General features: G+C 44.2%; 216 protein-coding genes, 4 tRNA genes and 1 pseudogene (2 of these 221 running past the window's edge). 151 read left to right on the top strand and 70 right to left on the bottom strand.

Annotated elements, in window-relative coordinates; genetic code table 11:
* From QY309_02505 to QY309_02460, 10 genes are all read left to right on the top strand, one after another.
* A protein-coding gene (locus QY309_02505) for a hypothetical protein (GenBank protein ID WKZ60357.1) crosses the window boundary here: on the top strand, positions 1–117 show its 3' portion. Its footprint begins 462 nt before the window's first position; only the last 117 of its 579 coding nucleotides appear in the window; the start codon falls outside the window, past its left edge; it ends in the stop codon at positions 115–117.
* Between the two features lie 44 nt (positions 118–161).
* Positions 162–410, top strand: a complete 249-nt coding sequence (locus tag QY309_02500) for a DUF433 domain-containing protein (protein ID WKZ60356.1) — start codon at positions 162–164, stop codon at positions 408–410.
* Positions 407–757: a DUF5615 family PIN-like protein gene (locus QY309_02495; GenBank protein WKZ60355.1), complete on the top strand. Its 351-nt coding sequence runs from the start codon at positions 407–409 to the stop codon at positions 755–757. Before QY309_02500 ends, QY309_02495 begins: the two co-directional genes overlap by 4 nt.
* 9 nt (positions 758–766) lie before the next feature.
* Positions 767–2,662 (top strand): asparagine synthase (glutamine-hydrolyzing), encoded by a 1,896-nt coding sequence (gene asnB / locus QY309_02490; protein ID WKZ60354.1) that lies wholly within the window; start codon positions 767–769, stop codon positions 2,660–2,662.
* Positions 2,663–2,723: 61 nt separating this feature from the next.
* Positions 2,724–3,128, top strand: coding sequence for a hypothetical protein (locus QY309_02485; GenBank protein WKZ60353.1), 405 nt, complete (start codon positions 2,724–2,726; stop codon positions 3,126–3,128).
* Between the two features lies 1 nt (position 3,129).
* The gene (locus QY309_02480) at positions 3,130–3,489 is read left to right on the top strand and encodes a DUF4260 domain-containing protein (protein ID WKZ60352.1); all 360 of its coding nucleotides are present in this window, start codon (positions 3,130–3,132) and stop codon (positions 3,487–3,489) included.
* A gap of 6 nt (positions 3,490–3,495) precedes the next feature.
* The gene (locus tag QY309_02475; GenBank protein WKZ60351.1) at positions 3,496–4,068 is read left to right on the top strand and encodes an AraC family transcriptional regulator; all 573 of its coding nucleotides are present in this window, start codon (positions 3,496–3,498) and stop codon (positions 4,066–4,068) included.
* A gap of 33 nt (positions 4,069–4,101) precedes the next feature.
* On the top strand, positions 4,102–4,497 hold the full coding sequence (locus QY309_02470; GenBank protein WKZ60350.1) for a hypothetical protein: 396 nt from the start codon (positions 4,102–4,104) through the stop codon (positions 4,495–4,497).
* A 65-nt stretch (positions 4,498–4,562) separates the two neighbouring features.
* The gene (locus QY309_02465; GenBank protein ID WKZ60349.1) at positions 4,563–5,510 is read left to right on the top strand and encodes a hypothetical protein; all 948 of its coding nucleotides are present in this window, start codon (positions 4,563–4,565) and stop codon (positions 5,508–5,510) included.
* Complete coding sequence (locus tag QY309_02460) at positions 5,486–6,358, top strand: AAA family ATPase (protein WKZ60348.1); 873 nt, start codon at positions 5,486–5,488, stop codon at positions 6,356–6,358. Before QY309_02465 ends, QY309_02460 begins: the two co-directional genes overlap by 25 nt.
* Before the next feature lie 23 nt (positions 6,359–6,381).
* Here the strand turns inward: QY309_02460 and QY309_02455 are convergent, their stop codons facing one another.
* The 3 genes from QY309_02455 to QY309_02445 form a co-directional block, all read right to left on the bottom strand.
* The gene (locus tag QY309_02455) at positions 6,382–6,993 is read right to left on the bottom strand and encodes a hypothetical protein (GenBank protein WKZ60347.1); all 612 of its coding nucleotides are present in this window, start codon (positions 6,991–6,993) and stop codon (positions 6,382–6,384) included.
* A complete protein-coding gene (locus QY309_02450; protein WKZ60346.1) occupies positions 6,977–7,426 on the bottom strand; it encodes a hypothetical protein in 450 nt (149 codons plus the stop codon). Before QY309_02450 ends, QY309_02455 begins: the two co-directional genes overlap by 17 nt.
* Positions 7,427–7,563: 137 nt before the next feature.
* Positions 7,564–8,184 carry a hypothetical protein gene (locus QY309_02445; protein ID WKZ60345.1) on the bottom strand — a complete coding sequence of 207 codons (621 nt, stop codon included), beginning with the start codon at positions 8,182–8,184 and terminating at the stop codon, positions 7,564–7,566.
* A 228-nt stretch (positions 8,185–8,412) separates the two neighbouring features.
* Here QY309_02445 and QY309_02440 point away from each other — a divergent pair, with 228 nt between their 5' ends.
* The 5 genes from QY309_02440 to QY309_02420 all read left to right on the top strand — a co-directional run bounded on the left by QY309_02440 (position 8,413) and on the right by QY309_02420 (position 11,495).
* Entirely contained in the window at positions 8,413–9,129 is a 717-nt protein-coding gene (locus QY309_02440; GenBank protein WKZ60344.1) for a head GIN domain-containing protein, read from the top strand.
* Between the two features lie 188 nt (positions 9,130–9,317).
* Positions 9,318–9,686, top strand: a complete 369-nt coding sequence (trxA, locus tag QY309_02435) for a thioredoxin (GenBank protein ID WKZ60343.1) — start codon at positions 9,318–9,320, stop codon at positions 9,684–9,686.
* A gap of 162 nt (positions 9,687–9,848) precedes the next feature.
* Positions 9,849–10,769 carry a hypothetical protein gene (locus QY309_02430; protein ID WKZ60342.1) on the top strand — a complete coding sequence of 307 codons (921 nt, stop codon included), beginning with the start codon at positions 9,849–9,851 and terminating at the stop codon, positions 10,767–10,769.
* A 268-nt stretch (positions 10,770–11,037) separates the two neighbouring features.
* Entirely contained in the window at positions 11,038–11,277 is a 240-nt protein-coding gene (locus tag QY309_02425) for a hypothetical protein (protein WKZ60341.1), read from the top strand.
* The gene (locus QY309_02420) at positions 11,274–11,495 is read left to right on the top strand and encodes a hypothetical protein (protein WKZ60340.1); all 222 of its coding nucleotides are present in this window, start codon (positions 11,274–11,276) and stop codon (positions 11,493–11,495) included. Before QY309_02425 ends, QY309_02420 begins: the two co-directional genes overlap by 4 nt.
* 167 nt (positions 11,496–11,662) lie before the next feature.
* On the opposite strand, the gene QY309_02415 is transcribed toward QY309_02420, so the two are convergent.
* From QY309_02415 to QY309_02405, 3 genes are all read right to left on the bottom strand, one after another.
* Positions 11,663–12,217 carry a hypothetical protein gene (locus QY309_02415; GenBank protein WKZ60339.1) on the bottom strand — a complete coding sequence of 185 codons (555 nt, stop codon included), beginning with the start codon at positions 12,215–12,217 and terminating at the stop codon, positions 11,663–11,665.
* 656 nt (positions 12,218–12,873) lie between these two features.
* A complete protein-coding gene (locus tag QY309_02410; protein ID WKZ60338.1) occupies positions 12,874–13,230 on the bottom strand; it encodes a hypothetical protein in 357 nt (118 codons plus the stop codon).
* A gap of 118 nt (positions 13,231–13,348) precedes the next feature.
* A complete protein-coding gene (locus tag QY309_02405) occupies positions 13,349–14,278 on the bottom strand; it encodes a hypothetical protein (GenBank protein ID WKZ60337.1) in 930 nt (309 codons plus the stop codon).
* Between the two features lie 376 nt (positions 14,279–14,654).
* Here QY309_02405 and QY309_02400 point away from each other — a divergent pair, with 376 nt between their 5' ends.
* The 17 genes and pseudogenes from QY309_02400 to QY309_02320 all read left to right on the top strand — a co-directional run bounded on the left by QY309_02400 (position 14,655) and on the right by QY309_02320 (position 32,784).
* Positions 14,655–16,862 (top strand): heavy metal translocating P-type ATPase, encoded by a 2,208-nt coding sequence (locus QY309_02400; protein WKZ60336.1) that lies wholly within the window; start codon positions 14,655–14,657, stop codon positions 16,860–16,862.
* Positions 16,863–17,035: 173 nt separating this feature from the next.
* Complete coding sequence (locus QY309_02395; GenBank protein ID WKZ60335.1) at positions 17,036–17,608, top strand: Crp/Fnr family transcriptional regulator; 573 nt, start codon at positions 17,036–17,038, stop codon at positions 17,606–17,608.
* Between the two features lie 75 nt (positions 17,609–17,683).
* The gene (locus tag QY309_02390; GenBank protein WKZ60334.1) at positions 17,684–18,091 is read left to right on the top strand and encodes a DUF4345 domain-containing protein; all 408 of its coding nucleotides are present in this window, start codon (positions 17,684–17,686) and stop codon (positions 18,089–18,091) included.
* A 2-nt stretch (positions 18,092–18,093) separates the two neighbouring features.
* Positions 18,094–18,648: a DinB family protein gene (locus tag QY309_02385; protein ID WKZ60333.1), complete on the top strand. Its 555-nt coding sequence runs from the start codon at positions 18,094–18,096 to the stop codon at positions 18,646–18,648.
* A gap of 174 nt (positions 18,649–18,822) precedes the next feature.
* Positions 18,823–19,485 (top strand): Ig-like domain-containing protein, encoded by a 663-nt coding sequence (locus tag QY309_02380; protein WKZ60332.1) that lies wholly within the window; start codon positions 18,823–18,825, stop codon positions 19,483–19,485.
* A gap of 15 nt (positions 19,486–19,500) precedes the next feature.
* Complete coding sequence (locus tag QY309_02375) at positions 19,501–20,037, top strand: RNA polymerase sigma factor (GenBank protein WKZ60331.1); 537 nt, start codon at positions 19,501–19,503, stop codon at positions 20,035–20,037.
* Positions 20,034–21,362, top strand: coding sequence for a hypothetical protein (locus QY309_02370; GenBank protein WKZ60330.1), 1,329 nt, complete (start codon positions 20,034–20,036; stop codon positions 21,360–21,362). Before QY309_02375 ends, QY309_02370 begins: the two co-directional genes overlap by 4 nt.
* A gap of 281 nt (positions 21,363–21,643) precedes the next feature.
* Positions 21,644–22,543 (top strand): hypothetical protein, encoded by a 900-nt coding sequence (locus tag QY309_02365; GenBank protein WKZ60329.1) that lies wholly within the window; start codon positions 21,644–21,646, stop codon positions 22,541–22,543.
* A complete protein-coding gene (locus tag QY309_02360) occupies positions 22,512–23,120 on the top strand; it encodes a hypothetical protein (GenBank protein ID WKZ60328.1) in 609 nt (202 codons plus the stop codon). The genes QY309_02365 and QY309_02360 overlap by 32 nt, the downstream gene beginning before the upstream one ends.
* 365 nt (positions 23,121–23,485) lie before the next feature.
* The gene (locus QY309_02355) at positions 23,486–23,638 is read left to right on the top strand and encodes a hypothetical protein (protein ID WKZ60327.1); all 153 of its coding nucleotides are present in this window, start codon (positions 23,486–23,488) and stop codon (positions 23,636–23,638) included.
* Positions 23,639–23,707: 69 nt separating this feature from the next.
* Entirely contained in the window at positions 23,708–23,914 is a 207-nt protein-coding gene (locus QY309_02350; protein ID WKZ60326.1) for a heavy metal transport/detoxification protein, read from the top strand.
* Positions 23,915–24,135: 221 nt separating this feature from the next.
* Positions 24,136–24,426 (top strand): hypothetical protein, encoded by a 291-nt coding sequence (locus tag QY309_02345; GenBank protein WKZ60325.1) that lies wholly within the window; start codon positions 24,136–24,138, stop codon positions 24,424–24,426.
* 78 nt (positions 24,427–24,504) lie between these two features.
* Positions 24,505–28,264: pseudogene (locus QY309_02340) on the top strand (efflux RND transporter permease subunit).
* A gap of 7 nt (positions 28,265–28,271) precedes the next feature.
* Positions 28,272–29,783 (top strand): TolC family protein, encoded by a 1,512-nt coding sequence (locus QY309_02335; protein ID WKZ60324.1) that lies wholly within the window; start codon positions 28,272–28,274, stop codon positions 29,781–29,783.
* Positions 29,784–29,871: 88 nt separating this feature from the next.
* Entirely contained in the window at positions 29,872–31,560 is a 1,689-nt protein-coding gene (locus QY309_02330) for an efflux RND transporter periplasmic adaptor subunit (protein WKZ60323.1), read from the top strand.
* A 97-nt stretch (positions 31,561–31,657) separates the two neighbouring features.
* On the top strand, positions 31,658–32,155 hold the full coding sequence (locus tag QY309_02325; protein ID WKZ60322.1) for a DUF3347 domain-containing protein: 498 nt from the start codon (positions 31,658–31,660) through the stop codon (positions 32,153–32,155).
* Positions 32,156–32,208: 53 nt separating this feature from the next.
* Positions 32,209–32,784 (top strand): DUF2911 domain-containing protein, encoded by a 576-nt coding sequence (locus tag QY309_02320; GenBank protein WKZ60321.1) that lies wholly within the window; start codon positions 32,209–32,211, stop codon positions 32,782–32,784.
* A 6-nt stretch (positions 32,785–32,790) separates the two neighbouring features.
* Here the strand turns inward: QY309_02320 and QY309_02315 are convergent, their stop codons facing one another.
* From QY309_02315 to QY309_02305, 3 genes are all read right to left on the bottom strand, one after another.
* Entirely contained in the window at positions 32,791–33,723 is a 933-nt protein-coding gene (locus QY309_02315) for a hypothetical protein (GenBank protein WKZ60320.1), read from the bottom strand.
* A 107-nt stretch (positions 33,724–33,830) separates the two neighbouring features.
* Positions 33,831–35,105: an amidohydrolase family protein gene (locus QY309_02310; GenBank protein WKZ60319.1), complete on the bottom strand. Its 1,275-nt coding sequence runs from the start codon at positions 35,103–35,105 to the stop codon at positions 33,831–33,833.
* 19 nt (positions 35,106–35,124) lie between these two features.
* A complete protein-coding gene (locus QY309_02305; GenBank protein WKZ60318.1) occupies positions 35,125–35,517 on the bottom strand; it encodes a hypothetical protein in 393 nt (130 codons plus the stop codon).
* Positions 35,518–35,658: 141 nt separating this feature from the next.
* Between QY309_02305 and QY309_02300 the strand changes: the two genes are divergently transcribed.
* On the top strand, positions 35,659–36,249 hold the full coding sequence (locus QY309_02300; protein WKZ60317.1) for an ACP phosphodiesterase: 591 nt from the start codon (positions 35,659–35,661) through the stop codon (positions 36,247–36,249).
* Between the two features lie 9 nt (positions 36,250–36,258).
* Positions 36,259–39,429, top strand: a complete 3,171-nt coding sequence (locus QY309_02295) for a S41 family peptidase (protein ID WKZ60316.1) — start codon at positions 36,259–36,261, stop codon at positions 39,427–39,429.
* A gap of 5 nt (positions 39,430–39,434) precedes the next feature.
* Here QY309_02295 and QY309_02290 read toward each other — a convergent pair whose 3' ends face one another.
* A complete protein-coding gene (locus tag QY309_02290) occupies positions 39,435–39,959 on the bottom strand; it encodes a hypothetical protein (GenBank protein WKZ60315.1) in 525 nt (174 codons plus the stop codon).
* A gap of 145 nt (positions 39,960–40,104) precedes the next feature.
* Positions 40,105–42,939 (bottom strand): glycosyl hydrolase, encoded by a 2,835-nt coding sequence (locus tag QY309_02285; GenBank protein WKZ60314.1) that lies wholly within the window; start codon positions 42,937–42,939, stop codon positions 40,105–40,107.
* 93 nt (positions 42,940–43,032) lie between these two features.
* On the opposite strand from QY309_02285, the gene QY309_02280 reads away from it, so the two are divergent.
* Positions 43,033–43,401 carry a hypothetical protein gene (locus tag QY309_02280; protein WKZ60313.1) on the top strand — a complete coding sequence of 123 codons (369 nt, stop codon included), beginning with the start codon at positions 43,033–43,035 and terminating at the stop codon, positions 43,399–43,401.
* A complete protein-coding gene (locus tag QY309_02275; GenBank protein ID WKZ60312.1) occupies positions 43,401–46,601 on the top strand; it encodes an ATP-binding protein in 3,201 nt (1,066 codons plus the stop codon). Before QY309_02280 ends, QY309_02275 begins: the two co-directional genes overlap by 1 nt.
* Here the strand turns inward: QY309_02275 and thiL are convergent.
* Positions 46,580–47,623 (bottom strand): thiamine-phosphate kinase, encoded by a 1,044-nt coding sequence (gene thiL / locus QY309_02270; GenBank protein WKZ60311.1) that lies wholly within the window; start codon positions 47,621–47,623, stop codon positions 46,580–46,582. The two genes, QY309_02275 and thiL, sit on opposite strands and share 22 nt — an antisense overlap.
* A gap of 287 nt (positions 47,624–47,910) precedes the next feature.
* On the bottom strand, positions 47,911–48,318 hold the full coding sequence (mce, locus tag QY309_02265) for a methylmalonyl-CoA epimerase (protein ID WKZ60310.1): 408 nt from the start codon (positions 48,316–48,318) through the stop codon (positions 47,911–47,913).
* Between the two features lie 78 nt (positions 48,319–48,396).
* Here mce and QY309_02260 point away from each other — a divergent pair, with 78 nt between their 5' ends.
* Complete coding sequence (locus QY309_02260) at positions 48,397–48,804, top strand: hypothetical protein (protein ID WKZ60309.1); 408 nt, start codon at positions 48,397–48,399, stop codon at positions 48,802–48,804.
* Between the two features lie 13 nt (positions 48,805–48,817).
* Positions 48,818–49,144: an iron-sulfur cluster assembly accessory protein gene (locus QY309_02255; GenBank protein ID WKZ60308.1), complete on the top strand. Its 327-nt coding sequence runs from the start codon at positions 48,818–48,820 to the stop codon at positions 49,142–49,144.
* Between the two features lies 1 nt (position 49,145).
* Here QY309_02255 and QY309_02250 read toward each other — a convergent pair whose 3' ends face one another.
* The 5 genes from QY309_02250 to QY309_02230 all read right to left on the bottom strand — a co-directional run bounded on the left by QY309_02250 (position 49,146) and on the right by QY309_02230 (position 52,529).
* Positions 49,146–49,274 carry a hypothetical protein gene (locus QY309_02250; protein ID WKZ60307.1) on the bottom strand — a complete coding sequence of 43 codons (129 nt, stop codon included), beginning with the start codon at positions 49,272–49,274 and terminating at the stop codon, positions 49,146–49,148.
* A gap of 111 nt (positions 49,275–49,385) precedes the next feature.
* Positions 49,386–49,811 carry a Rid family hydrolase gene (locus tag QY309_02245; protein WKZ60306.1) on the bottom strand — a complete coding sequence of 142 codons (426 nt, stop codon included), beginning with the start codon at positions 49,809–49,811 and terminating at the stop codon, positions 49,386–49,388.
* Between the two features lie 82 nt (positions 49,812–49,893).
* Entirely contained in the window at positions 49,894–50,691 is a 798-nt protein-coding gene (locus QY309_02240; protein WKZ60305.1) for a DUF4198 domain-containing protein, read from the bottom strand.
* A 1-nt stretch (position 50,692) separates the two neighbouring features.
* Positions 50,693–51,991 (bottom strand): aminopeptidase P family protein, encoded by a 1,299-nt coding sequence (locus tag QY309_02235; GenBank protein ID WKZ60304.1) that lies wholly within the window; start codon positions 51,989–51,991, stop codon positions 50,693–50,695.
* Between the two features lie 79 nt (positions 51,992–52,070).
* Positions 52,071–52,529 (bottom strand): DUF4199 domain-containing protein, encoded by a 459-nt coding sequence (locus QY309_02230; protein WKZ60303.1) that lies wholly within the window; start codon positions 52,527–52,529, stop codon positions 52,071–52,073.
* A 102-nt stretch (positions 52,530–52,631) separates the two neighbouring features.
* Here QY309_02230 and QY309_02225 point away from each other — a divergent pair, with 102 nt between their 5' ends.
* Complete coding sequence (locus tag QY309_02225; protein WKZ60302.1) at positions 52,632–53,642, top strand: SRPBCC family protein; 1,011 nt, start codon at positions 52,632–52,634, stop codon at positions 53,640–53,642.
* A gap of 101 nt (positions 53,643–53,743) precedes the next feature.
* Here QY309_02225 and QY309_02220 read toward each other — a convergent pair whose 3' ends face one another.
* Positions 53,744–54,616 carry a zinc dependent phospholipase C family protein gene (locus QY309_02220; protein WKZ60301.1) on the bottom strand — a complete coding sequence of 291 codons (873 nt, stop codon included), beginning with the start codon at positions 54,614–54,616 and terminating at the stop codon, positions 53,744–53,746.
* Positions 54,617–54,857: 241 nt separating this feature from the next.
* On the opposite strand from QY309_02220, the gene rpsT reads away from it, so the two are divergent.
* The 8 genes from rpsT (at position 54,858) to rny (ending at position 62,372) form a co-directional block, all read left to right on the top strand.
* Positions 54,858–55,112, top strand: coding sequence for a 30S ribosomal protein S20 (rpsT, locus tag QY309_02215; GenBank protein ID WKZ60300.1), 255 nt, complete (start codon positions 54,858–54,860; stop codon positions 55,110–55,112).
* Positions 55,113–55,208: 96 nt separating this feature from the next.
* Complete coding sequence (radC, locus tag QY309_02210) at positions 55,209–55,910, top strand: DNA repair protein RadC (protein WKZ60299.1); 702 nt, start codon at positions 55,209–55,211, stop codon at positions 55,908–55,910.
* 11 nt (positions 55,911–55,921) lie between these two features.
* Entirely contained in the window at positions 55,922–56,536 is a 615-nt protein-coding gene (locus QY309_02205; protein ID WKZ60298.1) for a DUF1684 domain-containing protein, read from the top strand.
* A 50-nt stretch (positions 56,537–56,586) separates the two neighbouring features.
* Positions 56,587–57,513: a DUF1028 domain-containing protein gene (locus QY309_02200; protein WKZ61672.1), complete on the top strand. Its 927-nt coding sequence runs from the start codon at positions 56,587–56,589 to the stop codon at positions 57,511–57,513.
* A 141-nt stretch (positions 57,514–57,654) separates the two neighbouring features.
* Positions 57,655–60,069 carry a phenylalanine--tRNA ligase subunit beta gene (gene pheT, locus QY309_02195; GenBank protein ID WKZ60297.1) on the top strand — a complete coding sequence of 805 codons (2,415 nt, stop codon included), beginning with the start codon at positions 57,655–57,657 and terminating at the stop codon, positions 60,067–60,069.
* 62 nt (positions 60,070–60,131) lie between these two features.
* Positions 60,132–60,428 carry a hypothetical protein gene (locus QY309_02190; protein WKZ60296.1) on the top strand — a complete coding sequence of 99 codons (297 nt, stop codon included), beginning with the start codon at positions 60,132–60,134 and terminating at the stop codon, positions 60,426–60,428.
* Between the two features lie 21 nt (positions 60,429–60,449).
* Complete coding sequence (locus QY309_02185; GenBank protein ID WKZ60295.1) at positions 60,450–60,737, top strand: cell division protein ZapA; 288 nt, start codon at positions 60,450–60,452, stop codon at positions 60,735–60,737.
* A gap of 66 nt (positions 60,738–60,803) precedes the next feature.
* Positions 60,804–62,372, top strand: a complete 1,569-nt coding sequence (rny, locus tag QY309_02180; GenBank protein WKZ60294.1) for a ribonuclease Y — start codon at positions 60,804–60,806, stop codon at positions 62,370–62,372.
* Between the two features lie 62 nt (positions 62,373–62,434).
* Here the strand turns inward: rny and QY309_02175 are convergent, their stop codons facing one another.
* The 5 genes from QY309_02175 to QY309_02155 form a co-directional block, all read right to left on the bottom strand.
* Positions 62,435–63,682, bottom strand: a complete 1,248-nt coding sequence (locus tag QY309_02175; GenBank protein ID WKZ60293.1) for a hypothetical protein — start codon at positions 63,680–63,682, stop codon at positions 62,435–62,437.
* Positions 63,679–64,956 (bottom strand): DUF2851 family protein, encoded by a 1,278-nt coding sequence (locus QY309_02170; GenBank protein ID WKZ60292.1) that lies wholly within the window; start codon positions 64,954–64,956, stop codon positions 63,679–63,681. The genes QY309_02175 and QY309_02170 overlap by 4 nt, the downstream gene beginning before the upstream one ends.
* A 132-nt stretch (positions 64,957–65,088) precedes the next feature.
* Positions 65,089–65,913, bottom strand: a complete 825-nt coding sequence (gene pyrF / locus QY309_02165) for an orotidine-5'-phosphate decarboxylase (protein WKZ60291.1) — start codon at positions 65,911–65,913, stop codon at positions 65,089–65,091.
* A 65-nt stretch (positions 65,914–65,978) separates the two neighbouring features.
* Complete coding sequence (locus tag QY309_02160; protein WKZ60290.1) at positions 65,979–66,620, bottom strand: outer membrane lipoprotein carrier protein LolA; 642 nt, start codon at positions 66,618–66,620, stop codon at positions 65,979–65,981.
* A 47-nt stretch (positions 66,621–66,667) separates the two neighbouring features.
* Positions 66,668–69,115 carry a DNA translocase FtsK 4TM domain-containing protein gene (locus QY309_02155; protein ID WKZ60289.1) on the bottom strand — a complete coding sequence of 816 codons (2,448 nt, stop codon included), beginning with the start codon at positions 69,113–69,115 and terminating at the stop codon, positions 66,668–66,670.
* A 133-nt stretch (positions 69,116–69,248) separates the two neighbouring features.
* Here QY309_02155 and QY309_02150 point away from each other — a divergent pair, with 133 nt between their 5' ends.
* From QY309_02150 to QY309_02095, 12 genes are all read left to right on the top strand, one after another.
* Positions 69,249–71,267 (top strand): tetratricopeptide repeat protein, encoded by a 2,019-nt coding sequence (locus QY309_02150; GenBank protein WKZ60288.1) that lies wholly within the window; start codon positions 69,249–69,251, stop codon positions 71,265–71,267.
* Between the two features lie 53 nt (positions 71,268–71,320).
* Entirely contained in the window at positions 71,321–71,950 is a 630-nt protein-coding gene (locus QY309_02145) for a response regulator transcription factor (GenBank protein ID WKZ60287.1), read from the top strand.
* Positions 71,951–71,963: 13 nt separating this feature from the next.
* Positions 71,964–72,713, top strand: a complete 750-nt coding sequence (locus QY309_02140) for a hypothetical protein (protein ID WKZ60286.1) — start codon at positions 71,964–71,966, stop codon at positions 72,711–72,713.
* A gap of 39 nt (positions 72,714–72,752) precedes the next feature.
* Complete coding sequence (locus QY309_02135) at positions 72,753–73,382, top strand: DUF2306 domain-containing protein (GenBank protein WKZ60285.1); 630 nt, start codon at positions 72,753–72,755, stop codon at positions 73,380–73,382.
* 97 nt (positions 73,383–73,479) lie between these two features.
* Positions 73,480–74,787, top strand: coding sequence for an agmatine deiminase family protein (locus tag QY309_02130; protein ID WKZ60284.1), 1,308 nt, complete (start codon positions 73,480–73,482; stop codon positions 74,785–74,787).
* Between the two features lie 58 nt (positions 74,788–74,845).
* The gene (locus tag QY309_02125; protein WKZ60283.1) at positions 74,846–75,934 is read left to right on the top strand and encodes an alpha/beta hydrolase-fold protein; all 1,089 of its coding nucleotides are present in this window, start codon (positions 74,846–74,848) and stop codon (positions 75,932–75,934) included.
* Between the two features lie 153 nt (positions 75,935–76,087).
* Complete coding sequence (locus tag QY309_02120) at positions 76,088–76,846, top strand: hypothetical protein (protein ID WKZ60282.1); 759 nt, start codon at positions 76,088–76,090, stop codon at positions 76,844–76,846.
* A gap of 80 nt (positions 76,847–76,926) precedes the next feature.
* Complete coding sequence (locus tag QY309_02115) at positions 76,927–79,887, top strand: gliding motility-associated C-terminal domain-containing protein (GenBank protein ID WKZ60281.1); 2,961 nt, start codon at positions 76,927–76,929, stop codon at positions 79,885–79,887.
* A gap of 90 nt (positions 79,888–79,977) precedes the next feature.
* On the top strand, positions 79,978–81,579 hold the full coding sequence (locus tag QY309_02110) for an ATP-binding protein (GenBank protein WKZ60280.1): 1,602 nt from the start codon (positions 79,978–79,980) through the stop codon (positions 81,577–81,579).
* A gap of 72 nt (positions 81,580–81,651) precedes the next feature.
* The gene (locus QY309_02105) at positions 81,652–87,720 is read left to right on the top strand and encodes a BspA family leucine-rich repeat surface protein (GenBank protein ID WKZ60279.1); all 6,069 of its coding nucleotides are present in this window, start codon (positions 81,652–81,654) and stop codon (positions 87,718–87,720) included.
* Between the two features lie 103 nt (positions 87,721–87,823).
* Positions 87,824–90,826, top strand: a complete 3,003-nt coding sequence (locus QY309_02100) for a tetratricopeptide repeat protein (GenBank protein ID WKZ60278.1) — start codon at positions 87,824–87,826, stop codon at positions 90,824–90,826.
* A gap of 52 nt (positions 90,827–90,878) precedes the next feature.
* Positions 90,879–91,613, top strand: coding sequence for a porin family protein (locus QY309_02095; protein ID WKZ60277.1), 735 nt, complete (start codon positions 90,879–90,881; stop codon positions 91,611–91,613).
* Positions 91,614–91,703: 90 nt separating this feature from the next.
* Here QY309_02095 and QY309_02090 read toward each other — a convergent pair whose 3' ends face one another.
* Both QY309_02090 and QY309_02085 read right to left on the bottom strand, forming a co-directional pair.
* Positions 91,704–93,152 (bottom strand): M20/M25/M40 family metallo-hydrolase, encoded by a 1,449-nt coding sequence (locus QY309_02090; protein WKZ60276.1) that lies wholly within the window; start codon positions 93,150–93,152, stop codon positions 91,704–91,706.
* Between the two features lie 81 nt (positions 93,153–93,233).
* A complete protein-coding gene (locus QY309_02085; protein WKZ60275.1) occupies positions 93,234–93,806 on the bottom strand; it encodes a DsrE family protein in 573 nt (190 codons plus the stop codon).
* Positions 93,807–93,975: 169 nt separating this feature from the next.
* On the opposite strand from QY309_02085, the gene QY309_02080 reads away from it, so the two are divergent.
* Both QY309_02080 and QY309_02075 read left to right on the top strand, forming a co-directional pair.
* Positions 93,976–96,150, top strand: a complete 2,175-nt coding sequence (locus tag QY309_02080; protein WKZ60274.1) for a S9 family peptidase — start codon at positions 93,976–93,978, stop codon at positions 96,148–96,150.
* A 138-nt stretch (positions 96,151–96,288) separates the two neighbouring features.
* Positions 96,289–96,780 (top strand): hypothetical protein, encoded by a 492-nt coding sequence (locus tag QY309_02075; protein ID WKZ60273.1) that lies wholly within the window; start codon positions 96,289–96,291, stop codon positions 96,778–96,780.
* 53 nt (positions 96,781–96,833) lie between these two features.
* On the opposite strand, the gene QY309_02070 is transcribed toward QY309_02075, so the two are convergent.
* The 5 genes from QY309_02070 to xerD all read right to left on the bottom strand — a co-directional run bounded on the left by QY309_02070 (position 96,834) and on the right by xerD (position 100,739).
* A complete protein-coding gene (locus tag QY309_02070; protein ID WKZ60272.1) occupies positions 96,834–97,262 on the bottom strand; it encodes a hypothetical protein in 429 nt (142 codons plus the stop codon).
* 32 nt (positions 97,263–97,294) lie between these two features.
* Complete coding sequence (locus QY309_02065) at positions 97,295–98,332, bottom strand: quinone-dependent dihydroorotate dehydrogenase (protein ID WKZ60271.1); 1,038 nt, start codon at positions 98,330–98,332, stop codon at positions 97,295–97,297.
* Positions 98,333–98,433: 101 nt separating this feature from the next.
* Positions 98,434–98,934 carry a hypothetical protein gene (locus QY309_02060; protein WKZ60270.1) on the bottom strand — a complete coding sequence of 167 codons (501 nt, stop codon included), beginning with the start codon at positions 98,932–98,934 and terminating at the stop codon, positions 98,434–98,436.
* Between the two features lie 136 nt (positions 98,935–99,070).
* Positions 99,071–99,718: a DUF4136 domain-containing protein gene (locus tag QY309_02055; protein WKZ60269.1), complete on the bottom strand. Its 648-nt coding sequence runs from the start codon at positions 99,716–99,718 to the stop codon at positions 99,071–99,073.
* A gap of 124 nt (positions 99,719–99,842) precedes the next feature.
* Entirely contained in the window at positions 99,843–100,739 is an 897-nt protein-coding gene (gene xerD, locus QY309_02050) for a site-specific tyrosine recombinase XerD (GenBank protein WKZ60268.1), read from the bottom strand.
* A gap of 103 nt (positions 100,740–100,842) precedes the next feature.
* Between xerD and aroQ the strand changes: the two genes are divergently transcribed.
* The 10 genes from aroQ to QY309_02000 all read left to right on the top strand — a co-directional run bounded on the left by aroQ (position 100,843) and on the right by QY309_02000 (position 107,748).
* On the top strand, positions 100,843–101,268 hold the full coding sequence (gene aroQ / locus QY309_02045) for a type II 3-dehydroquinate dehydratase (protein WKZ60267.1): 426 nt from the start codon (positions 100,843–100,845) through the stop codon (positions 101,266–101,268).
* A 20-nt stretch (positions 101,269–101,288) separates the two neighbouring features.
* A complete protein-coding gene (locus QY309_02040) occupies positions 101,289–102,347 on the top strand; it encodes an aminotransferase class V-fold PLP-dependent enzyme (protein WKZ60266.1) in 1,059 nt (352 codons plus the stop codon).
* 117 nt (positions 102,348–102,464) lie between these two features.
* Entirely contained in the window at positions 102,465–103,142 is a 678-nt protein-coding gene (locus QY309_02035; GenBank protein ID WKZ60265.1) for a porin family protein, read from the top strand.
* 74 nt (positions 103,143–103,216) lie between these two features.
* Positions 103,217–103,912 (top strand): porin family protein, encoded by a 696-nt coding sequence (locus QY309_02030; GenBank protein ID WKZ60264.1) that lies wholly within the window; start codon positions 103,217–103,219, stop codon positions 103,910–103,912.
* Positions 103,913–103,991: 79 nt separating this feature from the next.
* Entirely contained in the window at positions 103,992–104,561 is a 570-nt protein-coding gene (locus QY309_02025; GenBank protein WKZ60263.1) for a MarC family protein, read from the top strand.
* Between the two features lie 45 nt (positions 104,562–104,606).
* The gene (locus QY309_02020; protein ID WKZ60262.1) at positions 104,607–104,834 is read left to right on the top strand and encodes a UPF0175 family protein; all 228 of its coding nucleotides are present in this window, start codon (positions 104,607–104,609) and stop codon (positions 104,832–104,834) included.
* Positions 104,827–105,282, top strand: a complete 456-nt coding sequence (locus QY309_02015; GenBank protein WKZ60261.1) for a DUF3368 domain-containing protein — start codon at positions 104,827–104,829, stop codon at positions 105,280–105,282. The genes QY309_02020 and QY309_02015 overlap by 8 nt, the downstream gene beginning before the upstream one ends.
* Positions 105,279–105,746 carry a ribonuclease HI gene (gene rnhA / locus QY309_02010; GenBank protein WKZ60260.1) on the top strand — a complete coding sequence of 156 codons (468 nt, stop codon included), beginning with the start codon at positions 105,279–105,281 and terminating at the stop codon, positions 105,744–105,746. The genes QY309_02015 and rnhA overlap by 4 nt, the downstream gene beginning before the upstream one ends.
* Positions 105,747–105,796: 50 nt before the next feature.
* Positions 105,797–106,690 carry a bile acid:sodium symporter family protein gene (locus QY309_02005; GenBank protein WKZ60259.1) on the top strand — a complete coding sequence of 298 codons (894 nt, stop codon included), beginning with the start codon at positions 105,797–105,799 and terminating at the stop codon, positions 106,688–106,690.
* The gene (locus tag QY309_02000) at positions 106,687–107,748 is read left to right on the top strand and encodes a 1-acyl-sn-glycerol-3-phosphate acyltransferase (protein ID WKZ60258.1); all 1,062 of its coding nucleotides are present in this window, start codon (positions 106,687–106,689) and stop codon (positions 107,746–107,748) included. Before QY309_02005 ends, QY309_02000 begins: the two co-directional genes overlap by 4 nt.
* Here the strand turns inward: QY309_02000 and QY309_01995 are convergent.
* Positions 107,745–109,070: a saccharopine dehydrogenase C-terminal domain-containing protein gene (locus QY309_01995; protein ID WKZ60257.1), complete on the bottom strand. Its 1,326-nt coding sequence runs from the start codon at positions 109,068–109,070 to the stop codon at positions 107,745–107,747. The genes QY309_02000 and QY309_01995 overlap by 4 nt on opposite strands.
* 83 nt (positions 109,071–109,153) lie before the next feature.
* On the opposite strand from QY309_01995, the gene cdd reads away from it, so the two are divergent.
* The 11 genes from cdd to QY309_01940 all read left to right on the top strand — a co-directional run bounded on the left by cdd (position 109,154) and on the right by QY309_01940 (position 121,747).
* Positions 109,154–109,636: a cytidine deaminase gene (gene cdd / locus QY309_01990; protein ID WKZ60256.1), complete on the top strand. Its 483-nt coding sequence runs from the start codon at positions 109,154–109,156 to the stop codon at positions 109,634–109,636.
* A 207-nt stretch (positions 109,637–109,843) separates the two neighbouring features.
* Positions 109,844–110,665: a protein-glutamate O-methyltransferase CheR gene (locus QY309_01985; protein ID WKZ60255.1), complete on the top strand. Its 822-nt coding sequence runs from the start codon at positions 109,844–109,846 to the stop codon at positions 110,663–110,665.
* Between the two features lie 12 nt (positions 110,666–110,677).
* Entirely contained in the window at positions 110,678–111,271 is a 594-nt protein-coding gene (locus QY309_01980; protein ID WKZ60254.1) for a chemotaxis protein CheB, read from the top strand.
* Positions 111,268–112,029 (top strand): GAF domain-containing protein, encoded by a 762-nt coding sequence (locus QY309_01975; GenBank protein WKZ60253.1) that lies wholly within the window; start codon positions 111,268–111,270, stop codon positions 112,027–112,029. The genes QY309_01980 and QY309_01975 overlap by 4 nt, the downstream gene beginning before the upstream one ends.
* Before the next feature lie 6 nt (positions 112,030–112,035).
* Entirely contained in the window at positions 112,036–115,401 is a 3,366-nt protein-coding gene (locus tag QY309_01970) for a PAS domain S-box protein (GenBank protein ID WKZ60252.1), read from the top strand.
* A gap of 93 nt (positions 115,402–115,494) precedes the next feature.
* On the top strand, positions 115,495–116,043 hold the full coding sequence (locus QY309_01965) for a SiaB family protein kinase (protein WKZ60251.1): 549 nt from the start codon (positions 115,495–115,497) through the stop codon (positions 116,041–116,043).
* A gap of 40 nt (positions 116,044–116,083) precedes the next feature.
* Positions 116,084–116,446 (top strand): DUF1987 domain-containing protein, encoded by a 363-nt coding sequence (locus QY309_01960; GenBank protein ID WKZ60250.1) that lies wholly within the window; start codon positions 116,084–116,086, stop codon positions 116,444–116,446.
* A gap of 83 nt (positions 116,447–116,529) precedes the next feature.
* The gene (locus QY309_01955) at positions 116,530–119,598 is read left to right on the top strand and encodes an ATP-binding cassette domain-containing protein (GenBank protein WKZ60249.1); all 3,069 of its coding nucleotides are present in this window, start codon (positions 116,530–116,532) and stop codon (positions 119,596–119,598) included.
* 66 nt (positions 119,599–119,664) lie between these two features.
* Complete coding sequence (locus QY309_01950; GenBank protein ID WKZ60248.1) at positions 119,665–120,564, top strand: hypothetical protein; 900 nt, start codon at positions 119,665–119,667, stop codon at positions 120,562–120,564.
* Between the two features lie 11 nt (positions 120,565–120,575).
* Complete coding sequence (locus QY309_01945; GenBank protein WKZ60247.1) at positions 120,576–121,001, top strand: hypothetical protein; 426 nt, start codon at positions 120,576–120,578, stop codon at positions 120,999–121,001.
* Between the two features lie 92 nt (positions 121,002–121,093).
* Positions 121,094–121,747 (top strand): alpha/beta hydrolase, encoded by a 654-nt coding sequence (locus QY309_01940; protein ID WKZ60246.1) that lies wholly within the window; start codon positions 121,094–121,096, stop codon positions 121,745–121,747.
* Here the strand turns inward: QY309_01940 and QY309_01935 are convergent.
* From QY309_01935 to QY309_01920, 4 genes are all read right to left on the bottom strand, one after another.
* Complete coding sequence (locus QY309_01935; protein ID WKZ60245.1) at positions 121,744–122,502, bottom strand: SDR family NAD(P)-dependent oxidoreductase; 759 nt, start codon at positions 122,500–122,502, stop codon at positions 121,744–121,746. The genes QY309_01940 and QY309_01935 overlap by 4 nt on opposite strands.
* Positions 122,502–123,239 (bottom strand): porin family protein, encoded by a 738-nt coding sequence (locus QY309_01930; GenBank protein WKZ60244.1) that lies wholly within the window; start codon positions 123,237–123,239, stop codon positions 122,502–122,504. Before QY309_01930 ends, QY309_01935 begins: the two co-directional genes overlap by 1 nt.
* On the bottom strand, positions 123,188–123,910 hold the full coding sequence (gene ubiE / locus QY309_01925) for a bifunctional demethylmenaquinone methyltransferase/2-methoxy-6-polyprenyl-1,4-benzoquinol methylase UbiE (GenBank protein ID WKZ60243.1): 723 nt from the start codon (positions 123,908–123,910) through the stop codon (positions 123,188–123,190). The genes QY309_01930 and ubiE overlap by 52 nt, the downstream gene beginning before the upstream one ends.
* A gap of 79 nt (positions 123,911–123,989) precedes the next feature.
* On the bottom strand, positions 123,990–126,029 hold the full coding sequence (locus QY309_01920; protein ID WKZ60242.1) for an OmpA family protein: 2,040 nt from the start codon (positions 126,027–126,029) through the stop codon (positions 123,990–123,992).
* Between the two features lie 162 nt (positions 126,030–126,191).
* Here QY309_01920 and yihA point away from each other — a divergent pair, with 162 nt between their 5' ends.
* Both yihA and QY309_01910 read left to right on the top strand, forming a co-directional pair.
* Complete coding sequence (yihA, locus tag QY309_01915) at positions 126,192–126,800, top strand: ribosome biogenesis GTP-binding protein YihA/YsxC (GenBank protein ID WKZ60241.1); 609 nt, start codon at positions 126,192–126,194, stop codon at positions 126,798–126,800.
* Positions 126,801–126,829: 29 nt separating this feature from the next.
* Positions 126,830–127,255 carry a DUF5606 domain-containing protein gene (locus QY309_01910; protein WKZ60240.1) on the top strand — a complete coding sequence of 142 codons (426 nt, stop codon included), beginning with the start codon at positions 126,830–126,832 and terminating at the stop codon, positions 127,253–127,255.
* On the opposite strand, the gene fbp is transcribed toward QY309_01910, so the two are convergent.
* Complete coding sequence (gene fbp, locus QY309_01905) at positions 127,252–128,238, bottom strand: class 1 fructose-bisphosphatase (GenBank protein ID WKZ60239.1); 987 nt, start codon at positions 128,236–128,238, stop codon at positions 127,252–127,254. The two genes, QY309_01910 and fbp, sit on opposite strands and share 4 nt — an antisense overlap.
* Before the next feature lie 75 nt (positions 128,239–128,313).
* Here fbp and QY309_01900 point away from each other — a divergent pair, with 75 nt between their 5' ends.
* Positions 128,314–129,561 carry an aspartate kinase gene (locus QY309_01900; GenBank protein ID WKZ60238.1) on the top strand — a complete coding sequence of 416 codons (1,248 nt, stop codon included), beginning with the start codon at positions 128,314–128,316 and terminating at the stop codon, positions 129,559–129,561.
* Here QY309_01900 and QY309_01895 read toward each other — a convergent pair.
* Complete coding sequence (locus QY309_01895; protein ID WKZ60237.1) at positions 129,556–130,044, bottom strand: low molecular weight protein-tyrosine-phosphatase; 489 nt, start codon at positions 130,042–130,044, stop codon at positions 129,556–129,558. The two genes, QY309_01900 and QY309_01895, sit on opposite strands and share 6 nt — an antisense overlap.
* A gap of 244 nt (positions 130,045–130,288) precedes the next feature.
* On the opposite strand from QY309_01895, the gene QY309_01890 reads away from it, so the two are divergent.
* A complete protein-coding gene (locus QY309_01890) occupies positions 130,289–131,062 on the top strand; it encodes an enoyl-CoA hydratase-related protein (protein WKZ60236.1) in 774 nt (257 codons plus the stop codon).
* Between the two features lie 12 nt (positions 131,063–131,074).
* Positions 131,075–132,148, top strand: coding sequence for an AI-2E family transporter (locus tag QY309_01885; protein WKZ60235.1), 1,074 nt, complete (start codon positions 131,075–131,077; stop codon positions 132,146–132,148).
* A 6-nt stretch (positions 132,149–132,154) separates the two neighbouring features.
* On the opposite strand, the gene QY309_01880 is transcribed toward QY309_01885, so the two are convergent.
* A complete protein-coding gene (locus tag QY309_01880) occupies positions 132,155–133,495 on the bottom strand; it encodes a hypothetical protein (GenBank protein WKZ61726.1) in 1,341 nt (446 codons plus the stop codon).
* Here QY309_01880 and QY309_01875 point away from each other — a divergent pair.
* Both QY309_01875 and rsgA read left to right on the top strand, forming a co-directional pair.
* Positions 133,382–134,575: a glycosyltransferase N-terminal domain-containing protein gene (locus QY309_01875; protein ID WKZ61671.1), complete on the top strand. Its 1,194-nt coding sequence runs from the start codon at positions 133,382–133,384 to the stop codon at positions 134,573–134,575. The genes QY309_01880 and QY309_01875 overlap by 114 nt on opposite strands.
* The gene (gene rsgA, locus QY309_01870; protein WKZ60234.1) at positions 134,572–135,486 is read left to right on the top strand and encodes a ribosome small subunit-dependent GTPase A; all 915 of its coding nucleotides are present in this window, start codon (positions 134,572–134,574) and stop codon (positions 135,484–135,486) included. Before QY309_01875 ends, rsgA begins: the two co-directional genes overlap by 4 nt.
* Here rsgA and QY309_01865 read toward each other — a convergent pair whose 3' ends face one another.
* The 5 genes from QY309_01865 to QY309_01845 are packed head-to-tail and all read right to left on the bottom strand — an operon-like array spanning position 135,487 to position 139,159.
* Complete coding sequence (locus tag QY309_01865; GenBank protein WKZ60233.1) at positions 135,487–136,311, bottom strand: DUF3667 domain-containing protein; 825 nt, start codon at positions 136,309–136,311, stop codon at positions 135,487–135,489. It lies immediately after the preceding gene.
* On the bottom strand, positions 136,311–137,177 hold the full coding sequence (locus tag QY309_01860; protein WKZ60232.1) for a glycosyltransferase: 867 nt from the start codon (positions 137,175–137,177) through the stop codon (positions 136,311–136,313). Before QY309_01860 ends, QY309_01865 begins: the two co-directional genes overlap by 1 nt.
* Before the next feature lie 2 nt (positions 137,178–137,179).
* The gene (locus QY309_01855; GenBank protein ID WKZ60231.1) at positions 137,180–138,121 is read right to left on the bottom strand and encodes a GNAT family N-acetyltransferase; all 942 of its coding nucleotides are present in this window, start codon (positions 138,119–138,121) and stop codon (positions 137,180–137,182) included.
* Positions 138,118–138,594, bottom strand: coding sequence for a DUF962 domain-containing protein (locus QY309_01850; protein WKZ60230.1), 477 nt, complete (start codon positions 138,592–138,594; stop codon positions 138,118–138,120). The genes QY309_01855 and QY309_01850 overlap by 4 nt, the downstream gene beginning before the upstream one ends.
* 52 nt (positions 138,595–138,646) lie before the next feature.
* Positions 138,647–139,159, bottom strand: coding sequence for a DUF4442 domain-containing protein (locus tag QY309_01845; protein WKZ60229.1), 513 nt, complete (start codon positions 139,157–139,159; stop codon positions 138,647–138,649).
* Between the two features lie 233 nt (positions 139,160–139,392).
* Between QY309_01845 and QY309_01840 the strand changes: the two genes are divergently transcribed.
* The 6 genes from QY309_01840 to QY309_01815 all read left to right on the top strand — a co-directional run bounded on the left by QY309_01840 (position 139,393) and on the right by QY309_01815 (position 144,923).
* The gene (locus tag QY309_01840) at positions 139,393–140,517 is read left to right on the top strand and encodes a saccharopine dehydrogenase C-terminal domain-containing protein (GenBank protein ID WKZ60228.1); all 1,125 of its coding nucleotides are present in this window, start codon (positions 139,393–139,395) and stop codon (positions 140,515–140,517) included.
* Between the two features lie 64 nt (positions 140,518–140,581).
* Entirely contained in the window at positions 140,582–142,039 is a 1,458-nt protein-coding gene (nhaC, locus tag QY309_01835; protein WKZ60227.1) for a Na+/H+ antiporter NhaC, read from the top strand.
* Positions 142,011–142,607 (top strand): 3'-5' exonuclease, encoded by a 597-nt coding sequence (locus tag QY309_01830; GenBank protein ID WKZ60226.1) that lies wholly within the window; start codon positions 142,011–142,013, stop codon positions 142,605–142,607. The genes nhaC and QY309_01830 overlap by 29 nt, the downstream gene beginning before the upstream one ends.
* 300 nt (positions 142,608–142,907) lie before the next feature.
* Complete coding sequence (locus QY309_01825; protein ID WKZ60225.1) at positions 142,908–143,861, top strand: alpha/beta hydrolase; 954 nt, start codon at positions 142,908–142,910, stop codon at positions 143,859–143,861.
* Complete coding sequence (locus QY309_01820; protein ID WKZ60224.1) at positions 143,861–144,331, top strand: RNA polymerase sigma factor; 471 nt, start codon at positions 143,861–143,863, stop codon at positions 144,329–144,331. Before QY309_01825 ends, QY309_01820 begins: the two co-directional genes overlap by 1 nt.
* Positions 144,321–144,923, top strand: coding sequence for a hypothetical protein (locus tag QY309_01815; protein ID WKZ60223.1), 603 nt, complete (start codon positions 144,321–144,323; stop codon positions 144,921–144,923). Before QY309_01820 ends, QY309_01815 begins: the two co-directional genes overlap by 11 nt.
* Here the strand turns inward: QY309_01815 and QY309_01810 are convergent.
* A complete protein-coding gene (locus tag QY309_01810) occupies positions 144,915–145,592 on the bottom strand; it encodes a YigZ family protein (protein ID WKZ60222.1) in 678 nt (225 codons plus the stop codon). The genes QY309_01815 and QY309_01810 overlap by 9 nt on opposite strands.
* A gap of 64 nt (positions 145,593–145,656) precedes the next feature.
* Here QY309_01810 and QY309_01805 point away from each other — a divergent pair, with 64 nt between their 5' ends.
* A complete protein-coding gene (locus tag QY309_01805; protein ID WKZ60221.1) occupies positions 145,657–146,466 on the top strand; it encodes a head GIN domain-containing protein in 810 nt (269 codons plus the stop codon).
* Positions 146,467–146,654: 188 nt separating this feature from the next.
* Here QY309_01805 and QY309_01800 read toward each other — a convergent pair whose 3' ends face one another.
* The 4 genes from QY309_01800 to prfB all read right to left on the bottom strand — a co-directional run bounded on the left by QY309_01800 (position 146,655) and on the right by prfB (position 151,298).
* A complete protein-coding gene (locus QY309_01800) occupies positions 146,655–147,323 on the bottom strand; it encodes a lysoplasmalogenase (GenBank protein WKZ60220.1) in 669 nt (222 codons plus the stop codon).
* Positions 147,320–148,510: an MFS transporter gene (locus QY309_01795; GenBank protein WKZ60219.1), complete on the bottom strand. Its 1,191-nt coding sequence runs from the start codon at positions 148,508–148,510 to the stop codon at positions 147,320–147,322. Before QY309_01795 ends, QY309_01800 begins: the two co-directional genes overlap by 4 nt.
* Entirely contained in the window at positions 148,500–150,191 is a 1,692-nt protein-coding gene (locus tag QY309_01790; protein ID WKZ60218.1) for a thioredoxin-like domain-containing protein, read from the bottom strand. The genes QY309_01795 and QY309_01790 overlap by 11 nt, the downstream gene beginning before the upstream one ends.
* An 8-nt stretch (positions 150,192–150,199) precedes the next feature.
* Positions 150,200–151,298 (bottom strand): peptide chain release factor 2 gene (gene prfB, locus QY309_01785; GenBank protein ID WKZ60217.1). Its coding sequence is split into 2 segments (ribosomal slippage): positions 150,200–151,237 and positions 151,239–151,298, totalling 1,098 coding nucleotides; the frame shifts between segments, so codons are not numbered across the junction.
* A 182-nt stretch (positions 151,299–151,480) separates the two neighbouring features.
* Here prfB and QY309_01780 point away from each other — a divergent pair.
* Complete coding sequence (locus QY309_01780; protein ID WKZ60216.1) at positions 151,481–151,624, top strand: hypothetical protein; 144 nt, start codon at positions 151,481–151,483, stop codon at positions 151,622–151,624.
* A gap of 3 nt (positions 151,625–151,627) precedes the next feature.
* Positions 151,628–152,080, top strand: coding sequence for a hypothetical protein (locus QY309_01775; GenBank protein WKZ60215.1), 453 nt, complete (start codon positions 151,628–151,630; stop codon positions 152,078–152,080).
* Between the two features lie 119 nt (positions 152,081–152,199).
* Here QY309_01775 and QY309_01770 read toward each other — a convergent pair whose 3' ends face one another.
* The gene (locus QY309_01770; GenBank protein WKZ60214.1) at positions 152,200–153,633 is read right to left on the bottom strand and encodes a PLP-dependent aminotransferase family protein; all 1,434 of its coding nucleotides are present in this window, start codon (positions 153,631–153,633) and stop codon (positions 152,200–152,202) included.
* A gap of 110 nt (positions 153,634–153,743) precedes the next feature.
* On the opposite strand from QY309_01770, the gene QY309_01765 reads away from it, so the two are divergent.
* The 9 genes from QY309_01765 to QY309_01725 all read left to right on the top strand — a co-directional run bounded on the left by QY309_01765 (position 153,744) and on the right by QY309_01725 (position 160,128).
* Positions 153,744–154,664, top strand: a complete 921-nt coding sequence (locus QY309_01765) for an EamA family transporter (GenBank protein WKZ60213.1) — start codon at positions 153,744–153,746, stop codon at positions 154,662–154,664.
* Between the two features lie 8 nt (positions 154,665–154,672).
* Entirely contained in the window at positions 154,673–155,140 is a 468-nt protein-coding gene (locus tag QY309_01760) for a GNAT family N-acetyltransferase (GenBank protein ID WKZ60212.1), read from the top strand.
* Positions 155,137–155,652 carry a GNAT family N-acetyltransferase gene (locus QY309_01755; GenBank protein WKZ60211.1) on the top strand — a complete coding sequence of 172 codons (516 nt, stop codon included), beginning with the start codon at positions 155,137–155,139 and terminating at the stop codon, positions 155,650–155,652. The genes QY309_01760 and QY309_01755 overlap by 4 nt, the downstream gene beginning before the upstream one ends.
* Before the next feature lie 75 nt (positions 155,653–155,727).
* A complete protein-coding gene (locus QY309_01750) occupies positions 155,728–156,804 on the top strand; it encodes a branched-chain amino acid aminotransferase (protein WKZ60210.1) in 1,077 nt (358 codons plus the stop codon).
* Between the two features lie 172 nt (positions 156,805–156,976).
* Entirely contained in the window at positions 156,977–157,972 is a 996-nt protein-coding gene (locus QY309_01745) for a zinc-binding dehydrogenase (GenBank protein ID WKZ60209.1), read from the top strand.
* Positions 157,973–158,066: 94 nt separating this feature from the next.
* The gene (locus QY309_01740) at positions 158,067–158,711 is read left to right on the top strand and encodes a pyridoxamine 5'-phosphate oxidase family protein (protein ID WKZ60208.1); all 645 of its coding nucleotides are present in this window, start codon (positions 158,067–158,069) and stop codon (positions 158,709–158,711) included.
* A 46-nt stretch (positions 158,712–158,757) separates the two neighbouring features.
* Positions 158,758–158,961: a hypothetical protein gene (locus tag QY309_01735; GenBank protein WKZ60207.1), complete on the top strand. Its 204-nt coding sequence runs from the start codon at positions 158,758–158,760 to the stop codon at positions 158,959–158,961.
* The gene (locus QY309_01730) at positions 158,958–159,413 is read left to right on the top strand and encodes a PIN domain-containing protein (protein ID WKZ60206.1); all 456 of its coding nucleotides are present in this window, start codon (positions 158,958–158,960) and stop codon (positions 159,411–159,413) included. The genes QY309_01735 and QY309_01730 overlap by 4 nt, the downstream gene beginning before the upstream one ends.
* Before the next feature lie 106 nt (positions 159,414–159,519).
* Complete coding sequence (locus QY309_01725) at positions 159,520–160,128, top strand: DUF1684 domain-containing protein (protein ID WKZ60205.1); 609 nt, start codon at positions 159,520–159,522, stop codon at positions 160,126–160,128.
* Positions 160,129–160,342: 214 nt separating this feature from the next.
* Here the strand turns inward: QY309_01725 and QY309_01720 are convergent, their stop codons facing one another.
* The 4 genes from QY309_01720 to QY309_01705 are packed head-to-tail and all read right to left on the bottom strand — an operon-like array spanning position 160,343 to position 163,859.
* The gene (locus tag QY309_01720; protein WKZ60204.1) at positions 160,343–161,020 is read right to left on the bottom strand and encodes an ABC transporter ATP-binding protein; all 678 of its coding nucleotides are present in this window, start codon (positions 161,018–161,020) and stop codon (positions 160,343–160,345) included.
* Between the two features lie 2 nt (positions 161,021–161,022).
* Positions 161,023–162,270 carry an ABC transporter permease gene (locus tag QY309_01715; protein ID WKZ60203.1) on the bottom strand — a complete coding sequence of 416 codons (1,248 nt, stop codon included), beginning with the start codon at positions 162,268–162,270 and terminating at the stop codon, positions 161,023–161,025.
* A 2-nt stretch (positions 162,271–162,272) separates the two neighbouring features.
* On the bottom strand, positions 162,273–163,364 hold the full coding sequence (locus tag QY309_01710; GenBank protein WKZ60202.1) for an efflux RND transporter periplasmic adaptor subunit: 1,092 nt from the start codon (positions 163,362–163,364) through the stop codon (positions 162,273–162,275).
* Positions 163,365–163,418: 54 nt separating this feature from the next.
* On the bottom strand, positions 163,419–163,859 hold the full coding sequence (locus QY309_01705; protein ID WKZ60201.1) for an Rrf2 family transcriptional regulator: 441 nt from the start codon (positions 163,857–163,859) through the stop codon (positions 163,419–163,421).
* A 52-nt stretch (positions 163,860–163,911) separates the two neighbouring features.
* Between QY309_01705 and QY309_01700 the strand changes: the two genes are divergently transcribed.
* A tRNA-Thr gene (locus tag QY309_01700) sits at positions 163,912–163,983 on the top strand.
* Positions 163,959–164,414, top strand: a complete 456-nt coding sequence (gene crcB, locus QY309_01695) for a fluoride efflux transporter CrcB (GenBank protein ID WKZ60200.1) — start codon at positions 163,959–163,961, stop codon at positions 164,412–164,414. Before QY309_01700 ends, crcB begins: the two co-directional genes overlap by 25 nt.
* Here crcB and QY309_01690 read toward each other — a convergent pair.
* Positions 164,394–165,134 (bottom strand): hypothetical protein, encoded by a 741-nt coding sequence (locus QY309_01690; GenBank protein WKZ60199.1) that lies wholly within the window; start codon positions 165,132–165,134, stop codon positions 164,394–164,396. The two genes, crcB and QY309_01690, sit on opposite strands and share 21 nt — an antisense overlap.
* Positions 165,135–165,234: 100 nt before the next feature.
* On the opposite strand from QY309_01690, the gene QY309_01685 reads away from it, so the two are divergent.
* Together QY309_01685 and QY309_01680 are read left to right on the top strand one after the other, a co-directional pair.
* A tRNA-Lys gene (locus QY309_01685) sits at positions 165,235–165,307 on the top strand.
* Positions 165,308–165,452: 145 nt separating this feature from the next.
* Positions 165,453–165,911 (top strand): DinB family protein, encoded by a 459-nt coding sequence (locus QY309_01680; protein WKZ60198.1) that lies wholly within the window; start codon positions 165,453–165,455, stop codon positions 165,909–165,911.
* Positions 165,912–165,973: 62 nt separating this feature from the next.
* Here QY309_01680 and QY309_01675 read toward each other — a convergent pair whose 3' ends face one another.
* Positions 165,974–166,408, bottom strand: a complete 435-nt coding sequence (locus QY309_01675) for an SWIB/MDM2 domain-containing protein (GenBank protein ID WKZ60197.1) — start codon at positions 166,406–166,408, stop codon at positions 165,974–165,976.
* Between the two features lie 147 nt (positions 166,409–166,555).
* Between QY309_01675 and QY309_01670 the strand changes: the two genes are divergently transcribed.
* Positions 166,556–166,918 (top strand): GIY-YIG nuclease family protein, encoded by a 363-nt coding sequence (locus QY309_01670; GenBank protein WKZ60196.1) that lies wholly within the window; start codon positions 166,556–166,558, stop codon positions 166,916–166,918.
* Positions 166,919–167,104: 186 nt separating this feature from the next.
* Here QY309_01670 and QY309_01665 read toward each other — a convergent pair whose 3' ends face one another.
* On the bottom strand, positions 167,105–168,745 hold the full coding sequence (locus QY309_01665) for an ABC-F family ATP-binding cassette domain-containing protein (protein ID WKZ60195.1): 1,641 nt from the start codon (positions 168,743–168,745) through the stop codon (positions 167,105–167,107).
* A 135-nt stretch (positions 168,746–168,880) separates the two neighbouring features.
* On the opposite strand from QY309_01665, the gene QY309_01660 reads away from it, so the two are divergent.
* From QY309_01660 to QY309_01605, 12 genes are all read left to right on the top strand, one after another.
* On the top strand, positions 168,881–170,872 hold the full coding sequence (locus tag QY309_01660; protein ID WKZ60194.1) for a tetratricopeptide repeat-containing sensor histidine kinase: 1,992 nt from the start codon (positions 168,881–168,883) through the stop codon (positions 170,870–170,872).
* A 105-nt stretch (positions 170,873–170,977) separates the two neighbouring features.
* Positions 170,978–171,772: a sulfite exporter TauE/SafE family protein gene (locus QY309_01655; protein ID WKZ60193.1), complete on the top strand. Its 795-nt coding sequence runs from the start codon at positions 170,978–170,980 to the stop codon at positions 171,770–171,772.
* A 100-nt stretch (positions 171,773–171,872) separates the two neighbouring features.
* Positions 171,873–172,439, top strand: a complete 567-nt coding sequence (locus QY309_01650; protein ID WKZ60192.1) for a YeeE/YedE thiosulfate transporter family protein — start codon at positions 171,873–171,875, stop codon at positions 172,437–172,439.
* A gap of 12 nt (positions 172,440–172,451) precedes the next feature.
* Positions 172,452–172,976, top strand: a complete 525-nt coding sequence (locus tag QY309_01645) for a YeeE/YedE thiosulfate transporter family protein (protein ID WKZ60191.1) — start codon at positions 172,452–172,454, stop codon at positions 172,974–172,976.
* Positions 172,977–172,996: 20 nt separating this feature from the next.
* The gene (locus tag QY309_01640) at positions 172,997–174,064 is read left to right on the top strand and encodes a c-type cytochrome (GenBank protein WKZ60190.1); all 1,068 of its coding nucleotides are present in this window, start codon (positions 172,997–172,999) and stop codon (positions 174,062–174,064) included.
* The gene (locus QY309_01635; protein ID WKZ60189.1) at positions 174,064–175,491 is read left to right on the top strand and encodes an OprD family outer membrane porin; all 1,428 of its coding nucleotides are present in this window, start codon (positions 174,064–174,066) and stop codon (positions 175,489–175,491) included. The genes QY309_01640 and QY309_01635 overlap by 1 nt, the downstream gene beginning before the upstream one ends.
* Before the next feature lie 85 nt (positions 175,492–175,576).
* The gene (locus QY309_01630; GenBank protein ID WKZ60188.1) at positions 175,577–175,987 is read left to right on the top strand and encodes a DsrE family protein; all 411 of its coding nucleotides are present in this window, start codon (positions 175,577–175,579) and stop codon (positions 175,985–175,987) included.
* Between the two features lie 28 nt (positions 175,988–176,015).
* Complete coding sequence (locus QY309_01625; GenBank protein WKZ60187.1) at positions 176,016–176,411, top strand: rhodanese-like domain-containing protein; 396 nt, start codon at positions 176,016–176,018, stop codon at positions 176,409–176,411.
* A gap of 32 nt (positions 176,412–176,443) precedes the next feature.
* A complete protein-coding gene (locus QY309_01620) occupies positions 176,444–178,249 on the top strand; it encodes a bifunctional metallophosphatase/5'-nucleotidase (protein WKZ60186.1) in 1,806 nt (601 codons plus the stop codon).
* Between the two features lie 217 nt (positions 178,250–178,466).
* Positions 178,467–179,075 (top strand): LysE family transporter, encoded by a 609-nt coding sequence (locus tag QY309_01615; GenBank protein ID WKZ60185.1) that lies wholly within the window; start codon positions 178,467–178,469, stop codon positions 179,073–179,075.
* Positions 179,076–179,153: 78 nt separating this feature from the next.
* The gene (gene trxA, locus QY309_01610; GenBank protein ID WKZ60184.1) at positions 179,154–179,477 is read left to right on the top strand and encodes a thioredoxin; all 324 of its coding nucleotides are present in this window, start codon (positions 179,154–179,156) and stop codon (positions 179,475–179,477) included.
* 92 nt (positions 179,478–179,569) lie between these two features.
* Positions 179,570–180,973, top strand: coding sequence for an MBL fold metallo-hydrolase (locus QY309_01605; GenBank protein WKZ60183.1), 1,404 nt, complete (start codon positions 179,570–179,572; stop codon positions 180,971–180,973).
* 207 nt (positions 180,974–181,180) lie between these two features.
* On the opposite strand, the gene QY309_01600 is transcribed toward QY309_01605, so the two are convergent.
* Positions 181,181–182,827 (bottom strand): S8 family peptidase, encoded by a 1,647-nt coding sequence (locus QY309_01600; protein WKZ60182.1) that lies wholly within the window; start codon positions 182,825–182,827, stop codon positions 181,181–181,183.
* Positions 182,828–183,331: 504 nt separating this feature from the next.
* Between QY309_01600 and QY309_01595 the strand changes: the two genes are divergently transcribed.
* Positions 183,332–183,415: transfer RNA gene (locus QY309_01595), tRNA-Leu, on the top strand.
* Positions 183,416–183,469: 54 nt separating this feature from the next.
* Positions 183,470–183,554 (top strand) — tRNA-Leu (locus QY309_01590).
* 876 nt (positions 183,555–184,430) lie between these two features.
* Here the strand turns inward: QY309_01590 and QY309_01585 are convergent.
* Positions 184,431–184,772, bottom strand: coding sequence for a hypothetical protein (locus QY309_01585; GenBank protein ID WKZ60181.1), 342 nt, complete (start codon positions 184,770–184,772; stop codon positions 184,431–184,433).
* An 8-nt stretch (positions 184,773–184,780) separates the two neighbouring features.
* A complete protein-coding gene (locus QY309_01580) occupies positions 184,781–187,366 on the bottom strand; it encodes a gliding motility-associated C-terminal domain-containing protein (protein WKZ60180.1) in 2,586 nt (861 codons plus the stop codon).
* Positions 187,367–187,559: 193 nt separating this feature from the next.
* On the opposite strand from QY309_01580, the gene rlmD reads away from it, so the two are divergent.
* The 15 genes from rlmD to QY309_01505 all read left to right on the top strand — a co-directional run bounded on the left by rlmD (position 187,560) and on the right by QY309_01505 (position 206,682).
* A complete protein-coding gene (rlmD, locus tag QY309_01575) occupies positions 187,560–188,978 on the top strand; it encodes a 23S rRNA (uracil(1939)-C(5))-methyltransferase RlmD (protein WKZ60179.1) in 1,419 nt (472 codons plus the stop codon).
* Between the two features lie 53 nt (positions 188,979–189,031).
* Positions 189,032–189,823, top strand: coding sequence for a prolyl oligopeptidase family serine peptidase (locus tag QY309_01570; GenBank protein WKZ60178.1), 792 nt, complete (start codon positions 189,032–189,034; stop codon positions 189,821–189,823).
* A gap of 310 nt (positions 189,824–190,133) precedes the next feature.
* Positions 190,134–191,021 (top strand): branched-chain amino acid transaminase, encoded by an 888-nt coding sequence (locus QY309_01565; protein ID WKZ60177.1) that lies wholly within the window; start codon positions 190,134–190,136, stop codon positions 191,019–191,021.
* A 19-nt stretch (positions 191,022–191,040) separates the two neighbouring features.
* Complete coding sequence (gene ilvD, locus QY309_01560) at positions 191,041–192,720, top strand: dihydroxy-acid dehydratase (protein ID WKZ60176.1); 1,680 nt, start codon at positions 191,041–191,043, stop codon at positions 192,718–192,720.
* On the top strand, positions 192,695–194,455 hold the full coding sequence (ilvB, locus tag QY309_01555) for a biosynthetic-type acetolactate synthase large subunit (protein WKZ60175.1): 1,761 nt from the start codon (positions 192,695–192,697) through the stop codon (positions 194,453–194,455). Before ilvD ends, ilvB begins: the two co-directional genes overlap by 26 nt.
* Positions 194,452–194,745, top strand: coding sequence for an ACT domain-containing protein (locus QY309_01550; protein ID WKZ60174.1), 294 nt, complete (start codon positions 194,452–194,454; stop codon positions 194,743–194,745). The genes ilvB and QY309_01550 overlap by 4 nt, the downstream gene beginning before the upstream one ends.
* A gap of 45 nt (positions 194,746–194,790) precedes the next feature.
* Positions 194,791–195,861: a ketol-acid reductoisomerase gene (gene ilvC / locus QY309_01545; protein WKZ60173.1), complete on the top strand. Its 1,071-nt coding sequence runs from the start codon at positions 194,791–194,793 to the stop codon at positions 195,859–195,861.
* 61 nt (positions 195,862–195,922) lie between these two features.
* Positions 195,923–197,173, top strand: a complete 1,251-nt coding sequence (ilvA, locus tag QY309_01540) for a threonine ammonia-lyase IlvA (protein WKZ60172.1) — start codon at positions 195,923–195,925, stop codon at positions 197,171–197,173.
* 219 nt (positions 197,174–197,392) lie between these two features.
* Positions 197,393–199,840 carry a bifunctional aspartate kinase/homoserine dehydrogenase I gene (thrA, locus tag QY309_01535; GenBank protein ID WKZ60171.1) on the top strand — a complete coding sequence of 816 codons (2,448 nt, stop codon included), beginning with the start codon at positions 197,393–197,395 and terminating at the stop codon, positions 199,838–199,840.
* A complete protein-coding gene (locus QY309_01530) occupies positions 199,840–200,784 on the top strand; it encodes a homoserine kinase (GenBank protein ID WKZ60170.1) in 945 nt (314 codons plus the stop codon). The genes thrA and QY309_01530 overlap by 1 nt, the downstream gene beginning before the upstream one ends.
* An 11-nt stretch (positions 200,785–200,795) precedes the next feature.
* The gene (gene thrC, locus QY309_01525) at positions 200,796–202,088 is read left to right on the top strand and encodes a threonine synthase (GenBank protein WKZ60169.1); all 1,293 of its coding nucleotides are present in this window, start codon (positions 200,796–200,798) and stop codon (positions 202,086–202,088) included.
* Positions 202,089–202,284: 196 nt separating this feature from the next.
* The gene (gene leuC / locus QY309_01520) at positions 202,285–203,697 is read left to right on the top strand and encodes a 3-isopropylmalate dehydratase large subunit (GenBank protein WKZ60168.1); all 1,413 of its coding nucleotides are present in this window, start codon (positions 202,285–202,287) and stop codon (positions 203,695–203,697) included.
* A gap of 49 nt (positions 203,698–203,746) precedes the next feature.
* Positions 203,747–204,346 carry a 3-isopropylmalate dehydratase small subunit gene (gene leuD / locus QY309_01515; GenBank protein ID WKZ60167.1) on the top strand — a complete coding sequence of 200 codons (600 nt, stop codon included), beginning with the start codon at positions 203,747–203,749 and terminating at the stop codon, positions 204,344–204,346.
* Between the two features lie 45 nt (positions 204,347–204,391).
* Positions 204,392–205,501: a 3-isopropylmalate dehydrogenase gene (leuB, locus tag QY309_01510; protein WKZ60166.1), complete on the top strand. Its 1,110-nt coding sequence runs from the start codon at positions 204,392–204,394 to the stop codon at positions 205,499–205,501.
* Positions 205,502–205,521: 20 nt separating this feature from the next.
* Positions 205,522–206,682: a 2-isopropylmalate synthase gene (locus QY309_01505; protein ID WKZ60165.1), complete on the top strand. Its 1,161-nt coding sequence runs from the start codon at positions 205,522–205,524 to the stop codon at positions 206,680–206,682.
* On the opposite strand, the gene QY309_01500 is transcribed toward QY309_01505, so the two are convergent.
* Together QY309_01500 and QY309_01495 are read right to left on the bottom strand one after the other, a co-directional pair.
* On the bottom strand, positions 206,679–207,113 hold the full coding sequence (locus QY309_01500; GenBank protein WKZ60164.1) for a thioesterase family protein: 435 nt from the start codon (positions 207,111–207,113) through the stop codon (positions 206,679–206,681). The two genes, QY309_01505 and QY309_01500, sit on opposite strands and share 4 nt — an antisense overlap.
* A gap of 67 nt (positions 207,114–207,180) precedes the next feature.
* Positions 207,181–208,341 carry a class I SAM-dependent RNA methyltransferase gene (locus tag QY309_01495; protein ID WKZ60163.1) on the bottom strand — a complete coding sequence of 387 codons (1,161 nt, stop codon included), beginning with the start codon at positions 208,339–208,341 and terminating at the stop codon, positions 207,181–207,183.
* Between the two features lie 106 nt (positions 208,342–208,447).
* Here QY309_01495 and QY309_01490 point away from each other — a divergent pair, with 106 nt between their 5' ends.
* Positions 208,448–209,275 carry a hypothetical protein gene (locus QY309_01490; protein ID WKZ60162.1) on the top strand — a complete coding sequence of 276 codons (828 nt, stop codon included), beginning with the start codon at positions 208,448–208,450 and terminating at the stop codon, positions 209,273–209,275.
* On the opposite strand, the gene QY309_01485 is transcribed toward QY309_01490, so the two are convergent.
* A complete protein-coding gene (locus tag QY309_01485) occupies positions 209,276–209,767 on the bottom strand; it encodes a hypothetical protein (protein ID WKZ60161.1) in 492 nt (163 codons plus the stop codon).
* Positions 209,749–210,801: a branched-chain amino acid aminotransferase gene (locus QY309_01480; protein ID WKZ60160.1), complete on the bottom strand. Its 1,053-nt coding sequence runs from the start codon at positions 210,799–210,801 to the stop codon at positions 209,749–209,751. The genes QY309_01485 and QY309_01480 overlap by 19 nt, the downstream gene beginning before the upstream one ends.
* A gap of 147 nt (positions 210,802–210,948) precedes the next feature.
* Here QY309_01480 and QY309_01475 point away from each other — a divergent pair, with 147 nt between their 5' ends.
* Positions 210,949–211,617 carry a DUF3592 domain-containing protein gene (locus QY309_01475; protein ID WKZ60159.1) on the top strand — a complete coding sequence of 223 codons (669 nt, stop codon included), beginning with the start codon at positions 210,949–210,951 and terminating at the stop codon, positions 211,615–211,617.
* 2 nt (positions 211,618–211,619) lie between these two features.
* Here the strand turns inward: QY309_01475 and QY309_01470 are convergent, their stop codons facing one another.
* The 3 genes from QY309_01470 to QY309_01460 all read right to left on the bottom strand — a co-directional run bounded on the left by QY309_01470 (position 211,620) and on the right by QY309_01460 (position 214,066).
* Positions 211,620–212,168 carry a cob(I)yrinic acid a,c-diamide adenosyltransferase gene (locus tag QY309_01470; GenBank protein WKZ60158.1) on the bottom strand — a complete coding sequence of 183 codons (549 nt, stop codon included), beginning with the start codon at positions 212,166–212,168 and terminating at the stop codon, positions 211,620–211,622.
* Positions 212,169–212,212: 44 nt separating this feature from the next.
* Positions 212,213–212,932 carry an ABC transporter ATP-binding protein gene (locus QY309_01465; protein ID WKZ60157.1) on the bottom strand — a complete coding sequence of 240 codons (720 nt, stop codon included), beginning with the start codon at positions 212,930–212,932 and terminating at the stop codon, positions 212,213–212,215.
* A 189-nt stretch (positions 212,933–213,121) separates the two neighbouring features.
* Positions 213,122–214,066: an alpha/beta hydrolase gene (locus tag QY309_01460; GenBank protein ID WKZ60156.1), complete on the bottom strand. Its 945-nt coding sequence runs from the start codon at positions 214,064–214,066 to the stop codon at positions 213,122–213,124.
* Positions 214,067–214,180: 114 nt separating this feature from the next.
* Here QY309_01460 and QY309_01455 point away from each other — a divergent pair, with 114 nt between their 5' ends.
* Positions 214,181–220,399 (top strand): hypothetical protein, encoded by a 6,219-nt coding sequence (locus QY309_01455; protein WKZ60155.1) that lies wholly within the window; start codon positions 214,181–214,183, stop codon positions 220,397–220,399.
* Here QY309_01455 and QY309_01450 read toward each other — a convergent pair whose 3' ends face one another.
* Genes QY309_01450 through QY309_01440 form a run of 3 tightly spaced genes read right to left on the bottom strand, consistent with a single transcriptional unit; the run spans position 220,400 to position 222,721 of the window.
* Entirely contained in the window at positions 220,400–221,164 is a 765-nt protein-coding gene (locus QY309_01450; protein ID WKZ60154.1) for an NRDE family protein, read from the bottom strand. It abuts the gene before it with no gap.
* A gap of 52 nt (positions 221,165–221,216) precedes the next feature.
* Positions 221,217–222,104 (bottom strand): DUF3667 domain-containing protein, encoded by an 888-nt coding sequence (locus QY309_01445; protein WKZ60153.1) that lies wholly within the window; start codon positions 222,102–222,104, stop codon positions 221,217–221,219.
* Positions 222,105–222,109: 5 nt separating this feature from the next.
* Entirely contained in the window at positions 222,110–222,721 is a 612-nt protein-coding gene (locus QY309_01440; protein ID WKZ60152.1) for a ribonuclease HII, read from the bottom strand.
* Positions 222,722–222,820: 99 nt separating this feature from the next.
* On the opposite strand from QY309_01440, the gene QY309_01435 reads away from it, so the two are divergent.
* The 7 genes from QY309_01435 to QY309_01405 all read left to right on the top strand — a co-directional run.
* Positions 222,821–223,363, top strand: coding sequence for an NUDIX hydrolase (locus QY309_01435; protein ID WKZ60151.1), 543 nt, complete (start codon positions 222,821–222,823; stop codon positions 223,361–223,363).
* On the top strand, positions 223,363–224,712 hold the full coding sequence (locus QY309_01430) for an MATE family efflux transporter (protein ID WKZ60150.1): 1,350 nt from the start codon (positions 223,363–223,365) through the stop codon (positions 224,710–224,712). Before QY309_01435 ends, QY309_01430 begins: the two co-directional genes overlap by 1 nt.
* Before the next feature lie 48 nt (positions 224,713–224,760).
* A complete protein-coding gene (locus tag QY309_01425) occupies positions 224,761–225,312 on the top strand; it encodes an acyl-CoA thioesterase (protein WKZ60149.1) in 552 nt (183 codons plus the stop codon).
* Positions 225,313–225,354: 42 nt separating this feature from the next.
* Positions 225,355–226,686, top strand: a complete 1,332-nt coding sequence (locus QY309_01420) for a M24 family metallopeptidase (GenBank protein ID WKZ60148.1) — start codon at positions 225,355–225,357, stop codon at positions 226,684–226,686.
* A gap of 228 nt (positions 226,687–226,914) precedes the next feature.
* The gene (locus tag QY309_01415; protein WKZ60147.1) at positions 226,915–227,640 is read left to right on the top strand and encodes a lysophospholipid acyltransferase family protein; all 726 of its coding nucleotides are present in this window, start codon (positions 226,915–226,917) and stop codon (positions 227,638–227,640) included.
* Positions 227,637–227,924 carry an Asp-tRNA(Asn)/Glu-tRNA(Gln) amidotransferase subunit GatC gene (gatC, locus tag QY309_01410; protein ID WKZ60146.1) on the top strand — a complete coding sequence of 96 codons (288 nt, stop codon included), beginning with the start codon at positions 227,637–227,639 and terminating at the stop codon, positions 227,922–227,924. The genes QY309_01415 and gatC overlap by 4 nt, the downstream gene beginning before the upstream one ends.
* A gap of 87 nt (positions 227,925–228,011) precedes the next feature.
* Positions 228,012–230,686, top strand: partial view of a hypothetical protein gene (locus QY309_01405; protein WKZ60145.1) — the 5' portion only. The gene runs 271 nt beyond the window's last position; 2,675 of the gene's 2,946 nt are visible here — the first part of the coding sequence; the start codon lies at positions 228,012–228,014; its stop codon lies beyond the right edge, outside the window.

The raw sequence follows: 230,686 nt of genomic DNA, 5'->3' as shown, positions 1-230,686 counted from the left end.
GGAAAACTTGTCAATGTGGGCGGGCAGTATTGGGAATTTGTGGTTTTGCTGGCATGGGTATGCATGATGCTGGGCATGAAATTATCGGCTATTTTGCTTGTTAAAAGAAGGATATGAATGCCGGAACTCTAATCTGCTAAGCTTTTGTTATTTTTATACTTATGAAAGCGGTTTCCGAAAGTCCTTTGCTTAAGCGCATAACGATAAATCCTGAAATTTGTCATGGTAAACCCGTAATCAGGGGAATGCGTTATCCGGTTGAGGTAATTCTGGATTTGCTATCCTCAGGAATGACTCATCAGGAAATTTTAGAAGATTACCCTTCCCTTGAAGAGGATGATATTCTTGCCTGTCTGGCTTACGCTTCCAAATTGACTAAGGTAAAAAGTTACCACCGTGCATCGGCATGAAGTTTATTATTGATGCACAACTTCCCCCAGGACTAAGCCAGGTTTTTCAGCAACATCAGTGCGATTGCATTCATGTACTTGCGTTAACCAATAAAGACAAATCCACTGATAAGGAAATCAGGGATATTGCTGATGAACAGGATCGAATTGTAGTTACCAAAGATTTTGACTTTTACCATAGTCATATGAGTATTCAAAAGCCAAGGAGATTACTTTTGGTAACAACTGGTAACATCAAAAACAAACAACTATTAGAACTTTTCAATAAAAATTTAAAGACAATTCTGATCGCCTTTAAACAAGGAGATTTCGTTGAATTGTCCAACACCGACATCATTACTATTTGAATCATCGATATGTGCGGCATTACCGGAATCTTTGCGTTTAACCTCGTTGGCAAAATGAATATGATTCATCTTACCAATGCCACTATGGCGTTGGCTAAGCGCGGTCCGGATTTTCAGGATATTTATCACGATCAGTTTGTCGGATTAGGGCATCGCAGGCTTTCCATCATCGACACCAGCGCCATCGCGCATCAACCCATGTGGGATGAAACCGGACGTTATGCAATTGTCTTTAACGGTGAGATTTTCAATTTCAGGGAACTGCGATCGCAACTGGAAGCACAGGGCGTGAGCTTTCGATCAACTTCGGATACGGAAGTTTTGCTTCATCTGCTGATCCGGGAAAAAGAAAACGCACTAAACAAACTTAATGGATTTTTTGCCTTTTGCTTTTACGACAAACAGGAGCAATCCTTTCTGTTGGCACGTGATCGCTACGGTGTAAAACCCCTCCTCTACCTGCACGATGAAGACAAATTCATTTTTGCTTCAGAAATGAAATCGTTGGTACAATACGGCATTGATAAAACCATTGACTACAATTCGCTCTACACGTATCTGCAACTCAATTATATTCCAGCACCTGACACCATTTTTAAATCCGTTAAAAAACTCCTTCCGGGACACTATCTGGCAATTAACAATAGGCAATTATCAATTAACAGTTATTACACCATTCCGTACTCGGTCGATCTCCGCATCAGTTACGAATCTGCAAAAGAGAAATTTAAAAATCTGTTGGAAGCTTCTGTACAACGCAGGCTTGTATCGGATGTTCCGCTTGGCTGTTTTCTGAGTGGCGGTATTGACTCTTCCGTAATCACCGGACTGGCAAAAAAACACAAGCCTGATCTGCACACCTTTTCCATTGGTTTTAAAGACGAAAAGTTTTTTGATGAAACTCATTATGCACGTTTGGTAGCCAAACACTTTCAAACCGAGCACACGGTTTTTTCACTTACCAACAACGATTTATACGAACACCTCAACCACATACTGGATTATATCGATGAACCCTTTGCCGACTCCTCAGCGATAAACGTATATATATTGAGTAAAGAAACCCGCAAGCACGCTACGGTAGCCCTTTCGGGCGATGGGGCAGATGAATTGCTGGGCGGTTATAACAAACATGCGGCACATTACCGGATACTGCATCCGGGTTGGAAAGAAAAATTTGCCAATGCACTGCACCCGCTGTGGAAAGCCATGCCGAAATCCCGAAATAGTCCGTTTGCAAACAAGGCCCGGCAATTGGCGCGCTTTGCTGAGGGGATGAAACTCGATAGCAAGGAACGGTATTGGCGTTGGGCCAGCTTGGCCACTAAAGATGAAGCCATGAATATGCTTCACCCCGACCTGCGCATTAACCGCTGGCTGAGTGAATTCTACCCCAGAAGAAATAATATCCTTCAAACCATTCCCGAAAAGGAATCGCTGAATGATATTTTACTTACAGACACTTCTTTGGTCTTACCAAACGATATGCTCACCAAGGTTGACCTGATGAGCATGGCCAACAGCCTGGAGGTGCGAACACCCTTCCTTGATTTCGAATTGGTGAATTTTATTTTTAGTTTGCCGGATGATTACAAAATAAACGCTGCAATCCGCAAACGCATTCTTCAGGAGGCCTATCGCGACTTCTTACCAGCACAACTTTATAAACGCCCGAAGAAGGGATTTGAAGTTCCGCTACTCAAGTGGTTTAGGAAAGAAATGAAATCTGTTATTACAGATGATCTCCTGTCCAAAAAGCGGATTGAAGAGCAAGGCATCTTTCATTACCCGGAAATTGATTTGCTGAAGCGGAAGTTATTTTCTTCCAACCCCGGAGATGTACACGCCCGAATCTGGGGACTGATGGTGTTTCAACGGTGGTGGGATAAGCACATCAGGCAGTAAGTCAGGGATACATTGATTCATAAAAATTAAGTAATCTTGCCCTGAAGTAATCTTTAACACTATGGGCGGGGTGCGTACAATTCAGGAAAGCGATAAAACCATTTTGGAAATTGATTATTCCGGAGCAAACGAAGACGGGATGATCGCCTTGATCTCGGAAGCCGCTGAAAAAGGAATGGCTAAAAACGAACGCGTACTGGTATTGGCCCTTCACAACAAAAACTACATCACTCCCCGATTTGTACAACATGCCAAATCCGTAACGCAACCTGTCATTCACCTCATTGATAAGATGGCCTTCGTGGGATTGAACACGACCCAACGCATTATCCTGATGGGATACAGCATCTTTTTCCAAAAGAATTTCAAGACATTCGCTACACGCGAAGAAGCCATTACCTATCTGTTGAACTCGTCTACAACCGACAACGACCTACCCGACTATTATAAAAGAAACGAAAACTAATATGAAAAACCTGTTACGCATCGAAGAGCTCGCCATGTTCGGACTGGCCATTTATTTAAACTCCTATTTACCTTTCGAAGGATGGGTCTTCTGGGCATTCTTCCTTGCACCCGACATCAGCATGTTGGGTTACTTGGTCAACACACGCGTGGGTGCCGTTGCTTACAATGTGTTTCACCACAAAGGTGTAGCCATTGCCTGTTACCTGGCTGGTTATTTCCTCGTGATCCATGAACTTACCCTTGCAGGCGTGGTGTTATTTGGACACAGTTCATTTGATCGTATTATGGGATACGGATTAAAATACTCCGATAACTTCAAAAACACACATTTGGGTTGGATTGGAAAGCCCGCAAATTAAACACCCATGACTCTGTACATCAAAAATATGGTTTGCAACCGCTGCGTAATGGCCGTGGAGCAAGCGCTGAACAAGTTGAATCTCCAACCTGAAAAAATTTCGTTGGGCGAAGTAGTGTTGAAATCAAACCCAACAGAGAACGACTTGCATGCGCTTGATCAGGAACTTTCAGCACTTGGCTTCGAACGTATTGACGACCGGAAAGCCAGGATCATTGAGGGTATCAAAAACAAAATCATTACACTGGTTCATCACAGCGATCGCGTGGATCGTAAACACAACTGGTCAGACATACTCGCAGAAGAACTACATTACGAATACAATTACCTGAGCAACCTGTTCTCTTCCGTAGAAGGCATCACCATTGAACAATACATCATCCGGCAAAAAATTGAACGGGCCAAAGAATTATTATTCTATGATGAACTTAACTTAAGTCAGATTGCCGACCGGTTGGGTTACAGCAGCGTGGCGCATTTGTCGGCTCAATTCAAAAAGGTTACCGGACTAACGCCTACCGATTTAAAAAAGTCAAGGATAATTGGCGACTCTAGAAAAGCATTGGATAATATTACATGATGCTTACCGTAAAAAAATTGATTACCTTTCTATATGCGAACCCTCTACCTGCTTTGTTTTCTAACCCTTCTCACCGCTTGTATGCACGCACAACCCCAATACACCTATGCCGATGGAAGCGCCAATCACTATGTGATAACGGTTTCCTCACTTCAGTACATTCCGGTTAAACCGGAAGAAAGTTCAACCGGTATGTACAGCGGTGGCGATCCGGCTAACGTAACGCTAACCAAAGAGCAATTCGAAAACTTGAAACAACTTTTAGAAAACGGCATTGCTGCAACCGGCAATCACATCCCCGACCGGATTAAAATGAGCGGGGCGATTACCCGAACCGCCAAATCCGATACGATCACGATTATTTTAAAGCCCGGTGCACCAGAACAGGTTGCTCTTGAATCGGCCTTAAAGCAACTGCTTAAAAAATAAAGGGTTTTGGGCCTGTAAATCCTACATTCAAAATTTCTTAACTTCCCTGTCCAAATTATACCCCTATGGCTGACGAGACCAAACTGGATAAACCACAACAAATACCTTACAAACATCGCGATATCAAAGTTTATGCTTCCGATGAGTGGATGGCCAACGCCACCAAAAAATACCGCAGGGTGTTCGACCGGTTTGAAACCACATACATGCGTGTGGAGTTTTCCTTTTTCAACAAACTGTTTGATGAAGCCAACTGGGAAACCTCTATCCGACTGAAATGCTTTCACCTGAATGGCAGTCAGAAAAATGAATTGTGCAACCTGGAAGTGAAACGCACCATCGAAAAAGATGAAAACATTGTGTACATAAGGCAGTCGTGGGGAAATGCACAGGTTGGCGCCTATTGGCTGGAGGGTGATTACGTTTGGGAAGGTTACATTGACGATGTAAAAGTTGGTGAACGCAAATTCTACATTGTGGATACGGGCAAAGCCATGACCGAGCAAAATCCACATTTCACCATTGAGTCGATTAAACTGTTTGAGGGCGATGGTCAGGCATCCACCCTGCCTGAAAAAAAATACCTGACCAAATTCCGGCAAGCCGAGACGCGTTTTGTATGGTGCGAATTCAAATTCAGAAACAACTTGCCCAAGGGTTACTATGCCGAAATCTTTTTCAATTTTTATAACGATGCCGGACAACTAAAAGGAACGCATGAATACTTCACCTTTGTTTCTTCCAGCACCATGGGAAAAACCGAAATCATTTTTCCCGGTTGGGGTGGCGAAACACCGGGCCGCTGGGGCAACGACAAGTATACGTTGGAAGTTGTTTACCTTGATACATTATTGGCCACCGTTCCATTTGATGTGGGCGACATTGCAGAAGAAGGTGATGTGTCCATTATTACCGGTGTTGAACACATTGTAAAAAGTGTTAAGCAGGCTGGCTCATCTCCTGTTAGAACAAAGAGCGTGAAAACCTCTTGTATGAAAGCCTTAACGAATTGAATGCCCTCACCGGGCTCACCAACATCAAGCACGAAGTGAACGAGATGGTGCAGTTGGTAAAGTTTTACCAGGAAACCGGAAAAGATGTGTTGAGCAAATTCTCGTTACACACCGTGTTTACCGGAAATCCCGGAACGGGTAAAACAACGGTAGCCCGCTTGCTTTCAAAAATCTATAAAGGACTGGGCATTTTGGAAAAAGGGCACCTGGTGGAAGTGGATCGTGAAGGATTGGTGGCCGGCTATGTGGGGCAGACTGCCATTAAAACTGCCGAGAAAGTAACCGAAGCCATGGGCGGCATTTTATTCATTGATGAAGCCTACGCATTGGCACAAGGAAAAGGCAGTACCTACGATTTTGGTGCGGAAGCTGTTCAGGTGATTTTAAAACGCATGGAAGATTTCCGTGGCAAGTTTGGGGTAATTGTAGCCGGCTATACCGGAAACATGCATGAGTTTATCCAGTCGAATCCGGGGTTGCGGTCACGGTTCGATAAATATTTTGAGTTTCCCGATTATTCTCCTGAAGAAATGTTTGCCATTGGCATGTCTATGTTCAAGAAAGAAGATGTACAGCCCGATGCAGCCGCAGCCGAACACCTGAAAAATTATTTTGAATTTTTGTTCAGTCACCGCGACCAACACTTTGGCAATGCACGTGCCGTGCGGCAAACCATTGGTGAGGCGGTTAAAAATCAACACCTGCGTTTAGCGGCCATGAAAAAAGAAGACCGCACACCGGAACTAATGGAAACGGTAATCTTTGCTGATGTGCAGGAATTTGAAATTAAAGAACTGCGCAGCAATAAACCCAAGCTTGGATTTCAGTTGGGGAGTGAAGAAAATTAGCGGTGTATAATATACACTACTGTTTATTTTACTTCAACTTCTAAAATTGTTTGAGCCTGGCCACCTGTATTGGGGTCAAGAAAGTACTTAACTTTTTGTCTTTTTGCATTTGAATTTTCAATCCCTGAAGCAATTCCTGCCCCAATCAATCCACCAATAAACGCTCCGGTCGTTATACTTCCACTATCTGGAACCCCATACCCATAAAAGTATAATTCGTAATCTTGAATGATCAACGGAAAAAAATCCTTCTGATGATAGACATAGACTTGCCCTTCATGAGCAATTCCCCATACCTTTCTTACTTTTTTACCCGTATCTTTAAATCTTGGAATAATTTCAAATGTACCTGTCCATGGTTCATTGAGTCTTGGCTTTTTATCCAAAACAAAGTCTTCAATAACAGAAGGGGAATTCACTTTTAATTCCTCATATGAAGCATAAATACCATCCTTAATAGGCTCTTTAAAAATCGGATAGTCATATAAAACGGAATCAGGGACCTTTGTAGCTAATCCTTCAGACGACAAGGCAATGAAATTTTGAACATTTGATAAATCAATATTTGCAAACTTATCGAAGCATACTTTGAATGCATCTGCAATATTCTTTGGATGCTTATTGGTTACATCCATCCCACTTACCTCTGTGGTAGTTGAGGTTTGCAGCACATTGTATCATCTGCGATTCATTTTCCAGTAAGAAGCTCACAGATAATTCACAGAATCCACGCTCTTTCGAAAATCCAGTCTTTTCTGAAATTTTAAGTGTTCTGATTATCAAATGAATTTTTGGTCCGGTTTGATTGAGGTTTGAACTCAGAAAATCCATTAACTCCTTTTCAAGTGGATTTACAAAATTCGCATCAACCATCACATTCATCATGCCTTTTTGCGCAAAGCCAATAGTGGATTTATCCGAACGCTCATCCACAACTTTGATCACATGAAAAGCCCTGTTTACAAAATCAACTTTTTGATTACTCAACGAAACAAAATGTGTCTGGCTTAATGCAGCAGTCCAACATCCAAGCAGGTAAATTGAAATCAGGCAAATTCTCTTTTTCATTCTTTGAAAGTTTAGGGACAATAATTTTCAAACTTACTAACCAGCCAAAAACAGCAGGCGTTTGCGCCCCGTTAACTTACAAAAAAAAATCGTGACCCAAATCTTTTAATATTGAATCACGATTGAAATAATCAGAATTAAAACTTCCCAAACTTCAGCGTAAAATTATAACTCCAGTCGCTCAGGTCTTTGTCGCTTAACCCACTTCCATCACTGTTGTGGGCGCTACGGTAGCTGATGCCGGGGCTCATGCGCATCCAACGGAACAAATTGATTTCCAACTGTGCACCCGGCTCCATCACAAACGACCACTGTTGATCGTAAATGCCGTGCGATCCTTCCCAGTTGTAATCAGCGTGTGCCCAATGTTCGTACTGATACGAAAAACCGGCACCGGCAAACATCGACAACACCAGGTGAACGGGTTTGTTAGAACCCACCACCCACTCGGTTACCATACCCGACTGCACATAGCCGTAACTCAATGGTAAACCCGGTGCTCCACTAAATTCTGCAGGCACTGAAATGTTGTTGGTGGTGGCAAACCCACCCAAACCAAGCATCACCTTACGGTTGATGAACACCCCGCCATAGCCACCCGTCATGTTGGCGAACTGGCCACGTATGGAGGTAAACTTGTTGGTTATAGCACCATAGCCGGTAACGCGGGTGCTGTTAAAAACGGTTTGAATATCGGATTGGGCATAGGTTAGTACTGCGGTAAACAAGGTAATAATGAGGATTGCTGTCTTTTTCATGGTATTTGTGTTTTTTTTGATACCATGACAAGTGAAAACGAAGGCACCCCTACGACCAAGGCATATTTTTTTTTGAATGCAGGAAAAACCTAATCTAATACTGCCCGTATATCAGCAGTACCTATCCAACCCCACTCCTCAATAATTTATTTAGAAAAAAATTTACACCAGATGGGGGTAAACCTATAATCAGTTGTCATACCCACAAATTGAACACTATTACCCTTTATGAAAACAAATCTGAAAAACCCCATCCTTATCCTAACCTTATTTACCAGCGCCCAAATTTTTACCGGCTGTGCCATTGACGACCCCGGCCCCTTACAATACGGTGAGCGCACCTTTACAGTTGAAGACTTTAACCGCCTCGAAATGGGCAGCGCCTTCACCATTATCGTTAGGCAAGGTGCCACGTTCTCGATAGAAGCTACCGGTGATGTACGCAACCTTGATGACCTGGTGGTATTTAAAAACGGATCCACACTCGTGGCCTATTATGATCGCCACGCCAACCGCAGACACACCACCACCATTCACATTACCATGCCCGATTTGGTCGGTGCAAACTTTTCTGGCGCCAGTATTTCGGATGTACAGGGTTTTGAGCGTGAAGAAGAATTTGAATTGACGCTTTCCGGTGCATCGGTCAGCAAGGTATATCCTGGTTTTTCCGATGTCAAACTAAACCTTTCAGGCGCATCCAAACTTGATCTGTTGGGAACCGGCACCATGTTACACGCCACGGTATCGGGTGCCAGCGAGTTGAAAGCCCAAAATTTTTCAGCAGAAGATGTGTGGCTTGACGTATCAGGTGCCAGCACAGCGCGCGTATCGGTAAGCAACCAATTGGACGTAATTGTGAGTGGCGCGAGCAGTGTGCGCTACACGGGCAATCCGGATGTTCACCCAACGGTAACGGGAGGAAGTTCATTGATTAAGGAATAAAATTAACTGAAGATAATAGCCGGAGGCCTTTTGCTCACAAGCAAAAGCTTCCGGTTTTCTTTTCCCTGAATCTTTTCAGGATCATTACTGTTCGTTGATTGATGTCGTACGTGTTTGATTCACTCTGTGATCCAAATCACTAAACTCATTATTCTTCACCACGACCTTTGTACCACAAAACCAGTATCATGACAATCAAACTGACTACCGAAGAATTTAAAAACAAGGTTTTCAACTACGAAACCGACAAGGAATGGAACTATAAAGGCACCTTACCTGCCATTATCGATTTTTATGCCGATTGGTGCGGACCGTGCAAAATGGTGTCGCCTATTCTGGAAGAATTGGGTAAGGAATACGAAGGAAAAATTGTGATTTATAAAGTAGATACTGAAGCCGAGCAGGAATTGTCGGCCGTGTTTGGTATCCGCAGCATTCCTACATTTTTATTTATTCCTGTAAAAGGCCAACCTGCCATGCAGCCAGGCGCACTGCCCAAGCATGTATTCAAGCAGGTAATTGATGAAAACCTGGTGGGTGAAAAGCAGTTTGCCTAAGACACTATTATATTATTCGAACAGAAAAGATCACGCCTTCCTGGGTGTGATCATTTTTTTACCAACTGAAAATCATGCGCTGGCCGTATCACTGTGCGGAAACGGCAAAGCATTGACAATAATCACAGGTTTCTATAACTTGTTTAAAAGACCTGCGCCACCATGCTCGAAACATTCTGTGGTAACCTTTCTGACGAAGCACAATTGAAGATTGCCATTCGGCTAAGCAAGCTGGCCATGCCGGTTTGGGAAAATCATTTTAATAACTACCCGGCAGACCTCAAAAAACTGAATGACCTGATTACGGATGAAAACCGGCTGAAACGCGGGGCTGAAAAAATTGATGCCGGCTTTCCCATGCGGGCGCTGGAGAAAATTGAACGAAGCTATGCTGCAGCAAAAGAAAAAACTACCGGTAATCCCATACCGGTCATGAAAAGTGATGCTACCTTAACACCCATGCTGCATACCTGCATGCAACCCCTGCAGAATCAAAATTGGGACAGTGTTTTACCACGCTACGTACGATTGGTCTTCACTTCGGTGTTCAACATACTGGTGTGGATTTTATACAGACGACAAACCCCGGAATATGAAACCCACATTTACGTAGCCATCAACCAGGCCTCGGATGTGATTCTTCAGAAATCGATTTTGACCAACATGGCGTGGAACCAACTGTTGTACGGGTACGAAAATGAAAAGCGTAGGGATGAAGAGGACACGGAATGGGAAAAGGCCTTTACAGTAGGTGAACAAGAGCCCATGGATCAGGAGGATGTGTTTAAACAAATTTTAGGAGAGCAGGTAAACAAAGACCTGTGCGGACCAGAACTGGCCAAAGAGGTGTTGCGGCAAATGCGGGAAGAAGGAAAATCATACTGGAATGATATGGAAGAATTCAACACCGGCACGTGCACCACGTATTTGTATAATACTGAAAAGCAGGCTTACGAACGCAACGAAATCGATGTGATTGTGGGGAGCTTTAACCGCGACATTCCCATGACGGAAAAAGAAATGCTGTTGCACATGTCACGCCAGCACCTGTATTATTTGAGGAAAAGTGGGTTTGAGGTTTAGGAGAACGGAGCTGCTGCATTTCAATTACCGTATACTGATTAAGCGGACACATCTAAAGTTTTCAAAATTTTATCTATTTGTTCTTCAGACTTTCCTTCTTTTCTTATATCAATAAGAACATCAAGTATGGTTGCTAATAGCCTATTGTTGTCCATAGTCAGACTCATTAATGAAGAAAAACATCATAATTACTGTCTTTCAATCTTTCGATATTCTCCATAAAATTCCGGGGTTTAGTTGATGCTATGAATTTACTATATTTATGATAATGAAGAAATCAACAAAGCCCAATATGGGTGGAAAACAGACAACGCAGGAGATGGTAAAACAACTCAACAAAAGGGTGATGGAAGAAAATCAAACCATAACCGGAAAAGAGTTACATACACGGCTCAAGAGTCTGTTCGGAGACTCTTTAACTACGGCAACCCAGAGTACGGAGCAACAAGAACCTACTACCAGGTTAGAAGTTAGAATGCTAGGCAAAAGTAAACCTGCCAGCTTGTGACAGGTGAATTTGACTTAATATACTGTACGGCTTTACTTGCCACCATGCCTAAGGTTCCAGTAAAAAACGTTAAGACTATTAAAATAGAATTGTATTGGGAGGATGACCACTCAAGGGGATCTAACTACTTCGATAATGTCCAGCAGTTTGCACAGTTTTTAAAGGACAATCCCGAACTCGCTAAAGCTGTAGGGTATGTTCCAAAGAATAGAATTTAAAAAAATCTAAAAGTGTCTTTTGATTCGTAACGACCCTTTCTTCTTCGCAGTGTCTCTCGAAGAGGACGCTGCTATGCTCTGTTTTAATAACTCTATAACACCTGGCGCAGAGTGCCTTGTAGAACACTCTGCGTGGTACGAAAATTTTTGCCGCAGGGCGTTATCACTTAATTAATCTTAAGTTTCACCAGTTTATCTATTGTATCTTTCGATAAAGGCGTAATTCTATTCTCTGCCTCATCTTGGCTAAGAAGTACAGAGACCGCGTCATCTAAATTTTCGTCATTCTGAAGGTTTGACAAAATTGCTTTTGACGCTTCATTAATTTCGTCAAGTTGCCTAAGTATATCCATACCCTCTACTGGATTAATCTGATATTTCCATAGTAGTAATTGTCGCACCAGTTCATTTCTATCAGATTCATAGCTATCGAGTAATCCAGTCAAGCTTTTTCTATCACTTTCGGAACCAACGACAATCAAAACAAAACTAATATTCTTTTTAATTTCACTATAAGATTTTACTAAATCCACCATTTCCTTTCGTAAGTCCTTGTTTTCAGGATTATTAGTCCACATAACTGAAATCGAACTTAAACGTTTTAAATATTCAATAGTTTGCTTTACATATATTTTTTGGTCTCCGGTTGGTGTTTGTGCATAGAGCGTATTTGCAAGATTTACACTCAGAGCAAGAAGAAGAATAATAATTATGTTTTTCATGTTTAGTATACCTGTAGTAAAATCTATCTCACCTCTAACTTATAAAAAAGTTCTCTTTTATCCTGTAAAATTTTCTTTATTGCAGTATCTCCCGAAGCGCCTGCCTGCTGCAAGCAGGGATGTTGCGATGCACTACTTTTTCAAATAACTCATTCTGACCTTGTTTCGTAGTTGTGCAACAGCCACCGTTGTTAGCCACAGTTTATTTCAACCATTTTATATTTATAGAATGACTCAAATCCTACTTTAGCACTTACTAGGTTAGATTCAAGTTTGTCTTGGTCAGTCATAAGGAATACCTTACCATTTCGCTGCAACAAAAGGTTAGAGCAATAAGACAAAATCATCTTTGCGCAACCCTTATTACGGCTATCATTTTTGGTAAAGAGTATTCCAATATCAGGGTCTATTATGGAACAAAAACTTAGGATTTGGTCATTTGAATTCAAAAGCACGTAAACTTTCTCACTTTTAATCAATTGAAACATTCTTAGCTGCATTTCCTCAATTTCTTTATTATTTAATCCATTATACTCCTCGTGGTAATATTCTTGCAGCATCAACGCTAATTCTTCAAGTTGATTAAATGTTCCAAGTTCAATTCTGAAATCATCAATGTTAAAAACATTTATATTTCTTGTCTCATAAAAAAGTCTTCATTTTACTGTTTTGGAATTTTTAGGCTTGTAAAAGTTAATTAGCTCATCAATAAGTTCATCCTCACCCGAAAGAGTAAAGTTAGTGTATTTATTTAAATCAAATATTTTACTGATTTCTTGAAATTGTTCACTACTCCAATTGTGACCATAGACAAGAAGCATCTCACTATGGATAATCAATATCCAACCAGAGTCATTGGCGTTGATGACTGACGAATTATATAACGGACTCTGTTCTTGTAGTGCCTTTTCAACAAAGTCTCTCAAGAACTTGTGCTGATATAAGTTTAAATCGATTTCCTCAAATAGAAATCGGTTGAATTCTTCAGCGTCACTTTTAGGTGTCAGGTTCATTTGTAAATTGTGGCTAACATTCGAAAGTAAAGCGTGCCGGCAGACCAAATTAATAATTAATCATCAAATTCTGCCGGCATGATTTATATGCATTGTTGTGGGCTGGCTATGATCGTTATTAAATTACCGAGCTTCCCATCACATAGTGTAAATGATCTACAAGCGGATAGTTTTTCATCCTTAAGTCAAGAGTAAGTAATTCTTTTGGATATAAATCAATTCCTCTTATAATATAACCGACCTTCGGCCAACCTTCGTTGAAAATGTCAAGCAAGTTTGTTATCACTATTGCAACTGGATGTCCTTTTGGTGTAAGTTTTTGTTCGATCATTTGATCTAATCCACTTTTCAAAAATTCAGCATCTCGAAGGTTAGCGTCTACAAAAATGCATAACGGAGAATCAGGGTTCTTATCGTATGCCTTCTTTTGGAGACTTTTAATGCTTCCACCCAAATCATCTGAATTTATTCTGTCTTTTCGCTTGCACTCCACCGCCCATTTCACTTTCGTGCACAAATGAAAAGCATCGAATTCAACGATCGAATCACCTGTAAATTTCTTCCAACTTATTTCAAAGGCTGATTCCAAATGCAGACAAGCGATAAGTAGTTCGTATCTATAACTCCAAAACTGATCTTTATTAAGTAATCTCTTCCTATCCAGTTTCAAGCAATTATGATTTTCTAATGTGTAGACATCAAAGGCGAGTCTAATTAAATGGGTCAGTAAAACCTTCGACACGTTTTTACCTAAGGCATTTGGTATCCATCTTGCAATCGGATGTCGATTGGACATACTCTTCCTGGTTTCCTTTTCATACCAGTCGCTAGGTATTTTTGTTGCCAAATAAGCGAAAAGAAAATTTTGAAAATTAATAGGAGGATCCGGGATTATGTAAGATTCGTTATTAATCAAAACAGCGGTTCCACCATCAACTTTCTTATCTACAATTGGTTTGGTGAAAAGTGGATAACTTGTTCCTCGAGGAAGTATTCTCGTTGCAGCGACTTGTTGTAGGTCTTGCAAATACTTGGAGTCCTTTCTCAAAATGTGTAACACGTTCATAGCATTCCGTTTGCTTGCCCACAACATTGTGTATATTCACCCACTCGCACATATCCATACAAAAAAGTTCGGTTTTTTGCCGTAGGAGTTAGTCCTACGCTACCGGTTTGCATGGCCTGCATTACCGCATCCCATAATTCCATAACCCAAACCCGTAATTGTGTAAAACCAAAAAGTTGGTTTGCCTGTATTATTGTTAGTATCTGATGTTACGCATTTCGTGATGCCTTAGTGCCTTTGAGTCTTTGTGGTAAGAAAAAAATCGATGAAATTAGGCCACGAAGACACCAAGTCACTAAGATTTCACAAAGAAAAAGGCCATGTGCGTAACATCAGATAGTATGTAATAGCAAGCATTATGGCTACTGTAAAGCAATCCTTCCCCGTACTGGAAATGACGTGTGCCGCCTGCGCGGTAAGCGTGGAATCGATGTTGAAAAACACCACAGGCGTAACCAATGCCTCGGTAAACTTTGCCAACCAAACGGCCCTGGTGGAGTATGATCCGGCCACGGCCACGTTAGTCAATTTGCAACAAGCCGTGCGCGCCATCGGGTACGATCTGGTGGTGGATGCGGAAGACCCGCAAGCGGTAAAGGAAGAAGCACAACAAAAGCAGTATACAGAAATTAAAAACCGCACCATCGGCTCGGCTGTGTTGTCGGTGCCCGTGGTCATCATCGGCATGTTCTTTATGGATTGGAAAGCAGGCACGTATATCTCCATGCTCCTGTCGGCACCGGTGGTGTTTTACTTCGGGCGCTCCTTTTTTATTCATGCAGTTAAACAGGCACGCTTTGGCAAAGCCAACATGGATACGCTCGTGGCGCTCTCCACCGGCATTGCCTTTTTGTTCAGCCTGTTCAATACGTTCTTTCCCGAGTTCTGGCACAGCCGCGGCATCCATGCGCACGTGTACTATGAGGCTGCGGCTGTCATCGTCACGTTCATTTCGCTGGGCAAGCTGCTGGAAGAACGGGCCAAGTCGAGCACGTCATCGGCCATCAAAAAATTAATGGGCCTGCAACCGAAAACCGTACGCGCCAACGTGGATGGCGTGGAAATGGAGTTACCGATTGCGGCCGTGAAGGTGGGCTATACCATACTGGTACGGCCCGGTGAAAAAATTCCGGTAGATGGCGTGGTCACAGCCGGATCATCGTATGTGGATGAAAGCATGATCAGCGGGGAGCCGGTGCCCGTAGAAAAAGGAACCGGTGAAAAGGTGTTTGCCGGCACGATCAACCAGAAAGGCAGCTTTGAATTTGAAGCACAGAAAGTCGGTGCGGATACGGTGCTGGCACACATCATCAAGATGGTGCAGGAAGCACAGGGCAGCAAGGCGCCCGTGCAAAAGCTGGTGGATAAGATTGCCGGAATTTTTGTGCCCATCGTCATCGGCATTTCCATCCTCACGTTTATTACCTGGATGATCATCGGTGGCGATAACGCCTTCACCCATGCATTGCTCACTTCGATAACCGTATTGGTGATTGCGTGTCCGTGTGCGTTAGGGTTAGCCACACCAACGGCCATTATGGTGGGTGTAGGCAAAGGTGCGGAGAACAACATCTTAATTAAAGATGCCGAGAGCCTGGAACTGGCGCACAAGGTTAACGCCATCATCCTTGATAAAACCGGAACGATCACGGAAGGCAAGCCGGTTGTTACAGATCTGATCTGGCAAACAGATGCCGCAGCAGCGAAGCAGGCGTTGTACAGTATGGAAGCACAATCGGAACATCCGTTGGCCGAAGCGGTGGTAAACAAATTGAAAGAAGATGGAGTACAAGCCACTTCGGTCGATCAGTTTGAAAGCATTACCGCCCGCGGGGTTAAAGCCTCCGTGAGCGGTACCGCTTACTTTGTGGGCAACCGGAAATTGATGGAAGAAAACGGAGTGCAGCTTACGGAAGCGCAAGTGACCACGGCCACCAACCTGCAGGAAGAAGCGAAAACCGTGGTGTATTTTTCAAACGATAAACAGGTGTTGGCCGTCATCGCCATTGCCGATAAAATCAAGGCAACCTCCAAGGCAGCCATTGAAGCACTGCACAAAAAAGGCATTGATGTATATATGCTTACTGGCGACAACGCTCAAACGGCCAAAGCGGTGGCCACCCAAATCGGGCTCACGCATTACAAAGCCGAAATGCTGCCGTCAGGTAAAGCAGATTTTATAAAACAGCTTCAGGATGAAGGCAAGGTGGTAGCCATGGTGGGCGATGGCATCAACGATGCGCATGCGCTGGCACAGGCCGATGTGAGCATTGCCATGGGCAAAGGGACCGACATTGCCATGGATGTGGCGAAGATGACGTTGATCACTTCTGATCTGCAAGTGATACCCAAAGCGCTGAACCTTTCTTCCAAAACGGTGAAAGGCATTCGCCAGAATTTATTCTGGGCGTTTATCTACAACGTGATCGGCATTCCCATTGCAGCCGGTGTACTGTTCCCCATCAACGGCTTCTTACTCGATCCGATGATTGCCGGTGCCGCGATGGCGCTGAGTTCGGTGAGTGTGGTGAGTAATAGTTTGCGGTTAAAGTTTGCGAAGATTTGAGGTCTGTGTCGACACAGACAAGGGATGAGGTGTCGACACAGACCAGGGATGGGATTTAACTTGGTGATCTTTGTGTAGCATTTCTTTGTGATCTTTGTGGTAAAAGAATAACCACCAAGCTCACCAAGATTTGCACGAAGGGCACAAAGCGATACCTTCGTAGAATGCAAGGCATGGAGCACTTAAGAAAAACCATAGAAGGTATCTACCCACTAACAGAAAAGGCGGCTGATGATTTTTACAGCATCTGGTCTGAACATCGCGTAAAGCGAAAGGAAATGATTACCGCAGCCGGTGATGTAGAGAAGTATTTATACTTCGTTACCGATGGCGTGCAACGCATCGTGTATCAAGATGATCAGCATCGTGAATCGACTTTGGTGTTTTCGTACGCTCCATCATTTGGCGGTGTAATCGATTCGTTCTTTTTGCAAAAACCGTCAAGTTATTATTTCGAAGCGCTTACACCCTCCTCATTTCTGCGTGCACCGTTTGAAGCGGTAAATCAATGCATGCAAAAACATCAATGTGTTTCGGAAGCATTGCGGTTGGGGGTAACACAAGCCTTCTCCGGCTTGCTGGAACGCATGGTGGAACTGCAATGCTTTACTTCCGAAGAAAAATTCAAACAACTCTTAAAACGCAGTCCGCATATTTTAACCTTGGTGCCCCATAAATACCTGGCCAACTACCTGGGCATTGATGCCACCAATTTCAGCAAACTCATCAACTCGGTACGCATCTGAAAATCTTGGCAAATACCAAGAATCATTTTTCGGTCAACTTCCACTTTTGTTGCATCAAACAAAAACAACATCGTTATGACAGCAAAAGTAATTTACCTCACCGCCAGCAAGGGGTTTATCCTGTTTTCGGCCATTAGCCTGCTCTATGTAGCCCTCATGGCTTTTATCAATCCGCAATCGGTTATGGATCTGGTGGGCGTTACCCTCCCCAACACCGATGCCATCAGTTCCATCAGGGGAATTTATGGAGGCGTGGGCATTGCGCTTGTGGCACTACTGATTTATATGGCCTTTTTTCAAACCATTAACGGCCTGAGTTTTTTAGCCGTATTTTGGGGATCGTATGCGCTTTCGCGGATCATCACCTGGTTTAACGATGGCGCACTAGGCGAATTCGGAACCAACTGGCTGGTGATTGAAAGTTTTATGTGCGTAGCCGGCATTGTGCTGTTGGCCTTCGGTAAAAAAATTAAAGGAAAGTAAACATGACGCACCAGGAATTTCTTGACACGCTTGAACAGCAGGCAGAAGAACAATTGAAAGAAGTAATTGCGGTCTTCCAGAACCTTCCGGAAGACCGGCTTCTTCAACCGGCTGCAAACGGTGGCTGGAGCATGGCCGAATGTTTCATGCACCTGAACTCGTATGCCGATTTTTATTTGCCCCGCATAACACACGCGCTTGCAAACGCTGATTCCATAAACTTAAATGAACCTTTTAAACATGGCTTTTTAGGCAAGTATTTTATCGACATGATGGATGCTGAACAGTCGACTAAAAAATACAAGGCCATGAAAAAGCACCGGCCCGGCAATGCCGTTCCGGCTCATGAAGCGGTTTCCAGTTTTATTGCTCACCTTGAAACCCTGCAAGCGCTGGTTCGGAACACCCGCGGAAAAGCGCTTAACAAATCGGTAAAGACATCCATTTCTCCCCTGCTTTCGATTAAGGTTGGTGATGCCTTGCAGTTTGTGCTAACCCATAACCGCAGGCACCTGATTCAGGCGAGAAAAAATCTGGAATCTCAACCCCATGCCTAACCACCAAACCTTCAGTTGGCGCCACTCATAATAAACCGCTGATATTTTTAGCGGTGTCAAAACCCGGCTGCAGCGCTTAACGTAAGGAGAGGTGAAATTATTCCGTGCTTTTTTATGATGCAGGCAACCCTTTTTGTGTAGTCCCTGTCTTACCCGCAGTTTATTAGAAAAATCATGAAAACAGCACGTTTTTTCACTTTCCTGGCCCTGTTAACGATGGGCCTGAGTGCCTGCGATGAGGGGATTGAAGACAAGATTCCGGTAGAATTTTTTATGATTCAGCTTAACCCGGACGACATTTTCCTCTACCCCGGAAGTGAATATGGTGTACGGCTCGATCCGCTCGTAAACGACAGCATTAAAGTGGAAGTAACCATTTCCTACAGCACGCCTTCTTTTGGTACCCTCACCTTTATTCAAAATGAAGGCTGGTTTTACAAACCCAACGAAGGGTTTACCGGCATCGACAATATTATTTACACAGTATGTTATAAAGCGGAGTGTTACTCTGCTTCCATTACCCTATACGTTGAGGAGCCTCTTGATATCGCCAACTGTACCACGGTGGTTAATCATGAAGAAGTAACGACTGAACGCAACCAACCCATCGGCATACCCATATTTCAAAATGATGTGGCGTGTCCGTATCAGGGCAGTTCCATTTTTGCACCCACAAAGGGAACATTTACGACATACACGTATTCCGGCAGCTTTAAAAACATTGTTTATGTGTACTACCCGCCTAAAAATTTCATCGGTACCGATCAGTTTAAATACCGGTTGTTCACCAGCGATGGCTATGTAGAAGGGATTTGCACCATCACCATAACCGAATAACCAGAACACGACCGCATGACGGAATTGGAAATCATACAGGGATGTTTAGCGAATAAAGCTTCGGCACAAGAGAAGCTCTATGCGCTTTTCTCCCGCAGAATGATGGCCGTTTGTTTGCGGTACACCAAATCGCGCACAGAAGCAGAAGATGTTTTTCATGAAGCCTTCGTTAAGGTTTTTAAAAACATGCATACCTGGCAAGGCGGATCGTTTGAAGGATGGATGCGCAGAATTTTTGTCAACACAGCCATCAATCATTATCACCAAACACGAAAATATTTCGACCATGTAGACGCATCTTATGCGGAAACGATGGTCGCGTCATCGGATAACATCATTTCTACCTTATCGAATCAGGAATTGATGGAACTGATTAACACCATGCCTGAGGGGTACAAGCTGGTGTTTAACCTGCACGCTGTGGAAGGATACAACCACAACGAGATTGCAGACATGCTTGGCATTGCGGAAGGAAGCTCAAAGTCACAGCTTTCAAAAGCAAAAGCGCATTTAAAGAAACTCATTGAGGTCAGATTAATTTCAGCAGCATGAAGGAAAACGATTTTGATGAAATCGGAAAACGCCTGTACAATCAGGAGGCCGAGCCGCCACAAGATGGCTTCTCGAAAATCCGGGCTGCGCTGGTAACACCAGCCACCCCGACTAAAACCATTTTGATCAAAAACTGGTGGAAGCCATTGGTGTTGCTTATTCCGGTAGTTGTATACCTTACGGTTAACGATACAGAACTCAATCAAACCATGGCTTCTACTTCGCTAACCAATGCGGTTAAAGCTGAATCATCCAACCAAAAAGAAACCGAAGGAGCAACGCTTACAAAATCGTCAACGGCTGAAGAAAAGCAAACGATCAATGCACCTGAACAACAGGAACCGATAAGGCTGCCCAAAAAGCAGTATGCTTCAACCACAGAACAGGCTGAAATTATTCCGATTGAAAACGAAATCGTTGAGGAGAAGGAGACCGTTTCAATTGAAACTTCAGAACAATCCATTCCAACAGAAGTAAAATACGAGACAGAGGGAATAAAAACTCCACTCATCATTGCACTGAATCCTGTTGCTGACAGCATTCAGCAAGACTCTTTAATTAAAGAGGAGTTAACCACAGTTGACCCCCTGGAGAAAGAAGTTAAAACCGAAGAAACTCCGGAAGAAAAATCAAAATTGAGTGCTCCCTCCTGGCGACTCAATGCCTCTTTTGCGCCACAACACATAACCAAAAACATTAAACCTGTTGCAGATGATGAAGTATTTTTAACCAGCGCAAGAAAAAACAGCGACACAGAAAATATAGGTTTCACTGCAGCCATTGGAATAGGACGCTCGGTAACACGCAACCTGTACATAGATGCCAACCTTTCGTACACACAAATTAAACAGTCTATTAATCTATCGTACACCACCGGTAAAGTGGATACCATGTTGGCCGTGCAGCAAGCAGACCAAACCGTTGTGCTTAAACCCGTTTATGCCTATACCAACCGCGAAATTGCCAACACGTTTGGTTATGCCGGGTTAAGGTTAACCGGAACGTATTACTTCTGGACAGGTGAGCGCAGCCGATTCAATTTTTCTGCATCCGCAGGCGCACATTACCTCGTTTCTGCGCAAGCAAAAGAAAGAATTAACGGAGAGTGGGTTGAGTTGAATTCTGATAACATAGAAAAGTTAAATTATAATCTATCCGTAGGTGCAGGTTATAGCATGCTCTTTAATAAAGGATGGGAGCTGCAAATCAATCCTACGTTAAGTTACTTCATAAAAAATGTTAAAAACGAAGAACTACCCTATTCGTATAATCAGCAATCCGTTGGCTTACAACTCATGCTATTAAAAAAACTCGGCACTCCATAACCAACCCTCAATGTTGTGCATGAAAGGCAACCGTAATGGATTGCCTTTCCTTTTTTATAATCTTAAAAATTTCTTGAGGTCATCTCAAAAATCTTTTTCAAATGTCAGCCTGTCCCGATAATTATCGGGATGTCGAAGGCTATTTCGAGTTACCAAACCGGTTTCGACAAGCTCAACCTGACATTGGGGGTATTTTGAGATGGCTTCTAAAATATTTTTTTAGTCAGGCAACGGTTTCACATGGGTTCCTGTCTGACTACAAAACAAATTAAAGAAACCCCATGAAAACAATTTTTCGTCTTGTCTATGTAATCACCTTATTCTTTGTCGGAGTTGCCTTTCAATCCTGCGAAGAAGCGGATGAACTTTCATCACCGGGTGCTCCCGTTACCGTTAAATTCCCTACCGTAAACCTTGGCCTGAGTGAATTGGCTGGTGCAACCCAAATTACGATTCCGCTTTCGCGACCAGCTGCAACTAATGGAACCATTACCATCAATGCATACTGGGAAAATGAAAATGATTTTACCAGTCAGCCTGCCGTTGAGGATGGTAAAATCATTTTACCGGTAACAGCCGGTCAGTCACAGATAACGTTTATCCTCACCCCTGTTGATAACAATCTGCACACCGGTAACCGCAATCTGCATTTTACAATATCATCAGTAACGGATGGTTTCATCATCGGAACAGAAAAATCGTTGCATGTTACCATTTATGAAAACGATCAACCCAACCCGGTAAACTTTGTGGCATCAGAGGTTTCGGTGCAGGAACAGTTCGCGGAGGGCATGACCGTGGCCATTGGCTTTTCACTTCAGGCTGTAGATAACGGAATAGTTGAACTCGAACTCCTGAATGCTGCCGGTCTCTACGGAACACATTTCACTACCGAACCGGAAGCGATCAATGGAAAAATTACACTGCCTGTTACGGCCGGCACATCTTTTCTACCTGTAAAATTCATTCCGGTTGACAACGCAACCTTGAACGGACATAAGGAATTTGCAGTAAGAATTGTTAGCGCCACTGGAGCAGTGGTTAAAGGAGACCAGCTTAACCTGAACGTAACTTTGGTAGATGATGAACTCGCTGGAAAACCAAAAAGCTATGAAACCGGTGCAGGGCTGTGGAAAGTGAAACGCGCTTTTGAGTACAACCAATTGGGGACAAATCGCTAAAATTCACATTGAACAAAATTCACTGAACTGGACAGAAACCTATCATTACGATGAAAACAACTTACTGAAGAAAATCACTATGTGGACTTCCGATGAAACCATTTTTAAGCGCGATGATCAAAACCGGGTTACACGTTCGGAAGAATTCAGGGAAGGTGTCATGAAGAAATACACCATTTATTCCTACGATCAGGCCGGTAACATTGGTGAAATGGCAATATTCCATCGCCAACCTACGGGAGAGTTCGTAATGTCAAGCCTGTTTGTCTACCTGTACTACAGCAACAGCAACTCGGTATACAAGAGATTAAGCTATTACCCGCTAGGTGATGATGAGTATGAGTTAATAACAGAAGAAACGTATGAATATTTTTCACAAGTTCTTCCCTGGAATCCGTTCCCCATGGTTAACATCTTGCCTGATGTAAACGCACAACCGCTCTTCCCTTCACGTTACACTTTGTCGCGCGATGGAAATGAATACGTGTACGACTTGCATTATGAATTCAATGAGGCTGGTTACCCGGTAAGCAGAAGAACCGGTTCAGGTGAAACTACATATTACCAGTATTATTGAGCCCTGATTTAATAGGTTCAGAAAAGTCCGGCCAAAAACCGGACTTTTTTTTATTTGTTAAACCCCTAACCAAGATTGCCAGAGATTCACGATCAGTAAACACTATAACATTCCGGATTTTTATGTAACCATACTTTTGAGTGGAGCGGATACTTTTGTCCTATCAAACCTCAAAAAATGACAGCCAAAATCAACTCCCGATTGCTCATAATACTAATCGGCATGCTGGTAGCAACTTTGTGCGCCCTTATCGTTTTATAGAATCCTGAAAGAATATGAAAGGAATCTTATAAATCATATGAGAAATTGTACAAATCAAACCCGGTCATGCAACGTTTATTAAAGTAGTTTTAAAATTTATTACTATGGAAACAATAACATTAACTATCCCAAATATGAAAAGCCCGCATTGCATGATGGTGGTAAGCAGTACACTAAAAGATATGACTGGCGTATCTTTAAAAAAAGTTACCGCTGGCGAGGCACAAATTGAACTTTCAGGTGCAACAGGGATTTAGTAGTTGAGGCCATTGAGAAAGCAGGCTACTCTGTAACCAATAAATAAGATTGATTTTAATACGTGAGAAATGGAAACACTCAAATTCAAAACCAACATCAAATGTTCCGGCTGCATTGCCAATGTAACCCCACACTTAAATGAAACGGTTGGCGAAGGTAACTGGGAAGTTGACCTGAACAACCCCGCCAAAGTTCTGACGATCGCAGACGAAGCGGATGCCGCCAAAATAAAAGAAGCTGTGGAGAGGGCCGGCTATAAGGCTGAACAGATTTAATCAGACCGGAAACTTGAGGTGAATAGCCTCAGGCGAAAGCCTGGGGCCTATTTATAAAAAGCCTTCAAAGGGATTAAAAAAGTGACTTTTGACAATTCTATAAGCCTCTCCCATAATCCGCACCATATCTTCCCTCCTGCTGCCGCACTCGTGCTGCTGGCTTCGAGCAGTTTTTATGTGGGCGTGCACTCTTGTGGCGGCACGTTAAAGCCGTTGCCTTTTTGACTGATGCCGATGGATGTGGTCACAATCAACTGCCACCTTGCCACCGCAAAGCCATGGAAGGATGCTGTGACGATGAACAGATTGTTCATCAATCGCAGGATCTAAAAGCAAATGCAGCAATTGTCTCCGTTGCGGATGTTTCTTCTTCTGTTATACTCCATCAAACGGCTGTCCTTTCTGAAATCATTCCAACCGTTGAATTAAATCCTGTCCTGTATTTTTCTGATCATCCTCCTGCCCTTACGGGGAATGATATTCTCATTTCGATTCAATCTTTCTTAATCTGATCGCTGTTCTGCCTTTCTCATTCATGAGATGGGTGTGTCTTCTTATTTCCATTTTCAGGAAGTCAACAGAACAGAACTATGATTAATCGCATAATAAAATTTTTTCTCGAACAAAAACTCGTAACCGTACTCGTGCTCCTGGCCATCGTTGGCTGGGGATTGGTTACTGCCCCATTCAACTGGAACATTGGTTTTCTACCGCAAGATCCGGTACCGGTTGATGCCATTCCCGACATCGGAGAAAATCAACAAATTGTTTTCACCGAATGGATGGGCCGCTCGCCGCAGGACGTAGAAGATCAAATCACCTATCCGCTTACAACAGCTTTGTTGGGCATGCCTGGTGTAAAAGCCATCCGCAGCACATCCATGTTCGGCTTCTCGTCATCTACATCATTTTTGATGATGAAGTTGAATACTACTGGAGCCGTTCGCGCATTCTGGAAAAGCTAAGCGCGCTTCCTTCCGGATTATTACCTGAAGAAGTGCAACCCAAACTCGGACCTGACGCAACCGCCTTAGGCCAGGTGTATTGGTACACCCTGGAAGGCCGCGATGAAAACGGAAACCCGCCGGTGGATGGGATTTGCATGAACTGCGAACCATCCAGGATTTTCAGGTACGCTATGCACTTACCGGTGCAGAAGGTGTAGCCGAAGTGGCCAGTGTGGGCGGTTATATTAAAGAGTACCAGGTTGATCTTGATCCGGTAGCCATGAAGACCTGGAACATTTCCATGATGGAAGTGATGCAGGCGCTTCGCAACAGCAACCGCGATGTGGGCGCCAACACGGTAGAGATAAACCGCGTGGAATACCTCATCCGCGGACTTGGCTATGTAAAACAACTGGAAGACATTGAGAATGCGGTTGTGCGGGTAAATCAAAATGTTCCTGTCAGAATAAAAGATATTGCGCATGTTACGCTCGGCCCCGCTGATCGCTCGATGCTTGGCGTGCTGGATAAAAGTGGAGCAGAAGCCGTTGGAGGCGTGGTGATTGCCCGGTATGGCGATAATCCGCTTGCCGTAATCAATAACGTTAAAGAAAAAATCAACGAAATCTCCCAGGGACTTCCATCCAAAAAACTGGATGATGGCAGAACATCAAAAGTGACCATCGTACCTTTTTACGATCGTACACAACTCATCTATGAAACGCTGGGAACGCTGAACGATGCCATCACATTGCAAATTCTGATTACGATCATTGTCATCATCGTGATGGTGTACAACCTGCGGGCTTCGTTTCTCATCTCTGCTTTGCTTCCGTTAGCGGTACTGATGTGCTTCATCTTCATGAAATACTTTCATGTGGATGCGAACATTGTTGCCCTTTCAGGAATTGCCATCGCGATTGGAACGATGGTGGATTTGGGTATCATCCTCAATGAAAACGTATTGAAACACCTGGAAGAAGCTCCGAAAGAGCAATCGTTGTTAACCACAGTTTACAACGCAGTATCTGAAGTTTCATCTGCCATCATCACCGCTGTATCCACCACCATTGTAAGTTTTCTGCCAGTGTTTACCCTGCAGGCAGCAGAAGGCAAGTTGTTCGGACCACTGGCCTACACCAAAACTTTTGCACTGGTGGCCGCGTTGATTTTTACTCTCATTATCATGCCCGCCTTTTCACATTGGGTGTTCGGTTGGAAAACCAGTACGGGTAAATTCAGACTAATCGGCAATGGCCTGTTGGCGTTGGCCGGATTATACGTTGCTATCGCTAACCTGCCCTGGGCGGGAATCGCGTTAATAATGTTTGCGATCAATAACCTGCTTGATCACTTTTATCCGGAAAGGTATTCCCGTTTCCATGAAACCATTACCGTGGCGATTTCCGTGGCTGCCGTTTCGTGGCTGCTGGCTACTACGTGGTTGCCATTGGGTGTACACAACAGCATTATTCTGAATTTTATTTTCATTCTGCTCATCATTGGCTTGGTGCTGGGTGGCTTCTCCATTTTTATTCGGCTATACCCACGCATTCTCACCTGGTGTTTAGATAACAAAGTGAAATTTTTACTGATCCCCGCTTTCATCACGCTGCTCGGCCTGAATATCATGCTGGGCTTCAGCAAAGTGTTCGGCTTTGTGGAAAAAAGTTTTGATACCATCGGCTGGAACATTCGCACCACTTCTGTGTGGAGTTCCTTATCCCATACTTTTCCCGGTATGGGCAAAGAGTTTATGCCTTCATTGGATGAAGGTGCTTTCCTGCTCATGCCTACATCCATGCCGCATGCGGGTGTGGAAGCAAACAAACAGGTACTTCAACAACTCGACATGCTCGTAACAGCTATCCCCGAAGTGGAGATGGTGGTAGGAAAAGCAGGCCGTGCCGAGACTGCGCTCGATCCTGCACCGATGTCGATGTATGAAAATGTGATTCTGTATAAATCAGAATACATCACGGATGTCAATGGTAGAAAATTACGCTTCCAGGTTGATGATGACGGAAACTTTATCCGCGATGAGAAGGGTAATCTGATTGAAGACAACTCTGGTGAATACTTCCGTCAGTGGCGCGATCATATCAAGAGTCCGAATGACATCTGGGATGAAATTGTAAAAGTCGCGAACATACCGGGTGTTACGTCTGCACCAAAACTCCAACCCATTGAAACACGATTAGTAATGCTACAAACCGGCATGCGCGCACCGATGGGATTAAAAGTATACGGCCCGGATTTAAAAACCATTGAGTCGTTCAGTCTGGAGCTTGAAAAGCAATTAAAAGAAGTGCCCTCAGTAAAACCGGAAGCTGTGTATGCCGATCGTTCCTTGGGCAAACCCTACATGGAAATTGATCTTGACCGCAAAGCTATGGCACGCTACGGACTCAACGTAGTGGATGTGCAGGAATACATTGAAGTGGCATTGGGAGGCATGGGTATGACCACCACCGTAGAAGGACGCGAGCGTTATTCCATTCGCGCACGCTATGCACGTGAGTGGCGTAGCGACCCGGAATCGATAAGCAAGATTTTTATTGCCACACCAACCGGTGCGCAAATTCCCCTAAGCGAAATCGCCACCATCGTGTACCGTCCCGGACCAATGATGATTCGCGGAGAAGATTCTTTCCTGGTGGGTTACGTTTTGCTTGATAAGAAAGATGGCTATGCCGAAGTATCGGTAGTGGAAGAAGCCCAACGTTTTTTAAACGAAAAGATTAAAGCTGGTGAACTGATCGTTCCTGCAGGCGTGAGTTATAAATTCTCAGGTAGCTATGAAAATCAACTGCGTGCAGAAAAACGACTGGGCATTGTGATACCTCTTTCGCTGCTGATCATTTTTTTGATTCTGTATTTTCAGTTCCGATCGGTAGCAACTTCTCTATTTATTTTCTCTGCTATCGCCATGGCGTTTGCCGGAGGCTTTATGATGCTATGGCTATACGGTCAGGATTGGTTCATGGACTTCAGCTTCTTTGGGACAAACTTCCGAGAGCTGTTTCAAATGCGCACTTTCAACCTGAGTGTTGCCGTATGGGTAGGCTTCATCGCGTTGTTCGGTATTGCCACAGATGACGGGGTGGTGATTGGAACGTATCTCACACAAAGTTTGCAGAAACACAAACCCGAAACCACCAGCGAAGTGCGCAAAGCCGTACTTGAAGCAGGCTTGCGCAGGGTGCGGCCGTGTCTGATGACTACCGCAACCACGTTACTGGCACTTCTTCCGGTACTCACCTCATCAGGAAGAGGATCTGACATTATGATACCGATGGCCATTCCAACATTTGGAGGCATGGTGGTGGCCTTGATTACCCTGTTTATTGTTCCGGTACTCTATTCATGGAATGAAGAACGAAAAGTTAAAACTGACAATTAATATCCTCATGAAAGCAAAAAAAATTATTAATACACTCCGCGACCTCTGCGCATTCTTTGCGGCCTCTGCGTTAAATTTTTTCACGCAAAGAACGCAAAGACTCTCGCTAAGTGCACAAAGGGGGTTTGTCATTTATTTGATAATCATCGCTCATTTTGCGCAAGCGCAATCGATCGCTGATTATTTACAAATAGCCGGAGCAAACAATCCAGCACTCAAGGCCAAATACAGCGAATACTACTCCGCCCTGGAAAAATTGCCGCAGGCCGGAACGTTACCTGATCCTGAGTTATCGTTTGCCATGTTCATCTCCAAAGAAGGGTTGTACATGGAACGTTTCATGGGGCAGCAGCTATCTGATATTTCCGTCATGCAAATGTTTCCGTGGTTTGGATCTTTAAATGCCGCAAAAAACGAAGCTACCTACATGGCACAGATGAAGTTTGCTTCGTTCCAGGAAGCGAAGATTAATCTCTTTCATGATGTACGCAGTGTTTGGTTCAAACTCTACCAAATCGACCAAGACCTGAAATTACTTGAACAGGAAAAAGAAATACTAAAAACATATGAGCAACTGGCACTCACCCGCTTTAAAACCGGAACAAGTGGAAGTGCCAATCCCATGAGCACAAACACAGCAACCCCAACCACATCAACGCCTGCATCAGGAGGCATGAGTGGTATGAGCATGGGCGGCAATACAACACCTGCTTCCTCAACCAACACATCTTCCAGTATGGGCGGCATGCAGGGCGGATCGTCTGGTTCCATGGTGGATGTTCTACTCATTCAACTGCAGATGAAAGAATTGGAAACACGAATTGAAATTCTAAAAGCTTCGCGCAAGCCATTGGCAACCCGCTTCAACAATTTGCTGAATCGTTCCTCATCCGAACCCATTACTATAGCCGATACGTTAACATCCGTTCAATTGCCGGCATCCCTTTCCATCATTCAAGACTCTGTCGTTCAAAACCACCCTATGGTGAAGATGTATGCGTGGGATGAAAAGGCTCGTGAAGCACAGCAGCGTATGGCAACACTAATGGGGCGCCCGATGATTGGTGTGGGTGTAACGTATATGGTGTTTCGTCCGCGGCAAGACGAACTGATGAACGTGTCCATGGGTGGTGACAATATGTTTATGCCTATGGTAACGATGACGTTGCCAATCTACCGCAAGAAGTACACCGCGCAACGAAAAGAAGCTGAATATCTCTATCAGTCGGCTTCACAAAATAAAGAAGCTGCCAAACTGGATTTACTGAGCGAGCTAGAACAACGGCTGAATGAATACGAAAACAACAACAGGCAATTGCAGTTGCTGGATGAGCAGATCACGATTACGCATCAGGCTATCCGACTGATGACAACTGCATACAGTACAGGCACCCGTAACATGGAAGAAATATTACGACTGCGGCAAACATTATTGAATTATCAGCAACAACAGAATAGTTCAATTACAGAACAACATATAACGGTATCGGGAATTACAAAACTAATGGGAATAAACTGAGAGGGATATTAATAGATATTGATGGATATTAATTGTCACATCAACATCAATGAGTATCAAACAAGCATCCACAAACATCAAATAAGATATGAAACCAAAATCAATCATTATCAACATCGCACTGCTGGCCATTGGGCTCTTGCTCGGCTGGTTAATTTTTAGAGGCGAGGGCTCTGCAACACACGACCACACCTCAGACACTGCAACGGAGTATACCTGCTCCATGCATCCACAAATCCGACAACAAGGTCCGGGAAAATGTCCGTTATGCGGGATGGATCTCATTCCTGTTTCCTCAGCAAGCGGCTCATCAAATCCGCATGTTCATGAAATGACGCCCGAGGCCATTGCGTTGGCAAACATTCAAACCACGAAAGTGAAGGCGGCTTCTGCGACCAACGAATTAAACCTTACCGGAAAGGTAAAAATCAATGAACAGCAACTTTCAGTAGTAACAGCCAAATTTCCCGGGCGTATTGAAAAACTATTTGTGAATTTTGAAGGGCAGGAAGTGCGCAAAGGCGAAAAGCTTGCAACAGTTTACTCACCCGAATTGGTTACCGCGCAACGCGAACTGTTGGAGGCCAAAAAGATGGCCAACATTTCTCCGCAGCTTTATGAAGCGGCTAAAGAAAAACTTCGCCTATGGAAAATAAGCGACCGGCAGATTGAACAGATCGAAGATTCCGGCCAGGTTACCACAACACTGGATGTGTTTGCTGAAACCGGGGGTGTGGTGACAAAACGCCAGGTGGCACTGGGCGACTATGTTTCAACAGGAAGTGTGTTGATGGAAATCGCCAACCTGTCGAGTGTGTGGGTAGTGCTGGATGCCTATGAAAGCGACATGCCGTGGATCAAAAACGGATCAGCATTGAGCTTCACTACTCCCGCTTTACCGGGCAGTTCGTTTAACGCTACCATTCAATATGTTAATCCGGTGCTAAATCCCGAAACCCGTTCAGTTGATGTGCGTGCCGTGGTGCCGAATTCCGGTAATCAGCTCAAGCCTGAAATGCTGGTGAACGCTACCCTTCAAACAAAATTAAAAACCACAGAAAAAGGGTTGGTCGTTCCGGCATCTGCAGTATTGTGGACGGGTAAACGCTCTGTGGTGTATGTAAAACAAAGTGGCACACCACCTGCATTTGAACGGAGGGCAGTGACCCTGGGTGCGCGTATGAAAGATTTGTACCTTGTTGAAAGTGGACTGGATGAAGGTGAAGAAGTGGTGAGCAATGGCGCGTTTGCCGTAGATGCTTCTGCTCAATTGAGCGGAAACTACAGCATGATGAGTGCACCTGAAACAAAATCCGTTGAGGTACCCGAAGCCTTTCGCAATCAACTAACCGAAGTAGCTAACAAATACTTTGAGGTTAAAAATGCGTTGGTGGAATCGAACCCGCTAACAGCAGCTGAAGCTGCCAAAGAAGTTGTGAAAGCACTTCATTCGGTTGATATGAAAGCATTGAAGGGAGAGGCACATAACGAATGGATGGCACTTTTACAGCCGATGGAACAAGGAGCCAAAGGCATCAGCACAAAAACAGATGTGGATTTACAGCGAAAAGATTTTGAACTTCTTTCCGATCACCTGATTGAAGCGGTAGAGTTATTCGGCATTTCTGCTGAGAAAGCATACCGTGCATATTGCCCCATGGCGTTTGACGACAAAGGCGCTTATTGGTTAAGTGAATTTGAAGACATTAAAAATCCGTATTTTGGCTCCTCGATGTTGAGATGTGGTGAAAACCGGGAGGTATTTAGAAAACGATAGCTTATGCCGCATCTTCTTAATTAAAAAGAAGATGTTAATGGATGTGGGAGGATATTAGATGAAACAAAATCAAACTTAATTATAAACTACAGACGTGATGAAAACAAAAACCATTTTAATGACTGCGGTAGTTGCCGTTATACTGGCAGCTTGTGGAAAAACAGAAAAAGCTTCAACAGAAGAACAAACTCAGGCTGCTTCTACGGAAACCAACGAAGCGCTGAAAGTTGTACTGACAGGATACTTTGAAGTAAAGAATGCATTGGTGAATGATGACGCAGCCAAGGCCAAGTCTGCCGCGACAGCACTTGCCGCTTCAACCGGAAACTATGCCGAACAGTTAAATGAATATGTTCTGGCTATTGGAGAAACCGATAACATCGAAGAACAACGTGAAGCTTTTGAGGCGCTTTCTATTTCGATATACGATTTAGCCAAAGCGGGCGGAGCCGGTTTAACCGTTTACAAACAATACTGCCCAATGGCATTTGATGATAAAGGTGCGTTTTGGTTAAGCGATGAAAAGCAAGTCTTGAATCCTTACTTCGGAGCATCCATGCTGCGCTGTGGCTCAGTGCAGGAAACCATTAACTAAACATAAATCATAGCGGATGGTGTCTCAGCATCATCCGCTAAAAACATCATACCATGCGACTCATAATTTACCTTGTCAGTTTTGTAATCTTATTCAGTGCCTGTCAATCGAAAAAGGAATCTTCTGAAAACCATGAGCATCACGCGGTCTCACCCGGAACCGCTGAAGCCGACACGGTAAAGAAAAGTCTCCCTAAAGAAACCCATGCGATGATTGGTGATGCACACATCACCATCAAATACACGGCACCGGTTACGAAAGGTCGGGTGATTTGGGGCGGCCTGGTTCCCTATAACGAAGTATGGGTTACAGGTGCACATCGCGCTACTTCTTTTGAAATCAACCAAGCCTTCAACATCAACGGGCAATCTGTTCCGGCTGGCAAGTATGCCATCTTCACCATACCCGGTGAAGAAAAATGGATATTCATCCTGAACAAGAATTGGGACCAGCATTTAGCCGATGATTATAATGCTAGTGAAGATGTTCTCCGTTTTGAAGTTACGCCAGAAAGGTTAGCAGAAAATCAGGAGCGTTTGCTGTATGCCATCGAAAACATTTCAGACAGTGAAGCTAACCTGCAGATCAGCTGGGAGAAAATCAGGATTACTATTCCGTTGAAATTTTAACTTCTCCTATTTCAGCAAGCGGTTCAAATCCGCTTCCGCAGCAATAAATCCAAAAGCAGCAAACTGCTTTCCGGATGTTACTTGATTGAAGATATCCACAGCACGGGTGGTATCGCCTTCGCATAAATACCAATTACCCACACCATACCCTTGTGTGGCCAATGCCAGATCAACATCTGCGTTACTGCCACTCACTTTCAATAAATCGTCAGGTGGCAACATGCCTTTGTACATTTGAAGGCGCAAGTAATACGAATCGTTTTCGATGATGTTCATGTCATCGCGAATAAGTTCCAACACCTTGGCAGCATCATCCGGTTTATTCATTCTGCGATAAGTCATATACAGCCAATCGGCTGTGGCGGTAATTAAATCATCATTATCCGAAACATCCAGGCATTGAATGTAAGCCTTTTCTGCACTTTCAAAATCTCCTTTTAAATAATGAGCAAGTCCCAAATGGTACCACACATTGAACTGCGTATTGGAAAGTGGTTGGTTCAATTTATTTGGCTGTCCGTCTGGCTCTATTTCGAGTGGCTGGCGTGGCATTAACGATGCAGCCATCTGAAAATCGGCAATAGCCTTTGGGAAATCGCGAATGGTAATGTAGCGATGCCCGCGATGTCGGAATAACTTGTAGGAGTTCGGATATTTCTCCAGGCCTTGGGTAAAAATCTCAATCGCTTCATTGTAATGCGAAAGGTAAGCTTCCCTCCTGCCCAACCAGATATAATTCTCTTCAGATGGATCAGCTTCAAAATTCTTCTTTGCCACACTCAGGTTGCTATCGAGTTTGGCTTGTGTGGCTGCGCTGCGTTCAGGTTCAAAGTATTGTTTGCCATCGAGGCCGGTGAGTACGGGAACCGGCTCTGATTTTTTCTCCAGAGTGGAACAGGCAGAAAAGATAAGCAGGAGGATAATGAGATTTTTATACATGGTATAATGTTGAATCAATTTTTGATTGATGATTAACGATTTTTGATTTCAGAACAGGATGCACATTATTAATCTAAAATCACAAATCCCAAATCTTAAATCCGACATCACTGAAGATACACCACCCCATCCTTCATCACAAAGCTCACCTTCTCCATCGTTTTAATGTTTTTCAATGGATTTTCATCGGTAGCAACCAGATCGGCCAGTTTACCCGCTTCAATAGTTCCAAGTTTTTCTTTCATGCCCAATACCTCTGCTGCAACAATCGTGGCCGATTTAATCGCTTCCATGGCAGGCATGCCCGCTTCCGTCATGTAGCCAAATTCTTTTCCGTTCTCCCCGTGTGGAAACACACCGGCATCCGTGCCAAACGCAATCTTCACTCCACGCTTGTACGCATTTCCAAAAGTGGATTGAATTTGCGGACCAATCTCCAATGCTTTTGGAACTACCAGCGGATGATAATATCCGGGCTCTTTTGCTTTTTCTGCCACAAATTTTCCAGCCGTAATGGTTGGCACATAGTACGTGCCCTTCTGCTTCATCAGGTCCATCACCTCCTCCGTCATTTTTGTTCCGTGCTCAATGGTGGTAATACCTGCCAGCACTGCACGCTTCATGCCCTCTGATCCATGCGCATGCGCTGCGGTGTGCATGCCATAATCGCGTGCGGTTTCGATAATGGCTTTTAGCTCTTCATCCGTAAACTGCGGACCCGATCCATCCTTGGCAATGCTCAACACACCACCCGTTGCGGTTATCTTGATCAAATCGCTTCCATCTTTATAACGCTGCCGAACTGCATGACGCGCATCTTCAGGTGAGTTGATAACGCCTTCTTTCGGGCCTGGATCACCCATCAAATCTTCGCGATATCCATTGGTTGGATCAGCATGACCACCGGTTGTGCCAATGGATTTACCGGAAGTAAAAATACGTGGACCAACCACCAGCTTCTGATTAATGGCATTGCGCAAAGAAATATTCACACCACTTCCGCCTAAATCCCGTACTGTTGTAAAACCGGCCATCAACGTTTTCTTTGCAAACACGGTTGACCGAAAAGCAATGTCAGCCTTGTTTGACGTAAATCGCTGCAACGCCTGATCCTTATTTGTTTCGCCCTCAAGATGCACATGTAAATCAATCAACCCGGGCATTACAGTCTTTTTGCTCAGGTCAACAAGCTTATCCGAATTTCCGGGCTTGGTGAATCCCTTTTCCACTTTCACAATCAGGTTGTTCTCAACAATTACCGTCATTTGTGTTTGCACATCATTCGATTTTCCGTCAATGAGGTTTCCGCAATGAATTACAGTGCGTTGCGCAACAAGTTGAATTGACACAAACGTCAACGCCAGGAATAGCAGCTTCTTCATAATTTCAAAAAGGTAAAAGTTATTTGGATAGGTATTTTTCGGTAATTTTTTTCAGCGTCTGCAATTCATTCCGTTGCATTTCTTCGCGCACGTGTAGCATCAATTCAAACATAACGGATTGATCGTAACCCAGACGGGCAGCTACCTGCGAGCAATATTTTATTTCTTCCTGATAGAGGCGTTCATCAATTTTCATCAACTGCACCAGGCTTACAATGTAATCGAACTTCTGTTGGTTGCTCAAATGCTTCAATCCAATATTCTCATGATCCTGATCGAACAACGGAACGATATCTTCCATCGGTACTCCGTTGGCCAGCCCGATTGTGGTGATATATTTTCGTTCACGTTCGGCAATGTCGCCATCAATCCGGGCCAGGTTAACCAGTAATTTCAGCTGAGAAAGCGCCATAAGCTTTAATTTATTGAACTTGGAAGATGGGGAATTGTTACGCTATAGTCAATAGTCGATGGTCAATAGTTTACCATTTGTTTCCGCTGACTATGGACTATTGACCATTGACTATTGCCTATCGACCGCTAACTTGACCCCATGAACTTCCTCGCGCACATCAGCCTTTCAGGCGACAACCCAAAAATTATGGTTGGCAACTTCATTGGCGATTTTGTAAAAGGAAGAAACCTGCTTGAACAATTCGAACCTGAAATTGCCCGTGGCATTGCGCTTCATCGTGCCATTGATGAGTTTACCGATAGTCACCCGATTGTGACCATTAGTAAAAACAGGCTGCGCCCCACGTACCGGCATTATTCAGCTGTGATTGTAGATATGTTTTACGATCACCTGTTGGCCAAAAACTGGGAACGCTATTCTAAAGAGTTCCTTCCCGACTTTGCCGAACGGAATTATCGAATTCTGGAGGGATTTCATACCATTTTGCCTGAAGGCGTAAAGTACATGCTTCCGTACATGACCAAAGGAAACTGGCTGGTGAACTATGCCCGGTTGGAAGGCATTGAGCGTGCGCTTTCGGGTATGGCCAGGCGATCAAAGTACGAATCAAAAATGGAACTGGCCGTAGAAGATCTCAAAAAAAATTATGACGAATTCACTCAGGAGTTTTCTATCTTTTATCCAGAACTTCAGAAGTTTTCAAATGACTGGCTGGAACAAGAAACGTAACATTACTTTATGAAAAGACCCCTACTTACCCTGCTCGCATCTGTATCCATGATTCTATTGGTTCATGCACAGAATGCCGAATTGTATTTCTCTTCCTTCCCATGTGTAAGTCCGGATGGACAAACCATTGTATTCACCTTTGATGGTGATTTGTGGAAAGTGTCAGCTCAGGGCGGATCCGCATTACGCCTCACTGCCATGCAAGGGGAAGAAACACGCGCCAAATTTTCGCCAGACGGTAAATGGATTGCCTTTACGGGATCGCAAAACGGAAATCAGGATGTGTACATCATGCCATCAACCGGTGGTGAAGTAAAACAACTTACCTTTCATGAAGCGTACGATCATGTCGATAACTGGAGTTGGGATTCAGAAACTATCTACTTCACGTCATCACGTTACAGCCGCTTTTCAGGTTACAAGGTTTCAGTAAATGGAGGCACGCCTGTTCGGCTGTTCGATCACTTCTTTCATACGGTGCATAATATGGCCGAACATCCCAACGGTGAATTGTTTTTCAGCGAAACCTGGGAAAGTAAAAATCAAGCCTACCGGAAAGGATACAAGGGTGCATACAATCCGGATATCCAATCATGGAATGCGACCACCAATACGTTTAAAAAGTACACCGACTATAACGGTAAAGACATGTGGCCCTCTATCGACAAGAATGGAAATGTTTATTTCATTTCGGATGAAGGGAATGGTGAATATAATTTATACACCTTTAAAGACGGGAAGAAAACCGCGCTCACTACTTTCCCAACTTCCATTCGCTATCCGGTAGTAAGCGCTGATGGCAGTCGGGTGGTATTTGAAAAAGATTTTCAGATTTTTTCCTATGATCCAAAAACAAACACATCACAAAAGGTAAATATTCAGGCCATCCTGAACACCACGGCCGAAAAAGAAAAAGATTTTGATGTGAAAGATCGCATCGGCTATTTCGATGTATCGGAGGATGGAAAGAAAATGGCGTTTGTATCGCGGGGCGAATTGTTTGTGTCCGACATCAAAGGAAAAATTGTTCAGCAGATCACCACACATCCACTTGGCCGCGTGTTGGAAGTAAAGTGGCTGGCCGATAACAAAACGCTTTTGTATGCACAAACCTCGTTAAATGGTTTCACCAACTGGTACACCATTGCTGCGGATGGAACCGGAAAAGAAAAACAACTCACCAACGATGCACAAAACAACCGCGACATTACCCTGAATACTGATCGCACCAAAGGCGTTTACCTGAGCGGAAGAAATGATGTACGCATTATCGACTTAAAAACTATGCAAAGTGAAACGGTGGTGCGCGAGGAATTATGGGGATTTCAAAATTCAACACCTTCATTTTCACCCAATGGCGAATACATTCTTTTCACCGCCAAGCGAAATTTTGAAGAAGATATTTTCCTATACAATCTGTTATCCAAACAACTCATTAACCTGACGAACACCGGTATAACCGAACGCTCACCTTACTGGTCGCCTGATGGCAAGTACATTTACTTCACCTCCAACCGCTACCGTCCGGCCTATCCGTATGGCTTAAGTGAAGGACGCGTATACCGGGTTGCGTTGGAAAAATTTGCGGATGATTTCAAGTCGGATCAATACGCTAAACTATTTGAAGAAAAACCTAAAGAAGAACCCAAAAAAGAAGACACAAAAAGCAAAGGCAAAAAGGAAGAACCTAAGCCCGTTGCACCTGCAATCAAGAAGTATACGATTGACCTTGAAAACATTCTGGACCGTGTAGAATTGGTGAGTCCGAATTTCGGCACACAAGGCAACCCCGTGGTATTTCAGAAAGATGAAAAAACCTGGGTCATCTATCCATCAAACCACAGCGAAAACCGATTCAACCTTTGGCTCACCACCTATGAAAAATTTGAACGGCCCAAAAACGAGAAGATTGATGGTGCCACTACAGGATCAGCTTTTATTGTAAAATCGAGCGATAAGTTTTATACACTGGTTGGCGGCAATATCCACACCCTCAACCTGGAATCTAAGAAGACAGAAAAAATCGACATCAGTTATACCTTCAGAAGAAATCTGAAGGATGAATTCAACCAGATGTTCATGGAAACATGGGCCAACGTAAAGGAAAACTTTTACAACGAGACCTTTCACGGACTCGATTGGGATGCCAAGCGCGATCAATATGCTGCGTTTCTCCCCCATGTGCGCACACGCGCTGATTTGCGTACACTCATTACCGACTTGCTGGGCGAGCTGAACTCATCCCACACCGGCTTTAATTCATCAGGCGATGAGGAAAAAACATTTTATACAACACGTTCATTGGCTACGGGAATTCTATTTGATGAACAAAAACCGTACACCGTATCCTCCATCGTTCGCTATAGCTCAGCCGATAAAAAAGGAATTACTGTTTTGCCGGGCGATGTACTGACAAAAGTAAATGGTGAGTCGGTTGATCCGGCACAGAACCGTGAGCAGTATTTTATTAAGCCTTCACTCGATCCGGAAATTAGCCTGACGTTTAAACGCGGAAGCAGCGAACATACCGTAAAAATTCAACCGCAAGGTTACTTTGAGGTGAACGATTTGTTGTACGATGAGTGGATCGCAAACAATCAGCGCATCGTAGACGAGAAAAGTAACAAGCGAATTGCCTACGCCTACATGAAAAATATGGGGCAGGGTGAACTGAATAAATTTTTAATCGACATGACCTCTGAAGCGCATCACCGCGATGCCTTGATTCTGGATTTACGTTACAACACCGGTGGAAACGTTCACGATAACGTGCTGCAGTTTTTAAGTCAGCGGCCGTATTTACAATGGAAGTACCGCGAAGGCAAACTTACCTCACAACCCAACTTCACCCCTGCCGGCAAACCCATTGTACTCCTGACTAATGAACAATCACTCAGTGATGCCGAAATGACAACTGCAGGTTTCAAAGAATTAAAACTGGGAAAGGTAATCGGCACCGAAACCTATCGGTGGATCATATTCACATCTGGTAAGGGCCTGGTGGATGGATCGTTTTACCGATTACCCGCATGGGGTTGCTACACGCTCGATGGAAAAAATATTGAACAGGAAGGCGTGGCTCCGGATATTTTCGTGCCCATGGATTTTAAGGACAGGCTTGAGAAACGTGATCCACAACTGAATCGGGCGATTGAAGAAATTTTAAAGGAGTTAAATTAGAGGCTCTACCCCTTTTCGTAAAAGTTAATTCTTGTTTGCACGGCTCCCAGCGACTCCAGGTACTCCACTACAACCTGGGATGCTCCTTTTTTGGCGTGGTGTAACATGGTAAAACCATGCGGACCCTTTGAGTTGAGCAGTGCGGGATTGAACGTTAGTACTTGTTTAACAACATCGATGTGCCCGAGCATACTGGCCAGGTAGATGTTGTAACGTGCACCTTTTGAAAGAAGATAACCGGCAATATCCTTGTTACCAACATGCCCGGCAGCTTCAATGCCTGATTCATAATCGCCACCACCCCAATCGAAGGAAACATGTAATTGCGGATCATTCTCCAGCATCTCTTTTACCCGATCGAGGTTGCTGTGCGAAACACCAACAAACTCTTTTACAATTTCAAGATTGATGGCAGGAGGACGTTCCTGCTTGTCCTGCGCAAGTGAAAGGGTTGGAAGGGTAATGCCGGCAATCCCTAATAAGGAAAGCTGGATAAAGTCTCCTCGCGAGATGGATGATTGTGAACTCATATGGTTATTATTTCCATATAAGTTACTCAACCCTGAATTAATCAAACAGCAAAAACCGATGGTTTACACCAATGGATAAAAGTCAGAAAAAAATAAACCCTGTCCATCTTTAAACGGACAGGGTTATAAAAGTGAATTTTCAAATTTATCTTATTTCCATTGAGACTTCGCTTACCTCATTTCCATTCACAAACTTAATCGTGTACTTGCCTTTGCCAGCATATTTCAAGGTTGGTTCTGTTGGGGCAGTAGCTTTCGACTTTCCTTTGCCTTTTGCAGGGGCAGCAACCGCTTCATTGACTTTTACATCCCAGGTGAATGTTTGAAATCCAGCTGAACCCGATGTGGTAAGCTTACGTACGAGGTTTTTCTTTTCATCGTATATTTCTACAGCAACTGTAGGCGCTGCTTTTCCAACATAATACAACACATTCACTTTTGGCTCATTGGCCTCTGCCCATGGGTATTGCTTTTGTCCCCAGCGCTCGCTGTGGCGTATACTTTGTGGCGCAAATGCCATAATGGCTTTGCCTGCATCTTTCAGCGATTGAAGCGGTTTAACATCCGCAACAAAAATACTGCGCCCATGTGTACCTACCACCAGTTCATTTTCACGCGGATGCACCATCATATCGTAGGAAGCTACGTTAAGTGCTCCGGTTAAATAGTGCCACACATTACCATTATCCAAACTCACATACGTTCCGTTATCTAATCCACAGTACAGTAAACTGGGTTGAACCGGATCTTGGATAATTACGTTCGCTACCGACTCCGGTAAATTTCCTTTTACACTCTTCCAGGTTTTGCCGTAATCGGAACTCAGGTACAGGTAGGTTTTGAAATCATCGTTGCGATAGCCATTCAGTGACACGTAAACCGTTGCCTCATCGTGTGGTGATGGGGAAATGGAACTCACCCACCGGTTTTGCGGCAATCCAGAAACAATTTTTTCCCAACTGCCTCCGCCATTTTTAGTTACCCACAGGTTTCCATCATCCGTACCGGCATACAGCAATCCGAATTTTAACGGAGATTCCTCCAACGCACTGATGGTGGAGAAAGGCACATCACCTTGCTTTAAATTTTTGGTAAGATCATCGCTGATGCTCTCCCAGGTCTCTCCTTTATTTAAACTCCTGAATACTTTTTGTGCTGCCATGTACACAATATCCGGATTGTGTTTGCTCAGTTGCAAAGGCGTGCACCAGTTCCAACGATAAGTCGCTTCACCTACATCGTTACGCGGGGTAATGCGCGCTCCAGGTTTCCCAGGTTCAACACGGAAATAATTACCAAACTGAAAACCCCAATATACCAACTTACTGTTGCGTGGATCGGCCGCTACGTACATGCCATCGCCTCCACCAATTCTTTCCCAGTGTTTGCTCACATTGGGCACAGATCGCGCTGAACCTTTCAGTACTCCATTGTCTTGTAATCCACCATACACATTGTAGGGTGTTTCCATATCTACATTCACGGTGTAAAACTGACCTACCGGCATATTATTTATGTGTTGCCAGTACGCGCCTTCATCGTAGCTCACATACAAACCACCATCATTACCCAGTAGCATGTGCTTTCCATTGGTGGGGTTCACCCATAATGCATGATGATCCACATGAATGTTCTGTTCGCCTCGCAGGGTATCTAAATGATTCCAGGTAACGCCACCATCATTTGATTTGAGTAACGGCACACCATAGATATAGACCTTGTCGGCATTGGAGGGATCAACCCGCATTTCCGCGAAGTAGTACCCGTATGTAAAGAACACACCATCCAGGTCGTAGCTGTTCATCTTTTTCCATGTAGTACCGTTGTCATCCGAACGATAAACTTCTGCGCCAATAATTTTTTTGTTGAACAGGTTAGCGTTAGCATCCCCACCCAGGTATTCGTACAACGCTGCGGGAACATATTTTCCATCACCAACATCTTTCTTCACTTTCTTAGCATCGTACTTTTGCGGAAAGCGGTTATTGCGCAGAAATTCATCCAGCTTTTTATCATCCAGTTTCGAAAAAGCATCTTTGGTCATATTCTTAAAATCTTCCGACTTTAACTGACCGCTGGCCGTAGCAGGCTGATCGGCTTGCGGCACTTCGCCTTGATTGTCCAGAATGGCGTACACCACTGCTGGATTTGCAGCTGAAACATCTAACCCGATGCGCCCCACTTGTGCACCTTGCGGAAAACCCGCCACCGATTTATACCAGCTTTCACCGCCATCATCCGATTTGTAAATAGAAGAACCTTCACCGCCTTCTTTAAAATCCCACGCTTTACGCGAACGCTCCCACGAGGATGCCAACAACTGATTCGGATTGGTTGGGTTAATAACCAGATCAATAATACCGGTGCTGTCGTTTACAAAAAGTGTTTTCTTCCAGGTTTGTCCACCATCGGTAGTTTTGAAAACACCACGCTCAGCATTTTTTGAATACAACGCACCTATAGCCGCCACCCACACGGTGTTGTTATCCTGCGGATGAATGAGTACGCGGCTGACATGTTGTGTTCCGGTCAGACCAATATGTTGCCAGGTTTTCCCGCCATCTGTGCTTTTGTACATACCACTACCGGCATAGCTGGAACGGCTACTGTTCTTTTCACCTGTACCCACATATAAAATTTTTGGATCAGATTGCGACAAGGCAAAATCGCCAATGCCCATCGCATCCACTTCATCAAAAATGGGATTAAAGGTTATGCCGTTGTTCTCTGTTTTGAAAATTCCGCCTGAGGCAAAGCCGAGGTAGTATTCATGCGTGTTTTTCAGGTTTACCTCAATATCCACAATACGGCCACCTTGTACCGTTGGCCCGATATTGCGTACAGGATAATTCCTTAATATAGATTGTTCGGCCAGCTTTTTACGGGTTTCGAAGGAGGCCTGAATTTCACTTTCAGAGGAAGGTTGACCATACACCGACAGGCATAGGGCAAACATCAAAAACAGTATAATTAATCTCATTTCAATGGGTTTATGTTCGAAAATAGGGAATTCTTACCTTGAGGGCAGGGAAACAAGGCAACATATTATTTTAGTGGTTCATTTTTTATAACAATGCACAACGATCCGGAGTTAAGTGGAAAATATTTAGGTACTATATCACAGGATTTTGTGAAAGTGGCAGATTCGATTAAAGAGGCTTCCTACCAGGTTCGCAAAAGAGGGTTTTCAGAATATCCGGTCTTTCCGGTTTGTAAGGAATTACAACCCATTGGCCAGATCTTAATTAGCAAGCAAGTGGCAGACCTGGAATGGAATTACTACATCAGTTACATGGATGAGTTTGTACAACGCGGGTTAATTGATGCAGATAAACAAGATGCCTTCAAAGCTGCCTACAAAGATCCCGATGAGTTTTGTTGTTTGTTTGTAGTCGACAAAGAGTTTACCAACTTTGTATTTATACCTTACCCGGAAGATTGATGCGCTTTTGTCTGAATTATATTGCGTTCATCTTCCTCATTCTACTGCCAGGTAGTCTGCATGCGCAGATTTTACCCGAACAACTTGTTTTTGAACAACTCACCATTCCAGGCACCATTCGGTCCTCTGAAATTGTTGATGTGCTTCAGGATCCGGAGGGTACCATTTGGGTGGCGGCTGACGGACTTTTTCAATATGATGGCTTAACCTTTACCCGGTATGCCAACTTACCCGATTCTGGCTCAATTGGTGGTCGCGAAATCAACCGACTTTTCTATGATCCGATTAAAAGACGCTTGCTGATTGCCACCCGAAACTATGGCATAGTGGAGTACAGTTACCATACAAACGCTCTACGAAAATTACCGGCCCGCGATGGATTACCCATTGTAAATGAACTCGCACAAATGCCCGATGGCGTAATATGGACAACCACCTTTAACAGCGGACTTTTCTACCTTGAAAATGATACGCTGAAGAAATTCACATATCCACACGTTAATACGAATACAGCAACATCATTGATTGTACATCATGATCAATTGCTGGTAGGTGATTTACGTAAAGTATTTTTCTTGAAAGAAAAGAAAGTGATTGACTCGGTATACATATCCTGGCCAAACACTGAATTTACTGTTTACGGTCGCGTTACGGCTATGGAAATTGACAACAAGAACAGACTATACCTTGGCACAGAAAAGCAAGGAGCCCTCATTTATGACCTGGATAATAAACGCTTTACCAAATACTTTGCTCCCGATACAAGTCCATTCTATAATCGCATCAACAACATTTTTATAGATCAAAATCAATTGGTGTGGATTTTAACCAAGTCGGGCGGGTTAGCGGTCTACAGCGCAACCGAAGACAGGTTTTTGCCTGCTGTTCGTAATCCCCTCTCCTCCTCTTCGTTAAGCGGTGATAATTGCACATCCATTTTTGAAGACAAAACCGGAATCATCTGGATAGGGGCCACGGGCGCGCTCAATAAATACGATCCCACAAAAATAAAATTTCAGCACATCACCAATGATCCGCTTAATAACAACTCACTATCCGATAAGATGGTTCGTGGGATTTATGAAGCAGACAATGGCGACTTATTAATCGGCACTGATGGTGGATTTGTAAACCAGATCAACCGAAAAACCTCTACCGTTATCCGGCACCGGATAAAACTTCCGGAAGTGGAAAAACCTTGTGTGCCCATGTACTTCCATGACCTGGATGCAAACACCATACTCATTGCCTCATCCGTTGGCCTTGTAGCGATGGATAAAAGAAACTATACCTTTTCGTGGTATAAACCCTTGCAAGCCGATTTTTCAAATAAAATGACCCGGCAAATTATCCAGCGTAGTCAAAAACTATACATCCTTGCTACGGGAGCACTATTTGTTTATGATCTGAAGACTCAACAAATTTCCAAATACAGTAATTTTTCAAGTGATCCACAAAAACGCGCCATAAATGCTACAGCTCTTTATCTGGATAACGAAGAAAGAATTTGGGTGGGTGTTCAGGGAGGTGTTTCGATTGTGAATGATGATTTAACTTTTACGTATTATCCCATCGAAAAAAATCCGGTTCGCCCGGATGGATCCTACTTCATGGTTTTATCCATTGAGGAAATTGACAACAAACTTTGGATTGGCACATTCAACTCTGGTTTATGGCAGCTTGACATGGGTAAGTTAAATTCTCCGGAAGAAGCCATTAAACGAATTGACATTCCCGAGCTTAATACCAACACCATTTACGCCAGCATTCCGGATGAAGATAATAATGTTTGGATTAGTACCAACCAGGGAATTTTAAAGTTTGAACGAGAAAGTCGTAGCGTTACACAATTTGCCGTTAGCGAAGGGGTGCAGGACCTGGAATTCAACCGCCTCGCATACCTAAAAACACAACAGCATGAGATTGTATTTGGTGGAATTAATGGCTTGAACATCTTTGATCCGAAAAAAATAACAACAGGCTACGCATCGGTTAAACCTGTAATTCTCAATGCGTACGGACTTAAAGATACACAACATGCATTCCATATTAATCTCCGGCAGTCGTCATCGCTGAAACTGCAACACAACCAAAATCAGGTTTCATTCAGCATACTTGTACCCAACTATCAGCAACCCTCAACGCACATCACAGAATACATACTAGAGAACCATGACACGCAATGGAATGTTAGTCAGTCAAACACAATAACCTATAACAATTTAAAGCCCGGAAAGTATACGTTCCGCATCCGCACAAAATTCAGGGGCGAGGTTACTGAGTCCGATTCGATGGGCGTTGAAATTGGATATCCCTTTTGGCAAACCTGGTGGTTTATTTCGCTTTCGATTGTGGCCGTAGGCCTCGCTACATACTCCAGCATAAAAGCATACGCTGCAAAAACCAGGCGCGACAAAGAGCGCCTTGAACAACTATTAAAGGAACGTACAGCTGAAATCGAAAAATCGCGTGAAGAACTGGAAGTATTGAATCAAAAAAAGGATTTGATTTTCTCCATTCTCTCGCACGATCTCCGCTCACCACTCACCACGCTAAAAGGATTCTTGTCGATTATCATTGAGAACGTAGAAGCGTTACCCAAAGAAGCCATTAAGAAGCACGCCAAAAGCATCCGCAACTCCGTAAGTAGTTCACTTGATCTCATCGACAATACCTTGTTCTGGTCAATGTCGCAAACGGGTACCATCACCTATACACCTTCAACATTTTCACTTACTGAAACGCTGCAAAAAATCCATTCACTATACGAACTCACAGCAGAAAAGAAGCGAATCAACTTTGAACTTTCAGTACATGAAGAGATCACGATATTTGGTGATGAGAACATGCTGTACGTTGCGCTCAGAAATGTGGTTTCCAATGCATTGAAATTTACCACAGAAGGGAAACTGGTTAAGATACAGGCCACCGCCAACCATCAACACGCCATCATTAAAATTACTGATGAAGGCATTGGCATGAGCCGGCAATACATTGAAAAGCTTATGGCCGATGAGCAAACCTCATTGAAAGTGGGAACCGCTAATGAAAAAGGTACCGGCCTCGGATTAATCTTATGTAAAAACTTTGTTCAGCTTAACAAAGGCACGTTGCACATTGAAAGCCATGAAAATACCGGTACAGAATTTACCATCCGGTTACCGCTAAATCTACCCGATCAGACTGAAGGTTTGAAATGATCCCAACCTTGTGCCCGTAGTGGCACCACATTACCTTGCTTCGTAACCATAATGTGTTCATTCGGCTTTTCGTGTACATATCCAATCATGTGGATATCGGGATGGTTTTTGACCTTTTCAAAATCGTGCTGCGGAATGGTAAACAGCAATTCATAATCTTCACCGCCATTAAGCGCACAGGTAATGGGGTCGATCTTAAACTCCATCGCGGTGGTTTCAAATGTAACCTGATCAATCGGAATCTTATCTTCAAAAATGCGTGTACCTACTTTTGAATTTTTTCCGAGGTGAAATAACTCCGAAGCAAGTCCATCGGAAATATCAATCATGGAAGTAGGGGTAACACCCAACTCATCCAATTCAAAAACAACATCGGTGCGGGCAATCGGTCTTAATTGCCGACCAACAATGTATTCATACTTTTCAAGTCCCGGTTGCATGTCGGGGTTTGACAGATAAACTTCTTTCTCCCGTTCTAAAATCTGGAGTCCGGCATAGGCAGCACCCAAATCTCCGGTAACACAAATAATATCATTAGCCTTCGCACCCGAACGATAAACCACTTTATCTTTTGCCACACGACCGATTACCGTAATGGAAATGATCAGCCCTGCTCGTGAGGCCGTTGTATCACCACCAACCAGGTCAACTTTATACTGTGTGCAAGCTGCACGAATGCCTTCATACAAGGCATCAATTGCTTCAACAGAAAAACGATTACTCAATGCTAGCGAAACAACAACCTGTTCCGCTTTTCCATTCATCGCTGCGATGTCGGAAACATTTACCGAAACTGCCTTGTGCCCCAAGTGCTGAAGCGGAGTGAATGCGAGATCAAAATGCACACCTTCTGCCAACAAATCGGTTGACACCAGCACAAAATCGTTGCCGGCATCAATCACGGCTGCGTCATCGCCAATTCCTTTTATAGAAGATGGGTTTTGAAGAGACACCCGACTGGCAATCCGGTCGATCAGACCAAATTCACCCAACTCATTAATTTCCGATCGCTTTTCGCTCATGTGTTTTAACTGTTGTAACCGTTCATTCAGCGTTTATGCAAACGCTTCGCCCCACAAAAGTAAGATTATAACCCGATTTCAAGGATTTTATTCCACACCACCCGGTATCTATGCACAACCAGAAAGCACAATTATGAAAAAAATGTTGGCGTGGCTTGTCCTGGCTTTAATCGTATTCGCATCTTGTTCCACGGTGCCCCGGCCGTATTATGAAACTAAACTGGGCAAACAAAAACAACGGTACTACAATGCCATCCAATATGGCAAAAAGGAAGTGCCGAACTATCCTAAGAGCCGGTAATATCCTGACAGAGTTCTACCAAAACTCCGTTAGTTGATTTGGGGTGCAGAAAACAAATTTCCTTGTTGTCTGCTCCCTTTTTTGGTTCGGGATTAATCAGCTCAAAACCATCCTGCTTATAATGCTCCATGCTCTTGCGCACATCTGCCACCGCAAACGCCAGATGGTGAATGCCTTCGCCTCGCTTCTCGATATATTTTGCAATGGGTGAATCGGGGCGGGTGGCCTCCAGTAATTCAATCTTCACACCGTTAAGCTCAAAAAATGAGGTGCGAACCCCCTCAGATTCTACTGTTTCAATCTTATAATGTTCCTTTCCCAGCAGCCGGGCAAACAAGGCATTGGCTTCCGCCAGATTTTTAACCGCAATGCCGATATGCTCGAGTTTTTCCATAATTGTTAACTTTGCCGTTAAATTGAGAAACTTTTCAGCCTTTTGGAAAGTTTTTGACTGTGTTAGCTAAAAACGATAATGGAAACCACCAGCGGAATACATGTTGAGGCAGCGCGCCTGCAGGATGAAATCAAGAACTACCTGGGCCTGCGTTCGGCTGATTTGGTATTTGAGTATTCGACCCTTGACGGCAAGGTTAAGCTAGACCTGATTACCGTTAACCCGCGGCATAATCAGTCGTTTTTATTTCATTCCGTAACCGGAACCGACAAGCTCGATGCCCTGAAAAAGATGCACACATATGTGCAGAACTATAAAGAGAAAGAAAACAGCTACACCATTCAGTGGGTAGCCAAAGGCGATAAAGAACTGCATACCTCATACTTCCGGGCCGGAAACATTACGGATGCACTTCAGAAATTATATTACGGCCGCGACATGAACACCATTACCGTTTTTAGTGTTGTGTTAAATCCGGTGTCTTAAATTTAATTGATGTATGATCAGCGTTACCGATAAAGCAAAAGAAAAGATCATTGAACTTCGTACCAAGGAAGGAAAATCGACCAACCCGAATATTCGTGTCTCGGTAAAAGGTGGTGGCTGTTCCGGTTTGATGTATGACCTGAATTTCGATGAAAGCATTCAACCTGCCGATCAGGTTTTTGAAGATAAAGGCGTAAAAATTCTGGTAGACAAAAAGAGTTTACTATACCTCTTAGGCACTACGCTCGATTTTTCAGATGGCTTGAACGGAAAGGGATTTCAGTTCATCAATCCGAATGCCTCGCGGACCTGCGGCTGCGGAGAAAGCTTCTCCGTGTAGGTTAAAAAATCAGGCGCAACACATTTACACCTGTCCACATCACGGCCGTAACGGCATAACCAATCAGTGAACTCCATACAACTACACGCAGCAAATCAAACTGTGGTACTTCGCTATTAAAAGTTTTCATGAACAGTGGGGTTGTTCGTTAATCTTATGTAATTAACTCAGTTTCAGCCATTCTTGTTTACCGAAAACGGTTGAAAAGGCGAAATTGTCCGTAGAACGACTGTTTTAGGGGTTATTGAACCGGGTCAACAACGGCAATGCACTTCAATTCGATGGCTATGGGGGTAGGCAGGGCATTTACCTCCACGGTTGTACGGCAAGGCTGATTGTCTTTAAAGTACTCAGCATAGATTTTATTGAAGGTTTTGAAGTCATCCTTCATGTTGGTGAGAAACACGGTAACGTCTACCAGGTTCTCCCATCGCGAGCCGGAAGCCTCCAGAATAAACCGCACGTTTTGAAAAACTGAATGGCACTGTTCGGCTATGTCGTAGGAAACAATGTTACCCGCTTCATCTAGCGTTACACCGGGAATTTCTTTTGAGCCCTTTTTCCGTGGCCCAACGCCAGAAAGAAACAACAGGTTGCCAACCTTACGGGCGTGGGGGTAGAGACCAACGGGATCGGGGGCTTTATCGGAATGAATTGATTGACTCATTTTTTTTAGATTTGACTTCCTTCAAAAATCAATATTCGTTAATCGAAAATCTTAACTTACTTTCCAGATTACTGAGTTAAGTCTAATAACCAAAAACATAACTTGCCCAATAACTCTGCCACTCGGCCCCTTCCTCCCGTGAAGGTACCATCTTCACACAACTCACCATCCATGAACCGGTGTTGCTTAACCGAGTATCGATGGTGCCATCTTTTTTAGTGTAGATATTTTGCATGAACGTGGTGCCGTCTTTTCGGTTCCACACCTTCACCATGGTAAAGGGTAAAGGCTTGCCTTCAAACAACACCTTAAAGGATAAGTGGTCGCCAGTCTTGGCGCGATACGGATCATTCTCAGGCACAATTTCAAGTGGAAGACCGATCACTTTCTTATAGGTATCATCCGATTTTGCACCCGCCTTCAACAACAACTTGGTACACCGGGCATAGTACTCCTTTGCAGGTTTCTCCATCTGGTTGTTCTTCTGCCTAAAGGCCAGAATATCTTCGAGCCCGTCTTCCTTCAGGTATTCGTTAAACTTGTCCGCCTCCAGTTCAATAAATGCATTGGTCGACTGCATGGCAAACAAATGCGAGCCCTCTTTTGCCAGCTTAACTTCAAGATTGTTTCCTTCACCGGTATTCAGTTGCTCAATCAAACCTTCACTGTATGATCCGGCATGATGATCAAACCGAAGGAACCGTTGCGCGTTTACCTTCCAGCGTTCCCCGACAAAATTCTCGCCCACCATGAAATTTATTTTGGCAACCTCGCCAACCTGATAGACGAACCTATCCGGCTGCATCCAGAATTCATGAGCCTGAACCAGCAACGAAGCTAAGCTTACCAATAAAAAAGCAAGTGTGAATTTACGGATCATGTTATTTCGAATTCATTAAGTCCTCAATCTCGTCCGCTTCAATGGGAATATTTTTCATCAAATCCTGAACTCCGCTTTTGGTTATCACCACATTGTTCTCCAGGCGTATACCCAATCCTTCTTCCTTGATATAAATACCGGGCTCCACCGTCCACACCATCCCCTCTTTCATCTTATCGAACATGTTGCCGGTGTCGTGTACATCAAGCCCCAAATGATGGCCGGTGCCGTGCATAAAATATTTCATCACCACTGGTCGCTCTGGTTTTTGATTTTTGAGATCGGTTTTATCAATGAGTTTCAATTTCAACAACTCACTTTCCATTACCCTTTGCACTTCCTTGTGATAATCGAAGTAAACCGTTCCGGGTCGAAGTAATTTGTATGCAGTCCGCTTCACCTGAAGCACAGCATTGTACACATCTTTTTGGCGCTTGGTGAATTTTCCGCTAACCGGAATGGTGCGCGTCATATCGGCATTATAATTGGCATACTCCGCACCAACATCCAACAGCAACACATCACCTGATTTGCAAACTTTATTATTCTCAATGTAATGCAGCACACAGGAATTTGCACCTGAAGCAATGATTGGCTCATAGGCAAATCCACGTGAACCATTTCTGACAAACTCATGTACAAACTCAGCTTCTATTTCATATTCCTTCACACCCGGTTTCACAAATTTCAAAATGCGTCTGAAAGCTTTTTCAGTGATATTGCAGGCTTCCTGCATCTGCTCCAGTTCATAGCGCGACTTCACCGCCCTCAATTTCGACATTAACGGAGCGATCCGTGTATACTGATGCAACGGATATTTTTCTTTGCACCATTTTATAAATCGTGAATCACGACTTTCAACCAGCACATCGGCACGATAGTGTTCGTTGGTATTCAGGTATACATGCTCCACACCTCCCATTACCATCATGGTATTGAATACGCGCTGAAAATCCGATGTCCATAAAATCGTTTCAATGCCGCTCACTTCACGCGCTTCTTCTTTCGTTAGCTTGTGACCTTCCCAGGTTGCGATCTGCTCATTAGTTTCGCGTACGAACAACACTTCGCGCAGTTTCTTATCCGGATAATCCGGACACACGACCAGAATTGTTTCTTCCTGGTCGACACCAGTCAAGTAAAACAAATCACTATTTTGCCTGAAGCGCATGGTGCCATCGGCATTGGTGGGCATAATGTCGTTGGCATTAAACACAGCAACCGATCCGGGTTTCAATTCCTTGATCAGTCGTTTACGGTTTAACTTAAAAAGTTCATTGTTGATTTTTTTGTAGCGCATAGCCGGATTTTCAAGTGGCTAAAAGTAAAAAAACCTGCCGATCGGTGGCAGGTTTTCTATAATTAAAATTGTTCAGGACTCAACCTTCGTTGGGCTCATCGGTATTGATGTAATTAATCAACACAAACGTGACGAGTAGCCCGCTGAATACCCCTTCAAGCGCCACAATAAAGGACACGATATACGGATTCAGGAACCGACCCATAGGCTCATTGTCTATAATGTATTGCATGAAACCCTGATCAAGAAATTGCACATACAAAAACAAAAAAGCCGCAAACACCAAGGAGGCAATGGCCCCCGTTGCCACACCGGTAATCAAGGCCCGAAAGTAGTTGATATGTTCGCCATGCGAATGCTGGAATTTCTTCAAGGCCATGTATATACCTGCCACCAGAATAAACAGGTTGAGCAGGCGCAGTTCTACTACGTTCAGCAGACCGGCAAATTTCATAATCAGAAAGTACGCAATCAGCCCTCCGGCAACCTTTAATCCGTAATTAACATGGAGCTGATTTGGATTGGTGAACACATTCATAGGCGCATGGTTTGGTTTACCGAATTATTGAATTTTTAAGCAGATAATCAAGGGTATTTCCGTTTATATTTTTATTACCTTTCTTATCCAATCCCCAATTTTATGGTTAAAAAAATATTGCTTTTCGTAGTAGGTCTGATCGTATTGTTATTACTGATCGGATTTGTATTGCCCCGCAAATTTGAACTCACCAAAAGTGAGGTGATTAACGCTCCTGCCGATTATGTATTCGAGGAAATCAACAACCTCGAACGATGGCCTGACTGGTCGTACTGGAATACGCTCGATCCTGACATGAAAGTAGTTTATGGAGAACAAAAATCCGGAGCCGGTGCGTCCTATGAATGGACAAGTGAGGTTTTAGATGAAGGAAAACTTGTTATTACCGAAAGCAAACCAAATGAATCCGTTGCCTGCGATTTGTTTTTCATGCAAGCCGAGGAGGCTTCAAAAGCGAGCTATCACCTTGAGCCTGCTGAAGGTGGAACAAAACTTACCATGAACTTTGAAACGGATTTTGGTATGAACCCAATCATGCGTTGGATGGGTGTAGTGATGTTCCCATCAGAGATGAATACCGCATTTGATTACAATCTTTCAAAGCTCAAAGAAATTGCAGAGGCCAAACCAAAGTTTACGGTAACCATTTCAGAAGAAACAACAAACCCGATAAGCTACATTGGCATCAGCACCACCATGAGCTTTGAAGATGGCGATGCCATCAGCGCACAGATGGGTAAATCGTATGGTGAGCTTATGGGCGTTCTTCAAAAAGCAAAAGTTGAAATAGCCGGAGCACCATTCTGTTTATACCCACGGTGGGATGAAGAGAAAAAAGAAATGGATATGGTTTGTGCCTTACCCGTTCCGGCAGATGCAAAACTACCCGCCAAGTATCCGGTCATGCAGACAACCGGTGGTCATGCTGTTAAAGCCATTCACCTGGGTGATTACCATAAACTGGAAGACACACACAACCAGATCAACCAATACATTCTATACAAAAAGCTGGAGATTGTTGGTGCGCCATGGGAAGTATACATCACCGATCCGGAAATGGAGAAAGATACGACCAAGTGGGTAACGGAGGTGTTTTATCCTGTTAAGGGATAAAAAGTTTCAAGCTTCTGGCCACAAGTTCCAAACTTTAATCGTTTACACACGTAAGCTCGGAGCTTGTGGCTAGCGGCTTGAACGTAAAGCATAATGGCTACCTAAATTTCCTCTTCATGCTCACGCACCCGCACCCGTTGTTCTTTCCATTCCTCCAGCTCTTTTCTGCGCTGCGCCAACTCTTCTTCGGTAGGTTTGTAGTTAACCAGCGATTTTAAATCAGGTTGGCCCGCATCTACCCAGGCGGTGAACCAGAAGTCGCCAATGGCTTTGATGGAGGCCTTCATCTGCTGCTCCACCATGCCGGCCAACGCTTCGTGATACGCTTTTGAAAATTCCTGTGAGTAGACTTTCACGGTCTGCCTGCCTTTTGTTTCAAACGAATATTTACGCTCGCCAAAACTTTCTGTCAGTTCGCGTTCCTTCTCCAACACAAGCGGAAGTAATTTGTGTGTTTCTTCAATGATTTTCCAGGCGGCCAGTTGCGGATTATCGAGGTAACTTGCCTTCCCTACAAAAAAATCATACTCACCGGAAAACAATTCGGGTAACCGCGATTCCCAAAACGCATGAATACCTTCCTGTCCGGTAAGCTGACCGTTATAATTTTCGGTGGTGTGCAGGGGAACATGCGCATCCGCCAGGTAGTGACCCAAATCTGCCGAAAGGCTTAGAATCCTTGACGGATCTTTCACCATAAACGCATCGCGCAACCGATAATACATCACGTTGATATGCCACGGCAAAACGCCATAGGCCTTCAGGGTATCTTCGCTATATTTTTCTACCGCCTCTTTCCAGTAGCGCGGCATGGTGAAAATGGCGCTATCGCCAAAGTGGTCAACATCAATATAATGCCTGGGCGCCTCATCGACTACGGCAAAACGCCTGCGGTCGGCATTCACGGCTGCCTCAGTTACATAGGAAATATTAGCCTTGTAAAAGCCGATCATTTCGGGCGGCAGGGTAAACACGGCCAACCGGTTTATCTGCTTGTGGGCATGAAAGCCCCAATTGCAGAAAAATAACCCGATCAAGACCACATAAATGCAGCACCAACGCCTGTCCATTGGTTGAATTTGGCAAAATTTGATGAAATACCTTAGAAAGAGCCCAATTTGCAGGATTTACATTAGAATTTCATTGTACCCAGCCTTTGCAAATAAGTTGAATACACTTACCTTTGCAGTCCTTAAAAAGTAAGGATAGAATACCATGGCGAATCATAAATCAGCAGAGAAAAGAATCCGGGCAAACGAGGTAAAGCGTGTAAGAAACCGCTACCAACACAAAACAACCCGTACATTTATCAAGAAACTTCGTACCACTACGGTAAAATCAGAGGCTGAAGCTTTATTGAAAGAAGTTACTGCCATGATCGACAAATTGGCTAAAAAGAACATCATTCATTGGAAAAAAGCAGCCAACCAGAAGTCGACCTTGGCCAAATACGTGAACAAACTGGCTTAATTTTCGAGCCTTACCTTATACATCAGAAACCCTGACGCGAACCGTCAGGGTTTTTTATTGCTTGTCCATGTAAGCCAGGCGCTTAATTTTAGGCTCGTGAAAAAAGAAAAAGGCTCCTTTCTGAACATTAAAAGCTGGGCTGCGGAAGACCGTCCCCGCGAAAAGCTGTTACTCAAGGGCACCGCGGCTCTTTCCGATGCCGAGCTTATCGCCATCTTGTTAGGAACCGGAACAGCTTCGATGAGCGCAGTGGATGTAGCCAAAAGCATGCTGCAGCAAGCGGGCAACAACCTTGATGACCTTGCCCGCTTTACGGTAAAAGACCTCATGAAAATCAAGGGCATTGGTGAAGCCAAAGCCATTGCGATTGTAAGTGCCCTGGAACTTGGGCGGAGAAGAAAAGATTCTGGGGTAACCGATCGACCAAAAATTGCGGTATCAAAAGATGCCTACGATTTGTTGAGAGGCGACCTGATGGATATTCCACATGAAGAATTCTGGGTATTGTTGCTCAATCGGGCCAACCGGGTAATCAAAAAACACAAAATCAGTCTGGGGGGTGTGCATGGCACAGTGGCCGATCCGAAAATCATTTTTAAGACATCGCTCGAAGAACTGGCCAGCGGCATTATTGTGGCGCATAACCATCCATCCGGAAACCTCACGCCCAGCCAGCAGGACATTGACCTGACCCGTAAATTGAAAGAAGCCGGCAAGCTGCTGGAAATTCAATTGCTTGATCATTTAATTGTGGCAGGAAAGCAATACTATAGTTTTGCAGATGAAGGATTGCTGTAACGTGAGTGACTATGAAAAAAAATAACTTGATTATTATGGGTGTTGTACTGGTTGGTGTGATGGCAATAGTCTATTCATTTGTTGGGCAAGATGACGGATCGTACGAACAAAAAGTACTGAAGCAACGCGAAGAGAAAGATCACTTCATGCGCACGGCATCCGATTCTCCGTTTGCCGGAAAAGTGGAAGAATATTCCAGTCTCTCCTATTTTCCTCCGGATAAAAAATACCGGGTAACTGCACGAATCATTCCTGTTGAAAACAAAAAGATGATTGAATTGGGCACCAGCGATGGAAAAGCCAAACGCTATATGGAATATGCGCACGCTGAATTTTCAATTGATGGTGTTGATCAGCGGTTGCTTATCCTTGAAGTAATGGATATGGGCCCCTACCGTGGCGCATTATTTCTTGCCTTTGGCGATGAAACCAGTGCGCGCGAAACATATGGAGCCGGTCGTTACCTGGATGTAAAGAAACCAAAAGGCATTAACACGATTACGCTTGATTTCAATGAAGCCTACAATCCGTATTGTGCCTATAATGAAACCTATTCCTGCCCCCTGCCACCACCGGAAAATTTACTAACCATTCCCATTTACGCTGGCGAAAAAAACTACAAATAATTATGCGATACTTCCTTACAATTTGCTTTACCGTTTGTACTGTGTTGCTCATGGCACAAAAACCAACCGACCCGTTTGCACACACCTTTTCCATTGTGGCACGCGATGCCAACACGGGTGAAATGGCGGTAGCCGTTCAGAGCAATTGGTTCAGTGTAGGCACTGTTGTATCGTGGGGTGAAGCAGGTGTTGGTGTTATTGCCACGCAATCTTTTGTAAACAAATCGTTTGGTATACGCGGACTCAATTTGTTGAAAGAGGGGAAGTCACCACAAGAAACACTGGATTTGTTGCTGAGTGATGACTCCGGAAAAGAATTCAGGCAAGTAGCCATACTCGATACGCAAGGCAGGGTGGCCACACATACCGGTAAAAGTTGTATTGATGCTGCCGGTCACAGCAATGGCGAGAATTTTTCTGTTCAGGCCAACATGATGTTGAATGACAAGGTGGTTCCCACTATGGAAAAGGCCTGGAAAGAAAATGCATCCTTGCGATTGCCTGAACGCATGGTGGCCGTTTTGCAAGCCGCACAACAAGCCGGTGGCGACATCCGCGGCAAACAATCGGCTGCGTTACTGGTGGTAGCACCAAAGGCAAGTGAAGAGCCCTGGAATGACAGACTGGTTGATCTTCGTGTGGATGATTCAAAAGATCCCATTGCTGAGATTGCACGGCTATTAAAAGTATTCCGGGCGTATGAGCACATGAACCAAGGCGATTTGTATGTGGAGAAAAATCAAATGCAGGAAGCCATGGATGAATATGGCAAGGCCATGAAGATGTTTCCAGAAAACCTTGAAATGCAATACTGGACGGCCATCACCTTAGCCAACAACAAAGACATTCCGAAAGCATCGGCCATGCTGCAAAAGATTTACAAGAAAGACCCCAACTGGCGCGAACTTACCCGCAGGCTGCCCAAGGCAGGATTGCTTCAGGTTTCAGATGAGGACATGAAGGTTTTGGTGAAATGAACCTCATAGCTTTCAGGTCGAACAAAATCTGAAATCAGTTAAAAAAATATACAACCTCAAAAGCCCATTCTCCTTGCAGGATAAGGGGTTGGGGATGAGGTTCTTTTCCTTATTTTTGCCCGAATAAGCTGACTATTACGCATGACCATTTCCTACAATTGGCTTAAAGATTACATCGACATTACGGAATCACCGGAAGACATTGGCAAAGTCCTGACTTCTACGGGGCTTGAGGTTGAGTATGTTGAACACTTTTCATCTGTTAAAGGTGGATTGGCCGGTTTGGTTATTGGTGAAGTGCTGACCTGTGCCAAACATCCCAATGCCGATAAACTCTCGGTTACTACCGTTGACGTGGGTGGCGAAAACCCCTTACCCATTGTGTGTGGCGCTTCCAATGTAGCAGCAGGACAAAAAGTTGTGGTGGCTGTTCCTGGAAGCACACTCTACCCAACCAAGGGAGAATCTTTTACCATCAAGTCGACTAAAATACGGGGCGAGCAATCTGAAGGCATGATTTGTGCCGAAGATGAAATTGGGTTGGGTGAAAGTCATGCCGGGATTATTGTATTGAATACCAAACTACCCAACGGAACTCCCGCTGCTGAATATTTTAACATCGCCTCTGATTATGTTATCGAAATCGGGCTTACACCGAACCGGGCTGATGCTGCTTCGCACATTGGCGTAGCCCGCGATATAAAAGCCGCACGCAACCGTGAAGTGAAATGGCCAAACGTTGATGCTTTCAAAACCGATAACCATAAACTACCGATTGCAATTGAGGTTGAAAATGCAGAAGCGTGTCCGAGGTATTCAGGCGTAACAATAGCAAACATTGCGGTTAAAGAATCTCCCGAGTGGTTAAAAAACAGGCTGCTCGCCATTGGCGTAACTCCCATCAACAACATCGTTGACATTACCAATTACGTATTGCATGAAACCGGGCAGCCGCTACATGCATTTGATGCGGATCAGATAACCGGCAAAAAAGTAATTGTTAAGACACTGCCCCAAAACACACCCTTCGTTACGCTTGATAACAAAGAACGCAAACTTCAGGCTAATGACCTGATGATTTGCAATGCCGAAGAAGGTATGTGCATTGCCGGTGTATTTGGTGGCATAAAATCAGGCATTACTGAAAACACAAAAAATGTATTCCTTGAGAGCGCGTACTTCTCTCCGGATTATGTTCGCAGAACTTCGTTGCATCATGGATTAAAAACGGATGCCTCCTTCCGGTTTGAACGCGGCACCGATCCGAATCTGACCGTATATGCTTTGAAGCGCGCAGCCTTGTTGATTAAAGAACTGGCAGGTGGAGAAATTTCTTCTGATATCGTTGATGTTTATCCTTCAAAAATCGAGAACAGGAAAATTCTGGTGAAGGATAAAAATGTGAACCGATTAATCGGAAAAGTTATTCCCCGCAAGGAAGTAACCGCCATACTTAACCAACTGGATATAGAAATCACGGATTCGCAAGCTGATCACTTTACCGTATCGGTTCCACCCTACCGGGTTGATGTGGTTCAGGAAGCCGATGTAATTGAAGAGGTGTTACGGATTTACGGATTTGATAATGTAGAGCTTAGCCAATTCGCCCAATCCGATTTTATTGCTGAATTCCCGGAAAAAGACATCAACAAGTTTAAAAATACCCTTGGTCAATTGTTGGTGAGCAATGGTTTCTACGAAATCTGGACTAATTCGCTGACCAATGAAGCCTATCAGCAAAAGCATAAGCTTACGTTTACGGGCGAGCCCGTTGAAATGCTGAACAAATTAAGTGAAGAGCAGGGTATTTTGCGACAAACGATGTTGTTCACCGGCCTTGAGGTGTGCGCGCATAACATCAACCGCAAACAAAAAGACCTGAAACTGTACGAGTTCGGTAAAATCTATTACCGGCTTGATGGAAAATTCAAGGAAGACGAGCGACTTGCGCTCTATATAAGCGGAAACCTCGAGACAGAAAACTGGCAGCGCAAAACAAACCCTGTTTCCTTCTACGACATGGGGCAGTTCATCCATCAGCTACTGATAAAGGCGGGTTGGCAGGATGTAAAACTACATGCCATAAGTGATCCACTGTTTGATTATGCCGTTCAACTTGAGCGTGGAAACCAGGTAATAGGCAAGTACGGCAAAGTAAAAACAACCCTTCAGCGTGATTTCGGCCTGAAGCAGGAAGTATTTTATGCGGAATTGGATACTGACTTGCTTTTCAGGCAGGCAAACCCTAAGTTAGTAGTTAAGGAAGTGCCGAAGTTTCCGGAAGTACGTAGGGATCTGTCACTTGTACTGGATCGAAACGTAAGCTTTGAAGACGTGCAGAAGCTTGTGCGTTCCACTGAAAAGAAACTCATCAAGGAAATCATTACCTTTGATGTGTACGAGGGAGAGAAAATCCCGGAAGGAAAAAAGGCTTATGCCTTAGGTTTTACCTTACAGGATGAATCAAAAACACTGACGGACGAGGAGATTGAATCAACCATGCAGCGCTTAATGGAAGCTTTCGAGCAAAAGTTGGGTGCCGTTATAAGAAAATAAATAAACCCTGTTCCGGAACGCCTGACAGCAACCAGAACAGTAACCCTGAAAACCTTTTTTACATGAACCAGGAGCTGTTAAAAACCAACCTCAACGGTCTGGAGCGTAAGATTTTAGTGCTGGTAAACGAGCACAAAAAACTAAAAGACGAAATCAAAACCTTAAAATCTGAAAATCAGGAACTTAAAGCGGATCTCCACAGCCGCGATGAGCAACTGGTCAATTTTAAAAATCAAATTAAAATCTCTAAAATTGTGGATAGTATAAACCCGGAAGACGGAAGTGTTTCGGAGCTGAAAAAGAAAGTAGACGACTACATACAGGAAATTGATAAGTGTATCGCGTATTTAAGCCGATAGAACAACTGTAAGCAACGTTAGATGGAGGAATTATCAATACGAATTAAAATAGCGGATCGCGAATACCCGATGAAGGTAAAAGCCCACGAAGAAGAACGCGTGCGCGCAGCGAGTCGGCTGATCAATGAAAAACTAAAATCTTACAGGGAACAATTCGGAATTGACGATAAACAAGATTTACTGTCTATGGTGGCCTTTGATAGTCTGGTTGAAAAGATGAGATCAGAGGAAAATCACCAGGAAATTGATCAAACAGTTTTTGAAAAAGTAAATCAACTGAATTACCTCGTTTCACAGTCTATTCTTTAACAGCTTCTGAACAATAGGACGAATTGTTAGTCCTTCCGGGTATTGGTAACCTTAACGATACCCATTATGACAGACCTAATAATAATTATCTCAGCCAGTGTACTTGGTGCCATTGTGATCGGGGTAGTGCTCGGAACATTCTTGTATAAAAGAAAATACAAGCGTAGACAAAAAGAAATTGAGGCCAAGGCAGGGCTGGTGTTGAAAGAAGCAGAAATTGCTGCTGAAAACCTGAAGAAGGACAAAGTCCTTGAAGCCAAGGAGAAAATCCTCAAGATGAAATCTGAATTTGAGGAAGAGGCCAACCGCAAGAAAAATCAGATCATCTCCAACGAGCAAAAAATCAAACAACGCGAGCAACAGGTTAACCGTGAGTTGGAGCAACTTAAGCGCAAAGAATCAGACCTGACTGAAACCCAGCAAAACCTGGCGCATCAGTTGGAGTTGGTAAAAAAGCGTAAAGAAGAACTTGATCGGTTCAATCAGCAAAAAGTTGAAATACTGGAAAACATCTCCAAACTCACAGCAGATGAAGCCCGCGAGCAACTGGTAGCTTCTTTGAAAGATGAAGCACAAACCCGCGCCTCCTCCTTCATCAAGGATATTATGGAACAGGCCAAATTAACGGCCACCAAGGAAGCGAAAAAGATTGTACTCGAAACCATCCAGCGCACCGCCACCGAACATGCTATAGAAAATTGTGTGTCGGTTTTCAACATTGAAAGCGATGACATCAAAGGAAAAATCATCGGGCGTGAAGGAAGAAACATTCGCGCACTGGAAGCCGCAACCGGGGTTGAAATTATTGTGGATGATACGCCTGAAGCGATTATCATTTCTGGCTTTGATCCCGTGCGCAGGGAAATCGCTCGTTTATCGCTGCATCGCCTGGTGCAGGACGGACGCATTCACCCGGCACGCATTGAAGAAATTGTAGCGAAGACTTCCAAGAACATTGAAGATGAAATTGTAGAAATTGGTGAACGTACAGTAATCGATTTAGGCATTCACGGCCTGCATCCTGAACTGGTGAAGATGGTTGGCCGTATGCGCTTCCGTTCTTCTTACGGACAAAACCTTTTGCAGCACTCACGTGAAGTAGCAAACCTGTGCGCAATTATGGCTGCGGAACTGGGACTGAATGTGAAGCAAGCCAAACGCGCTGGCCTATTACACGACATTGGCAAAGTGTGGCCCGAAGAATTGGAGAAACCCCACGCCATTGCCGGTATGGAACTGGCGCAGAAGTATAAGGAACATCCGGTGGTGTGCAACGCCATTGGCGCTCACCACGATGAAATTGAAATGACCAGCCCAATCTCGCCCATTGTACAGGCTTGTGATGCGCTAAGCGGAGCGCGCCCAGGCGCCAGACGCGAGGTAATGGAACAATACATCAAGCGCCTACGCGAATTGGAAGAGCTGGCTACCAGCTTTGAAGGGGTTGAAAAATGTTATGCCATTCAGGCGGGTCGTGAACTGCGCGTGATTCTCGATGCTGAAAAAGTAACCGATGATCGTGCCAGTCAGTTGAGTTTTGATATCTCACAAAAAATTGAACGCGACATGCAGTACCCGGGCCAGATAAAGGTTACGGTAATCCGCGAAATGCGTTCAGTGGCTTACGCGAAGTAAACAATTAAACTTTTTTAGATATTCACGGCAACCTGTATGGTTGCCGTTTTTATTTAGCTGTTTCAGGTAATCTTCTTAACCCATCGCTCCAGAGGAAGTCCCAACGCGATCAACAAAATAAACAGCGGGAAAAACCCGACCCGGTACCGAACATACGTACCAAAGTTGGGTGCTGACAGGGTGAGGAAAATACAAAGCGAAATACAATAAACAATCAGGGCAAAAAGTAGCAAGCGATCAGGCGAGGTGGTTAACGCACGAAAATACCTGAATGAATAAACGGTGAGCGCCAGCAGGATAAGATTTCCAACAGCTACCAACAATGAAAAAATATTAGAAGCCTCCCACACGAATGGCCTGAATAACCCAGATACCAACGCCCAGGGGGCATTCAGCAGAAAACTTCCAACGGTTGGTTTCAGGTTATGGAAATGAACCATCTTTTCGGGGTCAGACTTATCCCGGAAAGCTTCGAAATTCTCTACCACTACTTCCAGAATCCGTTGCGGGTAAAAATTCGGATGAACAAAGGTGACGATGAACACAAACACCATCATCAGTACAAGCAGTAATACAAATTCGCGGTATGCAGAAACCGCTGAGAGGCGCATGCGCTCCTGAACAAACCATCGCGTAAGCAAAGCAGATAACGCCACAGGAAAAAATACGGCTGCATAGTAGTACTTCAGGCTCCATAAAACCCAGGTGGCAATCAACAACACCACACTTTGCATCCATGAGAATTTTTTGTGTTGCCATACGGTAAGAAATATACCTAAGAGTACATACAGCATGGTCATTGCAGCACTCTCTTTGATAATACCTGAACTCCAGAATACGCTTGATGGAAAAAGGAGAAACGCCAGTATGGCTGCAAATTTTGCTTTCGGGTAGTACCGGCTGATTAACGAAACCAACCACCAGGATGCCGCAAATGAAAAGAGGGAAAAATAAAGCGATACAATCCAGTAATTGCCTTGTGTCAACAAAGTGAATACACTCACCAGCTTCACAAAAAACAAGGTGCGGTTCTCACCTGAAAACGTAGGCTCTTTTTCGAACCACAAGTAGGCCACATACTCGCGCAAGTTGGTCTTGGCTATTTCTGCTAACCGAAGGCTATCCTGAAAAAAATTAAACGTATCACTGTCGATATAGTATGTGCTGTACACGTACCCTAACGCTAATCCAGCTCCAAGTTTAAACACCAGGCACAGCCAATAGACCAGCTTACCATTTTCGGGATATCGCGTAAACCACCAAAAAGCGAGCGAAAAAATGATAGCAAGATGAATGAAGATTGAAATCATGAAGGCTTGACCAATGATGTTCCAATAGTACAATCCAGACACCGCCTCTTCAAACAATAATTATTATAAAGTTCGATGAGGCCTTGTGAATCGAAAGCGGTTTTGATCTTTAGGCCGAGCCCAGACCACTGTCGGGTGATGGTATTCTTCTCAGCCGGCAGGTGTTGAAGCCAGTCCAATGCGCGTTCCATATATTGTTGATCATCCTGACGAATTCCGTACGCCACCAATACAGGAATAGCGGTGTTGATGATCAGATTCTGAATACTACTCTTTCCAAGATAAGGTACGCGTTCAACTGGTTTACCAAATTGATAATGCGCTTGCCAATAAGCCGATTGCTTTACTGAAAGGCGTTTATACAACTCTTCATAGGAGACTGTGTCTATAATGGAAGAAAAAATACTTCGGTTCTGAATCAACAAAGCGGCTAACTGCGACAAACGAATAGTAGGAAAATTGGCTGGTCGCAACCGCAAAAACCGCCATTGCGATTGATGGAGTTGTCTATTTTCAAGATTGTATTTTATTCCCAGAAGCGCATACTCCCGTTTCAACAAAGTGGAATACTCATCCTTTACAACCTTCTCCAGAAAACCAGCCTGACCAAAAAGCAAAGCCTCTACCTGTGTAGTATTGTTGATATGCTTTCTCAGAACTTTAAAAGGAGTGGTTTCTGCCAGTCGTAAGAATGAATCTGCATTTACTTTAAAACCAAAATTCTTGCACAGAAGCTGATAAGCCGTTTCTTCCCAGTCGTTTTGATTTTTATCCAACATGGAAAGTACAACCCCTGCTTTTGCTTCCAACCGTTGGGCCAGAACTTTGTCCAACATGGACAACTTCACTACCTCACTTACCCGGTTCCATGAGGATGCACATGGAATGGAGTCAGAGCTGGCCAGAAGTTTTTTGAATTTATTCCAAAGTGAAATGTCAACCCGATTCTTCAACTCCAATGTTGGCATGGGTGATCCATCACTGCGGACTATGGCCTTATCATTTTCCCACACTACATGCAGCACAACCTTTTCGTAGGCGCCATCATTGCTATGGTGGTGATCCAGCCAGCCTGATGCCGAAATGTGAATCTCCACACTGCCGCGCCACTCCAACGAACCAATCTTGATTTTTGCATCACTGAAATCAGGACCCGCATGTGTATTGCGCATACCCGGATGAAGCACCTGCACCAACTCCCCCGAAGTGGTTTTCAATTCCTTCTTGTCGAAGTATTGGAATTGCCAGAGGTAGTGGAGGAAGGATTCGGTCATTTTAGAAGTAATAGAAATACAGAAACCACGAAGGACACGAAGGTCTACACAAAGGTCTCAAAGCAGCTTCTTCATTGTGAACTTTGTGCATTCTTTGTGTGCCTTGTGGTTAAACTTATCTTTTGAGATATCCTACAATTTTTCCATTAACTCCAGAAACACACGCATCTGCTCCTGAACCGCTTTGGCTTCCCTTGCGGCCGCTTGTGCAAAATCGTTTCCCGAAGAGGCGTAAATAATTGCCCGTGCAGAATTCACCAACAGGCCACACTCCTTATTCATGCCATTCTTCGAAACCATTTCCAGGTCGCCCCCTTGAGCACCAATGCCAGGCACCAGAAAGAAATGCTCGGGAGCGAGCTCGCGAATGTGTTTTATTTTATCGGCTTGTGTTGCGCCTACTACAAACATCAGTTGTTCGGGTGTTGACCATGTTTTGGCTTTTAGAATAACTTCTTCATACAACCTTCTGTCGGTTACTTTGGATTCGATCAATTGAAAATCGGCACTACCTGGATTTGATGTGTGCGCCAACAGAATAACCCACTTATCCTTGAATTGTAAAAATGGTTTAATGGAATCTTCACCCATATAGGGCGCTACCGTAATCGAATCGAAGTTCATGTTTTCAAAAAATGCGCGCGCATATAATGAAGAAGTGTTCCCGATATCCCCACGTTTGGCATCGGCAATCGTAAAGCAATCTTTCGGAACGTATTCCAATGTTTTTTGAAGACTCTCCCACCCCTTCGGACCGAGTGCTTCATAGAAAGCAATGTTCGGCTTATAAGCCACACAATAGTTGTGTGTGGCATCGATGATCTGCTTGTTGAATTCAAACACCGGATCTTTTTCTCCCTTCAGGTGATCGGGTATTTTTTTAATGTCCGTATCCAATCCAACGCAGAGGTAAGATTGTTTCTTTCTAATTTCTTCAACAAGCTGCTTTTTATTCATAGCCTAAAAATAAAAAGACCCGGAAGCTTTCGAAAGCTTCCGGGTCTTTGTGATGGGGTTTATTTCTATCGTAAGTCAATTACTTCTACGCCCGGGTATTTTTTGGGGTCAAACGTAAAGAAGGCATCAGCCACATTTACGTTTGGCGAAAATTTAGTAATGGTATACTTGTACTTGTTACCACTCTTATCGAACATCGTCCAGCTTTGAATGCTGCGATCTTTCTTGCCGATATTCATTTTGATCTTGAAGTACTGCGCATCTTTCTTTTCAGGAACAAGATCAACTACATCGCACAACACACCGTTCTCAGTCTGGTCTTCCAGGTACAGGTACTTAAAACCCTTTTTATACAATTCGTAGATTTTTGATGGATTGATCTCATCCGCATCCGGATCGTAATTGTCGATATTCACCTCTTTGGCAGCCGGCAAATACGTCCATACCGTAGTCCCGTTATTGATGATTTCCTGATCATCCATCGCCAGACGGAATTTATCACCCTTTACAGTGATTTTTCCTTTAAACTCCTCTTTGATGCCCTCCACATCGTTGGTCATGCTGGAAGTGATGTTGGCTTCAAATGAAGTGAAGGCTTTATATTTTTTACTCATGGCCTCCAGAATTTCGAGGGCCTTGGGATCATACTGGGCGAAGGATGCTTTGGCAAAAAGTGCCAAAAGAAGTGCGATAGCGTACTTTTTCATGTTTATTTTACTGGTGAACGATTAACTAAAGCGGCTGCAAAAATACGTTACTGGCCGTGTTTTTCCTTCAATCCATTCAATAATTGTTCCAAACTCATGTCGTCCTTAATCAGCACTTCGCGGGCTTTACTGCCTTCAAAAGGCCCCACAATTCCGGCTGCTTCAAGCTGGTCGATCAGGCGACCTGCCCGGTTATAGCCAAGTTTCAGCTTGCGCTGGATGAGGGAAGTACTTCCCTGCTGGTGCATAACGATGAGTTTTGCCGCCTCTTCAAACAAGGCATCGCGTTCTGAAAGGTCAACCGTTGATGCACCACTTTCTTCATCTTCATATTCGGGCAGCAAGTATGCCGAATCGTACCCGCGTTGTGAGCCGATGTATTCACAGATGCGCTCAATTTCAGGCGTATCAACAAACGGACACTGCAAACGAATAATATCCGATCCGGATGACAACAACATATCGCCCATACCTACCAATTGATCGGCCCCACCAGTATCGAGAATAGTGCGCGAGTCAACCTTGGAAGTTACCCGGAAGGATAATCGAGCCGGGAAGTTTGCTTTGATCACACCGGTGATTACGTTCACCGATGGACGTTGTGTAGCAACAACCAAATGAATGCCGATGGCACGCGCCAATTGAGCCAACCGCGCGATCGGTGTTTCTACTTCTTTGCCAGCCGTCATCATCAAATCAGCTAACTCATCAATCACCAACACAATGTAAGGCAAGAACCGATGCCCTTCTTTCGGATTAAGTTTGCGCGCGACAAATTTCGCGTTGTACTCTTTCAGGTTTCGGGCTCCGGCATCTTTCAAAATTTCGTACCGGTTTTCCATTTCAATACACAGCGAGTTCAATGTATGTACCACTTTGCGTGTATCGGTAATGATGGCCTCCTCACTGTTAGGAAGTTTAGCCAGGTAATGACGTTCGATTTTACTGAACAGCGCCATCTCTACTTTTTTGGGATCTACCAATACAAATTTCAATTGCGATGGATGACGCTTATATAATAAGGAGCCAAGAATAACATTTAACCCAACCGATTTACCCTGACCCGTAGCACCAGCCACCAGCAAGTGCGGCATCTTGGCCAGGTCAATAACCAGCACTTCGTTGGAAATGGTTTTTCCCAGTGCAACTGGTAATTCCTTATCTGTTTTTTGAAATGAAACGGTTGAAAGTACAGAACGGATGCTTACCATCTCGCGGTTCTTGTTGGGCACTTCAATACCAATGGTTCCCTTGCCGGGAATAGGTGCGATGATACGAATACCCAAGGCTGCTAAGCTCAAGGCAATGTCATCTTCCAGGTTTTTTATTCGTGATATTTTGATACCGGCATCCGGAACAATCTCATAAAGCGTAACGGTCGGGCCGATGGTTGCCTTAATGCTGGAAATACCGATTTTAAAATTGGTGAGTGTGGCCAGAATTTTGTCTTTGTTCTGATTCAGCTCCTCCTGCGTTACCTGAACCTTTCCGGTATCATACTCATTGAGCAATTCAAGTGGCGGAAACTTATATTTACTTAAGTCGAGCGTGGGATCATACACGCCCTTATCTTCAACCAGTTTCTCTGCTACCTCATCTGTTTCGGTTCGTTCCTCAATGATAAAATCCGGCTCTGCTTTATCCTTCTCCTTTTTAATCGACTCAGTCTTATCAACTTCAAGTTTTACTTCCTTAACAGGAACAACCGGCTCCTGTGGTTTAACCAACACAACAGGCTCGGGAATTTCTTCCTCATCTTTTTCAACCTGCTTGGGCCAGTTATCCTGATCATCTGTATAGGCAGGAGCAGCTTCCTCTTTTATGATGGCATCATTGCCCATGGGCTTTGGATCAGCCGGAAGAAATGCCGGAATAGAGGTTACATTAAAAAAGAAAATGATGAATAGGAACAACGAGAGCACGAGCAGCAGAAACGTTCCCCAGCCCAATAAGCCGTGCGAGATCATGGCCATCTGGTAACCCAAGCCACCACCGAGAAAACTCCATTCTATTACACCATCCACATTCAGGGTTAAGTACCCAAACAGCAGGCACAGCCACAGGCTGGTGAATACGCTGAAAATCAGTGAACTTGATATTGGCAACAAAGCCCGCTTAAATGCCAACTTGAAGCCGAGTAAAAACAATACGAATGGCACCAGAAAAGCCGATACCCCAAACCAACGAAAAATAAAGTAATGGGATGCCATGGCGCCATACAACCCTAGCCAGTTTTCGGTCTCAAGGGCTGATTCCAATAAGCCGCCCTGTGCCACTCCTTCTACCACACTATGATCAGCCTTACCTGTAAACAGGTACGACACAAATGCGATGAACAAAAAAACTGCCGAGATAAGAATTACAAAACCGAACGCCAACCCGAAACGCGGATCAGTAAAAAAATCAAAATTGAATTTGTTGTTCTTGGATGCCTTGCTTTTTCTCTCTTTCTCAGGTTTTTTAAATGTGTTTGATTTATAGGTATTCTGAGCCATCGATAAGTTTAAAAAGTACTCAAAACTAAGGAAAAACCTTGAAACATGAGTTTTCCAATAAGGCAATTTCAATCGTCCAGCTTTTATGGACGGTTCAGGTTGATTGCTTATCTTGGTAAATTACAAAAGCCCCATGCCGCGCCTGATCCTCCTCTTTCTTCTGATTTCCTTCCAGCTCGTTGCACAAAGCAGAATTGACAGCATGCTCAACATTGTCAATAAGAACTTGAATGATTCAAGCCACGCCAGAACGCTCGTTAACCTTGGTATTGCCAACGAGCGAAATGATAATATCAAAGCCCGCAGGTACTTCAAAGAAGCCATTGCATTGCATGAAAGTGGAGTGCCCGGTAATTGGATAAGTGCCGCCTACGTTCGAATGGCAGGCGTGTATTCTTCAACTGGTAACCGCGACAGTGCCTTGTATTTTTTTAATCAGGCCAAAAATTACCTCGACAAAAATCCAAATAACAAAGCGCTTTCAACCTACCTGACGGGGTGGGGTGTATTCAATAACAATTACGGAAATTATGCAGAAGCATTGGCCGCTTATGAGCAAAATGCTGCACTCGGGGAGGCCGTTATCGGAAAAGAAAGAATGGCCGGCAATTACCTGAACATGTCAAATGTATACGCCCGCATTAATCAGGCAACGAAACGCGAAGAATCAATATTTAAAGCACTGGCGTTGTTTGAGGAAATCAACAATGAGATTGGCCTTTCTTTTTGCTATAACGCGTTAGGAAATATTTTTTACGAGCAAAAAGATTATGCTAAAGCCGAACAGTATTTTCAGAAGTCTCTTGCGTTACGCATTAAACGCAATGACAAACGTGGCATTGCCGTGATGTATAATAATCTGGCTAACGTATTTATGGACACTGAACGTTTTGCGCAGGCATTGGAATTTCAGTATCAATCGTTAAAAATAAACGAAGAACTGCAGCAACAGGAGGAAATTGGAATGAACTACGTAAACCTGGGAAAGATTTATCAGAAAATGAATCGCTTGCAGGAAGCACTCAACTATTTCGATAAGGGTGAAAAAATTTTTAAAACAATTAGCATAACACGATACGATGCATTTATCTCGGCCGAAAAAGGGCGCATCTACACGCAACAGGCCAATGAAGATCAAACCCGGAAATCACTTGCGCTGCAAAAACTACAGGAGAGTGTAGCCCAGGCACAAGCCAGCGGTGAGTTGATCAGCGAACTGAATGCCGTTACGTTCCTGAAAGAATTTTACCTTCAGGAAAAGAATTATGAAGAAGCCTATAAACAATTGAGTCGTCAGCATGAACTAACAGATTTGCTGGAAGGGAAAGAAGTTAAGCTCCGCATTTCTCAATTGGAAACACAATACGAGGTGGCGCAAAAAGAAAATGAAATCGCCCTGCTTAAAGCACAACAACAAGTACAGGAAGCCGAACTTGACCGTCAACGGGCAAAGCAAACCATCATTGGCATTGCACTGATCTCCGTTATCATCATCAGTTCGCTTTTAGTAAACCGATACCGAGTGGTTAATCGAACCAGGCGCCAACTTGAAATTGAAAAAATGCGCAGTAACATAGCCCGCGATCTTCATGACGATTTAGGCTCAACACTTTCCAGCATAAACATCATCAGCCAGATTGGCCTGACGCAACAAAACGGAAATGCGGGCACTCATTTTAAACGCATCCATGAACAATCCGGACGAATGATGGAGAGTATGTCGGATATCGTATGGGCGATAAATCCGGAGAATGATACGTTAGAAAAGCTCATCATTAAAATGAAAGAGTTTGCTGCAGAAATACTGGAACCGAAAGGCATCACCATTCATTTTCAAATGCCCGAACAAGCCAATCACATTCACCTGAATGCCGAAAAAAGAAAGAACCTGTTTTTGATTTTCAAAGAGGCCGTGAACAATGCCGCCAAGTATAGTGAGGGCAGCGAAGTGCAGGTGACCTTAACACATGCTAATGATATGCTCACACTTCTGGTCACCGATAATGGAAAGGGTTTTGAAGAAGCCACCGTCAAAGCGGGGAATGGGTTGCGCAACATGGAGTCGCGGGCACGTGAAATGCATGCGCGTTTACAGCGAAAAAGCAGTCTGGATCACGGCACAGAGGTTTTGGTGGAAATACCCCTCACATGATTGGGGTATATCTTTATCAGGAACATTCACTTTACTTTATATAAATTTTACCTATGGCTGTTCAAGCCCTTATTTATGAAGACAATCCGCTGTTGCGGGAAAGTCTGTGCAGTTTAATCAACGCTAAAGATGGTTATACAGTTGAAGCAGCACATGATAATGTGTTACAGGCAACTGAACACATCAAAGCCATTCAGCCCACTATTGTATTGATGGATATTGACATGCCGGGTATGACGGGCATAGAGGCTGTGAAACAAATCCGAAAATTCAACAGCACTATACCGATCATTATGCTCACGGTATTTGATGACAATGAGCATGTATTTGAAGCACTAAAATCCGGAGCCAGTGGATATTTACTCAAAAAGCATTTATCGGAAAAATTATTTGATGCCATCGATGAAGCTTTAAGCGGAGGGGCCCCGATGTCGCCCAGCATTGCCCGCATGGTTATTGAATCCATGCGCAAGCCAGGAAATGAAAATCCATACCAGCTCACCACACGCGAAAAAGAAATTCTGGCATCACTCAGCAGTGGCAACAGCTATAAAATGATTGCCGCGCAATTGGAGATCAGTCTGGATACGGTGCGCACACACATTAAAAAAGTCTATGAAAAATTACAGGTGCATTCGCAAACAGAGGCCGTAAGCAAAGCCATTAATGAAAAACTAGTTTAAAAACCCGTCTCAAATGAATAAAAAATCACGTGATCTGTTTTTTCCGGTCATGTCGTTGCTGCTGCTGGCCATTGTACTGAAAGGATTTGGGCCAAGTTTCTTTTTCAGAGACAGCACTTCAACGGAAGGTGGATTTGGGCCAGAAGGCTTACCCATTTACCTGATCATTCATGGATTGGTGATGAGCACATGGATGTTGTTACTGGTTGTACAAACCGGCTTTGTACAAACAAAAAACATCAAAGCGCACATGGCGTTGGGCTGGGTCGGACTGGTAGTGGCTCTGCTCGTAGTTCCAACAGGCATTATGGCGATGAATGGATTTGGGCCACGCTTGCTGGCATTGGGTGTGCCCCCTCCTGTTTTACGCGAAGGCCTTTCTTTGCTTTTCTGGATTGATGTGTTCTCACTTATCCTCTTTCCAAGTCTGATTGGTGCAGCTATTTACTACCGAAAAAAGACAGCGTGGCACAAGCGCTTAATGTTATTTGCTGGTTTCACCGTAATGTTACCCGCACTGGGCCGAATGACTGCACAAATTGCGCAGACCGATAGCTTTGGCGGAATCAACTGGCCGCTCACCTGGGGTGTACTGTTTTGCATTATGCTGAGCGTGCCACTCTACGATTTTTTATCCAACAGAAGCATACAACGAATAACCATTATCAGCTTCCTGGCTGTGGCCTTAGGAATGCTCTTTTCAGTTTTGATAGCGGCTACGGAGACTGGAAAAGATTTGGCGTCATCTCATTTCTTGAACTGATAGAGAATTGAAATTAGACCTATTCAAATTCACGATCAAATGGCAATAAAATTAACAGCAAATATTCTTTTATGGACTTTGATCATTCTTCTGTCAGCCTATTTCTTACTTGATAACGTTATTGCTTACTTCTATGGGTACAGAAGTCCAATATTTGGCGACAAGATTTTCGACAACCAGTTATGGGTGGTTATGCACATGGTTGGAGGGACCTTTACATTGTTATTGGGACCGACACAGTTCTGGTCTTTTATCCGAAACCGGTTTATGAAATTCCATCGCATGGCAGGAAAAATATATATGCTCGGCATCGTACTGATTGGTATTTCAGCCGGAAGACTTTCATTGATCAGTCCTTGCGTGCCCTGCCGGATATCACTATTCCTATTAACCGTGTTTGCAGTTGTCTCAACTTTCTTTGCATGGAAAGCCATTAAAGCAGGGAACATCAAGACCCATCGGCAAATGATGGTGCGCTCCTACATTTGCGTGCTTGCTTTTGTATTGGTAAGAGTAAATGATGTATTTTCTCTGGATTTTCTATTTGGAAAAATAGGCGATCCGACTTTTGCACGCGTAGTGCAAGAATACTTCTGGTCGTTTGTTCCGCTTATTCTTGCTGAAATATGGATGACCTGGATACCTGCCGTTTATGGTCGTAAAAATTAACACTATGTCAATTTGCTATCCCTGAGTGATTGAACTTCTAATAAGAAAGGAAGAAATTACTGTAATTGTAAATTATAAGATTGTAAAACCCTAAATCATGAAAAACTACATAGCTTCTCTCTTTTTAATAATAAACATAGTTGTGTTTTCATGCAAAGAGCAAACTCAAACCGACCCTGCCGCTTTTTATATGCCCGGTGAATTTGAACCGCATGAGGCTGTATGGCTAGGCTGGGAAGAATATGACACCACCATACATGAAGTTGTGTTTGATATTATTAAAGGACTAGACGAAAAAGTGCCGGTGAAGATTGCCATTGATTCTGACAGTCTTAAACGTGCTGCTCAAAGTCGGCTCTCATTGGCAGGAATCGACACAACCACCATTCAGTTTTTTGTTACTCCCGGAGATCGCTATTGGATTCGCGACCACGGCACGGCATTTTTAGTAAACCAGAACGGTGAATTGGCAGCAGCCGATTTTGGCTGGAATCTGTACGGGTATTACGCCTGGTGGAAACTACGTGAACCTGAACGAGTCGATAGCATCAACTATTGGGAAAAGGAAGAACTGACTGGAAAAACCAGCAAGGTGGATAGCCTGATGGGTGTACTTACCGGAGCACGCCACATAAAATCAAATCTTATTATAGAAGGCGGATCACTTGAGTCGAATGGGAAAGGTGTACTGATTCAATGCGAATCGGTTACACTTCAGCGCAATCCGGGCTGGACGAAAGAAGAAATCGAAGCGGAATACAAGCGCGTGATGAATGTAAAGAAGGTGATCTGGCTCAAGCAAGGCCTGGCAGATGATGAGCACATCTGGCATTTGCACAACGGCAAGTACGTTACTATGGGCACCGGTGGCCACACCGATGAGTTTGTTCGGTTCGCCAATTCAAATACCATTCTATTGGCCTGGATTGATGAAGCAGAAAAAGATCTCCATCCGCTTAACCAACTCACCTACTCTCGCATGCAGGAAAATTTAAAAATTCTGGAAGCCTCAACCGATCAGGATGAAAAACCCTTTCGCATTATTAAAGTTCCTTTACCCAGCCCCATTGAACAACCAGCAGTGGTGGCTGAGAAATCTTCGCCCATGGAATTCTGGAAATTAACACCAAAAGCTTTTCTGCCAGCAGAGCGTCCGGCTGTTGGTGATACATTAATTCGTGTTGCGGCATCCTCTTACCTGAATTTTTTGGTCAGCAATGGAGTAATTATCAACGCCAGCTACACCCAACATGGAACACCTACTGAACGCGAGGAAAAGGTTAAAGCCATTCTTAAAGAAGTATTTCCTGACCGGGAACAGGTTTGGATCAACGCATTACCCTTAAACTGGAACGGAGGCGGAATACATTGCAGCACACAGCAAGAACCTCAACTAAAAAAGTAGTGCACGAAAAAAGCGACAGTATCAAAATAGAAAATCCATCACCAACAATATAAACCGTATGAGAAAAGTATTAGGCACTCTTTTGCTTTTAACGCTTACTTTGGTTGCTTATAGTCAGGGCACAATTACCACTGTACAATTTCTGGCTCCTTCTATTCAAAACAACAAAGGCGGTGAAGAGGCCAACCGAAGGCTCTCTATATACCTACCTCCAGGTTACGAAACTTCTAACCAACGCTATCCTGTAATCTACTTCTTACATGGCTTTGCTGTTGATGATAAAGATATGATGGAGTGGATCGGATTTAAAAACCTGATGGATTCTGCCATACATGCGGGAACTCTTCGGCCTTCGATTCTTGTGCTGCCCAACAGCATGACAAAATACTTTGGCAGCTTTTATACCAACTCATCTGTTGCTGGAAACTGGGCTGATTTTATTGGGAAAGATGTGGTGGAATATATGGATAAACATTACCGAACAATTGCCAATCGTAACAGCAGGGGGTTAGCCGGACATTCTATGGGAGGCAATGGAGCATTGAAAATTGCCATGCTATTTGCTGATAAGTTTAGCGCTGTATACGCAATGAGTCCGGGTGCTTTGCATTTCTCCGAAGAATTCAGATTAGCACATCCGGCTTTTAAAAGAGTTACCCAGCAAACAAATATGGACTCTTTACGCAATGCCGTGCCCTACTACGATTTTGAAAAGTTTCCGTTTTTTGAAATGCTTTACGCAAGTCTTTGCAGAATGTATTCTCCCAATGTAAATGAACCCTTGTTACAGGCCGATCAACCCATAAAATACGTTGATGGCAAAATGGAGGTAAATACTTCAGTACTTAAAAAATGGGAGACAAATTTTCCGATCAATATGATCGATGACCACATAGCAGAGCTGAAGACTTTATCCGCACTAAAAATAGATTGGGGTCGGAATGAAGAGTTTAAACATATACCGCGAACAAATCTCGAATTCAGCAAAAAACTTGAGGCTCTTGGTATTAAGCACTATGCTGAAGAATATATCGGTGATCATGTGAACATGCTCGATGGATTTAATGGAAGGATTTTCACAGAACTGCTTCCCTTCTTCAACGCTTATCTCAATTTTAAACAACATCAAACCGCAAACAATAAATGACCATCTCAACTCTATGAAACAAAGCTGATTTTGATGAATTTATTTCCGCGTATTTGAATAGATAAAAGGATTGATAAATCGTACATCTGAATGGGGGATCGGCAGGCTCGTCAACAAGATTTGGAAGCGTTCTAAAAACAACAAATCAACAACATGAAAACCCATCCCTTCGAAAGAGTTTTACTACCTGGCACTGCGTGGGCCTTGCTCCTGCTCATCCCTATTACATTTTTTGGATTTTACCCCAGCTACTTCTCCAGGTTAGCCACACCCACTTCAGCTATCATTCACCTGCACAGTGTATTTATGCTGCTCTGGTTAGCTACCGTTGTGGCGCAAACGCTTTTAATTAAGTTCAATAAGCTAAATCATCATCGGCTGGTTGGCAAAATCAGTTATGCCTTGATGCCACTGGTTATCGTCAGCGGTTATTTCATGCTTCGCTTCTCGTATCAGCGCGCCTTATCCGGTGAGGAGGTGGGCCCTCCCGGATATTATACGGAAGATTTGCCTATTCAAATTAAAGCGGCCGAGTCAGTTGCAATTGGTAGCATGTATTGGGTTTGGTTATTCGTGCACTATACACTTGGTGTTTACTTCAGAAAAAAGCTGATAGCACATGCCACCTTTATGCTGGCTGCGGCTTTAACCATTCTCGGCCCGGCTGGCGATAGGTTGATCTGGCATATTTGTGATGCAATGGATTGGTCATTTAATGTGGTTGCCGAAAATTTTGTATTTGGTTTGGTGGCAGTTGTCTTTGCAGGGCTTTTGCTATTTCATAAAAAGAAAAATCAAAGCCTCCAACCAACCGGTATTATACTGGCCATTCATGGACTCGGGGTTTTTCTCTTTTTTAACATGGCGTTTCATCCGGTGTGGAACCGAATGGCCGCTTTTTTCTATTCCTGATAATTTGTTACAAGCCAACTTTAAAAGCGGTTTAATTCTAAAATTTTCCGAAATTTAGCTTCCCCAAACCCCTCATTTCCATGCGATACCTTCTGCTGCCTGGCTTTTTTCTTATTAGTTTTTTCATCCATGCTCAAATCAGCAGCACGTTCAATGCAAATGCTCTAGGCTGGACTACACCAAACGATGCTGACGGGACAATTGGCTATAGCGGAACCGGGGGTAATCCTGGAGGTTTTGTATTCGGTTCTCCCTTTATTATTAATCTGGGTGCAGGAAGCTTATATGTTCCCTTTAATTTTGTAGCCCCTACCACGTATCTGGGAAACCGAAGTACCTATTACAACGGAACATTACAGTACGATGTTCAGCAAAGCACTACAGGTGCACCGAATCAATATGCGGAGGTAACTATAGCTAACAATCTGGGTGTAGTCTTGTATTATTTTCCACCAACCTCCAACCAACCCCCCGCAGCCCCTTCGTGGGCAACTTATAGAGTTGTGCTGAACAATTCTTTAGGCTATTGGAAAACAACCAATAGTCCGGCTGGTGCAGCTGCCACTGAAATACAGATTCAAAATATTCTTGGCGATTTAGCCACACTTGAAATCCGAGGATTGTATCGGGATGCTAACGTAACGGGTCGGCTAGATAATGTAAGTATGACACCTCCAATCATTATCAATACACAACCCACCAATGCAACAGTTTGCAGTGGTGCCATCACAACCCTTACAACGGCTGCATCCGGCAATCCAACCATCACGTATCAATGGGAGATTGAAAGCAGCCCCTCGGTTTGGACAAATGTTACAAACACTGGTGGATATAGCGGAGCTACCACAGCAACCCTCACCATTAACACTACCGGAAATTTTGGTGCTGGCAATTACCGGTGTCGTGTTTCAGGAATAAACGTAGTTGATGCGATAACTAATTCAGCAACACTAACAGTTAACTTCACCGCAGCACCAACTACTACAGGTGCATCCCGTTGCGGAACGGGAACCGTAACCCTATCAGCTGCAGGAGGTGCGGCCGGACAATATCGCTGGTATACTGTACCAACAGGCGGAACAGCCTTAGCCGGACAAACCAACAATACATACACAACCCCGTCTCTTAGTACCACAACAACCTATCACGTTGCCATCAACAACGGAACTTGCGAAAGTTTGCGTACGGCAGTTACGGCCACCATTAACACTATTCCTGCCGCGCCTACAACTACAAGTGCGGCACGATGTGGTACTGGAACCGTTACGCTTAGTGCAGCAGGTGGTGCAGCCGGGCAATACCGGTGGTATACGGTGCCAACGGGTGGAACGGCCATAGCAGGGCAAACAAACAACACCTATACCACTCCTTCATTAAGCACAACTACTACTTATCATGTCGCGATTAACAATGGAACATGCGAAAGTGCGCGAACTGCCGTTACCGCAACAATTAACACACTGCCCACAGCGCCTACAGCAACAGGCGCATCAAGATGCGGAACAGGTACCGTAACACTTTCAGCAGCCGGAGGTGCAGCCGGACAATACCGATGGTATACGGTGCCAACCGGGGGAACGGCCCTTGCCGGTCAAACAAACAGCACTTATACCACTCCTTCAATAAGCACAACAACCACCTACCATGTTGCAATAAACGATGGCACTTGTGAAAGTACACGTACTGCTGTAACGGCTACCATCAACACTCTTCCAGCCGCGCCTACTACCACAAGTGCATCCCGTTGCGGAACAGGAACCGTAACACTTTCAGCAGCCGGAGGTGCGGCCGGACAATATCGCTGGTATACTGTACCAACAGGCGGAACAGCCTTAGCAGGACAAACCAACAATACATACACAACCCCGTCTCTTAGTACCACAACAACCTATCACGTTGCCATCAACAACGGAACTTGTGAAAGTACACGTACCGCTGTAACGGCAACCATTAACACAATACCAGCAGCACCAACAACTACTGCAGCTGCGCGATGCGGAACGGGAACCGTTACACTCACCGCAGCTGGTGGTGTAGCAGGGCAATATCGCTGGTACACCGTGCCAACGGGTGGAACAGCCATTGCCGGGCAAACAAACAGCACCTACACAACCCCTTCCATTAGCACAACTACAACTTACCATGTCGCGATTAACAACGGGACATGCGAGAGTGCGCGCACACCAGTAGTTGCAACAATCAACACATTACCAACTGCACCCACGACAACAGGTGCTGAGTCTTGCTTACCCGGAAGTGTAACCTTAAGCGCATCGGGTGGAACAAACGGGCAGTATAGATGGTACACCGTGGCATCGGGCGGAACAGCTTTGACAGGAGAAGTAAACAGCACGCTCCTTACTCCTGTTTTATCAGTAACCACCACCTATTATGTTGCCATTAATAATGGAACCTGCGAAAGCACACGCACGCCCGTAACGGCCACCATTGCAACACCCGGTTGCGACAACGAGCCTCCTGTAATCGCACCGGTAACATCAGTGACGCCCATTGGTGGAATCATTACCATAAACCTGGTTGACCTGATCAGTGATACCAACGATAATGTTGACTTCTCTACCCTCACCATTATCGGTCAACCTACAAGCGGAGCAACAGCAACCATCGATGGTAACTTCAACCTGATCATCAATTACCAAGGCATTTCGTTTACCGGAACGGAGAACATTACCATCGAAGTGTGTGACATCTTTGCCGCCTGCACCCAACAAGTTCTTTCATTGGAAGTGGTGGGTGATATTGACATTTTCACGGCCATTTCACCAAACGGTGATGAGCGAAATGATATTTTTCTGATAGAGCACATTGAAAAATTTGACGACACACGCGAAAACCGGGTAAGCATTTACAATCGTTGGGGGGATTTGGTTTGGGATGGCCGCAATTACGATAACGCTTCTGTTCTATTCATTGGTAAGTCCAACAATGGATCCGATCTGCCTGCAGGCACCTACTTTTATAAAATTGAATTTTTGGGCGGGCGGCCCACACAAGTCGGCTACTTGTCGTTAAAACGATAGCAACTACTCAACAAACTGATTTTATTGATTCACTGAAGGATTTTAATACAGAATCCTATTTGTTTGGTAATTTGCATCAATACATCCACATTGAAGATCGTTATCCGAAACATTGCGCAGTTTGCCATTCTGTTAGTCATACTAATCGGGCTTTCATACCTTTCTTTTCAGCTTAGCACCGTTACCAACTCACTCCTGCTCTATCTACCCCTGGTGTTAGGGATTGTGTTTATTCATTGGTTTGGCTTAAAAGTTGTACCTGTATTGCTCATTAATGGCATTACAACGCTTATGATTTATGGTGTAACCAAGTTTCCACCATTCATGATCATGATATCCACACACGAAGCCGTTGTTGCCGTAACATCATGGTTGCTCTATCAAAAATTATTTCCTCAAAAACACAGCGAACGATTGGGCAATACAGAATCATTTCTAAGGTTTCTGTTTCTGGGAATTGTGATACCCGTTTGTGTTAACTCAATCTATGTCTATCACTACGGTTTTGTTAAGGGTGATATGGACAAGGTAGGGCTGTATTGGCTATCCGACTTCATTACTATTCTTCCGCTCTCCATTGCTTTGCTGTATTTTATTGATTTTAAAACGGCCACGCAGTCGTTTCAATTCAAACCGCTTCAGATCAGTCGCAGGGCGTTCATTGAACTATTGGGCATAAGTGGTGTATTCATTGCTCTATCCATTTTATTTCCCTTCGATAAGTACTGGTTTATCTATGGTATTGGCGCTACCCTTTTTGCGCTGCGTTGGGGGTTCTCTGTGGCCATTGTGCTCAACGTGATCATTTTCATGCTCAGCTATTTGCTGCCACTCTTTGATTTTGCATCTTCCTTGCTCATTACACAAGGCTCTACGCAATTTATAAGCGTTCACCTGGGCATGAGTACCATGATGTTTGTATCATTGTTGGTGGGCCGGGTAGTTACTGACCTCAGCACCGCTGAACAAAATCTGAAAACCGAAAAAGCACGGGTTGAAAAAATTAACGATAACCTGCAACAGGCTAATCAGGAACTAGACCATTTTGTTTACAGTGTCTCGCATGACTTGAGTGCGCCATTAAAATCCATAAAAGGGTTGGTAACCGTAAGCCGAATGGACCCAACTAATGGATCATTGTATCTTGAAAAAATTGAAAAGAGTGTTGAGCGACTTGAAAATTTCATTGACGAGGTACTGGAGTATTCGCGCACCAGCAGAAAAAACCTGGTCTATGAAAGTATACAAATAAAAGAGTTGGTTGATCAGATCAATGCCAAGTTTGAATTTTTGGAAAATTATGCCAACATACATTTTTCCTATGATCTACAGGTACCTGTCATCACAAGTGATCGGTTTCTGCTCCGCGTTGCTTTAGGCAATTTGCTTTCCAATGCCATTAAATATCAAAAGAAATTCTCCGATCAAGAACCCCAGATTATTTTAAAGTCCTATCAGGATGCTTCCAGCCTGATACTGGAAGTTATCGATAACGGAGAAGGAATCCGTGATGAATTCAAAACCAAACTTTTCAACATGTTTTACCGGGGTACGGCCAGTTCTACCGGATCAGGACTTGGGCTTTACATTGCCAAAGAAGCCGTTCAAAAACTAGGAGGAACCATCTCTGTTGAATCCGTTTACGGTGAAGGTTCAACTTTCCGGATTAAACTGCCCGCAGGCCAGCTTTAGCCCTCCTCACATTATTAGGGTATTTTCACCTTACCATTTTAGCGTAATTTCAAGAACGCTAAATCCTCCTTTATGCCACGCCTGATAGCCCTATTTTCGCTGATTTTAATAGGTAAACTATGCTCTGCCCAAATCACCAGTACGTTTGATACCGATGCCGATGGGTGGACCTTTTTCGATACCAGCACACCCATCACCGTTAATCATCAATCCAGCAACGGAAATCCTGGCGGATTTGTGTCCGTAACCTATTCGGCCTCTGTTGGCACCACAACTGAATCATGGTTCGCTCCTGCCAAGTTTTTAGGAAACCTGGTGGTGCGTTCGCTCGGGCGAGACTTCAAATTCGACCTTCAGCAATCCGTTGCCGGCACCGGATCAAATCCGGGTATAGCCGAAGTTCGGATTGAAAATGGTGGAAGTGTCTTGATATACCAACTTCCCGTAAAACCTGCTGTAGCTCCAGCATGGACTTCTTACTCTGTTAAACTAGACGAAACAGGAGGTTGGTTGTGGTCAACCACATCAGGCAGTGCCGCGACCCGTTCTCAAATCATTCAGGTGCTCACAAATGTTACGTCTATTGAAATCAGGGGCACATATGCCACAAATGCCACCTACACATCCGGGCTTGACAATGTTATCATCGAGCAGGCCACCTTAACGACTGCACCGCTGGTATCAACCTTATCAGTTACTTCCGGAAAGCCTGGAGATGTTATTACCATCAACGGTAGCGGTTTCGATCCTGATCCAAACAACAATGTGGTGTACTTTGGCTCGATAGCCGGCACAATCAACAACGCATCCAGTAATCAACTAAGCGTAACCGTTCCCGTAGGTGCTCCCCATGGAAAAATCAGCATTGTTAATAAAACCACCGGCTTAACATGCACCTCTTCCAAACCGTTCAATCCTGTTTTTGATGGTGGCGGAAGAATTATTCCGGCTTCACTCAAACCAAAGTTTGATATGCTATTGGATCCAACAACGGGGAACGATATTAGAGGGATTAAAATCGGTGATATGGATGGTGATGGATGGAACGACTTGGTTGTTTCTGAAAGCGCGATCAATGACATTTCCATCTACCGTAATTTAGGCTTAGGTGGCAGCCTGTCACCTTCCTCGTTTGCACCCAAAGTCAGCCTAGACGGAGCAGGCAATCAGGGAAGTTTATTCTTGTCTGATCTTGACGGGGATGGGCTACAAGATGTTATATCCAGTTATAGTAACGGGTCTCAATCCTACTTTGTAACGTTTCGGAACATCAGCACACCGGGCAATATTGCTTTTGAAGCTTTTGAAAGATGGCAAGGCAATGCATATTCCTCTTTTGTATCCAATATTGTTGATGTTGATGGCGATGGTCGTGTGGATTTGATCGGGCAACATGGAAACGGAAGCGTGAACCCCGATTTATGGATTGCTCAGAATATCAGCATACCTGGTAATATTGAGTTTGGCGCATCCCTTAATTACTTTGGTAATACCTTAGATGCGGGTGAAGGTGTTGCAGTTGGAGATTTAGACAATGACGGAAAACCTGAACTAGTTGTTAGCCATAATTTTGGCGCCACACTATCGTTGTTAAAGAATACATCAACCCCGGGGCTAATTTCGTTCAACAATATGGGGTCGATAGCTACTGGCCAATACAACCGGGCAACACAAATTGCCGACATGAATGGAGATGGATTAAATGACATCATCTTTAAATTCAATGGCACTCAGGATATTCGGATATTACTGAATACCAACAGCGGAGGAGAGCTCGCTACTTCAGATTTTGCCACTGAAATTGTGCTGACCAGTGAACTCGGAAATTATGGAGGCATGTCTATTGCCGATGTGAATGGCGATGGTAAACCCGACATCCTGGCTTCAGACGATGGAGATATTGGCATATTTGAAAGTATCTACTCGGGAGGGGCTTTTACCGCAGGTGCATTTGTTACAGCATATTTATTTCAAGCCTCCGGAAATTCAACCTATCCTACCAGTCCGATTGCAGCCGATTTAAACGGTGATTCAAGACCTGACCTTGTTGTTGGGATAACGAATACTACACCACGAAGAATTTCCATTTATGAAAACGTGAATGGAAGTGCGCCTCTCATTTCCGTAAATACAGTTAGTCCACTTGCGGGTAACGTAGGCAGCACGGTAACCATTACCGGGTCTAACTTTTCTTCTACGCCAAGCGAAAACTACGTTTACTTTGGGGCCAGTGAAGCAACTGTACTCACGGCTAGTCAAACTGAACTTACCGTAAGTGTTCCGGCAGGCGCTACGTATGCACCGGTAAGTGTTCGTAAAGGTGAGTTGATGTCACGGTATCACCTCCCGTTTCAAACCACGTTTTCATCGGGTGTTACGTTTGATAACACGCACTTTGCCCCTCCTATGGAGTTTGCCCTTTCGGGAGCTAACTATGACATTGAAGTGATGGACCTGGACCTGGATGGGAAGCCAGATATTGCTGCGGAAGGCGGTTCATTGTTGACCTATTTTTTTCATAACACATATAGTACCGGTGCAATCACTACATCTTCACTCGCAGCGGCCGGTGTCACCAACTCTTCTGCTGCAAACGGTAGACTTGTAGATGCTGATGGAGATGGTCTTGCTGATCTTGTTTCTCCAAACGGCCGAGCATACCAAAACCTCAGTACTCCGGGTTCAATTTCGTTTAGCACTGATGTATCGTTAGGCCTGGGCGATAGCAATATTGATTTTGGAGATCTAAACCTTGATGGCAAACAGGATCTTGTCATTGCAGCAGGAGGTTCTTCTTCGATACGTGTAATGGAAAACCGAAGCAAGGTTGGCCCTTTTGTTTCCGTTGGTGTGTTTGGAACATTTGCGCCTAATGTAACGGTAGCCAAACCTTCAACGGGAGGCGGTGTCGTAGTGACCGATCTCGACAACGATGGTTTCCCGGATGTGGCCGTGACTAATCCGGGTAGTGATAACATCAGCATCTTTCCTAATGCCAGAAGTTTTCGGGTGAATGCCGCATCCTTCAATCCACGAATTGATATTGCAGTTGGTGATAACCCTGGCAGAATTTATACAGGCGATTTTGATGCTGACGGGAAGGTTGACTTAATGATTTATCACGGCACAGGCACCAACACCACGATGATCAGTGTTTACCGCAATACCAGCACGGTTGGTAACCTGAGCTTTAGCCGATTTGATTTAACCAACCCCAGTGCCACCACGGTAGCCCACATTGCCGATTTGGATGGCGATGGCAAACCTGAAATTATCACCACCAGTGAAACCGGAAATCGTTTTACAATCTTCAAAAACATTCACACTTCAGGAGCCTTATCTGCAACTTCGTTTGCCGCTCCGTTCAATACTACCGTTACCGCACCACGCGGCTTAACTACGGGCGATTTAAACCTGGATGGCAAACCTGAAATTATTATTACGCGTGCAGCTGGGTTTTTAGTGGTGTACGAAAATTTGGTTTCGACTGCTTCCACCCAAAACTTCATTACCCAATGGAATCTTGCCACCGCAGGTTCTGGAGCCACACAATTGTCTTTTGGCACAGCGACCAGCGGTGTGGTTAACTATACGTGGCAAGAAATTTCCCCAGGCTCGGCTTCAGGTAGTGGTTCCTGGAGTGGATCAACACTAACCATCACCGGATTGCCCGCTGGCGCCACAATTCGCTTACAAATTGAACCCACTAACTTCCAGCGCATCATTATCAATAACGGGGCAGACCGCAACAGACTTACCCAGATTGAACAATGGGGCACCACCGCATGGACCAGTATGCAAAATGCATTTTATGGTTGTGCGAATCTTCAAGTAACCGCTACCGATGTACCTGATTTATCGAGTGTAACCGATCTATCACAAATGTTCAGAGCTTGCACTAACTTGAATTCACCAACCAATATTGGAACCTGGAATACAACTGGTGTCACAACCATGCATAGATTGTTCTATAGTGCAGGCTCATTCAACCAAAGTATCGGGGCGTGGAATACCGCTTCAGTTACCGACATGAGTGAAATGTTTTATGGCGCCTCCACCTTTAATCAAGATATTGGATCATGGAATACAGGATCAGTTACTACGATGAGTGAAATGTTTGCAAACGCAAGTTCGTTCAACCAAAATATCGGGTCGTGGAATACGGGTACTGTTACCAATATGTATGGCATGTTCTATAATGCAAGTTCCTTTAACCAAAACATTGGGACATGGAACACGGCAGTTGTCACCGATATGGAGTACATGTTTTACAATTGCCTCTTTAATCAAGACATTGGAGCATGGAATACGGGAGCTGTTACCACAATGAGTGAAATGTTTGCGAACGCAAATGACTTCAATCAAGATATAAGCTCCTGGAATACGGGAGCCGTTACCAATATGTTTGGAATGTTTAGTCAAGCAACTTCATTTAACCAAGACATAAGCTCTTGGAATACCGCTGCCGTCACCGATTTTAGAAATATGTTCTCATTGGCAAGTTCATTTAATCAAAATCTTGGAGCTTGGACGCTTAATCCTGCGGCTAACTTGAGTAACATGCTTAATAACGCTGGTATGGATTGCTCGAATTACTCCGCCACCTTGATAGGCTGGAGTGCCAATCCAACTACACCAACAGGACGAACGCTGGGGGCCACTGGAAGGCAATATGGCACCAATGCCGTTGCCTCAAGAACCAACTTAACCACTACCAGGGGATGGACGATTACCGGAGACACCCCGTCAGGAACTATATGTGGTGTAGCCTCAACAATTACCATCACAACTCAACCCGTAGGGACAGTGAACCGATGTGTTGGTGATAACTACATACTCTCAACAGAAGCCACAGGCACTACAAACATCACCTACCAATGGCAAAAATTCAATGGAAGTATATTTGTTAACCTCACTAACAATGCCACGTTTACAAATGTCAACACAAATACATTAACTGTCACAAATGTAACAACAGCAGAAGCGGGTGATTACCGCTGCCTGATCACGGGTGATCTGGCAGCAGATGTTTTCACCAACGTGGCCACCTTGATCGTAAATCCTTTGCCCGCACCACCTGATGTTACCAATGCTTCCACGTGCGGCTCGGGTTCCGTTATTTTAACAGCCTCCGGTGGTACACCCGGTCAATACCGCTGGTACACACAAACTCCACTGGCACTCATTGCCGGTGAAGTAAACGAAACCTATACCACACCCGTGCTGACGACTACCACAATATATCTTGTTTCCATTGCTGATGCTTTCTGCGAAAGCACGCAGGTTCCGGTTACCGCAACAGTTTCTTCCGTTCCTGCTCAACCCGTAATTACCTCCAGCATTACACCGGTTGGCAATGCGGTTACTGTGTGCAGCAGTGCCACGCTTACGTTAACTGCGCCTGCAGGTTTTGCAGCATACACCTGGTCGACAGGCGAAACAACACAACAGATTACAGCGGCTGCCACCGGAACGTACTTCGTTACCGTAACCAATGCTGAAGGATGCACCAGTCCCGCGTCTGCTTCACTTAATGTAACGGTTGTACCTGCACCATGTGTTGGTAATCAACCTCCGGTTATTGCGACCACGGTTACGGGATTATTTATTGAAGGCATTGTAAACATAGATCTTACGCCTTTACTCAGCGATCCGGATGACAACCTGGACCTGGCGAGCTTGCGGGTAATCACAACACAAACTTCTGCTGGCGCCTCTGCATCCATTAACGCATCCGACCAGCTTATTCTCAATTACGGTGGCGTTCTCTTCACCGGTGAAGATATGATCACCATTGAAGTATGTGATCTCTTTGGTATCTGCACACAGCAACAACTCACCATACAAGTAGAAGGTGATATAATTGTACGCACGGGTTTTTCACCTAATGGCGATACACGAAATGATTTCTTTCAGATCGATTACATTGATCTTTTCCCTGACACACAACAAAACCGCGTAACCATCTACAACCGCTGGGGCGATGTGGTATTTGAAATCTCTAACTACGATAATCAGTCTCGGGTGTTCAGCGGGCTGAACAAAAACGGAAATGAACTACCTTCGGGTACGTACTTTTATAAACTTGAATTTACCAGCGGACGCCCAGGCAAAACGGGTTATCTTTCGTTGAGGAGGTAACTTATGGCAACTGATTTATATTCCGGAACCTAACGTTCCTTGTTTTGCATGAACCCGAATTGTAAGTATATTAAGGTTCGCGTTTTGCCATTTTATCTTGCCTATGCGCTATTTGATCCGGTTGGTATGTGTGCTGCTGTTCGTGCATGGCTCAGGGCAAATAACCATTGCCCAGCAAATCGACAGTCTGCTGCAGCTACTGGACAAATCCACCTCACCCGAACTAACCATTCAACTTCATCAGCAATTGGCTGAACTGGCAACTGATGAAAATACCGCACTGGATTATCATCGAAAGGCACTTGCCATTGCCCGGCAAGCCCAAAACAGCAACCTGATTGCTGAGGCGTATACCAGTTTAGGCAAGTATCATCGCCAACGAAGCGACTACTTACTCGCGATTCCTATTTATAAAAATGCATTAAGTGCTATTAGCGATTCAACAAATCCCATTTTACTTGACACCTATCTGGAACTGGGTATTGCCTATTTACGCTTATCGCGATTTGACTCAGCAGAATTCCATTTACGCACAGGTCTTGACATCATTTCGGAACACCCTGACCCACACATGGAGGCTTCATTCTATAACATGATGGGCAACCTGATGAAAGATAAAAACGATTACAAGGAGGCCATAACGTTCTACCTGAAGGCAACAGAAATTTTTGAACAATCAGGAGACGATGATGGACTTACACAAAGTCTGTCTAACATTGGTAACCTGCAAAACCTGCTGGGTGACTACGATAAGGCCCTTGATTATGCGTTAAAAAGTCTGGCCATCGCTGAGAAGATAAACAAGCAACCCTCCATCGCTTACTCCAACCGGTTGCTAGGCAGAATTTATCGTAAACTCGGGCAGTTCGATGAGGCGCTGCTCGCATATGATCGTGCACTCCAGGTTTATCAATCATCCGGAGCGAAGCGCGATGTAGCAGAAACCCTGACCAGCATCGGGAACATCTATTACGAAAAGGAAAACCTGGAGAAAGCAAAAACCAATTATCTGAAGTCTTTACGGATCAGCAAAACCATTTCTGATTCAGCTAACATGGCGTACAGTTATTCGGCTTTGGGCTTTGCCTCGTATGAGTTAAAACAAAACAAGGGAGCCATACTTTATTTCGATTCGGCTATTCGTGTGGCTCAACAGGTAAAGCTTTTTCCGTTGGTGATGGATGGTTACCAGGCGCTCAGCGAGCTATATGCCGGAGAGAAAAACTATGAGCTTGCGTATGCGTATCACCAGCGTTATGCCGCATTAAACGATAGCTTGAAGCAGGTGCAAAACAAGAAGGAGGCAACCGCACTGGAAGCACGTTATCAGAATGAGAAAAAGGAAAATGAAATCCGCGCATTAAAAGCGGAGAATGAGATCACTCAATTACGACTACAAAAACAAAGTAGTCAAAGAAATTACCTGATCGGTTTTCTCCTCCTTTCAATGATGGTGATCGGTATGTTCTACTACTTGTATCGCGAAAAGCAAAAACTTAATAAAAGGTTGGCCGCACTTAACGAAACCCAATCCCGGTTCTTCGCCAACATCTCACATGAATTCCGCACTCCGCTCACACTGATTATTGGTCCGCTTCAGCAAAAGATTGAACAAAACCCCTCATCACCGGAAGTTAAAGACTGGAAACTGATGCATCGCAATGCCGTACGCCTGCATCGCTTAATTGATGAGATACTCGATTTATCTAAAATCGAATCGGGCAACATGAAAATACAGGCCTCAGAAGGCGACCTGAAACAATTTTTGAAAACCGCATATGCGTCTTTCGAATCGTTGGCCAATCAAAAGCAAATCAACTACATGTTGGAATTACCCGATGATGCGATTATTGGATATTTCGATCGGAATAAAATTGAGAAGATTATCTACAATCTTCTATTCAATGCCTTAAAGTTTACACCTGAAGGCGGCACGGTACAGCTCAGTGCTTCAGTTGGCGCAGACCATTTAACCGTACAGGTTACAGATACCGGCCCCGGCATACCGGAAGATAAACTAAACCACATCTTTGATCGATTTTTTCAGGTTGAAGAATCAGCAGGTATTCACGGAGGCACGGGTTTAGGGCTTGCTTTATCTAAAGAACTGGCTCATGCACATCATGGAACATTAACCGCTGCCAATCAGAAATCGGGAGGAAGTTTGTTTACATTCACCTTTCCCATCGCGCAGGCATATTATAAAAACGAACTATCACCTTCAGTTTCATTATCATCAGGTTTTTCATTTAACACCTACCTGGAAGATGAGGTGATCCATGACACAACCCTTGATGCTGAACTTGCTTCACCGGTATTGGTGATTGCTGAAGATCAAACCGACATGCGTGAATTCATCCGGCAGGTAATGGGTGACCAGTATAAAGTCATCCTGGCTGAAAATGGTAAAGATGCCTGGGAGAAAGTTTTGCAACATGTTCCCGACCTGGTGATCAGCGACCTGATGATGCCCGGATTGAATGGCAACGAACTGTGTAAAAAAATTAAGACACATGAAGCCACCAGCCACGTACCGGTGATTTTGCTTACCGCGCGTGCCGATCAACAAAGTAAACTGGAGGGATTGCACACAGGTGCTGATGACTACCTGACCAAGCCATTCGATGCGCGTGAACTGCAGGCACGGGTTCAAAACCTGATCGCACAGCGTGAAAAATTAAAAGTATTATTTGCACATCGCGCAGTACCCTTTGCACCCGTAGTCGATGCAACTCCAGAGTCGCAATTTTTAAATAAAGCAATCGACATCCTTAAAAAAAACTTTGCCAATGCTGACTTCGGTGTGGATGAATTTACCCGTGAAATCGGCATGAGCCGCATGCAATTGCACCGAAAACTCAAAGCCCTTACCGATAAATCGCCTGGTGATTTTTTACGACTGTTCCGACTGGAGCATGCCAAAAGGCTTCTTTCAACCAAGAGCATTTCAGTAAGCGAGGCCGCCTATCAATCCGGTTTTAACAACCTACCCAATTTCAGCCGGCTCTTCAAAGCCTGGTCAGGTGTAACGCCTTCCGAATTCCAGGAAAACATACTAAAAAGCCCTCCTGTTACAAATCAGCAAGACATTGTTACAAATTCGTAACGGTGCAGGAAGGTACCGGGTTAATTTTGTGTAACACTAAAACCTTTCAGCTATGAAAAAATACCTGCTTGCTTTCTCCATTTTGCTGAGCTCAATCTGTGTAAGTGCACAAAAGCTTATTGTAATTCCGAAGATCGGGGCTACACTCGCAACTGTATCGATGAGTGAACCTGATATTATTCAATTTCCTGGCTTTGAAGATGAAATCAAGTCGAAAATAGGTTTTACTATAGGTGCTGCGCTTAACTATTCAATTAATGACAGAATTTCAATACAACCAGAGTTAAACTTTATTCAGAAAGGCTATACAGAAAAGTCCACTTCAACCTGGATGGAGGATGATGATGGGCGTCTCATCACCACGGTAACCACATCCACGACAAAAAACACATTAAATTATCTTGAAATACCAGCCTTAGTGAAAATCTCTTTCGGAGGTGACACAAAATTCTATGCCCTTGCGGGTCCATCTTTTGGCATTGGCCTTGGAGGAAAATATTCATATGACAGCAAAATAACCGAGTCGTACGATGATGTTTCAGATACCTTTACGAACAGCGATAAAGGAAATATCAAGTTTGGTGACCAGCCAGAAGACGGTGAAGGTATGTATATCGACAATCGCTTCGATTTTGGGCTTCAGTTAGGTGGAGGTATTTTAATCGCTCGTAAAATCATAATTGAAGCTCGGTATGGCTTAGGCCTGTCAAGTTTATACGATTCGGAATATGAAGTGAAAAACAGGGTGTTTCAGTTTACCGTTGGTATGCCCCTTACTTTGAGGTGATCCAGAATAAACAGACTGAGGTTGTTTTCTTCTGGTAGCCCTCAAAAAGAGAACAACCTCAGTTGATTAAACATTTCTCTTCTTCGAAAATTAGTCCCACTTCCAATCACCCGCAATCCGCAATGGTTCTTCCAGGTTATTGTCAATCATAAATTGCTTCGTAGTTTCACTATCCATTTTATCGGCTGGTAATTTATCGGCATTTGCCAATGCAAATAAAATCATGGTACCAAAACGAGCGGTATTGGTAATGTGATCTTTGTTAACCAGATTAAAGTCGTCACAGTCGGCATGGTAGCATTTGTAGATGGCGCGATCAAGGTTGCTGATGATACTTAAAATGGGCACACCTTCCAGCATAAAGGGTTGATGATCGCTATGTAAACCGGATCGGTTACTAAACCTGTTTCTATAAACCGTATCGATGGCTGCAATCTCCTCTCCTATGGTCTTAAAAAATGTAGTGTCATTCAATTTACCCCCTGCATTAACCCCGATAGGGTTGCCGCCCATATCAATATTGAACATATACTTCACACTTTCTATGGTACCATCTTTCACCGCTTCCTTCACCATGTGCGTTGATCCAAGCAAACCTTGTTCCTCGCCCATAAACATCACAAACTGAATGGTGCGCTTTGGCTTCAGGTTATTCGTCTTGAAGGCACGGGCAATATCCAATATGGCGAATGAACCAATACCGTTGTCGATGGCTCCGGTGGATAAATCCCACGAATCAAGATGGCCACCGATAATTATTTTTTCATCAGGCAATTCAGAACCTTTTAGTGTTGCAATTACATTCCGGGCTTTAATCAAATCACTGTGGTTGGTCATTTGAATTTGTACCTCAACTTTCTCTCCAGCTTTAAGTTTTTCTTTTAGCTCCATCCCCTTCTCCTTTCCAATGCAAACGGCCGGAATTGGAATTAATTCACCCGTTACCGAAGCAGTACCTGTAAGCAATACACCACCATCCACCTGGTTGAAAATAACCACACCCTTTGCTCCGTTTTTAATGGCAATTGCCGCTTTCTCACTGCGATGCAGGTTACGGGTACCTTCAGCACTCCCATCCAACACACCTATATAAATTAGTACAATTTTTCCTTCAGCTTTTCCAGGGTTGGCCGCATAATCGGCCTCAAGCCCATTGCCCATGTCTACCAATTCACCGGTTATATCTGCTTCTATTGGTGAATGCCCTAAGGTTACAGCCTTCACCGCTTCCCCGCTAATCGTAACGGATACGGTACCACGAGACCAGGCTTTGGTTTCAAATTCCTGGTACTGCACATCGGTAAAACCGTATTCCTTGAATTTAGAATAGGTGTATTCTTCTGCCTTGCTGCCATTCTCTGATCCAGTTAACCGATGACCAATGGTTGATGTAGTCTCTTGCAATGTTGTGTAGGCTTTGGCATTTTGAAGTACCTCGGCATTGATTCTGGAAAAAATTTCAGGTCGCGTTTCCTTTTTGCACGAGGACAGAATGGTGAGCGATACGCAGATGGCTGACAAGACAAGAATTCTATTCATGAAATTTTTATTTAGCGTGACGAAAATAAGCCGATCAACTATGAAATCACATTAAAATCTTTACCAGCGGCTAACAATTACTTAATCGCGAAACTCAAACACCACATATCCCAGTGATTGAAAATGGGTAAGTGCCGTTTTGGCTGACAGGGCTACTTGAACTTCCGAAACCAATTCTTCCGGAGCGATATTCATTATGGTGAGATTCTGACCACACACAAAAAACTTCACGTTGTGCTGATTCAACTCCTTTATAAAAGCAATGTTTGGATTCGGTATTCCGTACTTCTTTTCAAAAGCTTCATTCGTCAGTAAAGACCAAACTGCCGGGCCATGCGCAACCACAATAATATCCAGGTTTTTCGGGCTGGCTCCGTTGGCAACATGCAAATTAAATGTTCGACCAATATCAGTTATGCCGAAATTAACTTTAACGGAGTCGTCCGATGAGGCCACCAAATCGATTACGAGTTTATATTTATCAGTAGCCTGCATTGGTAATATTGGATTTTTAACCGGCATTACGCCCATAAACTTGTGGCTCTTCATAACCGGATAAACAGCGTGATCCATGGCTTTGGAAACGTCTTCAAGGGTTTGTGCATGCAAAAATGAACTGCTCAGGAAAACCAGAAATACGGTAATTGCTTTCATACGGGATAGGGGATTAATGAAAACAAGTTAAAGAATTGCCAGTCATTATCATAAATGACCATTAGCCCACATAAAACCCCATCAGGATAACCGACCACAAATTCTCAGATTCGATAAAACATTTGTTCGAAATATTTTCCATCTTCGAAAACGATTAATATTACCCCATATGCAAAAAATAAAATTCGCACCCCTCACATTTCTGATTGTAGCGCTGTGGTTCGTTGCCTGTTCACCCAAAGAAAAACAGGCCAACTTACCGGATGTTAAACCACCTATTGCCAAAATTGAACCCTTTGAAGTAGTCAGCAAACACGGTCACACCCGTACTGATAATTATTACTGGTTAAAGAATCGGGAAGATTCAACCGTGATCAATTACCTCACTGCTGAAAACGACTACCTCGACACCATGATGGCCCACACTGATGCTTTTCAGGAAGCCCTCTTTGAAGAAATGCGCGGCCGGATTAAAGAAGATGATGCTTCCGTTCCCTATAAATTGGACGACTACTATTACTACACCCGTTTTGTTACCGGTGGCGAATACCCAATCTATTGCCGCAAAAAAGGTTCGTTGGATGCCCCTGAAGAAATTGTTGCCGATGGAAATGAACTTGGTAAAGGTCAATCCTATTTTAACTTCTTCACCTCTGTAAGTCCGGATCATAAACTGGCAGCCATTGTTATGGATACCGTTGGCAGAAATTTTTATACGGTTAAATTCAAAGATCTTGCAACCGGAAAAATGCTGGGAGATAAAATTCCAAACACGCGTGGTGGATACGAATGGACAAACGACAATAAATCCATGTACTATGCCGTACCCGATCAGGAAACATTGCGCAACTACCTGATCAAGCGACATATTCTCGGAACAAGTGCTGATGCCGATCCGGTTATTTATGAAGAGAAAGATGAAACGCTGGCAGTATATCTCGGAAAAACCAAATCAAAGAAATACATCGTTTTATATTCAGGCCGTACCGATGCGAGTTTCTCGCAGGTTATTGATGCCGATAAACCCGGTAAACCAGTGGTGGTTGAACCGCTAAAAGATAATGTGGATTATTCCATCGATCATGCAGGTGGCGATGCGTTTTATATCCGCACCAATCTGGACGCGAAAAATTATCGGCTAGTACAAACCCCGGTTTCAACTCCCGGTTCAGCCAATTGGAAAGATGTTATACCCAATAGGGAAAACGTTTTTCTATCTGGTGTAGATTATTTCAAGAATTTTATGGCTGTGGAGGAAATGAGTGCAGGACTTACCACCATCCGTATTATTAATCGTTCCGACAATTCAGAACACGCCATTAATTTTGGCGAGCCTGCCTACACGGCTGGCATTGGATACAATCCCGATTTTAACACCAACATCATCCGGTATTATTATCAGTCCATGACAACACCGGCCTCCACCTACGACTATAACATGGACACCCGCGAAAAAGAATTAAAGAAAGAACAAGAAGTACTGGGCGGATTCAACAAAGAAGATTACGCCACCGAACGCGTAATGGTAAAAGCACGTGATGGCAAGGAAGTACCGATGTCGATTGTCTATCGTAAAGATAAGTTTAAAAAAGACGGTACCGTTCCCGGATGGATTTACGGTTACGGCTCGTACGGCTCAACCATGTTCCCGACTTTCAATACGGCAAGGCTTAGCTTACTTGATCGTGGCTTTGTATATGCCATTGCCCATGTGCGTGGCGGACAGGAAATGGGGGGTGCCTGGTACGAGGACGGCAAGATGATGAATAAGAAAAACACCTTTACTGATTTTATCGACTGTTCCGATTGGCTCATTCAAAATAACTATGCAGCAAAAGATAAATTGTTTGCTTCAGGCGGCAGTGCCGGTGGCTTGTTAATGGGCGCCATTGTTAACATGCGACCCGAACTGTACCGTGGCGTTATTGCTGCAGTGCCATTCGTGGATGTGGTGACGACCATGATGGACGAAAGCATTCCGCTTACCACGTTTGAATGGAAGGAATGGGGTAATCCAAACATCCAGGAAGAATACGAATACATGCTCTCCTACTCTCCGTATGATAATGTAGAAAAGAAAGACTACCCGAATTTATTGGTTACTACAGGTCTGCACGATTCGCAAGTGCAGTATTGGGAACCCGCCAAATGGGTAGCCAAACTCCGGGCGATGAAAACCGACAATAACCGACTCTATTTATATACCAATATGGATGCGGGTCATGGTGGCGCCAGCGGACGATTCAGAAGGCTACGTGAGGTGGCGCGGGAGTACACGTTCGTTTTTGATATTCTGGGCATGAAAGAGGTAATTGAAACTAAACCAAAGATTGAAAAGCTTTAAGGATTGTTAGTCCGTGTCGCATAGACAAATTAACTTCATAAATCCCCTTCCTAGGGGATTTATGATTTAAAGCGCAGCCAACTTTGATTAGAATTGGATTTTACGCAGTATCTTCGATAACCTAAAACTAATTTACCCATGAAAAAGACCCTCTTCATCTCATTCCTTTTAATTGCACTTGTATTTACCGGCTGCAATTTCTCAGTAGGCACCAAAGCTGATCTTACATCCGGAATAAGTTCTTCCTGGAACGGTTTGAATGCCGAAACTATCTACTTTGTTGATCAGGAAGACCAATCCATTACCAACAAACAAGTTACCTGGAACAGCGAATGTTCCTTAGTATTTGAAGGCATCAGCAATTACACGCTCAAAGACGGAAATGCATTTCCGGGAATTACATTAACAGTCACTGACCAAGCTGGTGCAGAAATAGTTGCCTTTGACGATATGTTGGCCAACTACACCGAAGGCGTTTCCGCTACTGATGCTTCTGTTCTCCGTGCATCCTTAACCGTAGGCGACCCGATGAAAGTTGGTGAAACCTATACCGTAACCGCACGTGTGTTTGATAAACAGAATGCTGAAGCACAGATTGTGAGTAAGGTTACCGTGACGGTGGTTGAGTAAAATATGGCAATACTTCCGGGTCTGTTTATAATTCAGATTCGGAAATTTAGCATTTAAAACTTCACCTCAACTGTCTTTTCCAGTTCGCGTTTCTGCATAGAGAAACCTTTGGAAAGCGATTCGGTATGATCGCCTATCTTGATAACATACGAATAGCCCATTTGAACCAATTGCTTCTCTACATCAATACCTTGCGACACACCCTCAAACACTAGTACTTGGGCCTTATTGGGAATATCCTTAAAAGCAATCCAGTCGGTTTCTTCACTCAAGAAATATTCTTCCTCATACGGGTCATAGGTCATCACCAGCGCCCCAGCCCAGAATTTCACAAAATGATTATCATATTTTGAATCGCTAAAATCCTTTTCGGTAAAGAATTCAATTTTTACTTTTTTGTCCACCAACTGAACAGGTTGCTGTTTATCATCAGAGCAGCCCAAAAGGAAAAGAGAAATAACAATAATGATAGTGCGTGTCATAAGGGTTTGATTTTGCCTGATCAAGACAAACATCATTCCAGTTTTGAAACAAGCGCTTTCAGAATGCGCTTCACAAATCCGGGCCCTTCATACACAAAGCCCGTATAGATTTGAATTAAATCGGCACCTGCATCCAGTTTTTCCAACGCATCCTGAACAGACATAATGCCGCCCACACCAATTATCGGGTAATCAGGGCCCAGTTCTCTCCGTAAGTATTTGATTACCTCCGTAGCTCTATTTCGTAACGGTTTACCGCTCAATCCGCCCGCCCCGATTTGTTCAACAGTTTGGAGATCGGTTGACAGTCCATCACGTGAAATGGTTGTGTTGGTGGCAATGACACCATCGGTTTTGGTCTCCTTTAAAATTTCGATAACATCATCAAGCTGTTCAACGGTAAGGTCGGGAGCAATTTTCAATAACACCGGTTTGGGTTTGAGGTTAGCCACCATGCGCGACTTCACAAAACTCAACAACTTACGCAAAGGCTCCTTTTCCTGAAGTTCGCGCAAGCCCGGAGTGTTGGGCGAACTTACATTCACTACAAAATAATCAACCACCGGATACAGGGCATCCATGCAAACGGCATAATCGTCCAGGGCGCTTTCGTTAGGGGTTACTTTGTTCTTCCCAATGTTCCCGCCAACAATTACATTCGACTTTCTTTTCTTCAATCGTTCAACGGCAGCTACAACACCACCGTTATTAAAGCCCATCCGGTTAATTAAAGCCTGATCGGCAGGCAACCGAAAAAGTCTTGGCTTGTCATTTCCGGGCTGTGGCTTGGGCGTAAGTGTTCCGATTTCTATAAATCCAAAACCGAAAGTGGATAATTCATTAATCAGTTTAGCATCTTTATCAAAACCAGCTGCGAGGCCAACCGGATTTTTAAACGTGATACCAAAAAGTTTTTTCTCAAGGGCGGGATGTTGAAAAGAAAAGAGCGCTGCCAATAACCGGTTGAACCCCGGAATACTTCCTTTTACTTGTAGGGTGGAAAATACAAGGTGATGAACACGTTCTGCGTCCAGTAAAAAGAGTATAGGCCGGATTATATACTTATACATGCCGCAAAGATGTGGCAATTAATGATAGTGAGAAATACAACTGTGATAAAATAAAAAACGCCAGACTTTAATGGCCTGGCGTTTCTTGAGTTTTTAAATGCTTATAATTTAACGGTAATTCCAAAGCTGCCACCAGCACCAGTACCTCCTCCGAATTCAAGGTTTACACCAAATTTATCAGAGAAGAAATAACGACCACCAATTTGTGCATCTAAGCCAATGCCTGATCCACGTGCATCCGGATAATCATCCAGGTCTGACCAAATGTAGTAGCCTAAGGTTAAGCCGGCATAGAAATTCCACTCACTCGGCATGTTGAATAGCGTGTTAAAGTGATAATTGCCATTAAAAGCCAAAACTATCAGGCTTTGATCCCAATCAAGACCTGCAGCGCGATAGCTATAATTCCTATAGGATACCTTTGGGCCGATGGTTATGTCAGGATGCACACCAAAATCAGCACCTACATAAACAGGAACTCCCCAGTTTGAAAAACCAAGACCGGCATTCAATTGCTTACCGCCCTTGCCCGGAGGGGCTTGTGCAAATGCAAGGGTAAGACCAAGAAGGGAAAACAAACCAATTAATGTAATCTTTTTCATTTTCTGTTTCGTTAAGAATTAGTTTATGCAAGTATACTAAGTAATTCAGGGCATTTCAAAGCACTCAAGGCTTATTCACTTTACCCGGGTTAAATCAACTTTTTAGGCTATAAATTACCTGCATGGCAGGTAAATTTTACCCCCTTTTCTTCTTTGAACCTTTGGATGGTTTATTCTTGTTTGGGAATTTCCGGAAAGCACTCCGCACCGCATTGTCTAATAGGTTTCCTTCACGGGTACGGTTAATATCCATCATGCCCTCAGCCGACCAGATAATGGATTTCTTTTGAGAATCCTCCACCTCAAGAATCAACATGCCTTGTGTGAATTCACGTGACCACGCCTGGGTTTGATTCGCAGATGAGGGATTGGTCACAACCACTTGCTGTCCCAACCGGCCTTGTTGTTGCACATCAAATTTTACGGTGGTCTCAATAACGTAACTAACAATAAGTTGTGCAGTAGAATCATCTTTAAATTTATATCCGCGAAATTCCATCTCGCGAATAATAGAAGTACGTATCTCCTTATAAAAAGCTTCTTTATCGATTGGTTGTTCCGAGTTGCTGATCACGGAACCACGAGCCACCGTGAAGGTTTCATAGGTAAGCAAGTCAACACCACTTGCCGTTGAAGTTTGAAACTCCTGACCGGACGATATTTTTACCAGTATCAGAAAAAGGAACAAAAGAATGGGCTTCATATTTCTAATGTACAAAATAAAGTGTGCTTTACCAATGTTGCTTCCGAGCGTGGTGATGTTGCCTTCGGGAGCCTCAGGCAACGACTAAGTACTGCGGTGGCAAGGCACTAGAAACAGTGGTTGAGGCCTCGAACGGTGGCTAATGCACTCGAAACGGTGGCTGAGGCACTCAAGGCGGTGGCTGAGGTACTCGAAGCCACCGGTACTAACTCCTCGGATGAAACTCCGTAATCACCTGACGCAAATAATCCCGATCAAGGTGGGTGTAGATTTCTGTTGTGGTGATCGACTCATGGCCCAGCATTTCCTGCACGGCACGTAAATCTGCGCCCCCTTCAATCAAATGCGTGGCAAATGAATGCCTGAACGTATGCGGACTTATGGTCTTCTTTAAACCAATGGCTTGTGCCAAAGATTTGATAATCGTAAAAATGGAAACCCGTGAAATTTTCTTTCCGAAGCGATTTAAAAAAACATGCGATTCGAATCCCTTTTTAACCGGTACATGAACGCGAATTTCATCAATGTAAATCTTCAGGTATTTCATGGCATCCCGACCAAGCGGCACCAGCCGTTCCTTGTTACCTTTACCGATTACACGCAGAAAACCAACATCAAAATAAATATTGTTTAGTTTCAACTCTACCAACTCCGAAACTCGTAACCCCGAACTATACAACACCTCCAGCATGGCACGGTTACGGCCACCTTCTGGGGTTGAGAGGTCGATTGCTTCCAGAAGTTTTATAACTTCATCATAATTGAGTGTGTCCGGAAGCTTGCGGCCAATCTTAGGCCCTTCCAGCAATTCGGTTGGATCCTTTTCGATCAATTCCTCAAACATCAGGTATTTGTAAAAGCCTTTGATGCCTGAAAGTATGCGGGCCTGGCTGTAGGCACTCATGCCCAACTCATTTATATACTGCAGAAATAATTGAAGCTGCTTAGTAGTGAGTGTTAATGGTGTGGCCTTTACCTTCTTTAGCTCGGTAAACTGCTTAAGTAACTCCACATCATGAACATATGCAGCAATGGAATTGGCTGAGAGCGACCGCTCCAGCTTCAGGTAATGCGCAAAGTGCTTAATGTGCAGGTCCCACATGGCGAAATTCAAAATTCAGTATTCAAGGGTCAAAATCAAAATACAGCTTTGAACGCCATAAACTGACTCTAGACAATTGACTAAAGACTACCTATCTTTAGGTATGAAAATTCAGATCATCAATGGGCCCAATTTAAACTTGTTGGGCGTTCGGGAAGAGGACATTTATGGAAGTCGTGACTTTGAGAATTATTTTGAAGAACTAAAGAACCGTTTTCCACAAGCGGAACTTCATTACTACCAATCCAATGTAGAAGGTGAGCTGATTAATAAAATACATGAGGTTGGTTTTTCATTTCACGGCATCGTACTCAACGCAGGGGCTTACACCCATACATCAATCGCCATACACGATGCCTTGGGCGCAATCAAAACCAAAACAGTGGAAGTACACATCTCCAATATTTATGCGCGTGAGGAGTTCCGACATAAAAGTCTGATTACGTCAAAATGTATCGGCCTGATTTCAGGTTTTGGATTAACCGGCTACGACATGGCGATACAGTATTTTATTAAAGCCGAGTTGTAATATCGTTAGATCGTTATCCAATGATCTCCTTCTACCCCGGCCCGTCACGCGTTTACCCAAAAGTTTCCCGCTACATGCAGGATGCTTATAGGGATGGAGTGTTAAGCATTAATCACCGGAGTGATGCCTTTATGGAAATATCCAAAAAGGCAATCAATGGAATTCGTGAAAAACTAAACGTTCCGAAAGGTTACACGATCTATTTTCTTACTTCGGCCACTGAATGCTGGGAAGTAATTGCAGAGTCATTCGTTCGAAAAGAAAGCATCCATATATATAACGGAGCTTTTGGAGATAAATGGTGCACGTATACCGAAAAGCTGGCACCCAACGTAATGCGTAAACCATTTAACCGCGAAGCACAACTTCAGGAAGATCAATTGAAATTCACCAAAGGTGACCTCATTTGCATTACGCAAAACGAAACATCAAACGGAACTCAGGTAGGCACTGATACTATAAAAGCTGTTGGAAAGAACAACCCTAACCACTTAATCGCTGTAGACGCTACCTCCTCCATGGCAGGCATCACGCTTGATTTTTCTGTTGCCGATATTTGGTTTGCCTCGGTTCAGAAATGTTTTGGCCTGCCTGCCGGGCTCGCGATAATGATTTGTTCACCGCGCGCCTTGGATCGTGCGCAATCAATCAATAACCGAAAGCATTATAACAGCATGTTGTTTTTGGACGACATGATTAAAAAAGCACAAACACCGTGCACGCCAAACGTACTCAATATTTATTTGCTGATGCGTGTGATGGCCGAAGTAAAAGAAATTGAATCCGTGCACAAAACGATAACTGGCCGGTTCAAAAAATGGGAAACCTTCTTCGACATTAAAAGCAACAAACTCAACCTCTTGATCAAAAATCATTCTGTCAGATCACAGACGGTACTGGCTATTGAATCAACACCATCACTTATCGAAAAAGTAAAGACGCAGGCTATTAAGAAAGGTTTTCTGCTGGGCGATGGATACGGTGAACTTAAGCCCACAACCTTCCGCATTGCCAACTTTCCTGCGCTGCGAAAAAGTGAAATCGCCCGGCTCATGGATTTTCTTTACGATTTCATTTAACTCCTTCTGTACGAAGAATCCAATTGTTTGGTTTCATTTGAAATTTTTCTTTTTCAGCGTACAACCCTGAAAGACTTCCTCCGTTGAACGCCTCGTACCAAACATGCATTCTGTCAAATGAAAAAAATTATTACATTATTCAACTTTGTTCTATTGTCTTCTACTGTTTTTGCCCAAACACTTTTACCCCGGGCAGGTGTTACTTTGTCAACCAGCTCGTATGAGCCGTACGCTGACTTTGCCGAAAAGTCTGAAAAAGAATTACTAACCGGATTTACCGTTGGTGTTGGATACGATCTTTTCATTAACGACCGGTTTAGCCTACAACCAGAGATTAACTTCATACAAAAAGGGCTAAAGCGAAACGATATTTCCTATCCGGATAGTTATGAATACAAACTTGTTACCGAATATAAATTGAATTACCTGGAAATACCGGTGCTCGTCAAAGCGAAGTTTGGAGGGCAGACAAAGTTTTATGTTACTGCAGGCCCAACAGTATCTGTTGGTTTATCGGGTACCTACTCGCTCAAAAGCACCTTTGCAGGCCTGCCTGAAGAGCCCATCTCCAGCAAGGTAAAATTCAGTGAACGTCCGGAAAACTACGATGGTTACGATCAATTTGCAGACAACCGGATTGAGGCCGGAGTTCAGGTTGGCGGAGGGGTATTGCTATTTGGAAAGGTGAATATCGAAGCCCGTTATGGATACAGCTTTACCGGACTTTTTGATGATACCGACTTCAAGAACCGCGTTGTTCAGTTTAGTGCAAGCATGCCGATTAACCTATTTTAAAAAATAAAGTTACCTGCAGTAAAGAAAGCTATATTAACTAATGTGTAATTTTATTAAACATTAAACCCTCATTTATGAAAAAGCTATTAGTTGTTATTGCTTTAATCATGGCAGTCACTGCCAGTGCGCAAACCATTATTCCGAAAGCCGGAATGACTTTATCCACATTGGATGCTGAAACATTTGCTAGTAACCCTGGTGATTTTGATTCCTATAAAAATGTTACAGGCTTTTCAGTTGGTGTTGGTTATCGAATCGGCTTTGGTGACTTAATCAGTCTGCAGCCTGAATTACTCTTTATCCAAAAAGGTTGGAAGAATGAGTATGGTTATGACGATGGCTTTGGTTACACCGAAACATACACCGAGACAGCTAAATTAAATTACATCGAACTACCCATTCTATTACGCATCGCACTAGGACCCGACAAATTTAAATTCCACATTAATGTCGGGCCTTCAGTGGGTTATGGAATTAATGGAAAGTATGATTATGAATCGAAGATTGACTACTATGGCGACATTTCAACATTCTCAACAGATGGAGACATCAAATTCGAAGAAATGCCAGAAAATTATGAAGGACCAGACGAGTTCATACCGAACCGTATCGAACTTGGCGCACAAATTGGTGGAGGTGTAACGTTATTCAATAAAATCTTGGTTGATGTACGGTATGGCTTAGGCTTAACTGATCTCTCAGATGATGGAAAATCAAAAAACCGCGTACTTCAATTCACCGTAGGCGTACCAATTGGGTTGGGATTGTGACAAGCAAAAACTTGAATAGAAAAGCCGGATTAAAAGTCCGGCTTTTTTCATTTAGCTTTGCTCCAAGTTATTTAAACCTATGGCCGATTTTAAAGAAATTCTTTCCGTAACGCTAATCCTGTTTTCTGTTATTGATATTCTGGGATCTATCCCATTCATCATCATCATCAAAAAACGTGAGGGACGCATTCACGCAGAAAAAGCTACCATCATTTCTGCAGTATTGATGGTTGGTTTTCTTTTTCTTGGGCAATCCATCCTCAAACTTTTCGGATTAGATGTTGCCTCTTTTGCCGTGGCTGGAGCCATCGTAATTTTTATTGTAGCCATGGAAATGATTTTAGGCATTACCCTCATTAAAGATGATCCCGATGCCAAAGGATCAGGTTCCATTGTTCCCTTGGCCTTTCCATTGATAGCCGGTGCCGGAACGCTTACCACCATTTTATCACTGCGCGCAGTATACGATCAAACCAACATTCTCATAGGTATATTACTTAACCTGGTTTTCGTATACATGGTGTTGCGGTCATCTTCGTGGCTTGAACGAAAACTTGGTAAATCGGTTTTTGCTGTGTTGCGAAGAGTGTTCGGTGTTATTCTGCTGGCTATTGCCGTGAAGATTTTTAAGGATAACGTGGCTTTCTGATTCTCGAGGAATCGTTTTTCCTGCGCAATCTGTTATCTTTAATGTATGAAATCCCTGAAAGTCGATATACCCGACAACCTGGAATTAACGGAACATGACATAAAAATGATCGTGGCCGGCCAGCTTTATCAAACAGGAAAGCTTACTCTTGGCCAGGCAGCAGGGTTAGTGGGTATCTCTAAAAGAGAATTTATTGAGACGATGGGCCTCTACGGATTTTCTGTTTTTAGTGAATCTGTAGACGACTTCAGAAAAGATCTTCGAAATGCCTAGAATTGTTATTGCAGACACAAGCTGTTTAATAGTTTTAGACAAAATCGAACAACTTGAAATTTTGCAATTGCTTTATTCTGAAGTGCTGACAACTCCCGAGGTTGCCCAAGAATTCGGCTTACCATTGCCTCGCTGGATAAGTGTAAGAACTGCCACAGAAACTTCCTTCCAAAATGATTTAACTGGATTGGATGCGGGGGAAGCTAGTGCCATCTCGCTTGCTTTATCTACTCCAGATTCAATACTTGTATTGGATGATCTTCCTGCCAGAAAAGTAGCAGAAAAATTATCCATTAATTTCACAGGTACACTTGGGCTTTTGGCAAAAGGGAAAGCTTCTGGATACATCCTAGCCATAAAACCGATTCTCAAAAAATTAAAAGAGATTAACTTCAGGATTTCCGCAAAAGTGGAAGAGGATATTTTAATTCAATGTAACGAACAATGATCCGTATTTACACCGATGGTGCAGCACAAGGAAATCCCGGACCAGGTGGTTACGGTGTGGTGATGAAATTCAATCATCATGTGAAAGAACTTTCAGAAGGTTTTAGGCTTACCACCAACAACCGCATGGAACTGCTGGCCGTAATTGTGGCCTTGGAAACAATTAAAAAAAATGGTTATCCCGTTACCGTTTACTCCGATTCCAAATACGTTGTGGAGGCTGTTGAGCAAGGCTGGATCTGGAACTGGGAAAAGAAAAACTTTGCCAAAAAAGCCAACCCGGATTTATGGAGGCGGTTCATTCCCCTATACCATACCTACAAACCAAAATTCAAGTGGGTGAAGGGGCATGCCGGTCATCCGGAAAACGAACGATGCGATCAACTGGCCGTGCAGGCAGCCAACAGCCCGGGCTTACAAATCGATACGTGGTATGAAAACCATCGCGATCAGGAAGAATCCTGATTCTTGAGTTTTGCGTATTGGTTCTTATCTTGAACGATTAAATAATCCAATTGGAGCCTAAACTGAACTTTTCGCCCGCATCGTTGCAAGTATTGAATGTTTGCATCGCCATTATTATGTTCGGTGTGGCGCTCTCTATCAAGCCTGAACATTTCTACCAACTCAAAAATCAAAAGAAAGCACTACTCACCGGCCTGGCATCGCAATATCTGTTACTGCCATTTCTCACCTACGTGTTAATACTGATACTTACACCTTCACCCGGAATTGCACTAGGAATGATTCTCGTGGCGGCTTGCCCGGGCGGAAACGTGTCGAACTTTTTCACGCTTCTGTCGCGCGGTAATGTAGCGCTCTCTGTAACGCTCACCGCTTTTTCCTCTTTGCTGGCGTTTGTGATTACTCCGGCAAATTTTTTCTTCTGGTCGTCTTTGGCAGGATATAAGTCGCTACTGCGTTCGTTTGAGATCGACTTTATGGATTTATTTATCAACATGATTTTGATTCTTCTGCTGCCGCTCGTGCTGGGTATGTTGGTTAATCGATTCTTTCCTAACGTATCAGAAAAAATTTCCAAACCGGTACGCACCACTTCCATCCTGATCCTCATCGGCTTTATTGTGGTCACACTCTATTTTAATGCCACTGCCTTTCGCGATTACATTCTGATGGTATTCTGGCTTGTGGTGTTTCACAATGGCCTGGCCTTGCTTGGCGGGTATGGTTTAAGTTGGTTGCTCAAAAACGACAACAAAGTTCATCGCGCAGTAGCCATTGAAACCGGCATTCAAAATTCTGGGCTTGCCCTCGTTTTAATTTTTACATTTTTTAATGGCAATGGTTACATGGCATTAATTGCAGCCTGGTGGGGCGTGTGGCATCTCGTCAGCGGATTTATATTTGCCTATATGTTTCAACGAAAAAGTATTCAGCAACCGGCATGACTCCTCCTTTGCGCTATCGCTTATTGAAAGCTTATGTAAAGCTCGGCCTGCAGGTGTTTTTTAAAAAATGGCAAGCCACCGGACTACAAAACATTCCAAAAGAAGGCCCCTTTATTTTTGTTCCGAATCACCAAAACGCATTTCTCGATGCCTTGCTGGTCGTGTGCGGAACACCACGCAACCCCTGGTTTATAGCCCGTGGCGATGTGTTTAAAAAACCTTGGGCAGTGAAGCTGCTTACCTTTATGCGCATCAAACCCTTGTTTCGCTTTCGCGATGGATTGGAAGCCATGCGCCAGAATGACCGATATATGAACGAATGCATCGATGTACTCAAACAAGGTGAATGCATTCTGATTTTTGCTGAAGGCAACCACAACGAACCCTGGACTACACGACCACTACAACGGGGTTTTGCACACATGGCACTTCAGTATGTTGAACGTACCGGAAAGAACATTAACCTCATTCCCGTTGGCTACCATTATGAAAACCACTCTGCTTTTCGTTCACGCGTGTTGGTACAATATGGTGAACCGATTTCTGTAGCAGAAACAATCGATGGCTTAACCGATCAACGGGAGAAGCTGATGGCATTGGCCAATGCAACCGGTGAAAAGATGCGTTCACTCATTCTTACCGTTCCAAAAGATGAGGACTATCCCGAAAGGAAAAACTTCCTGTTACAGAATCGTCAGCGCAAAGCAGATATGGTTGATCAATTACAGGCCGATCGTGACATGATGAGCACGTGGAAGAAAGGAGATGAAGGACATCAATCAAATCAATCATCCGTTTTCAGGTGGTTTAATCCCATATTCCTGTATGGGCGATTGGTTCATCTCATTCCCCACCTCATCATTGGCTGGATTGTGAAAAACAAAATTAAAGACGATCAATTTATTGGGTCCGTAAAAGTGGCTGTGGGCATTTTTTTAGTTCCGATAAGCTACTTGTTGCTCATTGGAATTTTCTATGCGGTTACCCGTGAAGCGTTATGGACACTCGGGTTTTTTCTTTCACTCCCCATTAGCGGCTTGATCGCCTACAACCGTTAATGCTCAAACAGCACTACATCAAATTTCTTTAACTCCTCCAGAACGGGATCATAAATTTCACTCATGGTTGGAATTTGAACTCCCCTGCTTTTTATCTTGCCTTGTAATAAAAGCTTGGCAGCAATACCCATCGGTAAACCAACTGTTTTGGCCATGGCCGTATGTACGGCATCATCACCTTTAGCTACTAAAGATGCCTGAATTGTTTTCACCTTTCCCTGCTGTTCAATCTTAAACCGGTGGATCATCACAATCATGTCTTTATCGGATGACTGAAGCGCCCACCGCTTATTCAAAATGTGTTCGAGTATTTGTGCGGGTGTTCCTTTCTGCAAGCCGACTGATTCATCAGAAAAGAGTCCTGACCAGGATAAGCGCACAAGCTCACCACTATCTTTTGCCAAATTAAATTGGCGCATGAGCTTATCTTCAGGAGCTTCTGTTTTACTTCCCTCCAGAAAGGCATTTATAAAATCACGATGAGTCATGCTGCCCACGCGTTCCATCGTATAGGTGTCATCACAGCAACCCAATTGTACCAATACATCCCATGCCGAACAAAAACCATAATTACGCAAGGTGCCACGCAACATGGTTTCAATACCATCAAGTGCGTAGGTATCAATATACTTTAATGAATCGCGGTTAGCATAACCTTCATAAGCGCCATATCCAGGCACGGTTACATGTGCAATGCGTTTAAACAATTGTTGGTAGGGAATGTATTTCACCTGACCTTCTTCCAGAAACTTTGCGGTGCCCTGCCCGGCCATGACCACGTTGCGCGGGTTCCAGGTAAACTTATATCGCCAGGGATTTTCCGGATCCGTTTCCGGTGCAATCAATCCACCGGTAAACGATTCAAAGGAAAGTATTTTACCTCCCTCTCCACGCACACGATCAATCAGTTGCATCGCACTCATGTGATCGATGCCCGGATCCAGTCCGCACTCATTCAAAAAGAGTAAATCCTTTTTTTCAGCCTCTTCGTGCAATCCCTTCATCTCATCTGAAACATAGCTGGCGGTGATCAGGTGCTTGCGCAACGCCAGGCAATACCGGGCCACTACAATGTGGAGGTGAGGCGGAAGCAATGATATCACCACATCTGCGGAAGTGATGGCCTCATTCGCCTGCTCCGCTTGTTGGATATCGAATGTTATGGCCTTGCCATTTGAGGAATGGCCGACTTTAGCCTGAGCAGCATCAATTGAAAAGTCGCCCACTACAATTTGCCACCCTTGAGAAGCAGCCAAATCAAGCAAATATGAAATGAGCGAGGAAGAAGAGCGGCCCGCGCCCAAAACCAGAATTGTTTTCATAGCTAGCAAAATAACCGATAATGAGGGGTTAATAGAATCCGTACCCGAAAATTTATAACTTACTATCCCCAAGCAAAAGTACGATGAGTGAATTCAGCATGTTCAACCATTTCGATGAACTGGATCAGGAGTCGAAATACCTCGCCCACAAAGCCAAGGATGCCGCCAATCATGCCCATGCGCCCTACTCAAAATTTACGGTTGGCGCTGCCCTTATTTTAGATGACGGTACTGTTGTAACCGGAGCAAATTATGAGAATGCGGCATATCCATCAGGCATGTGTGCCGAACGGGTCGCACTTTTTGCAGCAGCAGCTCAACATCCTGAAAGGCGTATTATGAAAATCGCCATTGTTGCTAAAAAAAAGGGTGGCAAAGAGCTTGTTCCTGCAACCTCATGTGGCCCTTGCCGGCAGGTCATGCTTGAATTTGAGATGAATCAGAAGAAACCCATCACCATCGTGATGCAAGCCGATGACAACTCCTGGGTAATGGCCCCCTCTGCCCAGTCGCTGCTGCCGTTTAGTTTTACCCGAAACAACCTGGATCATTCCCATAAAAAATAGCCTAAAAAGGCTTATTTTAAGCAGAAATTGCTGATTTTGCTCCGCATCAGTCATGCCCGCAAGGGTTGTGGCTGATTGACCGGGGTTAATTAAAATCGAATTGGTGCCCAGGTATTTAACTCATGTAATATTTTGCATAGAATTAGGCCAGGCATACATGCAATGTGGCCTATTTTTGAACCCGTTAGTTAAAAGACCTATCATCTCATGCAGGACATTGACATAGTCGACCTGAAAAAGATTTCGGAATTCATTTTCCAGAAATACCAGTACGACTTTCGCAACTACGCCATGTCCTCTTTCAAGCGCAGGGTTCAGCGTATCCTCGAATTGAAAAAGCTCACTGTTGATGGGCTGATTAAAAAATTAACCGATACGCCATCCTTTATTAACGAGTTTCTGGACGAACTGACCGTTAACGTTACGGAAATGTTCCGCGACCCGAGCTTCTGGCGCATCATGCGGGAAGAAATAATCCCCGCTATACTCCTGAATCACAAGCAATTCAAAATTTGGCATGCCGGATGTTCCTCGGGCGAAGAGGTACTCTCCATGGCCATTTTGTTAAAGGAAATGGGTATTCTGGATAGTGTGCAGCTTTATGCCACCGACCTGGATACCACTATTCTTGAGCGTGCCCGGTCGGCAACCTACTCCATGAAAAACATGGAGCTGAATGAGAAAAACTACATCCGCTTTCAGGGGGCTGGCTCGTTAACCGATTATTATAAAGCAGAGAATGGCTATGCCGTGTTCAACAAGGACCTGCTGGCCAATGTAAACTTCAGAAAACACGATCTGGTATTGGGTGAACCCTTTAACAAGTTCGACCTGATTTTGTGCCGGAACGTCATGATCTATTTCAACCAAACGTTGCAAAACGATGTGTTGAAAAAATTTCATGAGAGCTTATTCAAGTATGGCTACCTCGCCATCGGATCAAAAGAATCGCTGATCTGGTGCGATTATGCCAACCGCTTTATTGTAGTGAACAACGAAGAGAAAATTTATAAGAAGATAAAAGATTAAGGGCTGATCCCGATGAGCATGTTTACTTTAAATAACAGCTACAAAGCCGTTGTAATCGGTGGATCAGCCGGGAGTTTTCAGGGAGTAGTGAAAATACTTTCTCAATTACCGAAGGGATTTCCGCTGCCGATTATTATGGCGCTGCACCGGTTGAAACACGTGCGCCACGGATTCGTGGAAGCACTTTCGCTGAAGAGTGTAGTGCAGGTAGTAGAGCCTGATGACAAGGAGCCTTTAAAAAAAGGTGGCGTTTACCTGGCTCCGGCCAATTATCACCTTTCGGTTGAGTTGGGAAATAATTTTTCCCTGTCGACTGAGGAGATGATGAACAACTCACGCCCCGCGATTGACATTACGTTAGGATCGTGTGCGTATGTTTTTAAAGATAAGCTGATTGGCATCCTGCTCTCAGGAGCAAATAAAGATGGTGCCCTCGGCATGAAATATATAAAGGACCGTGGCGGATTAACCATTGTTCAGGAACCTTCGGAGTGTATGATTGAAACCATGCCTAAGGCTGCCATGGCCCTGACAAAAATTGATCACGTGTTGAAAGTGGATCAGATTATAGAATTTTTTAAAGAATTAGATAAGCAATACCGATGATGTCCTTGTTCAAAGACCGATTAACCGTAAGTCATGTGCTGGCCGCACTTTTTTTCCTGGGTGTGCTGGTTTCAGCCTACATGCTGTATAAAATCCCTGGCACCTTACAGGTTACGAGCGGATTTTCTCAACTCGTAACACCATACGTCATCATTGCCATAACATTAGTCTTGGGTATTGCAGCGCTCATCTTTGCACTGGAGTATAAAAAAGAATTGATCGTTATCCGCGACCGGGTTGTTACTACCCAGGATGATACAACCACATCAGAAGGCAAAACTTCTTCAACGTATTCAATTGGCGCAATTCAGCAGGCAGTAAAAGGCGCTAAGAGCAGCAATGAAGCATTTCAAAAAGGAATTCAGTCCCTGGGCAAAACTATGGAAGTGGGGCAAGGAGCCATCTATAATGTGGTAAGTCAAGGCGATACCATAACCGCCAAATTTGTTGACGGATATGCGTTTACCCTGGAGGAAGGAAAAACCATTGAATTTGATTCAGGCGATGGCCTGATCGGACAGGCAGTGGCTTCAGGAAAGTCGCTATACATTGACGAAGTCCCCGAAGGTTACATCAACATTGTTTCCGGGTTAGGCCAAGCTTCACCCCGTTACCTGTTAATTGTACCGATCAAGAAAGAAAATACAGTAGTGGGTGTTTTCGAACTGGCCTCATTCACCCCATTCGATTCCGCTAAACAAAAATTTGCAGAAGCTGCCGCGCAGGTAATGGCAGAAAATTCAGGTTCAAAAAATTAAGGACGCATGCTCGCAAAATTTAACGATCTCGACATCACCTCTAAAATCACCATACTGGTACTCATCATCAGCCTTGCTGCAGTGAGCGCCATAAGTTTTTTCTCATTTGATATTAACCGACAGGCTACTCGCGACAAATATCAGTATAGCTTACAAGCCATTGCTGATGCAAAGGCTACGCACATCAACCAGTTTTTTGAAACAACTGCGCGTGCCATTACATCCGTTCAAACCGGTTTGGATTCATTGAATTCAGGTGCTGAATATCTAATTCGTCAGCAACAAATTTTTGGTTTTGATTTTATTCACCTCACTAACTTGAATGGTGCCATTCTCGAATCATCAGATACAACGCTTGAAAGCAGGACTTTTCTTGATCCGGATGGTTCAAGTTTTGCAGCAGGACACCTCGGTGTTCATTTCAGCCCGGTGTTTAAAGAAAATGGCAAGTACTTTCTTTTCGTGCTTGCTCCGGCCAAAACGACAAGTGGCGATGGACTGATCGTAGCTAAACAAAGTCTGGATAATTTGTATAAATCACTTACCGACTACCGTGGATTAGGCAAAACCGGTGAAGTGCTGATTGGAAAGCTGGATGAGGTCAATAAAAAAATTCTGCTGGTAAGTCCGGTGCGGCCCGAACCCCAGGCTGCCATTAAATTATACAACACTACCGATAAAGCAGTTGATGCCTTCCGCAGTGCGCTGGAAGGAACTGCCGAAGGATCAGGAACCGGTATAGATTACCAAAACAAAGAAGTAATACAGGTATGGCGTAAACTCAATCAACCCGGTTGGGCATTGGTTACCAAAATGGATGCTGATGAAGCCAGTGGCGATGCCGGATCATTGCTTCAGATTTTTATAACGGTTGGCATCTGCATCGTACTGGTAGCCATTGCAGCCAGTATACTATACGCCCGTTCATTGCTTCGCCCTATCAATACCATGCGCCATGCACTCGAATTGATTTCACAAGGTGTGTTGCCGGAAACAATTGACAACATTCACCTGGATGAGTTCGGTAAAATGGCCTCAAAAATCAATGACCTTACTAAGTCGCTAAGACGCAATGCTGACTTTGCCCAAAAGATCGGAGAAGGCAAGTACAATACTGAATTTACGCCAGCCAGTGATAACGACTTGTTGGGTATGTCGTTGCTGAACATGCGCCAAAACCTGATCGACAATGAACGCAGAGACACCGAGCGCAACTGGATTGTTCGTGGCGTTGCTGAAATCAGTGAAATGCTCAGGCTTCATGATTCCATAGATTCACTCAGCGATGATGTGGTGAAATTTATTCTGGATAAAATTGGAGCCGTACAAGGTGCCTTTTATGTAGTAGATGATGAAGGGCGTGAACCAATCATTGAAATGCGGGCCAGCTATGCCTATGGCCGTAAGAAATACCTGAAAACCAAATTCAAATTTGCGGAAGGATTGGTTGGCCAAGCCGCTGTTGAAAAAGACATTGTGCTGCGCACTGAAATTCCGCATGAATACGTAACACTTACTTCGGGGATTCTTGGCGATCAACGCCCTACGTGTATACTGGTTGTGCCCCTAATCACCAATGAAGAAGTTTACGGTGTATTGGAATATGCTGCCCTGAAAAGATTTGATCCGTCACAGATAAAATTTGTTCAGGAACTCAGTTTGATTCTTGCCCGCACCATCTTCAACATCAAGGTGAATGAGCGCACACGCAAACTCCTCGAAGAATCACAGGCCATGAGTGCCGAACTGCAGGAGAAGCAGGAAGTGTTGCGCCAGAATGCAGAAGAGATGCAGGCTACCCAGGAAGAACTGGAGCGCACCAATACGGAGCTTGAACACCAGGTAGAAGAAGTAAACCGCACCCAAAAGCGGATGCAACTACTGCTTGAAAATGCATCGGAGGTTATTACCATTTACGAAGAGGACGAAACCATTCGCTACATCTCCCCTTCTGTGGAGAGCATCTTAGGTTATGGTCAGAAAGAATTGATCGGCAAAAGCGACTTTGATAAAGTTCATCCAGACTACAAGGATGTTTATATCAGTCTGTTTGCACGGATGAAAGAAAATCCGGATGAAAAAGTTACTGTGCAATTCGAGTATAAAACAAAAGATAACCAGTACATCTGGATTGAAGCAACCGGTACCAACTTCATGTCGAACACGGCCATTCACGGCTACATTTTAAATGCACGCGACATTACTGAACGCAGAAGAGCCGAGCAAGAACAACGCATGCGCAGTAAGATGCAGGCGCTTTCTGAAAACTCGCCCGACCTGATTACCCGATTGGAAGATGAGTCCATTTCGTACATCAACCCGGTAATTGAGTCTTACACCGGCAAAGGCCCGAATGACTACCTAAACAAGAAATACAAAGAGGCAGGTCTGGACGCCTCCATTCTGGAAAGCTGGTTACGTATTGTAGAGCAAGTGAATGCCACCAACGAAACAGTGGCCACAGAAATGGATTTCCCTTCTGAATTGGGTAAGCGGGTGATGCAGGTAAACGCCATTCCTGAATTTGATGAATCCAATAAACTTGAATCCGTGCTGGTGGTTTCGCACGACATTACCGAGCGGAAGATGATTGAATTGGAGATTCAGAATAAGAACAAGAAGATTACTGAGAGTATCAATTACGCCAAACGCATTCAAACGGCAATTCTTCCTAACTCACGCGTAATCAGTAAAACACTACCTGATTCATTCATCCTATACAAACCGCGCGATGTGGTAAGCGGTGACTTCCCTTGGTTCATGCAAATCAAAAACGACATTTACATTGCCGCTGTGGATTGTACCGGTCACGGTGTACCGGGGGCCTTGTTGTCGTTGATTGGCTACTTCCTGCTGAACGATATTGTACGAAGCCGTAAGGTTACAGACCCGGGTGTTATTCTTGACTTGCTGGATGAAGGTGTAACCAAAACCCTGCGTCAGGATGAAGATGCTTCTACCAAAGATGGTATGGACATAGCCCTATGTAAGGTGAACATGGATACTCGCGAGGTTGAGTATGCCGGAGCACACCGACCCCTATACATTATGCGAAATGGCGTAATGGAAGAAGTAAAAGGTAATAAGTTTCCGATCGGTGGGGGTATCTTCAAAAATCAAACAAACTTTACCAATACCAAGCTTACCCTGAAAAAGGGTGACTCCATATACTTTAGCTCAGATGGGTACCCCGACCAGTTTGGAGGCCCTGAAGGCCGTAAGTTTGGCCCTAAGCGTGTGCGCGAAATTATTGAACGCGTACACAAAATGCCTATGCTGGAGGCTTCCGGTATCTTTGATCAGGAGTGGGAAAGCTGGCGCGGGGATACCAAGCAGACCGATGATGTGTTGCTGATTGGTATTAAGTTTTAGCCGATGTAGGAAAAACTGCTATTTAGATACAAATAAACCATGTTTTTGAACCAAATCTTAATAAATTCGAAACCCTAATCATAACATAGAACCATGAATTTCATTTACGAACTACACCGAACCATGATGTCAGAAAAACTGATTCTGGTGTACCAGGGCGATTTCACCCAGGAAACAACAAAATCCATTCTGGCCATGGCCGAGCGTAATCTTGATTCTTCCGGTGAAGAATCAAGCACCAAGCGCAAGGTGTTTAACGTGATGGTGGAAGCCCTGCAAAATATTGTAAAGCACAGCGATGAACTGGTAGATGGCGAAACACGCAGCCACGCAGCAATCTTCCTGATTGGAAGACAGGCCAACCGTTACTCCATCATGGCGGGCAATCCCATACGAAAGGCAAATGTGCCCAACCTTCAGAAAAAACTTGAACACATCAACGGATTGGATAAAGACGGTCTGAAAGATCTATACAAGGAAATCATTAAGAACACCACCATCTCCGAGAAAGGCGGTGCAAGTCTAGGCTTTGTTGATATGGCCCGTAAATCAGGTGAAAAGCTTGAGTTTTCCTTCCCCGAAATGAATGCAGATTACTGCTTCTTTTGCCTGAAGGTAAATGTACCCCGTGGAGACGAATAAGAATTGATCAAAAAACATTAACCGCTAACGCACGATTATTATGGAAATTTTAAATCTCGAAGGAACTGAAGATACCCCCAAAATTATTCTGGATAAAAAGAATGGCATATTCGAAATCTCAGGCCGTTCACTACCCGAAGATTCAGCAGAGTTTTACCGTCCCGTACTGGAATGGATTGGTAACTACGGTGCTGAACCAAATCCTTCAACCGAATTTGTTTTTAAACTCGAATACTTCAATACTGCGTCATCAAAACTGATATTGGATGTTCTTTCTGCTTTGGAAGACATCAAAGGCATGAAGATTATGTGGTATTACCACGAAGATGATGAAGACATGGAAGAAGCCGGCCAGGAATTTTCGGAGCTGGTAGAGATTCCGTTCGAGTTCAAGACGTATTGATACCCGAACCTGATGAACTGAATCGGTTATCTGTTCCATGCACTTGTAGAAACGGATAACCGATATTTTTTTAACCCTGAACCATGAGTGAGGAAATTCTCAAAGCGCTGACCCAACTTTTTGCCATCATCACCAAGCAGGATGGTGGCGTGTCGGCAAACGAAAGGCAGTACGTAATCAATTTCTTTCAAACGGAATTGGACCAGGACACCATTAAAGAGTACCTGGCGCAGTACGATGAACAATCCGGCTATGGCAAAACCGAAGAAGACGGTGGAAAGAAATTGACATCCGTTAAAGAATCGGTTCGCGTACTGGGTATCTGTAAAAAAATCAACAAAACCCTTACGCAAAAACAAAAGGTTGTTGTACTCATTAAGCTCCTTGAGCTTGTTGCCATTGATAAAAATTTCTCTACGCAACGAATGGAGATCATCAACACCGTTTCAACGGTGTTTAACATTGAAAAAGAAGAGTACGACCTGATCGAAAATTTCATAACCACAGAAGACCCACGTACGCTTCCCTTTTCCGATCTTTTATTGGCAAGCAAGGACGAGAAGATTGAGGGTAAGTCATACAAACACATTCACGCACACATTGAAGGAATTCTGCTATTCTTGCGCATTCGCAGCGTGGACATGTATTACACAAAATACATGGGTGATGAGTCGAACCTGTTAAACGGGTTTATCATGCAGCCCAACCGGGTTTACCTCTTCTCACATGGAAGCACCATTAAAACACAAGCCGGTGATGCGCTTTACTATAGTGATCTGGTTGCCGACTTTAATGATGAAATAAAAACTACCAAACTCTCCTTCAATGCCCTTATTGAAGAGTTACGCTTCCCCAATGGCGTAATCGGCTTGCGCGATGTCTCCGTATCGGAAGGACCGGGAAAACTCATTGGCATTATGGGTGCCAGCGGTGCGGGTAAAACCACCTTACTAAATGTGCTGGCTGGACTTGTTCCACCCACCAAAGGAAAAATACTCATCAACGGCTTCGATATTTTTGAAGAGAAAGAAAAGATACAGGGCGTAATCGGGTATGTATCGCAGGATGACCTGCTCATTGAAGAACTAACCGTTTACCAGAACTTATACTACAACGCCAAGTTGTGCTTTGCCCACTTTACCGAAGCTGAAATTCAGCAACGCGTAATGGAGGTGCTGGAAAACCTGGGGCTGGATCAACGTAAAGACCTGAAAGTGGGTAACCCGCTTGAAAAAACCATTAGTGGCGGTCAGCGAAAGCGATTAAACATTGCACTTGAACTGATTCGTGAGCCAGCCATTCTATTTTTAGATGAACCTACATCAGGTTTATCCTCGCGCGATTCAGAAAACGTAATCGACTTACTAAAAGAACTTTCCCTAAAGGGCAAGTTGATTTTTGTAGTTATCCACCAGCCTTCATCCGACATCTATAAGATGTTCGACAAGATGATTATCATGGATACGGGTGGATACCCCGCCTACTACGGCCCTCCGGTGGAAGCCGTAACCTATTTCAAACGATCAACGCTGCAGGTTGACAGCAACCGCGGGCAGTGTGAGACCTGCGGTAATGTTAACCCGGAACAGATCTTCAACATCATTGAAGCCAAAGTGGTTGATGAATACGGTCAGCCAACGAATAAACGCAAAATCAATCCCGTACAATGGAACGAGTGGTTTAAGGAGCGATTCAGACTTGGGCGGGTAGAAGATGTTCGCGAAGAGCCACCCAAATCGTTGAACATACCAGGCAAAATAAAGCAAACCATCATATTTGCTACGCGCGATACATTATCGAAACTCAGCAACAAGCAATACCTGCTCATCAACTTACTGGAAGCCCCATTGCTTGCGATGATTCTTGCCGTCATTATCAAATATAAGAGCGCTCCGGGCGGAAGGGAATACATGTTTCGCTTCAATGATAACTTCCCGGCCTTCATTCTGATGAGCATTATTGTAGCCCTGTTCATGGGACTTACGGTGAGTGCCGAAGAAATTATCCGCGATCGGAAAATTTTAAAACGTGAATCATTTTTGAACCTGAGCTGGAACAGCTACCTCACCTCAAAGGTGGCCATTCTCTTTACATTGTCAGCTATTCAAACCTTAACGTTTGTGCTGGTTGGGCATCTCATTCTTGAAATTGAATGGCGCTTGATCTTCCCGTTTTGGTTTACGTTGTTTACGGTTTCCTGCATGTCGAATGTGTTGGGGTTAAACATTTCATCGGCATTCAATTCAGCGGTAACCGTATACGTGATGATTCCGCTTCTGCTTATTCCGCAAATGATTTTGAGTGGACTGCTTTTCCGTTTCGATAAACTGAACGACCTGATCAGTACCAAAGGCAAAGTTCCGCTGGTGGCCGACTTCATGGCATCACGCTGGGCCTATGAAGCACTCGCTGTGGATGCTTTTAAGAATAACTCATACGAGAAACCGTATTACGATTACGAAAAGTTTGAGTCTCAGGCCGACTTCAAGTCTTCTTTCCTGATAGATGAGTTGGAGAAGAAGCGTAAGTTTATCAGCGAGCATTACCAATCCACTGAAGATTCTGTTAGAAAGCATGTTGAGAAAGATCTTGAGATCATCCGGAAAAGTTTGAAAGATGACTATTTCAAAAAAGGACTGAACAACCTGAACTTCGACAACGCATGGACAGTAGGCATGTATTCGCCTGAAGTAGATAAGCAACTGGAAGAATTCTTTCTGGCTTACAAACGGTTTTACCAGGATGTTTACAACAAGGCCGTTGCTGCACGCGAACAACTGATATATAAAAAGGAAAACGACAAGGAAGAGCCGTACAATTTGAATGAGTACAAAAACCGCTACTACAACGAAAGCCTGGCCGACCTGGTGAAGAATGTTTCGACCAAAGACCGGATTCTGGAATACAAAGGTGAACTTATCCAACAGATAAACCCGGTATTTCTTGATCCGATAAATACCGGGCCTTTGAATTACCGGGCGCATTTTTTTGCACCCAAAAAGAACCTGTTCAATACGCAGTGGGAAACCTACCGGTTCAACATGGCGGTAATCTGGTTTATGGCTATCGCATTTTATATTACCTTATATTTCGAATTGCTCCGGAAGTTTATCGACCTGTTTGGTAAGCTTAACCTTCCGACAAAAAAATAGCATTCTTGTACTGTTTTGGTCAGGAATGGCGAATTATTAACTTTGTAAGCTTCTAATTTTGATACTATGAAAGTTGTAAAAATCGGGTTGTTTGCGCTGATTTTGGCTGCTTGCAGCTCAGGAAAAAAAACGGACGAACAAGCCTTTCTGGAGACCCTGGACTCTGCCAAAAACGAGGGTCCGACTATTTCTGAAGCCGTAATTGGCGATATCCTTCAGCAGATTCCAAGCCCCCTTGAAATCTCCGTTCTCCTTAAAGAGGCCGGCAAAAAGTACAACGTCAACTACTTGAACTCCCCCGATAATCTTCCCAAGTACAATAGCAATTTCAAAAAAGCCCTCAATCTTGGAATCTACGGTACTGATCTGGGATACACCAATATCTACGAGCAGAATCAGGATGGAGTAAAGTACATATCCTCCATTAAAAGCCTGGCTGACGGACTTAATATTGGCCAGTTCTTTGATATTGAGACCATAGGTCGGTTGGCTACCAACAGCAAGAACCTGGATTCACTGTTGCTGATTACCACCCAAAACTTTAACAGTATTAATCATTACCTCCAAACCCAGGGCCGGGCAAACCTGAGTGTACTCTTGTTAACGGGTGGCTGGTTAGAGGCTGTGCACATCACGTGTAACGTAGCCAATAGCGACCCTACCAATAAGGAACTCCAGGAGAAAATCGGTGAACAAAAGGTCATTTTGGAGAACATTATGCTGCTCTTGTCCTTCTATCAGGAAACCGATCAAAATATGGCATCCTTATTGAGTGACATGAAGGAATTACAAGCGGCTTTTGATAAAGTGAACATTACGTATACCTATAAAGAATCATCTTTTGAGATTGTTGATGGCGTTATGGTGATTAAAGATAACAGCACCACCACTATCGACATTACACCGGAAGACATTGAGAGCATACGCTCCATCACATCATCCATTAGAACAAAGATTACAAGCTAAGATAATTAACCATGAAAAAGTTAGTCTTTTTTATTTTCTCTGTATTCCTGATCAGCACGTCTGAAGCATCAGCCCAATGCAATGCAGAAGATCTTTCCAACGACTGCATTCCGAAACTGGCTTCAGGCTTCAACTTCCTGAAAAGCTACAAAATTGATGGCGGTGGAGGATCAAAAGATAAAGTTGAATACTCCTATGTGTTTACCAAAGGAACGCAATATATGATCAACATTTGTGCTCCCGGTCAACCCACCGATGGCATTGTAGTTACGTTGTACGATTCAAACCGAAACAAAGTAGCCTCCAGTAAAATCAATGGACAGTTTATTTCGGCAATTGCCTTCCCATGCAATGCAACCGGAATTTACTACATCCAGTACACCTTTGATGGTTCATCCAAATACTGTGGTGGTAGTGCCCTTGGTTTCAAACGCTAACGTTTAATCAATCAATATTTAAAAAACCCTGGCAGAACTGTCGGGGTTTTTTGTTTATGAATATTATCCTGCCAACTTCGTAATTCAAGACTATGCAGGAATTTACAACACATTTCAATTTCAAAGCCCGCTACTACACCCTGGGTACATTAACCGATCAAACGCAGCAGGTGTGGTTTGTCTTGCATGGGTACGGTCAGTTGGCGCGCTATTTTTTACAAAAGTTTGATGTGCTCCAACAAAAAGGAATTTACGTAGTAGCCCCCGAAGGACTATCACGTTTTTACCTGGAAGATGTAACCAAACGAGCCATTACCGGAAACAATCGCGTAGGTGCCACTTGGATGACAGCAGAAAACAGGTTGATGGACATCGACAATTACCTGACCTATTTGCAGCAAGTTTACACGGAGATTATCGGAACAAAGAAATACACGGTTAGCCTGCTCGGGTTTTCACAAGGTGCAGCAACCGCATCACGATGGGCATTGCGCCATCCCCAAAACTTCAAACGCCTTATTCTTTGGGCCGGCATATTTCCACCCGACATGGATTTTGATAAAGGAAAACAAATACTGGCAGATAAAGAAATTACAATGGTATATGGGGAACATGATCCCTATGTAACGGATGAGCGCTTAAACGAAATGACAAACCTGGCCAATCGGCTTCAGGTAGCGCCTAACATTATTACATTTCCTGGAGGACATGAAATTGATTCAAAAACACTTGAGCAACTGGCCTAAAGATTTTTCTTAACCATTGTACTGGAAGCCTGGGCCGTTGGGAAAATAGTTATGTCGGCCAGCACCACATGCTCGGGTTGTTGCAAAACATACCGGATAACCTCGGCAATATCCTGAGACGATAACGGTTTGAATCCCTTGTAGACCGAAGATGCCCGTTCTTCATCGCCCTTAAATCGTACCAGCGAAAATTCAGTTTCAACCAGGCCTGGATGAATGGCTGTCACCTTAATGCCGTGCGCATTTAAATCCATGCGCATACCTTTAGTCAACGCATCCACAGCAAACTTGCTGGCAGAATACACATTTCCGTTTGGATAAACTTCTTTTCCGGCAATGGATCCTAAGTTAACAATATGGCCAGATTGACGCTCCACCATACCCGGAATCACCATTTTGGTGATATACAACAACCCCTTTACATTAATATCGATCATGGCATCCCAATCCCGAACATCCCCTTTTTGTATGGGATCAAGACCATGCGCATTACCGGCATTGTTAATCAATACATCAACTTTTTGCCAGGGTTGTGGTAACGCATTAAATGCTTTTTCCACCGCATGTTGATCACGAATGTCGAAGCAAAGAATTTCCACTTCGGTGAGTTTGTTTAGTAACGCTTGCTCACAAAGCAGACGTTCCTTTCTGCGGCCACACAAAATCAATTTGAAATCGTGCTTGGCCAATTCATGTGCGGTAGCCAGGCCAATGCCTGAAGTAGCACCGGTAATTAACGCTATTCGTTTCGACATTATTGAAAGAGCAAGTAAAAGGTTACAGTGTTTGTGTTTACCCGTTGCAGGGGTCTTCCAAAATCATTTTCCCGGTTGTCCAGGTGATCGACTATGCCGCGGGAAAATCTGATTTCTGGAGAAAATTTAAACAAGGGAAAATATAAATCGAAACCGATACCGGCTTCAACATTCAGGTTTATGGGCGTGACTTCAAGAGAGTTAGTCACATTCTCAATTTCCTTTTTTCCCGAAGCTTCGATACCCGGTTTAATACCACCGATCATATACATGCGCACATTACCCCTGCGCATCGACTTGTACTTAACCAACATGGGAAACTCCACCATCGTTGTTTCCACCAATTGGCGTTGGGACGAACCATCAGTAAATCGATACAACAACGTATGTTCGTAAAAAGCAACTTTAGGAGTCAGGCGTAAATCAACGAACTCATGAAGGCGATAGTTAACAATAAAGCCCAAAGAAAAACCGGGTTTCCATTCAGGAGTAACAGCAAACAGCGTATCGAATGATGGCGTTACAAATTCATCAGCATATTTAATCTGGTAGGATGTGGAGTGCAAACCAATCAAAAACCCATAGGTGAGTTTTCGTTTCTCATCATAGTATGGATTGTTCTTACGTGCCCATAAAAAGTTCTGAGCCTGTGCAGCCCCAGCCACAAGCAACAGCAAAACAACAACTACTTTTTGGCCGTATAGATAGAACTTATTCCGAACGTTAATGGCTTGCATGAAACTTGGTTAAATCCTACGTCTTTGAGAATCTGCAAAAAATCCTGTCCGTCAGGAAACGCCTCTACGGATTCGGGCAGGTAATCGTACGCAGCCTTATCCCGTGAAATCCAGCGTCCTAGTTTAGGCAAAATGGCCTTAAAATAAAAGCTGTAGACTTGCTTGAATGGAAAGCGTTTTGGTCGTGAAAACTCCAAAACCACCAATGTGGCTCCTGGTTTCATTACACGGAGTATTTCAGCAAGACCTTTTACTAGATTTTCAAAGTTTCGCACTCCAAATGCAACGGTTACAGCATCGAATTTATTTTGCTCAAACGGAAGATTTTCCGAATCAGCCTGTATCATTTCAACCACATGAGCCACTCCCCTGCTTGTCATTTTTTTTCGGCCCACATCCAACATTCCGGCTGAAATGTCAACACCAATTATTTTTTCGGGATTAAGTTCAAGCGACTGCAATGCAAAATCACCGGTGCCGGTTGCCACATCCAGTATAATCTTGGGCGATGAAGGTTTCAGTAACTTAACCGCCTTCTTTCGCCAACCTTTATCAATACCCAGGCTCAGGAAATGGTTCAAGAAATCGTACCGATGGCTGATGTTATCAAACATCTGCGCCACCTGCTCCTTTTTAGTGGTCGGCTGATCTTTATAGGGAACTACCGTCATGAATACGCGTTTGATCTACAAACAAAACAAGGCGGCAAATTGCTAATAAATCGGGATAAAAAATGAAGGAATTCAGATCCTAGTTTGAAATTACCTTGAATTCCACCCTGCGGTTAAGCTCCCGGCCCTCCTCTTCGTCATCGTTGCTGGCCAGCGGACGGCTCTTTCCAAAGCCTACAGCCGTGATTCTTCGGGCATCAATGCCCTTCTTGGTGAGGAAATCTTTTACCGCCTCAGCCCTTCGTTTTGAAAGTGTGAGGTTGTAAGCTGCTGTTCCTATGTTATCCGTGTGGCCCGCTATCTCAACCCGCATGGTGGGGTTTTGTTGCATCATGCGCTCCAATTTGTTAAGCTCGTTATAAGACTCTTGCTGAAATGTGGCTTTGTCAAAATCAAAATAAATGTTCCGTAAAATGGAAACCATTCCGGTTTCAAGTTTTCGCAACTCAACGGTTCGGGTTAATTCCTTCTCTTGCTCCGATACCCCATCTAATCGAACGTTTTGGTTCACGAACATGTACCCTTCGCTTTCAATGGATAAACGGTAATCCTTTGCTGATTCTTCCTTTACGGTAAACTCAACTACACCAGCTGATTTATTAGTAGATGGAACGATAATGTTATCGCGTAAACCTTGCAGGCGAATGCGGGCATCAACCGGTTCTTTCGTTTGTGCATCAATGGCCGTAACTACATACCGCAACGGAAATTTAGTGGGCTGAGGTACAACCGTTTCAACTGTATCTACGGGTTCATCAACAGGTTCAATCGGATCGACCGGATCAGGATCTTTCTGTGCCACCTGCTCTTCAGGTATGGTAATCATGTAGATATCATCATATCCCTGGCCATCTTCACGAACAGAGGAATAATATCCACGCTTACCGTCTCGTGTACTTACAAAAAAGATATCGTTATCAGGCGTATTGATCGGGTATCCCATGTTTTCGGGTTCTGACCATTCCAGGGTAGCTGCGTCAAATATCGTTCTGTAGATGTCAAAGCCTCCCATTCCTCTTCTGCCTTTTGAACTGAAGTACAAAGTCTTGCCATCGTAATCGATAAATGGACCATCATCATCTTCAATTGTATTGATTTTTGGACCAAGGTTTTTCACATTCGACCATTCGCCCTTTTCATTTAAAACAGCACTGTAAATGTCAAGCCCACCAAAACCTCCGGGACGGTTACTGGAGAAATAAAGTGTTTTCTCATCAGGTGAAATACTGATAGATTTTTCCTCGAAAGATGAGTTAATAATACCCGGTAATGGAACAGGTGCCGACCACGATCCATTTACGTTTCGGTTACTGAAATAGATGTCTCCGCCATTATCCGTTTTATAGATAAACAGGGTTTGACCATCAGCCGACAAGGCCAGGTTTGAATCGTGATACTCGGAGTTCACGGGCGCACCGATATTTTCTGCAGGTTGCCATGCACCGTTAACTTTTCTTGAGATAAAAATATCTTCAAAGGGTTTGTTATCGGTATCCACGTTTTCGTTCAAGTTGCCATCACGCCTGCGAGAAGTAAATACAATCTCATCTTCGTTGGCATTTAGCACCGGTGCATAATCGTCCCACTCGGAGTTTATTTCGCGGCTGATGTTTACAATAGAATAATTACGAGGTGCACCAATGAATTCTAAACCCACTTCGCATTCCTGAATGTTGCGATCAACGATGGCCGCATCCACTTTATCACGTCCCTGGTAGTTTGGTCGCTTGGAAAGTCTGTCTTTGTACCGGTTGTAATAGTCGATGGCCTTTCCGAACTCCATACCAAACTGGTAACTCTGCCCGATCAGGTATTCCAAATTGAAACGGTAATTTGGATCAATTTCATAAACCCGCATGAAGTATTGAACGGCCAAGTCTTTCTGGATGGTCATCAGGTGGTAAAGACCTGCTTCATAGTTAAGGGTTAAGTTTTCAGGGTCGAGATTCGCACCGATAATTAAAACTTCACGGATATCGTTATCAGCCTGTGAGGCCGCACGCATTTCTTCCGCAATATTCAAGTATTCAAGCGCTTGTTGCTTGTTGTCCTGACCGCTGGTTGTTAGAAAAATACCCGCAACAGCTAAAAAAACCAGTACACACCGGATGCTGAACATGCAAAAATGGGTTTACGATTAACGTTAATCTCTTAAAATTAAAAAATAGTATGCCAATATAGGAAAAAGCATCTTTACAACAGCATAAATTTTAGCCATAAAGTGCTCAAATATTACATTATTAGTAATTTGGGGTGAAAGCTTTACTTCAAGCCAATTTGCATGGAAATCAAAGAAGCGGAATTCATATCCAGCATCACAAACCTCAAAGATTTGCCTAAAAACCCGCTTCCCGAGTTTGCCTTTATAGGGCGCTCAAACGTTGGTAAGTCCTCCTTAATCAACATGTTAGCAGGCCGAAAGCAGATCGCCAAGATCTCCACCAAGCCCGGCAAAACACAAACCATCAACCACTACCTGATTAACAAAAGCTGGTATTTGGTCGACTTGCCAGGGTATGGCTATGCGGGCGTAAGCAAAGAAAAACGAGCTGGATTTGGGCGCATTATTGAAGATTATGTTCGCAAGAGCCCCGAGCTATGCTGCCTGTTCGTATTGCTTGATCTGCGTTTACCCCTTCAGGCCATTGACCTTGATTTTATCAACTGGGCGGGCAAGCATGGCATACCACTGGCATTTGTATACACCAAGGCCGACAAACTTTCCGCAGGCGCGGTGCTGACCGGCAGAAAAAAAATTGAAAGTGCATTGCTGAACTATTGGCAAGAACTTCCGGAAGGATTCGTGACTTCATCCGTCAAGAAAAAAGGACGGGATGAACTGCTCGACTTTATTGCTGCAACCCTTAAGAGCATTTCTCAAAATGATTAGTTTTGCGGGCTAATTAAAAATCAGAACGTATGACATTGGCCGATATCGCAACCATTTCAGGAAAAGGTGGACTATTCAAAATTTTAAAGCCCTCAAAGTCGGGGGTAATTCTTGAATCGCTGGATGAGACGAAAACCAAACTGGTAGCTACTGCACATCATAAACTTTCGGTGCTGAATGAAATTTCTATTTACACCACCACCAAAGAAGGCACGGTTGCCCTTGAGGACGTACTGAAAAAAATTCATCAGGAATTTGGCGATGATCTCGGCCTGGATGCCAATGCAGACAATGCTGAACTGAAATCATTCATGAAAGCTGTGTTGCCGGATTACGATGAGAATCGAGTTTACGTAAGCGATATTAAAAAGCTGGTACGCTGGTATGGTATTCTGCGTACAGAAGCACCTGAAGTATTCGCGCAGGAAAATCCGAAGGAAGAGGACAACGCTTAGGAAAAGCTTTCTGCTTTATCCACCATATTTTTTGAACCTACAAAAAAAGGTGTGCGTTGATGCAATGACTTAGGTTCAATATCCAGAATGCGCTGAACGCCATCTGATGCTTTTCCTCCGGCCTGTTCGGCAACAAATGCCAAGGCATTGCATTCATACATCAGCCTTAGTTTTCCGTGTTTGTCTTTTGCTGTAGCCGGATAAATATAAATTCCGCCCTTCAATAAGTTGCGATGAAAATCAGCAACCAGCGAACCGATATACCGGCCTGTGTAATTGCTCTCTTTACAATATTGCACGTATTGCTTTACGCCTTCCGAAAAGGAATTATACGAACCCTCGTTCACTGAAAAAATCTTACCCTCTGCAGGCATTTGCATATCCGGATGTGAAAGGAAATACTCACCCAATGTAGGTTCATAGGTAAATCCATTTACGCCATGCCCGGTAGTGTAAACCAACATGGTAGAAGAGCCATATAAAATATACCCGGCTGCTACCTGCTCCGAACCCTTTTGCAAAATATCTTCCTGCTGAATGGGCATGCCCGGTTTACTCTTTCGCCTGTAAATAGAAAAGATGGTTCCGATGGACACGTTCACATCAATATTGGATGAACCATCCAGCGGATCAATGGCAATAACATACTTGCCATCGTTGTTTAAATCCATAAACGTTTCACTCTCCTCCGAAATCAATGCGCATGCCTCGCCACCCTTTTGAAGCGCGCGGGTAAAACGTATGTTGGCCAGCACATCCAGTTTTTGTTGCTCATCACCACCTGTATTGGTTGAGCCCATTCCGCCCATGATGTCTATTAACCCTGCCTTGTTTACCTCGCGGTTTACTACTTTTGAAGCCAATGCAATGTCGCGAAGAAGTTGCGACAGTTCTCCGCTGGCAAAGGCAAAATGATCCTGATTACTCTTTATAAACCGGTCGAGGGCGCTTCCAATGGGCTGGGCAATTCGGGATTGTTCCATGGCGGGGATTAATGCTTTTTAGCTGATCTTTACAGGCCGTAAAATTAACCCGCAAACGATTTAGTACAACGAATTATGAAGGTTTTTAAGTTTGGTGGCGCTTCGGTAAAGCATGCCGAAGCCGTGCGCAATGTCACCTCCATTCTGAAGCAGCACGACAAAGATTCCCTGTGGGTGGTGGTATCGGCTATGGGCAAAACCACCAATGCGCTTGAGCGTGTGGTGTTTGCGTTTCTGAAAAACGAACCATTTGAATCCGAAATTCAGGACATCTATACTTACCACCAGCACTTAATCCGCGATCTGTTCGAAAATCCGGAACCCGTATTGATGCAACTGGAAGAAACTCTTGAAGTTGTTCGTAAAAACCTGATTAAGGGAAAAGACGAAGATGAGCTTTACGATCAGGTGGTTTCTTTAGGTGAGGTTATATCTTCTCAAATTATCCATCAATTTCTTTTATCTGAAGGGCTTCCGGTTGCGTGGTTTGATGCCCGTAAACTGATTTGCACCGATAGCTCATTTCGGGAAGGACAAATTAATTGGTCTAAGACAACACAGTTACTGAAAGATGCGCAGAAAAAGTTGGATGAGAAAATTTGCATTACGCAAGGATTTATAGGAGCTGATGAACAGCAACGCAGTGTAACACTTGGGCGCGAAGGATCGGATTTTACCGCAGCTATTATTGGTTCATGCCTTCATGCCAAATCCGTTACAATCTGGAAAGATGTTCCGGGTGTGATGAATGCTGATCCGAAAAAACTACCGGCTGCCATTGTATTTCCTGAACTGCCGTACAAAGAAGCGGCTGAGATGACCTATTATGGCGCATCTGTAATCCATCCCAAAACCATTAAGCCATTGGCGCTAAAAAATATTCCATTATGGGTGAAAAGTTTTACCGACCCTTCCCTTACGGGCACAGTTATTCACGATTGCAAGGTGGAAGGGCTCCCTCCCGTAATTGTGTTTAAGGAAAATCAATGCCTGGTTTCGTGCAAGGTTACCGACTTTACCTTTGTAAACGAAGAACAAATGAGCACCATCTTTCATGCCATCACTGCATTGAATATTAAGCTTAACGTGATGCAGAATTCAGCTATTTCGTTTTCATTCTGTATCGACTTTCGTGAAAACAAAGTAATGGCCCTCATCGAAAAATTGCAGGAGCATTTTGAGGTGTACTACAATACCAACCTGACGCTGATCACAATAAAAAACTACGATGAACAGAGTTTCAATACCTATCGTAAACGCGCAGGTGTCATGCTGGAGCAATCCTCCCGTTCAACCTTACAAGTCTTGGTAAAGGATTTATAACCGATGGGTGAGTTGTTGCTTCAGGTGCGCAATAAATCCATCGGTTGATCGGTCGAGAATTTCAAAAACTTCCTGAAAGCCGCGAGGGCCGCCATAATAAGGATCAGGTACTTCCAGGTGATCATCGCTTGAATCGAAGCTTCGCGTCATGAAAATTTTATGTTGATGTACTTCCGCGCCCGGAAGGCTCAAAATGTTGCGATAATTACTGGTGTCCATCGCCAAAATAAAATCAAATTCTTCCAGATCAGTGGTGGTTAACTGACGACCCCGATGATTAATCGTCACTCCATTTTCCAGCGCATTGGCAATGGTACGTTCATCAGGTGTATCGCCAATGTGATAGTTTGACGTACCGCACGAGTCCGCCTCAATATGCTGATGTAATCCATTATTCTGGATTTTATGTTTAAAGATTGCCTCCGCCAATGGTGATCGGCAGATGTTCCCCAAACAGACGAAAAGTACCTTGATGCGCGCCATAAAAAATCACTAACTCTCCATTTCAGGGGCTAAAAATGCAACTTATTACCAATAAAACAGGGAATCTGGGGTTACAAAATCAAGGGCTGTCGTATTCAAAACCGCATAGCACACTTTTACCGCCTTTTGGTTTGAAAAGCCCGCCTCCTCTTGCTCGGAGGGGGCTTTTCTTATTTTGAGGCGCGCCATTCCCTTTACTTCCTCATGCAGCTATATTTTTTAGTTTTGTAAAAACTCATATTGTATGGAATTCATTAAAGTCACAGAACAATACCAACCGGGCATTGCGCTCATTCAACTAAATCGTCCGAAAGAACTGAACGCGCTTAACAAGCAACTGATGGAAGAAGTGCGTGATGCGTTACAGGCCTTCGATAAGAATGAGCAGGTTCGGGTAATTATTATAACCGGAAATGAGCAAGCCTTTGCTGCAGGAGCCGACATTAAGCAAATGGCCGACAAATCGGCTATTGATATGCTGTTGATTGATCAGTTCAGCACGTGGGATCAGATTCGCAAAACCAAAAAGCCGATTATTGCGGCTGTATCCGGATTTGCATTAGGTGGCGGATGTGAATTTGCCATGACTTGCGATATGATCATTGCCTCTGAAACGGCTAAGTTTGGGCAACCGGAAATTAAAATCGGAACTATACCGGGCGCTGGCGGAACACAACGATTAACCAAGGCAGTTGGCAAAGCCAAAGCGATGGAATTAATCCTAACCGGAAGATTCTTATCTGCCGAAGAAGCCCATTTTTACGGCTTGGTGAACAAAGTAGTTCCTGTTGAAATGTATTTGCATGAAGCCGTTGAACTGGCGAAAGAAATTGCGCGCATGTCACCTGTTGCTGTGCAGTTGGCCAAAGAAGCCATCAACCGTTCATTCGAAACACAACTGGATGAAGGATTGGCCTTTGAACGAAAAAACTTCTACATGACCTTTGCCTCGGAAGATCAGAAAGAGGGCATGAAAGCATTTGTGGAAAAACGAAAGCCTGAGTTTAAAGGTCGGTAAGAACCAAACTTTATGAATCCCCTCTCGAATCCAGCTTTTAAGGTAGAGCGCGTTGCTGCCTGGTTCATTATACTGGCCATTACCATTTTTTGCCTGAATTATTTCAGCAACTTTTTGCAGCCGCTGCTGATTGCCGTCATGATTTGGTATAGCGTTTATGAGCTGAAACGGTTTCTTAGTAAAATTAAAATAAAAGGAAAATCACTTCCGGTTTGGTTACTCACAATTTTCGCTTTCATTATTATCCTGCTGATCTTTGTTGGAATTTATGAACTCATCACCTTAAACCTGGAGTTGATCATTAAAAAATCCCCAGAGTATGCTGATAATTTCAAATTGTGGATTGCCGGGCTTCAAACCCTGGAAGGTTTTAGTGAAATTCAGGAACGCATAATAAGTCGCATACAAGAGTTCAATGCGCAACCCTTGTTAACCGGCTTGCTCAACAGCCTCACAAGCATAGCCGGAAATACGATCGTCATCATTATTTATGTTTCCTTTTTATTAGTTGAAGAGAAATTTTTCTACAAAAAACTTCATGCTTTTAGTTCGGATGCTGAAAAGCAACAAAAAATAGATACAGTATTAGCTGAAATAACGGATGCCATACGGAAATACATTTCCGTGAAGACGCAAATGAGCTTGCTGACAGGTCTGGTTAGTTATGTTATCCTGCTCATATTTAAAGTTGACTTTCCTGTTCTTTGGGCGTTCCTTATTTTTCTCCTGAATTACATTCCTTACATCGGATCATTTGTGGCTACGTTTTTACCGGCAGCGTTTGCCATGTTTCAATTTCAATCCTTTCTAATGCTCTTCTGGGTATTTGTGGTGATTCAGGCTGTACAATTTTTGGTTGGCAATGTACTGGAGCCAAAAATAATGGGCCGAACATTAAACCTCAGTCCATTGGGCGTAATGCTCGCCTTAACTTTTTGGGGGATAATCTGGGGCGTGTTGGGCATGTTCCTTTCCGTACCGATAACTTCGGTCATGCTCATCTCCTTCTCCCGATTTGAAAGCACACGATTTATTGCCGTATGGCTTTCAGAAACAGGCGACTTGAATATGGATACGAAAAAGTAATATTGCTTACCGGAAAGTAAAGCCTAAACCAGCCGTTACTGCGCTGTACTCCTGCAAGCTGTATGCACCATACAGGTAGAACGCCAAAATGTTAATGCGCATACCTACATCCATACGCATGCTGTTGTTCTTAAAAGTGGCTGAGTACGGATTTGTCATTGAAGCTTCAACTCCCTGTCCAATAGGAAATTCATAAGTACCATTAATATCAGCAGTAGTTTTTATACCATTATAACCAACACCACCAAAGAAAGTAACAAACGCAAGCTTCTTTGATACCAATGCCTGAAGCAGGAACGCATTAAACTTATAAACCGCCTCCTGATCCGAACCGTCAAAGCCACTACCCGACAAATCGGTAACTCCCTTAAAGGTGGTGAACCCAGCCATTACTGAAAGGTCAAAAGGTAGCATTTTAATACCAGGTATGTGCTGTTTGATATCGTGGCGGAGTCCAAAACCAATCAGGTTGAGTTCTGTGCTACCTAACTTAGATTTCGGGATTATTCTAAATGTCAAATCAGTTCCCTTGATTAATCCTATACCAACCTGAGCCATTGGCGCACCAACTGGCGCTACTTTGATTGCATCACGTATTCCCAAACCCTCAGGCCCGTTAAAAGTCACATCTGTCTGGTTATCCCCATCAATATCAATTGCATAAGTTGTCTCTTCTTTTGGACCGAAAATGGTTGGTCCTTTTCCAGGAGTAGTTGTATTTGTGAAAGTTACGTCATTACTAAAGTTTAAACTTTCAGGATCAAAGTAATCTTTTGATTTTGGCACAAAAACAGGCGTCACTGAAAAATTGAAATTAAATCCACCTAACTTATGAACCTTGGCCGTATGGAACCAGCCCCCATTCAATGCATATGACATACCCTCCACAAATGGATTAATGTATGCCGTTACTAGTTTACTTCCATCTTCCTTACCAGCCTGTAAAAAGCGAACAAGATCATCTTCATTTTGTGCAGATGATGAAAAAGATACACCCGAAATAATGATCAGGACGAGCAACATTTTAAAAAGCGTATTCATAGCATGTGGAGTTTCAGATTTATAATAGTTTGGATTCATCCAAAAAGTACTTTTTTGGTAAGCCAAATCATGTAAAACTTTCAAAATTATTTGCAAAGTGCAAGGGAAACAGCGCTTTAATGTTTCTATTTTTGAGGCCTCATGAGATTTTTGTATAGGATTGGTATCGCCATTGTCCGTTTTACATATTTTATAGCCAGTTTTTTTGATGCTAAGGCCCATGCTTTTGTACAAGGGCGCAAATATTTTTTTAAGCGTTTCAAGGATGCTTTCGCCACCGAATCCGCACCACTGATCTGGATACATTGTGCCTCTCTCAGCGAATTTGAACAAGGCAGGCCTGTGCTGGAGAAAGTAAAATCAGAGTTTCCCAACAACAAAGTACTGCTTACTTTTTTTTCACCCTCCGGTTATGAAGCACAAAAAAACTATCCCCTGGCCGACCATGTTTTTTACCTGCCTTGGGATACACCCCAACACGCCTACCGGTTTATTGAAACTTGTAAACCTGTGCTTGCCATTTTTGTTAAATACGAATTCTGGATACACTATACCCGGGAACTGAAGAAGCGGGGAATACCCACACTTTCGGTTTCAGCTAAATTCAGATCGGACCAACTTTTTTTTAAATCTTATGGAGGTTTTTATCGTTCCGTGTTGAAAAACTTTTCCTGGTTTTTTGTACAGAATGATGAGTCGGTGAAGCTCCTGAAATCAATTGGAATTGAACAGGTAACGCGTGCAGGCGATACACGCTTTGACCGCGTAAATCAATTGTTAAAGCAAACGGAACCGATAGCTATTGCCGAAAATTTTAAAGGAACACAAAAAGTAATGGTGATTGGCAGTTGCTGGCCTGAAGACCTGGAAGTTCTTATTCCGTTTATTAACGAAAATTATTTCCACCTTAAATTTATCATTGCCCCGCATGAAATCAATGATGATTTTATTATTGAAATGGAAGGCGCCATGAATGCCCATGCTGTCCGATACTCACAAGCCATTGGCAACCTTGAAGATTATCACGTATTGATTGTAGATCGTGTAGGCATGCTTGGCAGACTTTATCGTTATGGCGAATTTGCCTATGTAGGCGGAGCGTTTGGAAAAGGATTGCATAACATTTTGGAAGCAGCCTGTTATGGAATACCGGTGTTTTTTGGAAATAAAAATTTTCAGCAATTTCAGGAAGCCGTTGACCTTATCAACCGCGGTGGGGCTTTTGAAATAGCCGACTACCGCGATATGAAGGCCAAGTACGAAATGATCAATGTTCCGCAAAATTTCTTACTCGCCTGCGAGGTAACGCGTCAATATGTTGAAGAGAATTTAGGTGCTACAGAAAAAATTATGCAGTACTGCCGACCCATACTTTCTCGCGCATGAAAGGCCTGGTTATGCGATCCACCGGTTCGTGGTACGATGTGTACCTGGAGGATGGCCGGGTTATCCCCTGCCGGACGCGGGGTAAACTTCGACTGGAGGGTTATAAAGAATCCAACCCGATTGCTGTAGGCGATTACGTTGAACTGGATGACTTGCAGCACGAGGGAATCATTACATCCATCCATGAACGAAAGAATCACATCCCCAGACAGTCCGTAAAAAAAACAGGGCACTCCCACGTATTGGCTGCAAACATCGATCAGGCGGTTTTGGTGGTAACGATGATCCTTCCGCGAACGTCATCAGGTTTCATCGACCGGTTTCTGATTACTGCAGAAGCGTACGACATTCCACAAGCCATCATTTTTAACAAACAGGATTTACTGGATGTTGAAAGTGCAGCCTTGCAAGATCAATTAATGGCCGTGTATGAAAAAATTGGTGTAACGTGCCTGAAAATTTCAGCATTGAGTGATGATGTCAATGAAGTCCATAAACTTTTAGCAAACAAAACATCACTGATCGCGGGGCATTCCGGGGTTGGCAAATCAACATTACTGAATAAACTCTCACCCAATATTCAACAATCGACCGGGGAACTCTCAGGGTTTTCTGATAAGGGTACACACACCACTACGTTTGCTGAAATGTTCAGGCTCGACAATCACACGTTTGTTATTGATACACCGGGCATCAAAGAATGGGGACTTGTGAACATCTCACCTGAAGAACTCTCCGATCACTTTCCGGAAATGCGAGCCCTGCGATCGGAATGTAAATTCGGGTATCGTTGCCTGCATGCCAACGAACCAAGGTGTGCAGTGAAAGAAGCTGTTGAAAAAGGTAAAGTGGCAGTGAGCCGGTATGTCAATTACCTGAGCATGCTTTCCGGTGAGGATAACCGGAAATGATCAGGTCGTGGCAAACGTAACCATGAACATGATAAACCGGTAAAAATAAATGGTTAGCAAAGTCGACAAAAAAACAGTGAGTGTACTGAGTGCAATCCAGAAAAATCCCTTCATGCTATAAAATCGCTTTACAGAAACCACACTATAATATACTATCAGTAAAACAATACCAACAGGCAGCATGAGTCGATGCGCTGGAAGGCCAGTCCACACATACATATTCAGCAGGCCAATCCAGATGCACGTAATCAACAACAAAAAGGAAAATAAATACAATGCAAAAATAAAGTGATCAGCAAAAAGATTTCGTTTCCGAAAAAAAATCAACGAAAGTAAAACCGCCATTACCGGCACATTCAGCACCATCAATGATTTCGACAGGTTAACCGTTTTAAGGTTGAATACCTGTTCATATTCCTTAAGCGTTATGCCGCGTTGTTCTAATCTGCTTTCAACCATCCTGGCGGCTAAAGGCCCATACGTGGTATCGTGCCACCTGAGGTGATCATGAAGAGGGAGATTAAAGTCTGTGAGCGGGTTCACGATGAAATAAATCAGGTTGATTAGCAGGAACAACGAAAATGGTGCCATCCATCGTTTACGCCTTCCTTCCACAAAATCGTGCGCCATAAGTCCTGGCGTGCTGAGCAAACGCCACAGGTTTTTGATAAAACTGTTTTCCAGGAAAAAGGCCGCACCAAAAAACTGAATAACAAAATACCTCAGCGTTCGTTCTTTTTGCTCAATAACTTTTTGTCCGCATGTGTGGCAGAAATTACCCTGTAACAGGGTGTTGCAATTCAGGCAGCGACCGGCATTCTCCATTACGGGGTATATCGCTTTTGCTTGTTCGTGATCAAAAGTGAAAAATATTTAATTGCCAGCCAAATGTTGAGCAAGCGTAAACTCGTTCTTATCTCGTACCAAATTCTTTTCGATAAGGCCTGCTGCTCCTTTTTTTTTGCATTTAAATCCAGAATTTTTTTACAAATCTGATACGTTGACAGCGCATGTCGGCTGAAGAACTTTTCCTGCTTACTCCCCATGCTATTTTTAACCACGCGCTTCTTTACCAAAGGTTCCGGAGAATACGTGTATTTGAATTGACGTGAAGAACGAATCCAAAAATCAAAATCCTCATAGGCCAGCGTTTCGTCATATCCACCTAGTTTATCCATAACAGATTTTCGAAACATAATTGTTGGGGGACAAATGAAGTAACGCTGAATTACATCAACATAAATATCGCCTTGCGGAATGGTGTGGTGTGGGTACTTGTCGGAATGAAAGCTGATAAAAGAACCATGTTCATCAATCAATTCCGCATCACAAAAATGCACACCATACCTATCGCCTGCCTGTTGCAGCACCTCAACTCCTTTTTGTATCCGATCGGGCAACAACACATCATCAGCAGCAAGATCAATCAGGTATTCGCCTTTAGCCAGCGCCAATCCCCGATTAAACGCCCTGCAATTCCCTACATTTTCTTTCAGCAACAGCACTTCGAGTTGAGGATACTGAGTCTTGAGTTGGTTAATCGTTTCAGGACTACCATCGGTACTCGCATCATCCACAACAATTAGTTGAATCGGTGAATACGACTGGTTGATTACTGACTTTATCGCCTCTTGCAAGAAACGCTTCTGATTATAGCACAGGCAAATAACGGTAACCAAAGGCGCAGCCATGTTTACGTCAGGTCTTTGGTAAAGGTAAGCTTAGCAGTGGGTTGTGCGCCCAGGCGCAGCTTAAAGTCGAGCAGCGAAAAGTTGGGTTGATTCTCCACCGCGGAAGTTCCCAAATCCAACAGCCGGATTCCGTGTTGTTGGCACCAACCATACATACCATCGATCAACATCACCACCGGGCTCCAGGCATCGTACCGTGAATGATGGGCTGAATAAAAGTTATACAAAATATCATCGGCAACACGAATGGCAATGCTCGCGGCTGCGCGTTCGTATCCTTTCATCACTTCAAAAAAAATAAACTGATCAGGAAAAACTTCGACTGTACGTTCCATCATTACCTGTGTCATGGATAGCGAGTAACCCTTTTCTTTGCGTGCATTCAGAATAAATTGAAAAATCTCATCAACGGGATTTACTGTGGCAGATGCAAATACAAATTCAGCCTCACGGGCTTGTTTCAATTTCCGAACCTCCCAATCGTCCATTTTTGTTTCGAGTGATTCATGCGTAACAGATATTACTGCACCGGCTTCAGCTGCCTGAATGCGGTAGCCCGCATTGCTCAGTAGTACGTGTAACAATTGCAGCTGATCCGGTTGATAATCCGTAGCTGGATTGGTGTACGTAACCGATGTAACTCCCGATGACGTTAACGAATCCTCAACAAAACCAATAAACCGAAATAACATTTCAGGAGGCAGTGAGGTACTCCAAACAAAAGAACCAAAGGATGCCTTAAGCGGGCTTACAGCAACCTGGCCATTGATATGAACATGAACGATTCCAACAATGGTTTTATGTTTTTGATTGAGGACATAAAAAGATCGCCATCCGGATTCGGCTTGCAATTTCAAATGTCGCTCATCGTGAAAGATATAGGTTTTAACGTCTGCGCGATAATCGGCAGCGGGAGGCTTATCCGTAAACAGAAAATCATTCAATACGGAATGCCAATTTTCTTGTAGACAAAATGCATCAGCCAGGCCGGACCAATCAACAAAAACTGGAGGTCTTTAAAAAAGGAAGGCTTTTTTCCCTCAACCTTATGTCCGTAAAACTGACCGATCCAAGCCAACACAAAAATGCCAAGACACACCGCCCAAAGTGGGGCAATATTTAGTTGTACGATATAGTTAACGCCAAATAAACAAAGCGCGGAGAACAGCATCATGCCCAGGCTTAACGGTATAGAGAGTGTTACGTAATATACAATAGCCAACACCAACACTACTGTTGCCCAGTTGGCATACGGATTCGCACCTAAAAAATTCTGCACCACACCCGATGGAATGGAGGCCACTAATCCCACCACGCTAAAAAAAATCAAAGGCACACAAATCCAATGAATCGCTTTGTTGGTTTCATTCTGGTGACTTTCACCATATTCTGAAAGCAGGGCATCAATTCTTCTCATGGCATTTTGGAATTAGTGGTTGAAGTTAATCATCTGTTTACAATCCTCAAATTTAGCTAAGCTTGGTTTTTACCCGTGCCCAGTCTTTAATCTGCCAAAACACTTTTCCGGTAGTCAGGTGGTTGCCTTTTATATCGTGAATTTTTACCTCACAGGGAATAATCACGGATTCCTGAGTTTGAAGTGGTTTAATAACCTGGTCGTCCAGCCATTCTTTTGAAATGGTGAACTCAGCCGTTGCATCCATTTTACCCTGGTAGTGATAATCCATTTCCAGGCGCTGCATAATAATCCGGTACTTCTTCATATCCAGGCTGCTGAGCAAAAGAAAGCCGGTAGTAAACTCTGAAATGGTAGCCAACCCACAGGCATGCAATCCACGAATGTGATTGAAGTTGCTTCTTTTATAGGGCATCAAGGTTTTTAACCGATAATCTTCAACAGACAGTACCTTGAATCCATGTGGTTTATTGAACGGGATCATCCGTGCAAGCGACCAGTTAAGCAGGCTTAAATAAAACGCAGATGTTTTTGCTTTTTGGAGAATTTCTTCGGGGCTGAACATGGGTACAATTCTTTAGTTGAATTAAAGATAAAGCTTTTGAAACCGAAACCCGTGTATTCCGTTAGCAGAATTTAATACCGCTTCAGCCCACCTCAACCACCTTTTCTTAACTCATTTAATATTTCAATTCTCCATCATGAAAAAGCGATTTTCATTTGTTGATGTATTGATCATGATTCCCGCAATTGCTGCCTTGCTCTATGGGATTATAGGATAAGGCTGTATTTTGCAGGATGATGAAAAAAATTATTGTACTGGGCGCAGGACTCGTTGGAAAAGCCATCGCCCTGGATCTTGCTCCCGCTTTCGAAGTTACTTCCGTAGACATTAATGATGAGTCGCTGCAGGCCTTGCAGGCGCAAGGTGTAAAAACACAAAAAGCAGATTTGTCCGATCAGGCGTTGCTTGCGGAGTTGATAAAACCCTTTGACCTCGTTGTAGGTGCAGTACCGGGTTTCATGGGCTATCAAACCGTAAAAACTGTTATTGAAGCCGGCAAAAACATGGTAGATATTTCATTTTTTCCGGAAGATCCGTTTTTACTGGATGAACTGGCAAAAAAGAGTAACGTAACCATTGTTACGGATTGTGGTGTGGCACCCGGCATGGGCAACATCATTTTAGGATATCATAACAGCCGCATGAAAATTTCGCACTACGAGTGCCTGGTGGGCGGATTACCCGTTGTGCGTGAATGGCCGTATGAATATAAAGCGGTGTTTTCACCGATTGATGTGATTGAAGAATATGTACGACCAGCACGTTACGTACAAAACGGAGACGTAGTTGTCAGAGAAGCCCTTTCCGATCCGGAGCTGATTCATTTCGATGGTGTGGGCACGTTGGAGTCCTGGAATTCAGATGGGTTGCGTTCCTTAATTAAAACCATGCCGAATATTCCGAACATGATTGAGAAGACATTACGCTATCCGGGGTGTATTGAATATTTGCGTGTGCTTCGCGAAACCGGCTTCTTCTCGTATGAGGAAATAGACGTAAAAGGAGTAAAAATCCGCCCAATTGACCTTACCGCGAAACTGCTCTTTCCGAAATGGAAGCTAAAACCCGGAGAAGAAGAATTTACCGTGATGCGCATTCGCATTGCCGGAGAAGAAAAAGACAAACAAAAAACCTATCAATACAACCTCCTCGACCGCACTGAAAAATCAACGGGTACGCTTTCCATGGCGCGCACTACCGGGTATACGTGTACAGCGGCCGTTCACCTGGTTGCCCATGAAGCGTTCAACCGCAAGGGCATTTGCCCGCCTGAATACCTGGGCGAGGAAGAGGCGCATTTTCAATTTGTATTGAAGTACCTGAAAGAGAGAAATGTTCACTACTCGGTAACGGAATAAACCCAAATCCTTCATTTTCAGGGAAAGCTGAAATTTCTATCTTGCCCTCTTGAACCCGAACGGCATGACAGAAAAAAAACAGGCTACACTGCTTCAGGCGCTTATCCCCATTCTGGCACTCATTGCCCTTCTTTTCCTAAATGTGATAGTGTTCGGCTCGGATGCGATTGGTGGCGCCAATCAAATTGTGTTGTTGCTGGCGGCCGGAGTGGCCGGATTAGTTGCGTGGCAGTTGGGCTATACGTATGAAGAAATCAACGACAGCATTGTGCGGAGCATCAGCTCGGCCATGGCGGCCATCATCATCTTACTCACCATCGGTTCACTTTCGGGCACCTGGCTGCTCAGCGGCATTGTGCCGGCCATGATTTACTACGGACTAAAAATTTTAAACCCAACCATATTTCTTTTTGCGGCTGCCACCGTATGTGCTATTGTTTCTGTAGCCACTGGCAGTTCGTGGTCAACCATTGCCACAGTAGGCATTGCACTTTTGGGTATCGGTCAGGCGCTTGATTTACCCGAAGGTGTAGTAGCAGGCGCCATTATATCGGGTGCATACTTTGGTGATAAGATGTCGCCTTTATCAGACACAACAAACCTGGCACCGGCCATGGCCGGCACCGACTTGTTTACGCACATCCGCTACATGGCGTACACCACGGTTCCCTCACTTATCATTACATTAATCATTTTTTTGGTGTGGGGTTTTACCTTCGATACGGCAGCAACACAAACCGATTCCAACGAAGTACTGGTTGCCCTGGAGTCGGCTTTTAACCTCACACCGTGGTTATTTGTAGTACCTGCCCTCGTAATCTTTATGATCATCAAACGTGTGCCGGCCGCCCCTGCATTATTGATAGGTGCACTGTTGGGCGGACTGTTCGCAGTAATTTTTCAACCGAACGTGGTTAACCAGGTTTCGGGCATTGAAGGCGATTACGTGAAATCATCTTTTGTTGCCGTGATGAATGCATTATCGACTACCATTCATGTGCAAACAGATAATGCAGAAATTAATGATTTACTTACCGGAAAAGGCATGTACGGTATGCTTAACACGGTATGGCTGATTATCTGTGCGATGATTTTTGGCGGGGTAATGGAATCGTGCGGCTTGCTGAAACGCATTGCCGATGAGATTATCCGGTTCGCCAAATCAACCGGATCGTTAGTTACCTCTACAGCTGCTACGTGCTTGTTTTTTAATGTTACTGCATCCGATCAATACATGGCCATTGCTGTACCCGGTCGCATGTATGCTGATACCTATCGCAAGCGTGGCCTGAAGCCCGAAGTGCTAAGCCGGACATTGGAGGACTCCGGAACGGTTACCTCAGTACTGGTTCCGTGGAATACGTGTGGGGCAACGCAATCGGGTGTGCTGGGTATTGCCACGGCCGTATACGCCCCGTATACATTTTTTTGTATCATCAGTCCGCTGATGACGATTTTATTTGCGTACTTGAATATTAAGATCAGGAGATTGGATGACGAGCCCGAAAAACCCGCAGCATAATGGTACGGTAACGATCTCGCATGAAGAGATAAGCTCCTTGCCACTGAAAGCATTCAAGGGCAAGATCATTCTCCTTCAGGAAGAAGCGAAGCTGGCCAAAGCGTTTGATGAAATTAAAGAGCACGAAGCCATTGGTTTCGATACGGAGACCCGTCCGAGTTTTAAAAAGGGTGTTATTCACAAAGTATCGCTTTTACAAATAGCTATCCCCGAAAAGGTATTTCTGGTTCGGCTAAACCAAACCGGTATGGCCAGGCCCATTGTTGACTTTCTGGAAAATGATGTGGTTCAAAAAGCAGGCATCGGCATTCGCGATGATGTAAAAGCCCTCAACCGATTAGCCCGTTTTCAGCCAGGTGGGTTTACTGAATTATCAACACTTGCACGTCAGGCAGGTTTACAGGTTGAAAGCGTAAAAAAACTTGCCGCACTCTTACTGGGTTTTCGTATTTCAAAAGCGGCACAAACATCCAACTGGGAAGCTGCCACGCTAACCAAAAAACAATTAGAGTATGCCGCTACGGATGCATGGGTGTGTTTGGAGATTTATAGAAAGCTGAGATCTTAGTTTGTTCGGGCAACGACCAGGGGAGCCAAGACTACAGCCAGGTTTATCCGGATTTAGTTTGGAATTAAGTTTTTCTTCAAGTTTCCACATTCTATTTGTGCTCTAAATAGAAGTCATCTCAAAAATACCTCTTATGTCAGGTTGAGCTTGTCGAAACCGGTTTGGTAATTCGAAATAGCCTTCGACAAGCTCAGGCTGACATTTGAAACTGATTTTTGAGATGGCCTCTATATAGTTGAATATCCCCTGTAACATTTTAAATGGTCGCGTATCTAAAGACCAAATTAAAACTGAACAGCTATGGGACAATTCCTAATCTTACTGATTTTCTTGTTGGGTGCAGTGTGTGTAAACGCACAATCGCTTTATGTGAAAACCTTTGGCAACCCAACGGACCGGCCTGTAATTTATCTGCATGGCGGTCCCGGTGGAAGCATACTTGACTTTGAAATAACCACTGCGGAAAAGTTAGCCGCACAAGGATTTTTTGTGATTGCCTACGACCGCAGAGGCGAAGGCCGATCAGAAGATGACCAGGCACTATTTACCTATGAGCAAACCGTGAACGACCTGAATGATTTGTACAGTCAGTACAATCTCAAAACGGCCACTTTACTGGGGCACAGCTTTGGAGGTATAGTGGGCGCACTCTATGCAGAACGTTTTCCTGAAAAAACCGAACGTCTTATTTTGGCTGGCACTCCAGTTTCGTTACAGCAAAGTCTGAAAACCATTTTGCAATCGGTATCAACTATTGCTACAAGTAAGGGAGACTCAACGCTATTGCAGCAGGTTAACCGGGTGAAGAGCTTTGATACAGCATCAATCTATTATAGCTCAGGGTGCTTCATGCTGGCTATGCAAAACGGATTGTACACCGCAAAAAATCCAAGTGCATCTGCCACGAAACTATTCACCGACTTGCAAAACAATGAACTGCTTAAGGATTACACTTCATTCATTACTGCTAACAACTATAAAACGGTGTTAAATCCAACCATGGGCTTTTGGAAGAATGAGTCGTACACATTAATCGACATTTCAGAAAAAATTAAATCGCTGAAAGAAAAAGGTGTAGCTGTTTATGGTATTTATGGAAAAGATGATGGCCTGTTCGATACAACACACATACGCAGCATTCAGGATATTATCGGTTGTGAAAATAGATTTGCCTGGCTTGAAAACTGTTCGCACGGAGTTTTTATTGACCAACAGGAAGTATTTTTAGAGCTTCTAAAGAACTGGATCAGGTAATGGATTTTGAAACCTTATACCGTTTGTACTGGGGTAAAATCTTCAGGGTGTGCATGGGCTATGTTGGCGATCGCGATTTGGCACAAGACATTGCACAGGACACATTTGTTATTGTGTGGCAGCAACTGTCATCATTCAGAAATGAATCGAACATCGGCACATGGATATATCGCATCGCCACCAATAACTGCCTGAGGCAGCTGGAAAAACAAAAACGATCAACGCACCAGGAATTGTCGCACCACCTGCCAGAAGAGAAACAACAAGACCTTGAGCCACAGATTCAATTACTCTATCAGTTCATAGCCGAGCTTCCTGAAATTGACCGCATTATTATTTCGCTTGAGCTTGAAGATGTTAAGCAAGCCGAAATAGCACAAATCGTAGGGCTTTCGGAAAGTAACATTCGGGTAAAAATCCATCGCATAAAAGAACGCTTGAATAAAAGATTTAAGGAACATGGAGAATAATATCGATTTAAAAGCATTATGGACACGACAGCCCGTTCCAGGTGCCGATAAAGAAGCGCTGTTAGTTAAGTTGAGTAAGCTGCGTGCAGAAAAGCGCAGAAGCTTGATTTGGGCAAACGTATGCCTTATTCCTACGGCTCTATTTGTAGTTTGGGTATGGGTTTATTATCAACCCGAGTACACATCTACGAAAGTCGGCATTGTGTTGGTTGTAACTGCCATTGCTATGTTTCTGATTGTAAGTAACAAGCTCATTCCTTTGTATAAAGCTTTGAACACAGCCCAGCTAAACAGCACCTACCTGGATGATTTGTTGCAGATCAGGCAACGTGAACAGTTTATACAAACCACCATAACAAACTTATACTTCCTCATGCTTTCGGCAGGATTGATGTTGTACCTCTATGAATATGCTTCACGCATGGGATTGACGGGCATGCTTATTAGCTATGCAATAACCGCAGGCTGGATTGCCTTCACTTGGTTTTACTTTCGACCAAAACAAATCAAAAAAAACAGACAAAAGATCGATGATATTATTCGTCACCTGCAGGAAATTAAAAATCAGTTGGGAGAAAATCCGTTAAGCTGATGCCTCCTCGTTTGCGATGCGAAACAGTAGTGTCGGATGATCAACCCGCATCCGCTCAAGTTTGTTTAATAGTTCATCTCTTATTCGTAAGGGACATATTACTTTCATTACATTTTCTTGCGAAAATTTCTGGCCAGAAATACGTAATCCGTTTGCTTTTACAAGCCGCATGATTTCCGGCATGGCTGCATAACTATACCGGATTTCAAGAACCTCACTAACCTCCTCTTCGATGATAATTGCATTGGCCAATGCATCCGCGGCTGCCGCCCGATACGCACCAATCAACCCACCAACGCCCAACTTCACCCCACCGAAATACCGCACCACTACAATTAAAATGTTGGTTAGGTCATACGACCGGATCTGACCCAAAATCGGATCACCGGCAGAGTGATTAGGTTCACCATCATCAAATGTGCGAAATTTCTGCTTTTCGGGACCTAACATCCAGGCAAAACAATGATGACGGGCATCAAAATATTTCTTTCTTAGGCCTTCCAGCTTTTCACGGATTTCAGCTTCTGAGCGCACCGGATAGGCAAATGCAAGGAATTTGCTCCCCTTTTCCTTGTAGGAGCCGGTAGATGGCTCCTGAATTGTTTTGAATGAAAACGGCTGATTGTGCAACGTTATGCCCTCATTTTGCGTCAAAGAAAGGTAACTCATAAAGCCGATGCAACCTTTTGGTTAACCGGTAGTCTGTTAGACTGTAATCTGAAAATAAAGAACCATGAAAAAAGTATTACTCGCCCTGTTGGTGTTTGGCACCACCCTCGCCTTTGCTCAAAGTCGTGAAACCCGTAATGTCGATACCTTCAATAAGATTGCCTTCGGCTTGCCCGGAAAGGCCATTGTTACACAAGGCTCACCACAAAAGGTTGAATTGGAAGGCAGCAAGGATGTGCTTGAGCGTGCTGATGTGTATGTAGAAGGCGGCAAACTGGTGATCCGCTCCAAAGATCGCTGGGGCGACTGGAACTGGGGACGTGATGAACGCATTACCGTATACATTACAGTTAAGGATATTAATGCACTAAGCGTAAGCGGATCGGGCGACCTGGAAGCACGAACAAAAATTACAACCGGTGATCTTGATTTGAAAGTAAGCGGAAGCGGCTCACTCCGCGCAGAAATTGAAGCAAACAATGTTGACGCGAGTGTTTCAGGCTCCGGGGCAATTGTACTTCGTGGCGCCTGCAACAATATGGAAAGTAACATCAGTGGCTCGGGCGATGTAGAGGCTACCATTAAAGTTGCCAACAAACTGGATGTGAGCATCTCAGGTTCTGGCAAGTTGGTGGCCAGCGGAAGTGCCACTTTAGTGAAGACCACCATCAGCGGCTCAGGTCGTGTGCGCGCTGCCGATTTAGAGGCCAATACCTGTGATGTGAAAATTGCCGGATCAGGCAGTGTGGAAATAAACGTGAAGACTGAACTGAATGCCAATATCAGCGGTAGTGGAAGTGTTAGCTACAAAGGCAATCCAAATCATGTGAACGCCAATTCGAGTGGAAGTGGTAAGGTGCGGAAGATCTCTTGATTTAAGCCGTAGAATTTAGATTTAAGATTTTAGCGGGGGCTTCGGTCCCCGCTTTTTTTTAAGTAATCTTTCCTTAAAAAATTTACGATTGCCGATTAACGATTTTGGATTTTAGATGTACACTTCTGAAATCAAAAATCAATAATCCTTGTTCATAAATCAGAACTTTACGATTGGCAAGCATAAGCTTAATCGTGCTTCAGCAATCCTTTCACAATAAAAAATTGTGCTGCGATGTAGGTGAGCATGATCCAGATACCTGCGCCCTCAATTGGCTCAAGAAATTTGTTGATCGCTAAAATCGAATCTGAAACCATGAACAAGATAGCGCCACCAAACACATAAGCAAAACTCGATGCGTTTGTTCGACCAAACCGAAACAAGGCGTTCAGCACCATTACGGTTAATACACCGGCATAGATCAAAACCGGAACCGTGAGTCCACCTAAATTCGGATAAAGAATTATAACCAACCCCGTTCCAAATAAAATAATCGGAAAAGCAAACCGGATGCGTTGAAGGCCTTGTAACGCATTGGTCTCATCTTCATTGCGAAACTGACGAAACGTAAAAATGTAAAACACATGTGCCAGCAGAAATGAACCGAGGCCCAACATGAAATACAAATCACCGGTGCCCATTAATAACACATCGCCACCCCATGAAAAAATCAAAGCTGCGAGCAACATGATTGAGAGCGGTTGATTTTTATTACGCGATGATGCGATATACCATACCGTCAATAAAATCAGCAACAAGGGTTTACTTATCAACCGTACATCCGGCCAATTGAATACATGTGCCGATAGTTCCGCCAGTGAAGCAATGCCAAACAAAGTCAAAAAAAGAGTCCTCATGGTTGTGGCGTTTGTTCTTTTGCTTTCCGGATGTGGCGTTGCCAATGAATGATGAGGTAACAAAAAGCAACAAAACACAGCAGGGAGCAGGTAACGAAGGTCGTGAAAAAGTTGGTAGGATTATTAGCGATAATTAATCCGCTTGAAAAGGCTCCAATACCAATGCCCATCTCCATAAATATATACAGACTGGAAATTCCCCTTCCCTTGTGTTTTTCATCACTCAAATCCGTTGCCCACGCCAGCAACGTGGGTGATGTCATGCCGTGCGCTGCACCGTATAGGGTAATGGCAATCATCAAGTCGCGTTGTGTTTCACCAACCGCCAGCAACGCCATCGCTACCGTGCATAGCATCGATGAGATCATCAGGATTCGTCTTCTTCCATACCGATCAGACGCGCGCCCTGCAATCAGGCGAACCGATAAGGACGCCACAGTTAAAAAACCAAACAGCAATCCTTTGTTTTTAATCCCTACCGATTCACCGAAATCAGGGATTACCGTAAACACCGCACCATACGAATAAGCCGTAAGCAACATCACGATGCACGTTACCAACACCCGCGGCTCCAGCAAATCGCGTTTGTGAATTTTGAACACTTCGGTAGTAAAGCCCTTACGTTCGGTTAAAGTTTCTTTCACACCCATCACCACCAAAATAGACGCAATGGAAAACATGGATGATGTGTAAAACATGAAATCCAATCCGAAATTATTGGCTACCGCACCACCCACCACCGGGCCTGCAGCCATACCTACTGTACCAGCCGTACCAAGCAAGCCCATGGCTTCACCCCGTTTGTTGGCAGGAATAATATCCGACAAGTAGGCTGTAAGTCCGGTTGGTGTAAAGCCGGTTGAAAATCCATGAACGAGGCGTAACAACAAAAATCCGAATACCGTAGAGACCGCAGGATACATTAAGCTGGCAAAGCAACACACCAACGAACCCACAATCATCACCGACTTGCGGCCAACCTTATCGGCCATTTTACCGCTGAATGGGCGCGAAACCATGGCGGTAACGGTGAATAATGAAATGATTAGTCCTTTGTACTCTGGCCCACCCAGACTGGTTAGGTATGCCGGTAGTTCCGGAATGAGCATATTGAAACTCGCAAAGAATAGCAGCGAGCTTACACAAAGCATCCAGAACTGGCGGTTGTAAACGGAATTACTTTTCACTTTCGGGAGCGAGTAAACGATCTAAGTCTTGGTGAATAAGCGAACTACTGGGCCGTCTTGCATCCAGGTTTACGTAATTACCTTGCTTGTCGATCAGAATGTAACGTGGAATTTTATCTACCGAGAATAATTTTGCCGCATCCGAGTTTGATCCGATCCGAAAGTGATGCGTCATAAAGGTCCGGTCAATGTTATACTTCTTTATTGCCTTTTTCCATGCATCAATGTCATCATCAAGAGAGAGGTAAACAAAAGCTATTCTTCCTTTATATTTATCAACTAACTCCATTGAACTCGGCATTTCACGCAAGCACGGTCCGCACCAACTGGCCCAAAAGTCAATATATATCGGGCGCATGCCGCGATTGGCTTCTAAAAAGCGGTTAAACTTTTCCTCGTCTTCCTTTCCGCTGAAATACTTTTCCTTTTCAGCCACCATATAATCTTTAAACTGAAGAGATAAGGGCATGGATTTTTCCAAGTCGGCCACAATAGATTCCTCAAGAGGTGTTGCTTTCAGTACATTGTACGTATCCCAAAAGGTAGAATCGTATTCAATGGAAAACAATTCTTCACGGCCAGGTTCCCGACCTTTGAATGGTTTAAACCCTTTTGTTATAATATCGGTGGTGATTAGTTCAAGGTGATGATTGTGCATAAAATTTCCACGCATCTGAAGAGTTTTACCCTCCTTCATGGAGTGATACAAAAAATACTTACCATTTACTTTTTTATAAATAGCGAACGATTGCAACGTATCAATTTGTGATATGCGTGAATGTTCTGTCTTTACAATGGCATAATCTTTTGTGCCGATATACAACGTCCCCTCCTGACTATTCCTCCATGGAATTCCTGTGCTCAACAAGGTGCTGTCGCGTTTCCATTGATACTGGATTACATACACCTGCTCACCATCATATTCGGTTATTCCGTCCAATGTAAAAGCATATCCCTTCAGATTTGTACGGAGGTTGCTCACGTTCTGCGGACTAAGCATCGTTAACATAGAGGCCGAACTCTTTGTTTGGTACGCTACCGGGTCGGCAGCCATAATAGAATACAGCGCAATGGGCACATGACCACTGGCCACTTTTGTATTGTCATAACTTCTGCGTAGCTGGTTTACCCGAACTTCTTCCTTCCATCCCGGAAAGGGTTGTTGCACTTTATAGCCCTTACGTTTGTACACTTCGGCTGCGGCCTCAATCAACCGGCCGTACACGGAATCATCTTTACAGTAATGGCGGTAAAACGTTTGATAAACGAATGGCTTGGTGTAATAATTTCGTTTTACATTACGAAAGGCCCTGCGTACAATTCCTTCCGGAGATAAATCGCGATCAAAAACCACCACATTTTTCAACATGGTTTTTGATTGATTCATGGAAACGTCAAGGCGTGCTTCCGGATTTTTAATCACTTCATTGTCGTACCCAACACATGAAATTTTTAATGCATACTCCTTCGAACGAAACGTTGCCGGTACGCGCAGCGTAAAGTACCCATCGGCATTGGTACTGGTTCCGATAGTTGAACCTAAAATACCAACAGAAGCATATTGTACCGCTTCCTTTGTTACCGCATCTGTAACACGGCCTTCAATAATAATAGTGCTTGCCGACTGCGCCAGCGCACTTAACGAGAACATCCAAAGCAAGAGGGAAAGACATTGGCGCATTTAGTTGTTTATTTGGTTACTGAATCTTCCTGCATGCTTAACAAAAAGCCTTTTATAAAATCTTCCAGGTCACCATCCAGCACGTTTTGCGCATCGGTTCGTTCAACACCGGTGCGGGCATCCTTCACCAGCTTATACGGATGCAGCACATAGTTTCGTATCTGCGAACCAAAATCAATTTTCATTTTACCTGCCTCAATCTTGTCGCGCTCAGCATGGCGCTTCTCCATCTCAAGCTGATACAGTTTTGATTTCAACATTTGCATGGCCCGTTCGCGGTTGGCGTGTTGCGAACGTTCCACCTGGCACACAATAACAATGCCTGTTGGCTTGTGCGTTAGCTGCACTTTGGTTTCCACCTTGTTCACGTTCTGCCCACCGGCACCACCCGAACGCGAAGTTTGAATTTCAACATCAGCCGGGTTCACTTCAATGTTGATGCTATCATCCACTTTCGGGTATACAAACACAGAAGCAAACGAGGTGTGTCTACGCTGATTGGAATCAAAAGGGGAAATACGCACCAACCGATGCACCCCGATTTCAGATTTTAACTTTCCGTAAGCAAACGGTCCATCTATTTCCAATGAAGCCGATTTGATACCCGCTACTTCACCGGGTTGATAATCAATCTGTGAAACGGTGTAACCGCTCTTCTCACCCCACATAATATACATGCGGTTGAGCATGTCGGCCCAGTCGTTGCTTTCCGTTCCCCCGGCACCGGGGTTTATTTCAACAATGGCACTGAGCTGATCTTCTTCGCGGCTCAGCATCTTTTTGAATTCCAGTTCTTCTACCGCGCGCTCGGCCTTTTTGTATTCCAGGTCGAGTTCTTCTTCGCCTACATCACCGGCTTCATGAAATTCATTAAGCACTTCCAGGTCGTCAATAAGTTTCTGCACGCGCTCATAGGAGTCGGTCCAGACTTTCTTGGCCCGTAAATTTTTCAAGGTAACTTCAGCCTGTTTCGGATTATTCCAGAAATCGGCTTGCTGGGTAATGAGTTCTTCGTCTTTTACTTCGATGATCTTACGATCGTAGTCAAAGATACCTCCTTAAAGCCGAGGTGCGCGCTTTCAAGTCTTTCAGTTGTTCTGAAGTCATGGCTATGGGTTTAAAAATCGGGCAAATATACTCAAAAGCTGGCTGCGGACGGGCAGTTCAGGGCTTTTAGTTTTTTTTGCGAATAAGATTTAGTGGGGCAATTTTTAGAATTAAAAAAATAGGATAGCTTCGTTTAAAGATTTACCTAAAACCCTCTCCCTCCGGGAGCAATTTGTACTGCTATGGAGTCCCTGCGTCAGTTTGTGAAACACTGTATGTTGTTTCAAACCAAAGAATTTATAAACATCGTGTTCGGTATTGTGGGCTGGCTTAGTTTTTTTGCTTTTGCGTATGCCGTCTATAACCTGATCATGCTGGAAACTTAACGGATGAAGATTTCAAAAACCTCAACCACGGCCCATTTTGTAAACCTGAAGCGCAATACCAAGGCAATACCGTATGCGCTGGAGCAGACCTATACACACTTGGTTGGCCTGCTTGAGCCTTACCAGGAGCATTTTGAGGTGAAAGCCAATACGGATGTTCATTTTGAATTATGGACCAATCATGTATTCAGGAGTAATGGACTCAATGCCAAATACAAAAAGGGGCTGATGTTTGCCGCAGTGGTTGTGTTTAAAAAATTTGTGAGTCTATATTTTTATCCGCTTTATGTAAGCAAGTCCTTGAAAGAAAACCTGAGTGATGAGCTTAAGCCTTTCCTTACGGGAGAAAGTTGCTTTCATTTCAAAACCCTTGAAGAAATTCCATTGTCAGAATTGCATAAGCTTATTGATGATGGGTTTGTGTTTTATAAGGAGCAAGGGTGGGTGAAACGGTGATTTCAAAAGTTATTAGTCATTATTACAAGGGGAGTACGACCGATACAAATTGTGTGATGGAGCCAAGCCTGTCTGCCGAACAGGCAGGCAATCCCAAAACTTTATATTAAGATCAAACTTCAATACTGCTCCCGAATCAACTTTCCCAGCGTTTTAATTCCATCTTCAATACGGTTGCTCCACGGTTCGCCAAAACTCAACCGGAAACAATTTTCAAAGCGGGCGCGAGAAGAAAAAATTTGCCCAGGGGCAATGCCGATGTTGTGCTTCAGTGCACGCTTGTGCAACTTATACGCATTCACTTTCGGATTGAGTTCAATCCATAACGTGAATCCACCTTGTGGCCTGGTAACACGGGTATCTTCCGGAAAATATTCGGATACCGCCTGCATGTAACGCAACGATTGGGTGTGCAACGCTTTGCGTAAATGCCGAAGGTGCAGTTCATACCTTCCGTTCGCGAGAAAATGCGCAATAGCTGCTTGTGCCAACGTGTTGGTCGATACCGTATGCATGCGCTTTAAGCGGATTACCTGCTCTTTAAATTTTCCGGGAATGGTCCACCCTACGCGATAGCCTGGTGCCAATGATTTAGAAAATGACGAGCAATACAATACCAATCCTTTTTTATCAAACGACTTACAGGTTTTTGGTCGGGTCTTACCAAAATACATTTCACCATAGATGTCGTCTTCAATCAACGGAATTTCTTTCTTTGCCAACATTTCCACCAGTTTTTTCTTCTTGTCATCAGGCATGCAACTGCCCAATGGGTTATTGAAGTTACTCACGAACAAACACGCCTTGATGTCGAATCGCGCAATGGCGTCTTCCAATTCCTGCAAATTAATTCCGTCAACCGGATCGGTGGGTATCTCCACCACTTTCAACCCATGACTTTCCATCGCCTGAAAAATGGCGTAGTACGTAGGGCTTTCAATTGCCACCGTATCGCCCGGTTTGGTTACCGCTTTCATGCATAGCGACAGTGCTTCCACACAACCTGCTGTTACCACAATATCATCTTCACTTGGTGTACCACCCCAGTTAAATGCCTGCCGTGCAATTTGTCTGCGCAAAGCAGGGTTACCCTGAATGTGCTCGTAGTTGATGCAACTTGTTTTTGAATCGCGCAGTGCCTGTGCCACCGATTTATTCATCTTGGCTGTGGGCAACAATTCAATGGAAGGCACGCCCATGGAAAAATGAATGAGTTTATCGGAGCTGAGGTCGTGGTATACACTGTTGATCATCTCATCCACACTTACAGGCACGGCATCTTCGGGTGGCTCGCAGCAATTCGGCAACTCTGGAAAATTCAGGGGCGTAAATTTCACGTAGTATCCTGATTGCGGCCGCGCTTCAATCAGGCCCTTGCTCTCCAAATGATAATACGCCTGAAAGGCAGTACTCAAGCTGATGCCCTGTTCCTTACTCAATGCCCGCACCGACAACAATTTATCGCCTACCTTTAACGACTTTTGCTCAATTAATCGCTCTATGCGATCTGCAACTTCCAGATACAAATGATCGGGACGTGTAAGGGTTTCCATGCTATCCTGGCTTTATAAACTGATATGGTCAAAATTAACAAAACTGAAACTGTTCTTTTATCGTAATTAGGAGAAAATTTGTTGCAGTTTTTATCAGATCAGAAACATTAATGATTAACCGTACCAACTACCTCCCCTATTTGGCCCTGGCAGCCGTGTGTATCATTTGGGGCACTACCTACCTCGCGTTACGCATCGCTGTTTTGCACTTTCCGCCCTTTCTGTTTACCGCCCTTCGTCAAACCATTGCCGGGCTGTTATTGATCGGTATGGTCATGGCCATTGCCAAACCGCTATGGCCTTCGCGTGATCACATTATTCGTCAGGCGATTGGCGGATTTTTTATGATCTCACTCGGCAACGGACTCGTGGCCTGGGCCGAGATGCACATTCCCAGTGGCATTGCCGCCATCATTTGTTCCATCATGCCGGTCATGGTGATTCTTATTAACCTTTCCATCAACCGCGATGAACGACCGACCATTCCAATTTTTCTTGGTGTGCTCATTGGCTTGATTGGCATTGTCATGATTTTTGGAGAGCATGTGTCCGAATTTTCAAAATCAGAATACCTGCTGGGTATTGTCATGACAGTATTGGCGGTGTTAAGCTGGGCAGGCGGTAGCATCTGGATCAAAAAATATCCAAACGATATCAACCCATTCATTAATGCCGGGTTGCAGCTTTTCTTTGGCGGATTGTTTCTCTTCCCGGTGAGTTTGGTGTTTGATGATCTCACACAAGTGAAGTGGTCGGGGGAAGCATTTTATTCGTTGCTCTACCTGATTGCGTTTGGATCCATCATCGCCTATGCTTCCTATATGTATGCGTTGAAAAAACTACCCATGACGATTGTTTCACTCTATGCGTACGTTAACCCATTGGTAGCTGTCGTACTGGGCTGGTTGATTTTAGATGAAAAACTGAATTTGAAAATCTGGTTTGCCATTCTCATTACCGTGGCAGGAATCTACATTGTTAATCGTGGATACCAGCTGCGCAGTTTGTGGAAGGCGCAGTTTAGTCGATAACGGATTGTATGGAAAACCTTGTGCTTGACATAACGGAATACCAGCCACATCATCAACCGTGGTTTGAGAAATTCAACCGCACGTGGATTGAGCACTACTTTTGGATGGAGCCAATCGATGAGCAGGTGTTGCGCTACCCCGATGAGCACATCATCAACAAAGGCGGAAGCATTCTTATGGCAACTGCCAATGGTGAAATTGTGGGCACGGTAGCACTCAAGTTTGTGGAGCCCGGTGTGTACGAGTTTACCAAAATGGCTGTGGATGAAAAATATCGCGGACTGAAAATCGGGAAAGCCCTGGCGTTGGCCGCCATTGAAAAAGGAAAAGCATTAGGCGCACATAAAATAATCCTGTACTCCAACACTATTCTGGCAAATGCCATTGCGCTATATCGTAAATTGGGTTTTCAAGAAGTTCCGGTCGACAGTGTTTACGAACGGAGCGATATTAAAATGGAATTGCCGCTCACATGATCAACATCATTACAGCCGATATTTCTCATGCTCAACTGCTCAGTGAATTGGGTAAGGAAACCTTTTATGAATGGTTCACAGAAGGAAATAATCCGGACGATGTGCGCGAATATGCGGAACAGGCTTTTGATCTTGAACAGATCAAAAAAGAACTTGAAGAACCCGAAACGGTGTTCATGCTGGCGCTGGAAGGTGATGCTATAGCAGGCTACATGAAACTTCGCCTTTCCGATGAAGTTTCCTTTCCGGGAAAGCGATGCCTGGAACTCCACCGCCTTTACATCACGCGCGATTTCATCCGCAACAAAGTAGGGTCACTTTTTATGGAAAAAGCTATCAGCTATGCCAAAGCAAATGGCTTTGATATTCTGTGGCTGGGCGTGTGGGAGAAGAATGAACGTGCACTGGCATTTTATAAAAAGTGGGGCTTTGAGCAATTCAGCGCACACACGTTTATGCTGGGCAGCGATGCGCAAACGGATTTGATGATGAAATTGGAAATCGGGAATTAAATTCTCACACGAACCTGCCTGCCGCAGGTAGGGGCGCAATGAAATTATTTCTAACTTGAAGAAAATAAAATACTCATGAGTTCACTAACCGCGTCCGTTCCGGTTGAACGCATCGCACAATCCAACTTATCTAAAGTCGATTTTAAAAATCTTGAATTCGGCAAATACATTTCCGATCACATGTTGCTGGCTGAATATAAAAACGGTCAGTGGCAAACTCCGCGTGTGGTACCTTTCGGAGAATTAAAAATGGATCCGGGAATTCTGGCCTTGCATTACGGACAAGCCGTGTTTGAAGGCATGAAAGCCTACCGCATGACCGATGGAAATATTTCTGTTTTCCGCGCTTATAAGCACCATCAGCGTTTAAACCGCTCGCTCGACCGCATGTGTATGCCCGCAGTGCCGGAAGAAATTTTTATTAACGGATTGCATACTTTGCTTGACACGGATCAGGCATGGATACCGAACGATGAAGGTTCATCCCTTTACATCAGGCCGTTGGTGTTTGCTTCTGAATCGCGACTGGGTGTAAAAATTTCCGATCAATATAAACTGGTCATCATGACGAGCCCGGTAGGGCCATACTACAGCAAGCCGCTACGCGTGAAGGTGGAAGAAACCTACGTACGCGCTGCTGAAGGTGGCGTTGGCTTTGCCAAATGTGCCGGCAACTATGGCGCCTCGTTTTACCCCACCAAAATGGCGCGTGAACAAGGTTACGACCAGGTACTGTGGACGGATGCCCGCGATCATCAATACATTGATGAAGCCGGCACCATGAATGTGATGTTTGTGCTCAATAACAAACTGGTAACACCTAAACTCACTACGGCAATACTGGATGGCATTACCCGCGATTCAATTTTAACGCTGGCGAAAGAGCTAAACATGGAAGCGGAAGAGCGTAAGGTGAGCCTGGATGATCTGATCGATGGTTTTAAAAACGGTACACTCACCGAGGCTTTCGGTGCAGGTACTGCTGCCGTGGTATCGAACATTGAAGTGATTAACATTCACGGTACCGATTATCAACTACCTAAAGCCGGGCCGGAAAGTTTTCAGCAGCGGGTGAAGCAAAAGCTGTACAGCATCCGTCATGGTAACGAACCGGATACACATCAGTGGAATTATGTTATTACTACAAAATAAACTTCGTCACTGCGAGCCTGCCTGCGGTAGGCAGGCGGAAGGGTTGGGTGTGCGGTGGAGCGAAGCAATCCCCCACCACATAGTGAGAACTAAACGTAACGTTTGGGATTGCTTCACGCTAACGCACATACCTACGCCTCAGTTCGCAATGACGTCTTAAGCTATTCAATTCATGCGCGCAGTATTCTTCAAAGGCAACAATCATCCACTCGAAATCCGTGACATCAAAAAGCCAAAACCGGTGAAAGACCAGGTGCTGGTAAAAATGAAATACGCAGCACTCAACCACCGCGACCTATGGATTATAAGCGAACAAACCAATGCCGGTGATGGCATCATTCTCGGCTCGGATGGCACAGGCATCATTGAAAGTGGTGGTGAAGATGTGGATCCGATGCTTTACGGTATGGAGGTGATCATCAACCCAAGTTTAAACTGGGGCAACAACCCCGTAGTGCATGGCGACACGTTCAAAATTTTAGGCTACCCCGACAACGGAACTTTCAGTGATTACCTGCTCATCTCCAAAAAATACATTTTTGAAAAGCCCGAACATCTCTCCTTCTCGGAAGCTGCCGCAGTGCCCCTCTCCGCCCTTACTGCATACCGTGCGTTGTTCAGCAAAGCGCGTTTACGCCCCGGTGAAAAAGTGTTGATCACCGGTATTGGCGGTAGCGCTGCATTGTGGACGATGCAGTTTGCTGTTTATTACAAAGCCAATGTGTTTGTTACTTCGGGTAAACAAGAGAAGCTGAATCGCGCCAAACAACTGGGCGCAACAGAAGGGTTTAATTACAAAGACTCAAACTGGACTGAAACCGCAAAAAAAGCTGCCGGTGGTTTTGATATTATCATCGACACCGCAGGCGGTCCGGATTTTTCAAAGCTATTCGAGTTGGCGATGCCAGGCGGACGTATTGTAAACTTTGGAAGAACGGCCGGAAATGTAGGCGAGATTAACCTGCGTAATTTTTATTCAAAGCAGCTCTCGTTCTTTGGTACCACAATGGGCACACGCGATGAGTTTTTATCAATGTTGGATTTTATTGAAGGCCGCAACATCAAACCGATTATTGATAGCGAGTTTACGCTTGAAAATATTCAGCAAGCCATTGAGCACATGAAACAGGAACAGCAGTTTGGAAAGATTGTGTTGAAAATATCATAAACAAATCATTAAACACATAGGCACATAGGCCACATAGAAATCTCACACTTAAACTATGTGCGCTATGTGTCTATGTGGTTCAAAAGAATAAACCATGAGCACCGAATTCCCCAAAACCGATCGCACCACCATTACCCGCTTACCCAAGCGCGGCAGCTACGACAAAGCAACCATCTACCCTATTTTAGATGAAGCGTTGTACTGCACCCTCGCCTACGTACACAACGGTGAACCGTTTCAAATTCCTACCGGCCATTGCCGTATGGGCGATAAGCTTTACATACACGGCTCAGTGGGCAGCTTTTACTTACGCGAACTTGCGGAGAAAAAATTACCGGTATGCATCAGCGTAACGCTTATGGACGGAATCGTGCTTGCACGTTCTGCGTTTCATCACTCTGTGAATTACCGTTCGGTGGTCATGTTCAGCAAAGCCGAAGTAGTAACCGATGAAAAAGAAATTTACCAGGCGCTGGAAGTATTCACCAACAAAATGCAGCCCGGCCGCTGGAACGACATCCGCCAGCCCAACGAAAGCGAATGGAGGAAAACCATGGTACTCGCCTTTCCCATTGAAGAAGCCTCCGCCAAAATCCGCACAGGCGGCCCGAAAGATGATGAGGAAGATTACGCGCTGGACATCTGGGCGGGTGTGGTGCCGTTGCAAACCACGCGACTTGCCCCTGTTGCTGACCCGGTGTTAAAAGTAGGAGTGGAATTACCGGAATACTTGAGGTAAGTCAAATTACATTGCAATTCACAAAAGAAAGCGCGACTTTAGTAAAATGGTTATTGAAAGAACAAAGAACGAAATTATCATAAGGCTTTCCTCAGTTATTGATACTGAAGAACTTCAAAACCTCATTAACTACCTGACTTACCGTGAGGCTACCGAAAAATCCAAGGCCCGACAGGAAGATGTTGATAAATTGGCCAAAGACATCAAGAAAGGTTGGTGGAATAAAAACAGGAAGCGCTTCATTAAGTGAAAATCATTATTGATACAAATATTGTTTTTAGTGCTCTGCTAAAAACCCAAACAACATTTGGTCAAATCATTTTTAATTCGACTGGTATTTTTGAATTTTATTGTCCCCATTACCTACGCACAGAAATAAGAAAACATTGGGATAGACTCAAACGTATCTCAAAACTCACTGATAAACAGCTACAGGAATCTTATGAAGCACTCTTGAGTAAGATTACTTTTATCAACGAAGAACTGATTCCTCAAAAAGTATGGGAAGATGCCGAAAAGCTTACAACAGGCATTGATGTTGACGATACAGTTTTTGTTGCACTCACAAAATACGTGAAAGGGAAATTGTGGTCTGGTGACAACACGCTTCAAGCTGGATTAAAAAAGAAGGGATATAAAGCCATACTCACAACGCCAGAAATACATAAACTTTGGATCAAGAAAAGAGAAAAACTAAAATAATAGAAATCCAAATTTCTTCCACCTTCTCAACTCTTAGTTAGCTTTTATAAACTATTCATAATTTTGAATGCAACATCCTTGATCTTATCTTTCTCCAAAATAGTTTATGAAAACTTTCGCCCTTGTCCTGTTATGCTGCGTTTGCAGCTATGCCCAAACCGATCAGAAAACTGCCCTTGCCGAGATCAAAACCTTCCAGGAAGAACTCAATAATGAGTATAAAGACAAGAAGAAGTCGCCTTTGTTGCCGGCAGACCTGAAGAAGTTTAAGAAACATGAGTTCTTTCCCGTTGATCTGAAATACCGCGTGGAAGCCAAGCTCATGCTTACTCCCGAAACTTCGTTTGCACCGATGAAGGCCACGCAGTCGCTCGTGCAGGATTACCGCGTATATGGCATCGCTGAATTTACCCTGGATGGAGAAACGTATTCGTTGCCGGTGTATCAATCCAAAAACCTGCTCAACAATCCCAAGTATCCGCGTTATTTGTTCCTGCCCTTTGGTGACCTCACCAATGGAATAGAAACCTATGGTGGTGGGCGCTATTTAAATTTGCAGGCGCCTGAGGAAGGCGATGTACTTGTTATTGATTTCAACAAAGCCTATTCACCGTACTGCGCCTACAACCCGCGGTACTCCTGCCCGCTGATACCGGAAGAAAACCAATTGGCGGTAGCCATTCGGGCTGGAGTGAAGTATATGGGGAAGAAGTGATCATTTCAATTTATTACGCTTAAACGCTGCAAACCTCTGCGAATTCCTCTGTGCGCCCTGCGGTTTAAAAATTTGTAACCGCTGAGGGCGCGGAGTACACGCAGAGGTCCGCAGAGAATGTTAAGAAAAAAATCTTTGATACTGATTCGATTCGTCTTTGCGAATGCTTTGCGCTTTCTTAGCGTACTTCGCGTGAAAATTGCCTACATAACAATCACCCCTTCACAATCTTCCCATCACTCATCTCCACAATCCTGTCGGATTTGCGCGCGAATTCTTCATCGTGGGTTACAGCTATAATGGTTTGCTTGTATACGTGCGTCAGCTCTTCGAGTATGTCAAACACTACCTGCGTGTTGAATGAATCAAGGTTGCCAGTGGGTTCATCACCCATAATAATGTCGGGGTCATTGATGAGTGCCCGCGCAATGGCTACACGCTGTTGCTGCCCGCCCGAGAGTTTGCTGGAGGCTTTCAGGGCCTGATCCTTTACGCCCAGTATGTTCAGCTTCTCATACGCACGTTCCTCCACTTCCGCACGGGAATATTTCCCCAGCTTCAGTGCAGGGATCATCACATTTTGCAAGGCAGTAAACTCCGGCAACAAATAATGAAACTGAAAAATAAACCCGATGTGTTTGTTACGAAAGGTAGCGAGAAAGTTCTGATCTTTTCCCGTAAGGCGTTCACCCGCAATTTCCAGTTCGCCTTCATAGTCGGTGTCCATGGTAGAGAGCACGTACATGAGTGTAGATTTCCCACAACCGGATTTGCCGATCAGCGAGAGGAACTCTCCGCGTTTCACTTCCAGGCTTATGCCATCCAGCACCTTAAACTTTTCGGGCTCGTAAAAGTATTTTCCAATACCGGTTGTTCGTAAAACGTACTCCATCGCTACTGCCCCCGTATAATTTCAATCGGATCGATATAAGCCGCCTTGCGTGAAGGCATATAACCTGCCAACGCAGTGGTGAGCACCCCAAACAAAATGCCGGTGATGTAATACTTCGCATCGAAGTTCACCGGAAAATGATCGAGGCTTACCATATCGCCTCCATCAAACGGGGCCTGCGCAATCAGGTAGCTCAACACATACCCGATGCACAACCCGGCAACACTGCCCATAAATCCAATCACCAGCGACTGGATCATGAAGATCAACCGCACATCTTTTCCGGAAAAACCCATCGCTTTTAAAATAGCTATGTCCTTCATCTTGTTCATGATGGTCATGTTCAAAATATTGTAGATGCCGAAACCGGCTACGATCAGCAGTGTAAACGAAACCGAATATGTAATGATGTTTCGGATAACGATTCCCGTCAAAAAAGTGGAATTAGCAGTTTCCCAATCTTCAGCTTTGTACCCGAACATCGCCTGATATTCGGAAGCAACTGTTTTTGCTTCCAACAAATCAATTAACTTAATGTTGATGTCGGTGATGTATGAATGATCCTGCTGCAAGATGGTTTGCACGGTGGAGATATTCGCGTAGCTGCGCACATTGTCGATGGTACCGATACCCATTTGAAACAACCCCACAATTTTCAAAGGCATGGTGTGCCCTTGAGGCGTAGTGATCACAATTCGATCGCCCACCTTCACATTCATTTTACGCGCAATGCCCGTACCGATGATGATGCCATCGTTGTTGGCCAGCAGGTCTTCAATCTGGCCCGCTTTCATTTTTGAACGCAGGTCGAACAGTTTATCTTCTTCCAGGATATCCACACCGGAAATATTGCCCGGCAACTCCACCGGTCCGTAGTTATAAAACACCTGTGACGCCAAGGTAGGCGCCACACCCAATACGCGCGGATCGCGCCTGATCATTTCAGTGATCTGCAAGGCGTTGCGCACCTTGGCCGTTTCCTTTTTTGGTTTTTGATGGTGTACAATGTTGATGCCGTTGATATTCACTTCTTCGGCTATGCTCGCGCGACTTTCGGTAATGTCGTTGTAGATGTGAATATCAGGAGAAGATGTCATGGTCAGCTCTTCCGTGAAATCGTTGAGGCCCGTCATCAAACTCACCAGCGCAATGAACATACCGATACCAAACGTAACACCCAGCATAGCAATGAGCGTTTGTTTTGGCTTCGATACCAAATGCGTTTTCGCGATTTCAACAACAAGCTTCATGCTTACGGTTTAATCTTCACTTCGCTGGTTGCAGCAAGACCTTCCAGCACCTCCACCTCATCAAGCGTGGTAGCGCCCCGTTTGATTTTTATTTTCTGTTCACCGCCATCTACACGCACCATCACCGAATCGCCCGGTAACAAAGCTGACTTTGGGATGACCAGTGCCTGCTCAACCTGACGAATCACAATGTTGGCTTCCAACGCCAAACCGGAAAATGCATCCGGTAATGCTTCCAGCAATTTTGCATCTACGCGCAACGATTGCTGCCGACTATCCACCAACGGGTAAATGCGTGTTACTTCTGCTTTAAAAATTTTTTCAGGATATGCGTCAATCTTTACCAGCACCTGCTGACCGGCTTTAACGCGGTGGATGTCGAGCTCATCTACATTCAGTTGTAAATAAAAAGACTGATTGCTGCCGAGCACAGCCACCGCTTCAGTGCGCCTGATCAGCTCACCCGGCTCCTTCATGGTTTTAAACACAATGCCCTCCACCTGACTGCGAATGGTGTAACGATTGGATTCATCGCGAGCTATGCGGTACTGATTTTCCGCATTGATTAATTCTGTCTGCAGTTGATTGTAGGTTTTACGGTAACGACTTTCTGCCAGCACATATTCATTCCTGGATTGTTCAGCCAGCAGTCGGGCGCGATCATATTCAGCCTGCGAGGTAGCTTGTTTGTTCAATAAGTTTGAATACCGAACAAAGTTTACTGAATCGTGTTGCTTTTTTGTTTTGGCCGTTTGAACGGCTGCCTTCAACTCATTCAACACCGGTGAATCATCATTGAAATTTTGCCTGGCGAGTGCATAGTTTTCGCGCGCAATGCGGTAGCGTGCACCTTGCTGATCTGCTTCGATGATATAAAGGGGATCACCTTTCTTTACTACATCACCATCCTTCACCAGCTTTTCAGCGATGTAGCCATCCACTTGCGAAAAAGCCTGATACTCATTTTCAGAAACCACTGTTCCCGAAGCGTACACCGCCTCCAGCAACGGTTTGGTAACCGGGTTGGAAAAGTCGCTTTCGCGTGAGCAGGAAATGGTTAAAATAAGTGCGGTAAGCAGAACTAAAAATCGCATGACGGGTATATTGACACCCCAAGATACGTAAGCTTAAACCGTTAAGTTCATGATTTATCTCATTTTCTCAGCGGTAAGCCTGGCTTCTCGCTTTACGAGTTTTTCGAGGGTGTCTTTTTTGAGCATTTCAACCGTAGCGTTTCGCACCTCCAGAAAAGCAAAACGAATGGCACAGGTTTCTTCATCCTCACATTCATCGCACGGCTCATAGTATTTGTATGTTGCGCACGGAATTGCCGCAATGGCCCCATCAAATAAGCGAACCACTTCTGCGAGGTTCACATCTTTAGGCTTTCGTCTTAAAAAGTAGCCACCGTTTTTTCCCTGCTTGCTACCCAACACACCGGCCCGCTTCAGTTCCAGTAAAATTCCCTCTAAGAATTTTTTGGGGATACGGCATGCCACAGCAATATCCTTAATCAGGAATTTCTCATCCGGCTCTTTGGCCATATGCACCAACGCGTGTATGGCATACTTACATTTTTTCGATAGCATGGCAGCACAAGTTATAGTTTTTCTTTTCAATTTCGTATCACAAAAAATTCAAGCCGAGGTAGCTCAGGGGTAGAGCAGCTGATTCGTAATCAGCAGGTCGTGAGTTCAAATCTCATTCTCGGCTCCGGTTCTCAAAGCCACCGCAGGAGTTACTATCTTTGCCACATGATGAAACTTATCCTGATCGCTTTGGGTGGTGCGCTGGGAACACTGGCACGTTATGGTGTTAGCCATGTAGCCTATGAAAAATACTCCGGTCTTTTTCCCATCGGTACGCTCACTGTAAACTTAACAGGCTCATTTATCATCGGGTTGTTATGGGGCATTGCGAACGGACTCAGTATTCATCCCAACCTGTTGGCGTTTTTGTTTGTGGGTCTACTCGGTGGTTTCACAACCTTTTCTTCCTATTCGCTTGAAACACTCAACTTGTTGCGCGATGGGGATTACAAACTTGCGCTGTACTCGGTACTGCTGAATAATGTTGCAGGTATTCTGTTGGCTTTTCTCGGCCTCATGCTCGCAAAGCAGGCGTTACAATACTACGGGAAGTAGCTGATCCTGCCGGATGTAGGCTTCCTTATCGTGCCACTGTACCTTCAGCCACACATCCCGTTTCCCGATAATGCGTACCCGATGTCCTTCATTGATAATCTGGGCTACCGAAGCACCGGCAGAAGGACCAGTCATGAGGTACGTATTGGAGTTGGCGATAATTCCCGTTCGGTATTGAGCCGGAAAGTTGATGTGCGCAACCAATAGTACTGAAAAGATCAGCAACACAATCCATAACCCCAGGCTTGCTTTCTGCTGACGAACACGTTGCCATACAAGCAAGAACAAAAAGACAGTACAAATCGCCATCAGCGAAAGCCCAATAAGCAGGTGGTAACGGTGGTAGAAGCTCATGAATCGCTCGAAATCGTTGAACTCGTAACCATCCCATTTCTTGGTTGATGCCACTTCCTTGATCTTAGCCACCACCCGTTCATCTTGCGTAACGAGGTAATACAGGTTGAGGTAATGCATCGCTTGAGGCACATGATCGAGTCCTTCTTCGATATAGGCCATCTTTAAAAACATGGCGGGTGTATACTGCCCCTGATTGAAAACAGACTTATACAGATCAAGTGATTGTGTATACCGCTTCTGTGCGAAGAGAGAATCTGCTTTGGCGAGGTGGTATTGTAAACCTTGAGCGGAAACAAGGGTTGAGAGTTGCGTGCAGGCAACAAACAGTAAGGACGGGATTATTTTTAAAAGTGCGTTTTGCATATTTTTCTCCTTCTGTTACCTTTGTGCCCTCAATAACGGAAAAGCCTCGAAAACAGGCAAATCTGATTGGTTGAGCGGTCTCAAAAGAAACCGAAGATCAGATTCCGTAGCTCAGTTGGTAGAGCAATACACTTTTAATGTATGGGTCCTGGGTTCGAGTCCCAGCGGGATCACAAAAGGCCGGAAATTCTTCCGGCCTTTGCTTTTTATAGCCTATTTGTCAGGCGTGCATTACTCATTTTGTAAGCTGATTTTCCTCACAGCGAAAGCTGGAATTTCGATGTAACCTTGTTAATCAATCATTTGATTATCAATTGTATGAATACCACCGGATTTTACCTGCAAACATGGGAAGAAGCTCGCACACGCTTCACCAACCTGTTAAAAGACATCAAAGAAGAGAACCTGACATTGAAGCTTATCAACACCAAAAACTCAGCAGGTTTTCTGATTCGCCATGTGGCCGATGTGGAGTTATTGTTTGCCAAAAATGTTTTTAACGCTCCTAACCTAAGTGTGCAAGCTAAAACGGTTATCGCACAACGCGACACCGGAGAGTGGACAAACCTGAAGGAACTGCTGACTTACCAGGCGGAAGCCCATCAACAACTTAAAGCAATACTTTCAATGCAAACTGACTCAGACTGGGAACAAACCATAACCACCAAAGAGTTTGGCTCTAAAACAAAAGCAGAAGCCATTGGCCGGATTATTTCACACACGGCTTACCATGCCGGGCAGTTGGCGCTTACGCTTAAATATGGTTCGCAACCGTAACAATTGGACATAAAAAAAGGTGAACATTTCTATTCACCTTTTTTTGTTGGAGTTGCAAATGATTACTTGCTCACGTGCGCACCAATGATCTTGGCCAGCTCGAACATGGACACCTGATCTTTACCGAACAACACTTTCAATTTGTCATCCGCGTTGATCATGCGCTTGTTGGTAGCATCCTGCAATCCATTCTTGCGAATGTAATCCCAGATTTTCTTGATGAATTGGGTGCGAGGTGCTGCGTTGCCTCCTACCACAGCTGCAAGAGCCGGGCTGGGCTTAAGGGCTGCCATGAACGCTGCGTTAGGTTTGCGCTTTGCCTTAGGCTTAGCAGCCTTCTTTGCAGGTGCAGGCTTGGCTGCTTTCTTAGGAGCTGCTTTTTTGGGTGCCGCTTTCTTAGCTGCTTTCTTTACCACTTTCTTAGGAGCCTTTTTAGCCGCTGCCTTCTTTGCTTTTTTAGGGGCCTTCTTGGCCACTGCTTTTTTCTTCTTAGCCATGTTTAGTCAAGGGTGAGTTGAATTTTATATTAGTGCTTTTCCCTATGGAATAGCGCGCAAATATAAGTATTGGTTGTGCACTTCAATACTATGTTAGCCATGAATTATCAGGTATATGATTAAATTCATGTTCATAGGGGAAATGACATGAAAGGGTATATGTACATATTGCTTTGCTCAGATGGCAGCTACTATACCGGAAGTACGGTAAACCTTGATGCGCGCGTAGCCCAACATCAGGCTGGAGAAGGTGCCAACCACACCAGAAAGCACTTGCCTGTCGAGCTTGTTTATTATGAAGAATACTCCAGAATTGACCTCGCCTTTTATCGGGAAAAACAGGTCCAGGGGTGGAGCCGGAAGAAGAAAGAAGCCCTGATAAATGGAAAGCCCGAATTGCTACCAGAACTAGCGATGGCTTATAGAGATAAGAAGACATTGGAGAAGGTGGCTTCGAGGGCTTCGAGACCCTCAGCCGTCTCAGCCACCGAGAACAAAAAGTCATCATAAAACTTATCCGATTGTCTGAGGTACTCAAAGGCAACAACTCAAAACCTTCCCAGTTGCCTGAGGTACTCGAAGGCAACAACTCAAGACCTTCCCAGTTGCCTGAGGCACTCGAAAGCAACAACTCAAAACCTTCCCAGTTGCCTGAGGCACTCGAAGGCAACTTCGCCACCGATGGCAACTACTCTACTACTTCCCACTCCGTTCAATCTCCTTCAGGTTCTCCAGTTTCTTATTGCGGAGGAAGCCATTAATGTCTTCGAAATGCTCCTTAACACGCTTGTTGCCGAACTCAAAAACCTTGGAAGCGAGGCCGTCCAGGAAGTCACGGTCGTGGGAGACGAGGATCAACGTTCCGTCAAAAGCGCGGAGGGCATCTTTCAGAATGTCTTTGGTCTTGATGTCGAGGTGGTTGGTAGGTTCATCAAGAATGAGCAAGTTAACCGGCTGAAGTAACAGCTTGATCATGGCCAAACGGGTGCGTTCGCCCCCGGAAAGCATCTTTACTTTTTTATCGATGGCATCGCCACTGAACATAAACGCTCCAAGTATATCCTTGATCTTGGTGCGAATATCACCTTCTGCAATCTGGTCGATAGTTTCGAATACGGTTAAATCGCCATCCAGCAACGAAGCTTGATTCTGGGCGAAGTACCCGATTAAAGCACCGTGCCCCAACTGGCAACGGCCTTCAAAATCAATCTCACTCATGATGGCTTTGACCAAGGTAGATTTACCCTCTCCGTTCTTGCCCACAAAAGCAACCTTATCGCCTCGTGCAATGGTCAGTGACACATCCTGAAACACCAGGTGATCGCCATAGCGTTTAGTTAATCCATCCACAATTACCGGGTAATTTCCGGAACGTGGTGCGGGTGGAAACTTCAGGTTAAGTGCCGATGAATCCACTTCATCCACCTCCACAATCTCCATCTTCTCCAACATCTTCACCCGTGATTGCACTTGAAGTGTTTTGGAGTATGTTCCCTTAAAGCGCTCAATAAATTCCCTGATCTCCGCAATCTGTTTGGCCTGATCATCAAACTGCTTTTGCTGCTGCTCTCTCCGCTCCTTCCGCAACTGCAAATAATGGCTGTAGTTGGTCTTGTAATCGTAAATGCGGCCCATGGTAATTTCTATGGTGCGATTGGTCAGGTTATCCACGAAGGTTTTATCGTGGCTGATTACGATCACAGCCTTTGCATTGTTCTTTAAAAACTCTTCCAACCATTGAACCGATTCAATGTCGAGGTGGTTGGTAGGCTCATCCAATAAAATCAAATCAGGTTTTTGTAATAGAATTTTTGCCAGCTCAATGCGCATGCGCCAGCCTCCACTGAATTCGCTGGTGGAACGGGTGAAATCAGATCGTAAAAATCCAAGGCCCAATAATGTCTTTTCCACTTCCGCATCGTAGTTGATGTCTTCAATGGAGTAATACTTCTCACTCAGTTCCGAAACTTCTTCAATGATTTTCGCATACGCATCCGATTCATAATCAGTGCGGGTTTCAAGCTGGTGATTCAGCTCGTCCATACGCTGCTTCATGTTGTGGATTTTTGAAAAAGCTTTGGAAGCTTCTTCAAAAACAGTGGCATTGTCTTCTGTTAACAGGTGCTGGGGCAGGTAGGCAATTATAGCATCTTTCGGGGCTGATATTTTTCCCCGGGTGGGTTTGTTCACCCCGGCCAAAATCTTCAACAAGGTCGATTTGCCCGCTCCGTTTTTACCCATCAGGGCTATCCGGTCGTTCTCGTTAATATTAAACGTAATGTTGCTGAACAGCACCGTACCGCTAAACTCAACACTTACTGCATCTACTGAAATCATGGCGTTGGAATAAAGGGCGCAAAGATATTATTTTCGGCAGTAGTTTACCGGCTAATTTTACCGGATGTAAGGTTACCACTGCGATCGACCTGAATACTATCTGATTTTTGACCAGCTTTGAGCAAATTCGTGCACATGATGTTAACCCGCTATGTTCTGCCAGGCATGCTTTGCCTGATTTTTTTGCAGACGGTACACGCGCAAGATGAGACCTCCGCCACTGCCTGGTATCGCCAATACTTCACTTCGCGCGATCACGCACCCGTTGAAGAACTACTGGCACAAAAAGAAAAGGAATTGCTGGAGGCACATGAAATTCAGGATGACTCGGCCCGTGTTTTTGTGCTGCTTCAAAAAGGATTAATTCAACTGAACTATGCCTACAACTTCGAGGCCGCCATGGACTGCTTTCTGCAATCACTTGGCGCTGCCGATTCAGCAAGCCTGCCTTCTGGCGAAGTGTTTTCCTACCTGGCCCTGGCGCATATCTTTGAACAGGTGGGTAATCCTGAAAAAAGTCTGCAGTTTCTGGAACGCGCCTTCGCCATTGCCTTTGCCCTGAAGCAGCCCGAATTACTGGCGCTAACCCTAAACGAGTTGGGCAAAGCAAGTGCATCAGCCGGAAGGCTGGATGAAGCACAGGAACATTACGACCACGCGCTGCGATACAAACAAGAACTACCCGACAACGGACTGGAGGCGGAAACACTTTACAACCTGGCTAACCTATCTGTCAATAAACGTGATTTCAACCAAGCACTGGAATACTATAAGCAGTCATTAACCATTCGAAGAAAACAACGCCTCAGGTTGGAGGAAGGAATACTGTTGAGTGAAATCGGGGACACATATAACAACCTGAATAACCGCGAACGGGCCTACGCCAACTACAAGGCCGCCCTGGAGGTATATCAAAGTATCGATTTCAAAAAAGGTATTGCGGAGGCCTATAACCAGATTGGTGAGTACTATTACAATCAGCAAAACTATAAACAAGCATTGGCCAACCTTGAACTGGCATTGGCTGCCGGACAATCGGCACAAACCAAAAGTGCGCTGCGCAAAAGCTATGAATATTTAAGTCTTACGTGGAAAGCGTTAGGTGATTTTAAAGAAGCATTGCGCCACAAAGAATTGCAACTGGCCATTAACGAGTTTATCGTGAAGGAAGAAAGTGATCAGAAGTTGCTGGAAACACAAAGCACTTATGCCCTACAACAAAAAGAATCAGAGATTGAACGACTTGAACGCGCCAAGCAAGATCGAGAGCGTGAATTGGCTGAGCAAAAACGCATACAACTGTACTTGTATGCGCTGCTCGGTTTAGGTGTTGTAATTGCGGGCTTGATTCTGTATTTGTATTTGTTAAAGCAACGATCAAACCGACAGCTTCAGGCCATCAACGCACAGATTGAAGCGCAGAACATTCAACTTCAGACCCTCAATACCACCAAGGATAAATTTTTCTCCATCATCGGTCATGATTTGAAGGGGCCGCTGAATTCACTTACTTCATTTTCAAATTTACTGATCAATCATTTCGATGCCCTTAGCAAAGAAGAAATTCAGAACATTGCCAAAGATCTTGATAAGTCGTTGAAAAATCTTTTTGCGCTACTGAATAATTTGCTGGAGTGGGCCCGTTCACAAACCGGAAATATTGATTTCACCGCTTCAGCGATTAATCTTTCCGAAGTACTTGAGCAAAATAAAGAATTATTGAGCCAGCAGGCAGCCGCAAAAGATATTACCATTTTATATGAGCCTGCCGAAGTAGTTACAGCATCTGCACACATGCCTTCCGTAACAACCGTTGTGCGCAACCTTATTTCCAATGCAATAAAATTCACACCACCCGGTGGCGCTATTAAACTGAATGCATCAAAAAATTCAAAAGAAGTAATTGTTTCCATTGCCGATACCGGTGTGGGTATGAGCAAAACGGTAATGGATAAACTTTTCAGGTTGGATGCCAAACACTCCACGCTGGGCACAGCCAATGAAAAAGGAACCGGACTCGGACTTATTCTGTGTAAAGATTTCGTAGAAAAAAATGGCGGCCGGCTTTGGGTTGAAAGCGAGGAAGGAAAAGGCTCTACATTCTATTTCTCATTACCAGCCTCATAACATCCTAAACACATTAAAAATCATTTTTTGTAGTAAGTGATTTTAGTCACGTTGATGCAATGGGCACGACCGTAGTTTTGCAGAAATTTTTATTAGCTTTTACACATGGAATTAATCGGTTACGCTGCTTCAATTGTTATGGGATTAACCCTTGGTTTAATCGGTGGAGGTGGCTCCATCTTAACCGTACCTATTTTGGTCTACCTCTTTGGAGTCGACCCGATTTTAGCCACCGCCTATTCTTTATTTGTGGTGGGCCTCACCAGTGCCGTAGGATCTGTAAGTCATTTTAAAAAGGGAAATGTGGATGTGAAAACTGCGTTGGTGTTTGGCGTGCCTTCTATTTTGGGAGTGTATGCCGTGCGCAAATTTGTTGTGCCTGCCATTCCTGATCCGGTTTTTTCAATCGGCACTTTTCCGGTAGAAAAAGGTGTGTTTGTCATGGTATTATTTGCCATTCTTATGTTGTTGGCCTCCATCTCCATGATCCGCAAACCAAAAAAGCAGGCTGCAACATCAACTGAAAAGAAATACAATTTCCCGCTCATTTTTGTTGAAGGACTTTTGGTTGGAGGTATAACCGGATTAGTAGGCGCTGGCGGTGGATTTTTGATTATCCCTGCGCTGGTGTTGCTGGCCGGCTTGCCGATGAAAGAAGCAGTTGGCACATCGCTGCTCATCATTGCGCTGAAATCTTTATTGGGATTTACTGGCGATTTGGGCGGAGAACTGCCGATAGACTATTCCTTTATGCTCATCTTTTCGGCCTTCGCCATGGTAGGCATTTTGGTAGGCAGCTACCTCACCCGGTTCATCTCCAATGAAAAACTGAAACCGGCTTTCGGTTGGTTTGTGTTGGTGATGGGCGTGTATATTCTTGGAAAAGAGTTGTTTTTATAACATTCAGCATGTTCCGTGACAAAAGTTACGGAGCACCCTTGTGTACAAGCTGTAGTTTTGTAGTTAAATTTCAATTAGTAAAAATCTAACTAGCCACTATATGTTAGAGTTTATTCGTCAACCCTGGCCCTGGTATGTTGCCGGTGCCCTGATCGGCCTTACGGTACCGGCCTTGTTGTTACTCGGTAACAAACACTTTGGTATCTCATCATCATTGCGCCACATCTGTGCTGCCTGCTTGCCGGCCAATATTCCATTCTTCAAATACAATTGGAGGAGAGAGATGTGGAATCTGTTCTTTGTAGCTGGCGTATTACTCGGTGGCTTGGTAGCCACACAGTTACTAAGCAACCCTGATCCAATTCAGGTTGCACCTGCTACCATTGCTGCATTGGAATCGCATAATGTTGTGGTAGACAGCAACCTGATGCCTTCATCCATATTCAGTTTTGAAAACCTGTTCAGCCTGAAAGGATTGATCTTCTTTGTGATTGGCGGATTTTTAGTTGGCTTCGGCACACGGTATGCCGGTGGCTGCACATCCGGTCATGCCATCATGGGGTTATCCACCCTGCAGTGGCCTTCACTGGTAGCAACCTGTTGCTTTATGGCTGGAGGCTTCGCTATGGTGCATTTGTTCTTTCCGTTCATTATGAAATTATTTTAATCACTGAATTCCATGAGCACACAACATACATCAACCACAGAAGAATTTGTAACCAACCCGTTGGTGGCGGAGCATCCCATTGAATGTGAAGCACCCAACGATCAGCTTACGCGCGAAACCACCATCACCTCAAACATCAAATACCTGATTGTAGGTTTGTTGTTCGGGATTGTGTTTGTAAAGGCAGAGATCATCTCCTGGTATCGCATTCAGGAAATGTTTCGGCTTCACTCCTTCCACATGTATGGCGTAATTGGTACAGCCGTAGTAGTAGGCATGATATCCGTATGGCTGATCAAAAAATTCAAAATCAGGACCATGCAAGGTGAGGAAGTGGTGTTTCATAAAAAAGATTTTCACTGGGGCAATATTATTGGTGCCACCATGTTTGGATTAGGCTGGGCCATTACAGGCGCTTGCCCCGGACCTTTGTTCGCACAAATTGGTAGCGGATTTTTAGTAGTGATCGTAACCCTGCTAAGCGCGATAGCCGGAACCTGGACATACGGATTGCTTCGCGACAGATTACCTCACTAATCGATTGACTTGCTGCGATCATGAAACCAAACGAGCAACCGGAATCGAATCACTTAATAAAGCTTACCACGTTGTTGGTAGCCTTGGTGATTGTAATGGTTGCCCTCGTGGTATTGATGACAGGCTCCTTGATTTTTGCACCCCAACTCACTGCGTGGTTTTCAAAAGAAGAAGTGCAACCGGTTCGCATTGAAAAAATTTCAAAGCTTGTTAATGAGTGGCACGCTCCGGATGAATCAACCCTCCCGGAAGGTGAAGCCGGTGAAGAAATCCGGTACGGACGTGAATTGATCGCGCATACCTCCGAATACCTCGGTCCTAAAGGAAAAGTAATGCCCATCAGCAATGGCATGAATTGCCAGAACTGCCACCTTGATGCGGGCACCCGACCGTTTGGAAACAATTATGGTGCAGTAGCTTCTACGTATCCAAAATTCAGAGCGCGCTCAGGCACAGAAGAAACCATTGAGAAACGGGTAAATGATTGCTTCGAACGCAGCTTGAATGGAAAACCCCTGGCAGAAGACAGTCGCGAAATGAAAGCAATTGTCGCATACATGAATTGGCTGGGTAAAGATGTTCCGAAAGGAGTTGCCCCGGAAGGATCCGGCATAGTTGAATTGGCGTTTCTTGATCGTGCAGCTGATCCGCAAAATGGACAGCTTATCTATGAGCAAAAATGCGTGACCTGCCACGGCACAGAAGGCAACGGCATCATGAATGCCGAAGGAACCGCATGGACATATCCACCGCTTTGGGGTGAGCAGAGCTACAACAATGGAGCAGGATTATTTCGTCTTTCACGATTTGCCGGTTACATCAAAGCCAATATGCCACTAGGCGCAACCTATACTGCACCTCAACTTACCGATGAAGAAGCCTGGGACATTGCCGCTTACGTAAACACCATGTATCATCCCAAAAAAGACATTTCACAAGATTGGCCAGACATCTCCAAAAAGCCTGTCGATCATCCGTTTGGTCCCTTTACAGATGAGTTTCCGGAAGACCAACACAAGTATGGCCCATACAAGCCTATTGTTGAAAAACAGAGGCACATCAACAAAACGTTAGCCGAAAAGAAGTGATGATGAGAAGAATATGGTTAATGCTGCTGATCGGCAGTAGTGTTTCTGTTTTTAGTCAACATCAGGATCCTTCGTGGTCGGCCAGACGCGCCATCATTAACGAGCAATGCGTGGAGAGTGACAGCCTGTGCAACGTATTGCATAAGTTAGGCACGTTTGAAGGTCATCTGCGCAGTTTCTTTATGAGCACTGTCAATCAAGAAGAATTTCCAGACTACTATGCCATTGGCCTTGGTGGGGGCTTGGGTTATTATTCACCCATCATCAAAAATTTTCAGGTGGGCATGTCGGGGTTTATCATTTACAATGTTGGCTCATCGCACTTAGGGAATAATGCACCCTACTCCAATCGATATGAAATCGGATTATTCGATGCCGAAAATCCTGACAACCATGAAGACCTCGATCGGTTGGAGGATTTGTACCTTCGCTACTATTTCTCGCAGCAAAGTAAATCGTTTGCCCAGGTTGGAAAGTTTCATTTAAAAACACCCCTCATCAATTTACAGGACGGCCGTATGCGACCCAACCTACAGGAAGGTGCGTGGTTGGAGTTCAATGAATTTAATAAGATAAAAATCAAAGGTGGCGTATTGTGGCGAACCTCTCCGCGCGGCACCATTCACTGGTATTCGATGGGTAATTCCATTGGCGTTTACCCCCTGGGGCGCGCCACCAACGGAAACAAAGCAGATTATGCGGGAAATATTTCCACAAAAAACGTATTCATTGCACACGTAACGATTCCCCTCACAAAAAATTTATCGTATCAACCCTGGAACTATCATGCCGATAAGCTTTTCAATGTATCGCTGCAAAAGCTGGAGTGGAAAAAGAAAACGGAACACAATACATTTCTGGCAGGCATTCAGTACCTCTGGCAAAAATCGCTTTACAACGATACACTTGCACTCGAGCGGCAATACATTACAAAGAATGAACAATCGCATAGCTTGAGTGCAAGACTGAGCTTAAAACACAATCGTTCCGCAGAAGAATGGAGCATCAACTATACGCGGATTACCAGTCATGGACGCTTCTTATTTCCACGAGAGTGGGGCATTGAATCCTTCTACACCTTCCTTCCACGTGAACGCATGGAAGGTATGGGCGATGTTCATGCGGTCATGATTCAAAACAACCGCACGTTAGACAAACACAAGCATCTGAGTTTGCAGACTTCAGCAGGCATGTACATGCTTCCTTCGGTAACAGATGCACGGCTCAATAAATATGCTTTACCTTCTTTCTACCAGGTAAATGCTCGCCTCGGTTATACATTTACCGGATTTTTGCATGGCTTAAAAGCCGATTTATTGTATGTGTATAAAGGAAACATGACAAAAGATTTAGAAGAAATTCCTTCTTTCATCCATAACAAAGTGAATATGCACCACCTATCACTGGTGTTGGACTACTACTTTTGATCTGATTATCCCGGAAAAAGTGTAACTTAAGTCACATAGAAACGGAGCATTGCTCTTCATATTTACCTGATCTAATATCATCAAAATGAAAGCTGTTGTTTACATCATTTTATTAATGACTTTTGCCCTTTCAGAGGTGAAAGCGCAGGAAACACCAAAAATTGTCATGCACCTGCAAACGGCTGACACCCTCGTTTATAAATCATTGGTTAATCAGATCACAAACATGAAAAAAGAAATTCCGGATGCACAGGTAGCTGTTGTGTGCCATGGGCCCGGCATGAATTTTCTTTTAAAAACCAACGCGGAATATGTAAGTAAAATCGAAAAGTTAAAGTTGAAAGATGTAACCTTCATTGGTTGCCAGTTCACCATGAAACAAAAGAACATCAAACCGGAAGATCTAGTACCTTTTACACAAACCGTTCCGTATGCCATGGTGGATATCGTGAAGAAGCAACAGGATGGATGGATATATGTAAAACTCGGCTTCTGAAAAAGAATAACAACTGAAAAATTAAAATATGAATAAGCGATTTATTTTCAATCTATTTGGTATACTGACATTGGCTACCGTGGTGAGTTGCCAAGGACAAACAGGCGTGCAGGTATTGAGTGTTGATGCTTTTGAGCAAAAACTGAATGCCACGCCTGAAAAAATTATTCTGGATGTGCGTACAGATGAAGAATACGCACAAGGCAAAATGAAAAATGCCACCCAAATCGACTACTATCAACGCGATTTTAAAACGGAAGTAGCCAAGCTCGACAAAACCAAGCCGGTGTTTGTGTACTGTGCCAGCGGTGTTCGCAGTAATTCGGCTGCTAAAATTTTAAAGCAACAGGGCTTTACGGAGGTCTATGATTTAAAGGGTGGTTTAAATGCATGGGCCCGATCAGGAAAACCCGTTGTGAAGTAATTAATAACCCACCCCATCTTACCAGAGCAATCATGAGTCATTCCAAATCCTGCACCTGCTATTCATGTCAAGCTGAAGCTGTTTCTGAAAAAGAAAAACAACTGCATGTTGAGCTCTCAGAAAATTCGCGAAGGGAGTTTCTAAAAAAAGCTTCGGGTTTTGGGTTGGCATTAGGTATTGGCGGTGGATTGGTAACTCCGCTTTCGGCTTCAGCACTGAGTTCAGTAGATAGCGATTTGAAATACAAGGAAATATCAGAAAATCGCGCTGTAAAAAACGGAAAGGCTTCTGTAGTTACACTTTTACAAACAGCCGACATCCACGCGCAACTATTGGCACACGATGAATTCTTTATTGAAGACGGAAAACCCGTTTACAAAAAACGTGGAGGTTACGCCACCTTAAAGGCGATGATCAACGCGCTTCGAAAAGAAAATCCTGCCAACACATTTTTAATCGATGGCGGTGATTGTTTTCAAGGGGGCGGTGTCGCTGCCCTTACTGAAGGACGAGCCATCGTTCCGTTGATGAACAACATCGGATACGATTTGATGCTGCCCGGAAATTGGGAAGTAGTGTACGGGAAGGAAATGATGATGAAAGATATGTTTGCCTATACCTGCCCAAAAGTTTGCGCCAACATGTTTCACCAAACCAACGATGCTTTTAATGGTGATCTGATCTTTCCGCCTTACTATGTAAAACATATTGGCGGAATAAAAATCGGGTTTATCGGGTACAACGATCCGCTGACACCGAAACGGCAATCACCGGCATACAGTCACGGTATACAGTTTACCCATCCGCAGGAAAATGTGGCCAAGTACATACGCATCTTAAGAGAATACGAAGGTTGTCAACTGGTAGTTTTATTAACGCACATGGGCCTGGCTCAACAAATTGGTTTGGCCAATATGGAATTTGTCCGTGGAGTAGATTACATTTTAGGAGCCGATACACATGAACGTGTGCGCGAGCCATTGAGTGGAACTTTCGCCAAAGTAACGGAGCCGGGAGCATTCGGTTCATTCATTGCCAAACTTGATTTTGTAATTGAAAATGGAGCGATCAAAGATCACAGCTATCAGCTGCTGGATGTTGATCCGGAAAAATACGGTGAAGACGAGGAGATGAAAGCGCTGGTTAAGGAAGCACGCGAGCCATTCAAGGCAAAACTTGATACGGTAATCGGTAAAACAAAAACACCATTGGTGCGCTACTATGTGATTGAAACACCGATGGACAACTTCATTACCGATGCCATTATGTGGAAGTTTAAACCGGATATTGCCCTGAGCAACGGTTTTCGTTTCTGTCCGCCACTGGTACCCGATCCGAAAACCGGAGTTGCCGAAATCACGGAAGATTATTTATGGAGCATGTTGCCGGTAGACAGTGAAGCGAAAACCGGAACCATCACCGGCAAGCAATTATGGGATTGGATGGAGAAGGAATTACACAATGCGTTCGCGAAAGATCCGGCCAAACGCTTTGGTGGATGGGTGGTGCGCTTCAAAGGCATGGAAGTGAACTTCACCGTTAACAATGAACCGGGCAAACGCGTAAACTGGATCAGGATTAAAGGCAAACCCATTAACCTATCAAAAACCTATACGTTTGTTGCGTGTGAACGCGAAGGCGATCCGGATACAACCATCTGCCGGGTGGAACATGTTGGCGAACCTAAGAAACTTGGCGCATCGTTGCATGCCGTAATAAAAGAATACCTGGCCAAACATTCGCCCATTGCGCCCAAACTTGAAGGTCGCGCTACGGCCACAGACGCCCCAAACACACTACTCACCCAACTGATGGGTGTTGGGTATGAATTCCGGTAAATCACGTTACTTTGCTGCTTGATAATTTAGCTCATTCCTCATTAATGAATTCAATTCATTTTCAGTGTACTCAGACTGCGCATCGGCCAATCTTCGGCCTGGCAAGAGCATGTGCGGATTGGGCGCAGCGCTGGATGAGTACACGGGGCCACGCGGCCCTGGAGCAAAAAGAGGTGTTGCAGATTCTTCAATGTCAACAACTAAAAGTTTTTAACAGGTGATCCTTCAGGTTTTTATTGTTGGTTTTGTATTTAGTTTTTTAGGTTCCATTCCTCCGGGCACGCTTAACCTGATGGTGCTGCAACTGGGTTTGGAGCACAAGATTAAAACAGCGCTTCGCTTTGCACTGGCTGTTTCCATTGTTGAATATCCGTACGCATGGATCGCTGTTGAGTTTGAGCAGGTAATCACCTCCTCGCCTGCCATCATGAAGAACTTTGAGTTGTGGGGCGCCATCATCATGACCACCATTGGCGTGGTAAGTTTATGGACCGTACGCAAACCTTCAACCATTTCCGTTAAACTTCAGGACAGCGGATTTCGCAGGGGCATAATCCTGAGTATTCTCAACCCCCAAGCCATTCCATTCTGGATTGCCTTAACCGCGTATTTAAAATTTCAAGGCTGGATCGACATCAGCACAGGCTGGCGCTTGCACAGCTACATTCTGGGCACTTCCCTTGGCGCCATGGCCCTGCTCACCTTGCTCGCTTTGCTGGCGAAACGTGTGGCCTCTTCGTTCAAAGACAACCGCATTATCCGTATGATTCCGGGACTTGTTTTGTTGTCGTTGGGGATTCTCGCATTCGTCAAATACCTGTTCTAAATTCATGGCATTTAAGTGACAAAAATCACGGAAACTCTTTTGTTCCGACTGTAGTTTTGTATCCGTATTTAAGATGCTATGGAGCAACGGAAAACCTTCAGTGAATTGATTCGCAGCGAAAAACCTGTGTTGGTAGATTTTTTTGCCACCTGGTGCGGGCCATGCAAAATGATGCAACCCATACTGCAGGAACTTTCGCGCAAGATTGGCGATCGTGCATCCATCATAAAAATTGATGTGGATAAAAATCCCGCGGTTGCCGGCACGTATCAAATCCAGGGTGTGCCTACGTTAATGCTTTTCAAAAACGGACAAGTATTATGGCGGCAATCGGGTGTATTAAATGCCCATCAACTGGAGCAAGTTATTAATCACTATTCCGGAGCGCCCGTGCATCATTAAATTTTAACCGGGCAATTATCAGGTCGAACCGCTACCTTTGTGCAGTCGTTTCAACCAGCCCTTAACCTTGTAAATTTAAACTACGAACCGATATGTATTTTCAACACGTTTATGACAAAAGCCTGGCCCAAGCCAGTTATTTTATCGGCTGCCAGAAAGCGGGTGTGGCCATTGTGATTGACCCCAAGCGCGATGTAGACACCTACCTGGAAATTGCCGCGCAGAATAAAATGAAAATCACACACATTGCTGAAACGCACATCCATGCCGACTTCCTTTCGGGATCGCGTGAACTTGCTGCCCTTACCGGTGCGAAGATGTACTTATCGGATGAAGGTGGCGAAGGATGGCTGTATGAGTTTCCGCACGAAGGATTGAAAGATGGCGATTCCTTCATGGTTGGAAATTTAAAGTTTGATGTGTTGCACACTCCTGGTCACACACCGGAAAGCATTAGCTTTTTATTAACCGATACTCCAGCCAGTCCTGAGCCTGTAATGTTGTTCACAGGTGATTTCGTGTTTGTGGGTGATGTGGGCCGTCCTGATCTCTTGGAAAAAGCAGCAGGTGTTGTTGGAACCAAAGAAGCAGGCGCGAAAGAAATGTATAAATCCATCAAGCGCTTCAACGCACTTCCTGATCACATTCAGGTATGGCCTGGTCATGGTGCCGGTTCTGCTTGTGGAAAAGCATTGGGTGCTGTACCCAGCTCAACCGTTGGTTATGAAAAAATTAGGAACTGGGCTTTTCAATATGAAAAAGACGAAAATGGTTTTGTGAAATATTTATTAGAGGATCAACCTGAGCCTCCGAAATATTTTGCGATGATGAAAAAACTGAACAAGGTTGATCGTCCGCTATTGACGGAAGTTCCCAAAATTAAAAAACTTTCAAGTGCTGAATTTAAAACTGCTTTCGATAAAGGCGTAAAGGTTATTGATACCCGCCTGAAAACTGAATTTAGTGAAGGCTTCATTCCAGGTACATACAACATTCAGGGTAACAACTCATTTGCTACCTGGTGCGGATGGATTCTTTCATATGATGAGCCGTTCATTCTCATTGCTGAAGAAAGTAAACTGGATGACCTAACCCGCAAACTGATGCGTATCGGATTGGATAACATCTATGGATATGTTGAAAGTACAGATGTTTGGACATCGCTTGGAAACAAACTGGAAAAGGTAAACCAGGTTTCAGAACCTGAGCTGAAGCAAATCATGCAGTCGAACCATACCCAGTATGTTGACTTGCGTGGTGAGGCTGAATTCAAATCAGGCCACATCAAAGGAGCAGATCACGTTTTTGTAGGAACCCTGGAAAAGAATTTGAATAAGGTAAAGAAAGATGAACAGGTGGTGGTATTCTGCCAGGCTGGTGATCGTTCTTCCATCGGGTATTCGATTCTTGCCCGTAACGGATACAAGAACATTAAAAATTACGGTGGCGGAATGAGCGAGTGGATTAACAAAGGTAACCCCGTAGTAACCGACTAATATTTTCAGACAGGTTTAAAGTGAAACAAAAAGCCCTGGCGAAATTCGTCAGGGCTTTTTTTAGAAGTCATCTCAAAAATACCTCTTATGTCAGGTTGAGCTTGTCGAAACCGGTTTGGTAACTCGAAATAGCCTTCGACAAGCTCAGGCTGACATTTGAAACTGATTTTTGAGATGGCTTCTATTTGCTATAAAGTCTAACAATAATTACTTCTCAACAGCTTTACTCATCGTCATGGCCAGCTTTACGGCTTCATACGCATTTACTAAACCACCACTGCGACTCAGTTTGCTAAACTCCACTTTTTCATCTTTGCTGCCGGGGCGTGTTACTTCCAGTCCATCGAACTTGCGGGTTGATTGCGATAAGATTTCTCGCACTTGTGCTGCGGTAAGATCAGGAAAGTACGACATGATGATAGCGGCTACACCAGCAGCTGCCGGGCTCGCCATACTGGTACCCTGATTGTCTTTGTACTTGTTATCCGGAATGGTAGAGTAAATTTCTACACCGGGCGAAAACAAATCCACCGACTTCTTGCCATAGTTGGAGAAAGATGCTACAAAGCTTTCATCTGCACCGTACGAGGAAGCGCCCACTTCAATCCAGGTCTTTGCCTCCTTACCATCGTTGTATACGCGGGTAGGGAAATTATTTTTCTGATCGATGTCATCGCCATCGTTACCGGCTGCATGTACCAGCAACACACCTTTTGATTCAGCATATTTCACCGCCTTGTCCACCACTTCCTTTTGTGGGGAGTATGACTTACCAAAACTCATGTTAATGATGTGTGCTCCGTTATCCACCGCATAGCGGATGGCGTTAGCCACATCCTTATCGCGCTCATCGCCATTAGGCACAGCACGTACGGCCATAATTTTTACGTTATCAGCAATGCCGCGCATGCCCACATCGTTCTTACGGTTTGCAGCAATAATGCCGGCCACGTGTGTTCCGTGTTCGGCATCGGGGCCTTTCACATCGTTATTGCCGTAATACTTCTCGTTCATGTCGTTGTAGTTATCGCCTACGATAGCACGTGAATCAAATTCCAGGTTATACCCAAATAGTGCCTGCACGCGGTAGTAGTCAACAGCACCTTTCAAATCTTCTAATACTTCATCCACGTCTACATCCAGGCCAAAGTTTTGAAAGATAATGGAGATGGCATTTTTGGAAAACGCTACCACCGGGCTGGATGATTTAAGTGTATCCAACATGCCCGAAGTAATCTTGTCTACTTTCAGAATTTGCTTCAAGGTATCATTGCCATACGTGATATTCGTATAGATAGTATTGTACATGTTGTATTGCTGGGTAGCTTCCTCTGCGCGGGTTTCAAACTTCGACTTAATGTCTTTGTATTGGGCGTATTCAGCCTGGCTTTTCTTGGGCACTTTCTTCTCGTCTACATTTTCGTACTTAGCCTTCAGGCGAGCGTACTCACGGGTAAGCTCATAGGTGTCTTCATTCACGTTACCGTCCTTTCCACCAATAAAATTCCAACCGTACACGTCATCCACATATCCGTTTTTGTCATCGTCTATTCCGTTATCCGGAATTTCATCTGCATTGATCCAAACCACATCCTTCAGGTCTTCGTGGAATACATCAACACCTGAATCGATAACGGCCACAATAACCGTTCTTGAAGGCTTATCTTTTAACAGGGTATTGTACACCCGATCGGCACTTACGCCCTGAAGTTTATCGGTTTCCGGATCGCGCAAAAACCAGTCTTTTGGAACTTTTGTGCTATCCTGAGCCGCTGCGGCATCCTGAAATGCAATAACATTACCAACCGAAAGGCCCGATACCAACACAAGCCCCATCCAAAATTTATTGATCATAGTGATTTGATTTACAAGGTTTAATGTGTGCAAGGTAGAAGTTCTGATGAAAATTTCCGTAAAAATTGTTCAGGCGGTGAAGACACAAAACCATGCCAAAACTTACTTCCGTGCTGCCTGTTTCAAGAAGCACAGTCCTGAACCTAAAAGTTCCTGCAATTTTGTAGGGTTAATTCGAGAAGACGATGATTTACCTGGCCGCGACTACCATTTCCATTTTCTACGGAATTCTGTTTTACAGCTCTATAAAGCTTCGTAAATCCGGTGACGATTCTAGCGTTCGCATCACCTCTCGTTGAACAGCACGCCCTGACAAGGGCAAAAAGTCCATCCCCAAATCCATCCCCAAAAGAGAGCCGCTGAAGGCTTAGGCTTTTCCAAACGCAAATTGTTTTAATGTATAAAGGTTTTTACCTTTGCCACCCCTTGCAGAAGGAGGGTAAGCAAACGTGAGGGATCTGCCAAAGGCATTCCTTCGGAAGAGTCCCTCCTTCGGTACTGTAAGCCCAGGTGGCGAAATTGGTAGACGCACTACTTTGAGGTGGTAGCGCCCGAAAGGGTGTGCTGGTTCGAATCCAGTCCTGGGCACTTAAGTTTTAAAATGTTCTTGGTCTAACGTTCAACGTTAAGCCTGGAAAAATTGCCGAAGTGGTGGAATTGGTAGACACGCACGTTTCAGGGGCGTGTGTCGCAAGACATGAGGGTTCGAGTCCCTCCTTCGGTACCAGAGCCTGCAAGTGGGCAGGTGTGTTGCAAGACGTGAGGGTTCTGCCAAGGGCATTCCTTTGGAAGAGCCTCCTTCGGTACTCTTTTCGCTTTCATCCTTACCGCACGCCTTTCGCTCTAGCGATTGATTAAAAAATACATCAGTTTTGGCCCAAAACTATGTTCCTTGTGAAGATACAAAGTGTCAGATCCTGTCTGCTTTGAAATGGAATCACCGCTAAATACATGCTTATAAAATTCCTTAGGGTTGTATAACTTATTGTAAATATTACTAATAACATACTGATCACCTTTCGCTAATCTAACGTAGGTGTATCCCTTATATTCCTCAAGAACAGTGATCTTAGATTGAATACCAGTACTAGTATCTACCCTATTAAAATCTCCATACCTATTATCCCATTTGTTAAAGAAATAGAAAAAAATTACAGTTAAACATACTGACATTGCTATTATTAGAAACCAAACGCCTTTTGGAACAGCCGGGTGGTCCATTTTTCGGATAGATTAGTAATAGTATAAGTTTAAAATTTCAAATGATTCGGCTTTTCTCTTATAAAACCAGACATCGTGACCTATATCCTTTCTTAATGAATCACCAATTGAAATCTGGTTATCATCAATGAACTTACTTATGTAAAGAGAAAACGTTAACGTGTCTTTTGAATATGAATCATGTATCGAAATAGAATATACAGCTCTCCCTTGGTAATCAAGCTTAATAATTTTACCGGCTAATTTACTGTTTCTAAATTCTTCCTCACTGTTCGCGACTTTACAAGAAACAACTAGGACTAATACTAATAGAAGAAAAGACACAGAAATGATTTCACAATGCTTCTTAGTTTACTTGACTGAATAAATTATTGAATGTGTATTATTTATCTTTAACCGTATAATACAGTTCGTACTTCCCGATCGCATTTTGACGATAAATCTTCATATACTTTTTATGCCTAGATTTAGAAATCGAGTCGCCAACTTCAATTTTATATATACTCGTTAAACTGTATCCAATCATTCCTACATCCCTCCATTCATTATCAATTTTGAAATAAGGATAGCCTCTATTAGAAGAAATCCGGACATCCGTAATTACACCATGTACATCCAAATCAATGAACTGAGCTCTATTTTGTAGAAAGACAACAATTGAAATAACAGAAATAACAGCAACTAGTGTTCCGAGTATTATCCATCTGATTTTGGACAGTGTCATAATAACGCTTAATACTTAACCGAAACCGTTCCCTTATACTCCCGATGTGTGTACGTGAGGTGGTAAAAGTAAACACCTGTAGCCAACCCTTTCGGATACCATTTAAAATCCCGATCGGAACTTTCAAATACCTGCTTGCCCCACCGATCGTAAATGCGAATGTTTACGTAGCGGCCAATGCAATTGTCTTTCGGTAAAATGCTTACGTACTGATCAGGCGGAACGAGTTTGATCATGGCAAAAAAGTCGTTGACATCATCTCCATCGGGTGTCACGATATTGGGTGGTAGAAAATCTTCGTAACTGCCGTCCTCATCTTTAACCGTAAGGTTTATGGCCGCCACAGTCTCCTTTCCGCTGAAACACCGCCCATCATCTACCATAAATTCAAATTCATATTCATTCGAGAAAATGCCATCGCGGAAAATAGAGCAGTCGGGGTTCCAGGTAAATACGGTTTCTATTTCTCCCACACCTTCGACTGCAGAAAAAGAATAATCAGCTGGAGGAATAGCACCACTGGCGCGGGATAGACTTAACCGCATCATATCCTGTGGAGAAACATCTGCGTCTGTGCTTCTGATTTTCAACCTGATTTCCTGTCCGCGAATAGCGGTGAGTGCTCCACCTTCCAACACCTGATCTGGATTCAGGCTTTCAATGAAAATTTGCGGATCAAGGTTATCCGGTGGTTCCACATTCACCACAACGGTTAGTGTATCGGCTTTGTAAAAGCGGCATTTGTTGGCATTGTCCACTACAATAAACTCCAACTCATAGGTTGACTTGGTATTGAGGTTTACTTTGTCGCAGTCTAAGTACCAATCCACCGGTGATGCTACTTCACCAAAATCCTCATCCCCCGGAAAAACAATTCCCACAGCCTCCCGCTTAAACGCCTTGCCGTTTAACGTAAGTTGTAGAAAATCCTGATCGGCATCGGTGCCAAATACATTGAACCCAAGCGGCTGGTAAATTTTTCGGGTGATCTCTACACGTTTCTCATCGGCTTCTTGAATATCCGAGCTGATTACGGGATCAGCATTTCCAGGAAGTTTAATGCTTAACTCAAACTGTAATGTATCGCCACTTGCAATGGCACACTTATCGCGATCATCCACAATCACTTTAATATCGAATTGTGTTTTTTCGGTGAAGTCATACACATCACACCGTGAATCCCAGGTAAACAATCCGGTAAGCTGACCAGGTTGTGTCGGGTCAAGATCTAAGGTCATGCCTACATTGCCGATGTCAAATCCATCTACCAATACAAACACATCCAACTGATCCACATCCGCATCACTTGCCTGAATCGGTACGCTGATGAGCGGGTCGCCTTCATCAATATGAATGGTTTGATTGGGGGTTACAAATTGTGGCTTATTGTTTACCGGTGGCTGAACAAACACATTGATCACCAACGTATCCGACAACGGCAAACTACAGGCATCATCATACGCAATAATGCCTACCTGGTAATTTCCACCGGGCACATACGAACACTCCGGGAAACAAATGGTGAAGTCGGCAACACTACCATTGATCAATGTTGCCTTGTTTACAGTTGGCAATAACTCGGTTAAGTATCGCGAGGTATGGCGGAAGTTTAAGGGAAATACGCGCACATTCACTTTCTCCTGAAAGTTATCATCTGCCTTTTGTGAGTCGGGATCAGATACCTGCACTTCCACACAACGATCATCATCACTAAGCGAACCCGGAAATGATACCGAAAGCGTTTGGTTGGGTTGACTAAACGTTGCTGTGCCTTTTTTCCTTCCCACAATCTGCGGAGGTTCAGCCACGGGGCACCTGTCCACCACAAACATTTGAAAATCTCTTCGCACCTCTCCGATCTTCTCGCCATCCCTGAATTCTTCACACTTCACCGCAAACACGTATAAACCTAATCCAAATGCAGGCGGAGTCACCGTCAAAAATCCATCATCGCTGATCTTCAAGTCGGGTTGCCCGTTTACAATGTTGTTCAATCCAAAACCCGGGCGCCAGTTTATTTCAGGGTACGGGCCGGGTCGCGGCAACCCACCGGGCGGTATGGCGTCAGGTGATTTTGTATTTAGAGGCGTTACTATAGAATAAACCAACGAGTCGCCATCATCATCCGTTCCGGCAAAATCAACATAATAATTTTTTCCAGGGCAGGCATAGTCGTTAAGTGGCGGAAACAACCTGGGCGATGAGTTAACAAATGGTTCACCATTCTTTACCACCGGAGGAAACTCCAGGTAAAATGTTTGGCCGGCATAGCGTGAACCCAGCATTGGATCTTCGCTATAAATATTGGTGATGCTGTAATTACGGCAACAGCGCTCCCAAGAGATATAGTAGCCCTCTGGATCGTTGAATTCGGCTGGAGACAAATTAATATTAATGCCATAAATAAGCTTTGTGGTAACAATTTCTCCGCTCGAACATTCTGGCTGTGTATAGGGAACATTTTCAATGCTAGTCAGGAACAACCGGATCGCGTTGATCATGATGAAATTATCGCGCTTGCGAAAAATTCGCGCATCTACAAACTGATCGCGTGCACCGGGGTTACCGTTCAGTTCATCAAAATAAAGGATCATGTTAAGTCGGTAGGTATTACCGGAAATGTAAATGAGCTCAAATTCCCCACCCACAATGTGCGAGGCCCTTGCTGAAAGGCAGGCCAAAAGAAACAAACCGACTAGAAAAACAGCTCTCATAACAACAACACGAATGGAAAGATAAGAAAACCCGATCAAGCACAAAACACCCTTTATTGGTTAATTTGCCGCCATGAAGAAGGGGGAAATATTGGAAAGCATTTATTTGGAAAGCATGGCCGCGGAAGGCAAATGTGTGGCACGCCTCGATGGCAAGGTGCTTTTTGTGGAGGGCGCTGTGCCGGGCGATACCGTGGATGTGGAGCTGACTAAAATTAAAAGCAATTTCCTGGAAGGGCGTTCAGTACTCCTTAAAAAAGCCTCTGAATATCGGGTGAAACCAACCTGCTCGCATTTTGGCTTTTGTGGTGGTTGCAAGTGGCAACACCTGAACTACGAAACGCAACTTCAATACAAGCAGCAACAGGTAACGGATAACTTCAAACATATTGGCGGACTGGATTTTCTGGAAGTCAACCCTATACTGGGCTCAGCTAAAACCTATCAGTACAGAAACCGACTGGATTTCAGTGCCTCGGCACAACGATGGCTTACCCGTGAAGAATTAAAGTCTGGTGTTCCGTTCGGAGAACCCGCTCTGGGATTTCATGTACCAAAAAGTTTTGATCGGGTGTTTGATGTGGATACCTGTCACCTGCAACCTGAACCCAGCAACGCCATTCGCAAACTGATAAAAGAAACAGCGCTTCAACACAACATTCCATTTTTCGATCTGCGTAAACAAACCGGATACCTGCGCACGGTTACCATTCGCTCTACCAGCATCGGTGAAATCATGGTCATCGTTCAGGTAGCACAGAATCAGGAGGAATGGCTTTCGCTGATTATGGCTGCGCTTGAAAAGCAATTTCCGCAGATCACCTCGCTATTGTACATTATCAACACCAAACGCAACGACACATTTCAGGATCAGGAGATTTTAACCTGGAAAGGCAGGCCATATATTATAGAGTCGATGCCGAAACCCGATGGATCAGGAAATCTTGAATTTCGTATTGGGCCGAAATCATTTTACCAGACAAATTCGGAGCAGGCGTATGAACTGTACAAAGTGGCGTGGAAACTTGCCGCGTTAACCGGAAATGAACTGGTGTACGATTTGTATACCGGCACCGGAACCATTGCCAACTTTGTGGCGAGTCAGGCTAAAAAAGTAATCGGACTCGAGTATGTCGCGGATGCCATTGAAGATGCTAAAATAAATTCGCAGGTTAACCACATAACCAACACCGACTTTTATGCGGGCGATATCAAAAATCTGTTAGATGAAAATTTTCTTAGTCAACACGGCAGGCCTGATGTAGTTATTTCAGATCCGCCACGGGCAGGCATGCATGAAGATGTTTGCAAGATGTTACTGCAAGCCGCACCCAATCGAATCGTTTATGTGAGCTGTAATCCGGCCACACAAGCCCGCGATCTGAAAATCTTATCGGAAAAATATAACATCAGCGAAGTGCAGCCGGTTGATATGTTTCCGCACACCATGCATGTTGAAAATGTGGTAAGGCTGGACATAAAGCGGGAGTGATCTCCGGAGGAATCTCCTTATCTTACTACATGAATCTTGTAAAACTTATTATTATGTTGAAACGCATCATACTCAGTGTTGCTGTTTGCTGTTTTGCTTTTCTGGCAACAGCTCAGGACACCACCGCTTTTAAAGCTGAAACCTTTACGTCATCGGCCGATCATGTATTGCCGTATCGCATTCTGTATCCTGATGGTTTTAAAAAAGGAAAAAAATATCCGATTGTTCTGTTTCTGCATGGTGCTGGTGAGCGCGGAAACGACAATATGAGTCAACTTATACACGGTTCAAAACTCTTTGCCGATCCTGCAAATCGTAAAAAGTTTCCGGCTATTGTTGTTTTTCCTCAGTGCATGAGAGAATCGTATTGGTCAAGTGTAGAAGTTGATCGTACCCAAACGCCTTTTACACTTAGTTTTGATTACACAAAACCAATAACACTTCCCTTACAGGCAGCTATTGAATTGCTTCAACACTTAATCGCCCAAGGCTCTGTTGATCAATCGCGGGTTTACATTTCTGGTCTCTCCATGGGTGGCATGGGTACATTTGAGGCTGTGTATCGTTACCCTGAATTATTTGCTGCTGCGATGCCCATTTGTGGCGGTGCCGATGTGAACGCGTATGATGAACGTGTGGCTAAGGTTCCATTCCGGGTGTTTCATGGAGCTGATGATGCTGTAGTAAGCGTAGATCAATCGAAGAAAATTGTAGAAAAATTAAAAGCCTTGAATGTATCAGTGGAGTACATAGAGTATCCGGGTGTTAATCATAACAGTTGGGACAATGCCTTTGCCGAGCCTGATTACCTCAACTGGATGTTTAGCCGCAAACGCAAGAAGTAGCACAGACCCATTCACTACCTAACATTCGTTTCGATAAAATATTTTGCTTTTTTCTTGAATGGTAAATTTTTATTACTGACACTTGTATTAAATCAGAACAAAATGAAAAACACAACGCACAATGTAACACACTTTGGTAACCTTAACGGGTTAACACTGGGTAGCATCGTGCTAGTCATTATCGTCATTATTAACCGAACATCGGGGCGATGGTGATTGACTATATAAAGTAACTAACACAAACCGCCTCGATGAAAACCATCGGGGCGGTTTTGTTTTAAACAGGTCGATCCAAACTAACAATTGTTATATGTACTACACAAAAAACACAGTTCTTTACCTCAACGGAAAATTCATCAAAGCCGCAGACGCCTCAACCGATTTATACAGCCAGACACTACACTACGGATACGGAGCCTTTGAAGGCATTCGCGCCTACAACACTACGCAGGGAACAAAAATCTTTAAAGCCTACGAACACTATGAACGCTTGCGTAACAGCTGCATCTCCGTTGGCATTCCATTCGATTACGATACGGAAGAACTCATTCAGGTAACATACAAACTCCTTAGCAAAAACAATTTAAAAGATGCCTACATCCGGCCACTGGTGTATTGCAGTCCGAATATGGCACTAACAGCACCAAAAGAAGTGTATATCATGATTGCCGTTTGGGAGTGGGGCAAATACCTGGGCGATAACCTGCTCAAGCTTTGTATTTCTTCCTATCAACGACCAAACCCGAACTCGGTAAAGGTAGAAGCAAAAATTACCGGTCATTATGTGAATTCCATTCTCGCCACCAGCGAAGCAAAAGTGCGTGGCTATGATGAGGCGCTTATGCTTGACATGCATGGCCATGTAGCAGAAGCCCCCGGTGCCAATTTCTTTTTTGAAAAAGATGGCGCGCTGTACACACCACCACTCGGACATATTCTTCCAGGTATCACAAGACAAACCGTCATCAACATCTGTAAAGAATTAGACATTCCGGTTCACGAAAAGCAATTCAAGCCCGAAGAACTTACCGGTGCCGACAGCGCCTTTCTCTGCGGTACAGCAGCTGAAGTAGTGGGCATTGAATCCATCGATGCGAAACCATTCGCGAAAGATTGGAAAGACAGTCTTGGAAACATCATCCAGGAAGCATACAAATCACAGGTACTCGACAAAACTTTTAGTCACATGATTATTTAGACGTAAGTAGCAAGATATAATGTCGTTAAACAAATACAGTAGCACCATCACACAAGACCCAACGCTGCCCGCATCGCAGGCAATGCTGTATGGCATTGGATTGACGGAGCACGACCTCACCAAAGCACAAGTGGGGATTGTAAGCACCGGCTTTGATGGCAACACCTGCAACATGCATTTGAACAAACTGGCACAGGAAGTGAAAACGGCCGTGTGGGATAATGAATTGGTAGGATTGGTATTCAACACGATTGGTGTTAGCGATGGCATCAGTAATGGAACAGAAGGCATGCGCTATTCGCTGGTGAGTCGCGAAATCATTGCCGACTCCATTGAGGCTGTTTGTCATGCGCATTATTACGATGGACTTATAGCAGTGGTTGGCTGCGATAAAAATATGCCGGGTTCACTCATCGCCATGGGCAGGTTAAACCGGCCCTCCATTATGGTGTATGGCGGCACGATTGCCGGTGGAAACTGGAAAGGAAAAGAACTAAATATCGTTTCTGCATTCGAAGCGTTGGGTGAAAAACTCGCAAACAAATTATCGGACGAAGATTATAAAGGCATTATTCAACACGCGTGCCCGGGTGCAGGCGCATGCGGTGGTATGTACACGGCCAATACCATGGCTTCTGCCATTGAAGCGTTGGGCATGGCCCTACCCTACTCGTCATCCAATCCTGCTTTAAGTCAGGAAAAATCGAAAGAGTGCCATGAAGCAGGTAAGGCTATTCATAACCTGTTGAAACTCGACCTTAAGCCCCGCGACATCATGACACGTAAGGCTTTTGAAAATGCCATTACCATAGTGATGGCGCTTGGCGGAAGCACGAATGCCGTGTTGCACCTCATTGCGATGGCCAAGGCAGTTGGTATTTCCATCACACAAGAAGACTTTCAAACCCTCTCTGATAAAACTCCGGTGCTGGGCAATTTGAAACCCAGCGGCAAGTACCTGATGGGGGATGTACACCGCATTGGCGGTGTACCCTCCGTTATGCACTACCTGCTTGAAAAAGGATTTCTTCATGGCGATTGCATAACAGTTACCGGTAAAACGGTAGAAGAGAATATAGCACACGCACACAAACTCAATTTCAATGAACAGGATGTCATACGACCTGTAGAACAACCGATCAAATCAACGGGCCACATTCAGATTTTGTACGGCAACCTGGCAGAGAAAGGATCGGTGGCTAAGATCAGTGGAAAAGAAGGAAACTCATTCAAAGGAAAAGCACGCGTGTTCAATGGCGAGTTTGAACTGATTGATGGCATACAAAACGGAAAAGTAAAAGAAGGCGATGTCGTGGTGATCCGTTACGTGGGTCCGAAAGGTGCGCCCGGTATGCCGGAGATGCTAAAACCAACTTCAGCCATTATGGGAACAGGCCTGGGCAAAAGCGTGGCGCTGATAACCGATGGAAGATTTTCTGGTGGCACGCATGGATTTGTAGTGGGCCACATCACACCTGAGGCTTTTGATGGTGGCACCTTGGCATTGGTTGAAGATGGTGATGCCATTGAAATCGATGCCATTAAACATGAAATCAATGTATTGGTAGATGATGCTACGCTTGCCAAACGCAAAGCGGCCTGGAAACAACCAACACTGCGCGTGAAAAGCGGAGTGCTGTTAAAGTATGCAAAACAAGTAAAAACTGCAGCCGATGGATGCGTTACTGACGAAGCATAAAGAAAAATTAGCAACTGAACCGAAGAAAAAAATTTCGGGATCGGAAGCGTTGCTGCGCTGCCTGGTGGCTGAAGGTGTGGATACCCTGTTCGGTTACCCGGGTGGTGCCATCATGCCGGTATATGATGCGCTGCACTTTTACCACGATCAACTTAAACATTACTTAGTCCGCCATGAGCAAGGTGCCATTCATGCCGCACAAGGTTACGCGCGTGTATCCGGAAAGACAGGTGTGGCTATTGCCACTTCAGGCCCCGGAGCAGCAAACCTCATTACTGGTTTGGCTGATGCGTTGATCGATTCAACTCCGGTGGTGTGCATCACAGGTCAGGTAGCTGAGCACTTGCTCGGCACTGATGCCTTTCAAGAAATGGATGTGATCAACACCACCCTTCCGGTTACCAAATGGAATGTGCAAATCAGCAAAGCATCTGACATTCCATCTCAAGTCGCAAAAGCATTTTACATCGCGCGAAGCGGAAGACCCGGTCCGGTGGTAATCGACATTACCAAGAATGCACAGTTTGAAATGATGGAGGAGTTCGAATATGAACCGTGTCATCACATCCGTACCTATTCACCAAAGCCGTTGCTCGATCATGCACAACTTGAAAAGGCTGCTGATCTGATTAACAACGCTGAACGGCCGTACATCCTTTGCGGACAAGGTGTGCTACTAAGCAACGCTTCGCAGGAATTAATTGCACTTTCCGAAAAAGCAAACATTCCGGTGGCGGCTACTTTACTCGGACTTTCCGCCATACCTGTTCATCACCCGAATTATGTCGGGTACTTGGGCATGCACGGCAACTATGGAGCAAACATACTGACCAACGAATGCGATGTACTGATTGCCATCGGTATGCGGTTCGATGATCGGGTGACGGGCAATGTTTCGAAATATGCGAAGCAGGCAAAAGTCATTCATATTGAAATTGATAAGGCAGAGATTAATAAAATTGTAAACGCTGATGTGGGTGTTCATGCGGATGCCAAAGAAGCGTTACAAGCATTGCTTCCGCTCATCAAAGAGAAAAAACACAGTGCATGGTTTCAAAAATTTCACGAGGCCGCTCGAAAAGAACACGAGAAAGTTATTCAGTTTGATTTTTATCCGCTATCGGATTCGCTGAAGATGGGTGAAGTAATTCGTGAACTTTCGGAATTAAACAAAGGCGAGGCCATCATTGTAACCGATGTCGGCCAACACCAGATGGTAGCTTCACGTTACTACCCCTTTAAGGACACACGAACCAACGTGACTTCAGGTGGCGCAGGTACTATGGGCTTTGCATTGCCTGCAGCTGTAGGGGCCAAAGTAGCTCAACCCGAAAAGCAAGTGGTTGCCGTTATTGGCGATGGTGGATTTCAAATGACGGTACAGGAGTTGGGCACCATCATGCAATACAACATTCCGGTGAAGTTGCTGATTTTGAACAACAACTTCCTGGGCATGGTACGTCAGTGGCAGCAATTGTTTTTTGAGAAACGTTATTCATTTACGGAACTGAACAATCCAAACTTCTCCGTCTTAGCAGATGCATACAGCATTCCTGCTAAAAAAGTTTCAGCCCGACCTGAATTGCGAAACGCCCTAAAGGAAATGCTTGAATGTTCTGGACCATACCTGTTAGATGTTCAAGTAGAAAAAGAAGAAAATGTTTTCCCAATGGTACCCACCGGTGCGGGAGTTGGCGAAATATTATTGGAAGCACCTAAACCAACAAAATCATGAAACAGGATTTCACCATAGAAGTTGCTGCAGATAATAACTTCTCGATCCTGAACCGGATCATCAATGTTTTGAACAGAAGGCGCGTGCGGATTAAACGATTGGTGGCGCACGAAGATGAAAATGATTTCCGCAGAGGTGGTGCAACCATGCTGCTACACACCACGCCTGAGATGATTGAAAAGGTAAAACATCAATTGGAAAAACTCATTGAAGTGGAGAGTGCGGTTTGCTATGAAGGCAGTTCCGTTTACACCGAAATCAGCTTAAAGAATGGCAAACAAGTAGCTTGAGGAAACATAAGCACATGAACACAGACGAACATAAATACATTAAACATGGCTAAGATAAATTTTGGAGGAACAATTGAAGAAGTAGTAACCCGCGAAGAATTCCCGATGGATAAGGCATTGGAGGTTCTGGGCAACGAAACCATTGCCATTCTCGGATACGGGGTACAAGGACCTGCACAAGCATTGAATTTACGCGACAATGGATTCAACGTAATTGTGGGGCAACGCAAGGGCAGCAAATCCTGGAACAAAGCTGTGGAACACGGCTGGGTGCCGGGCGAAACACTTTTCGATATTGAAGAAGCCGCAAAGCAAGGAACCATTCTGCAATTTTTACTTTCCGATGCAGGACAGATCGCTTCATGGCCAACGATTAAGCCACATCTCATCAAAGAAAAAACCTTATACTTCTCTCACGGTTTTGGCATCACTTTTAATGATCAAACCGGAATTATTCCACCTTCAGATGTGGATGTGATTCTGGTTGCCCCAAAAGGATCAGGCACATCCGTACGGAGATTATTCCTTCAAGGTAAAGGCATCAACTCCAGTTACGCCATCTATCAGGATGCATCAGGCAAGGCACGTGAAAAAGCAATTGCGCTTGGCATTGGTGTCGGCTCAGGTTATCTATTCGAAACGGATTTTAAAAAAGAAGTGTACTCCGACCTTACCGGTGAGCGCGGCACCCTCATGGGCGCCATTGCCGGAATCTTTGAAGCGCAGTATGAAGTACTGCGTTCGAAAGGACACTCGCCTTCCGAAGCTTTCAACGAAACGGTAGAAGAGTTAACACAGAGTTTAATGCCGCTGGTTGCAGAAAACGGCATGGATTGGATGTATGCCAACTGCTCCACCACAGCGCAGCGCGGTGCACTTGACTGGAAGAAACGATTCAAGGAAGCCACGCTTCCTGTATTCAAAGAACTCTATGAAAGTGTGGCCAGTGGAAAGGAAGCAAAACGCACCATCGATACGTGCAGCAAACCCGACTACCGTGAAAAACTTGGAGAGGAGTTGGCAGCACTTCGCGAAAGTGAACTGTGGCAGGCAGGTGCGGCTGTACGTAAGTTGAGACCGGAGAAGGCCGGTGTGGAGGAGAGTATGATTAATTAGTAGGCATAAGTAGTAAGATAGATTCTTGTGTCTTACTATTTGCGTCTAAAGTCCAATAAAAATGAAAGAAAAAACTGCGTCATACTTAGATATTACTAAGGCACACGAAACACTCAAACACGTTGTGCTCAAAACTCCTTTGCAGTTTCATCGCAAACTTTCAGAGCGGTTTAAGGCTGAGATTTATTTGAAGCGTGAAGATCTTCAGGTGGTGCGCTCTTACAAAATACGCGGTGCGTATAACCTTATCCAGGGTTTAACGAAAGAAGAAAGAAGCCGTGGTATTGTGTGTGCCAGTGCCGGCAATCATGCACAAGGTGTAGCCTTTTCGTGCAAACTGCTGAACATACAAGGCACCATCTACATGCCCAGCATCACACCCAAACAAAAGATCAACCAGGTTAAAATGTTTGGTGGTAATCAGATTGATATTGTGCTGGTTGGCGATACGTTTGACGAATGTCAGGAGCATGCGCTTCAGCACGCAGTAGAATTCAACAAAGTTTTCGTACCCCCGTTCGATCATCATAAAATAATTGAAGGCCAGGGCAGTATGGGGATTGAAATCGGAGAAGAGTTGTCGGGTATTGATTACATTTTTATTCCCATTGGTGGCGGTGGTCTCTGTGCAGGCGTGGGCAGCTATTTTAAAACATTTTCTCCCAATACAAAAATCATTGGTGTTGAGCCTCAGGGCGCTCCATCCATGACGGAAGCCTTGAAAATGGGGAAACCAGTTGTCCTTGAATCCATACAGCGTTTTGTCGATGGCGCTTCGGTTAAGAAAGTGGGCAACATTACCTTTTCATATATCAAGGACTTTATCCACGGAATGCTGTTGATCCCCGAAGGCAAGGTTAGTTCGGTTATCCTGCAGCTCTACAATGAAGATGCGATTGTTGCGGAGCCGGCAGGAGCGTTGAGCATTGCCGCACTGGAACAGTATCAGGATAAAATTGAAGGGAAAAAAGTGGTGTGCATAGTAAGTGGCGGGAACAACGACATCGACCGCATGCAGGAAATTAAAGAACGATCACTCCTGTATGAAGGCTTAAAGCATTATTTCATCATCCGGTTTGCACAACGCCCAGGTGCCCTGAAAGAGTTTGTAAACCACATACTAGGGCCAACCGATGATATTGTGCGTTTTGAATTCATCCAGAAGCACAATAAGGAAACAGGGCCTGCGCTGGTGGGCATTGAAGTGAAGTCGCGGGAGGATTTTGAACTGCTTCGTGCCCGCATGCACGAACATCAACTGAATTTCACGGCTATTAATCAGCATGAAAATCTTTTTGAGTACATTATTTAAGAAACTTTTGGTTATCAACCTAAAATCAGAGTATTTCACAACCATGTTAACGCAAGCAACTATTATCACCAACACGGCAGCCATCACGGCCACAGCTTGCACATATACTACTATTACGGGGTAACCCGTCATCACTACCATATTCCCTATTCGTCAGGGCTTCTCCAGGAGTCGCGCTGCTCTTATGATTATTTCTCAAGGCATTTAAAATAAAGTACTATGAACATCTTAAAATTCGGAGGTTCATCCGTAGGAACCCCGGAGCGGATTAAACAGGTGATCGCCATCATAAAAAATAAACTACCGGGTGAAATGGCCGTAGTGTTCTCAGCCTTTGGCGGTGTTACCGATCAACTCATTCATTGCAGTCAGTTGGCGCTGAACGGCAATCTTGAGTACAAAGCAGAACTTGCCAAGCTGGTCGATCAGCACCTCAATGCTGTACGCGATCTGATTTGCATCTCCAGACAAAGTGGAATTCTTGCGCAGGTTACCATTCAATTCAATGCCCTGGAAGATGTACTGCACGGTGTTTACCTGGTGAAAGAACGCACACCCCGTACGCTGGATTATATCATGAGCTTTGGCGAACGCATTAGTGCTTACGTCATCAGCGAAGCTATGCGCGAACAAGGTATCGATGCTGAATTTCTGGATGCACGACAAATCATTCGTACAGACGATCAGTTTGGCTCAGCACAAGTTGATTTTGAAATTACCAACAAGTGCATTGTTGATCATTTCAAGCAACATAAAAAAATCCAAGTCGTTACCGGTTTTATTGCTTCTTCTGAATCAGGTGAAACCACTACGTTAGGTCGAAGTGGTTCTGATTATACGGCAGCACTAGTAGCCGGTGCGTTGAAAGCAGAATCACTTGAAATTTGGACCGATGTAGATGGCATACTTACAGCCAATCCAAAGCAAGTTAAGAAAGCGTTCACGGTACCCGAGTTGAGTTACGAAGAAGCCATGGAGCTCTCCCATTTTGGAGCCAAAGTAATTTTCCCTTCTACTATGCGACCGGCCATGGCACATCACATCCCCATCTGGATAAAAAATACATTCAACCCCAATGGTCGCGGAACGCGTATCAGCGCACAAAGCACAAATGGAAAATTGATAAAAGGCATTTCATCTATTGATACCATTTGTTTGCTGAACATACAGGGCAGTGGCATGGTTGGTGTAGTAGGTGTTTCGATGAGGCTGTTCGGTGCATTGGCACAGGAGAAAATAAATGTTATCCTGATCAGTCAGGCGTCATCGGAACATTCCATCTGTCTTGCTGTAGAAAAGCATCAGGCAGGAAAAGCTAAAAAAGCAATTGAGAAGGAATTTGAATATGAGATCAGCAGCAAACGAATTGATGGCATTGAGCTGAACGACAATCTGAGTATCATTGCCTTGGTAGGCGATGGTATGAAGCATCATTCCGGTACCAGCGGAAGAATGTTTTCTGCCCTGGGGAAAAATGGGATTAATGTGGTGGCCATTGCACAAGGCTCATCGGAGCGAAATATCTCCGCTGTTATTTCCAAAAATGATACAGCAAAAGCTCTATCCGCCCTGCACGATGCCTTCTTTCTATCGAACACAAAAACCATCCACTTATTTTTAATTGGCACCGGGCTAATCGGAAAAACATTAATACAACAAATCCATCAGCAACTCAATAAACTGCTCACATTCAACAATCTTGAAATTAAGCTTGTAGGACTTACCAACAGTCGCAAAATGCTATTGAATCAAGATGGTATTGCAGTAGATGGCGCTTTACAACAACTTAACGATCATGGAAATGAAGCTAGCCTGAAAGCGTTCAAAGAGACCATTATTCATTACAACCTTCCCAACAGTATATGCATCGACTGTACCGCCAGCGAAGCCGTGGCCTCTGTTTATGAATCATTGTTGGCTGAGAATGTGGCGATTGTAACACCCAATAAAAAAGCAAACTCAGCAGCTTACGATTCGTACGCTTCCATTCGCAAAACCGTTCGCGATCATGGCATTCAGTTTTTGTATGAAACCAATGTATGCGCAGGGCTACCGGTAATCAACACCTTAAACGATTTACTGTTAAGTGGCGATTCCGTGCAACGAATTGAAGCCGTGCTGAGCGGCACATTGAATTACATCTTTTCATCGTTCACAGCAGGCAAGCGATTTAGTGATGTAGTGGCCGAAGCAAAAGCTTTGGGCTATACCGAGCCCGATCCGCGCGATGACCTGAGCGGAATGGATGTGGCGCGTAAAATCCTTATCCTGGCGCGAGAAACCGGGTTGAAACTGGAGTTATCGGATGTAACAGTGGAGAGCCTTGTTCCGGAAAATTGTACCGGTGAACTTTCATCGGATGAATTTCTCGAGCGATTAAAAGCATCAGATGACTATTTTGACCAACTTCGATCGGAAGCGGAGCGCCAACAGAAAAAACTCCGCTACCAGGCATCGTTGAACGATGGCAAGATCAAGGTCGGCCTTGCTGCCGTTGGGAACGATCATGCATTCTACTCCTTGTCGGGAAGTGATAACATCATTCAGTTCATCACCACTCGCTACAGTGAACGACCCATGGTCATCCGCGGGCCTGGTGCTGGTGCAGAGGTTACAGCAGCCGGTGTGTTTGCTGATATCATTAGAATTGGAAATAATATACGGTAATGAAGGATACGAATTGGATAAAAGCCTTTGCTCCCGCAACCGTAGCCAACGTGTCGTGCGGGTTTGATGTGTTCGGCTTTGCCTTGCATCATCCTGGAGATGAAGTGCACGTTCGGTTAAATGATTCCGATAATGTTACGATAACCAAGATTACAGGCGACAATAATTTGCTTCCGCGCGAAGCACACCTGAATACGTGTGGTGTTGCCGTGCAGCAGTTTCTTCAAGCTGCAAACCTTCCATATGGTGCAGAAATTAATCTTCACAAAAAATTACCACTTGGCAGCGGCATGGGTTCCAGTGCGGCCAGCGCAGTAGCAGCACTGGTGGCTATAAATCACGCTACTGGAAATAAGCTCTCTAAAAAAGAATTGCTACCCTTTGCTATGGAGGCCGAACGAATCGCTTGTGGTTCGGCCCATGCCGATAATGTTGCGCCTGCTCTGTTGGGTGGTTTTGTATTGATCCGCGATAAAGAAACATTAGACATCATCAACATACCAGCTCCTCCTGAATTAATGTCCGTGGTTATTCATCCACACATTGAAATTAAAACGAGTGATGCACGACAAGCATTGCGCAAAACACTTACCCTTGGCGATGCTGTAAAACAATGGGGCAACACAGCCGGGCTCATTGCCGGCCTGATGAAAGAAGATTATGAGCTGATCGGTCGGTCGTTGGAAGATGTAGTAGCTGAACCGGTTCGCGCTATTTTTATACCGGGCTACTATCACGTTAAACAAGTTGCACTGCAGGCTGGTGCATTGGGTTGTGGTATATCCGGTTCGGGGCCATCGGTTTTTGCATACTGCAGAGGTGAGGCAAATGCGCAGGCTGTTGCAAGTGCCATGCAGGCAGCTTTTCAAGAAATACACCTTAAGGCCGACAGTTATATTTCAAGTATTAATTCAGATGGTGCACGGGTATTATCATCTAAATAAAAATCTGTAACATGAAGTATTACAGCTTAACTACGCCATCACGCAAAGTTTCCTTTCAACAAGCCGTACTGCAAGGACTTGCTCCCGATGGTGGTTTATACATGCCGGAATTCATACCTGAATTATCAACGGACTTTATCCGTCAGTTACCTTCACTTTCTAAAACAGACATAGGTTTTACTGTTGCACGGTCTTTCGTTGATGAACGAATTCCGGATGAAACACTCCGTGAAATTATTGATGAAACTATCGCCTTTGATTTTCCGCTGGTTACATTGGAAGAAAATGTTTTTGCCTTGGAGTTATTTCATGGGCCAACACTTGCATTTAAAGATGTAGGTGCACGGTTTCTTGCGCGCGCACTCCAGCATATCGCACAAACCACCCACCAGGAAATTACTGTACTGGTGGCCACCTCAGGTGATACCGGCAGCGCAGTAGCGCATGGCTTTTATAATGTGGAAGGCATACGTGTGGTCATCCTATACCCAGCGGGTATGGTGAGTGCACTGCAGGAAAAGCAATTCGCTACACTGGGAAGAAACATACAAGCTGTTAAAGTAGCGGGCACGTTTGACGATTGTCAGCGGTTGGTCAAACAAGCCTTTCAGGATGAAGAACTCTGCAAGACAAAATTTTTAACATCGGCCAATTCCATAAACATTGCGCGATTAATACCTCAATCATTTTACTATTTTTTTGCCTGGTCACAACTTAGCACATCTAACGTAGTCTTTTCTGTTCCGAGCGGAAATTTTGGCAATCTTACAGCAGGTGTGTTGGCTAAGAAAATGGGATTGCCCATCCATGCCTTTGTTGCGGCAACCAATGCAAACGATGTGGTTCCTGAATATCTTCACACCAATGTATTCACACCGCGTGCATCAACGCAAACCATCAGCAATGCCATGGACGTAGGCAATCCCAGCAACTTTCCGCGGTTGCTTGCCCTGTATGATAATGATTGGGATTCCATAACAAAGGAAATCTACGGCTACGCATTTACAGATACCGAAACTCGAAAAGCTATAGCAGATGTCTTTGCGAAAAAAAATTATATTCTTGATCCACATGGGGCGGTGAGTTACCTGGGGCTAAAAAAATATTTAGCTGATAATCCTGAAGCAAAAGGCATATTTCTTGAAACAGCGCATCCTTCAAAATTTCCGGACGTGGTAGAATTCGCTATTCAGCAATCTATAACGCTTCACCCGGCTTTAGCCGAACTTGCCAACAAACAAATTCAATCCGTATCGTGTACTTCAGATTTCTCAGATTTTAAAAAACTGCTGATGGAGTACTGAAATAACAAACTACCAAACACTCGTCAGCCAAAATTTTTTACGATTTCGTTTACATTAATTCCGTGTAACGCTTATGTTAGCAGATCAGATGATCAGTAATAGAAATTAAAATAATATTTAGTCATTCATAGAAACCGCCTCGCTAAAACCGGGGCGGTTTCGTTTTAAATAAGCATCGACTAACTAACAGTTGTTCATGAATAAGCCTAAAACATTGTTTGATAAGATCTGGGATGCGCACGTTGTAAAACAAAAGGAGGGCTACCCCGATGCACTCTTTATCGACAGGCATTTCATTCACGAAGTAACCAGTCCGCAGGCGTTTGACGGGTTGCGCAAACGCGGTATACCTGTATTCAATACCTCGCGTACAACCGCCACAGCCGATCATAATGTACCAACCAAAGATCAGCACCTTCCCATTCGGGAAGCGTTATCGCGACATCAAGTAGAGACGTTAAGAAAAAATTGCGCGGAGTTTGGTATTGAGCTTTATGATCTCGGGCATCCGTTTCAAGGCATCGTGCACATCATCGGCCCTGAGTTGGGATTAACCTTGCCCGGCATGACCATTGTGTGTGGTGATAGTCATACCTCCACACATGGCGCGTTTGGAAACATTGCATTCGGTATTGGCACCAGCGAAGTAGAACAAGTACTTGCCACACAATGCATTCTGCAACACAAGCCTAAAACCATGCGCATTGAAGTAAATGGAAAACTTGGCAAAGGTGTAGTGGCTAAGGATATCATCCTGTATATCATTTCAAAAATATCTGCGAGTGGTGCCACGGGATATTTTGTTGAGTACGCAGGCAGTACCATTGAAAGTCTATCGATGGAAGCGCGCATGACCATCTGTAACATGAGCATTGAGATGGGTGCCCGTGGCGGATTGATTGCACCCGATGACACTACGTTCAACTACATCCGCGGAAGAAGGTTTGCCCCACAAGGGGAAGCTTTTGAAAAACTAGTTGAATCATGGAAGCTATTAAAGACCGATAAAGACGCAGCATACGATAACGTATTGACTTACGATGCGGCAGACATAGCTCCGATGATCACTTATGGAACCAATCCGGGCATGGGCATTCGGGTTACGGATAGAATTCCCACGACTGAAGAATTGAAGGAGATTAATGAAAAAACATCTTTCACAAAGTCACTGGAATACATGGGGCTTGAGCCCGGCTCAACCTTGCTTGGCAAACCAGTCGACTATGTTTTTATCGGCAGTTGTACGAATGCGCGCATTGAGGATTTGCGCCTTGTGGCCTCCATTGTAAATGGAAAACAAAAATCGCCTAATGTAGAAGTTTGGGTAGTGCCCGGATCAAAGCAAGTGGAAGAACAGGCGCGCAAAGAAGGGCTTGATAAAATTTTTGAAGCAGCCGGATTTGAATTGCGCAGCCCGGGCTGTTCAGCATGCCTGGGCATGAACGAAGATAAAATTCCTGCAGGCAAGTACTGCATCAGCACCTCAAACCGAAACTTTGAAGGAAGACAGGGCCCGAAGTCGAGAACATTTTTGGCGAGTCCGTTGAGTGCAGCTGCGGCTGCGATTACCGGAAGGATTACCGATGTACGAGAATTAGTTGACAAATAAACAATTGACAGTTGACAACATTGTCAACTGTCAACTCAATTATAAAACAATGAAAGAAAATTTTACAACATTAATATCCACGACAGTACCCCTACCGGTCGAAAACATTGATACCGATCAGATTATTCCTGCTCGTTTCCTAAAAGCTACTACGCGTGAAGGCTTTGGCGAAAATCTGTTTCGCGATTGGCGTTATGATGGGGATGGGAATCCAAAATCGGATTTCATTCTCAATGATCCAACATTTCAGGGTAAAATTCTCGTAGCCGGAAAAAATTTTGGGTGTGGAAGCAGTCGCGAGCATGCTGCGTGGGCCTTGTATGATTACGGATTCCGTGTTGTAATCTCCTCCTTCTTTGCCGACATCTTTAAAAACAATTCACTAAACAATGCCTTGTTGCCTGTTCAGGTGAGTGATGCATTTTTGAAAAATACATTTCAACTCATTGAAAAAAATCCGCAAGCACAAGTTGAAGTGAATCTTGAGACGCAAACCATAACACTTCCGGATGGAAACTCAGAAACATTTGAGATCAACCCATACAAGAAGGCGTGTCTGATTAATGGGTATGATGATATTGACTACTTATTGAGTTTAAGAGATGAAATAAAAGAATTTGACATAAAAGCTGCGAGCCTTGAGCTATGAGTTACTAGCTAAAGGCTCGTAGCTCACAACTCGAAACTATTGAAGATGAAGAAAAGAATAACCATACTCCCCGGAGACGGCATCGGCAAAGAAGTGACAGCCGAAGGAAAACGTGCGTTGCAAACTATTGCCGAGTTATTCGGTCATGAGTTTGAATTTACAGAAGGACTGATCGGTCATGAGGCAATCGAAAAAACAGGAGTTGCCTTACCTGATGAAACCTTGGCACTACTGAAAAAATCAGATGCGATTTTATTTGGCGCAGTGGGCCACCCGAAATACGATAACGATCCAACCCTGAAAGTAAGACCCGAGCAAGGGTTGCTGAAAATGCGCAAGGAACTGGGCTTGTATGCCAACCTTCGCCCCATTAAACTTTTTGACGAATTACTGCATGCCTCCAGTATTAAACCCGAAATTCTCAAAGGTTCGGATATTCTTTTCTTCCGTGAACTGACAGGTGATGTGTATTTCGGTGATAAAGGACGTAAAGACGAGGGCAATACCGCCTATGATTTGATGATCTATCAGCGCTACGAAATTGAACGCATTGCACACAAAGCCTTTCAAGCAGCACAAACACGCAAGAAAAAAGTTACTTCAGTGGATAAAGCCAATGTGTTGGAAAGTTCGCGACTGTGGCGCGAAGTAGTGCAGCAGGTGGGAAAAGCGTACCCGGATGTAACGCTGGAGCATCAGTTCATTGATGCGGCCGCCATGAAACTGATTCAAAATCCGCGCAGCTTTGATGTTGTGCTCACCGGAAATTTATTTGGCGACATCCTTACCGATGAAGCCTCGCAAATTGCCGGCTCAATGGGCATGTTAGCCTCCGCTTCCGTTGGCGATTCCATCGGGTTGTACGAACCCATACACGGTAGTGCGCACGACATCACCGGAAAAGGAATTGCCAATCCATTGGCCTCCATTTTATCTGCAGCCTTGTTGTTGGATATTTCTTTTGGCTTAAAAGAAGAATCCGAAACGGTAATCCATGCAGTAGAAGCCACATTGAAAAACGGATTCAGAACCAAAGACATTGCCGACAATAAAACAAGCAAAGAAAATACCCTGAACACACCCCAGATGGGAAGCAAAGTGCTGGAGCAAATTGAAAAAGTGGCCAGTAAAAAAATTCTAAACCCTATATCCTGAATTCTAAATCCTGATTTTATATGAGCAACAAAATACAAATCTTCGACACAACCCTTCGCGATGGCGAACAGGTACCGGGATGTCAACTCGCAACAGAAGAAAAAATAACCATAGCCCGTGAACTCGAAGCACTTGGCGTTGATGTGATTGAAGCCGGATTTCCGATTTCAAGTCCGGGGGATTTTCTTTCGGTGATTGGGATTTCGCGAGCGGTGAAAGAGCCTGTCGTCTGCGGACTAACACGAGCGAAACAAGAAGACATTGACGTTGCAGCAGAGGCGTTACGATACGCCAAACGCGGGCGTATTCACACCGGCATCGGCTCAAGCGATGTGCACATCAAACACAAATTCAAAAGCAACCGTGAACAGGTGTTGGAGCAAGGCGTATGGGCCGTACAGTATGCCAAATCGAAAGGATACGAAGTAGAATTTTACGCAGAAGATGCGGGCCGCGCTGACCTGGCATTTTTAGCGCAGATGATTGAAGCTGTTATCAAAGCTGGCGCGGATGTAGTCAACATTCCGGATACGACCGGATACTGTTTACCTCATCTCTATGGAAAGCGGATTCAATATTTATTTGATAACGTGAGCAACATCGATAAGGCCATTGTTTCCGTTCATTGCCACAATGATCTGGGTATGGCTACGGCCAATACCATTGAGGGGTTGTTGCATGGAGCAAGACAAGCCGAAGTAACCATTAACGGCATTGGTGAACGTGCAGGAAACACATCATTGGAAGAAGTGGCCATGATTTTGAAAACCCATCAGGATTTAGGGTTTCACACCGACATCAAATCCGAAAAAATATACGGCATCAGTAAACTGGTAAGCAAAATGATGCGCATGCCCGTACAACCGAACAAAGCCATTGTAGGATCGAACGCATTCGCGCACTCATCGGGCATTCATCAGGACGGCTTTTTAAAACATGCTGAAAACTACGAAATCATCAACCCGGCTGATGTTGGCGTGAACTCCTCCTCGATTGTTCTCACGGCACGAAGCGGAAGAGCCGCACTGAAGCACCGACTGGAAGTGTTGGGCCATAAAATTGAAGGACAAGATCTGGATATCGTATATGAAAATTTTCTGATCATGGCTGATGAAAAGAAGCAGGTTAATGATCAGGATCTGGAAGTGTTGGCTGTTAATATTCCGGTATTGGCGCGTTAGAGAGCGTCTAACTTTTTTTGCAGTACTTCAGGAACCATTGCCATCTTTCTTTTTTCATAATCAAAGCAGATGATACCGGTTTTGCCGCGTGCCGTTTCTTTACCGGTGGTATTGTTGGTGATTTTATAAAATAGGTCAAACCCGTACTTATGAAATTCCCCAAGGCCAATTTCAATGCGTAATTCATCACCAAAAAAAGATTCGGATTTATAGACAATGGCTGCATCAGCTACCACCTGTCCAACAGGGCCATCCAACTCAATTTCGTTCTTAAAGCCCAGACTCCTGTAAAATAAGGCACGTGCCTCTTGCATTAAGGTAAGAATGGAGTCGTTGCCCACATGGTTTCCGTAATTCAAATCAGAAACCCGAACGGGTAAGTCAATTGAAAAAATAAATTTTTCTGGTAAGTCGATGTGTATTCTTGCCATAAGTAAAAACTTTGATAAAAAACCTCACGCAAAGTCGCCAAGTCGCAAAGGGCTCGCAAAGCATTATCTACTTCTCCTTGCTTCCTGCATACAGTTCATACTCCAACAGCCGGCAATCTAATTTGGCGTTATAAAATTCAATTCTGCGTTTTGCCTTCAACCCGATTTTCTTGGCAAGATCAAGATTGCCCGTGAAAATATATCCCATGTATCCCTGGCATTTTTGTTTCAGAAAGTCGCCTAACCGTTTGTAGGTTTTTTCCAGATCGGCCAGCTCGCCCATGCGTTCACCGTATTCCGGATTGAAATAAATAACGCCATTTCCCTCCGGTATTTGTGTACGTTCAAAATCACATACCAAAAAGCTAATAAGTTTTTCAACACCCGCTACTTTCGCGTTTATTCTTGAAATGTTAATAGCATCTTTTTGTATATCCGTGGCTACGATCATCAACCCAGGTATATCCTTGACTTTGCGTTGAATTTTCTGAAGCTCGTTTTGATACACGCTTTCATCATACCCCAACACATGCATGAACGAATAATTCGTGCGAAACAATCCTGGCTTTCGGTTAGTTGCCAACAAGGCGGCTTCAATGGCCACCGTGCCTGATCCACACATGGGATTAACAAAAGGCGAATTCCTATCCCATTGCGTAGCCATTACCGTGGCACAGGCTAACGCCTCCAGCATAGGCGCTTTTCCCGGAATTTTCCGATAGCCATGTTTGGCTAATGTTTGACCGGAGGTATCCAGAAAAATTTCAGCTTGATTATCTTTCCAATATAAATGGATAACCGTTTTGTCTAACTCCGGTCCCGAGTTCGGGCGCTTGCCGGTTTGCTTGCGCATGCGATCAACAATGGCATCTTTTACTTTTACATTAACAAACAATTCATTGTTAATCGTTGGGTTATCCACATTACTGGTCACGGAAAAATACCCCTCTGCATCCAACAGATTTTCCCAAGGATAGTTGACCAGGTGGCTGTAGAGTTGATCGGCATCCTTGGCCTTGAATTCCTTTAACGAATACAACACCTGACTGGCACAGCGCAGATTCAAATTGAGCTTGATGCAATCATTTATGGTGCCCTGAAGTTCAACACCCGTTTGAAAGGTACGCTCCGGAAAAAAGGACAACTCCTCCACCTCCTGTTGCAGGTAGGGCGCCAGGCGTTTGTTGCAGGTAATAACGATGCGGGAGGTTCTGGAAAAATCGGGCATTTCGACCCAAAATTAGGTATTCGCTTTTAAATCTCGTTTTCGTTTATGTAAATTCACAGGCAAATTTCTGATCAATTTTATGAGGCTGTCCCTAAGCATATTTTTAATGCTTGCCATCAGTGCATTGGCAAATGCGCAAATCAAGAACTTATCCCTAAGTTTCTCTGGCAATTATTCCTTGAATGGGACCAAAACCAAATCAAATAAACTACAATTCACGCAATCAGATCCTGCTACAGGTTTTACTGTTACAACCGTAAACGTTGGATCACTTCGGGAGTCCTATTCAGGAAGACCTGGCTTTGATTTCAATGTTCGTGGACAAGTTTATCAGTTCAATAATTTCTTTATCGAGACAGGGATCGGTATAAATTATTCTCGATTCAAAAGAAGTATAGAGGTTGCGGCTCTGTCTGGATCGCAAACTGTACTAGTTCCAGGGGGTACGATTGGTGGAAATTATGGCGTTATTATTGGATCACCGATAGGCAGAGATTCACTAAACCGAGTTATTATAGGGGGACAACCTGGAACTCTGCTTGAGCCGGATGAAAAAATCGGAGAAAGCTCAACCTTATATTTACAGATTCCGGTAATCATTGGTCGCCATTTCTGGAATGAACGTTTTCAGGTAAGAGCTGGATTGGTTATGTCGGCATTACTTCGTGCAACAGAATATAAATCGGGTTATTCTCAATATCAATATAATCAGCTACCTACCCTCTACACCTACAAAGAAACATCTGGAGAAGGATTCAATAACCTGCTTATAAGTGCTTCAACTGAATTTACTTATAGCCTAACAAAACAGGTTGGTATTACCACCAGTCTGCTTCATTCATTCTCCGGAATCTATGATGAAGATAACCGACCGGGTGGAAAGGCCAGACTAACTACGGTTGCCTTTGGCGTGAGATACTCACTTAAGCACTAATTACCGATCCAACACAACCACTTTCTTTCTTCTGCCCAACACAAAGTAATCGTTGTTTACCAATTGCATCAGTAAACCCGAACCAACCAACACGGCTGATACTCCCACTACACCTGCATTGGTGGTGTATTTCTCATCATTAATTACGGTTTCGTTGAACAGATCACCCAAAAACAGCACACCGCCCGCTACGATAAACGTGGCACCAATCGCGCGGATTGGGAAACCAGCATTGCGCTCACTTAAATCAATTTTTTCCAACCGGTAAATAAACGTGGTGTCTTGTCCGATGCGGAAATAATCTTTAGTAAGCCCGGCAATAAATCCAACGGTAAAATGTTCGCGGTCTTTTCGCTTAAAGCGGATGTAATCGCCTTCCTGAAAATACGTAATAACTTTATCTCCTTTTAGAATAACCAAACGGGGTTGTGCCGCACCGGTGAAAACCGATGCCAGGAAAAAGTAAATGAGAATTACATTTTTACTATCCATCCAAACGGATCTGGCTTCTGGCCGCGCTTGATGCCCTCCAACTCGGCATACACCTTATTGGAGAATGTGCGCTGCTCTACAGGCGGAAGATAGTAATCCTTATCGTTATAACCGATTAATTCTATGTGGGCAATAGTAGCGGCCGTACCGGCACCGAAAACCTCCGTTACTTTTCCGCTTTCAATGCCTTCAATCAATTCCTTTACAGAAATTTTTCGCTCCTCCACCTTCATGCCCCATTTGCGGGCCAGTTGTAAAACGCTGTCGCGGGTAATGCCCGCTAAAATAGAATCGCTTAGTGCGGGTGTTACCAACGTGCCGTCAATTACAAACATTACGTTCATCGTACCCGACTCCTCAATATATTCATGATTCTTTCCGTCCGTCCATAAAAGCTGGTGGTATCCTTTTGCCTGTGCCAGCTTTGCCGGATAGATGGCTGCCGCATAATTACCGCCTGCCTTCGCATATCCCGTTCCGCCTTGAGCAGCACGTGTGTAATGGGTTTCAATGCGCACTTTAACCGGAGTGGAGTAATACGATCCCACCGGGCAAAGAATGATCATGAAAGAAAAATCATCTGAAGGCTTAATGCCGATATACTCATCAGCAGAAAAAATAAACGGACGAATGTATAGGGAAGCTCCGGGTGTGTCGGGTATCCAGGCACGATCCAGATCAATCAATGCCGAAAGGCTTTCCATAAAAATTTCTTCGGGAATTGGCGGCATGCACAAACGCTCGCCTGAAATATTCAAGCGCTTCCAGTTATCTAATGGCCGAAATACCAAAGCATCACCCTCCGGATTTTTGTATGCCTTCATCCCTTCAAAAATTGCCTGGCCATAATGTAGTGCCGGTGTTGCCGGACTGATGGGCATATAGCCATACGGCATGATGCGGAAATTCTTCCACTCCCCGTTTTTATAGTCGGCCATAAACATGTGGTCGGTATAAATCTTGCCAAACGGAATGTTGGAGAAATCAACCTCACTAATCCGCGACTTCTTTACCCGCTCTGTTGCGATTTTCATCGTTTCCACCATTTTCTGAAGGGATTTATTTTGGCCGCAAGATAAAAGATAATTCCAAACGAGGCTAACAGATGTTAGGATAAATTCGGCTTCATTTTAACGGTTTAAAAACCGAATTTTAAGATGCACTAAACCTAAAGAATACATATGAGATCGCTCACTATCTTTTATGGAATATTCGCCTTTGTAGGCGGAGTATGCCTGCTCATTTGTTTATACACTGGATATCGGGCTACGTTGAAGGCGTTAACCTGGGAAGAAGCACCGGCCACCATTTCAGATCTATCAGGTAGCACCGTAATTGATTTTGAGTATTACGGACAACCCATACAATTCCATTCTTCATACAGCAGCTCCGATATGCAGGTTGGCGATGCCATTACGGTTCACTACCCGCCCGACAAACCGGATGAAGCGGAGATCAAAGACTTCTTCACGCAATGGTTTGTTCCGTTGTTTCTCTCTGTGTTTGTGCTCACGTTTGGCGGCATTGGGTCGTATGGGTTATCCAAACAACTTAAACGTATTAAAGCTAAACGCGAATTGTTTACGTATGGGAAGGGACGAAAAACTTCATTGCCGGTAACCGAAATAATTTACGACACCTCGTTTAAAGTAAATGGCCGGAGTCCGTTTGTAATCATGTGCCAGTATCACGATGCTGTTTCAAACAAACTGTATGAATTTAAAAGTGAGCACATTTGGTACGATCCTACTTCAATTCTGAAAGCAAAAGAAGGAATTGATATTTACATTGATCCGAATGATCTAACACGATATTATATGGACACCTCTTTTCTTCCAAAGAAAGCGTAGGATTACATCCTGGCTGTCCACGGAGTTTCCGTTGCACCAGTTTCCTGCGCAATTTTGCGCGAAAGCATAAACAGAAAATCAGAGAGTCGGTTGAGGTATTGAATCACCAGGGCATCTGTTTTTTCAACAGCATCCAGTGCAATAACCAAACGTTCGGCTCTGCGGCACACGGTTCGTGTAATGTGGCAAATGGAAACAGACGGATGCCCTCCCGGTAACACAAATGAGCGCATGGGTGGAAGTTGCGCATCCATCGCATCAATTTCCTTTTCCAAAACGGAAATATCATCAACCAGCAAAGCAGGCACTTTTACTTTGGTATTGCTCGGTTCAACAGCCAGTATGGAACCTATGGTAAACAACCGATCCTGAACTTCTACCAAAATTTTTTCGCGTTTCTTGTTCACGTCCTGATCGCGCAGCAAACCAACATGTGCATTCAGCTCATCAATGGTCCCGTATGCTTCAATGCGCAGATCGGCTTTGGATACACGCTTACCGCCAAACAGAGAAGTGCTCCCCGTATCGCCTGTTTTGGTATAAATTTTCATGGATCGGAATTTTGGACCAAGATACGGCCCAATACCGAAAAATGTTAGTGTGCAGCTTCTACCGGCTTTCCTCGCGTGATGTGATCGTTCTTCTTATCCCACTCCACCAAGCCATCACGCAAACGAATGATGCGGTGCGCATAATGCGCAATATCATCTTCGTGTGTTACCATAATGATGGTGTTGCCCTTATCATGAAGTTCCTGAAACAGGTTCATGATGTCGTAAGAAGTTTTGGAATCCAGGTTACCGGTTGGCTCATCGGCCAGAATAATGGAAGGATTATTCACCAGTGCACGCGCAATAGCTACACGTTGACGCTGACCACCAGAAAGCTCATTCGGTCTATGATGCCAACGATCACCTAAACCCACATTGTCCAATGCGGCATGCGCCATCTCATCACGTTCTGATTTTCCATAACCTGCATAAATCAAGGGAAGCGCAACATTCTCCAACGCAGTGGCGCGAGGCAACAGGTTAAATGTTTGAAACACAAAGCCAATTTCTTTATTGCGCACTTCAGCCAGTTCATTTTCCGTCATGTCGCTTACCAGGTGGTTATTGAGCATATAGGTTCCTCCTGTAGGTGTATCCAGGCAGCCAACGATGTTCATCAAGGTTGATTTACCCGAACCAGACGGCCCCATAAAGGCAACGTATTCGCCCTTGTCGATGCTAATGGAAACATCCTGAAGCGCACGCACTTCAGTGGAACCCATTTTATAAATCTTGGAAATATGGTGTGTTTCAATGATTTTCATACCTGGTATAACGATGAACGATTAGGGGTGATAGTTCTATAAATTCCGATTTCAATCAAAAATAAGCCCTTTTTCGGATGATTTACTGGATACTTTCCTAACGGTTACACACCCCGATAAACGGCTTTGCCCATTAGTGTTTACCTGCCTGATTAAATTACACCCGATTCAGCCTTTTTGCTTGCTTTATCATGACGCATTACCCCGTATAAATGTTACGATTTCCTGAATAACAGCATCATCTTTCAAAATGCGGGTATGCCCCAAACCATTTGTTTTCAGTAAACGCGCTGAAGGATAGGCTTTGCATAACGCCAGCGGATGCTCCATGGAAACTTCGTAATCCTTTTCATCATGCACCAGCAACAACGCTAACGGTTGCTCAATGTGCTTGATGATCTCCAGTGCAGTAAATGTATCAAAAGGTTGCCCGTATTTTTTCTGAATGAAGGCCTTGAAGAAAATTTTTGTTTTCTCCGATCCGCCAATGGCTTTCAAATAGGTGTTGATAATTTCATCACCAATAGTAGGACTGGCAATGTTTATGAGCTTCTTAACAGGCAATCCGTTCTTTGCAGCAAACAACACGGCTCCTCCACCAAACGAATGCGCAATGATGGCTTCGGGCGTACCCACTACCTTATACACCTCACGCAAGGTTAGCTCAAACTCTACAATGGTTGTCTCTTTTCCTTCCGATTGCCCGTGCGCTGGTCCGTCAAAACCCACCACCTGGTAACCCGCCTTTATCAACGGCTTAACAAATCTTCGAAACTGTGTAGCCCGGCCAGCCCAACCATGAACAACAATAACGGTCCTATCCGACTGACCCCAACGGTAACACTGAATACGTTTACCGGCAGCATACACCTCAAATTTATTTGCAAACGTTTCGGCCTTGCGCTCTTTTTCAGTAGCCCTATACTTAAGCGGTGTGAAAAATAATTTAGCAAAAAACCGATAGGCCAACGGTGGAGCTACAACCTCCACTTTCGGATATGCCCATCGGATGAATTTCAATAAGGGAGGTGTTTTGTCCTTTTTCTTTCGCATAGCATCAACATACCAAACCGAAAGGTACGGACTACCCTTTGGATTTATGCCCTTTGCGCCATGATTGAGGCTCAACTTCAAAAACTAACACCTGTTATTCAGTTACTTAGTTCAAAGATTTTGAATAAAAACCTGAACCAGTTGCATCAATTAATTCAAGCAATTGTCAATATTTATGGTTCGAATTGTCTGTCTATGAAAAAAGGCTTTACGCTTTCAATTTTAGTGCTTTTAACAATTGCCGGATTGGCTCAAAACCGGTTTTGGGTGGCATCTACACCCGGAAATTGGAACGATCCTGCAAATTGGTCGACTACCTCTGGCGGGGCAGGCGGGGCCTCAGTACCCATAGCTGGCAACACAGCCATTTTTAACAACCTGGGGTTAGGTACCTGTATTTTGGACATTTCACCTGACCTTAGCGCCCTGACAATTAACACCACATTTACCGGTAGCATTGATCTTCCGGGAAATCGTATCCTTACAACTACAGGCACAAATACGTTTGCAGGCGGGACGGTAACTTCAGGAACAGGTGCCTCATTAACCTTAAGCGCATCCGGAACAACTACCTTTAGCGGAACACAATTCAACGTACCGGTTGATGGCAATACAGCCGGACTAAACTTCAGTGGTTCTGTTTTTAACAATCCAGTGAACATCACGAAAACGGATAACAACACCTATAATGGTCAGGGTGGAAACACCTTTAACAGCACATTAACCATAACCACCTTAGGAGGAGGAGAACTTCGTCTGAGTTTAGTCAACCCCGATATTTATTCTTCTGATGTAGTACTGAATATCAATGGCACCGGTTCAATACTCATGGCTCGCAATGGTGCCGGTAATCAATTTAATGGCAACATAATCATTAATTACAACGCCACAGGCAGTGCCTTGTTTGGTTCTAATGGAGGAACAGCTACGTTGGCAAGCGGAAGAACAATTTCTGCTTCATGCGGAGCGTCAGGTTGTAGAAATCTTTCTCTTGCAAACTTCACCCAGGATGGAGCAACACCACAAACACTCACCCTTTCGGGAAATCCAAACGCAACACTTACACTCGGACCAAACAGTACCTTTAATGGAGCACTGACATTTACATCGTCAGAAATTGTGTTTAACAGCAGTGCCTTTAATGGTACCAGCGTTTTCACACAAACCGGTTCTAATTCGATCGGATCAAGGGGTGGTAATACTTTTCAATCTGCTACATTCAATAATGCAGGGCCTGGCGACATTCATTTAGGTAATAATGGGGCAGATGCAGGTGATATTTTTAATGGTGATGTTGTGTTCAATAATACCGGTGGCGGACGCATACGTATTGGCAGTAACACTGCAGGTAATGTTTTTAATGGCAACCTGACTTTGAATAACACATCTGTTGTTGATGTGCAAAACCGTATTCAAATTAGTCGGTTCAATGGCGCCTCAACTACCATTCATGGAACCACTACCGTAAACAATTTTGGTGAGGCCAGTGATATTCAAATAAGCTTTGAAACAGGCACACTAACAACATTCAACGGTAATGTAATCATCAATAACGCAACCAGCTCACCGTGTGATTTTTATTGGGGCAATGATGGTGATGTAGTGATGAATGGCAATCTGGAAATCAGCAACACGGTTACGAATAACAACCTGCAGTTTAGCACTGGTAATGGAAGTGTAACTTTTGGAAATGGTACCATCAGCATTGGTGCCGGTGGATTTGATATTGGCCAACTCAGATTCAGAAATTTTACGCAAACCGGAACCAACGCGGTTAACTTAACGCTTACCGGAACATCAACCCTTTTACAAGTTGGCCCTGCTGCAACTTTTGGCGGAGATGTTGACCTGCGTGCGCCCCGTATGCTTTTAAGTGGCGTTACTGTTGCTGGAACTGCTTATATAGAAAAAAATGGTGCAACAGAAGATACCGGTGCCGGAAACAATACATTTAACGGAACGACCACAATCGTTAATACTGCCAATGGCAACCTGAGAACGCAGGGCAATAACACGTTCAACTCCACAACGAATTTAACTAACAGCGGTACCGCTTATATGCTGCTGGAACTGTCTTCTGGCAGTACCTATAATGGCGCAGTCACCTTCACCAACACGAGCACAAGCAACATTCGTGTGGCTTACGCTGGAGCTACCACGTTCAATGGCAATCTTATCTTCAATAACCCTTCCGGAACAGGAATTGTTTTTTGTGAATCAGCGGGCGCCACAGCAACACTGGCCGACACGTATACCATGTCCGTTGGAGGATCAGGATTTTCCGTGGGTACATTAAATCTGAATCGCTTTACACAAGTAGGATCAACTGCACAAACCTTAACATTAACAGGAACAGCTATCTTGAATCTTGGACCCGATAGCCAATTTGATGGCGATGTGAATTTTATAAGTCCAAGAGTTTTATTAAACGGGACAATTTTTAACGGCTCCACCTACATCGAAAAAAATGGAGCCAACGGTGATACGGGCAATGGTAATAACACCTTTAACGGAGTAACTACCCTGGTAAACAGTAGCCCGGCCGTATTCCGGACAAACGGAAATAATACCTTTAATGGCGTCACCACCTTTATCAACTCCGGTTCGCAAGACATGTTGTTTGAGTTGAATTCAGGAAGCACGTATAACAATACGGTTACCTTCCGGAATACAGGCAGTTCATCAATACGCGTAGCCTACAACGGTGTAAATACTTTTAACGGAGATATTATTGTCGAAAATCTTACCGGCACCGGGATTCTGTTTTGCGAAAATGCAGGAGGAACTGCAACACTTGCCGACACGAGAACAATTACCATTGGCGGATTAGGTTTTAATGCTGGGGACCTGCGCCTTCTACGATTCACGCAAGTTGGTGCCACTGCACAATCCCTTTCCCTAACCGGCACAGCTTTACTAACACTCGGTCCATCCTCAGCATTTGGCGGAAATGTTACATTCGCTTCCCCACGTGTACTATTGAATGGAACGACATATAGTGGTGATGCCTACATTGAAAAAACCAGCGTAACCGGAGACGATGGTACTGGCGGAAATACATTTAACGGAACAACAACCCTTGTAAACTCAGGTGACGCCTACTTCTTAACCGGTAATAACAACCCCGACATTTTCAACGGAAACCTGATTGTTATCAATCTTGGCGCATCCACAATCCGACTTGCCAACAACTCTGTGGGCAATCAATTCAATGGAAATATTGAGTTAAACTCAACTTTTGGTGGAGGCATTTGGTTTGGAAATGGCGCAAATGCTTCGGCTACTCTTGCTGCTACACGAACGATTGGTGTTGGCGGACTAGGTGTAATTAGCGGTGATGTACGGTTGATTCGATTTACACAAGTAGGATCTACCGCACAAACCCTTAACCTCACGGGAATTGCTATTCTTACCCTCGGCCCTGCTTCTTCTTTTGGTGGAGATGTGGATTTTCGTTCGCCACAGCTTTTGTTAAACGGAACCACCTTTGACGGAACAGCTTATCTGGAAAAAAATGGTGCAGGCAATAATGCCAGCAATGGCGGCAACGTATTTAATGGTATTACTACACTTGTAAACTCAGGAAGTGGATACTTCTATTCAGCCGATATCGCTCCGGATATATTCAATAGTGACCTGACTATCACCAACACTGGTTCTAATGTGATTTCATTAGCCCGTAGTGTTGCTGGAAATGAATTTAATGGTGACATCACGTTTAATTCGACTCTGGGAAGTGGTGGTATTTACATATCAAGTCAGGCAAGTGCATCGTCAACGCTGGCCACGGGTGGTTCACTTCTCGTTGGAGGCCTAGGTTACAGCAGTGGTTATTTAAGCCTCAGAAGATTTACACAATTGGGTGCCGAACCACAAACACTGTTGCTAACAGGCACTGCTGTGCTGGAACTTGGTCCTGCCACCACATTCAATGGTGTTGTAGATTTCCGATCAGCACAATTTGAACTTGACGGAACAACTTTTAACGGAACTACATACCTGGAAAAAACAGGCGCAACAAATAATGATAGCAATGGTGGTAATATTTTCAATGGAACAACTACTATAGCTAACTCGGGCAGCGGATGGTTCCGTTTTGCGTTAACTGCAATAGATCAATTTAACAGTGAACTCACTTTAAATAATTCAGGATCCGGATCTATTCGCCTTGCCGACAACGTACCCGGTACTACATTCAATGGCAACATTATCGTGAATTCTACTGCGGGAGGCGGAATCTTCTTTAGTCAAAGTGGAGGAGGCACAGCAACTTTAGCATCTGGCAGAACAATTTCCGTAGGCGGATCAGGGTTTACTACGGGAGATCTGGCCATCAGAAGATTCACACAATCAGGCGCGACTGCACAAAATCTGGCAGTGACCGGAACAAGCAGACTCATCCTGGGGCCAGGTGTTCTGTTTAATGGAAATGTAAATTTCAGCGGCCCTCAGGTCTTTCTTCAAGGAGGAACCTACAACGGAATAACCTCTATTGCTAAAACCGGTGCAACGGATAATACAAGTACCGGAGGCAATACCTTCAACGCGACAACAACCATTACCAATTCGGGTAGCGGCCAATTTATTCTGGCCAACACAAATCCTGATATTTTTAACGCTTCCTTGTCAGCATCCAACACTGGAACAAGTTGGCTTCGTTTTGCTGAAGCATCAGCTGGTAATGAATTTAATGGCTCTATTACTTTTACCGGTACCTCCGGAAGCGGGATTATAATTTCAAACTCTGCTGGCGGATCTTCTACATTAGCTGCAGGCCAGACATTGAATATTGGATCGTTCACCACGGGTGAACTAAGATTCAGGCGAATCACTCAGGTTGGAGCAACGCCTCAAAATTTAACCCTGACCGGAACAGCCATCTTGACCATTGGTACATCAACCGTTTTCTACGGTAATGTTACATTCCAATCTCCGCAAGTATATTTGGAAGGAGGTACTTTCAATGGTGATGCCTCTATCACCAAAACAGGTGCTACAACCAACAACAGCAATGGAGGGAATACATTTAACGGGACAACAGTCATCACAAATGCGAGTACAGCACAAATGCTCCTGGCAAATGGAGCAGGTGATACTTTCAATGGTCCTGTAACCTTTTCCAAAACATCTACCGGAGTACTTTTTCCAGCATTTAACCTGATCAGTGCTTTCGCATCAAACATAACCATCAACGCCAACTCAGTCATTACATTGGCTGGAGGAACAGGCATCGTAAATTTCGTGGGCGCAAACTCACAAACCATCACCAAAACTGGCGGAACACCCTCGCCCATTTTCAGAAGAATCTCAACCAATAAATCCACTCAACAAATAACATTGGCTACAGATGTTACAGTAAGCGTGAGTGCTGCCTTTGGAACCGGCATAATCAACACCGATGCAGTTAATTTTTTGAACTTTGCTGATAACGCCACAGCCACTGGTGCCAATGATCTTAGTTACGTTGATGGCCCGGTGCGTAAAACCGGAAATGATGCATTCGATTTTCCTGTAGGAGATAATGGATTCTACCGACCGATTTCTATTTCGGCACCCACCACAGCAACGCATGCCTTTACGGCTCAATACTTTAATCAAAATCATTTGCTGGGAAGCCCGGCTGTTTGGGATCCCTCCTTCTGGACAGTAAGTGGTTGTGAATATTGGACGCTCGACAGAAATGTTGGCGCATCCAATGTATTTGTTACCCTTAGCTGGAATGAGGCTGCCTGCAATCTGGGCTACATTACCAATCCGGCTACGCTGCGTGTAACACGCTGGACAGGCACCAACTGGGTTGACCAAGGCAATGGAGGCACAACAGGAACACCTACTAATGGTACCATCATCACATCAGCAGCAGTCACCAGCTTTAGTCCATTTACACTGGCTTCTACCGATGCACAAAATCCGTTACCGGTTGAACTGGAATGGTTCCGCGCAAGCGTTACACCCGAAACTTCGGTCTTACTGGAGTGGCGAACCACATCTGAATTAAACAACGAGGCCTTTGAAGTTGAGCGCTCTAAAGACGGTTTCGATTTTGCACGCATTGCCAGAATTGACGGTGCCGGCACAACAACGCAATCAAGTGACTACTCCTTACTGGATGAACAACCGTTGGCCGGGCTCTCCTATTACCGCCTCAAGCAAATTGATTTTGATGGCACGGTGATGTACTCTGGATTAGTTTCTGTCAGACGCGGGGAAGATCCCTTTATCGTGTATCCGAACCCGGCAGGCAAACAATGGGTAATGTTTAACCGGAAAGTAAACGCAGTGGTAATCAACAACCTGAATCAAATTATTGGCACATATGCAGAAGCTGATGGATTTGATACTTCAAACCTGGCCCCCGGCATGTACATTGTTCGTACCCATCAGGGAGAAATTTTTAAACTGGTAATTCAATAATTACTCGATTGCAAAATCGAATTCATTTTGAGTGTAATCAAACGTATTCAGGTCGTAAACACGTTCGGCAAAACGTACATGATTGCTACGATCAATCAGCAATACGGTTGAGCAGCGGGTTCCGTAATCCGGACTTTTGATAAACATGGATGAAAGTGCCCGCTCGCGTTCCAAACTTAAACCCGTATCAGGAAGTTGATTGTCAGCAGCGCGATTCTCATCGTAGAGCAATTCGAAAAGCGAATGTGCATCGGGTTTCTTCGATTCGAGTAACGCTGCGAATTTAGACTTACCTCGTTCAACTTTTGGCCATGGGGTGTTTAGCAAATGATTACTTAGTCCATAAATTCCGTTTGGCAATAGCTGAATGCTGTTCGAATAATTGGAATAATATAAAAGTTCGTCAGGCCAGCCAAACACCAAATTGAAACCGTTGTATGCTTCGCCTTTGGCCAACACGTGCTGTCCATACTGTTGTGGTTGATCTCCATTCAAAAGAAAATCTGAAACCAGGTGTCCGCGCGAAGGGGCAACTTCTTTTAAATTTCGCAGGTCGCGGTAATTGGTAACCATGCTGATTTTACCCTGCTTCGACATGCCCATCCAGGTTCCGCCTGCTTCCAGGTCGCGCCCGCCCAAAATATGCGGGTGATCTTCCCAAAAATGAGCCGGAGCTGTTTTTCGTTTATAGAATTCATCGCGGTTGGCCGCAATAATCAGCTTGTATTCGGGGTGTTGATTCAGGCCAAAAAAAATTAAGCACATAAACTAATTCGTGTGAAATTCTTAACCGAAAAATTTTAAAGGAAGTTCAATGTTAAACCGACCAAAACGTAACAAAAAACAGCATAAACCGGTAAAGTACAATCATGAACATAAACCCAACCAACACGAAAGCGGCTTTTAAAAAGCCAACCCACCACCTGTTTTTATAAAATCGGATTTGCATACGCCACAGAAAATAAAATAAAGATGCAAGCGTAAGCGGAAGAATTACGAAATGCTCACGTTGAAACAACCACATTAAGTCTGGTTTAAATTTCTCTATTGCAGCCATAACAACGATAAGCATAACCATGATTATGATTGACACATACAGAAGTGTAAAAGACATAAATTCAAACGAAACTGTCAGGTGATCGGCATAGTATCGTCTTTTTGAAAAATTTACTATACTCAGCACAAGCGAAAAAAGAAAAACAAGAACAATCAGTAAAAGCTTGGCCCTGCTTGACGACACATTATTATACATCGTTTCAAACTCAGTATACGTAATACTCTGCGTTGCAATTTTTGCCTCCATCATACCCTTGGCAATTTCACTGTGCCATTGCCCGGTTAATTGCGAATGAAGCGATGTGTTGAAAGCTTCTGTAAGCGGCAATAAAAAATACAGAAAGTTCGCCAGGAAAAACAGAGACACTGGTCGCATATATGGAATGCGAATACCCCGCACAACATCAAACGAAAGCTTTCCGGGATTAACCAGAATTATTTTTAACGAACGTGGAAACTTTCCATCTAAAAATGTAAACGCGCTTAGTATCTCGGTAAAAAAATTACGAATAGAGCGTTCTTGTTGAGATATAACTTTCTCACCACACCGATTGCAAAATTTCCCCCGGAACGAGTTGCCACAATTAAGGCATTCGCGTGTTACCTCATAGTCAAATAAATCCGGGCGTTTTCGTGAAAAGAACTTCATCAAAATCAGGATTCGAACATTAATTCCAGTTGGGAAGGAATGAGTTGAAAGGACTTCCGGTGATACGGTGTGATGCCGAGCAACTTAATACCATCGCGATGGGCTGGTGTTGGATACCCGACATTCGTTTCCCATCCGTACCCGGGATATTGTGTGGCCAGTTTATGCATGAGCTCATCCCGATAGGTCTTTGCTAATACACTGGCTGCGGCTATGGATAGAAATTTTGCATCGCCCTTTACGATACATTCAAACGGAACATCATTATGCGGCTTGAAACGGTTACCATCAATAAGCAACAATTCAGGTCGAATGGTAAGTTGATCAACCGCCAAATGCATGGCCTTGTATGAAGCATTCAAAATATTGATTACATCAATTTCTGCATGCGAAACTTCTGCTACGGCCCAGGCTTCGGCATCCCGAATGATATCTTCGCGCAACGCCAATCGCTCATCAGCTGATAGTTGCTTCGAATCGGTAAGTTTTTTGTGCCGGTATTTTTTGGGAAGTATAACCGCTGCCGCTACAACAGGCCCTGCTAAACACCCGCGACCGGCTTCATCGCAACCGGCTTCAATTAAATCTTTAGTAAAGGACGAACGGAGTCTGGGCATAGGCTTCCTCAAAAATCACAATTCACCATTCAAAATTCAAGGTTCTCCATCATTTCTCAGTATTATTTTGAATCTTGGGCCGTAAATTTTGAAAAGAACATGAACAATCCCTGGACTACCCTGACCACCCGTGAGGTTTACAGCAATAAATGGATTCATGTAACGGAGCATGATGTACTTAACCCGGCAGGCGGAAAGGGTATTTACGGTAAAGTGCATTTCAAAAATAAAGCGATCGGCATAATACCCGTGGATAAAGACGGTAACACCTGGTTGGTAGGTCAATATCGGTATACCTTAAATGCGTACTCTTGGGAAATTCCCGAAGGTGGTGGGGCCATGAACACAGAACCGCTGGAGGCTGCCAAACGCGAACTCAAAGAAGAAACCGGACTTACAGCCAACAAGTGGACCTTGTTGATGCGCATACACACCTCAAACTCGGTTACCGATGAAGAGGGATTTGTTTTTCTGGCAGAAGATTTAACACAAGGCGAAGATGATCGCGAAGAGACCGAGGCCGACCTGGTGGTGAAAAAACTTTCCCTGCAAGAGGCCGTAAGTATGGTGATGGACGGAAAAATAACCGATAGCATCAGCGTGGCCGGTTTGCTGAAGGTTGCCCGCTTGAAAAATTTATAATGACACTGAGACAACATTTTAAAACAAACTTTCTGCTGGCCTACCCGGTGATGATCAGCATGTTGGGGCAGGTAATGACGGGTGTGGCCGACAGTATAATGATCGGGCGAACAGGCGCAACGCCATTGGCCGCCTCATCATTGGCCAATGTGGTGTTCATGCTGTTGCTCACCTTCGGCATTGGAGTTTCTTATGCGATTACACCTTTTGTAGCCGAAGCCGATGGCCGACAAGACAAAAAATCCATTACCGACTTATTACGGCATGGGTTTATCATCAACCTCATTACAGGTTTTGTTTTGTTGATCATCATTTTAAGTGTCGGTCCGCTGCTTCACTACATCAACCAACCTGAAGACGTTGTGGTATTGGCCATACCCTACCTGTATATCATTTCGTTGTCGATCGTTCCGTTCATGATTTTTCAAACCTATCGCCAGTTTGGCGAAGGGTTGCACAGCACACGTATGGCGATGATTATTGTTATTGTCTGTAACCTGCTGAACATCTTATTGAATTATCTTTTCATTTATGGAAAGTATGGTTTCCCTGAACTTGGTTTGAATGGTGCCGGATGGGCCACCCTGATTTCGCGCGTACTTATGGGGGCACTCATGCTTCTCTACATCTATTACGGAAAAAAATTTGCCGACTACCGGGCCGGGTTTGCTTTTGGCAATTATTCGCGCAAGCTAATCAGCCGCATGCTGAACATTGGTATACCAGCCGGCATTCAGTTTATTTTTGAAGTGAGTGCGTTTGGATTCTCAGCCATCATGATGGGCTGGCTTGGCACAACGGCTTTGGCTGCTCATCAAATTGCAATCAACCTGGCCACCATTAGCTACATGACTACATCAGGTCTTGGTGCAGCCGCAACCATTCGGGTGGGAAGCTACCTTGGCAAACGCGACATCCCCACGCTGCGCATGGCTGGCTTTACGCTGATGGGCATGGCGTTACTCATCATGACTGTTTGGGGAATTGCCTTTGTGGTGTGGCGGCACGAATTGCCGCTACTGTACATTGATGATCAATCGGTAATTGCCATGGCCGCCCCTTTGTTAATCATAGCAGGGCTGTTTCAACTTTCCGATGGCATGCAGGTAGTTTGCGCTGGCGCGTTGCGTGGATTGCAGGATGTTAAAATTCCCTCGCTGATGATTTTCGTGGCTTATTGGGTAATCAGCTTACCGCTTGGCTATTGGCTTGGTTTTAAACTGAATTATGGAGCAAACGGAATATGGATGGGGCTATTAATTGGGCTTACCATAACCGCAACAGCCATGTTTATTCGCTTTGCCATGCTCAGCAAAAAACTGTTGCACACTTCTGTCACTACCGAATAGGAGTATTTTCAGGATTCCCCTATCTTCAATGCCATAAAATTTTTTGTTATGCAGGATGAAGCCTTACCCGTTCGCTATTCCCAAACCACCATTACCGAGTTGATGATTCCCGCCTATGCAAACTTTGGTGGAAAAATTCATGGCGGCATTTTGCTTTCGCTGATGGACAAGGTTGCGTATGCCTGTGCAAGCAAGCACTCCAGCAACTATTGTGTAACCGTTACAGTAGATAAAGTTGAATTTCTTCAACCCGTTGAAGTGGGTGAACTGGTTTCATTACATGCGTCCGTGAATTATGTAGGACGCTCATCTATGGTGGTGGGTATTCGTGTGGAAGCGTTGAACGTAAAAACGCATGTAACCAAACACACCAACTCCTCTTTCTTTACCATGGTTGCCAAGGATGACAACGACAAACCCACCCCTGTGCCCAAACTGATTCTTGAAAACCGGGAAGATGTTAAGCGATTCATTGAAGCCATGCGCATGAAGGAAATTAAAAATGCGGTACGCGAACAAATGGACGATGCCAAATCGCACATTGCGGTAGAACGCGCAGAAGAAATACTGAAGAATGAACGATGCATCCTGCAGTTTTAGATTGCAGATTTTGGATTTAAACTACCGACACAATAACTACTTATGAGAATACTATTCAGCTTTCTGTTTATTTCTGTTGTAACCATCACATTTGCACAATACCCCATAATTTTAACCCAGCGCGAACAAGCCAAAGTCATTGATGAACTGCTTGAAGATCGTGTACGCACAGTACTGCCAAGCCTTATGCGTAGGGAAGGTTTCGATATGTGGGTAGTCATCAGTAGCGAATACAATGAAGATCCGGTTATCCGCACGTTTCTTCCGGCCACGTGGTTTGCTGCACGCAGAACCACCATGCTGGTGATGTTTGATCGCGGTGCAGATAAAGAAATTGAATGCTTGGCTGTATCGCGTTATGATGTCGGGAAAATTTTCAAACGCGCCTGGGATCCGGATGCCCAACCCGATCAATGGGCACAATTGGCCAAACTGATTGATGAACGTAATCCAAAAAAAATCGGAGTCAACTTTTCCGATCATTACGGCCATGCCGATGGGCTCACGTTTTCACATCATAAAAAAATGGTTAATGCCTTAGCTAAAAAACATCAGGCCAAAGTTGTTTCTGCCGAAAAACTGGCGGTAGGCTGGCTGGAAACCCGCACCGAGCGCGAAATGATCATCTACCAACAAATCTGTCGCATAGCGCATGATATTATTGCTGAAGGATTTTCAGAACACGTGATTCATCCCGGCATCACCACAACCGATGATGTGGTATGGTGGTATCGCGAAAAAATAAAAGAACTTAAACTGGATACCTGGTTTCAACCCAGTGTTTCCATTCAACGTAACGAATCGGAAGCCATTATGAGTAAACGCCCGCAGCCGTATGTCATTCTTCCAGGCGATTTATTGCACGTTGATTTTGGCATCACGTATCTGCGCCTGAACACCGACACGCAACAGCATGCATACATTCTAAAACCCGGTGAAACAGATGCCCCCGACTACCTGAAAATGGCGTTTTCCCGCGGAAACAAATTGCAGGATATCCTTACCGGTAACTTCAAGGCGGGCAAAACCGGAAATCAGGTACTGGCAGAATCGCGACAGCAAGCTATTGAGCAGGGAATCACACCCTCCATTTATACACACCCGATCGGTTTTCACGGGCATGCTGCCGGTACTACCATTGGCATGTGGGATATGCAGGGTGGCGTTCCGTACACAGGTGACTACCCGTTGCATTACAATACTGCTTACTCCATCGAACTCAATGCCTCCGTTTATATCCAGGAATGGAAGAAAGAAATTCGTATTCAGTTGGAAGAAGATGGCTACTTTGATGAGAGCGGATTTCGCTACATCGATGGAAGGCAGCGCGAGTTGTTGGTGATTCCTCGATTAACAAGTATAAACAGGGACTGATATTAAACAGGAATTATCTATCTTTAAACCATGAAACTGAAGGACAAGAAGAAAAAACTTTCTTTTCAAAAAAAGAAACCGTTGAAAGAATTACTTCTTAAAGGCCCTGTCATGTCACCTCAGCAATTTTCTCTCTTCAAAAAGAACCGAAAAAAATTTGATCTATGGAGGGCAGTCTGATCTGTCTGGACACATCTCTTCACTTCAACTCGTTGAGCACAACAAATAATGAAAGTAATTCGATGGTTATACACGGGCTACACCATATTTGTTTTCGTAATCCTTTTTTTCATTTTCTTTCTTTTGTTGCTTATACCCATCTGCTTTCCAAAGCAATTTAAACTGGTAGGTGTTTTCAACCGCTGGTGGGCGTATACATTTTTTCTACTGATTGCTTTGCCCTGGAAACGCGAGGTGCGCGGAAAGCTTGATCCGAGACAACAATACATTTTCTGCCCCAATCATTTTTCCTATGCGGATATTCCCATCATGGGCCTGAATCCGCACAATGCCATTTTTGTTGGCAAGAACGATATGGAACACATTCCGTTATTTGGATTCATGTATCGAAAACTTCACATTACTGTTGACCGGGCCAACCTGAACAGTCGGGTGAATACATTTAAACGCTCATTGAAAGCCATTGATGAAGGAAAGAGCCTGGTTATTTATCCGGAAGGCGGTATCGTAACTACAGCTGACCCGGTGATGGGCAAATTTAAAGATGGCGCTTTTCGCATTGCCATTGAAAAACAAATTGCCATTGTACCGGTAACCATTCCCTACAATTGGATAATTTTACCTCCAGAAGAATTCCTGATCCGGTGGAAACCTGTAAAACTCATCTTCCACGAACCGATTGAAACCAAGGGCATGACCGCAGAAGATGTTAACACGTTAAAAGAAAGGGTTTTTTCCATCATCGATCAGGAATTGAAAAAACAATTGGCATGAACATCACGCGCGAATTACTGGATAAAATCGCCCACCTGGCCCGACTTGAAATCCGGGATGCTGAAGCTGAAAAGCTCATGACGGATATGAATGCCATTATTGCGTGGATTAATAAACTTGAAGAAGTGAACACGGAGGATGTAGAACCGCTTACCTCTATGAGTCATGAAGTGAATGCCTTTCGCGAAGATGTTATAAAACAAGAACTAAGCAGAGAAGAGGCGCTTAAAAATGCACCTGCACATGATGCCCAATATTTCCGTGTACCCAAGGTGATCGAATAGCAAGTAACCGAAAACCTACTAGCCTCCCCATATACGCTATCCGTAACAAACAAAAATTAGTAGCTTGCCATCAAGTTTTATTCAGCTATGCAAACACGTTGGTTCTGGAAAAATTGGCCGATCGATTATCGGGTTATCTGGTATGGAGTAGTAACATTATTTTTAGCCGCTGTGTTGTTTCTTTGGATTGGGTATTTTCAAGGAGCTGATGCAGTTATCGACTGGATGGTTTTTCACCAACAAGAAACACGCGAATCCATAAGTCATACATTTGATTTAGGGAATTTTGAAATCTCCATCCCGATTGAATCGTATCTTACCTTTTCTTACTTCAACGGATCTGTTATACATCCCAACCTGAATGCCTCGTACTTCTTTCTTATTGGTTTAGTGTTTGGCGTGGTGTTGCTGCTAACGCTCATTACCACACTTGAAAAATTCTGGTACTTCGTAGGTACGGGATTGTTCATACTGTTTATGGTAAGCATGCGCCTGGAGGTACTAAGGCTATTTGAAATAAGTGGCAGGACAATACCAATTATTATCATTTCAGTTTATGTGCTGACTAGTTTTTTCTTTAACAGCATTCGTTCATCCACGTCTTTTATATTCAGGTTCATTACTTTTCTGATACTGACGGCACTGTTAGCAGTTGGCATTCATTTCTTTGCCGGAGTTGAGTATCCGCTTTTACACATGGCCGTTACCGGGTATCTGCCTGGCTTAATCTTGTCGGTCATTTTTATTTTAATGATCGCCCATGAAATTCCGGCATCGTTTGTTTACATCACCAGCGCAGGAACTGCCACTTCAAAAAGCCTGAGGCACTTTTCGATCATCAGTGTAGTGTATATGGTCAATCTGGTGCTCGCTTATATGCACGAGAAAAAACTTATTGAATGGGATTTTATCTACATTAATTTCTTCTTGCTGCTAACGCTTTCAGCCATTTTGGGTGTATGGGGATTTCGCCACCGTGAAAATCTGTATGAAAATATTCTTCCATTCAGCCCTTTTGGCGCCTACCTGATTGTTATTCTGGGAAGCATCACCTTTCTGACGGGTGGCATGTTACTTGGTAATCACAACGATCCTGCCGTTACCATTATCCGCGACATAATCATTTTCAGTCATATCGGTTATGGAGGTATTTTCCTCATCTACATCGTCTCGAATTTTATGCTGATGATGGCTGAGAACCTCAACGCCTGGAAAGTGCTCTATAAGCCGAGTCGTATGCCTTACTTCACCTTCCGCTTTGCTGGATTGATTGCCACCCTTGGGTTTGTATTCTACTCAGGCTGGAAAGAATACGCCTATAACGGCATGTCAGGATTTTACAATCAGCTGGGTGATCTATATGTGTTGTTGGATCGTGAAACACTTGCAGAAGCGTATTATCAGCAAGGTCGTGCGTATGGCTTTCAAAACAACCGGTCGAATTACGTTTTGGCACAACTGGAGGTTGGCAAAAACAACCTCAAAAATGCTTATAATCACTATGACCTTGCCAACGGCATCCGGCCAACGGAATATTCACTGGCTAACGAAGGAAATTTATTTTTGGCCGAGCGTAGAACATTTGAGTCAATTGCTTCTTTTTCAAAAGCATTAAACAAATTCCCCAACTCAGGACCGTTAGAAAACAACCTGGGATTTGCTTATTCAAAAATTCATAAGCTTGACTCTTCGCTATATTATTTCGATGCTGCACGAAAAAATAAAAAATCAATAGAAGCTGCAGAGGCGAATGTAATCGCATTGATTGGTAAAGAGTACCTGCCTGTACAATCCGATTCGATGTTACAACAGTTTAATACCTCCTCCCCATTAACCGTTGCCAATGCCCTGGCTGTAGCCTCTTTACAACGACAAGCATTCAAGTATCCGGTTGATCCGTTGATGCACAAGCAACTGGATATAGCATCGGCCACCTTGCTTAACAATTACCTGGTACACAACCTGAAAAAAATTGACACGGTAACCTTACAAAAAATCGAAACAATAATAATGGATTCGATAAACCTGGATTACCAGGAAGCACTGAAGGCAACGCTGGCACAAGCGTATTATCATCAACACAATGTCCGTAAAGCTTTTTCTATCATGGGAGAGTTGGGCTACCTGAGTGAAATTATGCAAGGCAAGTTCAATTACATTGCGGGGTTGTGGGCGCTGGAGCAGGGAAGTCCTGAGTTGGCCATTACGAGCTTCAACTTTGCTGTTCAACACAATTATAAAGAGGCACGCCAGTACAACACACTGGCCCTTGCCGAAGCAAGGCAATTTGCCGAAGCCCTTGCCGAAGCAGATTCACTAACCCGCCAGGACGATGAAAACATACAGGAGATTGGAAGACAGCTAAAAAAAGTATTGAGTCCTTCCGTTAATATTGATTCGTTTAATGACCTGGAGAAGTATCAATTCTTTCGCTATCGCATAGGGGTTGCCGATACCATCCTGTTTTCGCGTTTACTGCCCTTATTTGAAAATACTGACTATAAGGCTACTGCACTTATTGAGATGGCCGAACGTCAGCTCGATTTCAATAGAATTTCAACGGCTGTTCGATACCTGAACGAGGTCGCAACTTTGGAGCTAACCGATAACGTACTCGATGAAAAAATAAATCATCTTAAACTAAAACTCTTCGCTACCCTTAATCGGGTTGATCAACTTGAACAGGAAATTCAGAAAACAAGTTTTTCTGCTTATCAGGTATTGGAAAAACTACTCTATGAATCGCTAATAAATCAACATAA

The organism is Cyclobacteriaceae bacterium (assembly GCA_030584025.1).
In the GTDB taxonomy this organism is placed as follows: Bacteria; Bacteroidota; Bacteroidia; order Cytophagales; family Cyclobacteriaceae; genus UBA2336.
The sequence above is the reverse complement of the archived record's forward strand: the minus strand, read 5'-3'. Positions and strand labels throughout refer to the sequence as shown.

Bases quoted from the DNA above. Each gene is read 5' to 3' on its own strand.
- QY309_01910 (WKZ60240.1), top strand. From the start codon at position 126,830: ATGACATTGGCCGATATCGCAACCATTTCAGGAAAAGGTGGACTATTC.
- aroQ (WKZ60267.1), top strand. From the start codon at position 100,843: ATGAAAATTCAGATCATCAATGGGCCCAATTTAAACTTGTTGGGCGTT.
- QY309_01760 (WKZ60212.1), top strand. From the start codon at position 154,673: ATGGAAAACCTTGTGCTTGACATAACGGAATACCAGCCACATCATCAA.
- QY309_02155 (WKZ60289.1), bottom strand. From the start codon at position 69,115: ATGGCTCAGAATACCTATAAATCAAACACATTTAAAAAACCTGAGAAA.
- QY309_01480 (WKZ60160.1), bottom strand. From the start codon at position 210,801: ATGAAAATCGCAACAGAGCGGGTAAAGAAGTCGCGGATTAGTGAGGTT.
- QY309_01585 (WKZ60181.1), bottom strand. From the start codon at position 184,772: ATGACACTGTCCAAAATCAGATGGATAATACTCGGAACACTAGTTGCT.
- QY309_01950 (WKZ60248.1), top strand. From the start codon at position 119,665: ATGAAAGTTGTAAAAATCGGGTTGTTTGCGCTGATTTTGGCTGCTTGC.
- QY309_01490 (WKZ60162.1), top strand. From the start codon at position 208,448: ATGCTTGCCATCAGTGCATTGGCAAATGCGCAAATCAAGAACTTATCC.
- QY309_02380 (WKZ60332.1), top strand. From the start codon at position 18,823: ATGAAAACAGCACGTTTTTTCACTTTCCTGGCCCTGTTAACGATGGGC.
- QY309_01745 (WKZ60209.1), top strand. From the start codon at position 156,977: ATGCGCGCAGTATTCTTCAAAGGCAACAATCATCCACTCGAAATCCGT.
- QY309_02030 (WKZ60264.1), top strand. From the start codon at position 103,217: ATGAAAAAGCTATTAGTTGTTATTGCTTTAATCATGGCAGTCACTGCC.
- QY309_02455 (WKZ60347.1), bottom strand. From the start codon at position 6,993: ATGGATGTAACCAATAAGCATCCAAAGAATATTGCAGATGCATTCAAA.
- QY309_02355 (WKZ60327.1), top strand. From the start codon at position 23,486: ATGGAAACAATAACATTAACTATCCCAAATATGAAAAGCCCGCATTGC.
- QY309_01495 (WKZ60163.1), bottom strand. From the start codon at position 208,341: ATGCCCGATTTTTCCAGAACCTCCCGCATCGTTATTACCTGCAACAAA.
- QY309_01885 (WKZ60235.1), top strand. From the start codon at position 131,075: ATGAATCCCCTCTCGAATCCAGCTTTTAAGGTAGAGCGCGTTGCTGCC.
- QY309_01970 (WKZ60252.1), top strand. From the start codon at position 112,036: ATGCTCGCAAAATTTAACGATCTCGACATCACCTCTAAAATCACCATA.
- leuB (WKZ60166.1), top strand. From the start codon at position 204,392: ATGAAGAAAAGAATAACCATACTCCCCGGAGACGGCATCGGCAAAGAA.
- QY309_02350 (WKZ60326.1), top strand. From the start codon at position 23,708: ATGGAAACACTCAAATTCAAAACCAACATCAAATGTTCCGGCTGCATT.
- QY309_01935 (WKZ60245.1), bottom strand. From the start codon at position 122,502: ATGTCGAAACGAATAGCGTTAATTACCGGTGCTACTTCAGGCATTGGC.
- QY309_02410 (WKZ60338.1), bottom strand. From the start codon at position 13,230: ATGAACCTGACACCTAAAAGTGACGCTGAAGAATTCAACCGATTTCTA.
- QY309_02125 (WKZ60283.1), top strand. From the start codon at position 74,846: ATGAGAAAAGTATTAGGCACTCTTTTGCTTTTAACGCTTACTTTGGTT.
- QY309_02250 (WKZ60307.1), bottom strand. From the start codon at position 49,274: ATGAAAACTTTTAATAGCGAAGTACCACAGTTTGATTTGCTGCGTGTA.
- QY309_02450 (WKZ60346.1), bottom strand. From the start codon at position 7,426: ATGAAAAAGAGAATTTGCCTGATTTCAATTTACCTGCTTGGATGTTGG.
- QY309_02290 (WKZ60315.1), bottom strand. From the start codon at position 39,959: ATGAGTTCACAATCATCCATCTCGCGAGGAGACTTTATCCAGCTTTCC.
- QY309_01530 (WKZ60170.1), top strand. From the start codon at position 199,840: ATGAAGGATACGAATTGGATAAAAGCCTTTGCTCCCGCAACCGTAGCC.
- QY309_02330 (WKZ60323.1), top strand. From the start codon at position 29,872: ATGAAACCAAAATCAATCATTATCAACATCGCACTGCTGGCCATTGGG.
- QY309_02445 (WKZ60345.1), bottom strand. From the start codon at position 8,184: ATGAAAAAGACAGCAATCCTCATTATTACCTTGTTTACCGCAGTACTA.
- QY309_01665 (WKZ60195.1), bottom strand. From the start codon at position 168,745: ATGATTTCAGTAGATGCAGTAAGTGTTGAGTTTAGCGGTACGGTGCTG.
- QY309_01850 (WKZ60230.1), bottom strand. From the start codon at position 138,594: ATGAGAAGAATTGATGCCCTGCTTTCAGAATATGGTGAAAGTCACCAG.
- QY309_01735 (WKZ60207.1), top strand. From the start codon at position 158,758: ATGGTTATTGAAAGAACAAAGAACGAAATTATCATAAGGCTTTCCTCA.
- QY309_02150 (WKZ60288.1), top strand. From the start codon at position 69,249: ATGCCGCGCCTGATCCTCCTCTTTCTTCTGATTTCCTTCCAGCTCGTT.
- QY309_02070 (WKZ60272.1), bottom strand. From the start codon at position 97,262: ATGACACGCACTATCATTATTGTTATTTCTCTTTTCCTTTTGGGCTGC.
- QY309_02240 (WKZ60305.1), bottom strand. From the start codon at position 50,691: ATGATCCGTAAATTCACACTTGCTTTTTTATTGGTAAGCTTAGCTTCG.
- QY309_01865 (WKZ60233.1), bottom strand. From the start codon at position 136,311: ATGGAGAATGCCGGTCGCTGCCTGAATTGCAACACCCTGTTACAGGGT.
- rnhA (WKZ60260.1), top strand. From the start codon at position 105,279: ATGATCCGTATTTACACCGATGGTGCAGCACAAGGAAATCCCGGACCA.
- QY309_01995 (WKZ60257.1), bottom strand. From the start codon at position 109,070: ATGAAAACAATTCTGGTTTTGGGCGCGGGCCGCTCTTCTTCCTCGCTC.
- QY309_02425 (WKZ60341.1), top strand. From the start codon at position 11,038: ATGAAGAAATCAACAAAGCCCAATATGGGTGGAAAACAGACAACGCAG.
- QY309_01645 (WKZ60191.1), top strand. From the start codon at position 172,452: ATGAGCACACAACATACATCAACCACAGAAGAATTTGTAACCAACCCG.
- QY309_02475 (WKZ60351.1), top strand. From the start codon at position 3,496: ATGACTCTGTACATCAAAAATATGGTTTGCAACCGCTGCGTAATGGCC.
- QY309_01690 (WKZ60199.1), bottom strand. From the start codon at position 165,134: ATGCAAAACGCACTTTTAAAAATAATCCCGTCCTTACTGTTTGTTGCC.
- QY309_01770 (WKZ60214.1), bottom strand. From the start codon at position 153,633: ATGGAAACCCTTACACGTCCCGATCATTTGTATCTGGAAGTTGCAGAT.
- trxA (WKZ60184.1), top strand. From the start codon at position 179,154: ATGGAGCAACGGAAAACCTTCAGTGAATTGATTCGCAGCGAAAAACCT.
- QY309_02105 (WKZ60279.1), top strand. From the start codon at position 81,652: ATGCCACGCCTGATAGCCCTATTTTCGCTGATTTTAATAGGTAAACTA.
- QY309_02440 (WKZ60344.1), top strand. From the start codon at position 8,413: ATGAAAACAAATCTGAAAAACCCCATCCTTATCCTAACCTTATTTACC.
- QY309_01775 (WKZ60215.1), top strand. From the start codon at position 151,628: ATGAAGATTTCAAAAACCTCAACCACGGCCCATTTTGTAAACCTGAAG.
- QY309_01810 (WKZ60222.1), bottom strand. From the start codon at position 145,592: ATGAGTTACCTTTCTTTGACGCAAAATGAGGGCATAACGTTGCACAAT.
- trxA (WKZ60343.1), top strand. From the start codon at position 9,318: ATGACAATCAAACTGACTACCGAAGAATTTAAAAACAAGGTTTTCAAC.
- QY309_02225 (WKZ60302.1), top strand. From the start codon at position 52,632: ATGGTTAAAAAAATATTGCTTTTCGTAGTAGGTCTGATCGTATTGTTA.
- QY309_02465 (WKZ60349.1), top strand. From the start codon at position 4,563: ATGGCTGACGAGACCAAACTGGATAAACCACAACAAATACCTTACAAA.
- QY309_02255 (WKZ60308.1), top strand. From the start codon at position 48,818: ATGATCAGCGTTACCGATAAAGCAAAAGAAAAGATCATTGAACTTCGT.
- pyrF (WKZ60291.1), bottom strand. From the start codon at position 65,913: ATGAATAAAAAGCAGCTTGTTGAAGAAATTAGAAAGAAACAATCTTAC.
- QY309_01650 (WKZ60192.1), top strand. From the start codon at position 171,873: ATGTTAGAGTTTATTCGTCAACCCTGGCCCTGGTATGTTGCCGGTGCC.
- QY309_02260 (WKZ60309.1), top strand. From the start codon at position 48,397: ATGGAAACCACCAGCGGAATACATGTTGAGGCAGCGCGCCTGCAGGAT.
- QY309_01840 (WKZ60228.1), top strand. From the start codon at position 139,393: ATGATGAAAAAAATTATTGTACTGGGCGCAGGACTCGTTGGAAAAGCC.
- QY309_02235 (WKZ60304.1), bottom strand. From the start codon at position 51,991: ATGCGCTACAAAAAAATCAACAATGAACTTTTTAAGTTAAACCGTAAA.
- QY309_01440 (WKZ60152.1), bottom strand. From the start codon at position 222,721: ATGCCCAGACTCCGTTCGTCCTTTACTAAAGATTTAATTGAAGCCGGT.
- QY309_02020 (WKZ60262.1), top strand. From the start codon at position 104,607: ATGAAATCCCTGAAAGTCGATATACCCGACAACCTGGAATTAACGGAA.
- QY309_01830 (WKZ60226.1), top strand. From the start codon at position 142,011: ATGACGAGCCCGAAAAACCCGCAGCATAATGGTACGGTAACGATCTCG.
- pheT (WKZ60297.1), top strand. From the start codon at position 57,655: ATGACCATTTCCTACAATTGGCTTAAAGATTACATCGACATTACGGAA.
- QY309_01680 (WKZ60198.1), top strand. From the start codon at position 165,453: ATGAATACCACCGGATTTTACCTGCAAACATGGGAAGAAGCTCGCACA.
- QY309_01930 (WKZ60244.1), bottom strand. From the start codon at position 123,239: ATGCAAGCCATTAACGTTCGGAATAAGTTCTATCTATACGGCCAAAAA.
- QY309_01660 (WKZ60194.1), top strand. From the start codon at position 168,881: ATGATGTTAACCCGCTATGTTCTGCCAGGCATGCTTTGCCTGATTTTT.
- QY309_02130 (WKZ60284.1), top strand. From the start codon at position 73,480: ATGAAAAACTACATAGCTTCTCTCTTTTTAATAATAAACATAGTTGTG.
- QY309_02160 (WKZ60290.1), bottom strand. From the start codon at position 66,620: ATGAAAAAGTACGCTATCGCACTTCTTTTGGCACTTTTTGCCAAAGCA.
- QY309_02100 (WKZ60278.1), top strand. From the start codon at position 87,824: ATGCGCTATTTGATCCGGTTGGTATGTGTGCTGCTGTTCGTGCATGGC.
- QY309_01655 (WKZ60193.1), top strand. From the start codon at position 170,978: ATGGAATTAATCGGTTACGCTGCTTCAATTGTTATGGGATTAACCCTT.
- QY309_02285 (WKZ60314.1), bottom strand. From the start codon at position 42,939: ATGAGATTAATTATACTGTTTTTGATGTTTGCCCTATGCCTGTCGGTG.
- QY309_02035 (WKZ60265.1), top strand. From the start codon at position 102,465: ATGAAAAAAATTATTACATTATTCAACTTTGTTCTATTGTCTTCTACT.
- QY309_02325 (WKZ60322.1), top strand. From the start codon at position 31,658: ATGAAAACAAAAACCATTTTAATGACTGCGGTAGTTGCCGTTATACTG.
- ubiE (WKZ60243.1), bottom strand. From the start codon at position 123,910: ATGACGGTAGTTCCCTATAAAGATCAGCCGACCACTAAAAAGGAGCAG.
- QY309_01500 (WKZ60164.1), bottom strand. From the start codon at position 207,113: ATGGCAAGAATACACATCGACTTACCAGAAAAATTTATTTTTTCAATT.
- QY309_02295 (WKZ60316.1), top strand. From the start codon at position 36,259: ATGAAAAGACCCCTACTTACCCTGCTCGCATCTGTATCCATGATTCTA.
- QY309_02230 (WKZ60303.1), bottom strand. From the start codon at position 52,529: ATGAATGTGTTCACCAATCCAAATCAGCTCCATGTTAATTACGGATTA.
- QY309_01725 (WKZ60205.1), top strand. From the start codon at position 159,520: ATGAAAACTTTCGCCCTTGTCCTGTTATGCTGCGTTTGCAGCTATGCC.
- QY309_02080 (WKZ60274.1), top strand. From the start codon at position 93,976: ATGCAAAAAATAAAATTCGCACCCCTCACATTTCTGATTGTAGCGCTG.
- QY309_01815 (WKZ60223.1), top strand. From the start codon at position 144,321: ATGGAGAATAATATCGATTTAAAAGCATTATGGACACGACAGCCCGTT.
- QY309_01445 (WKZ60153.1), bottom strand. From the start codon at position 222,104: ATGAAGTTCTTTTCACGAAAACGCCCGGATTTATTTGACTATGAGGTA.
- QY309_01945 (WKZ60247.1), top strand. From the start codon at position 120,576: ATGAAAAAGTTAGTCTTTTTTATTTTCTCTGTATTCCTGATCAGCACG.
- QY309_02190 (WKZ60296.1), top strand. From the start codon at position 60,132: ATGAACCAGGAGCTGTTAAAAACCAACCTCAACGGTCTGGAGCGTAAG.
- QY309_01670 (WKZ60196.1), top strand. From the start codon at position 166,556: ATGAAAGGGTATATGTACATATTGCTTTGCTCAGATGGCAGCTACTAT.
- yihA (WKZ60241.1), top strand. From the start codon at position 126,192: ATGGAAATCAAAGAAGCGGAATTCATATCCAGCATCACAAACCTCAAA.
- QY309_01600 (WKZ60182.1), bottom strand. From the start codon at position 182,827: ATGATCAATAAATTTTGGATGGGGCTTGTGTTGGTATCGGGCCTTTCG.
- QY309_02375 (WKZ60331.1), top strand. From the start codon at position 19,501: ATGACGGAATTGGAAATCATACAGGGATGTTTAGCGAATAAAGCTTCG.
- xerD (WKZ60268.1), bottom strand. From the start codon at position 100,739: ATGTGGGACCTGCACATTAAGCACTTTGCGCATTACCTGAAGCTGGAG.
- QY309_01900 (WKZ60238.1), top strand. From the start codon at position 128,314: ATGAAGGTTTTTAAGTTTGGTGGCGCTTCGGTAAAGCATGCCGAAGCC.
- QY309_02275 (WKZ60312.1), top strand. From the start codon at position 43,401: ATGCGCTTTTGTCTGAATTATATTGCGTTCATCTTCCTCATTCTACTG.
- QY309_02485 (WKZ60353.1), top strand. From the start codon at position 2,724: ATGGGCGGGGTGCGTACAATTCAGGAAAGCGATAAAACCATTTTGGAA.
- QY309_01845 (WKZ60229.1), bottom strand. From the start codon at position 139,159: ATGTTCAGCCCCGAAGAAATTCTCCAAAAAGCAAAAACATCTGCGTTT.
- QY309_01420 (WKZ60148.1), top strand. From the start codon at position 225,355: ATGAGAATACTATTCAGCTTTCTGTTTATTTCTGTTGTAACCATCACA.
- QY309_01605 (WKZ60183.1), top strand. From the start codon at position 179,570: ATGTATTTTCAACACGTTTATGACAAAAGCCTGGCCCAAGCCAGTTAT.
- QY309_02025 (WKZ60263.1), top strand. From the start codon at position 103,992: ATGGCCGATTTTAAAGAAATTCTTTCCGTAACGCTAATCCTGTTTTCT.
- leuD (WKZ60167.1), top strand. From the start codon at position 203,747: ATGAAAGAAAATTTTACAACATTAATATCCACGACAGTACCCCTACCG.
- QY309_02310 (WKZ60319.1), bottom strand. From the start codon at position 35,105: ATGAAGAAGCTGCTATTCCTGGCGTTGACGTTTGTGTCAATTCAACTT.
- QY309_01750 (WKZ60210.1), top strand. From the start codon at position 155,728: ATGAGTTCACTAACCGCGTCCGTTCCGGTTGAACGCATCGCACAATCC.
- QY309_01955 (WKZ60249.1), top strand. From the start codon at position 116,530: ATGAGTGAGGAAATTCTCAAAGCGCTGACCCAACTTTTTGCCATCATC.
- gatC (WKZ60146.1), top strand. From the start codon at position 227,637: ATGAACATCACGCGCGAATTACTGGATAAAATCGCCCACCTGGCCCGA.
- QY309_01570 (WKZ60178.1), top strand. From the start codon at position 189,032: ATGTTGAAACGCATCATACTCAGTGTTGCTGTTTGCTGTTTTGCTTTT.
- QY309_02280 (WKZ60313.1), top strand. From the start codon at position 43,033: ATGCACAACGATCCGGAGTTAAGTGGAAAATATTTAGGTACTATATCA.
- QY309_02015 (WKZ60261.1), top strand. From the start codon at position 104,827: ATGCCTAGAATTGTTATTGCAGACACAAGCTGTTTAATAGTTTTAGAC.
- QY309_02365 (WKZ60329.1), top strand. From the start codon at position 21,644: ATGAAAACAATTTTTCGTCTTGTCTATGTAATCACCTTATTCTTTGTC.
- QY309_02385 (WKZ60333.1), top strand. From the start codon at position 18,094: ATGACGCACCAGGAATTTCTTGACACGCTTGAACAGCAGGCAGAAGAA.
- QY309_02305 (WKZ60318.1), bottom strand. From the start codon at position 35,517: ATGGCGCTTTCTCAGCTGAAATTACTGGTTAACCTGGCCCGGATTGAT.
- QY309_01430 (WKZ60150.1), top strand. From the start codon at position 223,363: ATGACACTGAGACAACATTTTAAAACAAACTTTCTGCTGGCCTACCCG.
- QY309_01880 (WKZ61726.1), bottom strand. From the start codon at position 133,495: ATGTATCCAGATCAGTGGTGCGGATTCGGTGGCGAAAGCATCCTTGAA.
- QY309_01470 (WKZ60158.1), bottom strand. From the start codon at position 212,168: ATGAAAATTTATACCAAAACAGGCGATACGGGGAGCACTTCTCTGTTT.
- QY309_01960 (WKZ60250.1), top strand. From the start codon at position 116,084: ATGGAAATTTTAAATCTCGAAGGAACTGAAGATACCCCCAAAATTATT.
- QY309_02120 (WKZ60282.1), top strand. From the start codon at position 76,088: ATGAAAACCCATCCCTTCGAAAGAGTTTTACTACCTGGCACTGCGTGG.
- QY309_02335 (WKZ60324.1), top strand. From the start codon at position 28,272: ATGAAAGCAAAAAAAATTATTAATACACTCCGCGACCTCTGCGCATTC.
- QY309_02000 (WKZ60258.1), top strand. From the start codon at position 106,687: ATGACTCCTCCTTTGCGCTATCGCTTATTGAAAGCTTATGTAAAGCTC.
- QY309_01825 (WKZ60225.1), top strand. From the start codon at position 142,908: ATGGGACAATTCCTAATCTTACTGATTTTCTTGTTGGGTGCAGTGTGT.
- QY309_01755 (WKZ60211.1), top strand. From the start codon at position 155,137: ATGATCAACATCATTACAGCCGATATTTCTCATGCTCAACTGCTCAGT.
- QY309_01715 (WKZ60203.1), bottom strand. From the start codon at position 162,270: ATGAAGCTTGTTGTTGAAATCGCGAAAACGCATTTGGTATCGAAGCCA.
- QY309_02395 (WKZ60335.1), top strand. From the start codon at position 17,036: ATGGAGCACTTAAGAAAAACCATAGAAGGTATCTACCCACTAACAGAA.
- QY309_01705 (WKZ60201.1), bottom strand. From the start codon at position 163,859: ATGCTATCGAAAAAATGTAAGTATGCCATACACGCGTTGGTGCATATG.
- QY309_02095 (WKZ60277.1), top strand. From the start codon at position 90,879: ATGAAAAAATACCTGCTTGCTTTCTCCATTTTGCTGAGCTCAATCTGT.
- QY309_02470 (WKZ60350.1), top strand. From the start codon at position 4,102: ATGCGAACCCTCTACCTGCTTTGTTTTCTAACCCTTCTCACCGCTTGT.
- QY309_02300 (WKZ60317.1), top strand. From the start codon at position 35,659: ATGAACTTCCTCGCGCACATCAGCCTTTCAGGCGACAACCCAAAAATT.
- QY309_01565 (WKZ60177.1), top strand. From the start codon at position 190,134: ATGTACTACACAAAAAACACAGTTCTTTACCTCAACGGAAAATTCATC.
- QY309_01860 (WKZ60232.1), bottom strand. From the start codon at position 137,177: ATGGCTGCGCCTTTGGTTACCGTTATTTGCCTGTGCTATAATCAGAAG.
- QY309_01485 (WKZ60161.1), bottom strand. From the start codon at position 209,767: ATGGATAGTAAAAATGTAATTCTCATTTACTTTTTCCTGGCATCGGTT.
- QY309_02065 (WKZ60271.1), bottom strand. From the start codon at position 98,332: ATGTATAAGTATATAATCCGGCCTATACTCTTTTTACTGGACGCAGAA.
- QY309_02205 (WKZ60298.1), top strand. From the start codon at position 55,922: ATGAAAAAAAATAACTTGATTATTATGGGTGTTGTACTGGTTGGTGTG.
- nhaC (WKZ60227.1), top strand. From the start codon at position 140,582: ATGACAGAAAAAAAACAGGCTACACTGCTTCAGGCGCTTATCCCCATT.
- QY309_02390 (WKZ60334.1), top strand. From the start codon at position 17,684: ATGACAGCAAAAGTAATTTACCTCACCGCCAGCAAGGGGTTTATCCTG.
- QY309_01630 (WKZ60188.1), top strand. From the start codon at position 175,577: ATGAAAGCTGTTGTTTACATCATTTTATTAATGACTTTTGCCCTTTCA.
- QY309_01415 (WKZ60147.1), top strand. From the start codon at position 226,915: ATGAAAGTAATTCGATGGTTATACACGGGCTACACCATATTTGTTTTC.
- QY309_01465 (WKZ60157.1), bottom strand. From the start codon at position 212,932: ATGAAAATCATTGAAACACACCATATTTCCAAGATTTATAAAATGGGT.
- QY309_02090 (WKZ60276.1), bottom strand. From the start codon at position 93,152: ATGAATAGAATTCTTGTCTTGTCAGCCATCTGCGTATCGCTCACCATT.
- QY309_02200 (WKZ61672.1), top strand. From the start codon at position 56,587: ATGGCACAAAAACCAACCGACCCGTTTGCACACACCTTTTCCATTGTG.
- QY309_02135 (WKZ60285.1), top strand. From the start codon at position 72,753: ATGGCAATAAAATTAACAGCAAATATTCTTTTATGGACTTTGATCATT.
- QY309_02185 (WKZ60295.1), top strand. From the start codon at position 60,450: ATGGAGGAATTATCAATACGAATTAAAATAGCGGATCGCGAATACCCG.
- QY309_01975 (WKZ60253.1), top strand. From the start codon at position 111,268: ATGATGTCCTTGTTCAAAGACCGATTAACCGTAAGTCATGTGCTGGCC.
- cdd (WKZ60256.1), top strand. From the start codon at position 109,154: ATGAGTGAATTCAGCATGTTCAACCATTTCGATGAACTGGATCAGGAG.
- ilvA (WKZ60172.1), top strand. From the start codon at position 195,923: ATGAAAGAAAAAACTGCGTCATACTTAGATATTACTAAGGCACACGAA.
- QY309_01450 (WKZ60154.1), bottom strand. From the start codon at position 221,164: ATGTGCTTAATTTTTTTTGGCCTGAATCAACACCCCGAATACAAGCTG.
- QY309_02415 (WKZ60339.1), bottom strand. From the start codon at position 12,217: ATGAAAAACATAATTATTATTCTTCTTCTTGCTCTGAGTGTAAATCTT.
- QY309_02115 (WKZ60281.1), top strand. From the start codon at position 76,927: ATGCGATACCTTCTGCTGCCTGGCTTTTTTCTTATTAGTTTTTTCATC.
- thiL (WKZ60311.1), bottom strand. From the start codon at position 47,623: ATGAGCGAAAAGCGATCGGAAATTAATGAGTTGGGTGAATTTGGTCTG.
- QY309_01625 (WKZ60187.1), top strand. From the start codon at position 176,016: ATGAATAAGCGATTTATTTTCAATCTATTTGGTATACTGACATTGGCT.
- QY309_01720 (WKZ60204.1), bottom strand. From the start codon at position 161,020: ATGGAGTACGTTTTACGAACAACCGGTATTGGAAAATACTTTTACGAG.
- QY309_02175 (WKZ60293.1), bottom strand. From the start codon at position 63,682: ATGATTTCAATCTTCATTCATCTTGCTATCATTTTTTCGCTCGCTTTT.
- QY309_01820 (WKZ60224.1), top strand. From the start codon at position 143,861: ATGGATTTTGAAACCTTATACCGTTTGTACTGGGGTAAAATCTTCAGG.
- rsgA (WKZ60234.1), top strand. From the start codon at position 134,572: ATGAAAGGCCTGGTTATGCGATCCACCGGTTCGTGGTACGATGTGTAC.
- QY309_01740 (WKZ60208.1), top strand. From the start codon at position 158,067: ATGAGCACCGAATTCCCCAAAACCGATCGCACCACCATTACCCGCTTA.
- QY309_01640 (WKZ60190.1), top strand. From the start codon at position 172,997: ATGAAACCAAACGAGCAACCGGAATCGAATCACTTAATAAAGCTTACC.
- QY309_01505 (WKZ60165.1), top strand. From the start codon at position 205,522: ATGAGCAACAAAATACAAATCTTCGACACAACCCTTCGCGATGGCGAA.
- QY309_02060 (WKZ60270.1), bottom strand. From the start codon at position 98,934: ATGAAAAAGATTACATTAATTGGTTTGTTTTCCCTTCTTGGTCTTACC.
- QY309_01985 (WKZ60255.1), top strand. From the start codon at position 109,844: ATGCAGGACATTGACATAGTCGACCTGAAAAAGATTTCGGAATTCATT.
- QY309_01710 (WKZ60202.1), bottom strand. From the start codon at position 163,364: ATGCGATTTTTAGTTCTGCTTACCGCACTTATTTTAACCATTTCCTGC.
- QY309_01675 (WKZ60197.1), bottom strand. From the start codon at position 166,408: ATGGCTAAGAAGAAAAAAGCAGTGGCCAAGAAGGCCCCTAAAAAAGCA.
- rpsT (WKZ60300.1), top strand. From the start codon at position 54,858: ATGGCGAATCATAAATCAGCAGAGAAAAGAATCCGGGCAAACGAGGTA.
- QY309_01805 (WKZ60221.1), top strand. From the start codon at position 145,657: ATGAAAAAAGTATTACTCGCCCTGTTGGTGTTTGGCACCACCCTCGCC.
- thrA (WKZ60171.1), top strand. From the start codon at position 197,393: ATGAACATCTTAAAATTCGGAGGTTCATCCGTAGGAACCCCGGAGCGG.
- QY309_02170 (WKZ60292.1), bottom strand. From the start codon at position 64,956: ATGACCGAATCCTTCCTCCACTACCTCTGGCAATTCCAATACTTCGAC.
- QY309_01890 (WKZ60236.1), top strand. From the start codon at position 130,289: ATGGAATTCATTAAAGTCACAGAACAATACCAACCGGGCATTGCGCTC.
- QY309_02430 (WKZ60342.1), top strand. From the start codon at position 9,849: ATGCTCGAAACATTCTGTGGTAACCTTTCTGACGAAGCACAATTGAAG.
- QY309_02140 (WKZ60286.1), top strand. From the start codon at position 71,964: ATGAATAAAAAATCACGTGATCTGTTTTTTCCGGTCATGTCGTTGCTG.
- QY309_01550 (WKZ60174.1), top strand. From the start codon at position 194,452: ATGAAACAGGATTTCACCATAGAAGTTGCTGCAGATAATAACTTCTCG.
- QY309_01980 (WKZ60254.1), top strand. From the start codon at position 110,678: ATGAGCATGTTTACTTTAAATAACAGCTACAAAGCCGTTGTAATCGGT.
- mce (WKZ60310.1), bottom strand. From the start codon at position 48,318: ATGGAAAAACTCGAGCATATCGGCATTGCGGTTAAAAATCTGGCGGAA.
- ilvB (WKZ60175.1), top strand. From the start codon at position 192,695: ATGGATGCGTTACTGACGAAGCATAAAGAAAAATTAGCAACTGAACCG.
- QY309_02500 (WKZ60356.1), top strand. From the start codon at position 162: ATGAAAGCGGTTTCCGAAAGTCCTTTGCTTAAGCGCATAACGATAAAT.
- QY309_01780 (WKZ60216.1), top strand. From the start codon at position 151,481: ATGGAGTCCCTGCGTCAGTTTGTGAAACACTGTATGTTGTTTCAAACC.
- QY309_01790 (WKZ60218.1), bottom strand. From the start codon at position 150,191: ATGCGCCAATGTCTTTCCCTCTTGCTTTGGATGTTCTCGTTAAGTGCG.
- QY309_01435 (WKZ60151.1), top strand. From the start codon at position 222,821: ATGAACAATCCCTGGACTACCCTGACCACCCGTGAGGTTTACAGCAAT.
- QY309_02145 (WKZ60287.1), top strand. From the start codon at position 71,321: ATGGCTGTTCAAGCCCTTATTTATGAAGACAATCCGCTGTTGCGGGAA.
- QY309_01920 (WKZ60242.1), bottom strand. From the start codon at position 126,029: ATGTTCAGCATCCGGTGTGTACTGGTTTTTTTAGCTGTTGCGGGTATT.
- fbp (WKZ60239.1), bottom strand. From the start codon at position 128,238: ATGGAACAATCCCGAATTGCCCAGCCCATTGGAAGCGCCCTCGACCGG.
- ilvC (WKZ60173.1), top strand. From the start codon at position 194,791: ATGGCTAAGATAAATTTTGGAGGAACAATTGAAGAAGTAGTAACCCGC.
- QY309_02040 (WKZ60266.1), top strand. From the start codon at position 101,289: ATGATCTCCTTCTACCCCGGCCCGTCACGCGTTTACCCAAAAGTTTCC.
- leuC (WKZ60168.1), top strand. From the start codon at position 202,285: ATGAATAAGCCTAAAACATTGTTTGATAAGATCTGGGATGCGCACGTT.
- QY309_02075 (WKZ60273.1), top strand. From the start codon at position 96,289: ATGAAAAAGACCCTCTTCATCTCATTCCTTTTAATTGCACTTGTATTT.
- QY309_01895 (WKZ60237.1), bottom strand. From the start codon at position 130,044: ATGGCGCGCATCAAGGTACTTTTCGTCTGTTTGGGGAACATCTGCCGA.
- QY309_02400 (WKZ60336.1), top strand. From the start codon at position 14,655: ATGGCTACTGTAAAGCAATCCTTCCCCGTACTGGAAATGACGTGTGCC.
- QY309_01580 (WKZ60180.1), bottom strand. From the start codon at position 187,366: ATGATCCTTTATTTTGATGAACTGAACGGTAACCCCGGTGCACGCGAT.
- QY309_02245 (WKZ60306.1), bottom strand. From the start codon at position 49,811: ATGAGTCAATCAATTCATTCCGATAAAGCCCCCGATCCCGTTGGTCTC.
- QY309_01800 (WKZ60220.1), bottom strand. From the start codon at position 147,323: ATGAGGACTCTTTTTTTGACTTTGTTTGGCATTGCTTCACTGGCGGAA.
- QY309_02495 (WKZ60355.1), top strand. From the start codon at position 407: ATGAAGTTTATTATTGATGCACAACTTCCCCCAGGACTAAGCCAGGTT.
- thrC (WKZ60169.1), top strand. From the start codon at position 200,796: ATGAAGTATTACAGCTTAACTACGCCATCACGCAAAGTTTCCTTTCAA.
- QY309_01425 (WKZ60149.1), top strand. From the start codon at position 224,761: ATGCAGGATGAAGCCTTACCCGTTCGCTATTCCCAAACCACCATTACC.
- QY309_02085 (WKZ60275.1), bottom strand. From the start codon at position 93,806: ATGAAAGCAATTACCGTATTTCTGGTTTTCCTGAGCAGTTCATTTTTG.
- rny (WKZ60294.1), top strand. From the start codon at position 60,804: ATGACAGACCTAATAATAATTATCTCAGCCAGTGTACTTGGTGCCATT.
- QY309_01940 (WKZ60246.1), top strand. From the start codon at position 121,094: ATGCAGGAATTTACAACACATTTCAATTTCAAAGCCCGCTACTACACC.
- QY309_02315 (WKZ60320.1), bottom strand. From the start codon at position 33,723: ATGTATAAAAATCTCATTATCCTCCTGCTTATCTTTTCTGCCTGTTCC.
- rlmD (WKZ60179.1), top strand. From the start codon at position 187,560: ATGAAGAAGGGGGAAATATTGGAAAGCATTTATTTGGAAAGCATGGCC.
- asnB (WKZ60354.1), top strand. From the start codon at position 767: ATGTGCGGCATTACCGGAATCTTTGCGTTTAACCTCGTTGGCAAAATG.
- QY309_02480 (WKZ60352.1), top strand. From the start codon at position 3,130: ATGAAAAACCTGTTACGCATCGAAGAGCTCGCCATGTTCGGACTGGCC.
- QY309_01765 (WKZ60213.1), top strand. From the start codon at position 153,744: ATGATTAACCGTACCAACTACCTCCCCTATTTGGCCCTGGCAGCCGTG.
- QY309_01965 (WKZ60251.1), top strand. From the start codon at position 115,495: ATGAATTTCATTTACGAACTACACCGAACCATGATGTCAGAAAAACTG.
- QY309_01455 (WKZ60155.1), top strand. From the start codon at position 214,181: ATGAAAAAAGGCTTTACGCTTTCAATTTTAGTGCTTTTAACAATTGCC.
- ilvD (WKZ60176.1), top strand. From the start codon at position 191,041: ATGTCGTTAAACAAATACAGTAGCACCATCACACAAGACCCAACGCTG.
- QY309_01475 (WKZ60159.1), top strand. From the start codon at position 210,949: ATGAGATCGCTCACTATCTTTTATGGAATATTCGCCTTTGTAGGCGGA.
- QY309_02370 (WKZ60330.1), top strand. From the start codon at position 20,034: ATGAAGGAAAACGATTTTGATGAAATCGGAAAACGCCTGTACAATCAG.
- QY309_01635 (WKZ60189.1), top strand. From the start codon at position 174,064: ATGATGAGAAGAATATGGTTAATGCTGCTGATCGGCAGTAGTGTTTCT.
- QY309_01620 (WKZ60186.1), top strand. From the start codon at position 176,444: ATGAGTCATTCCAAATCCTGCACCTGCTATTCATGTCAAGCTGAAGCT.
- QY309_02320 (WKZ60321.1), top strand. From the start codon at position 32,209: ATGCGACTCATAATTTACCTTGTCAGTTTTGTAATCTTATTCAGTGCC.